Genomic DNA, 230,686 nt, shown 5'->3' with positions numbered 1-230,686 from the left:
CTTTATTACAGTAGCCTCTAAAAACAAAATCACGATTGACCAAGTTTCAGTGATTTTGCTAGGTGTCGTATACATTGGTTTTGGTTTTAACTATATGATTGAAGCACGTTTGGCGGAAAATGGCTTATTTTGGACGATTATGGTTTTTGTCTGTATTTGGGCGTCGGATGCTGGTGCGTATTTTGTCGGTTCCAAGCTGGGTAAACACCCTTTGTGGCCTCAAATTAGTCCTAAAAAGTCGATTGAAGGCGCCATCGGTGGCGTTATTATCGCGATGATCTTGGCATTAGGATTCGCATGGTACTCGCCAGAACTTTTAAGTGTAGGGAAAGCGTTGTTATTAGGATTTGTCATCGCGGTAGTAGGACAAATCGGTGATTTAATTCAATCCGCGTATAAACGTGTAAAAGGAATTAAAGATACGGGAACATTGTTGCCAGGACATGGCGGCGTACTCGATCGGATGGATAGTTGGTTAATTGTTTTTCCGTTTATCTATCTGCTCGATTTGATTCCTAACTAATTCTAATAAACGGGGTTGAAATATATGAAAAGAATTGCCATCTTGGGTTCAACAGGCTCCATCGGAACTCAAACATTGGATATCGTGCAGCATTCACCTGAAAAGTTTCAAGTGGAAGCCATATCAGCCGGTTATAACCGTGACTTGGTCATAGAACAAGCCAAACAGTTTCGTCCAAAGCTTGTGTCTGTCGCGACGAAGGCTCTTGCAGAAGAGGTTGCTGGCCAAATTCCTTCTGGTATCAAAGTTTTATATGGGGAAGAAGGATTACTAGAGGTTGCCGCTTCCACGGATGCGGAGTTACTTGTAAGTGCACTTGTTGGCAGTCAAGGGTTAAAACCTACGTTAGCCGCGATCGAAGCAGGTAAAGATATTGGTCTCGCCAACAAAGAGACGCTAGTCAGCGCAGGCCATATTGTAACGGAAGCTGTTGCTCGTAAGGGAGTTGCCTTATTACCGATTGATAGTGAGCATTCTGCTATTTTTCAATGTTTAAATGGGGAGAAGCGATCCCAAATCGCTCGAATCACGATTACAGCATCTGGGGGTTCCTTTCGAGATCGTACACGGGAACAGTTAGTGGGTGTAACCGTGGCGGATGCACTTAAGCATCCGAATTGGTCTATGGGTGCCAAAATCACTATTGATTCTGCTACGATGGTGAACAAAGGTCTTGAAGTGATGGAAGCACACTGGCTCTTCGGATTGTCCTATGAGGATATTAACGTTATCCTACATCCGGAAAGTGTGATTCACTCCTATGTTGAATTTGTTGATCATAGTGTTATCGCTCAGTTAGGTAACCCAGATATGAGAGTTCCTATTCAGTACGCTTTAACCTATCCGGATCGTTATCCGACACCTACTTCCAGATTGGACTTAGCAGCGATTGGAAAGCTACATTTCCGTGAAATGGATTATACACGTTTCCCGTGCCTTCGTATGGCATTTGAAAGTGGTAAACAAGGTGGTATCACCCCTACGGTATATAATGCTGCCAATGAGATTGCAGTGGCTCGTTTTCTGAAGGGTGACATCTCATTTTTACAAATTGAAGATATTATTGAAGCTGCGCTGAACAAACATGAGCCATATGCTAACCCGACAATTGAGTTCATTCATGAACAAGATCAATGGGCTAGAGCATTTGCCGCATCTATCCGCTTCTAAATCTCAGGAAGAGCTAGGTCAGCTTGCATGGCTCAGCTCTTCTTTTTAATTTCCAACACCTAGGCAGGAAATCAAAGTCTAATTATTTCTCTGAGTTCGTATAATGACCTGAGCAGGCATAGCTTGTATTCAGCCGTTCAATAGTGGTAATCTAAGAACAAGAACAGCTGATCTGAAGTAGATGCTTATAGAAAGTCTCAATAAGCGCAAGCATATGGTCATTGTTACATAGGATAGTTTTCTGAAGAAAACCCGAGGGAGGAAATACGACTTGTCGGCCATTGAAGTTGGATTAAAGGTTATTTTGTTGTTTTTCGTTCTTGTTACGATTCATGAATGGGGTCATTTTTACTTTGCAAAACGTGCAGGTATTTTGGTTCGTGAATTTGCAATTGGTTTCGGGCCCAAGATTTTTTCATATAAAAAAGGGGAGACCCGTTATACGCTGCGAATTTTACCTATTGGCGGATTTGTTCGTATGGCAGGGGAAGACCCAGAAATTGTTCAAGTGAACCCTGGACAAACGGTTGCTATCAAATTAAATAAGCAAAACCAAGTATCTTTCTTATATCTGGATCAGTTGGATCGACGCTCTAATGTTATCATGGGTGTTGTGGAACATATTGATTTAGATAAATCACTTCGATTATCAATTGATGTTGATGGTGAGAAAGTGACTTATCCCGTTGATCCTCAAGCGATGATGGTCACGAAGGGAACGGAAACTCAAATCGCTCCTTATGATCGTCAATTTGGTTCCAAATCAGTAGGGAAACGTGCCTTGGCGATTGTTATGGGGCCAGTCATGAACTTTATCTTAGCTATTGTTTTGTTCTTTATTGTAGTGATCATGTCAGGCGTTTTCACGAATGTGAAACTGGATTCTGTTCTCGCTGGTAAAGCCGGTGAGAAAGCGGGTCTGCTCAAAGGCGACATCATCATGTCTATAGATAAGCAACCCATTGGCGATGACCGTGATAAAATGGTTTCAGCCATTCAGTCGTCCGCCGGGAAAACGATGACATGGGTCGTTGATCGTGCTGGTAACCCACTTACGCTTCAGGTTACGCCTGAAATGGAAGATGGAGCTGGCAAGCTAGGCGTAGTGATTAGCGGTGATCGTAGAAGCGCAACCTTTGGCGAAGTATTCACAGGTACTTATGATTCCGTTGTTGGCACCACTATTGGTATTGTAACTGGGTTGCAAAAGCTTGTGATGCTCCAGTTTAAATTGGATGATCTGGGTGGACCGGTTCGAACAGCACAGGTATCTGCGCAATTTGCCAAAATGGGACTGAGCTCCTTAATCGCTTGGGCAGCGACTTTAAGCTTATATCTTGGTATTTTTAATCTTTTACCAATCCCAGCGCTAGACGGAAGTCGTCTGCTATTTATGGGCTTAGAAGCATTACGCGGTAAACCGATTGATCCGAATCGAGAGAGCATGGTTCACTTTGTTGGTTTTGCGTTGCTGATGCTGCTAATGGTTGCTGTAACGTACAATGATATTTTACGATTGATTAAGGGTTAGTCCTAATCTGTGGGAGGGTTTATGTCAAACGAGAAGCAATTTGTTAAGGAAATTACACCACAAGGAGAAGATTTCTCCAGATGGTACATAGATGTTATTAAGAAAGCAGATTTAATGAGTTACTCTCCGGTACGTGGATGTATCGTATTTAAACCGGATGGTTATGAAATTTGGGAAAATATTCAGCGTGAACTGGATAGCAAATTTAAAGAAACAGGTCATCGTAACGCATACTTCCCGTTGTTTATCCCAGAAAGCTTTTTCCAAAAGGAAAAAGAGCATGTTGAGGGCTTTAATCCAGAACTTCCTTGGGTGACTGAAGCAGGTGGTGAGAAGCTCGAAGAGCGTTTGGCTATTCGTCCAACCTCCGAAACGATGATCGGTCATATGTACTCGGAGTGGATTAACTCCTACCGTGATCTGCCTCTGTTGATTAATCAATGGGCGAATGTGGTTCGTTGGGAGAAACGGACATTACCATTCCTTCGTACAACGGAATTCTTGTGGCAAGAAGGACATACCGCTCATGAAGATGAGCAGGATGCGCGCCGCGAAACGATGCAAATGCTAGACGTTTATCGTCAATTTGCCGAAGAGTTCTTAGCTATTCCAGTTATCGTGGGTCAAAAAACGCCATCTGAGAGATTTGCTGGTGCGATTGATACATTCTCTATCGAAGCGATGATGAAAGACGGCAAAGCTGTTCAAGCGGGTACTTCCCATTATCTTGGTACTAAATTCGCTGTTGCTTTCGATATCAAATTCTTGGATCGTGAGAATCAGCACCAATTTGCTCACACAACTTCGTGGGGAGTAAGTACCCGTTTAATTGGTGCACTCATTATGGTTCACGGGGACGACCGCGGTTTGGTATTGCCACCGAAGGTTGCACCTACCCAAGTGATCATGATCCCAATTGGACCTCCCAAAACACGCGAACAGGTTATCGGTCGTGTGGACGAGCTGTTTGCTGAGTTGAAGAAAGCAGGCGTTCGTGTCAAAGTGGATGATCGTGCTGATCAAAGTCCTGGTTGGAAATTCAATGAGTACGAAATGCGCGGTGTGCCTATCCGTGTAGAGCTCGGTCCTCGTGACATGGATAACGGTGTAGTTGTTCTCGTTTCTCGCGTAAGTGGAGAAAAGAAAATCGTTCAACAAGCTGATTTCGTGCAAGAAGTTCAAAATTTACTTGCTGAGATTCATCAGCAGATGTATGATAAAGCGAAGCAATTCCGTGACGAGCATTACATTGCGGTAGATACGATCGACGAATTTAAGACATTCTTGGAAACGAAACGCGGATTTGCCTTGGCTGGCTGGTGTGGATCTGATGCTTGCGAATCGCAAGTGAAAGATGAAACAGGAGCAACAAGCCGTAATATCCCGTTCAATCCATCCGAAACGAAAGCGACTTGCGTTGTATGTGGTGATGCTTCTAAGCATACAGTTGTTTTTGGTCGAAGCTATTAATTAATTACAATCAAGGGCATATGGAGGTCTATCTCCATTGCCCTTGGTATGTTTTATGGGGAGGCTGTTCATGAGTAATTTGGCTGATAAACGGAATCGCTTTGAGCTTTTGATGCAGCAAGCCGAGATTCCAGCCGATGTTGTACGGTCCTATTTTGCGGACGGTTATATTGATCAAGTAGAAATTAGTCGAAAAAACCGCGACTGGACCTTCTATTTGGTTAAAAATGACCTAGTTCCTCAGAACATTTATCGTTCGTTTTGTAAAATGATTCAAGAAAAATTCGCGCAAATCGCGAAAATTCGTTTTATTTGGAAGTTTGAACAGGCGGAACCAGCGGTGCTCGTTGAGGAGTACTGGAGTCTATTTATGGAGTGGTTGCAGCGTGAAGTCCCATCTGTGAATGGCTGGATGTCCAAGTCCAAGTTTGATGTACAAGGTCAAACATTATCTTTGATCATGCTAGATGCCATTGGGCTTGAGCTTGCGAAGAAGAAAAACATAGATATGTTTATCCGGAACTTTTTTCATAACTTTTTTCAAACAGAGTTAAACGTGAAATATGCGATGAGCGATTCTTCAGAAATCGAAGCGGAATATGAGAAATTCGCCAAACAGCGTGAGCAGGGTGAGAAATCTTTTACCCAAGAAATCATGATGTCCATCGATATGGAGGAAGAAGAGTCCACATTGCCTGAAGGCGAATTGAAGCTTGTCATGGGTATTGACATTAAGGACGTACCGACGCCACTGAAAGATATCCAAGAAGAAGAGAAGAAAATCGCGGTTCAAGGTACTGTATTTGGGCTAGATATGAAGGAATTAAGAAACGGAAATACGTTATTTACGTTTAATATTACGGATTTCAGTGATTCACTTGCGATGAAAGTTTTTGCGAAAACCAAAGATGATGTTAAGATCATGAGCCTTTTAGCGAATGGCACTTGGATTCGTGCGCGCGGGAAAGTCGAATATGATCGTTTTATGCAAATTCCTGAACTTGTTATGATTCCAAATGATCTCTATGAAGTTATGCCTCCTCGTGATCGTACAGATGATGCTGCAGAGAAGCGCGTAGAGTTTCATTTGCACACGACGATGAGTACGATGGACGCTCTAACTCCGATTGATCAATATGTGAAAATGGCAGCCAAATGGGGTCATAAAGCCATCGCTGTCACCGATCATAGTAATATTCAATGTTTTCCTGATGCCGGTAAAGCGGCCAAGAAGCACGGTATCAAAGTCATTTACGGTGTCGAAGCGAATGTAGTCAATGATTCTGTTCCGATTGTTATGAATGGACGAGATCTCGATTTGAAACAAGCAACATATGTTATTTTTGACGTGGAGACAACTGGTCTATCGGTCATTAATAATCGGATTATCGAGCTTGCCGGTGTAAAAATGCAGGATGGTAAAGAAATAGATCGTTTCGCCACATTTATCAATCCTCATGAGAAGATTCCTTATAACATTCAGCAATTAACGAATATCAACGATGACATGGTCAAGGATGCCCCAGATATCGAGGATGAGCTTCCTAAATTTGTTGAATTTATTGGAGATTGCGTACTTGTTGCACATAATGCGCGATTTGATATGGGCTTTCTTCAAGCGAATTTGAAGCGAATGAATTTACCTGAGGTAACTAACGCTGTTCTAGATACGTTGGAGCTAGCGAGATTTCTTTTCCCATCTATGAAAAATCATCGTCTAAATACGTTATCAGATAAATTTAAAGTGGGACTTGATAATCATCACCGTGCGATCGATGACTCGATTGCTCTGGGGCATGTACTTTACCATTTAATTAATGAGGCTAATGATCGTCAAATTATGAGCTTAGCTAAACTCAACGATTACGTGGGGAAAGATCTCTCTAATCAACGGCCTTTTCATTGTTGTATTTATGCGCTTAACCCTGTCGGGAAGAAAAATTTATTTAAGCTTATTTCCATGTCGCACACAACCTATTTGCAGAAAGCTGCTACAATTCCCAAAAGTGTGTTAGTCGAACACAGAGAGGGACTTCTTGTGACTTCAGGCTGTGAAAAAGGCGAGTTTTTCGAGGCTGTTCTTAACAAAACGATTGAGGAAGCCGAACAGGTTTCTGAGTTCTACGATATTCTCGAAATTCAACCGGTTAGCTACAACATGCATCTTGTTGAAAAAGGTTTGGTCGGCTCTGTCGAAGATCTAGAGAATGCGGTAAGACGTGTTTGTGAGATTGGCTATAAAACAGGAAAACCCGTCATTGCGACAGGCAATGTGCACTACTTGAATCCACGGGAAAAAGTTTGCCGTGACATTACAATCAATGGAATCACAGGATTTAGCCCGCTTAAAGCGGTGAAGAAACCGGATGCACATTTCCGTACGACCAAAGAGATGCTACAAGAGTTTAGCTTTTTAGGTCAAGAGAAGGCCATGGAAGTGGTGGTTCGGAGTACAAATGAACTCGCGGATCGCTTTGAATCCATTGAGCTGTTCCCAGACAAGCTATTTACGCCAATTATCGAAGGTGCTGACGAAGAAATTCGTACAACCTGTTATGATACGGCCAAAAGTATGTATGGTGAAGAACTCCCTGAAGTAATCATTGCGCGTCTTGAGAAAGAACTTGTTCCGATCATTAAATTCGGTTTCTCGGCCAACTATTTGATTTCAGAACGTCTTGTTAAAAAGTCGAATGCAGACGGTTATCTCGTAGGTTCCCGGGGTTCCGTTGGTTCATCCGTCGTCGCGATGATGTTAGGGATTTCTGAGGTTAATCCATTGCCTCCCCACTATATATGTCTTTCTTGCAGACATAGCGAGTGGTTCCTAGATGGAAGTGTACCGAGTGGATTCGATTTACCAAATAAAGTGTGCCCTTCCTGCGGCGGCAATTTAAAAGGTGACGGTCATGACATCCCGTTTGAGACGTTCCTTGGCTTTAAAGGGGACAAGGTTCCCGATATCGACTTGAACTTCTCGGGTGTGTACCAACCAGTGGCTCATAATTTCACGAAGGAAATCTTTGGACCCAAGAACGTGTTCCGGGCAGGGACGATTGGTACTGTCGCGGAGAAAACGGCTTTTGGTTTCGTTAAAAAATACGAAGAAGAACAAGGTCAGAAGTGGCGCGGAGCGGAGATCGCTCGACTAGCGTCAGGTTGTACAGGGGTAAAAAGAAGTACAGGGCAACATCCGGGTGGTATTGTTGTTGTGCCAGATTACATTGAGGTCGATGATATCACACCGGTTCAATTCCCTGCCGATGATAAAAATTCGGAATGGATGACGACTCATTTTGACTATCATGCTTTCGATGCGAACTTGCTAAAATTAGATATTCTGGGACACGACGATCCGACAATGATGAGGATGCTTCAAGATTTGACTGGCATCGATCCAACAACGATTCCTATGAATGATGCGAAAGCGATGAGTATTTTCAATTCAACGGAAGCGTTAGGTGTTAGACCAGATCAGATTCGTTCTCCTGTGGCAACGTATGGCGTTCCTGAGATGGGAACCAAATTTGTTCGTCAAATGCTTCAAGAAACGCAGCCTTCCTCTTTTGCCGATTTATTGCAAATATCCGGGTTGTCACATGGAACGGGCGTTTGGTTAGGGAATGCACAGGAACTGATCAAAAAAGGGATTTGTAACATTAAGACGGTTATCGGCTGTCGGGATGATATTATGCTCTATTTGATCTATAAAGCGGGTATGGATGCAGGTCTTGCATTTAAAATTACGGAGAGTGTGCGTAAAGGGAAAGGCCTAACAGACGAATGGAAAGATGAGATGAAACGCTGTAATGTGCCAGCTTGGTATATTGAATCCTGTGAACGGATTGAGTATATGTTTCCAAAAGCGCATGCTGCGGCTTACGTTATCTCCGCTGTTCGTACTGCTTACTTCAAGGTGTATCATCCGATTGCTTATTATGCGACTTACTTTAGTGTTCGTGCAGCGGATTTTGATCTGGAATTGCTCTGCCAAGGCTACGATGCGATCCTCAAAGTACTAATTGAGATTGAAGCGAAAGGTTTCCAAGCGCTGCCAAAAGAGAAAGCCATGGTTTCCATTCTTGAAATGGCGTTAGAAATGACATCACGGGGCTTCAGCTTCAAACCTATTGATATTTATCGTTCTGATGCGACAAAATTCATCATTGATGGTACATCGTTAATTCCACCGTTTGCAGCGATGTCTGGAATTGGTGAAAATGCAGCTAAAAATATTGCTGCTGCCAAAGAAGACGGTGACTTCCTCTCCGTAGAGGACTTTCAGAATAAATCCAAGGCATCCAAAACTGTCATTGAGCTGCTGACTTCTATGGGATGTTTCCGTGGAATGCCTGAATCTAATCAACTTTCTTTGTTCTAAAATTAAGCTGTCAAGTGAAAATGATTAACAAGTTTGCTATTGTAATGCAAAGAATGGTTATGGTATAATTTTTATTGGCAATAATGAGGATATCATCTTGTGATTAAAGAGTGGGGAAACCCACTCTTTACATTTTGATATAGGACTTTTCCGGATACGACAAGGAGAAGTCAATTTAGGAGGTACACATATCTGTGGCTACACAAGAGCAAATCAAATCCATCATTGAGGACATGCTGAAGGATTTTGTTGAACAAAATGGGTTTGAAATCGTGGATATTGAATATGTCAAAGAAGGCAGCAATTGGTTCCTTCGTGTCTATGCTGACAAAGAAGGCGGAATTGATATAGATGATTGCGGCCGCATCAGTGAATATTTAAGTGTTCAATTGGATGAGAAAGATCCGATTACTGATGCTTATTTCTTGGAAGTTTCTTCACCTGGAGCAGAACGCCCACTTAAGAAAACTCAAGATTATTACAAAGCCGTAAATAGTCACGTATTTGTTACCACGTATGAGCCGATCGACGGTTCTAAGGAATTTGAAGGATTGTTGCAGTCTTATGACGAGGAAGTTCTCGTGATTGAGATTGGTAAAAAGAAAATCAGCATTCCGGTTTCTAAAATAGCTAGCGCACGTCTCGCTATCGTATTTTAGTAACCGTTACTTATTGAAGGGGGGGACTCAGTTCAAATGAACACGGATTTTATTGAAGCGCTGTCGGAAATTGAACGAGAGAAGGGTATCTCCAAGGAGCTACTCATTGATGCTATTGAAGCGGCGATGATTTCAAGTTATAAACGTAATTTCAACACAGCACAGAACGTGCGTGTAGATATCAATCGACATACGGGTCTTATCAAAGTTTATGCACGGAAGACCGTTACAGAGGAAGTATTGGATCCGAGATTGGAAATTTCTGTTCATGCATCGCGTGAAATTAATCCGAACTACCAATTGGAGGATATTGTTGAAATTGAAGTAACGCCTCGTGATTTTGGACGTATTGCAGCACAAACTGCTAAACAGGTCGTAACGCAACGAATCCGTGAAGCCGAGCGTGGCTTAATTTATAATGCTTTTATCGATAAAGAAGAAGATATCGTAACAGGTATCCTACAACGTCAAGATCAACGTAATATTTATGTTGACTTGGGTAAAGTAGAAGCTGTTCTTCCACTTACAGAGCTTATGCCAACGGATAAGTTCAAACAAGGTGATCGCATTAAAGCATATATTACGAAGGTTGAGAACACAACAAAGGGTCCTCAAATTATTTTATCAAGAACTCATCCTGGTTTGTTGAAGCGTCTATTTGAGCTTGAAGTTCCTGAGATTTTTGATGGCGTCGTTGAGATTCGTTCCGTAGCACGTGAAGCAGGCTTCCGTTCGAAGATTGCTGTTCATTCCCGTAATCCTGAGGTAGATCCTGTCGGTTCTTGCGTAGGTCCCAAAGGTTTGCGTGTTCAAACGATCGTAACGGAATTGCGCGGAGAGAAAATCGATATCGTTCGATGGATGGAGAGCGTGGAAGAGTACGTAGCGAATGCGCTAAGTCCTTCTAAAGTGCTTGAAGTTCAAATTCATGAAAATGAAAAAATGGCGCGAGTCATTGTACCTGATTATCAACTATCATTGGCAATTGGAATCAAAGGGCAGAATGCCCGTCTAGCTGCCAAGTTGACTGGTTGGAAAATCGATATCAAGAGCGAAACACAAGCAGAACAAGAATTTGGTAGAGTGAAAACTTACTCGGAAGAGATGCACCAAGATTCGATTAGCATCGATTAAGTTGTTGTTAGGAAACAAGGGGTGATCGGAATGAAGCAGAGAAAAATCCCTCTGAGAAAATGCGTTGCCTGTCAGGAAATGATGCCGAAGAGGGACTTGATCCGCGTCGTCAAAACGCCTGAAGATGACATTCTCATTGATCTCAAGGGGAAGAAGTCTGGGCGCGGTGCCTACCTGTGCGGTAAAGTTTCTTGTTTTAAATTGGCAAAGAAAAGCAAAGCCCTGGATAGAGCTCTGAAGCATGCAGTAGGCGCAGACATTTATGACCAACTGGAACAAGATTTCATTCGTGTAGAAGATGAATTCCTTTCTTCGAAAGAGGAGGAATCTGAAGATGAATCCTAAATTTTATTCGCAATTGGGTTTAGCGATGAGAGCCGGGAAGCTCGTAACGGGTGATGAAGGTGTTTTCAAAGCAATTCGCGCAGGTGAGGCCAAGCTTGTAATCATGTCAGAAGACGCTTCAGCTAATACACGTAAGAAATTTCAAGATAAATGCCTATTTTATGGGGTTAAACTCATGGAAGTCGGTACGAAGTATGAATTGGGCCGCAGCATTGGGAAAGAAATGCGTGTCACCATAGGTGTATTGGACGGAGGCTTCGCGCAGATGCTGCAGAAGAGTCAAGAAAATCCTGCGGAGGTGAAACATATTGACCAATAAACAAGATAATAAAGACAAGACACGCGTGTACGAATACGCGAAACAGCTCAATATGAGCAGTAAAGAAATTATCACCATTCTCAAACGATTAAATATACCTGTTAACAACCATATGAGTGTTATGGAGAATGATGCAGTTAGCAGTGTGGAAAAGTTTTTTAGAGATATCAAAGCAAATGCGGCTGCCAAACGAGCAGCTACGGACGGAGGAAATGTGAGTTCATCTACGACGAATCAGAATCCTGCATCGCAGGCTCCAGCACAAGAGAATAAAGGTGCAGTAACTCCGGCAGCTAAGCCAGTTACTAATGAGCAACAATCCACTAGTCAACCGACTACATCAACTGGAGCCACGACTCCTCAACAAGGTCAGTCTACACAAAATACGTCAAGTCGCCCACCACAGTCACGCCCAAGTGGTCAAGGAAGCAACTATCAAGGAAATCGCCCTAATAATAGCCAAGGCGGACAACGTACGGGCTATCAAGGTTCTAATCCAAATGGTGGACGCCCTAGCGGTCAAGGTTCCAGCCAAGGCGGACAACGCACAGGTTACCAAGGTTCTAACCCAGGAGGTTCCCGTCCTGCTGGTCAAGGTTCCAGCCAAGGTGGACAACGCACAAGTGGCTACCAAGGTTCTAACCCAGGCGGACAACGTCCAGCGGGTGGAAGCAGCAGTGGTGGATATAATAGTTCTCGTCCAGCTAGCCAAGGCTACAGCAGCCAAGGTCAAGGGCAAGGCGGAGCACCACGTTCGAATAGTAACTATGCTGGTTCACGTCCTAGTCAAGGCACAGGCGGTCCTGGTGCAAGCAGTGGTCAAAGTGCGAATAGCGGACGTCCACAATCCAGTCCTAATCGCAGTGCTGGTCCTAATCGCCAGTCCAAACCATTCGAGAACCGCAACAATAACCAAAGTGGAAGACCGGTTGTTCAAGAAGCGAAACCGCAATTCCATGTTGGGGCTACAGCGGCTGAGTTGGATGATGCAGCAGCGAAAGCTGGCGTTATCACAACGAAGAAATCCAAACCAACGCCAAAACGTTTTGATGATAACAGATCTGGTGGTAATCGCGGTCCTGGCGGCAACAACAGAGGCAACCAACGCGGCAACAACAGAGGTCGTTACCAACAAGATATGGTTAAGAAAGAAAAAGTGGATAACACACCTAAGAAGATCATCGTTCGCGGCAATATGACGGTTGGTGAAACAGCCAAATTGCTTCACAAGGACGCTTCTGAAGTGATTAAGAAACTTTTATTCCTTGGCACAATGGCGACAATCAACCAAGAGCTTGATTTGGAAACGATCCAATTGATCGCGACTGAATTTGGTGTTGAAGTTGAAATCAAGATTAAAGTCGAAGAAGATAACTTCGAAACCTTCGAAGAAATCGATGACGAGGCTGACTTGCTTGAGCGTCCACCTGTTGTTACGATCATGGGGCACGTTGACCATGGTAAAACAACTTTGCTTGATGCTATTCGTAAAACAAGTGTTACGGAAGGCGAAGCAGGCGGAATCACTCAGCATATCGGTGCTTATCAAGTTGAAGTTAATCATAAGAAAATTACATTCTTGGATACACCAGGTCACGAAGCGTTTACTACAATGCGTGCCCGCGGTGCTCAAGTTACGGATATTACAATTATCGTTGTTGCGGCAGATGACGGTGTAATGCCTCAAACGGTTGAAGCGATTAGTCATGCTAAAGCTGCTGGCGTACCGATCATTGTTGCTGTTAACAAGATTGATAAAGAAGGCGCGAATCCTGATCAAATCAAGCAAGCTCTTACGGCTTACGAGTTAGTACCGGAAGAGTGGGGCGGCGATACGATTTTCTGCGAAATTTCCGCAAAACAACGTATTGGTCTAGAAAACCTACTTGAGATGATCTTGCTAGTTGCTGAAGTACAAGAGTACAAAGCAAACCCTAACAAACGTGCTAGAGCGACTGTTATTGAAGCTGAGTTGGATAAAGGAAGAGGCCCAGTGGCTCGAATTCTGATTCAACATGGTACTTTGAAAGTTGGAGATAGCTTCGTTGCCGGTGTTTGCTTCGGTCGTGTACGTGCGATTGTTAATGACAAAGGTAAACGTTTAAAAGAAGCAGGTCCTTCAACGCCGGTAGAAATTACAGGTCTGACTGAAGTTCCACAAGCAGGGGATCCGTTCCTAGCTTACGAAGATGAGCGTAAAGCAAGAGACATCGCGGATCGTCGTGCGATTGCACTTCGTCAATCTGAGATGACGGCTAATTCACGTGTAACACTTGAAGATCTCTTTAAACATATTAAAGATGGCGAAGTGAAAGATCTGAATGTTATCATCAAGGGTGACGTTCAAGGTTCTGTAGAAGCACTGAAAAGCTCTCTTGAGAAGATTGAAGTTGAGGGTGTTCGCGTTAAGATTCTTCATAACGGTGTAGGTGCTGTAACAGAATCAGATATCATTCTTGCTTCTGCTTCTAATGCGATTATCATCGGATTTAACGTTCGTCCTGAACCAGCTGCGAAAGCAACAGCTGATCAAGAGAAAGTAGATATCCGTCTGCATAACATCATTTACAACGTAATTGAAGAGATCGAGCAAGCTATGAAAGGCATGTTGGATCCAATCTTCAAAGAAGTTGTTCTTGGTCAAGCTGAAGTCCGTAATGTATTCAAAATTACAGGTTCAGGAACGATTGCAGGTTGTTACGTAACTTCAGGTAAAATTGCCCGTAATGCACAAACTCGCCTGGTTCGTAGCGGAATTGTGGTTCATGAAGGCAAAATCGATTCCTTGAAACGATTCAAGGATGATCAAAAAGAAGTTGCACAAGGCTATGAATGTGGTATATCTCTTGAGCGTTATCATGATATTAAAGAGGGCGACATCATTGAAGCCTTTATCATGGAGTCCGTTGAGAGGTGATTATAAATGGCTAGAGTTCGTGTAGGTCGAGTTGGCGAACAAATTAAGAAAGAGTTAAGTCAGATCATTCAAGCAGAGCTGAAAGATCCTCGTATTGGTTTCATGACCGTTACAGGTGTTGAAGTGACGAATGATTTGTCCCTGGCGCGCGTTTATTTAAGCGTGATGGGAACTGAAGAAGAGAAAGCTGCTACGCTTAAGGCGCTTTCTGTAGCTTCAGGATATATTCGTTCTGAACTTGGCAAGCGAATTCGTTTGCGTAAAGTTCCAGAGCTTCAGTTCAAATTTGATGCTTCTATTGACTATGGTAGTCATATTGACCAGTTGTTGTATAAGCTCAATCAGGAAGGAAATACAAACGTATGAACATCGGAATGAACCATGCCACCGAATACTGTCAGCAGCTGGCAGCAGCAGCTGCATTTATCGAGCAGCATGATGATTTCTTGGTTGTATCTCACATCCAGCCGGATGGAGATGCAGCCAGTTCAACGTATGCAACGGGTTGGATTTTAAGTCAACTTGGGAAGTCATTCACTATGATCAATGAGGGCGCAATGCCCTCAAAATTTTCGTATTTAGCAGGTAGTAAGCAAATACTTGATTATAGTGAACAGGCACCCAATCGACTTTACCAAACCATCATAAGTGTTGATTGTGCTGATTTCTCCAGAATGGGTAGGATCAGCACTCTTTTTGATGAGCAGGTAAACTTGCTCAATATTGATCATCATCCTACCAATGATGAATTTGGTTCCTGTCATTTAATTAAGCATGACGCCGCGGCCACCGTTCAGATTCTGTTTGATTTAGCGTTACATATGAAGCTGCAACCAGACATTTTGTTCGGAGAATGCATCTATACGGGCTTGTTAACGGATACGGGCGGCTTCCGATATTCAAACACCTCATCCGAGGTTATGAAAATTGGGGCTTCTATGTTGGAGTTAGGAGTCAAGGGTGCTGAAATTGCTGAGCATGTGCTTGAACGAATGACGTATGCGCAAATTGTTCTGCTTCAGAAAGCACTGTCCACACTTTCCTTTGCATATGATCGGAAATTGGCTTGGCTGGCTGTCTCGCTTGAAGATCTAGAGTTAACAGGTGCTTCTAGCGATGATTTGGATGGATTGGTGAATTATCCTCGCAATGTGGAGGGTGTCGAAGTGGGCATGTTGATTAAAGAGAAGGCATCAGGTGTCATCAAAGTAAGCCTACGCTCTTCTGGATTAGTCGATGTTGCTGCTATCGCTCAGTCACTTGGCGGTGGAGGACATGTTAGGGCTTCAGGATGTACCATCCATGGTACGCTAGATGAAGCAATTGCTAGAATGGTTCAGGAAGTAGGAGACAAGCTGAAATGACGTTAGAAGGTATTTTGCCTGTTTGGAAACCTGCGGGCTTTACATCTCATGATGTTGTCGCCAAAGTAAGAAGAATTCTAAGTATTAAAAGAATTGGTCATACGGGTACACTTGATCCGCAAGTGACAGGCGTTTTGCCACTTTGCATTGGTCGAGCGACACGTATGGTTGAATATATTCAAGAGTTACCTAAGGAATATGAAGCGGTTTTACGTATTGGCTTATCTACGGATACCGAAGATATGACGGGCGAAGTCATAGAAGAAGTTTCTCATGTTTCACTCGAAGAGCATCAAGTACGAGAAGTGCTTGCATCCTTCGTTGGGGACATCGAGCAAATTCCTCCTATGTTCTCTGCGGTCAAAATAGATGGGAAACGTCTTTACGAATTGGCCAGAGAAGGTAAGGAAGTTGAACGAAAAGCAAGGAAAGCCACGATCTATGAACTAGAAATTCTAGCGATTAACTTGGATCAGAAGCATCCTGAAATTCGTTTCCGTGCCGTGTGCTCCAAAGGTACTTACATCCGAACGCTGTGTGTAGATATTGGCAAAGCACTCGGATACCCTGCAGTAATGGATAGTTTGATACGTACGTCAACAGGAAACATCCGTAGAGAACAGTGTTTAACCTTTGAGCAAATTGTTCAAATGAAAGAAGACGGCTCTTTGCAGCAACAAATGATTCCTATGGACATCGCCATCTCACATATACCTTCTATTGCGCTTACTGATCAAGAAGCAGTTCATTCATTACAAGGAAAGAAAATAGCTCTAGCTGCGAATCGAGTGGCTCATGCAGATGCATCTCAAACCATATTTCGGGCCTATTCACCAGATGAACGATTTTTGGGTCTGTTTGAATGGGAAAGCACTAGCCATGTCTTGGTCCCGGCCAAAGTTTTTCTTTAATCATATCGTCGCGGGACGGGTTGAAATGGGTAGGTGAACGAACTTATATGCAAATAATACCAATATCATATCCGATGGATTCGGATCGGTTGGCCCAGATTGTAGGCAAACAAGTGGTGGCTATAGGTGACTTTGATGGTGTACATTTAGGACACCAAGAGGTAATAGGACGGGCTATGCTTACGGCTAAGAATCTTGGACTAAACTCGGCAATCATGACCTTCTATCCTCATCCTAGAGCGGTAATGGGGCAAGATAAATATGTGGAGTCATTGACTCCTACGAAGAAGAAGATGGAGATCTTTGAAAGTATGGGCATCAATCACGCTTACATTGTAACGTTCGATGCATCGCTGATGCGTTTAACTCCTGAACAATTCGTGGATCAAGTCTTAGACCGGCTTGGTGTAGATAGTGTCATTTGTGGTTTTGACTTTACTTTTGGTTTCCAGGGTAAAGGTACTCCGGATTCACTCTGCGAGTTGAGTCACGGTAAATTCTCTGTTGAAGTGGTGAGACCTTTTCATATGAATGGTGAAAAAGTAAGCAGTACACGTATTCGTGAAGCTTTGAAACTAGGCGAAATGGACACTGTAACAAGACTGTTAGGACGCCCTTATAGCCTAAGTGGCACAGTTGTTGATGGCGCAAAGAGAGGGAGAACGCTAGGATTTCCTACAGCTAATCTCCAATTGGAAGAGCCGTATGTCAGTCCTGTGAACGGTGTTTATGCAATTAAAGCAACTGTTCGTGGGGAAGTTTATCAAGGGGTCATGAATATTGGTGTGAAACCAACATTCGAGACAGGGGAACTCAAACCATCGTTTGAGGCGCATTTATTTGAATTTTCCGAGCAAATATATGGAGAAACCGTTATGGTTGAGCTTATCGCTTTTCTTCGACCAGAACGAAAATTCACTTCATTAGAAGATTTGGTTGCTCAAATAAAACTTGATGCAGAAGAAGCTAGACGTAAATTGACGTTAGAGGCGTAATCATACATTTACTTCTACTAGTCAATTGTGATATACTGAATAACGTTGTCGAATGGACGTGTTCATTTGGCATGAACCTTAGCTTGGATTGACGTTTTCATCGGCGCTTTCTAGGCTAGCGGGGATACTATAAGAGAATTTAGGAGATGAATTGATCATGGCAATTACGCAAGAGCGCAAAACGCAACTGATTCAAACACACAAAGTACACGATACCGACACAGGTTCACCTGAGGTACAAGTAGCAATCCTTACAGAAAACATTGTTAACCTTACAGACCACCTTCGCACACACAAGAAAGATCACCACTCCCGTCGTGGTTTGCTTAAAATGGTTGGACAACGTCGTAAGTTGCTAGCATATGTTAAAAACAAAGATGTAAGCCGCTATAGTGCTTTGATTGCAAAGCTTGGTTTGCGTCGATAAAACCGACAATGAGAAGCAACCTGTTGCTCCTTTGCTAGGCTTGATAAAGCTCTGGCAGAGAGCAGCAAAAGGTTGCTTTTTCTTGTATTTTTAAAACGGGAAAAGAAGGAAATACTAGACATAACGCAGAAATAGAGGATAACTCCAAAGCTTGTCTATTTTGCATACATACGGAGTAGATTCAGATTGGTCTCTGGATCTTTTGATTTCTGTACATGTTTATCAACACATATTTTCAAATTTAAACCATGCCTTAGGAGGATTTTATGGAGACAAGGGTACAAATGGAACTTGGCGGTAAGCCGTTCATTCTTGAAACAGGCCGACTAGCCAAACAAGCCAATGCAGCAGTAACTGTTCGTTATGGCGATACGGTTGTGCTTAGCACAGTAACGGCTTCCAGCGGACCGAAAGATTTAGATTTCTTTCCGTTAACAGTGAACTACGAAGAAAGATTATACGCGGTTGGTAAAATTCCTGGTGGATTTATTAAGCGTGAAGGACGTCCAAGTGAGAAAGCTATTCTTGCAAGTCGTTTGACAGATCGTCCAATTCGTCCTCTTTTCCCAGAAGGTTTTCGTAATGATATTCAAATCGTGTCTATCGTGATGAGCGTTGATCAAGAATGTCCGCCAGAGATGGCAGCTATGATCGGTACATCCGCAGCACTTGCGATTTCCGATGTTCCTTTTAACGGACCTGTTGGAGGCGTAATTGTTGGTCGTGTTGATGGGCAATTCGTAATTAATCCTACGGGCGAAGTAGCAGAGAAGAGTGATCTTCACCTAACTGTCGCTGGTACCAAAGATGCGATTATGATGGTTGAAGCAGGCGCGAAAGAAGTTTCAGAAGAAGTTGTGCTTGAAGCGATTATGTTCGGTCATGACGAAATCCGTAAGATTGTTGCAACGATTGAAGATTTGGTTGAGCAAGTTGGTAAACCAAAAATGGAAGTTAAACTCCATGCAGTCGATGCGGAAGTGAATAGCGCGGTGCGTGAATTTGCTCAAGCGAGATTAGTCGATGCGATCAAAATTGCTGAAAAGCATGCTAGACAAGAAGCTATCGATGTTGTCAATGCAGACGCAGTTGCACATTTCACTGAGTTGTATGTAGAAACACCAGGTCTATTGGGTGACGTAAAAGAAACGCTTTATGATATCGTGAAAGAGGAAGTTCGTCGCTTAATCACGCATGATAAAGTAAGACCGGATGGACGTAAACCTGAAGAAATTCGTCCAATTGAGTGCGATGTAAACCTATTGCCGCGTACACACGGTTCTGGATTATTCACACGTGGACAAACTCAAGCACTTAGTATTTGTACATTAGGTGCATTAGGTGATGTTCAAATTTTGGATGGTTTAGATTTGACTGAAACGAAACGTTTCATGCATCACTACAACTTCCCACCGTTCAGCGTTGGGGAAGCTAGACCTTTGCGTCCTCCAGGCCGTCGTGAAATTGGACATGGTGCCTTAGGTGAGCGAGCTATTGAGCCAATCATCCCGAACGAAGTAGAGTTCCCTTACACAATTCGTCTCGTATCAGAAGTGTTGGAATCGAATGGTTCAACTTCTCAAGCGAGTATTTGTGCAAGTGTACTTGCCCTTATGGATGCTGGTGTTCCAATTAAAGCTCCGGTTGCAGGTATCGCAATGGGTCTTATCAAAGACGGCGATCATTTCTCCATTTTGTCCGATATTCAAGGGATGGAAGATCACTTAGGCGATATGGACTTTAAAGTTGCTGGTACAGCAGAAGGTATCACAGCACTACAAATGGATATCAAAATTGATGGCATCGACCGCAACATCTTGCAACAATCGTTGCAACAAGCTAAAGAAGGCCGTTTGCACATTTTGGGTAAAATGGTATCCCGTATCTCTACACCAAACAAATCGCTATCTCAATATGCGCCTAAAATCCTTACTATGAACATTAACCCGGACAAAATCCGTGATGTTATTGGAGCTGGCGGTAAAATCATCAACAAAATTATTGAGGAAACTGGCGTCAAAATCGACATTGAGCAAGACGGCCGCGTATTCATCGCATCGTCCAATCAAGAAATGAACGAGAAAGCTCGTTCCATTATTGAAGGTATTGTTCGTGAAGTTATCGTCGGTGAAACTTACCTAGGTACTGTGAAACGCGTAGAGAAATTCGGCGCATTCGTAGAGATTCTACCTGGTAAAGAAGGTCTTGTACACATTTCACAAATTTCGACTGAGCGTGTTGCGAAAGTTGAAGATGTTGTGAATGTCGGCGATCAAATTACTGTTAAAGTGACAGAAATTGATCAACAAGGAAGAGTTAATCTTTCGCGCAAAGCAACGTTAACTTCACAGGTCTCTGCACAAAGCTAGAGATTCGTCTTCCGTGAGGACGTTTCATTCATAAGTTCAGGATAAAGAGTCAGATCTATCTGTCTCTTTTTTGCTTTTCATTGATACGAGGACAGGCACGGGTTCTACTCTTGTCCCCATCTTCATACAATCAGGAGATGAAGAAAGGGGACCTGTGTATGCTCCACAAAAAATGGCTATGGCTTGGGAGTTTTTTTGCTATGGTTCTGATAAGTGTGAATTCGATCCCAGGTGTTGGAACCTATATAGCAAGTGTAAAAGAGAATCAAACACGTTTGATTAGTGAAGGCAAAGTGGCAACAGTGGAAGTACGTCCAGTTGTTGCATCAGTTAATAAATCTACCTTATTAGAAACGATAAGCAAAGAAGCAGAGAACCGCAAAATTGCTCCAATAAATGCAAAAGTAGATTCGGTATGGAAAGCGATCCCTGGTTATAATGGACTTGAAGTGGATATCGAGGAGACTCTGAAGTTAGCAGAGCATCAATTGACTCCAAATCAAATTAATTATGTGATGAAGGAAGTAGAGCCAAGTATTCAATTAGATGATCTTGCGCCTAATCCTGTGTATAAAGGGAATCCTAAGAAACCAATGGTTTCATTTATGATTAATGTCGCTTGGGGGAATGAGTTTCTGCCAAGCATGTTAGATTCGCTGCGCAAAGAAAATGTTCATGCGACGTTCTTCTTTGATGGCTCTTGGTTAAAGAAGAATACAGAGATGGCGAAACGCATTCAGAGTGAAGGCCACGAGATATCAAACCATGCATACTCGCATAAGGACATGCGTACGATTTCGCGGAGCAAAGCAGTAGAAGAAATTTCAAAAACAGAAGATCTATTGAAGCAGCTCGGTGTTAAAAATACCTTATTTGCTCCACCTTCAGGTTATTTCAATCAAGAAACTGTTCAGGTAGCTTCTGAATTCAAGCTACAGACGGTGCTGTGGACTTTTGATACGATTGATTGGAAGAACCCAGGAGCTTCACGTATCCTCGAACGGTTATCGACCAATGTTGAACCCGGCACTCTCATTCTGATGCATCCTACAGTATCGTCGCGGGATGCGTTGCCAGGTATGATTAGCCTGATAAAGAAAAAAGGCCTAGCTGTTGGCACGGTTTCTGATTTGCTTTCCTCAAAAAGGATTACAGGACAAGGACAAATCATGAAATAGTCAGGTTTACCTGACGCTAATTTGAGTATAAGGTACATTTTTGTTAGACTGAGGAAGTATAATAGGAGAATTGGACTTTTAGGTGTACCATTTCGAGGAGGAACCTTGGTGATCAAATATCGCTTACATAATGGCTTAAGAGTCGTCATGGAACAAATCCCCACATTTCGGTCAGTCACTTTCGGAATATGGGTGAAAACAGGCTCGCGTAACGAGTCGCAGACGAATAATGGTATTTCACATTTTATCGAGCATATGTTGTTCAAAGGCACGGAGCGTCACTCGGCGAAAGATATCGCAGAGATTTTTGATGGTATTGGCGGAAATGTAAATGCGTTCACGTCCAAAGAGTATACCTGCTACTATGCTAAAGTATTGGATGAACATTTGCCTTTAGCGATGGATGTACTGTCGGATATGTTTTTCAATTCAACCTTTGATGAAGGTGAGTTAGAGAAAGAGAAGAACGTGATTTATGAAGAAATTTCCATGTACGAAGATACGCCGGATGATCTCGTTCATGACTTGTTAGCAAAGGCTTCCTATGGTACTCATGCATTGGGCTATACAATTCTGGGAACACAAGATAATTTGTCTCAAATGAAGTCAGACGATCTTCGTTCCTATCTCAAACAAAATTACAATACAGAGAACACTGTGTTAAGTATCGCTGGGAATATTGATGACAGTGTGAAGGACTTAATTGAAAAGCATTTCGGCGGGTTCTCACAATCAGGTGTTGAAACAAGTTATGACGCACCAGATTTCCTTAGCGAATTGATTTTCCATGCGAAGAAAACGGAACAAAATCATATTTGTTTGTCGTTGCCTGGCTTGTCGCTTCAAGAGGATAATTTGTATCCAATGGTCTTATTGAATAATGCCATTGGTGGCGGTATGAGCTCCAGATTGTTTCAAGAAATTCGGGAGAAACGTGGCTTAGCGTACTCCGTATATTCGTATCATTCTTCTCATATCGATAGTGGGATGTTTACGATTTATACAGGGACAGCGCCTAAACAGACAGAAGAAGTACTGAAAGTAACCATGGAACTGCTCCATGATATTGCTGTGAATGGCATGACTGATTCTGAATTGAAGAAGGGGAAAGAGCAGTTGAAAGGCAGCCTCATTCTTAGTTTGGAGAGCACGAGCAGCCGGATGAACCGTTTTGGTAAAAATGAATTGATGACAGGTAAGCACTACAGTTTAGATGAAATGATCCAGCGCATTGAAAGTGTGAATATGGACCATATTCGTCAATTGACGAAAACGTTGTTCTCCAGACCATTTGCATTGTCGATGGTTGGGAATGCGGATGATGTCATCAGCGGCTTCAGGAGGGATCAGCTTGTCTCTCTATGATTTTGAAGTGCAAGTGAAACGCATCGAAGGTCAAGAGGGTATTCTCTTACCTCAAAAAATGTCCGAAGCGGCAAGCGGGTATGATTTGCACGCGGCGGTAAAAGAACCAGTTGTGCTTGCACCTGGTGAGCGTCAATTGATTCCGACTGGCTTCGCTCTCAGCATGCCGTCTGAGCTTGAAGCTCAGATTCGCCCGAGAAGCGGGTTAGCGTATAAACATGGTATCACAACGCTCAATTCGCCGGGTACCATTGATGCTGACTATCGCGGTGAAGTAAAGGTATTACTGATTAATCATGGTCAGGAGCCATTTGTCATTCATCGCAATGAACGCATCGCTCAAATGGTATTCCAACGTGTGCCCCAAATTCAATTGAACGAAGTTAGCGAGTTGTCTGAAACAGTGCGTGGCTCTGGAGGCTTCGGCCATACAGGGCGTTAAGACAGTTACAAAAATAGCATGAATAAGAAAGAACCTCTTCTTGGGAAGGGGTTCTTTCTTGTTTTCAGAGGACATAAAGACGGAAGTCACCCATCCTTAGGCGAACGCATACTATAACGTATCGAAACGGACCGAGGAAGGGGTGTAAGCAAGAATGCTTACTGGGATTTCGGTTGCTATCATGGGGGGAGACGCCCGGCAACTTGAAGTAATTCAGAAATTTACTGAGCTAGACGCTACCGTTATTTTACTCGGATTTGACAATCTCGGGAGGCAATTTCACGGCGTTACGAATGTGAAATTAGATCCGGAATTGTTTGGGCATGTGGATGCACTTATTTTGCCAGTTGTAGGTACGGATGAGACAGGACAAGTGGAATCTATTTTCTCCAGCGAGGAAATGATTCTGACGGATGAGCATATTTCTGCTTTGCCTAAGCATGCCAAGGTGTATACAGGTATGGCTAAAAGCTATTTGAAGAAGCTCGTTTCGGCACATGGCATTGAACTTGTAGAACTTTTAGATCGTGATGATATTGCCATTTATAACTCGATTCCAACTGCAGAGGGTGCGCTGATGATGGCCATCCAGAACACCGATATTACAATTCATGGATCCATGTGTATGGTTTTAGGTTTTGGTCGAACAGGGTTTACAATGGCCAAAACATTGCAAGGATTAGGGGCAACCGTCAAGGTTGGCGTCAGGAAGCCTGAGCACTTTGCAAGGGCGTGGGAGATGGGTTTTCAGCCTTTTTATACGAAGGATCTGTACCCGGAAGTGGGGAATATTGACTTGCTTTTTAACACAATTCCGACTATGATAGTCACAGCGCAAGTTATTACCAATATCCCACATCGCGCGCTTATTATCGATTTAGCTTCAAGGCCTGGCGGAACGGATTTTCGTTTTGCCGAGAAGAGAGGTATTAAAGCGATGCTAGCGCCCGGTTTACCTGGAATCGTCGCCCCCAAAACAGCTGGCCGAATTATGGCTAACACGTTAAGTCAGCTGATCGAGGAAGACTTTAAAGACAGGAGCGATGTGGAATGAATTGGCAAGGGAAAACAGTCGGTTATGCATTAACCGGTTCTCACTGTACACTTGAAGAGGTTATGCCTCAAATTAAGAGATTTGTAGATGCGGGTGCTCGGGTTATTCCGATCGTTTCGAATACGGTTATGACGACCGACACACGTTTTGGCAAGTCAGCCGATTGGCAGCAAATGCTAAAGGATATTACAGGGCAAGAAATCATATCTACCATCGTAGATGCTGAACCGCTAGGTCCGTCTAAGTTACTGGATGTAATGGTGATCGCTCCTTGTACAGGAAATACCACTAGTAAACTAGCAAATGCTATGACAGAAAGTCCAGTTCTTATGGCAGCCAAAGCACAAATGAGAAACTTGAGACCGCTCGTATTAGCGATTTCAACGAATGATGGCTTGGGTTTAAATGCAATGAATATTGCGAAGCTGCTGATTACGAAAAATATTTATTTTGTACCTTATGGTCAAGATGCACCAGGAGCAAAACCAAATTCGTTGGTGGCTCGAATGGATCTGATTATGGAAGCTTGTGAAGCTGCGCTAGAAGGCAAACAATTGCAGCCGATGATTATTGAGAGATTTCAATACTAACTGATAGATGACAACTTGAAGGGGAGAGACCAGCATATGTCCAACCAGAAACTTTTCAATGTTGCAGTCGTAGGCGCTACTGGCGCTGTAGGCGAGCAAATCATCCGTCTATTAGAAGCACGGAATTTCCCCATCAAGGAATTGAAATTACTTTCCTCCGCTCGGTCTGCGGGCGTAAAGCTGTCTTTTAAAGGTCAAGAAGTTGTTGTGCAAGAAGCAACACCTGAAAGCTTTCAAGGGATTGATATTGCTCTATTCAGTGCTGGTGGCGATGTCACTAAAGCATTAGCTCCGCATGCAGTAGAAGCGGGTGCTATTTGTATTGACAATACAAGTGCGTACCGGATGGACCCAGAGACGCCACTCGTTGTTCCTGAAGTAAATGTAGATAAAATCAATGAACATAAAGGGATTATTGCGAATCCGAACTGTTCCACGATCCAAATGGTGGCAGCGTTGAAGCCGCTTTATGATCGCTATGGAATTTCGCGCATTATTGTTTCTACGTACCAAGCGGTATCTGGCGCTGGCGCAAAAGCGATTAATGAAATGCTTAGACAATCCCAAGAAGTATTGGCAGGTAATCCGGCAAATCCGGATATTTTACCTGTAGGCTCCTTGCCAGTCAAGCATCAAATTGCTTTTAATGCTATTCCGCAAATCGATAAATTTTTAGATAATGGATTTACAAATGAAGAAATGAAAATGATTCTTGAAACAAAGAAAATTATGGGCGATGAGTCTATTGAAGTGACCGCCACATGCGTGCGTATTCCTGTTGTTTACGGGCATTCGGAATCCGTTTATGTAGAATTGAAAGAAGATTTTGATGTTGAAGAAGTGAAGACACTGCTTGCAAATGCACCTGGTATTGTGCTTGTTGACAATCCGGCAGAGCAACAGTACCCGCTAGCTACAGACGCAGCAGGTAAGCTCGAAACTTTCGTAGGGCGTGTACGCCGGGATTTGAGTAACCCTAAAGCGCTTAACATGTGGATTGTTTCAGATAATTTGTTAAAAGGTGCTGCTTGGAATGCGGTACAAATTGCTGAATATATTGCTATAGAGCAATAATCAGCCTACTGCTATCTTGTAGCAGTGAAAATGGGGGAAACTCATGCGAATTCTAGTCCAAAAATTTGGAGGTACTTCGCTTTCCACCGCACAAGCTAGAGAACACGTTATTGGACATATTCAAGACGCACTAATTCAACATTATAAACTAGTTGTTGTTGTATCTGCGATGGGAAGAAAAGGGGAGCCTTATGCGACTGACACGCTTCTAGATCTTGTTCGTAAGAACGGAGAAGGACTGCCGGCGCGGGAACTCGATATGTTAATGGGCTGCGGAGAATTAATTTCTGCAGTGCTTTTGTGTAGTTTATTGAACAAAACAGGAATTCGTTCTACCGTTTTGACGGGTGGGCAAGCAGGTCTTATCACGAATGAGAACCATGGAAATGCTCAAATTATCGCGATGAAGCCCAACCGGATCCTTGAATTATTAGATCAAGACCAAGTTGTGATTGTAACTGGTTTCCAAGGTAAAACGAGTCAGGATGAGTTAACAACATTGGGCCGCGGTGGCAGTGATACATCAGCAACAGCACTTGGCGCTGCTTTAAAGGCAGAGATTGTTGATATCTTCACGGATGTTAATGGTATTTTGACAGCGGATCCAAGAATTGTTGATGATGCTAAGCCTCTACAGCGCGTAAGCTTTAGTGAGATATGCAACATGGCGCATAACGGTGCGAAAGTCATTCATCCTCGAGCAGTAGAAGTTGCTATGCAAGCGAATATCCCTATTCGTGTTAGGTCAACCTTCACTAAAGAAGAAGGAACATTAGTTACTGCAACCGATACCACAACAGCGGATAGTAACCATGTTAAAGATCGCTTTGTTACGGGGATAGCTCATTTCACGAATATTACACAGATCCAGGTTGCAGCTGTCGATGGAGAATTTGATCTTCAACTTCGTGTATTCAAAACGATGGCACAGCATCAGATTAGTGTTGATTTTATTAATGTGAACCCCTCAGGCGTTGTATATACAGTCTTCGATCACGAAGCTGAACGTGCAGTTCATTTACTTAAGACGCAAGGCTACGAGCCTAAGTTTACGAGTGGTTGTGCGAAGGTTTCCGTGATTGGTGGCGGAATGAATGGTGTACCAGGCATTATGGCGCACATTGTTGAAGCATTAACGGTGGAGGATATTCGGATTCTGCAATCTGCGGATTCGAACACAACCATCTGGGTGCTTGTTCAAGGTGTCGATATGATCAAATCGGTTCGAGCCCTTCATCGTAAATTTAATTTATTTAAATAATTTTTGAGAAAGTCAGGAGGCGTACCAGTGAGTTTTGGAAGAGTAGTCACGGCAATGGTTACACCATTTGACGAGCAATTACAGGTCAACTGGGATCAAGTAGAGCCATTAATTAATTATTTAATTGAAGAACAACATTCAGATGGTCTTGTGATCTGTGGGACGACAGGGGAGTCGCCTACCCTTTCGGAAGATGAAAAGCTGCGACTTATTGAACTATCCGTTCGTGTAGCAGCGGGACGTTGTAAAATAATTGCAGGTACTGGAAGCAATGATACAGCACACACGATCGCTTTTTCGCGCAAAGTTGAACAACTAGGCGTGGATGCGCTGCTTCTTGTTACGCCTTACTACAATCGTCCGTCACAGGAAGGGTTGTATCAGCATTTCAAAGCTGTCGCTGAAGCTGTGAAGACTCCTATTGTGCTTTACAATGTGCCTGGCCGAGCAGGTGTGAACCTGGATGCGGACACAACGATCCGACTTTCCCAAATCCCGAATATCGTGGCAACCAAAGATTGCTCGAATACGGATCAAATGACACGTATACTTACGCATGCTGCTCCTAATTTCCTCGTCTATAGCGGCGATGATAGCAACACATTGCCTGCATTGGCTATTGGTTGTGAAGGAATTATCAGCGTTGCGAGTCATGTGATTGGAAAAGAAATGCAAACTATGATAAAGTATTATCTAGAAGGCAACATCCAGCAAGCTGCAGAGCTTCATCGTAAGCTTCATCCTGTATTCACTGGTATTTTCTGTGCACCGAGTCCTGCTCCAATTAAGCATGCTCTTGCGCTCAAAGGTATTGAAACAGGTGGCGTGCGACTTCCGTTAGTTCGTGTATCCGAGCAAGAAGGACAATTCATTCAATCACTTTTTGTATGATCATGCCTAATGAATCGGTGCTTCCGGCATCGGTTTTCTTTTTTTGGGAAATCTAAACGTATTCAGTATTGACTTGTATTTGCTGTTTTTTTTCATGTATAATGGTTGCAAGTGACTAGTTCGGTTTTTTCATTTAAAATTCGTCGTCCAATCTATGAAGGAGGTATATTCTTGTCCAAAAAAAATATTGATAAACTTTTGATCTTCGCTCTTGGCGGCGTGGGCGAAATCGGAAAAAATATGTATTGCGTTCAGTATGCGAACGATATTATTGTCATTGACAGTGGTTTGAAATTTCCTGAGGAGGACATGCTCGGGATTGACATTGTCATACCAGATATCGGGTACTTAACAGAGAATCGGGATAAAGTACGCGGCATCATCATCACTCACGGCCATGAGGATCACATTGGTGGCTTACCTTACGTGCTTAAACACCTTAACGTTCCCCTCTATGCTACGAAGTTAACGATGGGACTTATCGAAGCTAAGCTGAAGGAAGCTAACTTGCTCGGAACGACAAACCGCATTCTAATCAATTCGGAATCTGTCCTTCCACTGGGCGTTCTTACGGCAACTTTCTTTAAAACCAATCATAGTATTCCGGATTCTGTGGGTGTCGCTCTTGATACGCCAGAAGGTGTTGTTGTTCATACAGGAGATTTCAAGTTTGATCAAACGCCTGTTAATGAACAATATGCAGATTTGCATCGTATGGCTGAGATCGGAAAGAAAGGCGTTCTTGCCTTGCTTTCAGACAGTACGAATGCAGAACGTCCTGGCTACACGGGCTCTGAGCGCGGCGTAGGGATTGAGATTGAAGAAGTGTTTCGTAAAGCGAAGCAAAGAGTTGTTATTGCGACTTTTGCATCCAATATTCACCGTGTTCAACAGGTGTTTGATGCAGCAGCAGCAACGAATCGCAAAGTGACAGTTATTGGTCGCAGTATGGTTAACGTTGTATCAATCGCTAGCGAGTTAGGTTATCTGCACATTCCAGATGGCATGTTGATTGAGCCAGAGGAAGTTAATAAACTTGCAGCTGACCGTGTCGTTATCCTTTCTACAGGTAGCCAAGGCGAACCGATGTCTGCTCTAACAAGAATGGCACGTTCTACCCATCGTAAAATTGATATTTTACCAGGGGATACGGTTATTATTGCGGCAACTCCGATTCCAGGAAATGAGCGTTACGTTGGCAGAACGGTCGATGAGCTTATGCGCATTGGTGCCCACGTAATTTACGGACCGGGATCCGTAACAGGTGTTCACGTTTCAGGTCACGGAAGTCAGGAAGAATTAAAGCTGATGCTGAACCTGATGAAGCCTAAATACTTTATTCCAATTCATGGCGAATATCGCATGCTGCGTCAACATGCTATCCTTGCCGAATCTGTCGGCATTCCTAAAGAAGATATTTTTATGTGCGATATTGGTGATACCGTTGAAATTCAAAATGGTGCTGCTCGCAAAGGATCCAAAGTTCAAAGCGGCAATATCCTAATTGATGGACTCGGTGTAGGGGATGTAGGCAACATTGTATTGCGTGACCGTAAATTACTGTCGCAAGATGGGATTTTAGTTGTCGTGGTTACATTAAGTAAACAAGATGGCAAAATTTTGTCTGGCCCGGATATTATTTCACGCGGATTTGTTTATGTTCGTGAATCCGAAGGACTTCTCGAAGAAGCCAATCGTATCGTAACAAATACGTTAACAAAACTTATGAATGAAAATGTAAATGAATGGGCATCTTTAAAAACAAACGTGAAAGATGTTCTCGGACGCTTTTTATATGAACAAACCAGAAGAAGACCAATGATTCTTCCTATCATTATGGAAGTTTAGGTACTCGAACAAGTCACTTGAGCCTATGCAAATAGTAAAGCTCTCTCCAATTGGAGGGAGCTTTTTCTTGTTGCCGCAATGTGAAGTATGCATGAAAGTCTACAAGTTTATTCATACTATGGGAGATCTTGAACAGCTTGTATGTGAAGCATAAATTGAAAGGGGATTATGAAGTGGCATCAGCACCGGGCTCAAAGGAACAAGAACAAGGAACAGAGGAAGCCAAGAAAAATGCCGTTCTCGAAAATATCCAACAATTAGGACAAACGAATACGGTTTCGGGTGAATCCAATATTTTTTGTCTGACGATAATCGGGCAGGTAGAAGGACATATCGTGCTACCACCTCAGAATAAAACGACCAAATATGAGCACCTAATTCCACAACTCGTAGCCGCCGAGCAAAATTCTAAAATTGAAGGTGTAATGATCATATTAAACACCGTAGGTGGCGATGTGGAAGCAGGGTTAGCTATCGCTGAAATGATCGCGACGTTATCGAAGCCAACGATTGCCTTGGTTCTGGGTGGTGGACATAGTATCGGCGTTCCGATTGCCGTCTCTGCGGACTACTCGATCATCGCAGAAACAGCGACCATGACCATTCATCCAATTCGATTGAACGGCTTGGTGATCGGTGTACCGCAAACTTTTGAATATTTAGATAAAATGCAAGAACGCGTTGTTAGATTTGTTACGAAACATTCCAATGTTACGGAAGAAAAATTTAAAGAGCTCATGTTTAAGACAGGGGAACTCACAAGAGATATCGGCACAACGGTAATTGGGATCGATGCCGTTAAGTATGGTTTAATCAATCAAGTGGGAGGTATTGGTGATGCGATAAGGGAGTTGAATAGCCGGATTGAAGCTAAGAAAGCAGCGAACTCCGGGGGACTTGTTCAATGATCCATTATTCAGTCATTCCAATGGAAGTCATATTTGATGGCTTCGATACGTATACGCCTCAATTTTTAGATATTGAGCAGGATGGCTTCATGATGCAAATTGAGCTATTAAGCGGGTATCAAGCGCGTATTGTAAGGCTATATAGCTGCAATCCACAAGACTATTTGAATGAGCAATATGCACCAGGCACTCTCATTTCTTATCGACCGCAAATTGAAGCTATTTCAAATAGGTAGGTTCTGTTCCCGTATCATCCCTCGAGTCAAATATGGTATAATGTGGACTTGGGGGTGACAATCTTGGCAAAACGCAGGAAAAAAACGAAGGCTGTTAAGACAAGCTTATTATTTGAGTTATATGGAATCCTCATCTTGATTTTCTCAGTGATTGCACTTGCACACCAAGGTCATGTGGGGAATTCTTTGATTTATTTGTTTCGTTTTTTTGTGGGGACTTGGTATTCGCTCATCCCACTCATTTTCATTTATGTGGCATTGTATGCGATGATTAAACGTGCTTGGCCGCAAATGATTACTCCCAAGAAAGCGGGCATTTTGTTATTTATTCTTGGATTATTAATCAAGAATCATATCGATTTATTCGCTCAGTTGTACCCTAACAATGATTTCACATCAGGTAAAGTCATTTCTTCGACTTGGTCGGCCATGTTAGATGGACTGCACCCAACGGAAGCAGGTAGGGCTTCATTAGAACATGGCATTGGTGGAGGAATGGTAGGCGCATTTTTATACAGTATACTGTATTTCTTGTTTGATTACCTTGGTGCCAGATTGATCCAATATATGCTTTTTGTGATGGGATTTATTCTCGCGACAGGTGTTTCTTATGTGGATTTAGGTAATATCGTGAAGGGCCGTTTTAGTAATGTTGGTCAAAATTTTAAAGACAGAATGAAAGAATGGTTGCAGGACCGAGAAGGACGTCAACCGCAAACCGCTACAGCAGGAGCACCAGCAAGTAAAGCGAAGAAACCGGCTTATGTTCCTGTCGATGATGAGTTTGACGAAGAGGTTTTCCAACCTGTGAAGAAGGCGAAAAAATCGCCATTGTTTATGGAACTCTTGCGTCCGATCAAAGAGAGCCGTAAGAAAGCAGCAGCTAGAGAACAAGATGATATTGAAGATCCATTGTCAAATTCAGTGGATGAAGTGATCGAGGAAGAAGTTGTATACTCGAACACGGTTCAACAAACAGCTGAACCGATACATAATGCTGGTGATCAACCAGGTGCTCCGATTATTCGTGATTTTCAAGAACAAGTTATTCAAGAGGCTCAGCAAGCTGTTAGACCTTCAGCAACTTCAGCTCCCTTGACACCTATCGTTCCGACTTCTTCTGCAGCGACACGTGTTGAAGGTGATGAGAATGAACCGATAACGCTGGAATTTCAAGAGGAAATCCCTGTTATTGCGTCTCGGCCATATGATATCCCGTCGCTTGACTTACTAGCTAGACCTGCTTTAGGTAAGGGAAGTGAGATGGCGGACTATAAGGCAAATGCAAGGAAACTTGAAGCCACATTAGAAAGCTTTGGCGTTCGAGCGAAGGTGCTTGAAGTAGTTAGAGGGCCTGCAGTAACCCGATATGAAATCCAACCGGATGTTGGTGTGAAGGTTAGTAGAATTGTGTCATTGACCGATGATATCGCGTTAGCACTTGCAGCCAAGGATATTCGAATGGAAGCACCCATACCAGGTAAATCTGCAATTGGTATCGAGGTGCCGAACTTAGAAGTATCCATTGTTACTATGCGTGAAGTCATGGAAACATCTGCTTTTCAAGAATCTAGCTCACGTTTATCCGTAGTGCTTGGACGAGATATCTCTGGACAACCGATCGTAGGTAATTTGGCTAGGATGCCACATTTACTCGTTGCGGGTGCTACCGGTTCTGGTAAATCTGTTTGTATCAATGGGATTATCACTAGCATTCTGTACAAAGCTAAACCCAATGAAGTGAAATTCCTCATGATCGATCCGAAGATGGTTGAGTTGAACGTATACAATGGTATTCCGCATCTACTAGCGCCTGTAGTTACGGATCCGCGGCGTGCATCCCTAGCACTCAAGAAAATCGTTGTCGAGATGGAGAAGAGGTATGAGTTATTCTCCAAAAGCGGGACACGAAATATTGAAGGTTACAATGCGATGCTTGTTGAAAGTGGAACAGCTGCTCCGTTGCCTTACTATGTCATTATTGTCGATGAGTTAGCAGATCTCATGATGGTAGCTGCCAATGATGTGGAAGATTCGATTTGTCGTCTTGCACAGATGGCTCGGGCTGCTGGGATTCATTTGATTATTGCGACACAACGTCCGTCTGTTGACGTAATTACAGGTGTTATCAAAGCGAACATTCCTTCCCGTATCGCATTCGGTGTGTCATCGCAAGTGGATTCACGGACGATTCTGGATATGGTAGGAGCAGAGAAGCTGTTAGGGCGCGGGGATATGCTTTACTTACCTGTCGGAGCTTCCAAGCCGGTTCGTATCCAAGGGGCATTCCTCTCGGATGGTGAAGTTGAACAGGTTGTTGGCTTCGTACGAACGCAAGAACAAGCCAATTATCGTGAGGAACTTGTTCCTCAAGTTGAGGAAATGCCGGAGCAACAGAATGAATTTGAGGACGAGCTCTACGATCAAGCTGTACAGATAGTGTTGGAAGCGAAGCAAGCTTCGGTTTCCTTGCTACAACGGCGCATGAGAGTCGGTTACACCCGTGCAGCAAGATTGGTTGATGCTATGGAGGCCAAAGGGGTTGTAGGGCCTTATGAAGGCAGTAAACCGCGTGAAGTACTCATCTCCCTAGAACAATATCATCATAATCGGATTAGTTCTTAATCCGTCTAAGACAAACACTCTCCAATGGAGAGTGTTTTTATTTGTATAATCATTGACTCGCTTTCTCATAATAAGCAAGAAAAGGCTGTAATTTGAAAAGTGAGGATGAGTAGGGGAATGAATAAACGACTAATTGTCATTACATTTTGTATCGTCTTTGTCTTGGTGGTAGCTTTTCAATTAAAGGGCAGATTGCATCCACCGACGGAAGAAACTTTTAGTAAAAATGAAGTGCGGTATGGTGCTACGGGTTCAGATGTATATGAACTACAAGGCAGATTGAAGTTTATAGGCTTTTATAGTGGCGGCGTCGACGGTGATTATGGGTACAAGACATTAACAGCCGTGAAGCGATTCCAAGGTGAGTTTGGCATGAAGGTAGATGGGATTGTTGGTCCGAAAACGAAATTGAAGTTGTGGGAAGCAACGAAAAGCTGGAAGCCAACAGCGGCTGAGACAGGGAACAACGCTAACCAAGGTGCTAACAATAAGGGAACCGCAGGTTCTGATTCACAACCAGCTAATTTAACGCCATCCAATAATCTTGGATATTCCGAGCAAGATATCAATCTAATGGCGAATGCCGTCCATGGTGAAGCGCGCGGTGAGCCATTCATTGGGCAAGTTGCGGTAGCAGCCGTCATCTTAAACCGAGTGAAATCGGCAAGTTTCCCGAATACTGTATCTGGTGTTATTTTCCAACCTGGTGCTTTCACAGCCGTAGCCGATGGTCAAATATGGTTAACACCGGATGAATCATCCAAAAAAGCCGTAAAAGATGCCTTGAATGGCCTAGACCCTACAGGTGGTTGTATCTATTATTTTAATCCAGAAACAGCAACGTCCAAGTGGATTTGGACTCGAAAACAAATTAAAAAAATCGGTAAACACATTTTCTGTGTGTAATTTAAAGTTGGACAAGGAGAAGGGACCGGCATTGGTTGCTTCTCCTCTTCGTATAGGAATATAATGGATTTATTACACGGACATAGAAGGGAGACTGACCTTTGAAGCCTACTCAATTTGAGCGAAGCAGTTGGAAGCATATCCGAATGCATGTTTTGCCGACAGACCGTTTCAAAACATTTGCTATTTCTGTATACATAGGACGTCAACTAGATGAGGAGACGGTCACAAGTACCGCAGTAACACCTTTTATCCTTCGCAGAGGTACAGAGCTACGTCCTGAAACGAAGCAATTTCGGGAGTATTTAGATGATTTATACGGTGCAGGGTTTGGTTTTGATATCTATAAACGTGGCGACTATCAAATTGTTCAGTTACGAATGGATATTATCAATGATCGCTTCGTCAAATCAGCTCATTCCTTGTTGAAGCAAGGACTGGAATTTGTGGGAGAGACATTAACGCGCCCTGCATTAGAAGATCAGCATTTTCGTAATAAATATGTAGATGCCGAGAAGCAAACACTTCGGAAACGAATTGAATCCGTCATCAATGATAAAATCCGGTATGCGGCCGAACGTTGTATGGAAGAAATGTGCAGCGGGGAGCCATACCGACTTCATCCTTTAGGTAAAATTGAAGATCTCGACGGTATGAATGCGAAGCAGCTATACGAACAATATAAAGAATGGCTTCAAACCTCACCAATGGACATCTATGTCGTTGGTAACACAACGCTAAGCGAAGTAGAAGAAATTGTGAAGCAATCGTTCGCTATCGAGCGAAATGCGGATGTTGGCTATGTAACCTCGGCACCGCGCGGCGTGACAGGTGATGTGAAGACGATTGTTGAACGATTGGATGTTAATCAAGGTAAGTTGAACATGGGTCTACGCACGAACATTTCGTACAGTGATGAACAATATCCTGTTGCACTTATGTATAACGGTGTACTTGGTGGATATCCACATTCCAAACTATTTACCAATGTTCGTGAGAAAGCGAGTCTCGCGTATTATGCTTCTTCACGTTTTGATGGGCATAAAGGCATTTTAACAATTCAATCGGGTATTGAGATGGCGAACTATGAGAAAGCCGTTGATATCATTCGTAAACAATTGAAAGCGATGGAACAAGGAGAAATTACTGATATTGAATGGAGTCAAACGAGAGCTATGATTTCCAATCAATTACGTGAGATTCAAGATTCCGCCTTTGAGTTGATTTCCTTTGATTTTAATGCGATTTTGTCTGGGAAAGAACGTACGGTCGCAGGCCTGATCTCAGCGGTCGAACAAGTCGATATTCCTGCTATTGCAGAAGCGGCTAAACGAGTTCAATTGGACACGATATACTTTTTACGGGATCAGAAGGGGGAGTAGACCATGCAGAGTATTCCATATCCACATCTCGGCGAAACCATTTATCATGAAAAGCTTGATAATGGGCTGCATGTGTTCGTGTTACCCAAAGAAGGTTTCCAAAAAACGTATGCAACATTTACAACACAATATGGTTCTATTGATAACCATTTTCAAGTTCAAGGTAAAGATGAAGTGCGAGTACCGGATGGTATTGCGCATTTCTTAGAGCACAAAATGTTCGAGGAACCCGAGGGAGACATTTTTGCAACTTTTGCAACCAATGGTGCATCAGCTAATGCATTTACAAGCTTTGATCGGACGGCTTACTTATTTTCATCGACAGACCGCTATTTGGAAAATTTAACGACATTAATTAATTTCGTGCAAAATCCTTATTTTACTGACGAGAATGTTGAAAAGGAAAAAGGGATTATTGGGCAAGAAATTAAGATGTACGAGGACAATGCGGACTGGAGAAGCTATTATGGATTAATTGAATCCTTATATTCAAAGCATCCCATTCACATTGATATTGCGGGAACCGTTGCATCTATTGCCGAAATTACCAAAGAAACATTATATGAGTGTTACAACACGTTCTATCATCCGAGCAACATGAGTCTGTTCGTTGTAGGAGGCGTAGACCCGCAAGAGGTTATTAGCTTAGTTAAAGAGAATCAGGCTGCCAAAACGTTCCCGCCACAAGGCGAGATTCAAAGGTTCTTCCCTGAAGAGCCGGTCGAGGTCAAGGAATCCCGCAGGCTTATTTTACTTCCAGTTTCGCTGCCAAAATGCTTAATGGGCTTCAAGGAAACGGCCCCAGCAGTGACAGGCAAACCTCTATTGGTACGAGAACTGACAACGAAATTAATGTTAGATATTTTATTTAGCTCGAGCTCGGAAATGTATCAAACGCTTTACGATGATCAGCTTATTTCGGATAATTTTGGCCATGAATACAACTGTAGTGATGGTTACGCATTTTCCATTGTTGGCGGCGATACGAAGGATCCAGAACAATTAATTGCCAGAATCCGTGAAGAGGTTGAAAAAAGAAAAGCAAACGGGCTCGATGAGGTTACCTTCGAACGCAGTCGGAAGAAAAAGATTGGCAGCTTCCTACGAATGATGAATTCCCCTGAATCCATTGCAAATGAATATACCAAATATCGTTTTAAAGGGATCGATCTCTTTGATATTTTGCCGGTTTATGAGCAGCTAACTCTGGAAGATGTGAATCGTCGATTCCGTGAGCATTTTGATTGGAGTAAGCTCGCAGTATCTATTGTACAGAGTCGTGAAACAACGTGACGTTTGCAAAACCATTTAGTGAACAAACCGTATTAATTACCGGGGCAAGTAGGGGAATCGGTGCTGCGATTGCGCAACGATTTGCCGCGGTAGGCATGCAGATTGTGATTCATTATCGTGACTCACATGAAGCTGCAAATGAAATTGCTCGATCGTGTATGAAGCAAGGAGCAACTGTGTTAACCGTATCGGCGGATATTCAATCACATGAGCAAATTCTTAAAATGAAAGATAAGCTCGCTCAGATGAATATGATTCCGGACATCATCGTGAATAATGCAGGGATCTCTCATTATGGGATGCTCGCCGATGTGACGGAAGAGGATTGGGATCGCGTCATGAATGTTAATCTAAAAGGTTCTTTTCTTTGTACACAAGCATTTATGGCAGCAATGGTGCAACAAAAGTACGGGAGAATCATCAATGTTTCCTCGATATGGGGAATCTCAGGTGCGTCTTGTGAGGTATTATATTCAACAGCCAAGGGCGGCCTTAATGCCTTTACCAAAGCTTTGGCTAAAGAACTAGCTCCATCCGGTGTTACGGTGAATGCCGTAGCACCTGGGGCTGTCCAGACGGATATGATGGCTGGTTTTCAGGCTGAGGAACTCGATGCAATTACCAACGAAATTCCTGTTGGACGGCTTGCGTCACCGCATGAGGTAGCCTCTCTCGTTTATTTCTTAGCCCTACCTGAATCAGGTTATATTACAGGTCAAATCATCTCACCTAATGGAGGCTGGCTTACTTAGGGACAGGAATCCATGGCAATGAAGCCCACGCATAATTCCGTTTTGAGAAGCGCATATTACGTATGTAATGACCATTTCTCATAACTCAAAGGAGGCTTCTTACAATGGCTACTGTACTTAAGGTGTTCGACAAATGGAAAGAGTTTTTGGCTGAACGCGTGAGTCAGGCTGGACATGCAGGGATGAGTGATGAAACCATCTCCAAGCTGGCTTTTCAAATTGGGGAGTTCTTGGCAAACAAGGTTGATCCTCAAAATGAGCAAGAACGAGTTCTCAAAGAGTTGTGGGATGCTGGGGATGAACAGGAAAAGCATACTCTTGCTCGCCTCATGGTAAAATTAGTAGACAAAGGCTAATAACCGTTTTACAATTCAATAGGGTATGATGTGAAAGCCTCCTCTTTCGGAGGCTTTTGCATGCTTTATAAGCTGGAAAGGAATTATCACTTTATGCACAAAAAACGACTCATACTAATTTTAATCCTCTTATCATCTTTACTCGCAAGTTGCGGCAATCGCGGAATTCCCGCCATTAAACAAGAGCTTCTAGATCAGAAAATGTCTGTTCTCATGCTATCAAGTGCAGGGCTAACACCGCCCGCGAAAGAAGCCATAGGTCAAGCCCTTAAGAGCTGGCGAGATGCGAACTCAATCGCTTATGATTGGGTGAAAGATTTGAATGCGCTGGATGATAATGTGGTTTCAAAGTTGAAAACGAAATCATATGATTACATATATGTGGTTGGAAACGAGCTGTTCCCTTCAGCCAATGAAACGATGGCCTTAGGTCTATCTGCGAGCAAATGGACATTTTTGCAAAGTCAGCCGTTTGCAGGGGGAGGCGCAAGTACAGTGAACGAGCAAGCTGCTGTGCTCCAATTAGATCCGCAACAGATGGAAACGTTGAAGAACAACGCGTTACAGAATCTCGTTTTTCAAAATACAGTTATTGAATGGGTGACGCAACCTGATCGTCCGATCCCATCTGTATGGGCACCTTCAGAAGAAGCGGACCACATTGTGTTGCTAAACAACACGCAATGGTTTCAGCAATTGACTTTTCAAGTTCGTCAACATCACGCAACTTGGGTCGTCTTTTATAGCCCCGTTGAGGAAGATCAGCTTCAGAGAGCCAAAAACCTAGGTGTATCGGTATTGGATTATACGGGTGCGCTAACGGCTGATCTCAACTGGCAGCAAGTTTTGGATAACCGATTAGCGATGATGAAAACGCATGCTTGGCAAAAAGGTGTCCAAACTTATAATGCACAAGAGCTAAAAGAACTAAAAATGAAATAATGTCTGTCATGTGAGGTTTAAGAGAAGGAAATTGGCGGAATTTGTAGAAATTAATTAAACGGACATAAACTGAGTAGTTTAATTACAGATATGTGTGACAGAGATGATGATGAGGTGGAAGAATTGGACGTTAAAGAATGGTATATGGAGTATAAGATTCACAAGAACCGTCCGGGGTTATTAGGAGATATAGCTTCATTAATGGGGATGCTGGATATTAACATTGTGACGATTAATGGGGTTGAAGATCGTACACGTGGTATGCTTCTACAAACGAACGATGAAGAAAAAATTGATTTAATGGGTAAAATGTTGAGAAAAGTAGATAATATTACTATTACTGCTTTGAGACCCCCTAAATTAGTTGACATACTGGCTGTCCGTCATGGCAGGTACATTGAACGCGACTCCGATGATCGTAAGACGTTTCGGTTTACGCGAGACGAGTTAGGCTTATTAGTTGATTTTCTTGGTGAGATCTTTAAGCGCGAGGGTAATCAAGTTGTAGGACTACGTGGTATGCCTCGTGTTGGTAAAACGGAGTCAATTATCGCCGGCAGTGTATGCGCGAATAAGCGTTGGACCTTCGTATCTTCCACACTACTAAGACAAACAGTTCGCAGCCAGCTTTCTGAGGATGAAATGGCCCCAAACAATGTTTATATTATTGATGGGATTGTTTCGACGATTCGGTCCAATGAAAAGCATTACAGCCTTTTGCAAGAAATTATGGGTCTCCCTTCAACAAAAGTAATCGAGCATCCAGACATTTTTATTCGTGAATCGGAATACACCTATAATCATTTCGATTATATTATTGAGCTTCGGAATAGCCCGGATGAAGAAATTAACTATGATTCATTTACGTACACGTCCGAACCTTTTTAGCATTTCAAACGTCAATAACAGGATTCATAATTCCGTCGGGGAGGTGACCATATGTCTGACTTAGGCTATATTTTGCGCAAAACACGTCTGGAAAAAAAGATATCGCTGGATGATCTTCAGGAAGTAACCAAGATCCGCAAACGCTATCTAGAAGCGATAGAAGAAGGAAACTACAAGGTATTGCCTGGGAGCTTCTATGTGAGAGCTTTTATCAAAAGCTATGCGGAAGCCTTGGGACTTGATCCGAATGAAGTTCTGAATATGTATCAGTCGACGCTTCCAGCCCCTACGATTGAGAAGCCTGTTGTCGAAGCGATTCGTAAGAATAGATCAAGTGTTCGCAATACAGAAAAGATGAGCCGCTGGGCATCCAGCCTTATGTTTGTCTGTTTTATTTTGCTTATTTTCGGGATCGTTTACTACTATACCTACAAGAATTATAAGGGAACGCCAGCGGATGAGAAGCCAGCCCAAACGCAATCGCCGCGCATTACAGATTCGACGAATCCTTTGCCGAGCACATCGATGAATGCAACAGGGGATGGTAAAGCAACGGCTATCGCAACGCCGACGCCTACACCGGCTCCAACACCTACACCACCTGCGGTTCAAGTGAAATTCAGCGCTACGGAAAAGGGTGTAGATAACTACATCATTTCTGGAACGGGTAATTTAAATATCCAATTTAAAATAACTGGATCTTGTTGGATCGCTGTAAATGCTTTAACGCCTGAGGGTGAAAAGGGAGCTTTGCTGAGGCAGAAGCTGTATAACGCTGGCGACACGGATACATTTGATTTAGCAAGTTCAGCTTACTTAAATGTTGGCGCAGCTAGCGCGTTGCAGCTCATGGTCAATGGCACACTCGTTCCTGTTGGAGATACGCCGAATCCGAAGCGGGTTCAACTGAATTTGCAAAAAAGCTAGCAATTTGGCAGTTCCTGCGCTTTCCCGGGTAATTAAAATAGCTAGTAAGGGAAATATTCAAAGCCATTGGCGGTTGGATATTTCCTTTTTTATGTGTTCTTGCTATAATGCTAATGTAATTTGATGGAAGGGATGTTGGGATGTAGATGAGTTCAGAGAGTTCGTTTGATATTGTATCCAAAGTAGATATGCAAGAACTAAATAATGCGATTCAACAAGCGGAGAAAGAGATGTTAACCCGTTTTGACTTTAAAGGCAGTAAAAGCAGCATTAAACTAGACAAAGATCAGCTTGTTGTCACTTCAGATGATGAGTTTAAGCTTCAGAACGTCCTCGATATTATGCATGCAAAAATGACAAAGCGCGGAATCTCGATTAAAAATCTCGAATATTCCAAGGTAGAACCAGCCGCTGGTTCCACTGTAAGACAGAAGATCAGCATGAAACAAGGTGTTGATCAAGACAACTCCAAGAAAATTAACATATTGATTCGCGATTCAAAATTGAAGGTGAAAACTCAAATTCAAGGTGATCAAATCCGCGTAACTGGCAAGAGTCGTGACGATTTACAGGCCGTTATTGCTTTGCTTCGGAAAGCAGATATTCCCTTGGATTTGCAGTTTGTTAATATGAAATAAGCTGGAAAATAAGGTTCATGTACGGAAAACCCCCTGGATGCAGGGGGTTTTTACATTTTGACACCCCATTAGGCTTGTATTATACTGGTAGGGAGTGTTTTTTAGGACTATTGGAGGTTGTTTCTTTCATGACAGAAAAGGTTAAAGTAGTTACTCTCGGATGTGAGAAGAATTTGGTCGATTCCGAGATTATGTCTGGCTTAATTCATGGCCGTGGTTTTCAACTTGTTGATAACAAGGAAGATGCCACAGTCATTATCGTGAACACTTGCGGGTTCATTGATGCAGCAAAAGAAGAATCCGTAAATACAATTTTGGACATGGCAGAACTGAAACAAACGGCGAATCTCAAGGCACTTATTGTTTCGGGCTGTTTAACACAACGATACAAAAAGCAGTTAATGGATGAAATGCCTGAGATTGATGGCATTGTCGGTACGGGTGATTTTGATAAAATTAATCACATAGTGGATGAAGCGCTTAGAGGAAAGAAACCGGTTCTAGTAGGGAATCCGGTATTTAACTATGACGCTGACCTGCCAAGATTGATGACAACACCTCGTTATACGGCCTACGTGAAAATTGCGGAAGGCTGCGATAACGCTTGTACTTTCTGTTCTATTCCAATTATGCGTGGCAGCTTCAAAAGCAGAAGTATTGAATCTGTCGTTGCAGAAGTAGCGAATCTTGCCGCACAAGGGGTTAAAGAAGTCAGTTTAATCGCTCAAGATTCGACGAACTATGGTACAGATCTCTATGATCGCTTCATGCTGCCAACGTTGCTTAACAAAGTAAGTGAAGTTGAAGGTATTGAGTGGGTGCGACTGCACTATGCATACCCAGGCTTCTTCAGTGATGAACTGATTGAAGTGATGGCTACGAATCCTAAAGTGTGCAAATACATTGATATGCCTTTACAACATAGTGAAGATTCTATTCTTAAACGTATGCGCAGACCAGGTCGCCAGAAGGATACACGCGAACTCGTTCGTAAAATCCGTGAGTCCATTCCGGATGTTGCCTTGCGTACGTCACTAATTGTTGGTTTCCCAGGTGAAACTGAACAAGATTTTGAGAACTTGAAACAATTCGTGCGCGATGTTCAGTTCGATCGTCTTGGTGTGTTTGCTTACTCCAAGGAAGATGATACACCAGCAGCAAGACTGCCGGATCAAGTGCCGGATGATGTGAAAGAATACCGTGCTAATGCGATTATGGAAATTCAACGTGAAATTTCAAATATCCGTGGCGGTCGCCGAATCGGTCAAGAAATTGACGTGCTTATCGAAAGATATGATGGCAGAAGTGACGTTTACATCGGTCGTTCCCAATTTGACGCGCCTGAAATTGATGGTGAAGTATTCGTATCGAATGCGAAATTGAATATTGGTGAACTTGCGAAGGTTCGTATTACCCACTCCTATGAGTTTGACTTATCCGGGGAGGTAATTGCATGAACTTAGCTAACCGCATCACCGTAGCGAGAATTTTATTAGTACCTATTATCATGTTCTTTTTGTTGATTAAGGTAAAATTTCCTCAGATACGGATAGAGGAGTTTAGCATAACGTATAATCAAATTATTGCTGCTTTAATTTTTATTATTGCTGCGAGTACAGATAGCTTAGATGGTTACATTGCTAGGAAACGTAATCTTGTCACGAATTTGGGCAAATTGCTGGATCCTTTGGCAGACAAGCTGCTTGTTACCGCTGTACTTGTTTCATTAGTAGAAATGGATAAAGTTGATGCATGGATTGTTATTGTCATTATTAGCAGAGAATGGGCAGTAACTGGACTTCGTCAAATTGCCCTCTTAGAGGGTACTGTCATGGCGGCCAGCAAATGGGGTAAGGCGAAGACGGCGGCTCAGATTACAGCCATCATTGCACTGCTAATTAATAATTTTCCATTTACGTTTCTAGACTTTCCCTTTGATGTAATAGCGAGTTGGGCTGCAGCAATTATTACCGTTTATTCAGGTGTGGAATATTTTGTGAAAAATAAGCATGTCATAGATTTTTCGGAAAAATCATAATACAAACTGCCTCTATATGCGGTCGTTCGGTAACGAGCGATTACGTTAGAGGTTTTCTCAATTTAAGGAGGCTCCAGTCGATGAAAGCTGAAATCATTGCAGTAGGAACAGAGTTACTTCTTGGGCAAATCGTGAATACGAATGCACAGTTCTTATCCAGAGAATGTGCGGCACGAGGGATTGATATTTATTTTCAAACGGTTGTTGGGGATAATGAGCAGCGTTTGTTAGCAAGCCTTCAACTAGCAGCATCACGAGCTGATGTGGTGATATGTACAGGTGGTTTAGGGCCAACGCAAGATGATTTGACTAAGGATGTACTAGCGTCATTTACGGGGCGGAAATTGGTGCTTCACGAGCCATCCATGGATGCTATCACTGCGATGTTTACTTCAAGAGGGATACATATGGTAGAAAGCAATCGTCGACAAGCGCTTATGCTTGAAGGCAGCGATCCTTTACAAAATGATACGGGATTGGCAGTCGGAAATGCTCTTACCTTCGAAGGAACACATTTCGTGCTTTTACCTGGACCTCCCAAAGAAATGAAGCCAATGTTTACGAATTATGCGGTGCCTTGGCTGCAAAGTTTAATGACCGATGAAGTGCCGTTGTATTCTAAAATGCTGAAGTTTGCAGGAATCGGGGAGTCAAACCTGGAGCATCAACTTTTGGATTTGATTCAAGCGCAGTCAGACCCAACAATTGCCCCCTATGCCAAAGAAGGGGAAGTCACGATTCGTTTGACGACGCGTGCACATTCCGCTGCTGAAGGCGAACAGAAGTTAAAAGCGACTGAAGAGGAAATTAATCGTCGACTTGGTGAGTACCTTTACGCGGATCAAGACGTTCCCATCGAAACCACTGTTTTGCAGTTACTAGCAGCTAGTAAGCAAACGTTGGCAGTAGCTGAGAGTTGTACCGGAGGTTTACTTAGTGATCTCATTACCGCGGTGCCAGGCAGCTCAACATCTTTCTTAGGCGGTATTATCGTATATTCAAATGCTCTAAAACATAAGCTGCTCGGTGTACCGATGGAAGTTTTGGAGGGAGAAGGCGCTCCAGGAGCTGTTAGCAGCGAGACAGCAGTCATTTTAGCCGAACAACTGCTAGTTAGGACTGGTAGTGACTTTGGCATCTCGGTGACCGGTGTGGCGGGTCCAAGCCCGTCTGAAGGGAAGCCTGTCGGGCTTGTATATGTCGGATTAGCACAGAAAGAGAGAAAGACCGAGGTATTTACACTTCAGCTTTCTGGCAACAGAGAGTTTATCAAACAAAGAGCCGCTAAGCGTGCTCTCTATCAATTATGGAAACAGTTGAAAGAAAACTAGAAATCCTCTATAATTAGATTTAGTTGACGGAAGAACCGTAGCAAAGCGATAACTTTGTTACGGTTTTTTGTTTGTTCGCAAAATAAACGAATGTATGTTCGAAAAAATGCTTGGCAAACATGCCAAAACAAGTTATCATATACCTATAATGATAGAAGGAAGTGGTCGTTTTGTCAGATCGTCGTGCCGCACTTGATAACGCATTGCGTCAAATTGAGAAACAGTTCGGAAAAGGTTCCATCATGAAGCTAGGAGAATCAACGCATATGCAAGTTGAAACGATCTCCTCGGGCGCGCTTGCCCTGGATATCGCACTTGGAATAGGTGGATTCCCACGTGGTAGAATTATTGAAGTATACGGACCAGAGTCATCAGGTAAAACAACGGTAGCTCTACATGCAATCGCTGAAGTACAAAAAGTAGGTGGACAAGCTGCCTTTATCGATGCAGAACATGCGTTGGATCCTTCCTATGCAAGCAAGCTTGGTATTAATATAGATGAATTACTTCTTTCCCAGCCAGATACAGGGGAGCAAGCACTTGAGATCGCTGAAGCACTAGTTCGAAGCGGCGCGGTAGATATTATTGTTATTGACTCCGTTGCAGCACTAGTACCTAAAGCGGAGATTGAAGGCGACATGGGGGATTCTCACGTAGGTCTTCAAGCACGCTTGATGTCACAAGCACTGCGTAAACTTTCTGGTGCCATCAATAAATCTAAGGTTATTGCGATTTTCATCAACCAATTGCGTGAAAAAGTTGGCGTTATGTTCGGTAACCCTGAGACAACACCAGGTGGTCGTGCACTTAAGTTCTACTCATCCGTTCGTTTGGATGTTCGTCGTATTGAAACGATCAAACAAGGCAATGACATGGTTGGTAACCGTACGAGAATTAAGGTCGTTAAGAATAAAGTAGCACCTCCATTTAAACAAGCTGAAGTGGATATCATGTACGGCGAAGGTATCTCTCGTGAAGGCAGTATTATTGATATCGGGACTGAACTTGATATCGTAAATAAGAGCGGCGCTTGGTATTCCTATGAGGGTGAACGTCTTGGTCAAGGTCGTGAGAACGCGAAGCAATTCTTGAAAGATAACAAAGCGATCTCGGAAACGATTGAACTGAGAATTAGAGAAAACAGCAACCTGATTAAAGTGGTTGGTCCGAATTTAGATGAAGACGAAGATGAGTTGGAAACAGCTTTTGAATAGGTTTGAAATATAGGAATGAAGAAGCACCTTGACCTTGTGTTGGGGTGCTTTTTCTCCATTTGGGAGATTATTGATATGAAGCACGAAGAGGAAGAATTACAGGTTATCACGAAGGTTGAAAAACAAAAACAAGGTAGACATCGTTATAATATTTATCTGAATGAGGAATACGCTTTTTCTGTTCATGAAGATATTCTGATTAAGCACCGCTTGAACAAAGGTGAATCCCTCTATCAGCAAGCGATAGAAGCCATTATTTTGGATGAAGAGCGAAATTTGGCTTATGTGAAGGCACTCCATATGGTTGGCAGACGTCCGCATTCCCTCTCAGAGGTGAAACGCAAATTGAAAGAAAAGGGCTTTGAAGCACCTATTATCGAATGGGCGAGTGACAAACTTGTAGAAAATAAATACATTAATGACGAAGAATTCGCAAAGATGTGGACAGACAACCGAGTGATTGCTCAACGTAAAGGGCGTAATTTAATTCGACAAGAACTTCAACAAAAAGGGATTCATCAAGATGTCGTCAAAAGCACGATGGAGTCCATTAATCCGGAAGATGAGTACGATGGAGCTCTAAAAATAGCGCGGACAAAATGGAAGCAAACCTCAGGTAAATTGATGGATAGAAAGCGTAAGACTGGCGCATTTCTAATGCGAAGGGGCTATACAGGGTCTATAGTTACGAAGGTTTTGGGGTTAGTCAGCAATGAAACAGATGATGAGGAAATGGATTTTATAGAAGACGAGTTTAATGAAGGTTAATGGCATTAATTAATTATATATTTACTTAATGACATTAATTAATTATTGGTGGATTTTGGGTCTAAATAATCAACTCTTGGACATTCGCTTGACAAGCTTCTTCGACAAAAGATAAAATAACAGTGTATATTTTCATAATGTATTCAAAATCATACTAATTTCATTGATTTTGAGAGGGCAGCTGTAAAAACCGCCAATTTTTACACTGTTGATTATGGATTATTAGCACTATAGTGCCCTAACGCACTGTGCGCATTCATTTAAAAGCCATACTCTTACTTGGTAAAGGGTATGTATGACTAGTCAAACAATTGAATCGGATTAAAAAACCGAAGGTACCCCAGGCTAACACCTTGGAGAAACCAACGAGGAGGTGAACAAGATGACTGCCATCTGGATCGCGATCATTCTCGTTGTTGGAGCTGCATGCTTAGGGATTGGTTATTTTATCCGTAAATCTCTTGCAGAAGCGAAAATTTCCAGTGCTGAAACAGCCGCTGAGCAGATAAGAGAATCTGCCAAAAAGGAAGCAGAAGCACTGAAAAAAGAAACGGTTCTGGAAGCAAAGGACGAAGTCCACAAACTAAGGTCCGAAGCTGAAAAAGACATTCGTGAACGTCGGAATGAAATTCAACGACAAGAAAGACGATTGTTGCAAAAAGAGGAATCGCTGGATAAAAAATTAGAGTCTCTCGAGCGTAAAGAAGAGTTAGTAGCCAACAAAGAGAAGCGAATCGAGGATACACAAACCCAAATTGATCAGTTGTATAAAAGCCAAGTTTCCGAATTGGAACGAATTTCTGGTCTTACAATGGAAGAAGCGAAGAGCATCATTCTTACTAATGTAGAGCAAGAAGTTCGCCATGAAACAGCACAACTTATCAAAGAGATCGAACAACAAGCCAAAGAAGAAGGCGATAAGAAAGCGCGTGAGATCATCACACTTGCTATTCAGCGTTGTGCTGCAGATCACGTAGCTGAGACTACGGTATCCGTTGTCTCGTTGCCTAATGAAGAAATGAAAGGCCGTATTATCGGTCGTGAAGGTAGAAATATCCGTGCTTTGGAAACATTGACTGGTATTGATCTCATTATTGATGATACACCTGAAGCAGTAATCTTATCAGGATTTGACCCAATCCGTCGTGAAATTGCTCGCACATCACTTGAGAAACTTGTGGCGGATGGACGTATTCATCCTGCACGTATCGAAGAGATGGTTGAGAAGTCCCGTAAAGAAGTGGACGAACGTATCCGCGAATATGGGGAGCAAGCGACGTTTGAAGTTGGGGTACACGGATTGCATCCTGACTTGATCAAAATTTTGGGGCGCCTGAAGTTCAGAACAAGTTACGGTCAAAACGTATTGAAACATTCCATGGAAGTAGCGTATCTGGCTGGTTTAATGGCCGGAGAGCTCGGGGTAGACGTAACTTTGGCGAAACGTGCCGGGCTGCTTCATGACATTGGTAAAGCATTAGACCATGAAGTTGAAGGGTCTCACGTCGAAATCGGTGTTGAGATTGGCAAGAAATACAAAGAGCATCCAATCGTTATTAACAGTATTGCTTCACATCACGGTGACGTGGAAGCAACCTCTGTTATTGCCATGCTAGTCGGTGCTGCAGATGCATTGTCAGCAGCGAGACCTGGTGCTCGTAGAGAAACGCTAGAAACGTATATCAAGCGTCTTGAGAAGCTGGAAGAGATTTCAGAATCATTTGAAGGTGTTGAGAAATCATACGCCATTCAAGCAGGTCGTGAAGTTCGTGTCATGGTGCAGCCAGAGAAAGTGGATGACACTGAAGCGTTCCGTTTAGCCCGTGATATTACGAAGAAAATCGAGGGTGAACTCGATTATCCAGGACATATTAAGGTTACGGTCATTCGTGAGACAAGAGCAGTTGAATACGCTAAATAAGAATCAGATGCGAAAAGTGGCTATTATAGCCACTTTTCCTTATTTTCAAGGCCGAATAGAGATCATCATCAAGGTAACTTAAACTTGGATGTATTCGGTCATATAAAGGAGCTAGTTTTACGTTATGAAAATTGTGTTTATCGGTGACATCGTAGGTTCTGTTGGAAGAAAAGCTTTGAAAAATATCATGCCAAGATTAAAGCAATTACATCCCCATGCGGTGTTCATTGCTAACGGGGAGAATGCTGCCGCGGGCAAAGGAATTACAGCAGCCATTGCCAAAGAAATATATGAAATGGGCATTCAGGCGATTACAATGGGAAATCACACATGGGATCAGAAGGAAATCTTCGATTTTATTGATCGAGACGATAAAATGGTTCGACCTGCGAACTTCCCGCCAGGAACTCCTGGTAAGGGGCATACCGTAATCAAAGTGAAGGATCAAGAACTTCTTATTATTAATTTACAAGGACGAACATTCTTGCCACCTATCGATTGTCCATTCCGTAAAGTGGATGAAATTTTGGAAGGCGATAAGAAAAAACATAAATTTGTATTTGTTGATTTTCACGCGGAAGCGACTTCGGAGAAAATTGCTATGGGGTGGCATTTGGATGGCAGAGTGTCTGCGGTCGTAGGAACGCATACACACGTACAAACGAATGATAACCGTGTATTGCCTCAAGGAACAGCTTATGTGACGGATGTGGGGATGGTAGGGCCTCGTGATGGCATTCTTGGGGTAGAACGTAATGCCGTGCTCCAGAAGTTTAAAACACAGCTTCCTGTTCGTTTCATTACGGATGAGGGGAAATGGCATTTCCATGCGGTTGTCATTGAATTAAACGATCAGACAGGACTTGCGAAGGGCATTAACTTAATTCGTTATGATGAAGATCAAGTATTCATGGACTAATTACTAGCTGGAATGTGGCATCAGTAATAATGGGCGAAGTAGCATGTTTAGTCAACCTTGCGAATAAGATGGGTATTGGAAGCTATCCATCATTTCCGAGGAGGTACTATTCATGGATGTGTTAAAAGTTTCAGCAAAATCCAATCCAAACTCCGTAGCAGGTGCATTGGCAGGCGTATTGCGTGAGCGTGGAGCCGCTGAGCTTCAAGCGATAGGTGCAGGCGCATTGAACCAAGCCATCAAAGCAGTAGCTATCGCAAGAGGATTTGTGGCGCCTAGTGGAGTCGACTTAATATGTGTACCAGCCTTCACGGATATCGTTATTGATGGGGAGGACCGGACAGCTATTAAATTGATTGTCGAGCCTCGGTAGACGGTAAGGCAACTGTATAAGTGTTGACTTTCATGACTGACAACCAGTTCAAAAGAAATGTTATCACAGTACCTATGAAACCTCTGTATAGAGGTTTTTGTGCTGTCTAGACACTTAATTTCGATCTAGAGAGGCGGTTATTTAAATGAAGATTGTGGATGGACACTGTGATGCATTAACGAAGTTATATCAGCAAACCAAGCTTGATTTTAATCAGGATGTGTTAGAGTTGGATGTAAGTTTCCCGAAGTTGCAGAAGTCTGGAGTAAAAGTGCAATTTTTTGCAATTTATCTCTCGGAATCCATCCCCAATCCAAGTTTTGATCACGTCTTACAAATGATAGATATCTTTCATCAGAAGGTTACAAGCCATCCGCAAATGAGATTCATTCAATCCGCTTCAGACTGGTTAGCCATAGAGCAGACCGAGGAGATAGGAGCTGTATTGACATTAGAAGGGATGGATGCGCTAGCTGGCAATTTTACATACTTACGCATTCTTTATCATTTAGGCGTTCGTTGTGCTGGACTCACTTGGAACTACGCGAATTGGGCAGCTGATGGCATCATGGAGCAAAGAAAAGGTGGTTTTACAAAAAAAGGGAAGCTCATGTTAAAAGAAATCGAAAGTATGGGTATAATAGTCGATGTGTCCCATCTTTCCGTTGCAGGATTCTGGGAGCTCGTTGAGATGTACAAGAAACCGTTTATAGCTTCACACTCAAACGCCTATCATCTATGTCCTCATCCAAGAAATTTATCAGATGATCAAATCAAAACTATCATTCAATGTAAAGGATTGATGGGGATTACGTTTGTTCCTTACTTTCTGGATAACGCCAAATCGACAGTTCAGATCTCTTCGATACTGAAACACATCGATCATATCTGTGCATTAGGCGGAGAGTCCCATGTCGGGTTTGGCTCTGATTTTGATGGAATCGAACAATGGGTAAAAGATTTAAGACATGTTGGAGATTACGGAAATATTATAGAAGCTTTGTGTAAAAACTATACGGAGTCGCAGGTGGAGGCGTTTTTGTATGGGAATTGGCGGAATTTTATGTTGCGGAACCTTCCGCAATGAATAACTGAGAATCAATCTAATATTGATATGGATACAATCTAAAAACTCTATCTTTTAGAAACGTTGAAACCTCTTGCAATTTACTCTGTAAAGGCATAGAATTTGGATGACAAGTGAAAGAATTTTTTTATTGAACATCTTAAATTACTAAACAATCAGCTTATCAAATTTTCTTCACGCAGCTACAATCAAAAGGAGTGGACGTACGGTGATTAGTCAGTTATCTTGGAAAATCGGAGGTCAGCAGGGTGAAGGGGTCGAAAGTACAGACCGCATTTTCTCTACTGCATTGAACCGTCTCGGTTACTATTTGTATGGGTACCGTCATTTCTCTTCACGGATTAAGGGGGGACATACAAATAACAAGATTCGCATCAGCACCAAACCGATTCGCGCAATTTCAGACGATTTAGATATTCTTGTTGCTTTTGACCAAGAAAGTATCGATTTCAACGCACACGAACTTCGCGACAATGGTGTTATCGTTGCGGATGCTAAATTTAACCCAGTTTTACCTGAAGGAATCAAAGCTAGATTGTTCCCAGTGCCGATTACTGCAATCGCAGAGGAATTAGGAACGTCCCTATTTAAGAACATGGCCGCGTCAGGCGCTTCATGGGCTCTACTTGGCTTGCCGATTGACGTGTTTAATAAAGCAGTTGAAGAAGAATTTGGCCGTAAAGGTGCTGCGGTTGTTGAGAAGAACATTGAAGCAGTTCGTAAAGGTGCAGAATCTGTACTTGAACTTGCTGGTGGACCTATCGCTGACTTCCAACTTGAGCCTGCTGACGGACAACAAAAATTGTTCATGATCGGTAACGATGCAATCGCTCTTGGAGCAGTTGCTGCAGGTTGCCGCTTCATGCCAGCTTATCCGATTACACCAGCATCTGAAGTAATGGAATACTTGCAAAAAGTACTTCCTAAATTGGGTGGAACTGTTATCCAAACGGAAGATGAAATTGCAGCATGTACAATGGCAATCGGTGCTAACTACGCAGGTGCTCGTGCGCTTACAGCTTCTGCAGGTCCTGGTTTGTCCCTAATGATGGAAGCTATCGGTCTTGCAGGTATGACAGAGACTCCTGTCGTAATCGTTGATACGCAACGTGGTGGTCCAAGTACAGGTCTACCAACGAAACAAGAGCAATCTGACTTAAACGCAATGGTATACGGAACTCACGGTGAGATCCCGAAAATCGTTCTTTCTCCTAGCACGATTGAAGAGTGCTTCTACGATACGATTGAGGCTTTCAACCTAGCTGAGCAATACCAAGTTCCTGTTATTTTGATGACAGATCTTCAGCTATCTCTTGGTAAACAATCCGCAGAGATGCTAGATTACAACCGTATCGTGATTGACCGCGGTACGTTAGTAACTGAAGCTCCTGAGCAAGAGCCTAATCAACTTTTCAAACGTTATGAGTTCACTGAAAAAGGTGTTTCACCACGTGTAATTCCAGGGGTTAAAAATGGTATTCATCACGTAACAGGTGTAGAGCATGACCAAACGGGTCGTCCTTCAGAAAGCACTGAAAACCGTCAACGTATGATGGATAAGCGTCTTGAGAAATTGAAACACATTCAAGTTACGGATGCTATCAAATTTGATGCTCCTCATGAGAATCCAGATCTACTTATCATTGGTATGGGTTCAACAGGTGGAACAATTGACGAAGCAAGAAGTCGTGTTGAATTGGAAGGTATCAAAACCAACCATGCAACTGTACGCTTGATTCATCCATTCCCAGCTGACCAACTTCGCCCGCTTGTTGAAAAAGCGAAACAAGTTATCGTTGTTGAAAACAACGCAACAGGTCAATTGGCTGATCAAATTAAATTGCATGTTGGCCACGCAGATAAAATCAAGAACGTACTTAAATATAACGGTAACCCATTCTTACCAGCAGAAATTGAACAAAAATGTAAGGAGTTGACTTTAGCATGGCAACATTAAAAGACTTTCGTAACAATGTAAAGCCTAACTGGTGTCCTGGATGCGGAGATTTCTCCGTACAAGCGGCAATTCAACGTGCTTCAGCTAACGTTGGATTGGAGCCAGAAAACTTAGCAATCGTTTCAGGTATCGGATGTTCTGGACGTATCTCTGGTTACATCAATGCATACGGATTCCACGGTATTCACGGAAGATCCCTGCCAATCGCACAAGGCGTGAAAATGGCTAACCGCGATTTGACAGTTATTGCTTCAGGTGGAGACGGAGACGGCTTTGCAATTGGTATGGGGCACACTGTTCATGCTATTCGTCGTAACATTGATGTGACTTACATCGTTATGGACAACCAAATCTACGGTTTGACAAAAGGTCAAGCATCTCCACGTAGTGCGGAAGGCTTCAAAACGAAAAGCGTACCATCAGGTACAATTGAGTCAGCAATTTCACCACTAGAAATTGCAATGGCTGCTGGCGCATCTTTCGTAGCACAATCGTTCTCCAGTAACTTGAAACAGTTAACAGCTGTTATCGAAGCTGGTTTGAACCACAAAGGTTTCTCTTTGATCAACGTATTCAGCCCATGTGTAACTTTCAATAAAGTAAACACCTATGACTGGTTCAAAGAGAATATCGTAGATTTGGATGAGATTCCAGATTACGACTACACCAATCGTGTAATGGCGATGACGAAAATCATGGAAACAAACTCCATGCTAACGGGCATCATCTACCAAAACAAAGATAAAAAGAGCTATGAAGATTCCATTCCTAGCTTTGCTAAAGAAGGTCTTACTAAACAAGATCTTAAGCTTTCCGAGGCTGACTTCAGCAAATTGCTTACAGAGTTCAAATAAACAATTTCCGACGAAGGCATACGGTGAAATCCCGTATGCCTTTTTTGTTGAGCGGCAATACTGAAATTTATGACATGATGAGAGGAAGTTTTGACCATGCCCATGATTCCTATTGGAGTTTCTGCAAGACATATACATTTGTCCCAAACGGACTTAGTAACACTCTTTGGTGAAGGTTATGAGCTTTCTGTATTCAAAGATCTTTCACAGCCAGGGCAATACGCGGCGCAAGAAACGGTGGCGATCATTGGTCCTAAAGGTCAATTTGAAAAAGTTAGGATTCTGGGTCCAGTACGTCCACAAACACAAATTGAGGTTTCACGCACAGATGCATTCTCGTTGGGCATTCATCCGCCGGTACGAGAATCGGGGCAAATTGAAGACACACCTGGCTTACGCGTTATCGGTCCCAAAGGCGAAGTTAATTTAGAAAAGGGCGTTATCGTAGCTGCGAGACATATCCATTTCCATACTTCCGATGCGAAGCAATGGGGGATACAGGATAAACAACTTCTTCGAGTGAAATTACGCGGAGAACGTCCATTGATTTTTGAAGATGTGATAGCACGTGTATCGGACCAGTTTGCATTGGATATGCATATTGATACGGATGAAGGTAATGCAGCGGGCGTTAAAACTGGGGATGAAGCAGAACTTCTACATTAAAGATTAATGATATTAATTATTAGTCAGATTAATTATGTACGTAATGCAAATTTAAAAAACATCCTTATGACAGTCATGTGTTAAGGATGTTTTTTATTTGCATTTTTTTCATGAAAATTACGTTATGATGTAAGAATTGCATAATTTCGAGTTATTTCGACGAAAGATATAGTGGCTGTATGTAAATCATGGTAAGATAGTTTTCTACAGAACCAATGACTCCTGTGATTTGACATTATTATTGCCTATAGTTAGGAGACAACTTCTTGGAAACAATCTCTAGTACGTATCATGTCCCACTCGTCATTTTCTCAATTTTTATTGCCATTTTAGCCTCATTCGCTGCTTTGGATCTTGGCATTCGAATTCATAAGGCCAAAGGTTCAGCGAGGCAAGCTTGGTTAGCTGGTGGAGCATTTGCCATGGGAATGGGCATTTGGTCGATGCATTTTGTTGCGATGTTAGCATTTCATTTGCCAGTAGCGGTCACCTATCAACTGTCTACCGTAATCTATTCGATAATACCCGCGTTATTTGCATCTTGGTTAGCGCTACACATTATCAGCCGGCCCATAATGCGTAAATCACATGTATTTATCGGTGCAACGTTTATTGCATGTGGTATTGTTTCTATGCATTACATTGGCATGGAAGCGATGGTGATGGGTGCTACAATTGTATATAATCCCTTTCTGTGGGCGCTTTCTGCCATCATTGCATACGTTGTTTCACTGGTTGCACTCCTGTTACTATTCTCTATCAAACAGAATGCAAGTTCGCCTCGAATTCTGTTAAAGAAATTAGGGAGTTCCTTGGTTATGGGCGTCGCTATCTGTGGTATGCACTATACAGGCATGGCGGCTGCAACTTTCAAGCATGAACATGCACATACCGTTACAGATCTTACTTTTAATACGACGTTGTTAGCGTATCTTATAGGCTTTGGTGTTTTGTTCATTCTTGGGCTAGCCTTCATCAGCACGTTTATTGATAAAAGGTTTGAGTCCCAACTATTGATGTCGGAGAAAAGATTTCGCTCGGTCGTAGAATCAGCTCATGATGCGATTATTTTGGCGGATGACAAAGGGACAATCATTTCATGGAATAAAGGAGCAACCCTTATTTTTGGTTATGAGGAAGGGGAGCTTATTGGTGAAAAGCTTCGAACTATTTTTCCTAATCGCTACTTAGCTATTCATCAAGAACGGTTGGAAATGCTTCTAGCTACCCAAGATCCCAACGAGCTGGGGAGAACGCATGAATTACAAGGGTTAAGAAAAGATCAATCGGAGCTGCCAGTTGAGCTTTCTCTTGCCGTTTGGAAAGAAGAAGGCAGCACGTATTTCAGCTGTATCATTCGAGATATTTCAGAAAGAAAAAGAACTGAAGAGAAAATCAATCAGATGGTATATCGGGACCCTCTAACAGGTCTACCTAATCGTCTTTTATTGAATGATCGTCTCGAACTAGCTTTAGATCAAGCTCATGAGAATCAACAAATCATTGGTATTATGTTTATAGATCTGGATCGGTTTAAGTATATTAATGACACACTTGGTCATGCCATGGGCGATAAACTACTGATTGATGTAGCGAAACGATTTGAGGCTTGCATCGGTAAAGGTGATACGGTTTCGCGGCAGGGTGGCGATGAATTTATTGTTCTTTGGACGAACACAACCACGGATGAAATGATAAAGAATGCGACCAAAATGGTTCGTATCTTCTCAGAATCGTTTAATATCCTTGAACATGAATTATTTGTTACACCTTCTATCGGAATTAGCCTATATCCATCGGATGGTGGAGATATTGAGACATTAATTAAGAATGCAGATACGGCGATGTATCGGGTGAAAGAACATGGTAAGAATAACTTCCAGTTTTACACGCCAGAAATGAACGAGACCGTGACCAAAAAAATGCAGATGGAAATCGGTCTGCGCAAAGCTTTGGAGCGAAATGAATTTAATGTATATTACCAGCCGCAGATTGATGTGAGTTCGGGCAAGATTATCGGTGTGGAAGCACTTATTCGATGGCAACATCCAGAGTGGGGCCCTATATCACCGACAGAATTCATTCCTTTAGCAGAAGAAACTGGATTAATCATTCCAATTGGTGAATGGGTGCTCAATGAGGCTTGTCGTCAAAATAAAGAATGGCAGGATCAAGGTTTTGCTCCTCTCCGTATGGCCGTTAACATCTCATCTAGGCAATTTAAGCAAAGTAATTTAATAGATATTGTGAGTAAAGCGTTAGACGTGTCTGGGCTAAATCCCGAATACTTAGAACTTGAGCTGACGGAAAGTATTATTCAAGATTCCAAGTATGCGATAGAAACGATGCACGAACTTAAACTAATGGGTATCTTTTTATCGATCGATGATTTTGGTACGGGGTATTCTTCCTTGAATTATTTGAAACTTTTCCCTATCGACAGCTTAAAGATCGATCAATCGTTTACTCGTAATATGTTTGATGATATCAAGGATGCTGCACTCGTACATACGATTATATCAATGGCACATAATTTGGATTTAAAGGTAATTGCAGAAGGCGTAGAGACGAAGGAACAACTGCAATTTTTATCACAGCGTGATTGCAATGAAGCGCAAGGCTACTTATTTAGCCGTCCGGTTCCTGCTAAGGAGATGACGGGTATAATTAAGCAACAATATACGTATGGTTAATCCATTTTAATGCCTCCTCTTTCGAGGAGGTTTTTCTATTCTGCGTGTTATGGAGACAATATGGATATACAGGTAGCTTTTGTGCTATAATTTGATATTGGGTTAATACAATTAAGAGCTATATTTATAGATAAAGGGAAGTGAATTCATCATGTCAAAGGAGAACCAAAATACATCGGACTTAAAATCCGACAAGGTTAAGGATTACTCCAAATACTTTGACTTCTCGGATGCGAAAGTGTTAAGCCAAGAAGAGGGTAAAACAACGTATCGAATTAAAGGTCGGAATATCCAAATCAATTCTGCTCCCAATTATAAGGATGAGAAGCAACGTGGTAAAGAGGAAATTCAGGTTCATTACGATTTTGCTATTCCGGAAGATATGCAGCAATTTGGTGCGGATAAATTTTATCTCATTACTACCTATGGTTGTCAAATGAATGAACATGACACCGAAGTGATGAAGGGTCTTTTCGAACAAATGGGCTATACGGCTACAGAAGACAAGCAAATTGCAGATGTCATTTTACTTAATACTTGTGCGATTCGGGAGAATGCCGAGGATAAAGTGTTCGGTGAGCTTGGTCATTTGAAAACATTGAAAGCGCAGAAGCCAGGTTTAATTCTTGGGGTATGCGGATGTATGTCGCAAGAAGAATCGGTTGTTAATCGTATTATGCAAAAGCATGCTTTTGTTGATATGATTTTCGGTACACATAATATTCATCGTTTGCCAAGCCTTTTGAAGGATGCCTATTTCGATAAAGAAATGGTTGTAGAGGTATGGTCCAAAGAAGGCGATATCGTTGAAAATCTCCCCAAAAAACGGGAAGGTATCCGTGCTTGGGTTAACATTATGTACGGTTGCGATAAGTTCTGTACGTACTGTATTGTTCCATATACACGTGGTAAAGAGCGAAGCCGTAGACCGCAGGACGTTTTGGCAGAAGTCAGGGATTTGGCTCGTCAAGGCTTTCAGGAAATTACGCTACTTGGACAGAATGTCAATGCTTATGGCAAAGACTTTGAAGATATAACGTACACTTTCGCTGATTTGATGGACGATATTCGTAAGATTGATGTTCCACGTATTCGTTTCACGACCTCGCATCCGCGCGATTTCGATGACCGCTTGATTGAGGTACTTGGCAAACGAGGTAATCTCGTTGAGCATATCCATTTACCTGTTCAAGCTGGAAATACCGAAGTGTTAAAACGGATGAGTAGGAAGTACTCGCGAGATCATTATTTGCAGCTTGCGGGTAAAATTAAAGCGACAATGCCGGATGTCGTGTTAACAACGGATATTATTGTTGGGTTCCCAGGTGAGACGGATGAGCAGTTCGAGGATACGATGACGTTGTACGAGGAAGTTGGCTTTGATTTTGCGTTTACGTTCATTTATTCGCCTCGCGTAGGTACACCAGCAGCTGAAATGGAAGATAACGTTCCCATGGAAGTGAAAAAACAACGATTGTACCGTCTGAATGAGCTGGTTAATAAATTAAGCAAGGAAAGTAATGAGCGCTTGTTAAATCAAACCGTGGAAGTCTTGGTTGAAGGTGAGAGCAAAACCAATACCGATGTGCTTGCCGGTCGTACTAGAACGAATAAGCTTATCCATTTCACAGGAGATCCGTCCTTAATTGGTCAAATCATTGATGTGAAAGTGACTCATGCACAAACGTGGATTTTGAAAGGTGAAATTGTACCAAAGCCTCTTCAAATATCCGTCTAAAAATTTCGATCAGGATAATAGGAGCGTGTTAAGAAATGTCCCAATGTGATCATGCACATAATGATAATCAGCCTCATGCATTTGAAGTCGAGGAGTTTACGAATACAGAAATGATCGTTCGTGAAGATATTTTGGAAAAAGCGAAGGAATTAGCGGCTTTACTGACAACTTCTAATGAAGTTCAGTTCTATCAAAAAGCGGAAAAGCAAATCGCAACAAATCCGGATATCCAAGGGCTAATCAGTGCGATTAAGAAAAAGCAAAAAGAGATTGTTGCTTTCGAAACGTTCCAAAACAAGAAAATGGTGGAAAAAATCGAGAATGAAATCGAAGTTCTTCAAGATGAATTAGATGGCATTCCGATTGTTAATGAGTTTAAACAAACGCAAGAGGATATTAACTATTTGCTTCAGCTCGTTATGTCAGTCGTCAGAGACACAATTTCCGATAAAATTAATGTTGAAGCAGGCGCGGCAGAAGCTCCGACTTCTTGTGACTAAGTTTGCCATGTAGAAGGTAAGAAATCGCCATCAACGAGCACAGCAACGGCTTACTTGAGTGGCGATTTTTTTTCAAAAGAATAGAAATTATATGGACTTACGTGAAGGAGAGTTGTCATGCTGACAGTTCGAAATTTAAGTAAAGTATTTCCTCCGGACAATCAGGTCCTATCGCAAGTGAGTTTTCAAGTAGATGCAGGTGAATTTATTGCTGTAATCGGCAGCAGCGGCAGCGGGAAGACAACGCTTCTTCGTTGTATTAGTCATCAAGAGAAATGGACAAGCGGTCAGCTCATCTATAATTCGAATGATATTACAAAACCAGGTCCATGGGACCGTTTTAAATTAGGTAAGGATTTCGCTTACCTCGAAGAGAAACCTTTTCTAAATCGGAATAAAAGCGCTGTCAAGAATGTGTTGATGGGGAGGGTGTATCAAGCCCCACTTCGGATGGTTACAGGCTTATCGTCGAGAAATGAGAAAATCGATAGCATGGAATTTTTGGAAAAAGTTGGTCTGCTGGATAAAGGAGAAAAGAAAGTTGGTCAGCTTAGCGGTGGAGAGCAGCAACGTGTTGCCATTGCAAAAGCATTGATTCTTGGCCCTAAGGTGCTCGTGGCCGATGAGCCGGTATCTGGACTTGATCCGAAATCTACAGAGTACATTTTGCAAGATTTGAAGTCATTGTGCAAAGAACGGAACATGACGGTTATCGCAACACTGCATAAGGTTGAACTCGCTGAGCGTTTTGCGACTCGAATCTGGGGTGTGTCGGAAGGTCGAATCGTATTAGATATTCCTGCTCGACCACTCACATTGAACGAGAAAATGCTTGTTTTTGGTCAAATATGATTAAGGTCTTATTCGTTTGTTTGGGCAATATTTGCCGTTCGCCAATGGCGGAAGCCGTGTTTCGTCATCAAGTGAAGGAAGCGGGACTTGAGGATGTCATCTCCATTGATTCAGCGGGTACTGGAGATTGGCATATTGGTCATCCACCACATCAAGGTACACGCGATATTCTTGACGCTCATGAGATCAGTTATGAGGGTCTACAAGCTAGGCAGGTACGCTCAGATGATTTCCATCTCTTTACTTATATCATTGCGATGGATGAGAGTAATGTCGTGAATCTTTCTTCATTTGCTCCTGAGTTAGTGGGAGATGGTAAGCACGCAGCTATACATAAACTGTTAGATTTCTCCAGTAATAATCCGATGACGACCGATGTACCGGATCCCTACTATACAGGGAAGTTTCAAGAAGTATATGAGATGGTAGAGGAAAGCTGCAGTCGCTTGCTTGCTTTTATCGTGGAGAAAGAGAAATTGGCAACTTAGTTGCGTAATTATAAAAAAGCAAGCTAGATAAGAGTGAACTCTTAGTCTAGCTTGCTTTTTTGTGATTGATTAGTACTGCTGGAAAACAATCGAACACTGTGTTCCACGGTTGAGACTGCTAGAGAAAGAAATCTTACCATTCATCTTCTTGATTAAACTTATGACAACGACAAGTCCAAGACCTGTCCCATGTTCCTTGGTCGTATAGTAAGGCTTGCCCAAGGAGTTTAATTGCTTATCCGTCATACCGACTCCTGTGTCTTCAATCGAGATCTGTACTGCACTGGGATGCTTGCAAGTACGTAGTGACAGCCTGCCGCCATTGGGCATAGCTTCAATTGCATTCTTGACGAGATTTAGTAAGCATTGACGAAGTTTCTGAGACTCACCAAGAATATAAAGAGGTGCTTCACAATCATGTGAGATATCGATGGCAATTTTAAAATCAATTGCGTATGGTGTAATAAATCGAATGGTATGTTCTAGCTCTTCTTTAACATCAAGTTGTTCTTGCAAGTCGAGTGAAGGCCTCGCATAGTTGAGGAAATCCGTTAATAGGCTTATGGCTTGGTCCACACCGGTTAATGCATAGTCAACATATCTTCTGCGATCCGTAATGGATAGATCTGATCTCAGTAGTAATTGAAGAAAACCACGCGTAGAAGTCAATGGATTTCGGATTTCATGTGATACGGTAGCGGACAACTCAGCGAGCATGCGATTTTTATCTAAATGAGTGATATGATTTCGCTGCATTTCATATTTGTTAATAAAATAAAGTAAAACGATCATAACCCAAAGCGAGATGAATGCACATCCAATAACATAGCCAGCATATAAGGAAATTGGAGCTAAGACATATGGCGCCAGTGGTGCATACAAGAGTTCATACACGAGAAGAATGGCAGTTGCATACGTTAGTTTTATCATCAAAGAAGCATGCCTAACGCGATTTCGAACTAGAAAGCCGAGAATGAGTAAAAATGTGCTGCTAAGCAGAGCGGGCTCCCAATAATAATTGAGGACGAACATGCAACCGATGTTGAAAATAATCCAGGTCATGATCGTTGGTGCAATGCCTACGCTTAATGTGACAAAGAGCAAACAGACAGGTACTAGTTGTAGGGAGTAGATCAGAGGGTCTATATCCGCAAAGTTCCAGTATAAGAAAATAAAGGTGCCTAGTATGAATGTGAAAAAGAGAATTAACTGCCGTTCCTTGTGCATGAAATGTGGTGCAATAATAAGATGAATGAAGGAAGCACTCAAGATGTAGAAGAGATTATGAAGCTCATTGGCAATGATGAAATGAAGCAATGATAAGCATCCTTTCCATAAATCGACAATTAGGTAATTGTTTCTACATTATCTCACAAATGCGAATTGAATCAAGTGAATTGACCTGTTTGTAATGCTAAAGATTTCATAAAGACTTATAGTCATTGAAGTATAAACCGCTGTATAATGAAGAAAACATAGTTTGCAAACGTTTACAAGTTTGAGGATTTGAAGCCGAGGAGAGATGTGAATGCGGTTGTGCTCACAGGTGTGCGGTGTTGTGTTTAATCCGATTGAAGACGATTATGTAGACGTTTGTGAAGATTGTGAGGCACGGGAGAATGACATAGACGCGGACCGGGAATCGTTTAGTTTCTATTTGGGAAAATGCGGACTGATCATTGATTATTTGCTTTAAATGGCTGATTTAAAAAAAGGTTGATTACCAGCCATTTCTTGTTACAATAATAGTAGATTTATTATTCACACTATTCACTCTATATGCGGTTCATTTTTGAAAGGAGACCAAGCATGGTAACTTTACCTAAATTGAACGATCTCGGCTTTTTCGAGATAAGACTGGAATCCATCGGCGGTCTAGGCGCGAATCTAGCAGGCAAGATGCTAGCAGAAGCAGGAGTCGTTGGCGTTGGTTTGAACGGTGTCAGTTTCTCTTCCTACGGGTCTGAGAAGAAAGGTTCTGCAGTAAAAGCACATATTCGATTTTGTGACATGGATACGAAGATTCGGGATACATCGCCCGTTGAACGACCGCATGTTGTAGGTGTTTTTCATGAATCACTTTCCAAAACTGTAAACGTTATCAGTGGCATCTATGAGGATAGTACCGTGTTAGTAAATTCAACTAAAACACCTGATGAACTGAAAGAGAAGATGAAACTTCGCGGGGGTACGATTGCAGTCATTGATGCAATTGGCATTTCACTTGAAGAGAAGAACCGCGTTAACATGGCGATGTTAGGAGCTATGTTCAGATTATGTGATTTCCTTGATCCGGATGTCATGCGCGGTGTTATACGGAAGTCTCTTGAGAAGAAATACCCACTTGCGGTCGCTCCAGCTTTGCGGACATTTGATCGTGGCTACAATGAAGTGGTTTTCCAAACGTATACGCTTCCAGAAGGGGAGTCCATGCCAGATTTTGTCCGGTATGATACCCCAGTCTTGGGCTTCGCTACGCAGCCTATCGGTGGTGTGGTTACGAATCCAGGTAATAGTATACTGAAAGATTTGAGCATATCCCGTGCAGGGATGATGCCGCATTTTCATGAAGACAAATGTATTCACTGCGCTTCTTGCGATAATGTATGTCCTGATTTTTGTTTCGTATGGGATGAGCTCCCCGACAAAAAAGGTCGTCCCCAAATGTTCCTGCAAGGCATAGACTATCAGTACTGTAAAGGTTGTCTTAAATGTGTACAGGCTTGTCCAACCGATGCGCTCTCTAGTGAGCGTGAAGAAGATGGTTATGCTGATCTAAATCGCATGCCTCATCGTTTCAATCTAGCTATAAACTCTTAGAGAGTATTTATGGGAGAAGGGTGGAACTACACGCATGTCCATTGATATTAAGCAGGAATTTGGGGTAGCCAAGGTCGAACAGCGCATCGTGTATGAATCAGGGAATGAGATGGCTGCCTATGCAGCGCATCAAATTAATTATCATGTTATGGGATACTTTCCGATTTCACCATCCACGGAAGTAGCTCAGTTTCTAGATCTCATGAAGTCCAATGGACAGCATGATATTGTGTTAATTCCTGCCGACGGTGAGCATGGTTCAGCAGGTATATGTTATGGGGCATCAACTGCTGGCGGACGCGTATTTAACGCGACAAGCGCCAACGGTTATTTGTACATGTTGGAGCAAATGCCGGTACAATCCGGAACACGTTTTCCAATGGTTATGAACTTGGTTTGCCGGTCTGTTTCCGGGCCGCTGAATATTCACGGCGATCATTCTGATCTTTATTATGCTTTGAATACCGGATGGCCAATTGTGATGTGTCGTGACCCGCAAGCTGTGTATGATATGAATATTATGGCGCTCAAATTAGCCGAGGATCCTGAGGTGCGCCTACCTGTTATGGTAGCTTCAGATGGTTATTTCACCTCACACCAAAAGCGCAGAGTACAAACCTTTGCACATCGGGCTGATGTGCAGGCATTCGTAGGTGAGAAGCCACAGGGCTTCCCAGATACCTTGGATCGCAATAATCCGATTACTGTCGGACCTTATATGAATGAGCCGGATTACATTAATAATTGTTATCAACAGTCGATGGCGATGTATAACGCCGAAGGTGTCTATGACCGTATTCGGCAGGAGTATGCCGAATTGACAGGTCGTGACTATCCGATTCTGGAACTATATCGGATGGAGGACGCGGAAGTCGCGGTATTCCTGATGAATTCGGCCTCCGAAATCATCAAGGATGTCGTCGACCAGCTCCGCGCAAAGGGCATTAAAGCAGGATCGATTGCGCCCAATCTGATCCGTCCATTCCCAGCCAAGCAAATTGCTGAGGCGCTGGCGAACGTGAAAGCGATCACGGTTGGCGATCGCGCGGATTCCTATGGCGGGCATGGCGGCAACATGGTCAATGAAATTAAAGCGGCGCTGTTCACCCATGGGAACAGAGACACGCTTGTCATAAGCCGAATCTATGGCTTAGGTGGCAAAGACTTTTATGCTGAAGATGGGCATAATCTGTTCCAATTCGCCATTGACGCGATGGAAAGCGGCAAGGTTGAAGTGCCTTTTGACTACTACGGGCATACGCCTGGAGATCCTTCGAAAGCACCGAAGCGGGTATTGACACCCATGAAGTATGAGGATTTGAATACAGGGCTTATTACGGTCACACCTGATGAGAATACGGGGAAACTGAATGTGCGCATTCCGCCGTTGCGGTCCTTAACGAAGAAGCCTAAGCGAATTGCTCCAGGGCATGGCGCGTGCCCAGGCTGTGGTATTTTCTCGGGACTAGAATTGTTCTTCAAAGGGATTGAAGGCGATATAGTTTCCATTTTCCACACAGGCTGTGCGATGGTTGTAACGACGGGGTATCCGTATTCGGCTCATAAAGCTACGTATATCCATAATTTGTTCCAGAACGGCGCAGCCACCTTGTCAGGCGTTGTAGAGATGTTCTGGGAGCGGAAGCGACGCGGAGAACTTGATCATTTGGGGTTAAAGGACGATTTCACGTTCGTCATGATAACAGGTGACGGTGGGATGGATATCGGAATGGGCCCAGCGATTGGTGCTGCACTTCGTAATCATAAAATGATCATCCTGGAATACGATAATGAAGGTTACATGAACACAGGTGCACAGTTGTCGTACTCAACGCCAATGGGACATCGGACATCTACATCCAATGTCGGGAAGCATCAAGGTGGTAAGGTATTCCATCATAAGGATACCGCACAAATCATGGCCGCAACTCACATTCCTTATGTCTTTACAGGTTCTGAAGCCTATCCGCAGGATCTGGTGAAGAAAGCAGCGAAGGCGCAGTGGTACGCACAGCATGAAGGATTGGTGTATGGCAAAATCCTCATTGCTTGCCCATTAAATTGGCTGTCGGATGACCAAGAAGGCTCTAATATCGTTGGTGCTGCAGTTGATTCCTGTTTCTTCCCGTTATATGAGGTCGAGCATGGGGTCACGTCGATCACTTACAATCCAGAGGATAAGAGTAAGAAGATTCCACTTTCGGATTGGTTGAAAACGATGGGCAAAACGAAGCATCTTACGAAACCGGAGTATGAAGGCTCACTGAAATCGTTCGAGACGGAAGTAGAGCGTCGTTGGAATATGCTGAAAGCGAAGCATGAGAATGCGTATTTGTAAAACGGAGTAACCGTTTTGTAGGAAACACGCATACAAATGGAGGCACATTCCCCTTGTGGTGAATGTGCCTTTTTATGAGGAGGATAAGAAAGATGCCCTATGTTCTGCAGCATAAAGAAACTGAACAAATTTACACAACAACACTTGTTAACCATTACGGACTTGCTTATTATGGGGTGAAATTCTGGGTAGAGCAAGAGGAAGCGAATGAGCAAGCCCACGCTTATTTGGAGTCTCAAGCTGTCCAAGATCCAAGCTGTTGGCAAGTAATTGAATGGGAAGAGAGCGAGATGAAAATAAGTAATGTCAAGCTAAAAAACTCTTCCGTTTGGCAGCTATTTTGGTCAGCAATAACGCGAAAGCCAGAAGTGCGAAAACTGGAAATTTAAACCTTGGCGTCAATAGGCTTATCGCCTTGCATCCTTTACCAATAATCGCTACCAATCACCTATATTCGCATTTAACCCCCTCAAACTATAATAAGGGTACGAAAGAAAATTTTAACATCATACCCAGTGGAGGGAAAGACGATGAGAAAGTGGACGATGGTTATTGCGGTATGTATGATAACTTTCATGGCGTTATTACCTAAAGCTGTACAAGCTGAAGATGACGTTGTGACGAAGGCTCAAATTGTTGCAGGTGTAAGTTTCCGAGACCAACCAAGCACTTCGAGCAAGGTGCTGCGTATGCTGAAGACGAATGAAATCGTAACGGTGACCGCATATCCGACAGCGAATTGGTTTCAAGTGAAGGATGCACAAGGCGTAAGTGGTTACGTATCAACAAATAGCAAATACATAACGATTGTAAGCAATGCACAAATCAATTATGGCGTTAATTTCCGTACATTACCTTCATCGGATGCAAGTTCTGGTTCGAAAGTCATTCGTATGCTTGCCAAAGGTGAAGAGGTACTTGTCACGGATAAAGTGAATGATAGTTGGTACAAAGTCATTGATGCTGATGGCATTAGTGGTTATGTGAGTACAAGCGCCAAATACATAACTGCGGATTTCTCGGTTATTAAACCGAATATGCCCGTTGCGGCTGAAATTGAAGCTGTCATTGATGCTGGACAAGTCTACTTAGGAACACCTTATGAATTCGGTTCACCTCGCAATGATCCATCGACGTTTGATTGCTCTGATTTTGTTCAGACGATGTTCTGGGACGCGCTTCGTTTGTCCTTGCCGAGTGATTCCGCTTCCCAAGGGATGTACGTTCGTTCGGAAGGCTCTATTGTAAAGGATTGGACCAAGCTGAAGAGAGGAGACCTTCTATTCTTTAGCAGCTATAAAGGATCCAAAGCATCTGATTACGATGGAATCAATGTCTTGACGGAGCCGATTACCCATGTTGGTCTCTATTTAGGCAATGGTCAAATGCTACACACGTATTCCGTTGAATCCGGCGGTGTTCGCGTAGATACGATTGCGGGTAAACAGTGGGATAATCGATTTTTGTATGGCGGCAGTGTTTTAAAATAAGTTGATGGTTCGAACAGGCAATGTATGCCATATACTATAGAAAGAGGCGGGTGCTTGCCTTGAGCATCCGCCTTTTGCATATTGTGTGACAAGTATAAGCTTTATTTCTATCCTTGATTCTATGGAGAAAAGGAGAGCCTTATCTTTGAAACCTTCGACGACGAACCATCCCCTGGAATTTAGGAACACAACGGAAAGAGGACTTAACCTGGATACCGTGCACGAGCGTATTTTACATTTCATGCGACTTGATCCCGTAGCAACTTATAAATTTATCATTGGTACGGATTGTCAGGTGCACACAGGTCATACAAAATTCATTACCGGTGTAGTGATCCAGCGGCTAGGGAAAGGAGCGTGGGCGTGTTATCGTCAAGTGATCGTACCTAGAGCCCTATACTCAATTAAAGAAAAGCTTTCCATGGAGACTAGTCTGAGTGAAGAAATTGCGATGTACTTTGACGAAAACAAACGACAAGATATGGAAAATATTATTCTTCCTCATCTATATCAAGGTGCCACATTTGATATGTTCATACATATCGATGCGGGAGATGACGAGAATAGAAATCGGACGGCGAAATTCGTCCAAGAAATGGTAAGACGCGTGGAATCTGTCGGGATGGTCCCCGTTATTAAACCGGATTGCTATGTAGCTTCTGCTTATGCGAATCGACACTCGAAGAAGCCGCATCGTCCTGCGTACGAGGACCATGAGGTGATCGATGGCAGTTTATAGAGCGTGGATACAACCGTTAGCTCCAGGGTCAAAGCGATCGAGGAGTTGACGGTTGTATTCACCCTGCATAGAGCCTATGCATTCCATTTTAGAAAGAAGGGTTTCCGCGGTTACTTAGCGAATTATTGCTGAATGATTGTAGCATTAGGGGGGAATTCCATGAGCAAAACGTTTATTATCGAAGCTGTGATGTTAGCCGTGCATGGCCAGCTCATGCTGCCATCAAAGCCTGTGACTTATTTAATACCTTATACGACCATTCAAGAACTTTACGAGCTGCACAGTAGTCCCGAACCCATTATGCTAGAACTAGAAGATGATGGATTCGTCAAACAAATGATTGGCGAGCTCATTGCTTTCTTTGAAGAATCTTTTAATAAGAAAAAGATAGAAAAAGCCTTGTCCATGCCATGGGGCAAAAGTCCACCGTTACCGATTAATGAGCATGTGACTTTGCAAATTGTTTTTGCGATAGATAATGAAGCTTATGGGGATCAATTTGACCCTATTGAAACAGAATTAATTTTGACTGCGATCAAGGAGCAAGCTGAGCTATTGACAGATCAATTTGACTTTATTGAGCGACTAGTGGAGTTTGCCATACCCGTAGAGGCTTTTGATGTTGAGGATTTTGAGTTCGCGGTTGAAGGCGACAATCAAGTATAAGAAGAGGAGCTGAGACTGGGCATTATGCGAGTTATTGAACAAGAAGATCAATTAGCTTTACTTCCCGCTAATTGGTTTCCAAACCAAACATGGACGCTGCGTGTTGGTGCAGGTGGAATGAATAACACGACACGTTTCGTCGAAGTAGAGGACTGCACATATGTTCTGCGATTATATGAAACACATCGAGACCGTAACAAAATAAACTTCGAACATCGTGTATTACTTCAATTAGCTGAAAGGAAAGACGAGCTTCCTTTCGACATTCCGATGCCATTAGAGCTTCCAACAGGCGGTACAGTTGTGACGCTTGGGGATGATGACGGGAAGCTCGCGGCTTTATTTACTTTTACAGCGGGCAGTAATCCAATTGAAATTGGCTTGAGTCAACTGAAAGACATGGGGAAAGCAGCAGGACAATTATCCGCTGCCTTAGCTAAGTTATCAATCGCAGATAAACCGGAGTATGCTCCTTATTATGAAATTGAACATATTCATCCTAGCTGCAAGCCAGATGCGATTCGCGCTTTTGCGCAGCATCCACCTGAGCCGTTCTTAGCCCAGCAGGAGGAACTTGCTTATATATTTAATCGTTATATGGCTTTGTATTCAGCAATTCCAACGATTCGTCAACTGCCACATCAGCTCGTCCATGGGGATATTAATGGATCTAACATGCTGGTAGATGATGAAGGGCGTTTTGTGGCTATTCTTGATTTTGAATTTGTCACGATCGATGTGCGAGTCATGGAACTTGCCGTATGTTTATCTGATCTCATTGATCCCACACTTCCAGAAGAAAAACTTCGTGCTAATAGTAAAGCTTTCTATGAAGGATACTGCCAGTTTGTTCAATTATCACAAGATGAAATCAGCATATTACCCTTGCTAATCGAGCTTCGCAGGCTTGATGTGTTTATTCATTTCCTGGGGCGTTACTTAGATGGCGTGGATCCACAGGGTGTACTGGTAGATATTATTCGCAATACATATGAGAAGACCAAATGGCTTCAAATGCACAAGGATTTGTTACGTTTTGATCGGATGTAGTCTATTTCACGTGTCTTACTAACCTGAAGGTTAGTAAGACACGTTTTTTTCAGTTCTTTTTTTGTTGATAGCCTTCAACTATACTAGTACATAGGATACGAGCTATTTGCGAAAACTTTAGTGACGATATCATTTATTTGCTAAAAAGGATTTTCTTAGAATGTGAAGGAGGACAATCATGGTCTATCAAGCAAGTTCAACGCGCTATGCAGAAATGAAATATAATCGTACGGGGAAATCAGGGCTTAAGTTACCCGCTATTTCTCTCGGTATGTGGCACAATTTTGGGGGATTAGATTTGCATGAGAACGGAAGAGCGATGCTGCTTCGTTCTTTTGATTTAGGGATTACACACTTTGACTTAGCCAATAACTATGGACCGCCGCCAGGTTCCGCAGAGGAGCTCATGGGGCGTGTACTTAAGAGTGATCTGGGTGCCTATCGTGATGAGCTTATCATCTCGACCAAATCAGGCTACCACATGTGGGAAGGACCTTATGGTGAGTGGGGCTCCAAGAAAAACATGGTGTCTAGCTTAGATCAAAGTTTAAAAAGAATGGGTCTAGACTATGTCGATATTTTCTACTCTCACCGGCCAGATCCGAATACACCGTTCGAAGAAACAATGGCGGCGCTGGATTTAATCGTGCGTCAAGGTAAGGCGCTCTATGTTGGACTTTCCAACTATTCAGCTGAGCAAACCAAAGAAGCAGCTTCGATTCTCAAAGGTTTGGGTACTCCGCTACTTATTCATCAACCAGCTTACAGTATGATGAATCGCTGGATCGAGGATGGCTTGCAGGATGTATTAGATGACTTCGGCGCAGGGAGTATCGCATTCTGTCCACTCGCGCAAGGCTTACTTACAAGCAAGTATTTGAACGGGATTCCAGCGGATTCGAGAGCTGGCGGGAAAAGCCAGTTTTTGAAAGAAAAAGACATTACGGAAGAAAAGCTGAATCAAATTATTCAACTGAATGAATTGGCTAGCTCTCGTGGACAAAGCTTGGCGCAGATGTCGCTGGCTTGGGTACTACGTGGTGAGCGCGTAACATCCGCATTAATTGGTGCCAGCCGCGTGTCGCAAATTGAGGAGAATGTTGCTGCACTTAAGAATTTAGCGTTTTCTCCAGAAGAATTGGCTGCGATTGAAAAAATTCTGAAGTAGTGTCCTGGATTCCTCCAAGATTCCAAGGTATATCGGCTAAGATTTGAAACATACTAGATCGTAAATGAACGATGTAACGTCAAATAATGAAGCCCAACAAACCATCGGGGATTTTTCCCTTATGGTTTATTTTATTTCATATGCATGCTGAGCAACCTTTTTTGTAGTTAGATCGTCATATATCCGTAAAGTAAGTAAAAAAAGTAAGTCCAACAGATGAGGAGACCGACATGAAAACAAACAATAAGAAAACAACGATATATACTTTGCTTCTATCGACGATGATCCTGTTAACAGCATGTTCTTCAACACAAGAACCGGCGGCGAGTACCACACCAACTCCTAGTGCTAGTGCATCAGCGAGTCCATCTGCAACGCCTGCACCGAGTTCTGTAGCAAGCCCAACAGCGAGTCCATCTATGAATCCTACTACGACACCGGTGCCTACATCTTCCACGGATACGAGTACGGTTTCGAAACAACTCAAAGATATGCTTGAACTTGCCAAATCAGGTAAAGTTAGCGGCATCCCGTTTGCTGCTACAACTGGACTTACTGACGATGTCGAGAAATCGTGGGGGAAAGCAGACAAGACAGAATCAGCGGGTAGTGGGATTTACGCAACTTACACGAAGAAAAATGCTGTAATTGGTTTTAATAAGGGAAGTCAAATCATCGATATCCGCTCCAATGATCCGCAGCTGCGTACATTGACGTTAAGCCAGATTGAACAAGCATTAGGGAAACCGGCTGATATCAAATTAAATGGGGATGATACCATTTATATCTATCAAGCATCCAAAGCTTTTCAGCTTAAATTTATTATTCCCAAATCCTCAGGAAAAGTAGATCACATCTCAGTCTTTGATACCGTACATTCGGTCAACAATATGGCTGGGTAATGCTTAAACGCTGAGCGTGTGTGGCCATTTGCTTATTTCCTAGGTGTACTTGACATCTGCCTCTAGCTCGTACTAATGTTAGTGTCAAGAGGTGGAATGGATGAGTAAGAAACAGGATATTATGGCTGCCACGCTCGACTTAATACATGAAGAGGGTTTACAGGCAGTTACCTTCTCCAAGATATTTAAGAGAGCAAACGTAGGGTCTGGCACCATTTACAACTATTTTGCTAACAAGGAAGAGATCGTTAATGCGGTCTATAAAGAGGCGCGGATGCATTTGGGCGAATACCTCGTGCAGGGATTCATACCCGAAGCAAGTCTTTATGAGCGCTTTAAGCGACTTCAGTTGAATCGACTTCAATTCGGTATCGATTTTCCCAAGGAGTTTCTGTTTATTGACAGTTTTTCTTATTCTCCTTATATTTCGCCTGAGTTACGTAGCATGGATGATGGCCACAATTCCCGGGAAGTTGTTCTGTCAGTTATCGTTGAAGGGCAGAAGCAAGGGATTTTTAGGGAGATGGAATCTCACTTATCCCATCAACTGATTCACGGTATTATTTCATCCATCCTGAAAGGATATTATGTACAGAAATATCCTTTGGATGAAATGCAGATTCAACAAGTTCTTGAGTCATCTTGGAAAGCACTGCTAGTTTAGAAACAGCCATTTGAACGACTGCGAATCGTCGTCACAAAGGCTGTTTTTTTATTGTGAGTTCGGAATAAATATTCCATTATTACTTGCGGTTAGAAAAGAAGAATGCTTCTGTTATCTATAATTACTTTATTAAACAAGTGATTCTTAATCGGGATAAAATATATTGGAATAATAAAGTTGGAATATTAATTCCAAAAGTTCTTGACGTGAGAGATCTACGGAGATATACTAACCATGGAATAAACATTCCAAACACATCTGAAGGAGGAACATGATATGTCGAAAGTATGGTTGATTACAGGAAGTTCACGAGGTTTTGGCCGCAGTCTTGCGGAAGCGGTGCTTGCAAAAGGAGATCAACTCGTCGCGACGGCTCGCAACACTGATCAGTTAGCTGATCTTTCAATACGTTACGGAGACCAAGTCAAGCTCGTGCAGTTGGATGTGAATCGATATGATCAGGCTGAAGCAGCTATTCATACAGCTTTTGAAACTTTCGGACGCTTAGATGTCCTTGTCAATAATGCAGGTTACGGGAATGTTTCTTCTATTGAAGAAACGTCGATGGAGGATTTCCGTGCACAAATCGAAACGAACCTGTGGGGCGTGATCAACGTAACGAAAGCCGCGCTGCCTATGTTGAGAGAACAAGGTTTCGGTCATATCGTTCAGTTTTCCTCGATTGGTGGCCGAACAGGCGCGCCAGGTCTTGGTGCCTATCAAACAGCCAAGTGGGCAGTAGAGGGCTTCTCCGAGGTATTGTCTAAAGAATTGGCGCCGCTGGGACTTAAGGTCACGTTGATTGAACCGGGCGGTTTCCGCACCGATTGGGCAGGCTCTTCGATGCAGCATATCGAACCAAGTGATGCCTATCGTCAAACAGTCGGTGGACTGCTGAAACATTTGCGCGATTCAACAGGGAAAGAAAATGGTGATCCGGATAAAGCGGCGCAAGCGATTATTACGATGGTGAATGCAGAGAATCCACCGCTTCGCTTGTTACTCGGAAGTGACGCTGTTGATATCGCAAACGCGGTAGACGCAGGCAAGTTAGCCGAAACGAAGCGTTGGGAAAAGCTGAGCCGTTCTGCTGATTTTGAACAAAGAAAATTGGATCCAGCTGTTTCACAAATGTATAACGAGCTTGAAGAATAAGCTTGTGCCCTAGAGAAAAGGTGCATCAATGAAACTTAGTAACAAAATCGCTATATTAGCGTTGGCAGTCACTACGACCTTTGGGACGATGATGGCTGCACCTGCGGTAAAGCTGTTGGCTGTAGAATTTCCAGATACTAACTCACTATTGTTACAATGGGTGGTTACGATGTCGTCATTGTTTATATTGGCAACCTTATTTATGGCCGGCAGGTTAGGCAGGCGATACCCACGGAAACATATTTTAATTGCAGGTTTACTGCTATATATCATCGGTGGCATTGGTCCGGCTTTCATGCATTCGTTTAACATGATTTTAGTTTGCAGAGCGATTCTAGGACTAAGTATTGGTCTCATCTCGCCAACTTTTAATGCGCTAATCTCTGAGAACTTCCAAGGTGAAGAGCGTTCACGAATGAACGGACTTCAAACTTCTGTTAACGGCATCGGTGGAGCCATTTTCCTTTCCTTTGGAGGGATTATCGCTTCGTTTGGGTGGAGAGATGTATTTTTAACGTATAGTTATGCAGTTATTCTGCTCATCATGGTGCTAGTTTTTCTTCCGCAATATCCACCGATTCAGCTAGATCCAGTGATGAAAGCTTCCGTAAAACTGCCCAAGTTTTTCTATGCGGTTGCGGTTGCTTGCGGACTTCACACGATGCTGTTCACTTTGATTCCGGCCAATTTATCCTTATTCGTTACCAATAACGGCATCGGTAGTGTGTCTGCAGTAGGTTACTTGACAGCTTGCGCCTTAATGGGCGTATTCATAGCAGGCTTAGCGGTTACACGGCTTAGTCGTGTATGTAAGAAGATGTTGGTTCCTCTCGATCTGGCTGTAATGGCAGGTGGGTTTCTACTACTAAGTTCAGCACACACGGTGTGGACAGTCGCGCTCTCGGTATTTTTAATTGGACTGGCAGAAGGCATGCTGTTCCCGTTGTCGCTTATTAAAACAGCAGAAGTCGTACCGAAACTGGGGTTAACTACTGGCATTTCCTTTCTACTCGCATGTGTGTACGTGTGTCAATTCCTAAGTCCGTTATTCGTAAAAGGGGTAGAGCTGCTGGTTCATACCGATTCTACCCGCGGCGTATTTATGGTAGTTGCTGCTGCTTTGGTCGTATCGACAATCATCTATTTGCCTTTTGCTCGAAATAGGAAGCTTGTTCCTGTGCATTCATCCCTATCTTAAACTTGTATAAAAAGTTAGCCTTAGCCCAAAGATAAGCAAAAAAAAACTTATCCAGTTGGATAAGTTATCATAAATATGAAACGGAGATCTTACTATCATGACACATATTGCTATGAATTCAGAGATGGTTACACTGATCAATGTATTCACGGTTGAACCTGCTAATCAAGAACGTCTCATTGAGTTACTTACGAGAGCAACAGACGTTTCAGTCCGATACGCTCCTGGATTTATCTCTAGCAGTCTTCATCGAAGTATGGATGGCACGAAAGTAACCATGTATGCACAGTGGAAAAGCGCGGAAGCTTACCAAGCTATGCGAAATGATCCTAAGCCGCTTCCTTATCTACAAGAAGCTATGACGATTGCTACATTTGAACCCGGCATGTATGAAGTTGTTCGAATTTTCGAACCAGCAGGCGATTAAGATTCCGCGCGCTTGTCAATCGCTTCAGACATCGTACGATCCGTGAGATGCGCATAGATTTGCGTGGTCTCAGGGGAAGCATGGCCGAGCTGCTCTTGCGTTTTGTACAAGTCGTTCTGTAAGTAATAATCTGTTGCGAATGAGTGCCGCAGTTTATGTACAGATAGATACGGTTTCCCAAACCTTTTCGCATATTTAATGACAAGTTCTTGAATTGCTCGTTTCGTCATACGATCGCCTTCTTTTTTGCCATTGGCCATGGCAATGAAGAGGGCTTTTTCTTTTTTTGCTGGCTTGTAGCGCGAAGAGCGAATTGCTAAGTAATCCGTAAGGGTTTGTATGGCATCAAGCCGAAAATAAACCGGTGTTTTGAAAGTGTCGTCATTTTTACCTTTGCGGTACACGTGGACGAGCTTTAATTTCATATCAATATCATCGACATTCAAGTTAAATACCTCAGAAACACGAAGCCCCGAATTTAGAATCAGCGTTACGATACAGGTATCCCTAATTTTGTTTAATTCATAAGCGTAAAGTGCTTGTTTATTGGTAGCGACATCGTGTCCATAACCTTCCTTCAAATAAGCAATGAACTCCGCTATTTCTTCCTCCTGCAACAGCTTGCCTTCGAGCTTCGCAGCGCTGTCTTTTGCCTTGTGTGCACGCTTAATCTCTACCTTAGCCATCACATTGCGCTTCAGGAGCGGGTAGAAGTTATCATCCTCAGCAATTTGACTCAAATAATGAAATAAGGATCGAAGCGCAGATAGCTTGCGGTTAATCGTCGTTTTACCATTAGCTTGTGCTTTACGCGTGGCAAGGAACATGCGAAAATTATTAACGCTGTCCATATGTAATCGTTCTAAGTCCTCGAGAGGAACTTGATTCATGACCGTAGCTGTACTTAACCCCTCCGCGAGAAGCCAGGATAGGAATATTTCATAATCACGTACATATTCGAGCAGGGATGAAGGCGAGAGATCTGGTAGTTTGTAATTAATGAATTTCTCAATATACCACGGCATCGAAGGTACGCGACGATCCAACTCATGACGGTCTTTGACTTTAATTATATTCATAGTGGTTCACCTCATAAGCGTCTTGCTGTTAGTATACCAGTGCATTCTCGAAATTGGTAGAGATAGGAATCAAACTATTTTGGACCCTGAGACGTCTTAGCTACAACACGATTAACTGCGCGGTAAAAGGAGCGTCATCAACGATATGACTAAGAATAGGAAGCTAGAAAATGAGTTAATTGCTTGCATAACCGAACATAAAGAGAATGTGTATCGGCTTGCTTATAGCTATGTGAAAAATCAAGAAGATGCACTTGATATTGTGCAGGAGGCGATTCAAAAGGCATTGGCCGGGTCTGATGCTTTGAAAAGCCAAGCGGCAATCAAGAGCTGGTTTTATCGAATCGTCGTTAATACCTCGCTTGATTTCTTGCGTAAACATAAGAAGCTAACCGTTATGGATGATGTATCCATGGAAGCTTTGACACCCGGCAGTGAAGATGCCTATACGAATATTGATTTGGAGCGGGCGCTGGATGATCTGCCAACCATGTATCGCAGTGTCATTACGCTTCGATATTTCGAGGATTTGAAGATCGATGAAATCGCGGATGTGCTAAAAGAAAACTCGAGTACGATCAAGACGCGGCTCTACCAAGCACTTAAGCTTTTACGGATAAAAATGAACGATGATAAGCTTGTGGAGGTAAACTAACCATGGACGAGAAGCTAGAGAAGATGAAACAAACCTATATGGAGATTCCAATCCCTGACGAACTCGATTTTATTGTCAATCAAGCCATTAACCAACATAGAAAAAAGCCTAAAACAATACTGAAGTGGCTACCAGTAGCTATTGCTGCAGCGGCTATCTTATTCGTAGCGGGTCTTAATACGAGCCCTGCCATGGCACAATCCTTATCTGACATACCTGTTGTTGGCAAATTGATTAAAGTGCTGACCTTTCGTGAATATCACTATGATGACGGTGCAAACAAAGCGAATGTAGAAGTTCCCATCATAACGAATTTAGAGAACAAGACGCTTGAAGAATCCTTAAATGCGAAATATTTGGAAGAGAGTAAAAAGCTCTACACGAATTTCATGAATGACATTGCCCAGATGAAAGCTAGTGGATTAGAGGGACACCTTGGCGTAGATAGTGGGTATATCGTAAAAACGGACAATGATCAGATCTTCTCCGTGGGGAGGTATGTCGTCAATACAGCCGCTTCATCGTCAACCGTTTTCCAATATGACACGATTGATAAGAAAAATCAGTTGTTAATTACTTTACCGAGCTTATTTAAGGATGATGGCTACATTCAGGTGATTAGTGACTACATTAAAGCCCAAATGATACAACAGATGAAGGATGATCCCGCTAAAGTGTATTGGGTAGAAGGTGTTCCGAATGATGTGAAGTTTAACTTTACGACCATTAAAAAGGATCAAAGCTTCTACTTGAATAAGGACGGCAAGCTTGTCATTGTTTTTCAGAAATATGAAGTGACGCCTGGTTATATGGGGGGGCCTGAGTTTGTAATTCCGACCAACTTATTAGCTACTCAGTTATCTACACATGCTTATCTTTTGCCCGAATAAAATTGGACTCCATTGCCTACATTAATTGGGTATGCAAAACATCAGCTGGGGGTATTACCATGCCGCAACAACAAAAGGAACTTGGTTTAGCGCAAATTAAGGATGTTGCCCAAAAAGCAGAGCAAGCAGCGGAACAAACACTGCAAGTTGCACAACAAATCTATTCGCAGGCTACCGCTGCGGCGCTCACAGAAGCTGAACAGCAAGTAGAGGATCTCCAAACTCAAATCAAGCAAGCGCAGCAGAAGACGGAAGAATTGAAGCAAGAAATGAAAACACAAAGCGAATCAACACAGTCATAGCAGGCAGGTAGCCCCACTTCTGTGGGGTTTTACATGCTAACGAAGGAGGAAACGATATGCCGCGACGTCAAAGTGGTCCCCATACGATAGATCCGAATAAAGCGATGATTCAAGCCGTGCATTATGAGGATGGGAGTATAGAGTCTGTTAAATTTCAGAATGGTCAAGTGGTGGATGTCCAGACGGCGATTGAGATGACGGAGGCCGATTTAATCGAGGATGCCAATACAGGTGTGAATCGAAAAGGTGAAAAAACCTTGCGTTCGTATCCAGACGGAGATCCTAGCAATAATTTATCGAATTTACCTCGATTTTAGTTGGCATCGTTGATGAGATAAGAAGCTGTTTACCATGGGTGAACAGCTTTTTTGCATTAAAAAAGCTGCTGAGGGTCTCAGCAGCTGTGAATGCGATTACAGTTTTACTTTTTGAAATAGCCGCCAACATAGTTGTAGATAACGCCAAGCGCACCGATGTAGTAAGCGATTTTGATAATGTAATCGGTATGATCGAGCGGCATCATGTTGGAAAGCAAGAATAGAGGGAAAACAAAATACAATAGGTCTTTCAAGTAGGATGTAACCGTAGCGCTGGAAAAAGTTCCTGCTGAGAACGATTTGAACAAATCTACTACAAAGCTAAGACCCATGACCCCTAAGACAAGCCACATAGTATAAAGCATTAAACCCGATAGTGTAAGTGCCATGTCTGATTCACCTCCACATACGAAGATTTGCTTTCAATCTATCATATGCAGCGATGTGACAAGTCGTGCTAGGTAGTCATAAATTTTGATGCTATGTGTGCATCGTATTTCGAAAGATAAGTGGGGAAACACCTACATATTTCTTGAATATGCGTGAAAAGTAGAAAACATCATTGTACCCAAGTGAAGCAGCAATTTCCTTGACGGACAATGTGGTGTTCAACAAAACATTTTTGGCTTCCGCCATTTTCATTCTATGCATATAGGTATTTAGTGGATAACCGGAATATTCGCTAACGATTCTACGAAGGGTAGAAAGGGAGATATGGTGCCGCTTCGCGATACTTTGCGCGTCAAAGGGTTGATATAATAAATTACTGAGTTCATCAATGAGATTGATGAATTGCTGCGTCTTCGTCGTCTCCGTGGTCGCTTCTGCGCGTTGAATAAATTCAAATAAGAGGGACTCAACAAGCAGTGCAGCCCGATCAATATTTGAAGGAATGCCACTTTCCATCCCAATGAAAATGCGTTCGATCCGATTAAGCTGAGTCGTGTCCTCGTAGCCAACCTGCTTCACTTGGTCGATTTCTGTGAGCCAACTGTTCTGCCATTCCTGTACACGGCTACCTTCAAGTGTGAAGTAATATTCATCCCAGTATCCGCCCGGATCTGGGCCATATTGATAGACTTGATTCGGACGAAAGAAGAAGAGGCTTCCACTTTCGACTTTCTGCACCGGCCCGTCATTGACGCGGTAAGTCCCCTTGCCTCCTGCTATATAGACAATAGCGAAACTCTCGAACTTGGCATCTTCCCGATACATAATCCGACCTGGCAAATGGCCAACATGACGAATACGAAGAGATTGCAGCTTTAATTTACTGGCATCGATAGGTAAAGTGATAATTCTTAGTGGATAGGGACTTATTGTATTGTCCATGAATCTAGGCATAACATACATTCCTTCCGAGCAAACTCCGTGGTATGATGTTGAAGTTAAAATGCAGAAACATTCGTTAATTTTCATTATTAAGGAGCCTTCATGCATCCATAACCAGTTTACCAAAAATTCGTTTAGAAAGAGAGCACAACATGACATGACAACCGCGCTTAAACGATTATTACTGATGAGCGCCAGCTCTGGTATTATTTTTAACTACATGGGTATCTTTATTAATCTGTTCATTTGGGAAAAAGGGAATCAAATCTTCGACGTAGCTTGGTTTAATTTGATCATGTTTCTAGCTTGGGGAGCTGCCTTCATGTTTGGCGCGAATCTGTTATCCAAGTTCACGATTGGGTCGGTTATGCGGGTTGCTGCAATTGGGGCAGGCGTCACTTTCATCCTTCTTTCATGGGTACATTTTGAACCGAAAATGCTATATATTACTTTGATTGCTATTCCAGTTGGCATCACGAACGGTCTATATGGCTCTGCGCAAAATATGGGGATCTCCCTTTTTGGAAAAGGGAAGGAATTTTCCGCGTTTTTTTCCGCGATAAGTGTAATTGGTCAATTGATTTCTTTCATTAATCCATTGCTATTCGCAGTGATTATTAAGTGGATGGGATTTACAGCGTCTTTCTTCATTATGTTCATCTTCATCGGACTGATGATATTCACATCCTATTTTGTTCCTCTTATCTCATTAAAAGAAGCAAATGAACCCGTGTTTCGTAAGTTTCGCTTAGGTCAAGTTTTCTCGACTCCCCAGTTGAAATGGATGATTCCTTCGCTGGTTGCAGGCGGATTTTTCATTCAATTTCAGGGGATATTCTCATTGATCTTTACCTTTTCGGTCACACAAGATAAGCTTAACATTGCCTTGCTGCAAATCATGTACACATCGTTCACGATTGCTTGTGTATTCATATATCGTCGCTTCAGCCGTACACGTCAAATAAGTGATAACAAATGGTTAACCTTTGGAATGGGGGCCGCGGCAGCAGGATTTTTGCTAGCTTTATTCCCAACACCTCTGATTCTGATTTTGTCCAACATCTTAACGACGATCGGATTGTTTTTCTTCGCTACGATATGGAGCTCACGACAATTTGTAATGACTTATCAATTAGAACCCATTCATCAAACGAGAGTTATGGTATGGCGGGAGCTTATCTTGGTGATTTCGCGCATGTTCCTGTTAGTGTTAATCCTCGGTATTCAAGACTTTGATGGATTCGTCTTCAAGGCTGTAATGGTCTTTAGTTTCTCAAGTGTCTTATTAATTCCGTATTTTTCTAAAAAAAGCGATGCAACAGTGGAGAAGACTGTTAGGAATGGTGTGGAATCTTAGGATTCCCGCTTGGATAAATTGTTTATCGAGATGGGGTAGACGGAGAAACTATGGTATAATAAATCACAATATGGCATGAAAGCAGGCGACATACGCAGCATGAATGGACAAAATCGTAAAGATGTTATGCCCGGTAAAGAAGTGAATATCGTGTTAAAGCAAGATCAGCGAAGCGGGAAACTTACACGCGGGATAGTGAAGGATTTATTGACGAACTCACCCACTCATCCTCATGGTATAAAAGTAAGACTCACAGATGGCCAAGTTGGTCGCGTGAAAGAAATTATTACGCCGTCCAACTGACGGAACATGGAGGAGAATAGGGGATGGCAAAAGCAAAAGTAGCGAAACGGCCAACGCGTGACGAGTTCGTATTAGAGGAGATTGGGAACCAGTTGTCGGAAGCGAAGATGGAGAATTCCGAGATTGTGTTAACCGTTTGGGGACGTGAAGAAACCGTACGAGGCACAATCGCAACAATGGATTCACGTACGGGCAGAGTACATATGGATTGCAAGGGCGAGCTGGATAAGGTGCCGTTCATGGATATCATGAAAGTGGAGTATCCGCGGGATTAAGATGATGTGCTTCTGAAATTATTCCAACAATACGCTTATTCTTTAACTCTAAAGGCCAGTGTTAGAATGGGGCTCAGAGTGTGAAGAATAAGCGATTTTTTAATCAAAAAAATTGCACTAAATCTATATTTAACGCAATTTAGCTTGTAACGGGCGGAGATTAACAGCATGGACACTAGTTTAACGTTTGATGACGAGTATTTGGAGCTTTTTGACTCCTGGATGAAGGACCAGGGGTTTACGAAACGAACGCAGCAAGCCTACCTTGGGGATGTTCGTTTATTTCTCGCAAGTCTCGGTGAGAAGGATTTACCAGCAATTGCTGCGATTGATATTATGCGCTTCCTGACGAAGATGCGTCAGGGCGGGGCAGGGGATGCGGCGAGGAATCGGTACCTCTCGTCGATCCGCACTTTTTTTGCAGCGCTTGTTGAGCTGCAGATCGTTATTCATAATCCCTCGAGTACAGTGAAGAAATCGAAGGTTGAGAAGAATTCAGTTCCGACTTTTCTGAGCGAGGAGCTGCTGTCTGTTTTCTTGCAATCCATCGAAGGTAAATATCAGATTCGGAATGTGGCGATGTTTCTGTTAATGAGCTATGCAGGCTTGCGTGTCAGTGAGCTTCACCGTCTGAATATCTCCGATTTCAATCGGGGCACGAATTCATTAATGGTTCTCGGAAAAGGGCGCAAGTGGCGCGTGATCCCGCTTCCGAATGAGATCATTCAGGTACTCCAGCGAGCACTTGAAGAGCGTATGGAAGCGAGGAGTGGGGCTGAGCAGCCGTTCTTTGTCTCACAATTCGGTCGGCGAATCAGTATCCGAATGATTCAAACGATTGCCGAGAAACATTTCGGCCAATTGAAGAGTCAGTACATCGAGTTGCAGGGCAAATCATTCTCAAGTCACAAGCTGCGACATACATTTGCCACGATGCAAGTATTAGCTGGGACGGATATTCGAACGCTGCAGGAGCTGCTCGGACATGCGAGCATTCAAACGACGCAAATCTATACGCACGTAGGAGATAAGCAAAAGCAGGATGCGATGAATCGGGTGTCGGCGTTCATTCCTGTAGGTATGGGGATTTAAGTGTCATAAATGACTAAAATCGTGCATATAAGGCAAAGGAGAGACTTTCCATTTCTAGATGATTTACTGGCTAGGAGGCTGACGTATGGCAATACGACCCCCCATATTGCAAAGTGGAGATACCATTGGCATTGTGACGTTAGGAAGTCCACTGGACGCAAGCACGATAGATGCTAGGCTCCAGACGCTTGAAAATATGGGTTTCAACGTAGTTGTGGGGAAATACGCTTATGCGTATGGAGGGATCGTTGCGGCTACAGCTCAGCAGCGAGCAGATGACCTGATGGATATGTTTTCGAATCCGAATGTGAAGATGATTCTGCCCACAAGAGGGGGAACCGGAGTTAAAGATATTTTGCCCAACTTGGATTATCCACTCATTAATCGCAATCCGAAAATCGTCACAGGGTACAGTGATATTACGATTTTATTAAATGTGCTGTATCAATTTGCTAATTTAATAACCTTTCAAAGCCTGTTGCTGATTGATTTTAAAACGAGTACACCTGCATATAATTTCGATCAATTTTATACCGCGACATCGACACTTATGAGTCCGAGAGTCATTCAGAATCCTCCCGATATGCCACTAACTAGCTTGGTAAAAGGAGTCGTAAGAGGGCAAATCGTTGGCGGTAACCTCACATCGTTCGTAGGGACTTTGGGGACGCCTTTTGAAGTGAATACAAAGGGAAAGATAATCTTCCTTGAAGAGACACATGAACCAACGAATGCGGTTTATCGTTATCTGACGCAACTGATTATGGCTGGGAAATTCCGTGATTGTGTCGGTATCGTCATGGGACAGTGTACGAATTGTTCTGTTTCGTATTTTACAACGTACCAAGATTTAATTGTTGGATTACTTGCTCCATTAGGAAAGCCGCTTCTCACGAACTTGAGCACAGCCCACGGCTTTTATAAAGCTGCGATTCCGATAGGAGCGTTAGCTGATCTCGATACATTCAATAACACCCTTACCATCATTGAACCTACAGTCAGTCCTTAAATAAATAGGGAGAAAAGCCGTCGGCTGGTACCGCGGCTATTTCTCATCCTTAGTTGATTAGGCGACGTGCTCCCCAGTAATGCTCATCATAGTACGGCGTACCGAATAACGTACTGATTTTCACTTCTCTTGTTCCCATTGTACCGGCCTGAAGAATCTGGTTATTGCCTAGATAAATCCCTACATGGGAAACGCCTGTTGTATAAGTGCCTTGTAGGAAAACGAGATCGCCTTTTCGTAGATTACTTTTCTCCACAGGTGCTCCTAATTGGCTTTGTATGGCTGCGGAATGAAGCAAGTTAAAGCCATGCAGATTAAACGCATATTGAACAAAGCCCGAGCAATCAAAAGCAACATTTGGCGTGCTGCCACCAAAAACATAAGGGACGCCAAGTTGCTTCATCCCTGTTGCAATGATCGCATCAGCTTTCACTTCCCAGCTTTGTTTCTGAGAAACCTTGGTAGGAATAGAAATGATAACGCCTTCATAAATGTTTTGCGAATCGACTTTCGGATTACTTGCAATTAGCTCAGACAGCGACACATTAAACTTCTGTGAAATAGACCAGAACGTATCGGAATCCGTGGCTATGTAAGAACTTGATGGTGCTGCTTGCGCAATTCCACCGAACATAAGACTAGTCGCGACAACGGTTGTTAGAATCAGTTTTCTCACTGTTTTCCTCCTTGATGTCTGATATGTGTACTAACACATTCTATCAAAATGAAGAAATAGAGAATATGAGCAAAATATGGATATCCAATATACACCAATAATTAGTTTACATAACATTAATTATGTAATTATATTTGAAGCGAATGGAAACAAACATGTGATTCATCTATTTGAAATCTGCAACCGACTTTACACTATGTCAAATCCGACTGCTAATTTAGGAACAGAATGTATAATGAAAATGAATGAAATCAATATATAATATAACATATAGGGTTATTAATGCTCACAGATAGATAACGTAAGTGTACATGGATAGAGGGAGGAACCCGATGAATTCAGACTTTTTCCGGAAGAAAGTGGAAATTTCGTTAGAAGGCGTCGGTATGGTGTTCGGTAAAAAAGGGAAGCAAGTCACTGCCCTTCAGAACATTACCTTTGATGTAGGGCAGCATGAATTCGTTACCTTATTAGGACCTTCCGGTTGTGGTAAATCTACGTTACTTCGTCTTATGGCGGATCTCCTCCAGCCGTCCAGCGGTCAGATTACCGTACAGAAGGAACACCCGAAAGAGGTGCGGTTACGTCGTAAGTTCGGTTTTATTTTTCGAACACCTAACTTATTTGAATGGCGAACCGTACGTGAGAATATCGAACTGCCACTTGAAGTTCTTGAACAAACACGTCAGATGTACCGAGAACAAGTCGACCAGCTCCTCGACACACTTGGCCTTGTAAAGTTTAAAGATTATTATCCCTGGCAGCTTAGTCTGGGCATGCAGATTCGAGTTGCTATGGCCCGTGCGTTATCCCTCGATCCTCCCATCCTATTCATGGATGAACCTTTCTCCACATTAGATGAATTTACGAAGGACAAATTACAGCTAGATTTACTTGAAATGAAGAAGAAAATGAACAAAACCATCGTTTTCGTCACTCGCAGCCTTACAGAGGCTGTATTCCTCTCAGATCGAATCATCGTCTTAACGGCAAATCCAGGTCGTGTACATGCGATTCACCAAGTTCCCTTAGGTAACGATCGTACTTTGCAAACCCGAGAATCCCCACTATTTCAGGAATTAACCGCAGCGATTCAAAGGTCTATTAACGAGGGAAACGAACCCTCGGACGATTAACTTTTAAACAAAGCTACTTGTTCCTTTTAACAACACCTAACTCCTCCACCAATTTACCAGCACCCAATCTACTCTATGAAAAATAACAACAAAAGCTAGGGATGACATCCAAATTGCAATCATAGATATATAGGAAGAGATAACAGTTATTCGCTGATTTATTTCGCTCTATTCTTGTTCAATTAACTGGAGGGGACTACGTATGAGTGCTCAAGGAGACGTTGATCCATTGAATAAAGAGTCGCTGCTCGAGAAAGATCGTAAATATGTCTGGCATCATATGTCGGCACATAATGAGAATCCGATGATCATCGCTTCCGGAGAAGGCAGCTGGGTGAAGGATATTGATGGTAATCGCTATCTGGATGGGATGTCAGGCTTATGGTGTGTGAATGTGGGGCACGGCAGGAGAGAGATTGCGGAAGCAGCTGCGGAGCAAATGATGAAACTCGCCTATGCAACGCTAGTACAATCACACATTCCTGCTATTGAGTTGGCGGCGAAATTAAATGAATGGCTTAATGGGGAGTATCGCATTTTTTATTCCAATTCAGGATCAGATGCCAATGAAGTTGCTTTTAAAATAGCTCGTCAATACCATCATCAGAATGGCAAGCCTAGTAAACATAAGTTTATCTCACGTCATCGAGCCTATCATGGGAATTCCATGGGCGCTTTGGGTGCAACGGGTCAAGCTCAGCGCAAATTGAAATATGAACCACTTGGAGTTGGCTTCCAGCATGTACCTCCACCTTATTGTTATCGTTGCCCATTTGGGCAGACGAAAGAGAGCTGCAGCTTACAGTGTGCCAAAGCCATCGAGGATGCCATCGTGTGGGAAGGCGCTGATTCTGTAGCCGGTGTCATTCTAGAGCCAGTCATTACCGGCGGTGGAATGATTGTTCCTTCTGATGATTATTTACCGATGGTTAGGCAAATTTGTGATAAATATCAAGTGCTGCTCATCGTAGATGAAGTGATTTGCGGCTTTGGTCGATCGGGCAAGCCCTTCGGTCATCAGAATTATGAGGTGCGTCCAGATATCGTCACGATGGCCAAAGGCTTAACAAGTGCATATTCACCGCTTTCTGCAACCGCAGTATCAGCTGAATTATACGATTCTTTCAAAGAAAAAGAAGCCACGAGCCACTTTCGACATGTCAATACGTTTGGTGGGAACCCCGTTTCTTGTCAGGTAGCCTTAACGAATCTAGCGATTATAGAGAGGGAGGGACTTGTCGAACGTTCAGCTGAGATTGGTAAAGCATTTCGAACTGGATTAGAGCCGTTAAAAAAGCATCCACACGTAGGAGAAATTCGTATTTTCGGGTCGGCAATGGGCATTGAGCTCGTGGAGGATCGTGTATCGAAGGTTCCCGCATCGATAGAACGGGTAACAAGTATTATTCTGGCCTGCAAAAGCAAAGGGCTGCTCGTCGGTAAAAATGGGGATACCGTACCAGGTTATGCCAACATTATTACGCTGAGTCCTCCGTTATCGTCAACGGACGACGATGTGACTTTTATCATCGAAACCTTACTTTCCGTGTTTGGTGAAGTAACTGTGAAAGGATGATCCGACTTGTCGACAATTCCAGAGTTCCGAATTAATGCAGAACGTCTCCAACAGCATATCGATGAACTTGCGCTAATCGGCAAGATCGGTGAAACGGGCGTCTGCAGACTTGCCCTTTCTAAGGAAGATCGAGCAGGCGTAGAGCTGGTGAAATCCTGGATGGAGGAAGCCGGGATGGAGGCTTATATTGATCCCTTCGCTAATCTTATCGGAGTTTGGCGCGGAAGTGATCCGCAAGCTCCAGTTCTCATGCTCGGTTCACATGTCGATTCTCAGCCTTATGGGGGCAGGTTCGACGGCGCAATTGGCGTACTTGGCGCCATAGAAGCGGTGCAAACGATGGTCGAAGAAGGCATGAAACCCGCGTGCAATATTGAGGTGGTCGCTTTCTGTGATGAAGAGGGCTGTCGCTTCAACAAGGGGTTGTTCGGGGTAAGGGGAATGACGGGTAAACTGGAAGCCGATGAATTGGACCGAACGGATAAAAACGGCGTCTCCCGCCGTGAAGCTCTACTAGAATTCGGCTGTGACCCAGCGGATTTCGAGGGATATATATTTCAAGAAGGCCGAATTGGGGCATTTCTCGAACTGCATATCGAACAAGGTCCTGTGTTGGAGTCGATGAATGAACCGATTGGTATCGTGACAGGGATCTCAGGACCATTGTGGCTCACTGTGGAAATGATTGGATTCGCAGGTCATGCAGGTTCTGTACCGATGTCGATGCGTCATGATGCGCTGCTTGGCAGTGCCAAAATTATCGTCGCTCTAAACGAACTAGTACGTCAGGAATCAGGTGCACCAACGGTAGGGACAGTCGGCTCCCTTACGGTGTTTCCTGATTCACGGAACATCATCCCTGAAAAGGTCAGCTTCACGGTTGATTTGCGTGACATCGATATTCGTCGTCGTGATGCACTCGAAGCGGAGCTTCGCAGCTGCATCCAGAACGTAGCCGATGAGCACGGACTCACCTACACCATTCGAGAAGATACGAATAGCGAGCCTCGCTATTGTGCGACTTGGATCAAAGATACGCTTCATAAGGAAGCGGGTCTGATGGGGAAGAAGCCGCCAGAGCTTATGAGTGGTCCATTTCATGATTCGCTGACGATGTCTTACGTGTGTGACTACGGCATGATTTTTGTAAGGTGCCTCGAGGGCATTAGTCACAATCCCAAGGAATATGCTAGTCCAGAGGATATCACTTTAGGAACTGAGTTGTTATACCGTACCGCTAAGCGTATTGCACTTGATAGAGGAGGCATACGAGCATGAGTATCATCAGAATCGGACTCATCCAAGCCTCTCACGACGTGCATGGCGATGCACCAATTGCCGAACATAAAGAGCGAGCCATACAGAAGCATCTTGGTTTGGTACGTCAAGCCGCAGCTCAGGGAGCGCAACTGATTTGCTTACAGGAGATTTTCTACGGCCCGTATTTTTGTGCGGAGCAGACGACGAAGTGGTACGATGCGGCCGAGGAAATTCCGAATGGGCCGACGACGAAGCTTTTTCGAGAGCTGGCCCAAGAGCTTGGTGTCGTGATTATCCTTCCAATTTATGAGCGCGATGGCATTGCCTCCTATTACAATACGGCAGCTGTTATTGATGCCGATGGATCGTATTTGGGCAAATACCGGAAGCATCATATCCCTCATGTTGGAGCGGGCGGTGGTTCCTGCGGCTTCTGGGAAAAGTATTATTTCAAGCCAGGAAATCTCGGCTATCCCGTCTTTGATACCGCTTTTGCCAAGGTAGGCGTCTACATTTGTTATGATCGTCATTTTCCTGAGGGAGCTAGAGCCCTTGGGCTTGGCGGTGCGGAGATTGTGTTCAATCCTTCAGCTACCGTTGCTGGCACATCAGAGTACTTATGGAAGCTTGAGCAGCCTGCGCATGCTGTGGCTAATGGGTATTATGTTGCCGCCATTAATCGTGTGGGAACGGAAGCACCTTGGAACATGGGAGAGTTCTACGGACAATCGTACTTAGTGGATCCACGCGGGGCAATCGTTGCGATCGGCAGTCGGGATCAAGATGAAGTGATCATTGGGGACCTAGACAAATCGCTGATTCGTGAGGTTCGTAATGTTTGGCAGTTTTACCGGGACCGCAGGCCAGAAACGTATGATCAAATCACGCAACTTTAAATGGGGAGGAGGAGCGAAGATGAGTTCGACATTTATTTCGCTAACGGATTTGAAGCGTAATTTTGCCGAAGTGAAGGCGGGAATGAAGCCCAAAGAGGCGATCGAAGAGTCCAATCGCTGCTTGTTCTGTTATGACGCTCCTTGCATAAACGCCTGTCCGACAGGCATTGATATCCCTTCTTTTATTAAAAAGATTGCCTCTGGCAATCTAAAAGGCTCAGCTCGCACGATTATGGATGCTAATCCGGTTGGTGCTTCTTGTTCAAGGGTATGTCCCACAGAGGAATTGTGTGAAGGGGCTTGTGTACTCAATCATTCGTCCAAGCCTATCTTGATTGGTCAATTACAGCGTTACGCGACGGATTGGGCGATCAAGAATGAACAGATTTTATTTAAAGCAGGCACAAGTAATGGCAAAGCGGTTGCGATCGTGGGAGGCGGACCTGCGGGTCTCTCGGCAGCGCGTGAGCTAGCCCGCTTCGGCTTTAAGGTAACAGTGTTCGAAGCAAAGGAGCAAGCGGGTGGCTTGGATACTTACGGCATCGTGTCGTTCCGACTTCCGCAGGAAATCTCGCTTTGGGAGGTTGAACAAGTACGGCAGCTTGGCGTCGATTTTCGCATGAACACGCGTGTAGGTGTCGAGGTGAGCGCTGCGGAGCTGCTGGAGGATTACGACGCTGTCGTATTAGCCATTGGCATGTCCAAAGTACCTATGCTTGGTATTGCTGGCGAAGAGTTGATGGGAGTGTATGATGCAATTGATTTCGTAGAGTCGACGAAAATCGCTCCTGATCTCGATGAATCTCTTGTTGGGAAACGAGTGGCCGTGATTGGTGCAGGGAATACGGCCATTGATGCCGCGACCTGTTCGGTTAGACTAGGAGCGGAACATGTCCAAATCGTGTACAGGCGGACACAAACGGAAATGACAGCGTATGATTTCGAATACGAGTTCGCTAAACTTGATGGCGTTGCTTTTCAGTGGCTTACGGCACCGAAACAGATCCTCGGGGATGAACAGGGCAACGTCGTAGGCCTCGAATGTGTACGGATGGCGCTTGCTGAGTCAGATGGCGGACGCAAACGTCCCGTCGCTATTGCGGACTCCGAATTCGTCATAGAAGTAGATGCGGTTATCAAAGCGATTGGACAAACGAAGCATATTGCGCTCATAGAGCAGTTTGGACTTGCACATTCGCGGGGTATCGTAACGCTGGTTGATTCAACTACGGGTTTAACTTCAAACCCCAAAGTGTTCGCAGCCGGAGATGTCATCTTCGGTGATGGACAGGGCGAAGCAATGGTTGTTTCGGCAGCCCAACAAGGGAAGCTAACCGCCTATGCGATCTATAAGCAGCTCGTGAAGGGTCAAGAAGCGTCGGCTTGAATAGGTGGTTATTACACAGGGTCACTACAGAATCAGGAGGGATTCAGCATGGCAGATTTACGTACGAATCTAGCTGGAATTGTGTCACCCAACCCTTTCTGGTTGGCATCGGCTCCTCCGACGAACACGGGGTATCAGGTTCAGCGGGCATTTGAAGCGGGCTGGGGAGGCGCGGTTTGGAAAACACTGGGAGATCCGATTATTAATACTTCCTCACGCTTCGCGGCAGTTCATTTCAATGGGCAGCGTGTTGCGGGCTTCAATAATATTGAACTTATCACCGATCGTCCGCTTGAGATTAATCTCAAGGAAATCTATGAAACGAAGAAGCGGTTTCCTAATCATGCTTTGGTTGTGTCCCTAATGGTTGAGCCCAAACGAGAGAAGTGGCACGAGATCGTTAAGAAGGTCGAAGCCGTCGGCGTAGACGGACTTGAACTGAACTTTGGCTGTCCGCACGGGATGGCTGAACGGGGGATGGGCTCAGCATCGGGTCAGCAGCCAGACCTTGTCGAAGCGCAGACGATGTGGGCGAAGGAAGCCGCACAAACTCCTGTCATTGTGAAGCTGACACCAAATATCACGGATATCACGAGCACTGCATTAGCAGCTGTTCGGGGCGGAGCGGATGCGATCTCGCTCATCAACACGATTAATTCGTTGGCTGGTGTCGACATAGACTCGTGGAACACCATTCCACATGTCGGCGGTAAAGGCTCCCACGGCGGCTATTGCGGTCCTGCTGTGAAGCCGATCGCACTTCATATGGTTGCGGATTGTGCGCGTAATCCAGGCGTGAACATCCCGATATCCGGCATAGGTGGCATTTCCTCTTGGCGAGATGCCGTAGAATTCATGTTGATGGGCGCAACGGGGGTTCAGGTATGTACAGCCGCAATGCATCATGGCTTCCGAATTGTGGAAGATATGATCGATGGATTGAATAACTATTTGGATGAAAAAGGTCTTGCCAGCGTATCTGATCTTATTGGAAAATCAGTTCCTCGTTACTCTGATTGGGGAAATTTGGATTTAAATTATGCGGTCGTTGCCAAGATCGATACAGAAACATGTATTAACTGTAACAAGTGCCACATTGCCTGCGAGGATACCTCGCATCAGTGTATTGAGAGGCTTACGGACGATCAAGGGAAATCCTTTTTGCAGGTGCGGGAAGAAGATTGTGTTGGCTGTAATTTATGTGCAATTGTGTGTCCTGTAGATGGGGTAATTTCTATGGTAGAGGTCCCACACACAGAGGAGCCAATGACCTGGAATGAACGACAAGTAACCGTCGCCAAGCTGTCAGAGGGTAAAGATTCGGATAAGAAGGAGGCTGTGTAGCCATGGCCAAGCTCATTAAGAATGGAACGATTGTCACTGCTTCAGATCAGTATCAAGGGGATATTCTCATTGAAGACGGCATCATTACCGGAATTGGACTTCATCTGTCACAAGAAAGTGCCGAAATAGTAGATGCCACAGGGAAATATGTATTTCCTGGTGGGATTGACCCGCATACTCATCTGGATATGCCATTTGGGGGGACGGTCACAGCCGATGATTTTGAGACAGGAACGATGGCTGCGGCTTTTGGCGGGACAACGACGGTGATTGATTTTTGTCTGACGAATAAAGGGAAGCCCCTCAGTCAATCTGTACAGACTTGGCATCAAAAAGCGAAAGGTAAAGCAGTCATAGATTATAGCTTTCATCTGATGATCGCGGAAATCAACGATGAGGTGCTTGCCGAACTGCCTTCCATGATTCATGACGAGGGGATCACATCTTTGAAGGTTTTTATGGCTTATAAGAACGTCTTCCAAGCGGATGATGGCACACTGTACCGGACTTTGCTAGAGGCCAAAAAGCATGGTGCTCTCGTAATGGTTCACGCAGAGAATGGCGATGTCATTGAATATTTAATTAAGGAAGCGCTTGAAGCGGGGCAGACTGGCCCCATCTATCATGCTTTGACGCGGCCTTCTTTAATAGAAGGTGAAGCGACAGGGCGTGCAGCCAAGCTCACGGATTTAGCCAACTCGCAGCTCTATGTGGTTCATGTGACGTGTGAGGAAGCTGTACAGCAAATTACGGAGGCTCGCAATCGTGGTGTCGATATCTGGGGTGAAACGTGTCCGCAATATTTGATGCTTGATCAAACGTATCTAGAAAAACCGGATTTCGAAGGCGCGAAATACGTGTGGTCCCCACCACTTCGACCCAAGTTTCATCAAGACGTGCTGTGGAATGCGCTAAAAACAGGCCAACTGCAAACGGTGGGCTCGGACCAGTGTTCGTTTAATTTTAACGGTCAAAAAGATTTAGGTCTCGGGGACTTTAGTAAAATTCCCAACGGCGGGCCTTGCATTGAGGATCGTTTCTCCATTCTGTTCTCTGAAGGGGTAGGGAAAGGGCGTATTACTTTGAATCAGTTCGTGGACATCGTGTCTACGCGAAGCGCAAAGTTGTTTGGTTTGTTTCCGAAAAAGGGGTCGATTGCCGTTGGCGGAGACGCGGATATTGTGATATTTGATCCGAATGCGAAGCGTACGATTTCTGCCGAAACTCACCATATGAATGTGGATTACAATCCGTTTGAAGGGATTGAAATAACGGGAGAGCCGGTAACCGTACTTTCACGTGGAGAGTTCGTTATTCGGGATAAACAGTTCGTAGGTGAGGCAGGAAATGGCCAATTCATCAAGAGGGGAACGTATGTTTCGTTATCGTCAGAAGTGAGTGAAGAGAAGAAGGAAATTGTCCAGGGAGGTGCCCCCCATGTCTGAATATGAACAATTTCAAGCAGAAAAGCAAAAGCTGGATGGCTACGTCGCACAGAAATTCAAAATAGTCGGCGTGCTCGAAGATCTAGAAGGAGCATGGCTGGATCTCGAGCACCCCGGCGGGGAAACGGCGAGGCTTCATTTGAAGACGGCTAACGCCAGGAAGTATTACGTCAATGTGCTGTTGTCACAAGGGAAATCGAAAGCTTAATCATAGCTAGATTGGATGGCTCCATTCAGATATTCATAGCCATGCAAGGCGAGCTCCAGAGCAATTCGCTTCTGCGGCTGCATGAAATCATCTCCAAGAATGGCCGCGATTTTGTCCAGCCGATGATACAGCGTTTGCCTTACTATAAACAGCTCTTTCGCTGTTTCCTGTTTTGAGCCGGATAACATTAGATACATGTGTAATGTTTTCAAAAGTTGACCGTTTTTCTCGCGATCAAACACTAGTAGGCCACCAAGATATTCCTCGATGATCGATGTTAATTGACCAGATTGCTTCATCAGCAGAAGTACTTTATAGACGTGCAATTCGTGATAGAAGGGCTTAGGGAGTGCGCCGACATCCTTCTGTATCGCCAACGTTTCTAACGCTGTATCATAACTAATGTGAAGTTGAAGCGGATCACTGATTGCTTTGCCGATGCCGATAAGTGCAGGGAAAAGATGCGTTTCTTGTGATTTCTGAAAGCGTTGGATCGTTCGGAGAATGCGCTCATGACTAGTTCCTGAGGGCATTTGATCTACAAGAATAAACACGATTCGCTGCTCAAACACCGTCGGAAATAAATAAAAGCCTTCTCTTTCAAACAAGGAGCGGGCAAGCATCTGTTTTTGAAAAAGGAGCGTTTCTTGCGATTTGGAACCTTCGTTCCCTGCGGTTTTATCAAAGACACAAACGATGATCGGACCTAGCTTTACAGCGGGCTTGACGCTCATCACATAGTCACGAATATCCTGTAGTGAATGCTTGCCGCCTAGCCAATCGGTCACCCAGAGATCCTGTTTGTAGCGTGTTTTTTCCTCGATATAGGTGGTACGCATCATTTCTTGTGCAATTGCAGTCGCGCAGCGATCTAAAGCGAGTATTTGGAACTCACTTAACTCCTGTTCGGCAAATAAAAGTAGGTCTGCGAACAAATGTTCTAATGCGAGAATAGGACGATGCGCCAGCTTGTTTTTGACATCAAATAAATGAAACAGTTCACCGAAAATCCATTTTTCATAAAAGGCAGCACCTTCTTCTTTAGGCAAAGAGGGCACGAACACAGCATCCGTATCGAAAGGGAAAAAGGCAACTTGCACCTGCGTTGTTTCTTGAAGCAATTGGAGGAGAGGCAGCAGTCCTTTGCCAGATAAAAGCAGCTGATTGAGCTTAGTTGATAGGGATTCTAGATCAGATACCATTTTGTGATGTTGATGAATGAAATGCGCATGTAAATCCTGTGTGATATCTATATAACGAACTTCTTCGTGGAAAAAAATGAGTGGAAAATTGGCTTGTAAGGCAAGCTTCTTCATGCTCTCAAGCGGTTGCTTCGTATACGTACCCAGCTCGATACAAAGACCTGAAGCACCGCTGTCGATTAACTGTTGCAGGAACGAAAGGCTCGTTTCCTCATTATCATGCCAACCTATCCCCGTGCTTAGAATGAGTTCATTTCCGTTCAAAAGGTGACCCACTTGCGTAACCTCCATGATGTGAACCCAGCGAACTTTGCGAGCTAACGCTTCTTCCGTTGCAATCGCCTCCGCCTTACTAAATAGAGGGCGCTGAAGAATATCTTGAACGGTTAACTGTAAAAGGGTCTGTACCAAGCAAAATCACCACTTTCATGTTAGGAAAGATGACGTAATTGCGAATGTAAGGGGAATTGAATCTTATTATACAATGTGTCCAATGCGTTGTGGAGAAAATTTCTAACCTCAGGAGATGAACGACATTGACGAACCTGCAAAACTTGATTAATGGTGCATGGGTTGATTCGATAAGTGGTGAAATGAGTGATGTTCGTAATCCTGCTACAGGAAAAGTGATTGCGCGTGTGCCACTTTCGACTGCTACAGATGTGGAAGAAGCGGTGAATGCTGCTCAACATGCGTTCGAATCATGGAGTAGAACACCTGTTCCTAAACGGGCGCGCGTGTTGTTTCATTATTGGCAGCTACTTCAAGCTAATGAGCATGAACTTGCTGAATTGATCACGAAGGAGAACGGGAAAAGCTACAAGGAAGCACTAGGTGAAGTGCTGCGCGGGATCGAATGTGTCGAGTTTGCTGCCGGTGCCCCCTCGCACATGATGGGGTCAACACTGGCTAACATTTCAGCGGATATGGATTCTGAATTATTTCGAGTACCGCTAGGCGTTGTCGGAGGGATAACTCCGTTTAACTTCCCCATGATGGTGCCGTGCTGGATGTTTCCGCTTGCGATTGCTTGTGGGAATACCTTTGTTCTTAAACCATCGGAACGAACACCGTTGACAGCGATGAAACTAGCTGCACTGATGCAAGAAGCAGGACTTCCGAATGGTGTGCTGAATGTTGTTCACGGTGCTCATGATGTCGTGAATGCATTGACGACTCTGCCTGCTGTCAAAGCTGTTTCTTTCGTAGGTTCGCAGCCTGTAGCCAAATATGTGTACGAACGAGCCTCAGCTGGAGGTAAAAGAGTGCAAGCATTAGCTGGTGCTAAAAACTATCATATTGTCATGCCCGATGCACATCTGGAGAAAACGATTGAGAACATTGTTATGTCATCGTTTGGTTCAGCAGGTGAGCGTTGTATGGCTTGTTCCGCTGTCGTGGTTGTGGGAGATGGAGATGCCTTTGTGAATGGACTCCAAGTTGCTGCATCACAATTGGTGCTTGGCAATGGCATGGAGGATCAAGTTACACTGACTCCGATTATTCGAGAGGAACAGCGTACGCGAATCGCGGGCTACATCGAGAAGGGAATCGCAGAAGGTGCGGAGCTGCTGATCGATGGGAGAGCGGCCGAAGCGTGTGAAGGGGAGGGCTTTTTCCTCGGAGCGACGATTTTCGATCATGTGAAGCCTGAGATGACGATTGCCAAAGAGGAGATATTCGGGCCGGTGTTATCTTTATTCCGCGCGGAGAACTTGGATGACGCGTTAGCTTTAGTGAATCGATCGCGATTCGGCAACTCTGCGGTCATTTACACCGAGAATGCGAAAGCTGTCCGCCAATTCCGTGAGGAGGTTGAAGCGGGGATGCTAGGCGTCAATGTTGGCGTCCCGGCGCCAATGGCCTTTTTCCCATTCTCCGGCTGGAAGGATTCGTTCTATGGCGACTTGCATGCCAATGGCAAGGACGGCGTCGAATTTTATACGAAGAAGAAGATGATCACTTCGCGATTTTTTTGAGCTTAGAAGAATGGACCTGGGGGTTGCCTCAGGTTTTTTTCGTTATATTGAAAGAGTCCGTTGTCGGGAAGATGTCAATTTAGTATGATGGAGAGTACGTCACGAGGAATACGGAGGACTCCATTACGATGAAAAATAATCGAAAAAAAAGCAACTCCATGGGGCAATATCGCGAGCTATTGGGACGCTATTTGTTTCCGCAAAAAGGGACACTGATCGGACTAACATTCCTGTTGTTCGCGTCCATTGGGTTGCAGCTGATTAATCCACAAATTATCCGCTATTTTATTGATACGGCGCAGTCGCAGGGGGCGATGGAGCCACTTGTCACAGCGGCGCTATTATTTATTGGCTTTGCACTCGTACAGCAGCTGGTATCTGTGATTGCAACTTATTACAGTGAGAATGTCGGTTGGAAAACAACGAATAAACTGCGTGTTGATTTAGCGGCACATTGTCTATCGCTGGATATGTCTTTTCATAAAAGTCATACATCTGGCTCGCTGATTGAGCGCGTAGATGGAGATGTGAATGCGCTTGCGAATTTCTTCTCCAGCATGATTATTCATTTATTTGGGAATGTGCTGCTGATGGCAGGCATTCTGATCTTATTATTTCGCGAAAATTGGTTAATTGGCGTAGGGATGGCTATTTTCGTTGTCTGTGCCATCTATTTGATTCAATGGATTCGTCAGTTTGCTGTTCCTGTTTGGGCTGGTTGGCGTCAGGCGAATGCTGAGTTTTATGGGTTTATCGGTGAACATTTGGAAGGTACGGAGGATATTCGTGCTAATGGTGCGGTACGCTTCGTGATGAATCGTTTCTATACGATGCTCCGAGTAATGCTGCCGCTGCGCGTCAAAGCATTCCTTGGTTTTTGTGCGATGTGGAACATGTCGATATTCGTGTTTGCATTAGGGAATGCCATGGCTTTTGGGATCAGCGCCTACCTATGGCATGGCAATCATATTTCATTAGGTACCGTGTATCTCATTTTCTTCTATACCGAATTGCTCGCTAAACCGATCGAAAAGATTCGAACACAAATGGAAGATTTGCAGAAAGCAGATGCGAGTATTTCCCGTATTCGCGAGCTTTTCGCGATAAAGTCCAAGATTCAAGATGGCCCAGGGACTGGGCTTCCGGATGGACCGCTTGGTGTTGATTTCAAAGATGTCGTGTTTAGTTATGATGAGGATCAACCGACGATTGATAACTTGACGATGACTTTGAAGCCTGGCGAAGTACTTGGATTACTAGGCCGCACTGGGAGCGGAAAGTCCACAATTGCAAGGCTATTGCTGCGCTTCTATGATCCGCAAAGCGGTGTGATTGCGCTAAGCGGAACCGACATTCGTACGTGTAAATTAGCAGATTTGCGCAAACGTGTCGCGCTTGTAACTCAAAATATTGAAATCATCCAAGGAACAATTCGCGATAATTTAACCTTTTATGATGCGTCGATTCCGGATGAACAGATTATTGCGGTACTGCATGAACTCGGCTTAGGTGCTTGGTATGAAGCGATGCCGGAAGGATTAGATACAGGACTCGCTTCAGGAGGAAGCAGTTTATCTGCAGGTGAAGCGCAATTATTGGCATTTGCCCGTGTATTCCTAACGAATCCGGGTCTGGTTATTATGGACGAAGCTTCCTCACGTCTGGATCCATTAACTGAGCAACGCATGGAGAAAGCTGTTTCCAAATTATTGACGGAGCGCTCTTGCATCATGATTGCCCATCGACTTGCCACGGTACAGCGTGCGGATCACATCGTTATTTTGGACGGCGGACGTGTGCTGGAATCTGGTCGAAGAGAAGTGCTGGCCGCTAATCCGAATTCCCGCTTTAGCCAATTACTCGCGACAGGGTTAGAGGAGGTGTTGGCATGACGACGTTTCAATATTTAAAAGGGTTGATCATGTATCGACCTTTCCGGTATTTTATCAATGCGTTAGCATGGACAATTATTTACTTGGCACCTATTGCTCCTGGTCTCATAACAAAAGCCTTTTTTGATACGTTAACGGGCAATGCTACGTTGAAATTTGGCGTGTGGGGCTTGATTGCTTTGCTGATCGGGGCAGCCTTAGGGCGAATCTTATTAATTATTATTGGTTTCATCACAGATGTACATTTCCGTTTTCGCATGGGAATGCTGCTTCGACGCAATTTGTTAGAGCATGTTCTAAAGCAACCTGGCGCACAAGCGATACCAGTTTCACCAGGGGAAGCAATCAGCCATTTCCGGGACGATGTGGACCAATCGGAGGAAGCGGTGAGCTGGTCGGTTGATGTTTTTGGAATGACGTGTTTCGCCCTCGTGTCCGGATACATATTGATTCGCATCGATGCTCAAATGACACTGCTTGTGTTTATGCCCATCGTAATCGTGATCACAGCCGCTCAATTGGCAACCGTTCGTTTGCAAAAATACCGCGCAGCCAGCCGCGAATCTACCTCCAAGGTAACCGGAGAAATCAGCGAAATGTTTGGTAATGTGCAGGCCATTCAAGTTGCTGGCGCCGAGAATCGCGTGATGGAGCGGTTCCGCAGCTTCGGTGATGCGCGTCGAAAAGCGATGCTGAAGGACCGATTAATGAGCGAACTTCTCGATTCAGTCTTTTCTAACTCCGTGAATTTGGGTACAGGTTTACTGCTTCTGTTAGCAGGTACCAAAATGAGAGCAGGGACGTTCACTGTTGGTGATCTTGCATTGTTTGTCTACTATTTGACCTTCGTGACACAGTTTATTACGAATGTCGGGAAGTTTATCACTTATTTTAAGCAAATGAGTGTTTCATTGGAGCGCTTGACGTTTTTGCTGCAAGGTGCGTCTGCGAAAGTGTTGACGATGGTAAAGCCGCTTTATTTGAAAAAAGAGCGGGTGGGTAAGGACCCAGAGATGAAGAGCCGAGTGGTGGACAACCAAGAGATGAAGAACTCAGAGATGGAAAGCCCAGAGAAGAAGAATCAAGTGATGAAGAACCCAGAGTTGAAGAACCAAGTGATGGAGTTAGATCAAGTGAATGACAGCGTCGTTGCGCCTCCGCTGCAGCGCCTGGAAGTGAATGGACTCAGCTACACCTACCCGGATACGGGTAGAGGGATCGCTGACATTCACTTCGCCATGCAAAGAGGATCGTTTACCGTCATTACGGGAACGATCGGCTCAGGCAAAACCACGCTGGTTCGTTCCCTCCTTGGGCTGCTGCCCAAGGAGAAAGGAACGATTGCGTGGAATGGCGTGCCCGTTGAAGATCCGGGCACCTTCTTTACACCGCCGCAGAGCGCCTATACCGCGCAGGTGCCGCGGTTATACAGCGATACGCTGCGCAATAATATTTTGCTCGGGCAAGCGGAGCAAGGTGACAGCTTGCAGCAGGCTTTGAACGCGGCGGTGCTCGAGTACGACGTCGCGCAGCTGCCTGGCGGGCTGGACACGGTCATCGGCCCGCGCGGGGTGAAGCTCTCTGGCGGCCAAGCGCAGCGGACGGCCGCGGCCCGGATGCTCGTGCGGGACGCCGAGCTGTATGTCTTCGACGACCTGTCGAGCGCGCTCGACGTCGATACGGAGCAGAAGCTCTGGGAGCGAATGTTCGAGCGTCGCAGTGATGCTACATGTCTCGTGGTATCGCACCGCAAAACCGCGTTGACGCGCGCCGATCACATCATCGTGATGAAAGACGGCCACATCGAAGCGGAAGGCACGTCGGAGGAACTACTGCGGCACAGCTCTACATTCCGTGAGCTGTGGTACGGGGACGACCGTAAGGCTTAGTCAAAGACGTAGCTCCTGTGCTAATCGTGACATAATAAAGGAAATTCGTGCTGCGTCACGAATAGTGGAATATAGTGGATGTTATTCTGTCGTAACTCGTTTCATCAACATTAGCACCAACAACCAACCCATTAAACAAATTAAATCAATTAACTGTAAAAACAACAGCTAATCTTTCAGATTTCTTACCAAAAATCCATTTAACTGGATTTTCTGTAGTTAATTTCATATGTACGCGCTGAAAACGTTGAATTCCATGAAATTAGCTACATATTTTCCAGTTAAGTTGTCCAGTTGAGTGAAACCAGCGAAATTAACAACATATATTCCATCTATTTCTGTCCGAACCACCGAACGAAGGGGGAGCGGGCAAAATGGAGGCAGCTCCTTCGCCATTCGTGACTAGCAATAAAGGAAATTCGTGCTGCGTCACGAATAGTGGAATACATTGATTGTTATTCTGTCGTAACTCGTTTCATCAACATTAACACCAACAACCAACCCATAAAACAAATTAAATCAAAACTACAGCTAATCTTCCAGATTTCTCGACAAAAATCCATTTAACTGGATTTTCTGTAGTTAATTTCGTCGGTACGCGCTGAAAACGTTGAATTCCATGAAATTAGCTACATATTTTCCAGTTAAGTTGTCCAGTTGAGTGAAACCGGCGAAATTAACAACATATTTTCCATCTATTTTTGTCCGAACCACCGGACGGAGGGGGAGGGGCTAATGGCGGCAGCTCCCCAATCGGAGGGGGCAAAGCTGGACTACTTTGTCGCTCGAAAGTCACATGTGCCTCATCCAAACACCAAGAAACCCACCTAATGCTATTAACATAAGGTGGGTTTTCGTTCGGGTTTTCGTTTGGGTATTCACTTTCGTTTCCATTCACTTTATCTCACCTATCACTCAAGTAAAGGATGAACCCTTCGGATGATCAATACGCTCATTTTGGTTTTCGTATTAACGATGATTATTCATACGGCGGAGACGCTTTCGTACTCCATTCGTTATGCTGGTGTTCGAGTGAACAAACTCGCGGTAGCGCTATCGCTAGTCGGCATCGTCGTGCTCGTTTCGCGCACAGCGAATTTGATACAGGCGCCAATGACAGCGCATTTTGTTGATTTTGCCAAGCATGAGCCAACGTTTGATTTGGTCCGATATTTACGCATTTCTCTGCTTGCTTCTTCAATCGGGACGGTCATCGCGATCGCGTTATTCCCGACTTTTATCAGCATCAGTGCTAGAGTTATTGCGCGACTTGAACTCGCAGGATCGCTGCCGAAAATGCTCACAAATGTCACGATCACACAACTCAAGAACACGACCAAATATATCAAAAAACCCAAAGTGAAGCTTAGTCAGTTCCGTTATCTGGGCATTTCCAAAAGGTTTCTGTTCATCAATATCATTGTGACAGCTTTCTACTCAGTAGGTGTTCTTGCCTCGCTATATGCGGCTCATTTATGGCCAGATCACGCGACAACCGCCTCACAAGCCTCAGGGCTGATTAACGGGATTGCTACGATTTTGCTAACCATCTTCATTGATCCTCAGCTAGGTCTGATTACGGACAAGGCACTGCACGACGAAACTCAACGGAGTCAGTTAGGCAAAATTTACGCATTACTCATGACGACACGCTTCCTAGGGACGCTGCTTGCACAAGTTTTTCTAGTGCCGTCCGCGTATTTTATCGGCTGGATTGTGCAGTTCTTTTTCTAATCGATGTGAAATCCTTTCTTTCATCGCCCTCGCTTGGTATAATAGCCTCTATCATAGTAGCGCTAACAAGAAACGGAGTCCGACCATGAAGAAGTTCAAGAAATTTTATATTGAAATTACGAGCGTATGTAATTTGGCTTGCACGTTCTGTCCGCAGACAAAGCGTCAAGCGAATTTCATCAAAATAGATACGTTTACGAATATCCTTGACCAAATCAAGCCTCATACGGATCACATTTATTTGCATGTGAAGGGGGAGCCGCTTCTCCATCCCAAAATCGACGAATTACTAGACTTGAGCCACGAAAAGGGCTTCAAAGTAAATATCACAACGAATGGGACACTCATTAACAAAAACAGGCACAAGCTGCTCGATAAACCGGCGCTTCGCCAAATGAATTTTTCATTACACAGTTTTGACGGCCATGAAGGATCTGAAGATAAGGAAGGCTATGTGACTAGTATTCTACGATTTGCCAAGGAAATTGTGGCTAAATCCAATGTCATTATTTCCTTCCGATTATGGAATTTGGACACCGATAATCAGACGAATTTGGAACGGAATCGAAATCGTGAAGTGCTGGAATTGCTAGAGAAAGAGTTCGAGCTTGATTACAAAATCGATGAGAAGTTCGTCCGCGGAACTGGCGTAAAGCTTACCGATCGCGTCTATTTGAACCAGGATCACGAGTTTCAGTGGCCCGATTTGAAGGCGGAGGAGATTTCAGGCCCTGGTTTCTGTCATGCCCTGCGTAATCAGGCAGGTATACTCGTAGATGGCACCGTCATTCCTTGCTGTTTGGATGGAGAAGGGGTTATCAATCTCGGGAATATTAACCACACACCTTTCTCAGAAATCGTTGAGGGAGAACGAGCGAATCGGTTGTTCGAAGGTTTTTCTAGACGTGAAGTAGTCGAGGAATTGTGCCGGAAATGCGGCTATCGCGAACGTTTTAGTATGTAAAAGTAGGCTCATTCCGTTAAGCAAAGTTACTTGCGGAGTGAGCATTTTTGCTTTTATTTAACATCCATGAGATAATACAAGTTTGATTCTTAACTAGAGGGTTGGGGGCATTAACGTGGGACGTTATCCATTTGCATATGATCATGCGCAGCCATATATGCAGCAGGTGTCCGACTGGATTGCGGATATCTTTTATGACATATTGCCTGAAGCAGGTTTTGAGGTTCGGGATGAACAAATTTATATGGCTTTTCAGCTGGAGCGGGCTTATGCGGAGAAGCAGACGATTTTTGCGGAAGCTGGCGTTGGGACAGGCAAAACGTTAGTCTATCTATTATACGCACTATGTTATTCGCGTTTTACGAAGAAACCGGCCATAATCGCCTGTGCCGATGAATCGCTTATTGAGCAGCTTGTAAAACCAGGCGGGGATATCGACAAAATTTCTCGCCATTTGAATATGGAAATTGATGCGCGACTCGCGAAGTCACCAGATCAATATGCGTGCTTGGTCAAGCTGGATGAGGCTAGATTTGGCCACGAAGATACTGGCTTATACCGTGAAGTCTATGAGAGCCTACCTGATTTTGTTCATACACGTGAAGCATTGCAAACATTCTATGCTTACGGGGATCGCAAAAACTACCCGCAACTGAACGATGAACAATGGCACCGAATGAACTGGGATGCTTACCAAGACTGCTTTGTATGTGATAAACGCCATCGGTGTGGACAAACCTTATCACGTGAATCCTACCGCAAATCGGCGGATTTAATCATATGTTCGCATGATTTCTACATGGAGCATGTATGGACTTATGACGCTAGAAAACGAGAAGGACAGCTGCCATTGCTGCCTGATCACTGCACCGTCGTGTTTGATGAAGGACATTTAATGGAATCCGCAGCCCAAAAAGCGTTGACCTATAAGCTGAAACATATGGTGTTTGAGGAATTGGTCATTCGTTTGTTAAAAGGGGAAGTTCGTGAAACCTTAGCGGTCTGTATTGATCGAGCAATCGAGCAGAGCGAACGAATGTTCGAGGTGCTTGAAAGCTGCTGCCGTCCGATTGTAGGCTCCGATCGTAAACAAATTATAATGAGTGATCTTTTGAAAAGAGAGATTCATACGTTCTGTGATATTTTATCCGAGATCGAAGAGGAACTCGTCTTTGAAGGAGAAATGTTTACACTCAATGACTATCAGCTGAAGATTGTCGAGGAGCATTTGGAGATGATGCAAAAGGCTCTTGCATTATTCCGCAATGATCATAGCTTCATCTGTTGGGCGACGGAAAGCATTACCGGACTTAGTCTTGTCATTATGCCTAGAACGGTCAAGGAAGTGTTGAAGGAGCATGTGTTTTCTTCTAAAATGCCGATTGTCTTCTCCTCGGCGACACTTTCGGTGGAAGGCAGCTTTGACTATGTGGCAAATAGCTTAGGCTTGGAGAAATATCTCTCCTTTTCCGTAGATTCTCCATATGATTATGTCGAACGGATGGAAGTCATCGCCCCACGCTTCACAGAAGGCGGAACGTTCCAAGAGAAGTTGAATTCGGCTGTTAAGTTATTGAAAAGAACGGAAGGCAGAGCGTTAATCTTGTTCCCGACTCATCAGGAATTGCAACGATTCAAAGTGGAGATGTCCTCTCATCCGGATTGTAAAGATCTTACTTTCCTCTACGAAGGAGATCGAGAAATTTCGCATGTGATCGCCTCGTTCCAAGAGGATGAACACAGTGTATTAGCTGCCGTAAGCTTGTGGGAGGGACTTGATATTCCTGGTCCATCACTTTCTAATGTTATTGTGTGGGCACTGCCGTTTCCTCCGCAAGACCCCGTGTTCAATGCGAAACGAGAAGCAGCCGCTTCACCTTATGAGGAAGTTGATATTCCTTACATGCTGCTTCGCTTGCGTCAAGGTATGGGGAGATTGATCCGAACTCGTGAGGACAGCGGAATTATCGCGATTTTCAGCGATGAGTTATATACGAAGGCTTCACTGCGTGATCATGTCGAGCGGGTATTGCCAGCTGGTGTTGTGATGAAGTCCGAATAGCGGAAATAGAGAAAGAGGTGCAGATGTGTTGCGCCTCTTTTTGCTTTGCTAGAGGTAGGATTGTATGATTAAAACTACAAAAAAATATAATTCCTTTACACGTGGTCCTAGAATAGGACAATATTTGCAGCGAACAATCTAAATCTATCAGCCTATGGAAATAGAAACCAGAATATGAAATTATAGTAGCATATTCACCTATCATTGAAACTTCGAGAGGATGTTGTGCATGCTAAAAAAATCAGTTATTGTGACTTCTGTTGTAATGATGTCTATGATTCCTATGTTTTCGTTCAGCAGTGAATCCCACGCCTCAGATTTAAAAAAAGAAAAAGAGACTGCTATCAAAGTGATGGAGTATAATATTCATCATGCCGAGGGCATGGATGACATTTTGAATTTAAACAGAATTGCTGATGTTATTCAAACATCGGGTGCTGATATCATTGGTTTGCAGGAAGTCGATAATCATTTTTCCGCACGCAGTAATTTCGAAGATCAAGCGAAATGGTTAGCCAATTACTTAGGGATGCATGTTGAGTTTGCTGCAAATCTTGACTATGATCCATTAAATGTGGGCGAACCCCGTCGTCAATACGGGACAGCTGTTTTAAGTAAATATCCGATCCTTTCTAGCGAAAACCATTTGCTCGATAATACGCAGTATCCTTCCGAGCAGCGTGGTCTCGCGAAAACAGTTATTAACGTGAGAGGAAATCACATTAATTTTTACAATACACATCTTGATAATAAAAGAGCCGAACAGAGGGATATTCAAGTCAATGAAATCCTCGACATAGTCAATCAAAATAAAGGAACTAGTATCGTAGTGGGAGACTTTAATGCGACACCTGATAGTGCAGAGATTCTAAAAATGTCTGCGCAGTATAATGACGTATTTGCAAAACTCGGTTTAAATGATGCCTATACGTCTTACTATTATTCAGACAAACCTAATCGTCGTATTGACTATATTTACACATCGGAAGATGTACAAATTAAAGCAGGGAAAGTGATAGACACAATTGCAGCTGATCACTTACCCATAACTGCCGAGCTTGTTATTAAGAAGAAAGACCACCATTCTCAAGATGATAAAGGGCATAATTAACACAAATAATGAAGCAAATGATGCTTAACGATATGAATGCGAACCCCTTCAGTGATGGAACTGAAGGGGTTTTTATCGCATGAGTATTTTTCATTTTTTGTCGCGGCGCAGTCTATTGGCTAACAAAAGCGTGTATATATAACATATATTGAAAGCGATTACAACTTGTCCAAAGAAATACGATCGACCCAATCAACCTCGGCCAATCAGGAGTGAGCAGCACGAACACGTCGAAGGAGGTCGTCGCATGCAATTCTCATATACCTCAGATCAGCAAGATATGCGAAAGAAAGTACGTGAATTTGCACTTACGTGCGTGGAACCTACTTCAGCAGAAAGGGATGAATTGGAGCGGTTTGATCGTGGTATTTTTGACAGCCTAGGCGAACTTGGCTGGACCGGGATCCCCTGGCCAAAAGCATTTGGCGGCGGCGGGGCTGATTTTCTAACGTATGCGATGGTCATTGAAGAGCTATCCCGGGTGTGTGCTTCAACAAGTGTCATGCTCTCCGTGCATACGTCGCTAGCCAGCTGGGCGATTCATACGTATGGTACGGAGGCACAGAAACAAGCTTATTTACTCCCCATGGCTGGGGGGAAGAAGCTTGGCGCCTACTGTCTGACGGAAAGCGAGTCCGGCTCAGATGCTGGTGCCATGCGTACGACAGCAACGAAGGATGGAGACTTCTATGTGCTTGACGGCTCCAAGCTATTCGTAACGAATGGCGGGGAGGCGGAGGTGTATATCGTTTTTGCTTTGACAGATGTGATGAACAAGCTCAAAAGCTGCACCGCCTTCATTGTTGAAAAAGGGATGGAAGGGCTTATTTTCGGTACCAAGGAAAAAAAGCTAGGCATCCGCTCATCCACAACGATGGAGTTAAGGTTTGATGGTTGTAGAGTGCCAGCTGAGAACCGCTTAGGTCCCGAAGGAGAAGGCTTTCGCATCGCTATGCGAAGCTTGGATGGCGGGCGGATCGGGATTGCTGCGCAAGCAACAGGGATCGGCCAAGGAGCCTTGGACGCTGTAGTTGCTTATGGAGCAGGGGCTGGCTCGCTCAGCGGCGAGCTATTTGATGCTCATATCTCCGAAATGGCGACGCACATTGAGGCCGCAAGACTGCTGACCTATCAAGCCGCTTGGCGCAAAAGCCAAGGGCTCTCATATGGGAAGCAGGCTGCCATAGCGAAGCTTTTTGCCAGTGATACGGCGGTTAAAGTCTGTTTGCGAGCAGTGCAGCTCTGTGGCGCATGGGGTTGCTTGAAGGAGTCGAAGGTTGAGCGCTATCTGCGAGATGCCAAAGTAACACAAATTTATGAGGGGACGAATGAGATTCAGCGTATTGTGATTTCGCGTTTGCTGCTTTCTGAAAGTATGTAGGAAGGGAGTGCGAAAACATGAGTGATCACTACTTGCCTGGACTTGAACATGTCATTGCCAGTGAGACCAGCATTTCATATCTCGATGTGGAGAAAGAAGAAATTGTGATTCGTGGGTACGATCTGATGGAACTTGCTGAGTACATGACGTACTTAGATGTCGTTGGTCTGCTGTTAGAGGGTAAATTGCCGAGCGAGACGAGGCGTCAAGCGATTCAGTCACAGATTCAAGCGGTCTATGGATTACCTCCCAATGTGCGGGCTATGTTGCATCTGATGCCAGATCAAGCGGATATGATGGATGTACTTCGAACGAGTATTTCCGCGCTAGCGAGCTTTGATGAGGAGCTTGATGATCGATCACCTGAGGCAAACCGACGTAAAGCCATTCGCCTTTTAGCGAAAGTACCGCAAATTGTTGCTTACGGCTATCGGGCTATTACGAAGCAACCGCTCATTGAACCCGAGCCTAAGTTATCCTATACGGCTAACTTTTTGTACATGATCACGGGAACGATTCCTTCTCCGATGGAGGAAGCGATTTTCGATCAGTCTCTCATTGTGTACAGTGAGCACGAATTACCGAATTCAACCTTTACAGCTCGTGTTATCGCCTCAACACAGTCTGATTTATATGGTGCGCTTGTTGGCGCGGTAGCCTCACTCAAAGGTACATTGCACGGTGGAGCGAACGAAGCGGTCATGCACATGCTGCTGGAAGCGGGTTCCGAAGATGATCTCGAAGCTTTGATTCGTTCTAAGCTTGCTCGGAAAGAGCGCATCATGGGCTTTGGTCATCGTGTCTATATGCGAAAACCTGACCCACGCGCCCTGCTAATGAAAGAAGCTTTAGCTAAACTTGCGCCCGCCTGTAATCAACAGGAGCTTTATGACATGTGTGTGCGAGGAGAAGACGTCATGCGGAGGGAGAAAGGACTCCATCCCAATCTAGATTACTATGCTGCTCCTGTCTATTACTTGCTCGGCATTCCGATTGAGCTGTTTACACCTGTTTTTCTTGCTTCACGCACTGTTGGTATCAGTGCACATGTGATAGAGCAGCATGGAAACAATCGTCTCTTCCGACCTCGGGTCCGTTATACCGGTGGGCGAGACTTACACCCGCCTCAAGTACAAAGTCTTACCGAAAGTGAGGACGAGATCGTATGAGTACGCCTAGAGAACCTGCTCAGAGGGAGATGATTTTTGACCCGCTCATTGTCGAAATTGCGGAATACGCCTTGCATGCAGAGATTGAAGGTGAGGAAGCGTATCAGATTGCGCACCATGTCCTACTGGACTCATTGGGAACAGGCTTGCTTGCACTGCGTTTTCCGGCATGTACCAAACATCTCGGCCCGATTGTTCCAGGGGCTGAGGTGATTGGCGGTGCGCGTGTGCCAGGAACTCGCTACGAATTGGACCCGGTGCAAGCGGCATTCAATATCGGATGTATGATTAGGTGGCTCGACTACAACGATACCTGGCTAGCGGCAGAATGGGGGCATCCATCCGACAATTTAGGGAGTATCCTCGCTGTTGCTGATTACGTGAGTCGCAAGCGAATGGCTGAGGGGGGAGCACCATTCACTATAAAGGACGTCTTGACCATGGCAATCAAAGCCCATGAAATTCAAGGCGTGCTCGCATTGGAAAATAGTTTGAACGGCGTTGGTTTGGATCATGTCCATCTGGTGAAAGTGGCCTCAACCGCTGTGGCGACAGTTATGCTGGGAGGTACGAAGGAGGAGGTATGCAGCGCAGTTTCTAATGCTTGGATCGATGGAGCAAGCTTACGCACGTATCGCCACGCTCCCAACACAGGATCTAGAAAATCATGGGCAGCAGGTGATGCGACGAGTCGAGCGGTTCGCCTGGCCTTAATGGCCGTAGGCGGAGAAATGGGGTATGCCTCTGCGTTGACCGCGCCGAACTGGGGCTTTCAGGACGTACTCTTCGAGGGTAAAACGTTAACGCTAGCTCGCCCCTTGCGTAGTTATGTCATGGAACATATTTTATTTAAAATTTCGTTTCCTGCAGAATTTCATGCCCAAACAGCCGTCGAGTGTGCACTTACACTTCATGACCGTATCAAGGATAAATTAGTTGACATAACTAAAATTATGTTAACTACTCATAAATCTGCATTGCGCATTATTGATAAAAAAGGTCCCTTGCATAATCCGGCAGATCGGGATCATTGTCTTCAGTACATGGTTGCCATTGGCCTACTTTATGGGACGTTAACTGCGGAGCATTACGAAGATGATATCGCTGCTGATCCCCGCATTGATGCGCTTCGTGAACGCATGGTCGTAGTAGAGAACGAGCAATATAGCAAGGATTATTTGGATCCAGATAAGCGATCCATTGCCAACAGCATTCAAATTTACTTCAAAGACGGAACGTCTACAGAAAAAATCGTCTGTGAATACCCAATCGGACACCGCCGGCGGCGTGCTGAAGGGTTGCCGAAGGTAATCGATAAGTTTAAAGCCAATGTGCAAACGCGTTTTCCGCGGAAACAGACAGAAGAAATTATAAAGCTATCGCTTGATTACGAGAAGCTCATTCAGACGACCGTTCCTGCGTATATGTCACTTTTCGTTATTTAAACTGCAGCTAACGGTTGATTGTGTAAAAGTAGGAGGTCACTATGTCATGGCTGATTGAGGAGGAGCCGAGTCAAGAGCAGCTAGCTGCACAGTGGCGACGTTTAGTTGAAGCGGGTTCCCTGTTCCAAATTGTCGGTGCCCACGATGGCATGGCAGCTAGAATGGCTAAACAAGCTGGGTTTTCGGCCCTATACCTATCAGGAGCCGCATATACGGCCAGTAGAGGGTTGCCTGATTTAGGGCTTATTTATTCCAATGAGGTCGCTGAACGTGCACGTGAGTTGGTCCGCGCAGCTGGACTTCCATTATTGGTAGATATTGATACGGGATATGGCGGCATCCTGAACGTCGCACGAACAGCCAAGGAGATGGTGGAGGCGAAGGTCGCCGCTGTGCAAATAGAGGACCAAGAAATGCCGAAGAAATGCGGCCATTTGAGTGGTAAGAAGCTCATTTCTACGGAAGAAATGTGCCAAAAAATCCGCACACTCAAAGCGGTTAGCCCGACATTATACGTTCTTGCAAGGACGGATGCGAAAAGTGTTGAAGGCATGGCAGAAGCGGTTCAAAGGGCCAAACATTATCTCGCTGCTGGAGCGGATGCGATTTTCCCAGAAGCATTAGAAAGCGAGGAAGACTTTCAACATTTTCGAAAGGAAGTAGATGCACCTCTTTTGGCCAATATGACCGAATTCGGACGTACGCCGTACTATACGGCAGCGCAATTTGAAAGCTGGGGCTTTCGGATGGTTCTCTATCCGGTTACATCGCTTCGTGTGGCTGCGAAGGCCTATGAACGGGTTTTTGAGGAGATTCGTCAGGAAGGGACGCAGGTAGGATCACTAGCTGGCATGCAAACGCGTAGTGAGTTATATAAAGCCATACGGTATGAAGATTATGAGGCCTTGGACGGTTCGATTGCACGATCAACATGGGAGGAAAAGAGTTAGAGGTGCATGCGGCTTGAGGGAGGGCTCCACATGGATTACAGCCTTTCAGAGGAATTGGAAATGATTCGTAGCATGGTGCGTGATTTTGCAGCAGGAGAGGTTGCGCCGAAGTCGGTGCTGCGTGATGAGGAAGAGCGGTTTGACCGCTCGTTATTCATGAGTATGGGGGAGCTTGGCTTAGCTGGGATTCTTATCCCTGAGGCGTATGGGGGACTTGGCTTGGATGCTTTCACGCATAGTTTGGTCTTGGAAGAGCTAGCTCGTGCATGTGCATCGACTGGATATACGCTGTTTGTGCATAGTGCTTTGGCAAGTGCGGCAATTTCGATGTTTGGCACCGAGGAGCAAAAGCAGCTGAACTTGGGTCCGATGGGGAGTGCTGTGAAGCTTGGCGCATTTACATGGTCTGATATCAACCTAGAGCTTCATACAAGTGCGGTACGTGATGGTGATGAATATGTGTTGCGAGGCACTAAGGCTTTCGTTACCAATGCGGGTGAAGCGGATATCTTTGTCGTGTTTGCAGCGACTGGAGATGATCTATCAGCGCATGCGTGCAGCGCATTTATACTTGAGAAAGGCACACCAGGGTTCATTTTAGGCAAAAAGGAAAAAAAACTCGGCACGCTAGGTGCTCCTAGCCTGTCGTTGGAGCTTGTGGACTGCCGCATTCCAGTGGCGAATCGGCTTGGCGAGGAAGGAGAGGGTTATCGGATTGCCTTGCGAACCCTGGGAAGTGCACGCAGCGGCATTGCCGCACTTGCCGTTGGGCTCGCGCAAGCAGCCATGGAAGCAGCCATTGCGTACGCGAAGACGCGCATGCAATTCGGTAAGCCAATAGCGCAGCAGCAGGCTATCGCATTCAAGCTTGCGAATATGGCTGTGCAAATTGAAGCAGCCAGATTGCTTACGTATCAAGCCGCATGGCGTGAGAGTGAGGGGGGAGGTGCCAACGGCGAGGAAGGTGGGGAAAAGGCCAACGGTAATGGCAATGGTAACGGCAACGGCAAAAAGCTGATCTCCAATCTTTTTGCTGGGGATACGGTGATGGCCGTAACCATTGAAGCCGTTCAAACGTTAGGCGGCTATGGGTATACGAAAGCATTTCCAGTTGAACGATATATGCGCGATGCGAAGATGCTCCAGATGGTCGAAGCCACAATGGAAGAGCAGCAGAGAGCGATTGTTCGCTTGTTGAATAAGGAGTGAAGGACTGGAGGGCGAGGTGTATGCGAGAAAGTGTCATCGTTGGCGGAGCAAGAACCCCATTTGGTAAATTCGGTGGTGCACTGAAGGAGATTTCAGCTGTCGAATTAGGTGGGATTGCGATAAAAGAAGCTATACGACGTGCGTCTCTGGATCCTTCGTCGATTGAGGAAGTTTTGATGGGCATGGTATTGCAAGGAGGTGCAGGACAAATTCCTTCTCGTCAGGCGGCACGCAGAGCGGGACTCGCCTGGCAGATCACATCAGAGACAATCAACAAAGTGTGCGCTTCAGGCATGCGGAGTGTGACCATGGCGGACCAAATCATCCGCGCCGGCGATGCGTCAACACTTGTAGCAGGCGGCATGGAGAGTATGAGCTCGGCTCCATATTTGGCAACGCATGCGCGTTGGGGCGCACGAATGGGTGAACAGCGACTTATTGATCTTATGATTCACGATGGTCTGACTTGCCCATTCGATAATGTGCATATGGTTGTCCATGGAAGTCGAGTTGCTGCTGAGTACACGATCGGACGTCAGGAACAGGACGAATGGGCATTGCGTAGTCATCAATTTGCTTTGGAAGCAATGTCAAAAGGTTATTTAGCTGAGGAAATTATCCCCGTTCATGTTGGAAAGAACGTAGTGATTCACGATGAAGGACCGCGTGTGGACACGGATCTGCCTAAGCTAGCCGCATTAACACCCGTTTTTGATAAACGAGGCAGCATTACAGCGGGAAACGCACCTGGCGTGAATGATGGTGCGGCTGCTCTGGTTGTCATGGCAAAGGATGAGGCCATAGATCAAGGCATTCTACCAATCGCGACAATTATTGGCCACGCGAGTGTCGGTGAGCGAGCGCCTTATATCGCGACAACACCTGCATTGGCGATACGGAAGCTGCTGCAGCAAACGGGAATGAAGCTGGATCACATCGATCGATTTGAGGTCAATGAGGCTTTTGCCGCTGTCGTGCTTACGTGCGAAAGTTTACTAGGTTGGGACACGCAACGGGTCAATGTCAACGGTGGTGCGATTGCGCTTGGTCATCCGATTGGCGCAAGCGGTACGCGGATTATTCTCACTCTAATTCATGAGCTACGCAGAAATGGTGGTGGTTATGGGATTGCAGCCATATGCAGTGGAACAGCGCAAGGCGATGCTATTTTGCTGCGCGTGGATTAAGGGATAGTAAGAAGCAGTAGGAGCGAGATACCATGTTCATTCAAACCATTATGGTAGTTGGCGCTGGGCAGATGGGAAGTGGCATTGCGCAAGTTGCTGCATCCGCAGGGCGTACTGTGCTGTGGCACGATCTATCGACACAGCTGCTCGACAAGGGCGTAGCGAGTATACGACAGCAACTAGAGCGTCGTGTTACGAAAGGCAAATTGACGGAAGAAGCGAAGGCGGGGATACTTAGTCGCATCCAGCCTGCGCTAGTTATTGACGAGGCAGCACAAGTGGATCTTGTGATCGAGGCGATATCCGAAAATATGGCCTGGAAAACAGCGCTTTTTCAAAAGCTGGACGGAATCTGTGCGCCTCATGTGATATTGGCGACGAATACGTCTTCTTTACCGATAACGGAAATTGCGGCAGCGACTACACGCCCGTCGCAGGTCATCGGCATGCATTTTATGAACCCGGTTCCCGTGATGCCGTTGATCGAAATCATTCGTGGTCTAGAAACCTCACAAGTTGTCTTTGACACAATCTTTCAGCTTAGTCAGGAACTTGGTAAAACACCGGTGGAGGTGCAGGATTTTCCCGGATTCGTCTCGAATCGCATTCTCATGCCGATGATTAATGAAGCTGTTTTTACTGTCTATGAAGGGGTAGCAACGGTAGATGCTGTAGATACAGTGATGAAGCTAGGAATGAACCATCCAATGGGACCGCTAGAGCTTGCCGATTTAATTGGTCTGGATACCTGCTTATCAATCATGGAGATACTTTACGAGGGCTTTAAGGATTCAAAGTATCGCCCTTGTCCGCTATTAAGGAAATATGTGAAGGCAGGGCGTCTCGGACGTAAATCAGGGCAAGGATTTTATACGTATTCTAGTTAATAGACGAGATGGGTTAATCTGCAGTCACTCTGATGAGGGGCTGTTTTTTGTATTGTATTGGAAGGTAATTATCATCAAGGAATGGAATAGGTAAGTAACGTATGGGCTGTATGATGTAACCTGTGAGTAGGGAGGATGAAATAGAATGGAGAAATCCTGTTTAGGATGTCAGTTAGCAAATGGACAAGTTGAGGCACATGTTATATACGAAAATGAGTGGTTGAAGGTAATCTTAGATATTGCACCGTTGAATGAAGGACATGTTCTTCTGATTCCCAAGAAACACGTTGCTGAATGGGATGAGATGGAGGATGAGGTTGCAGCCGCTATGCTTACTACTTCCATGCAAATGTCTCGTCTAATCAAAAAACTCTATCAACCAGATGGTGTTACGATCATCCAGAATGGCGGTATATTCAACGATTTAGGCCATGTCCATGTGCACGTTTTTCCAAGATATGCAGGGGATGGTTTCGGATGGTTGGAGCCTGAAGATCCTAATAACAATCAAAATAGATTAGCTGAGACAAAGTTGTCGATGATTAATGCCATTAATAATTTATAGGATTAAATATAAAAAGTTGGCATCCTTTTGGGAACATGATAAACTGCTATGGGGCAACACTGCAACGGATTGATCTGATTACCCAGCAAGCAGCAGGTTAAGCTGGTGTTCAACAAAGGAGGCCATCTCTGTGAAATTTCGAGCTGTATCGCGTGAAACCAAGATGAATTACATGCTTTGGTGTATAAAGAAGGAAATAAAGAAAGAAAATACGTACTTAGCATCCCTGCCGTATGATCCTTCACCCATTATTGGTGTTGTGAAGTATCATCTGGATCAGTGGGATCCCATGGAATTGCTTGAGCCTGGAAGTCTTGAGGATGAGTACGATGGTGAAGCTCGCAGCGTAACCATTTATATAACTAAGCATGCAGAGGATATAAGCGTGGCAGGGTTAGGACAAGCGATTCAGCAGGTTTTTAGAAAATCTTTCTTGGATGAGTTTCAGTCCGAAGAGGATACCTTTGAAATCGCAATCGCTATCCTGCGTGATTTGACTAGTGGAAATGAGGAAGAATCGTGAGTGAAATGGTAGGGAAGTACTGTGCAAAGTTTTTTGGCAAAACAGGCGTTATTCTTGAAATCGGTGTTGTAAAAAAGGTAGCAAGTCGTACGATTCATGTCGATTGGGGAACCAAAACGTGGGTGTACCAGAACCGAGATTTTACCTGGGCGCCGCTTACCAAGGAAGAGTTCGAAGTCAAATACAAAAAGCCGAAATTCTCAGACGGTGCACTTGTGCGAGCCGCTGAATTAGGCTTGAAAATTACTTATAACTAAGAAGCGGCTGCCTATGGCGGCTGTTTTTTTGTTTTCAGGGACAAAAGTGGCTAGCACGGGACTGGTGATGTTGAAGCGAGAGGAGATACTCGAAAAATTCGAGTAACTCGGGCGCCGCGAGTCGAGTATCTCGAGCGCCGCGAGTCGAAAAGCAGGGAGATACTCGAAAAATTCGAGTATCTCAAGCGCCGCGAGTCGAAAAGCGAGGAGATACTCGAAAAATTCGAGTATCTTGGGCACCTCGAGGCGAAAAGCGAGAGTATCTCCCCATTTCCTGCCCCCAAGCAAGGAAAAATTGAATACTACTCATTTTTTCCAAATAAATGGGCAAGCAGCATGATAAAATAAGTTAAGGGATAAGTTAGTGAGGTGCAGATATGAAATTGGTGCTAGTATTCGGTCCGCAAGCTGTGGGCAAAATGACGGTCGGCCAAGAACTCGAGAAAATAACGGAGTTGAAGCTCTTCCATAATCATATGACAATTGACCTTGTTCATCCCTTTTTCGGGTATTCAGCAGAAACTTGGCGATTAGTTGATTTATTTCGATTTGAGATTTTTGAGGCTGTTGCGCGAAGTGAGCTTCAAGGTTTAATTTTTACGTTTGTATGGGGGTTTGATGTGCAAGCGGATTGGGATTACGTGAAGAGGGCTTGTGAGGTTTTTGAATCTAAAGGTGGCGAGGTCTGTTTCGTTGAGCTTGAAGCGTCAATGGACGAAAGAGTGGAACGAAACAAAACGCCACATCGACTCGCTCATAAGCCTACAAAAAGAGACGTTGTAACATCTGAACAAAATTTACGCTTAAGCATGGAGAAACATCGATTGAACTCACACGAAGGCGAAATAACTAGTGAAAATTATATGCGAATCAACAATTCAGATGTGCATCCAGAGGATGTCGCAGCCCTGATTAAAGCAAGGTTTCAACTGTGAATCACAGCCTACTTAGGATGGAGGAACCCAGGATGTTGCACATTAGAGAATTGCAGCTAACCGAGGAATATCCAATTCACTTATTTCTTTTGGCCGACCCCGAGCTAGCGATGGTTGAATCTTATGTCTATCAAAGCAAATGCTACGTTTCGGAAGATAAACATGAAATTATCGGCTCCTATTTGCTGCTCCCAACAAGACCAAAGACAGTTGAGCTCGTGAACATCGCTGTAATTACGAAGAAACAAGGAAGGGGCTATGGAAAGGAACTCGTCAAGCACGCGGTGGAGACGGCTAGAACATCAAACTATCAGACCATTGAGGTAGGTACAGGGAATTCTGGTGTTCAGCAGCTCAGTCTCTATCAGAAGTGCGGTTTTCGGATCTATGGCGTAGATCTCGATTTTTTTACAAGGCATTATAAGGAACCTATTTTTGAAAATGGTATTCAATGTCGAGACATGATTCGGCTTAGTCAGGATTTATAAGTGTAAAAGGAAAAACTCCCGCAACCTGTGCCAAAAAGGCTCAATTGTGGGAGTTTTTCTGTATGGGGAACGCCGTTCGCGTCTATCTAGTATAGCCAAATTTGTTGATACCTATACATCATGCGGATGTGAGTATCATTCGGGTGAGGTATCCATTGACTTGAAAAAAAAGCTGAGGTATACTCAACTCATTGGTTTATCAATTAGTAAATTAGTAAATTACTAAATATCAAACCGGATGGAGAACCATACTTTGTATCCCTTGGAGGAATCATAATGAAAATACCAACAACTCTTAAACATAAACCGGTCATCGTTGCTGAGAATTATGCCAATATTGACGGTAGATACACGCAAAACACGGATACACAAGGGCTTTCCCTTGGTCTTGCTCAGTGGAACGATAGAGGTAAGGTAGACATCTCAGCTAAAGTCTGGCGTTATACCGGTGAGAAATGGTCACGTCAATCCGAAGAACTGCCACTGCACCGCGTGCTAGATCTAGCCATACTTGTCTGCCGCACAAAACTGCATTTTCAAGAAGATGCTTACCGCTATGAGAACTCGTATGATCCCGAAAATCCTATTATTGACCGAATTGGACTTCAAGGAGATGCCATGACGGTTGGCGTATGTACAGATAATGAGAAAATTAACGAAGATATCAAGCTTTTCAGCCAAGCGCTGAGTGATGACGGAGAGCTGATTGGGGAGCGACTAAGCACACTGTCCAGGATTTTGAAAGAAATGGGGTACTGATTGACATGTTAGACAAACAGAAGAAGAAGGAGCTAGCCACCAACTATAAGCAATCGTTTCGCGCGATGGGTGTCTATCAAATTCGCAATACACAGAATGACAAAATATTTGTAAATTGCAGCATGGATTTGGATGGAATGAAGAATCGGCTTGAATTTTGTAAGCAGATGAATACCAATACATTCAATGAGCTGTCTAAGGACTGGGCGACGTACGGTGGCCAAAGCTTCGTATTTGAAGTACTTGATCGCATCGAGCCTCGGGATGAAATCATGTTGGATGCCGCGGATCTGAAAAGCTATCGGGCTGAAATTGATGCCTTGCTTGAACTATGGTTAGAGAAGTTAGAGCCGTATGAGGAGAAGGGGTATAATAAACGGAAGCGCTAGTCTTTCGTTCTAACAAGGAATCAAAGGGGTGGCCGTCATGTACGGACACCCTTTTTTTGCATAAATAGGCAGGTTTCCTTTGATCCTATGGCGAAATGGATAGTGTTGTAATCATGGGAAGTCCCTTAATACAGTTCTACATAAAAGGAGTGAATGATGTGAAATACCGTCAATTGGGTGATACAGAACTTCAAATTAGTGAGGTTAGCTTCGGAACTTGGGCCATCGGTGGTGGTTGGGGTGAGTCCAATGATGATGAATCCATACGAGGGTTACATCGTGCGATGGACGCTGGTGTTAACTTTTTTGATACGGCAGATGTATATGGGTCAGGACATGCAGAAGAGTTACTCGCGAAAGCAACGAAGGGTAAAGAAGATGATGTACATATTGCTACGAAGTTTTGCCGTTCTGGAGATATCCATAATCTTGCAACTTATTCAGAACAAGCCGTTCGCCAATTTGCTGAAAATAGTTTGAAACGCTTGAATCGTGAGCGAATCGATCTCTACCAAATTCATTGTCCGCCTCTGGCCATTTTGAAAGATGGCTCTGTCTTCGAGGTGCTTGAGAAATTGAAAGCTGAGGGTAAAATTCGTCACTATGGTGTGAGCGTTGAGACCGTAGAGGAAGGGTTGTTCTGTCTCACGGTTTCTGGTGTTAAAGCGCTGCAAGTAATATTTAACTTGTTCCGTCAAAAGCCTGCGGAAGCGCTCTTCCCACAAGCGAACGCTGCGGGCGTAGGAATTCTAGTAAGGCTTCCTCTGGCAAGCGGCTTATTAACCGGGAAATTCACGGCTGCCAGCACATTTGCTGCAGATGATCACCGAAATTTCAATGCCAACGGTGACCAGTTTAACGTAGGTGAAACGTTCGCAGGTCTGCCATTTACGAAAGGCGTTGATCTCGCGAAGGAGCTTGCTTGGATCGGTGAGGGTCGTGGTAACATGGCACGTGCTTCGATGCGATGGATTCTGGAGAATCCAAACATTACGTGTATCATTCCAGGCTTTAAAAACGTGAAGCAAATTGAAGATAATTTGGCTACTTTAGAAGTACCAGCTTTTACTCCTGATGAGCTAGCACGTTTGCAAAGCTTCTATGCAACGCAAGTACATGAACACATTCGTGGTGCTTACTAGCCCAATTTGAAGGGAATGGGGTTTCAGGGGAAGCGAAATGGATATAATAACACCACAGCGTTTATATCATGGAACAACGGACAATCTCGTCAACCTTTTTCAAGATAAATTATTGGATAGCAAATTTTGGCGACCTGGCCGTGATTTCGGCGAAGGATTCTATACAACGATATCAGCGGCTCAGGCGCGGAATTGGGCACGAAAAGCATCAGCCCGATCGATAATGGGGCACGAGCTTCCATGTGTGCTTGAAATTGAGCTGATTGCGATTCCTTCGAAGATGGAGCCTCTCATATTTTTGAGTGATTCCTTAGCATGGGCTGAGTTTGTGATGTCGCATCGCAGTGTCATGAAAAAGGGGGAAGCGGACCCCTGTTACAAGCATCCGGATATTATCATTGGTCCTATGGCTGATGGTGATACTGGACGAATTATTGAAGAAGCAGTACAATTAAATAGAGATGTACATTGGTTTTATGATCAAATTTTGCGAACTACGCGAGGTCGGAAATTAGATGCTTTACGACTTGGCAATCAAGTGGTGTTCTCCTCAGAGAAATGGGAAGCATCCCTTCGTTTCACTGGTTATAACATTTTTACGGGAGGCAGGTGGATCTACTATGAAAACACAAGTTCGGTTGAATCTGTATGAACGCGGAATCGTTGATGCTCTTGTTCAGAGTTTCGGTTATACCCCGCAAGATGCTCGGAAGCTTGTTGTTGACTATGTCGAGGTCATTCGTAAATTAGGCGGCTATGACACCTGTTATGATCATGCGGAGCGGTTAGTTCAAGCGGAAACTCTCAATTATAAGCCAGATGAGTGGTTGAAGCGGATTCATGTGATCGCCAAGGAAGCCGTTCAGGATAAAGGCATCCTCCATCTCGAAGGACGATTGCACGTGCATGTACGTTAAATAAGTAGTTAGAAGCTCATCCTACGGTTGAGCTTTTTTTGTGACCATTCAGAGGAGGGGAACGTATGATCGAACATATTCGCACAAGTAATGTACAGCGCTTTACTGGATTTGGTGCTCTATACGATGGCAGCCGGCCAACGGCTCCGCAGGAAGTCATTAACATTTTGACTGCTTATTTGGGTAAAAAACCCCAAACCGTTGTAGATGTAGGCTGCGGTACAGGCCTTTCTTCTTTCCTGTGGATGCATGACGCAGATCAGATTATCGGCGTTGAGCCAAGTGATGATATGCGTGCGATTGCCATAGCAAAATGGGAGGCAATGGACAAGCCAGCATCACTTATCTTCCAGAACGGGCTCTCCCACGAGTTGGAGCTGCCAGCGGGTTCTGCTGATATTGTGACATGTTCACAATCGTTTCACTGGATGGAGCCGCAAAGCACATTGCGTGAATTCGCTCGTATCCTTCGCCCTGGCGGGGTGTTCGCCGCTTATGATTGTGACTGGCCACCGGTCATTGATTGGAAAATCGAGCAGCAGTACATGAAGCTGACAACGTTAGGCCACCTAAGAGCTGTTGAACTCGCACCAGAGCATGAGCAAGCGCATAAATGGAACAAGGACGAGCATTTGAAGCAAATTGAAGCTTCAGGTCTATTTCGCTATGCGAGAGAAATCGTGTTTCACAATTGGGAGTCCTGCGATGCGAACCGATATGTGAACCTAGCGTTAAGTCAGGGCAGCTTACAATCCGCACTAAAGTTAGGTGCGAAAGAACTAGAGTCAGAAGCAGCGGCGTTTCGCGAGCTTGTGGAGAAGGCGTTCGCTGGTGAAGAACGATCGATATTATTCGGATATCGCATGCGGCTAGGCATTGTTTAATCTTCAACAAGGAAAGAAGGGAATACCGACGAAGCTGATTTCATTTTTACTATTTTATGTCGTCATTTATATGGGGAACGCAGTGTATGGGACATTCATGCCCGTATATCTCAACAACGCGAAATTCTCACAAGAACAGATTGGGCTGCTTTTGAGTCTTGGACCCTTAATTGCTATGATTGGTCAACCAGTATGGGGGGCATTCGGGGATCGTGCCAAATCGAAAAACCAAGTCCTGCGCGTGCTACTCATTGGCAGTGGAATTTCGATCTTATTTTTCCCACTCTCTCATGAATTCTTCTATATCCTTATGTTTATTTGTATCTTTACTTTTTTTCAGACTTCCATATTTGCACTTAGCGATGCGATTACATTGGAGGAACTAGATCGACACCCCACGTGGAGCTTTGGCTGGATTCGTCTAGGAGGCACAATAGGCTTCGCCTTGATGTCACTCCTCTTTGGTTTCATTGCAAAGTCTTACATCGGTTCTATGTTCCCTGTTTATGCCTGTACGATGGTTGCTGGGTTGTTTTGTCTCTGGCGGTTTCCAGCTGCTGCAGGGCGGCCTGCGCATGTGATGGGGCGGAAGTTCCGTGAATTGTTCAAAAATGGAAAATTGATGTTCTATCTCAGCATCAATTTTATTATTCAAATTACACTTGGCTATTATTATGCTTTTTTCCCGATCTACTTCAAGGAAATGGGCGGAGACAGTGTGATGTTAGGCTGGTCGATGGCGATATCGTCCTTAAGTGAGCTGCCTTTTCTTTTATTCTCAGGAATCATATTCAAACGTGTTCCGGTCTCCATCATTTTACTCGTGGCAGCACTGGCTTCAGCTTTGCGTTGGTTCTTATTTTCACAGATTGAAGTTGCACATTGGATATTACCCGTACAAGTATTACATGGACTTATCTTTATTGTTCTATCCGTGACCTTAGCCACAATTATTAATCGAGAAGTACCTCCAGAGTGGAAAGCAAGCGGACAGACACTCAATGGCCTGCTCAGCCTCGGAGCCGCTCGTATTATCGGCAGCTTCGTTGGTGGTATTATGAGTGCAGCCTATGGCATGCGGCAAGTCTTTCTGTATAGCTCTTGGGTCTCCATGGCGTGCGTAGTGGTGTTTGGAGCTGTTATCTATTATCGAAGGAAGCAACATGAGCTTGGTACATAGATCAATTATTCAGCTATAGCATTGTTGATAGGGGGAAGAGCGGATGATGTTGACTAGCGAGCAATATGATAAAGCGAGGGACTTTCTACTTAGTCAGGCAAGAGAGATCGATAAGGCGATGTTTCTGTATGAATTCGAAGGAGGGGATCCTGAAGGTGTCATACAGGCACTCAGAAGCTATCAGAACGACGATAAAGGATTCGGTCGTGCACTAGAGCCTGATCTACGAGCAGATGCCTCATCCGTACTTGCTACAACGCATGCGCTTCAGTATGTATCCAAGCTCAACTCCGATGTTAGATTAGGATTGGTTGAGGATTGCTTTGATTATCTCAAACAAACCTACATCGCGGAATATCAAGGCTGGGAAATCATTTCAGCCGCAGCCAATGAAGCGCCACGTGCAATTTGGTGGAATTACGAGGGTTTTCAAGCGCACTGGGGAAATCCCAATGCCGAGATTCTCGGATATTTCTTTGCCTTTAAGGAGATTGCCGATACATCACTAACTGAAGCGTTACAAACGAAGGCATTTTCGCATTTGCTGCAAACATCGAGCCTAATGGAAATGCACGAACTGTTTTGCTATACCAGGCTATTTGCGCGGTTACCTAAGGAGCTGCAACATGACATCAGACCTACAATGGAAAAGTTCATGGACAACTGTGTCGTAAAACGAGCAGAAGATCGAAATGGCTACTGTGCGGTTCCACTTCAAATTGTGGATGGTCCTGAATCTCCTTTCTATGCCAAGTATCAGGATGTGCTAGCTGGTGATTTGGACGCATTGATACTTGCGCAAGGTCAGGATGGAACCTGGGTTCCGAATTGGTCGTGGGGGAGATTTGAGGAGGCATGGGGGCAAGCCAAGCTGGAATGGCAGGGGTATTTGACCCTGCACAATTTGATGACGCTGAAGGCTTTTGGGCGAATCACATTATAGGCAAGTAAATTTGGTTAACTCGGAATATTCGATTATGATAGTAGGCAAGTAATTCGATGAGAGGAAGTGGAATAGGTTGATCGAACATGAAGCGATTCTCACTTATGAGCCTGGAGGTCAGCAGATTTGTATGACACGGGTGTTCAATGCACCACGAGAGCTTGTGTTTAAAGCTTTTACGGATGCAAAGCTGTTTGCTGAATGGCTTGGACCTCGGAAGCTGACCATGCAGTTGGTGACATTTGAACCATGGAGTGGAGGCAGCTGGCGTTATATCCATAAAGATAGTCATGGAAATGAGTTTGCGTTTCGCGGTGTGTATCATGAAGTCGCTGCGCCTGAACGGATAATTCAAACGTTTGAATTTGAAGGACTCCCAGAGAAGGGACATGTTATCCTGGAAACGGCTAGATTTGAAGCGCTAGAAGGCGGTCAGACCAAGCTTGTGATGGAATCTGTGTTTCAATCTGTTGCTGATCGTGATGGCATGCTCCATTCCGGTATGGAGCAAGGGATGCAAGATTCCTATGAGCGTTTAGCGGAGCTTCTGGAGCGTATGAAATAGTTGAGATTATAGAGGGCAGGGCTTAGGTGACCTGCTCTTTTTGTTATCTCTTTTGTAATAATACCATTAGTTAATGCTATTAATTATTAATGAGGTGTACTATCTATTTCGATAGTAATTTGCTTCAGATAATAGCAGAATAAGACATCTATCTGCGATTTCGAATATGGTGATTGACGTATGAGTTTGATAAGATATTGCCAAATAGGACAAACGAAAGGATGGAAGCTATGCCATTTCTATCACTAACGAGTTGGAGTTTACATCGGAATCTAGGGCCACTGCGTTGGACACGCTGGGACGAAAATACACGTACGCTATTCACAGACACGCAAGAACAACCTGAGTTACTTTCTTTGATCCAGTTGCCAGCTGCATTAGCTGCGAAGGGTTTCTCGTCAATGGAGGTATGTCATTTTCATTTTCCTGAGACGAGTGAGGCGTATTTACAAAATTTGAAGCAAGCATGCTCAGAAGCAGGTCTGCGATTCTATACGTTATTGCTTGAGTATGGTGATATTTCTAGCTCAGACGAGTTCCGTAGACAATCAGACATCGCTTGGATTAAAGGCTGGATTGATATTGCTGCAAGCTCAGGTGCCGAAAGGGTGCGCATTATCGCTGGGGAAGCAGAGCCATCAGACCGTGAAGCATTGGTGCGATCCATCGATGCACTTCGCGAGCTAGGGCAGTACGGTGCTGAACATGGTGTACGGGTGGTCACAGAGAATTTCAAATCGTTGTCTTCCACCGCGGATAATTGCCTAGAGATTATGAAAGGATGCGGAGATCTTATCGGATTTACATCGGATTTCGGCAATTTCAAAGGTTCGGACAAATTTGATGCGCTTGCCTTGACGATTCCGCATAGTGAATCCATCCATGCCAAAGCACAGACGAATGCCGAAGGTTTGCCAGATGAGAAAGAATTTACAAGATGCTTAGACATTGCCAAGCAAGCTGGCTATAAAGGGCCGCTAACCCTTGTATATGATGGTCCTGGCGACATGTGGGATGGGATCGAACGGGTGAGGAAGCTAGCGGAGCCTTACTGTTCAGAACGAAGATGAGTGTGCTATGATACTAGTAAACATTCCCACTATCTGACTGCTAGAATAGGAGACTTTCACATGAGCCAAGTATGTAATTATTGCAGCAAGAATGAGGCATTAGCGAGCTTGATGATTGAAATTGGACAATTGCGTGTTTCGACGTTGTACTTATTTAGAGAACAAACGTATAAGGGCCGCTGTATTGTCGCTTTGAATGAGCATCATACCGAATTCTTTCACTTGTCGCAAGAGAACCAGGATGCGTACATGCGCGATGTAGCTCAAGCTGCTTCTGCCATTGAACGTGCTTTTTCTCCAGACAAAATTAATTACGGCGCCTTCGGCGATACAATGCCTCATGTTCATTTCCATATTGTGCCGAAATATAAGGACGGATACACGTGGGGGAAAATGTTTGAAATGAATCCTGCTGACAATAAGCAACTGACAGAGGAAGAATATGCGGATATCATTGATCAATTGAAAACGCATTTGTAGCATCAACAGATTATCAAATATAAGCATTGACAGGAAGTATTTGGAATAATAAACTTACATCACATTCCATAATTTCATATCTAAACGCAATGATTGGGACTAGTAAGGAACTCCTTTTGTTCAGAGAGCTGTCGCTTCGGTGAAAGACAGTCAATAGGATCCCCAACTCACCCATGAGCGGTAAGGTCGAAGTGTCTTGTAGATCTTAACGGTTAACCCCCGTCATCAGGTCTCGAGGATTTGTAAGCGACTTATGTTACAAATCAAGAAGAGTGGTACCGCGCTGGTTAGACCTGTCGCCTCTTTGTAGGCGATAGGTCTTTTTTGTTTTTTCACTAAAGGGAGGGAAAACCGATGAAGAATGTGATCGATTATTATGCAAAGTTTGATGAGTGGGGAAGATTGGATCGCGAGCCGATTGAGTTTACGGTAAATTGGCACTACATGAAGGCGTATCTCCCTCAATCAGGGCATGTCCTGGATAATGGGGCTGGCCCCGGCAAATATGCGATGGAACTCGCCAAGCTCGGCTATAACGTGACGCTTTCTGATCTAACACCGAATCTTGTCGAGCTCGCGAAGGGCAAAGCAAGTGAGTTTGGATTAGCAGATAAGTTTCAAGGATTTCATACTTTGAACGCCACATACTTAGAGGGAATTTCAGATGATAGCTTCGATGCTTCGTTGATGCTCGGACCTCTTTATCATTTGCAGGATGAAGGTGATCGAATCGCTGCCGCGAAAGAACTGTATCGTGTAACGAAGAACGATGGTATTGTGTTTGTCGCCTTTCAAAGTCGGATGCGTATGTTGCTAACTTCTTTGCTCTTCCCGAATGCTTGGAAACCGAATGACAATATGGCCGCTATTTCACATTTTAAAGAAGAAGGCATTTTTAATCATACGGATGCTGGCCGATTTACAGGCGCTTACTATTACAATGTGGAAGACATCAAGCCTTTTATGGAAAGTCAGGGGTTTGAGACGTTAGAGCTGATAGGTTCTTCTAACCTTGCTGCCGTCATATCTCAAGAACAGAAACAATATTGGGCTGACCGAGGAGAAAGCAGCGAGTTCATTGATTTACTCATTAAACTAGCGCGTGATCCATCTATTCTAGGGATTTCCTCACATTTGTTATATATCGGAAGAAAAGTTGGAGTGTGAAGAGATGACGATTAAAGCTGTATTATTCGACTTTGATGGGACATTAGCGGATACATTACCTTTATCTTTTTATGCTTTTAAGTTTGTGTTTAAAAGGTACGATGATCGGGATGTTTCCACAGATGAACTGATCGCTATGTTTGGGCCAACAGAGGATGAGATTATCGCTGGAAATCTTAGGAATAAAGAAACAGTGCAAGAAGCTATTGCTGACTATTACCACATTTATGAGAACCATCATGCAGAAGAAGTACCTATGTCAAACGAGATGTACCAATTACTCACCTATTTGAAAACAATAGAAGTGAAAATGGGCATTATCACCGGTAAAAGTCGAAAAGCGTATCAGATCTCTTCGGAGAGCCTGAAATTATCGAATTTCTTTGATATTGTGATAACGGGTGATGACGTAGAGCAGCCTAAGCCGCATCCCGAAGGGATTATCACAGCGCTGGATTTTCTCGGTGTTACCCTAGATGAAGCCGTCTTTGTAGGTGACAGTAATGCCGATATTAAGGCAGGTAAAGCAGCCGGTTTGCGGACATATGGTGTTCAATGGCTGTCTACGTACCAAAGCAGTCATTTCGAAATGGAACCTGATTGTATATTCACAAGCGTAGATCAGTTTCAAAAGTTGATTAAGAATGAACACAATGTAAGTCATAAGTGGCTAGACTGGGCGAAGCAAATCCAAGCGATTGCTCAAATCGGTTTAACCTATTCGAAGGATGTCTTCCATCTGGAACGCTTCCAAGCTTTGCGAGAAATCAGCAAGGACATCCTTGATACCTATACCATGGTGGGCATAGATAAAATTAACCTTAGTTTTGCCAATGAAACAGGTTACGCAACGCCGAAGGTTGATATTCGAGGTGTGGTTTTTGAGGACAACAAAATTCTACTCGTGAAGGAAAAAGCAGATGGTGCTTGGTCACTGCCAGGGGGGTGGGCCGATATTGGTTACTCGCCTTCGGAAGTTGCTGTGAAAGAGATCCGAGAAGAAGCTGGATTTGATGTGGAACCCGTGAAATTACTCGCTGTTCTGGATAAAAAGTTTCATGACCATCCGCCTGAGCCTTATCATATTTATAAGATGTTTATTCTTTGTCGAATTACAGGTGGGAAGGCTCTAAGCGGCGTGGAAACGAGTGAAGTGCAATTCTTTGGTGAACATGAGTTACCAGAGTTATCAGCTGAACGGAATACAATCGCTCAGGTCAAAAGCATGTTTGACCATGCAAGATTTCCAGATAAAAAAGTCCAATTAGACTAAAAAGGACGAGAACTATACGAGTGTTCAGGCTGCCGAGTTACGACTTGGTGGCTTTTTTATGCCTTCTTTTGCAGGAAAACGTTGGAATTTGTCGAAAATTAATGATTTATAGAAAGTAGACCATGTAATCCGGAGGTACGATGAGAAATGTATTGAAGATGAAAGTCAAGTTGACAGTGGCCATTACAGCATTATCTATAGTGATTGGCAATCCCAGCTTGCTCGCCGCGGCAAACGACCCGAGTAGCGCAATCGCAGCATTAAACTACCTGAACGAAGTAAGGTCCCACATGGGAATTCAATCGATGAGTCTAGATCCTGCACTTACCACAGCGGCCGATAAGCATGCGAGTTATCTGCAAATGAATCAAGAGAATGGACATACAGAAACACCAAGCAAACAAGGCTACTCGGGAAAGCTACCTTGGGATCGGGCAGCAGCAGCAGGTTTTGATACGGATAAGTTCGGTGTATTTGAGGATGTATCTTTCAATACGGATTCGCCAGAAGATGGCGTGCAGTCACTATTAGATGCCCCGCTTCATAGATCAAGCTTGATTCTCCCTGACATGTCCCTATTGGGTGTAGGTTATAACAAGCATGCGATTGTCCTAAATCCTGCAAAGAGATGGTTCACACATACAGGAACAGGTGTTTATCCCTATGATGGTCAGAAGGGGGTGCCGATTGGCTTCTATGGCCTTGAGAGCCCTAATCCATTGGAAACATTTGATTTGGAGAAGTCGGGTTATTTTATCACCTATGCAGGGGTAGACCAAGATAAGTCGGATGTGACCGCCTCGCTGGTGAACAGGGAAGGACAAGCCATCGAGATTTTCAAATTAAAACAAGAACTTGGCGATACGAACGCATGGCATATCATCCCCAAATATGAGCTTGCCTATGGGGAGACCTATACGGTAACCGTTGAGAACACAACGTGGTCTTTCACGACCGTAGACAACCCAGATGAGCCCAAAACAGAACCTAAAGGTAATCCGGTTAAAACAGACCGCCCGAAACAATATCATCCTAATGACGTTGGTATTCGCATTAATGGTACCTACATCGAAGTTTCGCCTAAAGCCAAAATTATAGATGGAAGTACGTTTATCCCGCTTCGCGGGGTGTTTGAGGCCATGGGAGCTAAAGTACTATGGGAGGGAACACGAAGCGAAATTACGCTTATCAAAGACGCCAAAACGATTGTACTGACGATAGGAAAGCAACAAGCGCTAGTAAACGGAATAGGGCAGACACTTTCAATGGCTCCATTCATTTCGAGTGAAGGTTCCACGTATGTCCCTTTACGTTTTGTGACAGAGGCACTTGGGGCACAGATTGATTGGGAAAATGATAAATGGACCGCAGTAATCCAATCCATGAAATAAGAGAATTCAAGTCGAGTGAAAGTTGCTCGGCTTTTTACATTTTACAGGATGAAACAAAAGTTGAGCTTATGCGTCTAATTGGATGTATTTGTTAAAATATGGGATAAGTATAGGGGATGGATGAACGATGAAGAAATTTATGCTAGGTGTGAGCTGTGGATTACTTCTTGGAGGAACGTCAATAGCCTTCGCATCAGATACCATTCAAGCGTTATTGTTTCCAGCAAGTTTTGAGATCAATGGCAGTCAAGTAGCTATGAACAAGGAGTATCAGGTTCTGAATGTAGACGGACATGCGTATGTCCCGGTTCGCTTTGTGGCTGAACATTTAGGAGCTGCGATTGATTATGATTCGGAATCTGAAAAAATAATGATTAAAAACAAACCGTTGGACATCGTAGATCCTGATTACGCCAATGTTTCAGTTGGTAATTTAATTGTAACGAAAGCAGGAAATAAGACCAAGGTGACAGGTCAATTGACGATTAGCGGTGTTGGCAACAGTCAGAATATGATCGGAGCGGGCTTGTCCTTCTACAACGAAAATAATGAGAAAATAGGAGAAGCCGCTATCTCGGGAAATCAATTTGGGGTTGATACCCAAACGTTCGTCACGGAAGGGGATGGTGATTTCAGAAATTATGATGCCGTTTACCTTCATATTGGGGCAGTTAACCATCGACTTATTAGCGAGGTGCCTCACACGAGGTATGTCAATTCAAAATATCAATTCACATTCAATATCCCCACGAGTTGGGAAGGGAAATATGAGGTTGATGAACGGAGAGTTGAGGAATCTGAACGGGTGGACTTCCTTTTTATCCACAAGGCGAATCGTGCGTTTGGCGGTGTCGTATTTAGCATTTCCGTATGGACGAAGGAAGATTGGCTTGCGAATGGGCCAACCGCGAAGGGCCTAGGACAGCTTTACAAGATAGGAGAGGACGAGGAGCATGTGTTCCTTTTAATCCCTCCAGGCAATGTGGAATATAATCCTCAGGATGATACTCTTAAAGCGGAATTTAAGTCCATGACTGAGCAGATTAGTAAAATAAGAACGAGTTTCAAATTCGAAAAATAATTTAAGTTACATAATATTAGTTATGTAAACAAATATCTGTGAGAGTGAGGAATAGCCATTATAATTAGCAAATTAAAGTCATATAGCTTAATTTTTATGATATCTCTGTTAGCACTATGGATAGCTGGTTGTACATGGTATGAATCCAAGCCTAGCGTCAGAGCAAGCGAAATCACACTTACACCTGTCGATTTGTTCAAAGGGGAAGGAGCTAAGTTTCGTCCATTTATGGGGGCTTGGTCAGGCGCATTTGAGTTAAGCTATAAGGGAATGAACCCGCACGCTACATTAGATATTGATCTATGGCAAAATGGGCAGAAAGTGAAGACGATCGGAGGCATTGCCGATATGTTCCATAGCTCTGAGGTAAGAAATCGTGATGCGTTGGAAGTTATCGTCTCGATGGATAAAGTAGCTCTCGATGCTCAAGCGGCAATGAGCACGATTAAAGTCGGTACGCGCCGCGATTCTGGCACAAATACGTACGTGTTTACTGTTCCTTGGGATAATAAACTGACAGGAACGGGATTGATTCACGAGAGCAGTGAGCCGCGAACATTTCGAACGAATGAGTCTGCTTATGTGTGGGGGATGCATGCGACGAGCACGAACGAAATCCGTACATTGGACTTCACACCAGAAGCGCTAAGTAGAATTGAATGGGCAATTATTTTCACCTTGCGATTCGATGAGAAAGAGAAAAAACTGAATTAGGAAAATCCTAATTCAGTTTTTTCTTTAACGTAATGACTTCAAGGCACCACTCCAAGCAATGACTTGGTCAAACATCGTGTTTGCAGCGGCATCTTGACGCGGGTTAGGTTTTAGCACGGTGAAGTTTTCAAAATCGGTGAAGAGGGATAATGTCACTTGCGCACGCACACTAGCTATATGCAATTCACTTAAAATAAGCCTGAGGTTTTCAGCTGCACGCGCACCACCCGTACCTCCACCATAGCTGACGATGCCAGCAGCTTTATCCTTCCATTCATTGAATAGGAAGTCAATTGCGTTCTTAAGAGCAGCTGGTACCGCGTGGTTATACTCCGGAGTTACGAAAATGTAACCATCATAGGCACGAATAGCGTTCGACCAAGCTATCGTATGTTCTTTCGTGTATTTCATCATCATCGGTGGATGAGGTTCATCATAAAGTGGCAAATTAAAATCGGCCAGATCGACGATCTCGAACAAGGCATCCGTTCTTTTACTTGCAACTTCGTGTATCCACTGAGCAACGACTTCACCTCTGCGTCCTGGGCGAGTACTGCCTAATATAATTCCGATTTTTAACATGGTTATGGCCTCCAATAGGTATCGTCTATATGAGTAGCATAACGCTTTTATGGTAAGTCGTTCAAATGAAAATACGAGTATAACCAATGTTTCCACTAGTGGTTATAATATTAATGAATGTAGTTTACATAATATAAATTAAGTTAACATTATGGACATAAAAGTGACATTTTCGCGTCAGTACAATCGTTATTTTTTGAAATTTGTATGAACATGAAAGCGGATATATATGATTAATAAGACAAGCTCCTATATAATTTAGAAGAAGAGAGTTAAACTAGACAAAAGAAGGGTGGTTGGTTTTCTTATGCATACGTCTATCTATTTGGTGATATTTTCAATTATTTTATTATTTGGCTTATTATCGACGTTTTTCATCGGCTTTTCTCGTAAAAACCGTGAAGGGGATCAGTCATATTTTCAAAAAACAGGTACGAAGTGGGTAAGGCTTACTTCTTTATATGTCATATCGATTGCAGCAGGTTTATTAGCATTACTAGCATTTATTCGATACTCAATTGAATAGACAGACATACAAAAAAAATCTCCATAATTGGAGATTTTTTTATTTTGCCGCGGTATAGGTGTTTCAAGCTGGTAAAGAAGGATAGGGGTTGATTTTGATAAAGTGAATCTGCAGCGAACCGAAAAATGCTTTCCCTTGATTGTAATGCAACTCACATTTATATCCATACTCACAAGCAATGGCTTGTAATGATTTGAAGCCTGGGAGAGCTCTGACCATCGACGTGATCTGCTTCGTAATATGGTTCGGTATTTTCATGACCAGCGTGGAAGCACTAATGCCATCAACCACGGAAATAAAGCTTGGGAATTCGGATTTCTTGAGAAGCGAAAGGTTGATATGATCCTCAGCAATCTGTAAGATTTCTTTGTTCAATCGATTCAGATTTAAGGTCAAGTTTTTATAAAAGTAGATGCCAAATCCGATTTTATTAGTCAATGGATTTAACCGTTTCTTCCATTTCAATAGGTTAGCTTCCCAATAAGACTCCAGTTGTTCCATAATCGTATGCCACTTCAATCGTGATGTAAGAAAATTTTTCATGCTTATACTCCTTAACCATATTAATTACTTCTTCAATACTGACGTTACAAAAGGGAAAATCGTTCAATTATGGCAAATTACGCTTGAAGAATCTCGACAAAGCCTTCTGCAGCAACCGACAATTTCATATCTCGGCGCACAGCCAACCCAATACTTCGCGGAGGAAGGGGTTCATCTATTGTGAGCTCAAACAGTGTGCCTGATCGTAGCTCCTCAAGAACAAATGACTTGCTTATGAAGGCAACACCATACCCTAACCTTGCAAACTCCGATAGGAGATCAATATTTCCTAATTCGATATCGGGATTGACCTCGAATCCCTTAGCAGCAAACCATTTTTCGATGAACACTCGGGTACTGCTGCCAGGAGATAGTAAGATTAATGGAAGTTCCGCAAGCTCTTTCGTCGTGAGTTCACGCTCCGCAAGCTCTTGAAAAGCCTCCCCAACCACAAAACAATCCTCCAAAACGGCTAACGTGTGAATAGAAAGTTCCGGATCGTCGATCGGCATGTGCACAATTGCGCAATCGATTTCGCCTTCTTTAAGGCGTTTCGTGATCTCGTTTGTTTTTCCATGTGAAAGCCGAATCCGTATGCCTGGATATTTCTGATGATACGCATTCAACTGGGGGAGCAGGAGATGCTTAATCAGCGAATCGCTAGCCCCAATTCGAAGCTCACCCTGATGTAATTGTTTAAGATTCTGTAGATGTTTCTGTCCAGATTGCAGCAAAGCAAAGGATTGCTCTACATAATCAAAAAGCGTGCGCCCTTCTTCAGTAAGCTCGACCCCTTTGGATAACCGATGAAACAATTTGAGTCCTACCGTTTCTTCAATCTGCTTAATGGCATAACTGACGGAAGGCTGGGTAATATGAAGTTCTTGCGCAGCTTTCGTCAAGTTCCTGCATTTCGCTGTATGTAAGAAAATACGATACCATTCCAAATTCATCATGTGATATAGATCACCTCTATGGCAAAATAGTAAAATTCCAATTTCATTTATTTCATTTCACTCATTATAATTGGTTTAACGAAATAATTCAAAAGAGGTGGCGAACATGATGTTACAACAACCGGATTTGGAAGCTCGTTCTCCGTGGTCTACGAATAAGGCGAAAGAAGTTCAGATTAGTCCTCCAACATCGAAAGTAGAAGGAACAATCCGAGTACCTGGCAGTAAAAGTTTAACGAACCGAGCCTTGATCATCGCAGCATTGGCAGAAGGTACATCACAGTTAGCTGGCATATTGAAGAGCGATGACTCGTACTGGTGCATAGACGCATTAACCAAACTAGGTGTGTCCGTAGTCATTGATGGCGAAACTGCTTATGTAGAGGGATGTGGAGGGAATTGGCCGCAACCTTCTGGGGAGCTATATATGGGGGCTGCTGGAACAATTGCACGATTCTTACCTGCAGCTTTGGCAGTGGGAAAGGGCAATTGGACGATCAAAGGGAGCAAGCGATTGAGCGAGCGGCCATTAGCACCGTTGCTTACTGCACTATCAAGCATTGGAGCAGCTTTTGACTATCAAGAGGGGGAACATCGGTTACCTTACAAGCTCCATGCCTCTGGATTAAAAGGTGGCCACGTGAAGCTGGCAGGTTCAACGTCCAGCCAATTTATTAGTGGTCTATTGTTAGCTGCACCATACACGGAAACACCGCTTACGATTCAGATTGAAGGGGAAATCGTGCAACGGGATTATGTCCAAATGACCGTGGATATCATGCAAGCATTCGGTGTCACAGCACAATTCACTGAGGATGGTAATGCCATCCATGTCCCTTCAGGGAAATATCAAGCGCAGACACTCCAACTTGAGCCAGATGTTTCTACCTGTTGTTATTTCTGGGCGTTAGCTGCGCTAACAGCAGGCTGCGTACGCATTGAAGGCATTGATGCGAGACGCACGAGTCAGCCAGATATTGAGATTTTGGACGTTTTGGAGCAAATGGGTTGTACCGTAACACGCGGCGATTCCTTTGTAGAAGTACAGGGAACAACTCACCTCAAAGGTGGATTTACGCTCAGTATGAAGAAATGGTCTGATCAAACCTTAACGATTGCGGCTTTGGCTCCATTTACGGACGGACCAATTACACTTACGGATGCTGCCCATATTCGCCATCATGAATGCGATCGGATTGCTGCGATATGCACAGAGCTCAGCAAGCTCGGTGTTCGTGTAGAAGAGCATCAGGATGGATTAACCATCTATCCAGGGCAGCCGCAGCCAGCTTTAGTAGATTCGCATGATGATCATCGCATGGCCATGGCGTTGTCCTTAATCGGCTTAAGAGTAGCCAACATTCGTATCACCGATCCTGGCTGCGTATCCAAAACATGTCCAGGGTATTTTGAACAATTGTCAGCATTAGGCGTAGAAATTACTTATTAACTCAGGGGGAACAAGGCATATGGCAGGGAATACGTTTGGTGAAATTTTCAAAATTACAACTTTTGGGGAATCTCATGGTGCCGCTGTAGGTGTTATCGTTGATGGCGTGACACCTGGGGTCGAGATCGATGAGGCATATATTCAAAAACAAATGGATAGGAGAAAACCTGGCCAATCCTCTGTGACTTCACCTCGCAAAGAATACGATAAGATTCACATTCTGTCTGGAGTTTTCGAGGGGAAAACGACAGGGACACCGCTATTTGTCAGCTTGTATAATCAAGATATGAAACCAGAGGCCTATAACGATATTCAGTATTCATTTCGACCTGGTCATGCGGATTTCACCTATCTTCAGAAATACGGAATCCGCGATCATCGGGGAAGTGGGCGAGCTTCAGGACGGGAAACCGCGGGTAGAGTAGCTGGCGGAGCCGTAGCTCGTAAGCTTTTAGAGCAAAGAGGTGTGCAAGTGTTAGCCTATACGCAGGAGATCGGAGGGATTCCGTGTGAAACCTTTGATGAACATGCGATTGAGCTGAACGCAGTGCGTGCGTGCGATCCGATTGCAGGTGCCAAAATGATTACAAAAATCGAGCAATTAGCGGCGATTGGCGATAGTTGCGGAGGCATAGTAGAATGTCGGATACGCGGTGTTATGCCGGGACTTGGCGAGCCTGTGTTTGATAAATTAGATGCAGAATTGGCAAAAGCGATGCTTTCAATCGGTGCTGTCAAAGGTATTGAATTCGGTGCAGGTTTCGCTGCGGCTTCCATGCTGGGCAGTGAGCATAATGATGAAATGGATAATTCCGGATTTCTCAGCAATCATTCAGGTGGCATTCTTGGCGGGATCAGTACGGGGCAAGAAATTATTTTTCGCATAAGTGTAAAACCGACTTCTTCTATATCTGTTACGCAGAGAACAGTTAATGTCCATGGAGAGGAACAAGACATTCGGACGGAAGGCAGGCACGATCCTTGTATTTGCCCAAGAATTGTTCCTGTGGTAGAAGCCATGGTTTGCTTGGTACTAGAAGATCAGTATAAGAGGCAGGCTGCGATGTTCGGATAGATCATGATAAAAAAATAAAAAAAGCAGACCGATTCGTGGTGAATGGGTCTGCTTTTACTTTTAATCGTGGTTATTTTTGTTTGAAACCGTCAACGGCTTTCGTCGCATTTTTCACAATTTCAGTCGCTTCTGTCAGCGTAATGCCATCTTGAGGATTAAAAGCACCTTCAGAATTTAGTTCGACAATGTCTAGAGCAAGCGCAGTTTGGATAGCGCCGACATGTAAGATATCAATCTTATCATTATCTTTTACTTCTACAGGTGATATTTTAATCAAAGGCAGTTTCTCGCTAGTTTGAAGCGTATGAATCAGCATGTAAGTGAACGATTCGCGTGTCACTTTGGCATCCGGGTCAATTTTAATCTGAATATCTGTACCAAGTTCACCTAGAGCACCTTTGATCAGTTCAACACTTTGTGTTGCAGTAATGGGGTCAGCGGATACAACCGGAGTTGGATGAGCTTTCAAATACGCAAGTGCGTTGAAAATTTCCTCTGCCGCATCAGCGCGTGTTATCTCACTTTTAGGATTAAATTTACCTTCGGCATTCAGCGTAATAATCCCGTATTTAAGCGCACGTTGGATAGATCCTGAATACTCCACGTTGAGTTGATCTGTATCTTTGATATCTACTAGAACGGGGTTAATTAACGGAAGACCCTTACTGATTTCAATTGCACGTACAAGCTGATGTGTGAATTCTTCGCGTGTGATTTTTTTGTTTGGATCTAGATCTTTCGGAAGATCCACACTGTTGACTGCAGCAACGATAAACGCATTCGCGTACCAAGCATCATTAGAAGCATTGGCAAAATAATCAGTTGCTTTTGGCTCTTTCACGAAACGTACTAAGTCTAGATTAAGGCCAAGTGCATTAACATACAGTTGAACAGCTTGTGCAGTTGAAAGCTTATCTTGTGGTGCAAATAGGTCAGTTGTGATTCCTGAGACGATACCAGCTTGTTGAAGGGAGATAATTTTATCTTTTGTCGCAACGTTATCCAAGTCAGTAAAGGTAGTGGATGCCGCAAAGCTTTGACCAATTAAAGTAAGTGAGAGCAATGCAGTTGCTGCTGTTAGTGTAAGTGTTTTGATCGTTTTTTTCATTTCTGGTTCACCTCATAGTGGGATTTGTTTGTGTTTCTGGGCTTTCAGAATCATAAACGGGTAGGGTAATGAAAAGGTTGCACCTACTTTTAAATTAGTAACTTTTGAATTGTTGGATTAGTAAGGGAGTAATTCTCATGGACATTGTCAGTGATACGCGAGTTGATGATGATATACGAGATGACGGGGGATAAAATAGGTCTAATCGTACTGTATACGACTCGATTGTGCGAGCATTAAGTGAAAAAAAGACAAAAACCGCGAAGCCTTGGTGCTGCGCGGTTTTTGTCTTTTTACAGCGGAATCTTTCATTATTCTTTTATTGAGCTGTAGTAGATTGATAGGAGAAGAAACCGTTAATGAACCGACGGTTAAAAAATAAGCTTTTTAAAGGAGTACAACGATGTTATTGATTCCAAGACTAAAGAAAAGCATAATTCTAAAACTTGCTCTACTTGTAGCGGGGTTTGCCTTATTTTCCGTGTTATCGCTTACCCATCCATTTGAAAAGGAAGCGTCTGCCGCGTCATGGACGTACTGTGCCGGCGAAGGAGAGAATTGTTCGTTTACTGGCACAAAGATTGTCCAATATGGTTGGGCAACGTTTGAAAGTCAAGTATGGGTAATTAAAAAGCTGACGCCTAAAACGTACCAACTTAATGGTTCATCCGTAGAAGGTGTACGATGCAGTGAAAGCGAGTTTGCTCCTGTTTCGGGTTCTATGTTTGGAAATTATTGTATGGTAAGTGAGCCAGAGCCTTCGCTTGATGTCTCGTGGTCTGCGTCCGTCGGGGAAGGGAATAAGTCAGTTACACTTACATTTTCCTCCAAAGAAACGAACGCCGGGATTCTAGAGGAGTTGAAGAATAAGATTTCGGTCAAAAGAACGGATGCAACGGAATTCTCCGTTTTAACGCCAGATGACTCCGTTAGTAACACGACTTCTTCCATTCTTGGTGGCGGTACAATTGTCATTACCTTCCAGAAACCGCTAATGGGCTTAGACAATCAAATTCGAATAGCTCCAGGTGCATTGAAGGATATTCTTGGCGTTCCTTTTGATAGGAGGATCGAGATTAATCAGTTAGATGAGAATGAGCTCGGTAGTTGGCAATATGTGGGCAATAAAGGCATTTCGCAAGAGGCATCCTTTAATATGTCACTCAAGTTCGTTCAGGATACGCCTTATTTGGCCTATATAGAAGATTATGGGAATAAACTGTTTGTGAAAAAATGGGATGGCCGCAATTGGTCTTCAGCAGGAGATGAAACCATTTCGGGAGGGACGAATGGTCTTGTAGGAACTGCATTTTATCAATCTACCGCTGTTTCAGAGGATGGTCTATATGCGGCTTTTTCGGATATGTCGAGTGGATTTAAAGCTATCGTCAAAAAATACGACGGAAACCGTTGGCAGCTTGTAGGCAGTGGGGCTATTTCCGCAGACAGGGCGTATGAGATGTCAGTTGCTGTTTCAAACGGCATCCCTTATCTAGCCTATAAAGACGGGGCAAATGGCGATAAACTAACAGTGAAGAAGTATAAGGAAAGCGATAATAGTTGGGAATTATTAGGTACTGTGGGAATTTCACAGGATCCAGTATCGCAGATCTCCCTATCGGTTGATAATGGCGTCCCCTATGTAGCTTATCGCAATGAGAAGCCTGATCGTATTATGATAGGTGGCACATGGCAAGGAATGACTAGTTATTCAGGTGAGGTTAAAAAATTTGATGCAAGTAACGGTAGTTGGGTCAATCTGGGGCCATTTGCGACAGGCGGATATTCGACTACATACTTGACCATCAGCAGTGGCATACCTTATGTGGCGTATGTGGATTGGCTAACGGGTTATGGCGTCACACTGAAAAAGTATGAAGGAAACAGCTGGACTAGGGTAGACAACGGGAGTTTGAAAACAGGAGATTCAAGTAATATCAGTTATACTTCTTTCAGTTATTCTGAAAGCGTGCTCTATGTAGCATGTAGACTAACTGACGGTACAACAGCTGTGAAGAAATATAACGGAAGTAGTTGGATATCTGTAGGTGTCTCTGGCATTACGGAAGGATCGGTGATGGCAAATTCCTTAGCTGTGAATAACGGCATTCCTTATCTGGCTAATAGCTCCTTTATTTTTGGGGGAGACCTTGCTATTAATAGGAAACCTGGTGTTCAGAAGTTCCTTCTGACTGCACCGGTCTTGACCGCGGACGCCTCGAGTAATAACACAGAGAGTCCAATTGAACTTACCTTCCCGGATTTGTCGGCATGGCGCAATGAGATTACCGAGGTAAAGGACGGCACGGTTACAGTATCGTCAGCTGTATATTCGGTTAGCCCTGGGAAGATAACATTTAATCCCGGCGTGCTGAGCCTAGGCAACCATACCATAACAGTCTCAACGCGACATTACGGTGATGCTGTTGTCAGCCAGTTGGTACAGTTGAAACCAGTGGCGTTAGCGGCGGACATTACAGCCAATGATGTTGCGCATGACATCGTTATTACATTCCCTGATAATGCGGCATGGCGCGGTGCCATTACGTCAGTACTGGACGGAGCGACGACCATACCGTTAGAGAGCTACACCGTCGAACCTGGCAAAATCACTTTTAGGGCTGGTGTACTCGCACAAGGTAATCATACCGTTACAATTTCGGCAACCGACTATTTCGATACAGGTATTACTCAAATCGTGACGTGGATGCCTTCGCCTAATCTAACTTCAGATAACTCCGATAATTACGTAGCGAGCGCGATTGACATCACTTTTGCAGATGATGTGAATTGGCGGGATGAGATCATAGCTGTCAAAGACGGGACGAAGACGGTGCCATTAGCGAAGTACACCATTAACACTGGGAAAATTTCATTAAAAGCAGGCGCATTGTCACTAGGAAGCCATCTCATCACCGTCATTGCACCAAATTATAATGATGCGATAGTGACGCAGGATATTCGTGCAGGTGCAGGAGAAGTGATTAGTACGGATGCATCGCTATCTAACATGTTAGTTGATCAAGGTGCATTGGCATTCAATCCTTCGGAATTTACGTATAATGTGGAAGTACCAAACAGCGTTACCAGTTTTAATATGACTTTAACCAAAGCTAATCCTAACCAAACTCTATCGGTGACTGGTGTAACTTACACGACTAGTTCTGTCACCGGTAATGTGTACGTGTACACGATATCCAACTTGAATGTGGGGCAGAATCCAATCTTCATTGATGTGTACGCACAAGATGGGAGTTCACATTCCTATGTGCTTAATGTGAAACGGGCTGAGCCAAGCGCGCCAAATGTGCCAAGCGCGCCTGGTGGAAGCGGTCCAATTTCACCGCCAACGTCACCAATTACTACAGTGATTACCTCCACAGATGGCAATTTGACACTGCCAGTTGGTCAAACAGGCGAAGTTAGTTTGAACAAGGAAGTTACGATCTTGATTCCGGCGGATGCTTCATCCAAAGAACTCAAGGTGACCATTGATAAAGTGTTGGATACACAGGAATTAATTAAGGATAAGGAAACGCTAGCAAGCCCTATCTTCGAGATTTTGAAGAACTTCACCGAGAACTTCAGCAAACCGATTACGCTGACGTTTGCATTTGATACGGCCAGTATAGCAAGTGATCAAAGAGCTGCAGTTTTCTATTTTGATGAAATGAACAAGGTATGGGTAGAAGTTCCCGGCGGAAAAGTAAGCGGGGATCAAATCACCGTAGATGTGAATCATTTTACGAAATATGCGGTATTTGCAGTTGACCGAGAGGCAGTTAAACTAAGTTTTAGTGATATCTTAGGGCATTGGGCTCAGTCAAATATTCTACAATCAGTAAAGGACGGTCTCGTCACTGGTTATCCAGAAGGGACTTTCAAACCGAATCATACCGTAACGCGTGCAGAATTTGCGGTCATGCTGATGAATATGTTGAAGCCTCAAGGTGAAGGCGGGAAACTGAATTTTACAGATAGCGCTGAGATTGGAGCTTGGGCGCAACAAGCAATCTCAATGGCAGTACGAGAGGGTATCCTGCATGGCTATGATGACGGTAGCTTCCGTCCCAACGCTGAAATTACGCGAGCCGAAGTGGCAGTAGTGATCGCAGGCGCTCTAGGGAAATCTAGCAAGACGGATTCTGGAACAAGCTTTGCGGATGATATGGATATAGCGATTTGGGCAAAGAGCAGCGTTGCTTTCGTGTTACAATCTGGAATCATGCAGGGAAAAGGTGATAATCGATTCGTGCCGCAAGATCCTGCAACGAGAGCAGAAGCGGTAACAGTTCTCTTAAAAGTAAGCTCACAGAAGTAACAGTAGTGTTAAGGATCAAGGCTTCTCCTACTTGGCTTACAAGCAAGTGAGAAAGCCTTTTTTTGTTTGAAACATAATATCAAGAAGGAAAGAATTTGTTGAAATATTATTTTAGAATTTCGACAAATAGTAACAACCTTTTGTATCTATCTGTTTTATAATATCCTAGTCGACTTATTCAACAGGATTGGAGATACGTAAATGGAGCAATTCCTCTTAGAAAAAATCGAAACAGTGCGACTTCAAATGATTCAAGAAGCATTAGTGCAAAGTAGTCTTACTAATGAAAAAGTCATTGCAATTAGTCACGAGTTAGATAGATACATCTCTTTATATCAAAAGCTAAAAATGGATTCAGTATGTGTAATAGAGCAATATGAGAAGAAGAAAGTAGTTGCATATTAGAAAATTAGGAATCAGATATATACATGTTGTGCTTAACAAGTAAGGATTGTTTAGAACAATATAACGGCAGCCGATCAGAGGATCAGCTGCCATTTTTATAGGTCCACATGGGAGGAGATAGAGATGGCTGAGATACTTTTGTTTCATCATGTATTGGGACTGACAAAAGGGATATCCACCTTCGCTGATAGGCTAAGAGAGGAAGGGCACACTGTACATGTGCCGGACCTTTTCGAAGGTCACGTGTTTGCGACTATCGATGACGGTATGGCCTACGTTAAAGAACTTGGATTCGAAGAGATAATGGAGCGGGGTACACGTGTGGCCAGCGGTTTACCGCGTGATATTATCTATGCGGGTTTTTCACTAGGTGTATTGATGGCTCAGAAGCTCGCCCAGACCCGTGAAGGTACCCGTGGAGCATTATTCTTTTATTCTTGCGTTCCGACCTCGATGTTCGGGTCACCCTGGCCGGCGGATGTACCGGTGCAGATTCACGGTATGGACGCTGATCCCTATTTCGTTGATGAAGGCGACTTGGAGGCGGCACAAGATCTCGTGTCCTCGGCTAATCATGCCGAGCTCTATGTGTACCCAGGTAATCAACACCTCTTTGCCGACAGTAGTTTGTCTTCGTATGATGCAGAATCGACAGCATTGTTGTTGCAACGTGTATTTGAATTCCTCCGTAAGTTTTTGATGTCTTAGCTGTTTGATCGTAGTTGGCTATCAGCTCTAGGACTAAAAGATTCAAATTCGAATAGAAACTACGCTATAAAAACGCGAGCAGAAATGCTCGCGTTAATCGTTAGCGGTGATCAGATACCACTGACGATACGTTTCGAACGTATGGATACTTGCTTGATTAACTCATCCTCGTCGATCGTCAGCAGTTGGCGATCTTTCATCAACACTTTTCCGTTTACGATGGTTGTGTCTACATCTGATCCGTTAGCGCAATAAGCGAGCAGCGAATGAATATTGTGGATCGGCTGTAAATGGGGTTTTCTCAAATCGATCAGAATAATGTCTGCTTTTTTCCCGATTTCCAAAATGCCAACTTCATGCCCGATATTCAACAATTGTGCACTTCCAACCGTCGCCATGCGAAGGGCATCAAAAGCGGGAAGTTTCGTGGGGTCACCGTAATCCAGTTTTTGTAACCAGGTTGCAGCTCTAATTTCTGAAAACATATCTAACGTTGTGGCGCTGCCAGCGCCGTCTGTTCCTATCCCAACGGTAATTCCTTGTTCAATCATCTCCATAATGGGGGCAATACCGCATCCAAGTTTGAGGTTGCTTACCGGATTGTGAGACACGCCACCTCGCATACCTTTCAAATATCCAATGTCGCGGCGATTAAGATGAACGCTGTGAGCCAAGAGCACATGAGCTTTGTCAAACATACCGAGGTGATACAAATATTCGGTTGGCGTTTGATTATACTTTTCCCGAATCTTGATTACTTCTTCTTTGGTTTCAGCAAGATGCGTGTGTATGGCAATGTTCTCTTGCTCAGCAAGGGCGATTATCTCTAGGAAGGGCTGAGGGGGAACCGTGTAAGGAGAGTGGGGGCCTAACATTGTGGTAATTCGGCCCTCGGCTTTACCACTCCAGCGATGGATGAGATCAACCGCCTCTGACATTCGTCGACCTCCGTCATTTTCAAGGAAGACCAACCCTCGCGTTAAAGAAGCCCGCATGCCGACTTCTTCTATCGCAGCTGCAATTTCATTCATGTGGATATACATGTCAGCAAAAGCCGTCGTACCCGATTTGATCATTTCGGCCATAGCGAGTTTTGTGCCCCAGTAAATGTCCTCAGGCGTCATTCGGGCTTCAGCGGGCAGCATTTTTTTGTTTAACCAGTCCATGAGCTTGAGGTCGTCCGAAAATCCTCTCAATAAGCTCATTGGCGTATGTTGGTGAGCGTTAATAAGTCCAGGTAACGCGGCCATTCCTTCGACGTAAATCACCTCATCAACTTCAGTGGTAATATCAGCTTGAATGTCTGCTATACGATCTCCTTCAATGAGAATGTCCCCTACAAATGGTTCATTGCTTGCCATCGTTAGGATGGTCGCGCCTTTGATTAATTTTTTCATCATTTCAGCCTCCTTTGTCTTGTTTTATACTAAACCCTGACGTAAAGTGAAGGTCAAGATGATATGCAATGAGTTAACATATAGATGTAATGTACATAAAAGGTGGTTCCTCATGAAAATAAAAGAGGTCTCAGACAGATTGAAAATATCGCAAAGGGCTATTCGCTTCTACGAAGAGAAAGGCCTCATTGCGCCTTCCAAGCAAGATGACAACCATTACCGTGTCTTTGACGAAGAAGACATCTGGCGCTTACAGACGATCATTGCCTTACGGGAGTCGGGGATGGTGGTTAGCGACATTCAGAAGGTACTGTCGGATATTGAAGTTCAGGGATACAACCAATTACAATATTTTTTGGAACTGCAACGGTCTGTCATGTTTTCCAAGTGGGTCGAAATGAAACAGATTATTGAAACGACGGACGAAATGATTGAAAGCCTCAAGAATAACCAAGTACTTCCGCTGGACGATATCTATACGCTCGCGGAAGGTTCAAGAAGGTTGAGGGAACAGCGGACTTGGGAGGACAAGTGGGGGTTTGACCGTTTGGCGAGCGATCACGATCAATTGGTGCAAGAAAACCAAAGGAAATATAAAGATTACGATGAAGCGCTGCGCCTCATCGTGAAATGGGTGTCACCAGTCCGTGGGGAACGGGGACTTGATATCGGAACAGGAACTGGAAATCTAGCCGGCCGTCTGATTGTTGAAGGCGTAGTAATGGCGGGAGTCGACCAGTCCATTGAGATGTTAAAGGAGTGTCAACGCAAATTTCCAGAGATGGAAACCAAGCTTGGCAATTTCCTAGCGTTGCCCTACCTGGACGGAAAATTTGATTTTGTTGTTTCGAGTTTTGCCTTTCATCACCTAACGGATGATCAAAAGCGGTTGGCGATTAAAGAAATGCGTAGAGTATTGAAACCACATGGTCGAATCTGTATCGCTGACTTAATGACGGACAGCATGGAAGGCGCAGTAGGTGAGAAGGGCGAGGATTATATGCCGCTATTAGAACTCGTTGATGTATTTGAAACGAATGGCTACATCACCAAGCATTTTAAAATGAATGAATTGCTGCATATCATCTTAGCTGTACCAATTCGATAAACTGCAAACCTTCACCTAGCGTTAATGTTTGTTATATCTGTAATCATATCATCCACTTTGCATGAGGAGTGATCGATCATCGTACAGGAAATGAAAGAGATTGTTATTGGTATTGATGGAGGCGGCACCCATACGAGGGTAATGGCCGTAGATCTCGCAGGAAACGTTCTATCCTACATAGAGAATGGGGCTTCTTCCATACATAAGGATTTGCAAGCAAGGGAAAATGTGCAACAAGCCATCGAAAAGGCATTAGCCCAGGCGGGAAGAAATGTGACACATGTGCAAGCGTTGACGGCGGGAATTGCTGGTTTTGATTCTAAAGCGGATCTTGAGTGGGTACTACCATTGACAGTAGTAGAGGGATTAAATTGCTTGAAACAACACGTCAATGATGCGGTAGTAGCTCATAGTGGAGCACTTCTTACAGAACCGGGCGTTATTGTAATCGCGGGAACAGGGTCAATTATTTATGCGATAAATGAGGAAGGAGAGCAGATCAGGAATTATGACCTGCATCATTATGCAGCTAGTGCTGCTCGATTTCTAGCTTATGACGCCACATTCGAAATTCTTTCGGGCAACGTCGACGATAGTGATCATGATTTGGTCATCGATATCCTACAATTTTGGGATCTGGCCACAGTCAAAGCGTTATCTCAACTTGCGAGGCAAGGATTTGTTTCAGATCAACGAGAACGTAATAAAAAGTTTGGTCAAATGGCTCCATTAATCACCAAGGCGGCGCTTCAAAATAGTCAATTGGCTACACTCGTTTGCGACCGTGCAATCCATCAGATAATTACGGGGGTTGAAATGCTCGCAGCATACTTTTCCGATGCAGAAGTCAACGTTTCTTTCGTAGGTAGTGTTGTTCACAGTGACTATTTCCAACAAAGGCTCGCTTCCCAATTGAGTCAAGGAAACAACAAGAAGTATAAGATTATTAAGCCTACATTCTCACCTGTAGCAGGCGCAGTATTATTAGCGTTGAAGCAACTGAGCATACCGATTGATCAAGAAATTTTATATAATCTCAGTCAACATCCTCATTCTCAGAGCTAATTACATGCATTACTGTACGAGGGAGTACGCCCGTTTTTTTTACAATCGCTGATTTACGTCCAAGCATTCCTTCGCTTGTCCACATATTGTAGACAGTGAAAGGTGGTTGAATGCCAATGCCAGTCCAAGCAAAAGTCACTTACCCCCGCTTGACCGTGTACAGCGAGAAGTATTTTCAGGGCGCCAATGCCATCTTGAGCGGCAACATCGGTATCCCTAACTTCGACATACCACTGGGAGGGATGGAGAGCCTTCGGTTCTTCTCCACAAACCCGGGCGCAACGCTCGTACTCTTCAGCCTCACGCGATTCAGGGGAGCTTTTCAAGTCTTTCACGGAGTAAGGAACGTCAGCGACTTCGATAACATCATTAGCGGCAACGATGCGAATTCGCTGATCTCGACTGACAAATACCTGACACTGAGACAGATTCGTGCGATTCGCGACAGTGGTCGGCTGCCTAATGGTTTCAGGGGAATCTAAAGGAAGATAACCTAGAACGCGGCAAGGATGTAGGCCAACGTCCATCGCTTATCGCGTTTTTTTGTTTGCCAGTGTATGTTTTTCAAGGGAAAAGTTTCATACTATTGCATATTAAAAGGAGCCTGGGCACGGAATAGGAGAGTGATGACATGGCTTTCGGAATTTCCAGACTTGAACTGAATGAATGGAAACGCAAATGTTTACAAGGAGAAATTGCCTTTTTAACGCATTATTGGGTAGAACCTCGCTTTCCAGGGGTAAAAACGATTACAAAGGTAGGCTGCTGTGACTTAGAACGATTAAAGAAATGGTGCTTAGCAAATGGTTTAAATCCAGCATACATACATCTTCGTGATGAATATCCACATTATGACCTCATCGGGGACAAGCAGATTGAAATCTTAAGGAGAGAACATTTGACCGAACATCTGCACAGATTCAAGCTACAATGACATGAATAATCGGAGGAAATATCCGGTGATAAAGTGGAAATCGTGACAATTGTGCTAACGATTGTGTTAGTTACGTATGTGCACCAGACTTATACTGGGAGGAACCATGTAAGAAGAAATGGAGCCCAGAACAATGAACATTCGCTATGATCTATTCGCACAAGGCAGACGCAAAGCACTCGTGATGAGCTACGACGACGGTCAAGTGTATGACCGCCGTATGGTAGCCATCATGAACCGCCACGGAGTGCGCGGCACGTTTCATTTGAACTCAGGACGGCTTGATCAGCCGGGCTTTTTGTCAGGCGCGGAGCTGCGCTCGTTGTTCGCTGGACATGAAGTCGCGGCGCATACGGTGCATCATCCGTTCTTGGATCAGCTGCCGCCCGAGCGGGTGATCGGTGAGATCACCGAGGATCGGCGGCAATTGGAAATGCTTGTTGGCTACCCCGTTACCGGGTTGTCATATCCATTCGGCGCTTGGAACCGGCAGGCTGCCACGTTGATTGAAGCGGTGGGCGTCGAATACGCCAGAACGACAGCTTGTCACGGACAATTTACGATCCCCGAAGATCCGTTCGCGTGGGGACCAACCTGTCATCATCGAGATATGCTCGCGTTTGCGCAGAAACTCATTACACTGGAGCAGCGTCATTCCCGTATGGGTCTGTTGTATATATACGGACACAGCTACGAATTCGAACGCGATCGCAACTGGGAGGAACTTGAAGATTTTTGTGCGCTGATCGGCGGTCGGGAGGACGTGTGGTACGCAACGAACATAGAGCTCTCTGGTTACCGTAATGCCCTGCGACGGCTGCGTTTCTCCGTGGCTGGGGACTTGGTGTTCAATCCATCGGCTATTTCAGTCTGGTTTAGCGTGGATGGTGAGCCAGTTGAGGTAAGGACAGGGGAGACGAAACGGATTGGCGCTCCCAGAAAAGAAGTCGCTGCGAGATCCAAGCTGGATTATACGGTGCAATTGGATTCTGCAGGCAGCGGGTTTACGGAATCAGCATGTTGGGTGCATGCGCGGGCAGGCGTCATTGCGCCGGTTGCTGGTACTGGCGCGGCGCCGCAGATCATCTTGACACTGCAGAAGCTGACGCTCGCTGGCTCAGATGTGTTTGGGCCACTGCACCACATGCGCTCAGTCGCTGCGGGTTGGGAAGAGCCGAGCTTGATGCGAGGCTTCGAACTGAGACAACAGCTGGACGGTACGTTGCTGGGACTGTCCGACTTTACACCGGCATGGCATGCGGCAACGGGGAAACTGCTTGGCACCGGACACACGGTCCTATATCGCGATGGCGAACTGGTCCATGATCGACGACGATCGACGGGATATTCCGTTTACGATCATGCGGCGCATGTGTGGGCACCGTTGCGGGAGATGTCGATGCCGCCTAGGCTGGCCAATACCGGTGCGGGCTGCACCCAGCGTGTTGATATGCACAATGGCGACATACTGTTGCCAGTTTATGGGCGTCTAGGCGATAACCCGCATATGTTCAGTACCGTCGTACGCTGTCGGCTTGAGGGAGATGAGCTGCGTTACATCGAGCATGGTTCGGAGCTAACGCTCGGGCTGGACCGCGGCTATTACGAGCCTTCGCTAGTATCCTACAACGGGACCTATTATTTGACGCTACGCGCCGATAACCGAGGCGCAGTCGCGCGAAGTGAGGACGGTCTCCACTTCGAGGAACCTGTCATTTGGACATGGGACGACGGCACGATCGTGCCTACTTACAATACGCAGCAGCATTGGGTGTCACACAGTGATGGTTTGTATCTTGTTTATACCCGCAAAGCGGATAACAATGGTCACGTCTTCCGTCATCGGGCGCCGCTGTTCATGGCCGAAGTCGATCCGGTACGGCTGTGCCTAATTCGTTCTTCCGAACGCGTACTCATTCCGGAGCGGGGAGCACGGCTGTGCAATTTCGGCGTTGTTCATGTGAACGAAGCGGAGACGTGGGTGACAGTTTGTGAATGGATGCAACCGGCCGGCTGCGAGCATTACGGCAGCAACAACCATATTTATGCCGCCCGCATTCGCTGGAACCGTCCGAATCAAGGTGCCGTCTGACGAAGAGTCGGCGCCTGCCATCCAGCTGTGCTTACCGGCAGGGAAATGTCGAGAAATATCGAATACCTTGAAGCAAGCTCAACTATACCAAGTGGAACCGGAAGGATGGAAGGCGAATGGGCCGACTGCTGATTGTCGATGATGAAAAAAATGTATGTGAACGAATCGAAGGTTTACTCCCGTGGGGAGATTATGGCATACATGAGATTGTAAGCGCATCCAATGGAGAGCGAGCTATAGCCCGCATCCGATCGGAGCGGGTGGATTTGGTCATTTCGGATATAAAGATGCCGGTTATGGACGGTTTGGAGTTAGCGTCACTCGTTCATGCGGAGCACCCACGGCTTCGGATGATCCTGATGAGCGCCTACAATGACTTTGCTTATGCGCAATCAGCGATTCGTTCCGGGGTCAAAGGCTATTTGCTCAAACCGATCGTCAAAGAGGAACTAGCCGAGCTTGTCCGCTCTGTCACGGATGAGTGGAGCCAAGATGAAGCGGCAATCATCACGAAGCCGGTTGCGGCCCAATCGACTGAGCTGAAGCTGGTTCGCTTGCTGCAAGGACATCTGCAGGATGTGACATCAAGCGACGATGACTGGCCATTATTGCTCCAGGCGGAAGGGAAGCATGTCTATCTGCGTATCGTCGTCTGCACATTTGATTCAGCAACCGACTTCGGTCCGATGCTTGCGCTGCAGCGACTCTTCCAACAATCCGGGAGCCGATGGCCGCTGCTGCGGTCAGCCGTCGCACTGCCTTACGGCAACCGGCTTGTATTGTTCATTCATAGCCCGCTTCCCATCAGCAAGCTGGATCTGCTGTCACCTTTAAGAGAAATAGGGGAGGAGTTGCGATCTTATGATGCCACTCTACCGATCGGAACAGGCATGATTGCCGGGGTTGGCAATCTGCATCAAGGGAAAGGTGCCATTGCCGCTTCCTATCATGAAGCGAACTATGCCCTGAGCGCACGTTTCTTCCAAGGGGCGAACACGATTCTGTTTCGCCAAGATTTGCCGTCAAATGAGGCAGACATAACAAGTTCAAGTCCCGTCAAGGATCGGCAGCAACCGATCGCTAACGAACTGATTGCGGCGGTCGCAGGCAGGCAGCCGGGAGAGGCGCGTAAATTCGTACACGCCTATTTCGGCTTGCTGACTGGGGGGTCGCCGCAGCGCATCTCTGATATTCGGCTTGGCTGTATGGAGATCGTATTCGCACTCGACCGCAGTATGCAAGAGCGCAACGCTGGAGATCGTTTCCCTGATAAGTCCGAATCGCTGGTCACGATCCAGCGTTTAGAGACGCTAGCTCAACTGCAAGCCTGGTTCGCTAATACAATGGCTTCCGTCGCCGAACGCGCCGAATCGCTGCCAGACAGCGGCAATCGATACGTGCTATTGGCCAAACGCTATGTAGCTGTCAATTATCAGGAGAAAATGATGGTCGAAGATGTTGCGGATCATTTACATCTGAATACGAAGTACTTTAGTTCTCTCTTCAAGCGTGAAACCGGCGAAAACTTCATTGATTACGTGAATCGAGTGCGAATCGAAATGGCCGCCGAAATGATCTTGAAATCGGATGCGAAAATTAATGAAATTTGCAGCGAGGTAGGCTTCCATAACTTTTCCTATTTCAATAAATTGTTCAAAAAAGTTGTCGGCGTCACGCCTCTCGCCTATCGCATCAAACGGACGAGTTAAGGAGGCTAGAGGCCATGTCAGCAAAAAAAATGAAACTGAGCAACTTTCTAATGCTATTTTCCTTTACTGTCGCGCTGATCTTACTGCTTTTGATCAGCACGCTTTTTTATTTCAAGACGAAGTCGTTCATTCAAGATAAAATGTCGCATATCCAGTCGATGAAGGTTAATCAGATTCAATTCGATCTCGTCCGCAGCTTCGATGATGCCTTCAACGTGATGGATCACTTACGCGTGGACGACCGAATCGCCCGTTATATCGACGTAATCGAAAACGCGACGCCAGCGGATGCTTACACGAGGGCTACGGCATCGGCTGACGTGGAGACATTGCTTTTCAACCTGAAGAAGGACAATCCGTTTCTCGGCAGTATTTTGATTCAGACAGCGCGCACGCAGTACAGCTCGGACAAGCTGTATTCAGCCAATCTGCCACTCCGCGAGTCAGGAGTGGACGAGGGTAAGACGGTCCAATTCGTAAAGAAGGGCCAGGCATTTCCGTTCTTTGGTCTGCAGCCGCAATCCGTAACCGATACGAGACTGCGGGACGCTATAGAGCGGCTTGGCAATCAGCCGTTCCTGTGGACCGCGCTTGAGTCAAGCGACGGCACCTTGCGAGGGAATGCGTTCTTGCTGCTGGACGAAGATTTCTTCCGGCGACAAATTCCGTACAGCAGCCATATGGCGTTGCTCGATGCCAAAGGCGATCCGGTATTCGTTGGCGTTGATGTGGCGTCAGACAATTTAGCTAGCCTGGGCAATTTGCCCGATGGCGAATACGGTCCAGGGGAGCAGGCAGTGCGCAACGGGACCGTGACGGTCAAACGGATGACAATGTACGATTTTACGATCGTATATGAGGAGAACGTTTCCATTCACCGCAAGCAGTTAGCGCTTATTCTCAAGCTGCTTGCGATCATGCTCAGCTCCTGCGTACTGCTCTCATTCGTCATGTCGCCACTCCTTTCCGGCGCCATCCTTCGGCCGCTATTTCGTTTCCTTCAGCGGATGAAGCGGTACGAGGCCCTAGGCGATCGACTGGCTTCAGAGGAGGAGAAACGCTCGCTTTCGCTGCAATCTCGGTTCCTTCTTTATTTTGCCGTCACCATTCTGCTTCCGATTGTAGTGTTTATCGCCAGCTTCTACGCGCAGTCCATGCGCATTGTCGGCAACGAACTGCGAGACTCGTACAGCACGGTGTTCTCTAACACGAGTCACCGAATCGAGCTGTTCATCGACCAGAAGTCCGTTGGCCTGGCGCGTATCAGCTATGATCTCTTCATTCGCCGACTCATGACGAGCGAGTCGCCGCAATCGTCGGAACAAATCACGGACTGGATCCGCAAAAACGAATACATGGGGCTAGCCCGTGATACGCTCAGCATTTACGACCGGCAAAACCGGCTGCTTTATTCAAACTTCTATCCGGTGCGGAGCGGAGGCGAAACGACGGCACAATCGGTGAAGCGTTCGATGCCTGGCCTGGGCTACGAGCTGGTTCGGGAACGTGGCGGATCGTCCTATATCCGGCTTGGTGCTGCCATCTACAGTACTGGTTCACAATCCATCGGGACGATCAGCCTAGATGTGAACACGCTTTTCTTCGCCAATCTGTATGCAGATTTTAAAGAAAACAACAGCAATGCGTTCATCGTTGACGATAGCGGAATGATCGTGTCCCATTCAAATCCGGACATGATTGGCAGGCAGGACAGTGGTACGAAGGAGAAGGACGAATACCGCTTCTCGAGCAAGCTTCCGCACCTACCTTGGTATTTCGTGTCCGAATTCGACGTATCGTCTGTGCGTAAACAGACCAATGATCTCATCTACGACGACATTTCGATCTTGCTTGGCTTATTAGTGCTCGCCATGTTCTTCTCATTAGCGATGTCGCGCTACCTCGTTCATCCATTCCGCAAGCTCGGAAGCTTTCGAATGGAGGAAGTCGCAACCGGAGCTTCCAGGTCACTGTCATCCAAATCATATGGCATCGAAGAAGTGAACCGGTTAAGCGAAACGTACAACCGGATGCTTGATCGCATCGAGTTGCTTGTGGACGAATCGTTGATCGCGAATCATCGTCAGCTTCGTCTCGAATACGAGAAGCGGGAGCTGCAGCTGCTCGCACTGCAGGCGCAGATTAACCCTCACTTCCTGTACAACACGCTGGAAAGCCTTGTATTTACAGTCGAGAAGCAAGAAACGCGTCGTGCCGTCGGTCTGATACATAGGCTGAGCCGTCTGTTCCGTTACATGTCTGGACATAGTCGGACGATTGTGTCACTGCGGGAAGAGATCGCCTATGCCGAAGTGTACGTAGAGTTGATGGCGCAGAGGCAGGAGGGACATGTTGAATGCCACTGGACAGTGGACGACACGCTGCTCGATTGCGGAATCGTCAAGCTCGTACTGCAGCCCCTGCTCGAAAATGTGTTTCATCACGCCGTTCCCATGAAAGAGCGATCGGTAATCACAGCCATCACGATTGTACGCGACGGTGATTGCGTAGTCATCATCGTGGCAGACGATGGGCAAGGCATATCTCCAGACCGACTGCAGGACATCAAACGAAAGCTGCAGGACAGCAGTGATAACGGTGGAATCGGCATCTACAATGTGAACAAACGGCTGCGGTTGCATTACGGAGAGGGCTTTGGGCTGGATATTGAAAGCAAGGAGGGGGGCGGGACGACTGTGATGGTGAGGATCCCGTACGAGTCCATTCGAGAGTGATGACGATTGTGTTAGATCGGCTAACGATCGTATCATTGCTGTGAAGCCCAATCCCTTATGATGATGGAGCAACGAATAAAGCGCTTGCAAAATAGATCAAGGAGGGTTTCCTTACCATGAATGTGTTCACGAACAAGACGTTTCGCCCCGCATTACTGCTTGCAACAAGCTTAACGCTAGCCACTGCGGCAATCGGGTGTTCCAACGGCAGCGACGGGAGTTCTTCCTCTACGCCGGGTGAGGGTAAGTCAACTGCCTCGTCCGCAGCGCCGACAGCATCGATGGATAAAACGCTGACCATTAGCTGGGTGGGGATGAATGCAAGGGGCAAGGTAGAGGACAACAATTTCGTACAACAGAAGCTCGAGAGCAAATTCAACGTCAAGTTGCAGAACAAGAAGATCGACGTCAACAACCGTGACCAAGTGAATCTGATGGTGGCGTCTGGAGAGCTGCCAGAAGCGACGTTCTTCTCGGCCAACGATGCTAAAAAGCTGTATGAAGATGGTGTGTCGCGTACGATTCCGAAAGAGTTGATTCTCAAATACGCCCCTAACTACGCTAAAATGCTAGATGAAAACGCGCCGGGTTGGAAGCTGAGCGTGGCGCCGGGGAAGACGGATCAATATTTCTCGCTGGTGGGGTTGTCGCAGAACGTCGAAGGGCTCGTCTGGGGTAATATGTACCGGCTCGATTGGATGGAGAAGCTCGGTTTCAAGCCGAAAGGAAACGCACAGCCGATCGGTACTTCCGCTGGACGCGAACGCGTGTTCTTTACGACGGAAGCGTTTACGCTTGATGAGGAAGCGAAGCTGTTTGATGCCATGGTCAATCAAGATCCGGACGGCAATGGCAAGAAGGATACCTACGCCTTCACGCCGTTTAATGACACCTTCTCCTGGTGGGGAGGCACCTATATGGGGGCGTTTGGTCTAGGTGTTGACGCGAGTGGTGCAGGCTTCGACATGAGTGTGGAGGAGAACGGCAAGCTAACGAACGCGAACGTGTCGAACCGATACAAGGACTTCCTGACCTTGATGGCGGACTGGTACAAAAAAGGCTATGTGGATCCTGAGTTCGTGACGCTGAACCGCGCGAAAGCGTGGGAGAAATTTTCTACCGGCAAAATCGGCAGTGCGCAAGGGCAATATGCCGCCGCCGGATTGGCTGTAAGCGGCAGGCCGCCAAGCAATTTACTGGATAAAGATCCGAATGCGAAAATTTTGTTTACCCCGCCTCAGATCGGAGCGAACGGACAACAAGGTGCTGCTGCATATCGACCTGTTACTACACTCGGTGGTTACGACTTTATTGTCCGCAAGGACGTCAGCGACGAGAAACTGACCCGCATTCTACAAATTTTTGATTACGTCAATTTCGACAAAGAAGGTATCGTACTAAGCAAGTTCGGAGAAGCTGGCACACACTTTAATTGGGAAGGCGAGCCGTTCAACTCGGCTGCAATGCCGATCAAGGCAGTCAATGCCGACGACAAGTTAGGTCTGGGTTACTACAGCTTTGGTATCACCGGCAAGCAACTGATGACCTACCAGACGCCGAAAGATGTCATGAAGCTAGTGAACGATTATTTCTTCAACAAAGACAAGGGCATGAAGCTCAACATTCAACCGGTCAAATACGATCTGTTTAAAACAACCAAGGTGGAAGAGTTGAAGCTGAAATACGCAGAGAAGCTGACGACGATCACGAACGAATACTTGTTCAAATCGATAACGGGCGAAGTGAACATTGGCGCTACTTGGGACGATTATTTGAAACGATGGAAGAGCAACGGTGGTGATGAAGTGATGGCAGAGCTGGATAAAGCGCCACGGACGGCTGACTTGTTGAAGAAATAACTACACACTAGCACGTGCGAAGCCGTCTACAACGACGGTTTCGTGCCTTAACGAATCGAGGTGTCATCTCACGTGAGCGCAATTGCAACAACGACGTTGGCAGCAAAAAGAAAGATCATATGGAAGCAGATGAAGCGCATGAAAGTACTGTATCTGCTACTCCTGCTGCCCGTAGCCCATCTGTTTATTTTTAACTACATTCCGATTTACGGTGTTACCGTCGCTTTCAAAGATTTTAAGATCGCCAAGGGTATTTGGGATAGCCCGTGGGTCGGCTTGGAGCATTTTCGCACGCTATTTAGTGACTTTGTCTTTCTTCGGGCGCTACGCAACACGCTAATCATCTCAGGCCTAAAGTTGGTGTTCGGGTTTGGGGCGCCTATCGTGTTCGCGCTTCTGCTCAATGAAATCAAACTCGAGCGGTTCAAAAAAATAACGCAAAGCATCTCCTATTTGCCGCACTTCATGTCATGGGTCATCGCCGCCAGCATTTTAGTAGAAATCGTTTCACCACAACGCGGCATCGTCAATTACGTAATTTCACTATTCGGAGCGGAGCCGATTCATTTTCTCGCCAGCAAAACGTACTTCATCCCGATCTTGATCGCCAGCGACATCTGGAAGGAAGTCGGGTGGGGAGCGATTATCTATATCGCGGCGATTGCTGGCATTTCGCCCGAACTGTACGAAGCGAGTTCGATCGACGGTGCGAATCGATGGCAGAAAATGCGCCATATTACCGTTCCTTCGATTATGCCGATCATCATCGTGCTGTTCCTGCTGCGACTCGGCCACATTCTGGAGGGCGGATTCGACCAGATACTCAATTTATACAATCCGCTAGTCTACGAAGTGTCTGATATTATCGATACTTACGTCTACCGTACCGGCCTGGTGCAGTTCCAATTTGATTATGCCGCAGCGGTCGGCTTGTTCAAGAATGTCGTCGGTGTTGTGCTGCTTGTCACGGCCAACCTGTTCGTCCGCAAATACAGTGAGCATGGAGTGTGGTAATGATGAACCTTTCGACAACCCGGGTACGGAGGAGAAGCGGCGGGGGGAGTAGTTGGGATGGGATCGCCTCCTTTGCAATCGGCGTCGTGATGTTGTTATTCTCGCTTACCGTGCTGTATCCGTTCTGGCAGACGCTCATTCTGTCATTCGCAGGGCCAGGTTCTTCGGATTCGCTCGGCATCCATCTGTGGAACAAGGAATGGAGCGTCGACGCCTACCGGTTTCTCGTTTCCTATGAGAGCATTCCGCGCGCCTATTTCAACAGCATTGTGAGGACAGCGCTGGGCACCGCCTTAATCGTCCTATTCACCATAGCCGCAGCCTACCCACTGTCTAAACGGGAACTGCCGTTTCGCAACTCGCTGACGATCTATTTCCTGATTCCGATGTTCTTCTCAGGCGGTTTGATTCCGACGTACCTGTTGATTAAAAAGTTAGGCTTGATCGATAATTTTCTCGTGTTGATCGTGCCTACTGCCGTAAGTATCTTCAGCATTCTGATCATGCGAAACTTTTTCCAGACGTTGGATAAAGGATTCGAGGAATCGGCTTTTATCGATGGAGCCGGCTACCTAACGTTGCTGGCGCGGGTCATTCTGCCGATTTCCGTCCCGGTACTGGCTACAATAGCACTATGGGCTGCGGTTTCGCATTGGAACGCTTGGTTTGATGCCATCATCTACATCCGTGATCCAAAGAATACCGTGATCCAGATGATACTGCGTGAGATGCTGGCGGCAGTCAACCAGCAGGCGCAGGATATCGCGCAAGCCAGTACAACGCGTACGGAGCTGACGCTGAATAACGTGCGTGCCGCTGTCGTACTCATTTCGATAGGTCCAATTGTACTGGTTTACCCGATTATTCAGCGGTATTTTGTCAAAGGTATTACACTCGGTTCGCTCAAAGGGTAGCGTACGCCAGTCACCAAGTTAGCTTCGGGTACCGGCAAAGTACCCAAGTGCATGTTGAACACAATGCCCCAATGTATGGGGGAATTTCAACCAGGAGAGGATGGGTTGATGGATATGTTGACACAAGTGAAACGTTTGGGGGTATGGTTGTTTGCGCTAGGCATGTTGTTGGCTTTCTCAGGTTCAGCGTCAGCGGAGACGTCGAACAGCATCGCAACCGATGCGATCGTGGGAGCAATCCGATGGGATGCGTGGGTCGGCGACGACCCGCTCGTCGTTCGCGACGTTGGCGAGCAGGTGGAAACAACACTGGGACCATCGCAGTATCACGACCGACTGCCGTTCTATGCATATATCGTCGGTACCAACGAAGTGGACATCAACGGTGCGACGCAGACGATCCTTGATCAGGAGATTGGGTATGCCAAGTCAATGGGGCTCGATTACTGGGCGTTCGTTACCTATCGGCCGACAGTTCCGTTCGAGGTCCCTATTAGGGAAGCGCTCAACCTGTATTTGTCCAGCACGCAGAAATCGCAGATTAATTTCTGCGTCATCGTTGGCAACTATTATGACGAAGCGACGTTCATCGACTATTTTAAAATGCCCGAATACCAAACCGTGCTAAACGGCCGGCCGCTCATTTATTTTTATCAATCGCTGAATAATTTCGACATCTCGTCGCTGCGCAATGCAGCTGCTGTTGCCGGGTTATCCGATCCTTATATCGTGGCTATGGCTGGCGGCAGCGGCGGTGACGCGGTGTCAGCCTATAACACGTGGATGTTCAACAGCGGAGGCCCTTACTCTTATCTTGCCAGCCAAGATAGGAGCAAATGGAGCAGCAATGCCAGTCATCCCTATATTCCTATCGTTACGACAGGACTTGATACAAGGCCACGTTATGACAATCCGGTTTCCTGGATGACCGTTTCGAGCAATATGTGGGTACAGCAGGCGACACCTAAGGAAATCGGTGTTCATCTGCAAGAGGCGATCGACTGGGTTGGCGCGAACCCCAGCAGCGCAGAATCGAAGGCTGTCCTTATGTATGCCTGGAATGAATTTGACGAAGGCGGCTGGATCGCTCCCACCTACTACTTAGGGTATGACCGAGGAGCGGTCGTGGAAGACGTGCTCCGTGATTTCCGGCTCAACGCTGTGCCGGCCGATGATGGCATTCATCTCTCTTGGAGAAGCATGCCCGGCACTAGTGCCTATGAGCTCAAACGCAGTTCGACGAGCGGGGGGCCTTACACCGTTCTGCAAACGGGGAGCGGCACCTCGTACGTCGATACTGGTGTTGCCACGGGTATCACGTACTATTACGTAGTGACGGCCAGCAACGGGAGCACGGTGATCGGCGAGTCGGGTGAGAAAGCAAGCAGCCTGTATGGCCGTAATCTGGCGCTGAACCGGACGTACAGCTCCTCGTCCCAGGCGAATGCCAGCCAAAGCGCAGCGAAGGCGTTCGACGACAACTTGTCAACGAACTGGCAGTCTAGCGCGTCTGGCACGTATAACGGCAGGTGGCTGGAAGTGAACTTCGGCACGAACATCACGTTCGACAAGGTGATGCTGTCCGAATACGGGGAGCGCACGAGCGGGTTCCGCATCGAATATTGGAATGGCAGCTCCTGGCAAACAGCGTATACAGGCACTTCGATCGGCAGCAAGACTACGCCTAGCCAGCTTTCGTTCCCGGCCGTCACCGGCAGCAAAGCGAGAATCTACTATACGGCGGGGACGTATACGCCAATTCTTTACGAGTTCGGCATTTACCGGACGCCGGACAATCTCGCACTAAACCACTCGTATGGCAGCTCATCGCAACTGGACGCCAGTCATAGCGCCGCTGAGGCGTTCGACGGCAATCTGCTCACGAACTGGGAAGCCGCTTCAGGCTCATCTTACAATGCGCAATGGTTGGAAGTGAATTTTGGCGCGAACGTAACGTTCGACCGCGTCGTGTTATCGGAACACGGGGGACGCACGAGCGGGTTCCGGATTGAGTATTGGAACGGCAGCGCCTGGCAAACCGCCTTTACTGGTTCGGCTATCGGTGGAAGTTCGGCGCCTAGCGAGTTTACGTTCACAGCCGTCACCGGCAGCAAAGCCCGTATCATTTATACATCAGGAAGCATCACGCCGATCGTCTATGAATTCTCGATTTATAAATATTGAACGAGTACTTGCGTATTTGTAGGGCTGCCAACTGGCAGTCCTTTTCACTGTTTACGAACAGGATAGTTTAATTATAAATGAGTATTATTAACTCAAAGCTATATTTATTTGATACCTTGTTAGAGAGAATGTTAAGATCTGTCAATGGAACAAGTGAAGTGAGGATAGATGATACAAAGAGTATGTAGATAGCAAACGGGGGGTTCCGCTAATGGGTGTAAAAATGCATGTCGACGAAATGGAAATTAACGAGGCACTCGTACGCCGACTGCTTGTCACGCAGTTCCCTCACTGGGCAGAGCTTACCTTGAGACGAGTTGAGCCGGCTGGTACAGTGAATGCCATCTTCAGATTAGGTGAAGAATATGCCATTCGGCTTGCCCGGCGCATGGGGCCAACGACACCAAGAAGTCGTGAGTTTGTGTGGCTGCCCAAGCTCTCACCAATGGTACCTCTTGAAACCCCTGTACCTATCGCCGAAGGACATCCGAATAGCGAATATCCGTGGTTTTGGGAAATACATTCGTGGGTTGAAGGGGAGTCGGTGCCGATAGCGCAGATTGACGCGCTTCAGGCAGCGCGTGATCTTGCGGTGTTTGTTGCAGCGCTACAACAACTGGATCCAGCAGGTGCTCCCCAGGGACGTGGTGTTCCTTTGGCTCAACGGGACAAGGAGTTCCGACACTGGCTGGAAAGATTCGATGGTGATTCTGTGATTACTGATGTGTGGGAGACGGCGCTTGCTGCACCTCCGTGGAACAGCGCGCCAGTTTGGCATCACGGAGACCTTGACGTGCGTAACTGGCTCGTTCGAAATAAGCGCATCACCGGGGTGATCGATTGGGGTGAAATGGGCATTGGCGATCCAGCATGCGATGTCATGGTCGCATGGAAGTTACACTCACCAGAAGCTCGTGATGAGTTCCGTAAATATCTGCCGACCGACGACGCTACGTGGGCAAGAGCCCGCGGATGGGTCTTATCACAGGCGGTCGCAATCCTAGCTTACTATACACCTGAAAACAATCCAGTTCTATACCGTGAGGCGAAAAGTTGGCTTGACCTAGTACTATCAGAATGATACTCGATATGAGGGAGCAGGCTGAGTGGCTGCTCTCTTTTTGTCCTATTTAGAATAGAATCGGATATTCGTTTAAAAGGCACAAAATGGCATGCAACAACAAGGGATTAGGTTCATTTTAATAGAATTTATATAGAGACTATTGTAACGTTGACTCAAAACCACTTGGGAGGATGCGTAATATGTTGAATTTAAAGACGGCACCGTTTCATTTGAAGGATGAAGACATTCTGTGGGTAGAACAAACGATTGCCTCCATGAATCTAAACGAAAAAATTGGACAACTTTTTATTAATTTAGGGTATCGTCATGACGCGGAATATTTGCAGGAGATGTTAGATAAATACCATATTGGAGGCGTACGTTACAATCCGAATACATCGGAAAAGATCTATGAGCAGAATAAATATTTGCACCAACATAGTAAAATTCCTCTCCTAATTGCAGCTAATATGGAATCGGGAGGCAATGGTGCTTGCACAGACGGCACATTGATCGGTACGCATGTGCAGATCGGTGCAACCGGAGATCCGAATTATGCCTACCAGATGGGGTATGTAAGCGGGGTTGAAGGTGCAGCGGTCGGCTGTAACTGGACGTTTGCTCCGGTGGTCGACATTAACTATAATTGGCGCAACCCTGTCACGATGACTCGTTGCTTCGCGGATAATCCAGATGATGTATTGCAAATGTCTAAAGCCTATTTCAAAGGCATTTGTGAAAGCGGTTTCGCAGCGGCGATGAAGCACTTCCCCGGAGACGGTGTTGACGAACGAGATCATCATTTGCTGACAAGTGTCAATACGCTGTCGTGCGAGGAGTGGGACCAAACCTTTGGCAAAGTATACAAGGGTATGATTGAAGCAGGTGTACAAAGCGTAATGGTTGGCCATATCAAGCTGCCTTCTTATTCCATGCGACTTAATGCGAACTTGGCGGAGGAAGATCTGCTTCCGGCCACGCTGTCACCGGAACTCGTGACAGGACTTTTACGAGAACAGCTTGGGTTTAACGGGCTGGTACTCACCGATGCCTCACGAATGATTGGCTTAACTTCCGCGATGGAACGTTCCGACATTCTACCTCAAGCGATTGCGGCGGGCTGCGATATGTTCTTGTTCTTTAATGATCCAGAAGAGGATTACCAGTTCATGATGGACGGTTATAAGAACGGTGTCATTACGGAACAGCGTCTGCATGACGCCCTGCGTCGCATACTAGGGCTCAAGGCTTCAATCGGGCTGCATCGTAAACAGCAGGAGGGTACGCTCATCCCGCCAAAGTCGGCTATTAGCCGAATTGGCTGCAGCGAGCACTTGGCAATTGCTGAAGAAGTGGCGGATCGCTCGATTACGCTGGTGAAGCAGACTCGCCCCGACTTGCCGATCCGGCCAGAAACGCATCCGCGTATTATGGTATATATGCTGGGGGACGAGATGATGTTTTTTGGACTTAAGCAGGCGGGGGTTCGAACGCTAGTAACCCAAGAGCTTAAGCGGGCAGGTTTTGAGGTTACGCTTTATGAATCTCCGGTAGCTGAAGCAGAACGTATTAAACGGGAGAGACCTGGCGAGCCAGTTGCTGTACAGCTCTTCAAACGGCAAAAAGTAACGGATTTCATCAACTCGTACGATGCGGTAATCTTATTTGCAAATGTCCAGCAATTTGCTCAAGAGAACTACGCCAGGATAAAGTGGCTTTCTCCCATGGGACCAGAAATTCCTTGGTATGTTAGCTCGATGCCGACCGTATTCGTTTCGCTGCATAATCCTTTCCATTTGTATGATGTCCCGATGGTTAAAACGTATATTAACGCTTATGAGCCAACCCAGAACATCATTCGTCAAACCATATCGAAGATTATGGGTGACTCATCTTTCAAAGGTGTCAGTCCTGTGGATGCGTTTTGCGGCGTGCGGGATACGCGATTTTAAAGCGTTGACGGTATGTACAAGCAACAGTATACTTTTAGCATAAGTAAAATAATACCAATTGGAGTGATAAGAAGTATGAATCAGGAAGTTACTACCTACATAGAAAATTTGCCAAAATGGCAAGCAGATATCAGTTTGACTTTGCGGAACTTGGTTCATGAGACGATTCCGGAAGCCGTAGAACGTATTCAGTACAAGAAGCCACACTTTCTGAAGAATGGACATTACGCAGCCGTCATTTCGCCTTCCAAAGATGCAATTGCCTTTATGATCATGAATGCAAACGGCATTGATTTTCCGAAAGAATTTGAAGGTCCAGCTGAACGAAAGTGGATTAAATTAAAGGAAGGGAGCACGCCAGATCTCTCCACGTTGTCTGGGCTTCTGAAGCAAGCATCCAACACGTTATAAATTCGAGCGTATAAACAATGGTGAGATAGGAAAGGGAGCAGCTCCCCACGGCCGGGAGCTGCTCCTTTGTCACGATCATGTTAACACCATAAGTTTAGGGTCTCTTGTTAGTACAGTTTTTGGAGTGTTAGAACAACGATGAGACGAAGAGGGGGAATCTGAAATGAAGACGATTAAGTGCATGATGGACCACCTATACTGGGCGAACAGTAGCATCTTGGACGCGCTCGAGAAAAGTGAGACGACGAACAAAGACATTTTGAAGCTGGTTCGGCACGTCGCGGTCGCGGAACAAGTCTGGCTGTCCCGATTGCAGATCAAGGGCAGTGCACACTATTCGTTATGGGAGGAATCGGAAGATCTGACAGTGATCAGGACGATGTTTGAAGAAAACGCCGAGCAATATCGCGTCTATATTGAGGGGCTCGAAGAATCCGAGTTGGAGGAGATGATCGACTATGCGAACATGAGTGGAGTTCCGTTCAGAACGTCCGTTCGAGACATCCTGTTGCAGGTCCTCTTACATGGTCAATATCATCGTGGACAGATCAATCAGGCACTTCGGATCGCAGCTGCTGAGCCTGCGCAAGTCGATTACATCACGTTCGCGAGGATCTAACAGGACTTATTATATTACTGGATTAGGGTTAGCATCTGATAGACTTGGCGTTGATCTCCATTCAAGCGGATATAGCGACACTGCATTTGGGAGGAACCATCTCCGTCCAAATAGATGCCGTCAACTAATCTACGGTTGCCTAACGTTTCTAGAATAGCTGTTCGGAACTCTGCTATCGTACAGTATGTAGGAGTAACTATCATATACATGTTCTCTAGATGATCATATACAATTGCCGTACGCATACGACCTTCGTCATATGCTGGCATCTCCTCTAAAATCATGTCATTCTCCCAACGAATGCTGTCGTTAAGCTGCATACTGACACCCCCCTGAGCCCAATAATGGTGTTTATCTGTTACTGTCAACTCTCCAGCATGCGTGACTACTTGAATCGAGAAGTGTTTAGTGATGTCATCCCATACGAGTGTTCCACGTTTTAAGTTAGTGTCAATGCCAGTGTTGTACCAGCCAGAGCCGTAATCACCAGGCAAACCTTTTAGAGGTTGATCGTTCATAACCGCAATACTCAACAGAGCCCCTTCCCAGAAGAATCCGCCATTGATACCATAATAGGAAGTTTTTGTTACGTTTGTATCAATGGCCTGGAGTCGAATATTATCCGGGGTTGTCCGAATTGAATGCAATAGGACACCATTTGAGGCTTTCTGCTTTTCATAATGATAATTGCGAGGAAATTTAAAATCGTTTTGATAATAACTAAGTAATGAAACAAGCAATATTGAGGCAGCAATAAGAAGAATATGATAACGATTGAATTTTGCTAGTAACAGTTGCGATACTTTCGAATTGTTCACATTGTTACTCCTTTTTGAATGAAGTAGTGTGCGTGGCGTCATTTTTTCTGCATTTGTTCCAACAATATCATGTATGAGCTATATAAGTATATAAGGGTAATAGTTGACGGAAGGATCACATTCTAAATGAAAAAAATATTAGTAGTCATGTTTCTAGTAACTTTAGGTTTTAACTTTTTTAATACAGTAAGCTATGCGCAAGAAGCTAAAGAAATTAGCGTGTATTATAATGACAGATTGATAACGTTTAATAATCCCCCCTTTATTCAGGAAGGCAGTACCTTTGTCCAATTTCGTCCTCTTTTTGAGCAATTTAATTATGAAATAAGTTGGGATGATACTACAAATACGGTAACCGCTAAGAATGCAAATATTAAAATAGAAATGACGGTTGGAAGTAATCAAGTAAAAGTTAATGAAGAAGTAAAAACTTTTGATTATCCAATTAAACAAATAGAGGGGAATGTCGTTGTTCCGCTTAGATTTGTCTCAGAAACTTCTGGTGCTTACGTCTATTGGGACAATGAACAAAAAATGATAAAACTTGTTACCGATACCTATTTGGATGAAATAGCAATAATAGACACGATGGAAGACTATATGGAGAACGATACGTTTTTAATGACTGCTTTGCGGATTTCAAAAGGAAGTGGCATTAAAAGAAACGAAACTCACATTAAGAAAATAATCGTGGATAAAGAGAATCATTTGGGTGAAATTGTATTTGATACGGGTTTTCAGATAAGTGCCACTTATAAAGAAGGAAAGAACATTGTAATTAAACCTCACAAGGAAATAATCATTGAGTTTACTTATAAGCTAGCGAAGAATGAGAATGAGTGGGAGCTTTTCAGATTTGGAGATAAGAAGTTTAAGGTAATAGAGGAAACTGAGATAAAGAGGGGTTAGTTGAAGAAGGAGCAGTAGTAGCATGCTTATCTCACAAAGTTCCATACGAAGGAAATATAATTCCATTTGTAACCAACTCTTAATAAGCTACACTGTTTTTAAAGCTTAAAGGGAGATGGATGAATGGATGATAAAGATGCTGAGATACGAGTAGTTATTGGTTCAGGAGCTCAAAACCATAATCAAGGATGGTTCCATACCCAGGAAGAAGAACTTAATCTGCTGAAACGTTCTGATTGGGAGATGAAGTTCAAACCGAGCTCCATAACAGGAATTCTTGCCGAGCATGTTTGGGAGCATCTCGATTATGAAGAAGGCATTGAGGCTGCAAAGATATGTAAGGATTTCTTGAAACAAGGTGGGTACATTCGTTGTGCTGTTCCTGATGCATATTTTCAAAATGAGTGGTATCAAAACATGGTAAAGGTTGGAGGGCCAGGGCCTAAAGACCATCCAGCTGCGAGTCATAAGATTGTCCATACCTATATGAGCATTACTTCCATGTTCGAACAAGCAGGATTTCAAGTAAGTCTGTTGGAATTTTGCGACGAGAATGGTCACTTTCATTTTAATTCCTGGGATGAAAAAGATGGTTTTATTTACCGTTCCAAACGTTTCGACCACCGAAATCAAAACGGTAACCTAGGCTTCGTTTCTCTTATTATTGACGCTGTAAAGCCTGCTGCGTGTATTAAATAAAGGGCATATTGATATTTGATGCAAAGGAAGAGCCGTATATCACGTGATATACGGCTCTTTCCTTTTCAAGGATAAGATTACATTATAATTTCAAGTCAAATCGATCGGCATTCATGACCTTGACCCAGCTAGCTACGAAGTCACGCACGAATTTTTCTTTATTATCATCTTGCGCATACACTTCTGCAATGGCGCGCAGAACGGAATTTGAACCGAAGACGAGGTCAACTGTCGTTGCTGAACGAACGACTTTACCGGTCTTGCGATCGCGACCTTCAAATACATCATTACCAATCGGGTTCCAATGAATGCCCATATCGAGCAAGTTAACGAAGAAGTCGTTCGTGAGTGTACCTACACGGTCAGTGAATACGCCATGTTTGGTGCCGCCGAAGTTCGTTCCTAGAACACGCATACCGCCAACAAGAGCTGTCATTTCCGGTGCAGTCAAGTTAAGCAGGTGTGCCTTATCGACTAGAAGCTCCGCTGAGCTTACACGATATTGTTTCTTCTGATAGTTGCGGAAACCATCAGCGATTGGCTCCAGCACAGCAAAACTTTCAACATCGGTTTGATCTTCGGTTGCATCACCACGTCCAGGACTAAAGGGAACCGTTACTTGAAAGCCTGCATCACGTGCAGCCTTTTCCACCGCGGCACTGCCCCCAAGTACGATCAAATCAGCGATACTGATTTCAACATCTAAGTCTTCTTGAATACCTTCGAGAATGGTAAGCACTCTAGTCAGTTGATCTGGTTGATTTACTTCCCAGTCACTCTGAGGGGTAAGTCGAATGCGAGCGCCGTTGGCGCCGCCACGCATGTCTGTACCACGGAAGGTGCTGGCTGAAGCCCAAGCTGCCGCTACGAGTTCGCTGACTGTAAGACCAGACACTAGAATCTTGGCTTTGATATCTTCAACATCAGACTCTGTCAATGAGTAAGCAACAGTCGGTACATCGTCTTGCCAGATCAAAACTTCTTCAGGAACTTCCGGTCCTAGATATCTCGCAAGTGGCCCCATATCCCGGTGGGTGAGCTTAAACCATGCACGAGCAAACGCATCTGCAAATTCGTCTGGATTCTCATAATAACGACGGGAGATTTTCTCGTAAGCTGGATCCACACGCAAGGCCATATCTGCGGTAGTCATGATTGTCTTCACGCGAATGGAAGAATCCTCAGCATCTGGAGCAAGATGCTCTTCAGCAGGATTGACTGGTGTCCACTGATGTGCGCCTGCTGGGCTCTTCGTAAGTGTCCATTCATATCCGAATAGAAGTTCGAAGAAACCATTATCCCACTGCGTAGGATTCGCTGTCCAAGCACCTTCTATACCACTTGTGATGGTATCGCGACCTTTGCCAGAGCCATGTGAGCTGATCCAACCTAAGCCTAAAGCTTCGATAGGAGCTGCTTCCGGCTCTGCCCCTACATGCGCGGCATCTCCTGCGCCGTGCGCTTTACCGAATGTGTGTCCGCCAGCAACGAGGGCAACGGTTTCTTCATCGTTCATGCCCATTCGTTTGAAGGTATCGCGGATATCGCGAGCACTAGCAAGCGGATCGGGCTTGCCGTTTGGTCCTTCTGGATTTACATAGATAAGTCCCATCTGAACGGCAGCAAGTGGATTTTCAAGCTCGCGATCGCCTGTATAACGCTTATCTCCCAGCCACTCGGTTTCTACACCCCAGTAAATGTCTTCTTCGGGATGCCAAACATCCGCACGGCCGCCGCCGAAACCAAAGGTTTTACCGCCCATCGATTCAATAGCAACATTGCCAGTTAGAATGAACAAGTCTGCCCAAGAGATTTTGTTGCCATACTTCTGCTTAATAGGCCAGAGGAGTCGACGAGCTTTATCTAGGTTGCCGTTGTCAGGCCAGCTGTTCAGTGGAGCAAAACGCTGTGTGCCGGTTCCAGCCCCGCCGCGTCCATCACCTGTACGATAGGTCCCTGCGGAGTGCCAAGCCATTCGAATAAAGAAGGGACCATAATGTCCGAAGTCGGCAGGCCACCAATCTTGGCTGTTCGTCATGAGATCACGAAGATCTTGTTTAAGCGCGGGGTAGTCTAATTTCTCGAACTCCTCAGCATAGTTGAAATCTTCGCCAAGAGGATTTGATTTGCGGTCATGTTGATGGAGAATGTTCAAATTCAATTGATTGGGCCACCAGTTTTTATTCGTCGTGCCACTAGATTTGTGACTTGTAGCGCTTCCATTTCCGTGAGGAAACGGGCATTTTCCAGAGTTAGCAGTATCCATTGGGTTCATTTCTACCTCTCCAATCAATTTAAATTAATTTCTAGATAATAATTATTATAATTAATATATAATACAATCCAGGAAAAAATCAACGACTTTTTATATAAATTAAAGCCATGTATCTATTCCTAATGGTTGTCTCTCCTAATTATATTGCTATAGTTGAAAATGAATTCCTTATAATTTAACTAATCGTTTTTGATGTAGAAATGGAAACATATTTGTTACTTGATGAGATTTACTAATTCTAATTGTTTTGGTACAAAGTGGTTGCGTACAATTTCCATAAGATGAGTACAATATTTATGTTTTCAATTACTCAGATGGGTGGGACTAATGTCATGACAACACACGATAAACAACGAGAAAATCACGCTAAGGATCAAGAAGATAATAAACCGAATCATGGTAAAAGTAGAAAAAAGGGTAAGTAAATAATAAAGCACAAAAGCCTTAAGGGAAGCTTTCCCTCAGGGCTTTCGTTTTGTTCGGATATTTAATTAATATGGTTAATTAATCCATTGCACGACATCATTCATATCTTTTCTTCCTCTAGGGAATACAGGCTCATTTGCGCGGTATCCAAATGCAACCATAGCTGAAACAGCGAGGTGACCATCCTCTAGTAAGTTTTCTTCCGCAAGGAGCTTTTCTACCTTATCGATATAAAATCCTTCAATTGGACAAGAGTCAATTCCTAGTAACGCTCCTACAGTCATCATATTGGCAAAAGGAAGGAAGGTTTGTCTTTTAGCCCAATCCAACGCTTTTTGCTCAGTTTCAAACAGGTTTTGTTGGTTTACTTGGAAATTTCTTATACCCTCTATGATTTGGTCAGATTTTTCATCTGGGACACCCCAAACATTAACCCAGTGATTTTTTACATAATCGGAGTCGTACCTTGTATCCTTACTAGTTCTTGAAAGAATGATAACGAAATGGCTAGCAGTAGGCAGATGACCTTGTGCGCCAGGAGAAATTTCTTTTAACTTTTCTCTAAAGTCCTCATTTTGGACAACGAGAAATTTCCAGGGTTCAATCCCACATGAGCTTGGTGATAGTCTGGCTGCTTCTAAGATGACATTAAAGTCCTCTTCAGAGATTTTTTTGGTTGGATCAAAGCTTTTTATTGCACGTCTAAAATGAAACGCATCAAGAATTTCTTGTCTATTTATCACTCTTTGTGTCATATTCAAACACTTCCTTCTTCTTAGTTGTGGTGGATACTTGTTGTCTACTCGATTGATTCTAAGATAGAATTCAGTTATTCTCAATCGTCAGCTTTGGAGTTTTATTGCCTAAACAACAAACCAATTAAATTGTTGCCTATTCATAGAAAAGAGAGGATACATATGGATGAAATGAAAGTAGATCCACGCGTTATACGGACAAGAAAATTGTTAATGGATGCGTTTCATACATTAGCTCAAAAAAAAGAGTTCAAATCCATTACAATAAACGACATCACGGAGGAAGCAACCGTAAATCGTGCTACTTTTTATTCGCATTTTCAAGATAAATACGAATTAATGGATGCCTCTCTTACCGAAGAAATAATAGAAAGCATAGTGAAACATTTGAAGCAATACGAGAGGTTAAACGAAGAGACTATTGTAAACATCTTTTTTACATTAACTTCGTTTCATATAAAAAAGCGTACGGAATATAGCTCACAATGCAGAAGAAGTTTGGAATCCTTTTATTCCATCATTGAACAAAAAATAAAAAAAGAACTGGGTGAATTGTTTTATACCCTATTTTTAAAACAACAACCAAACTTGGATTCGGAAGCCTTAAAAATTGGTACGACGGTGTTGAGCTGGGGAATTTACGGAGCATCTGTGGAATGGGAAAATAATAGTTCACTTTCAGCAGAACAATACATAAATAAAGCTTTACCTTTTATAGTGACGGAAATCAATTTGTTAAAGGAGTAAAAGAGATGACATACACGTAAGCCCACTGCTTGGGCTTTTTTTATTTTCAAATAATTCCAACAATAATAGATAAACCTATTGAAATGACTATCCTTTGGGAACTATCGCCCTATATGTAAACTATGCGTATAAAATCTTACTTTTGTTCTATTGAAGAACTGGATTCTGTTAATGGTAGTGGGAGAGATTCCTTGTTAAAGTAAGATAGGACAGCTATGTCAAGCTAACGCTAGGAGTGTGTATATGAAACATTACCGATTGTTCTGGTATCCGGCCACGATTAAAAATAAATTGTTCATGGCATTTATTTGTTTGATTTTACTGCCCTTTTCAATCCTCAATGTGTATAACTTCAAGAAGATGGAATCACTCATGCGAGATAAAGTAACCGAACAAAGTCAGGAAGATCTCCTGCGGGTAAAAAAATCGTTTGAAGAAATGATGAAAAGCTCGTACTTAACCTTTACTTTGCTGGAACAAGACCCGAATATCGTGTCCATCCTGCAAAATCCTGCTAATTACGATGCTTATGATGCGCAAAATACGGTTGAATATAAATTCAAAGCGATAACGAATACATTGTTTCTAAACAGATCGCCTGTTTACTACACAGTTTTGGATGTGAAAGGCCATTATTATACATCGTACAAGCCTTCGCAATCCCTAAGCTATCCACTCTTTACCGGACAGGAATGGTTCGAGAAAACGAAATCTTCGCAGGAAAAGTTCGTGTGGTCTCTAGAGAAAAATTTTATGCATAGGGATGAATCCTCCAACTCAATGCTGCTTAGTGTGTCGACAACGTTTAAGCGGAGTGACGGCTCGGTATATGCGGTGGTTAAGGGGAGTATCGACTATATTGATTTAATGAAGAATACCGCGGCATCGTCGGGGCAGTCCAACCAATATCTCTTATTAGATGATCGTGGCCAACTTGTCTTCCAAAATGCTCAAAGTCAAATGGATGCGGATGAAATCCAAAACATGTTTAACTCTTCTTCCGAGAACGGATATGTAACCAACCACGATTACATTATTAACTATTATTATATTCCTATGCTGAAATGGTATTTAATCAAGCAAGTACCCAAATCGTTCGTGTTTGCCGAAAGCGATCGGCTGCAGCAATCGTTCTTTTTTACTTTGATTCTCATGACGTTAGCCTTTATTGGGATTACCTTTTTTATCACGTCCCGGGTTACGAAGCCCCTAAAACAGATTCAAGTGAAAATGAGAGAGATGGTCCACAATAATTTGAAGGTCCGTTTGCCGAACAATCGCTTCCATAGCGTTGAGATTCGTGAGTTGACCAACACCTTTAACCGGATGGTTGGCGATATGGAGGATCTCATTCAACGGCTGCGGTCGGAGGAGCGGCAGAAGGAGTCCGTTCATTTTCAGATGCTGCTTTCTCAAACGAATCCGCATTTTCTACTCAACACTCTCAATACGATTAAATGGATTGCGCTGCGTAAAGGGGACGATGAAATCACGGACATTTGCACCAGCCTAGGTATGCTTTTAGAGGCAAGCTTGAACTCGGAGGTCGAGCTCATTCATCTCAAAGAGGAGATTGAATTGGTCAATTCGTATATGCTCATTCAAAATTTTCGATATAAACAAAGCTTCACGCTATATTATGAGGTGGATGAATCCCTCGAGTATGCTTTGGTTCCCAAGCTTAGCTTACAGCCGCTGGTTGAAAACAGTATTCAACATGGATTTAACCTTGCCAAGGGCGCCGGTGAGATCTGTATACGCATTTTTAATAGGCATGATAGGCTGTTTGTTCAGGTTGATGATAATGGGATAGGCATCGATGCTGCTATGCATGCGATTTCAAACCCCTCAAGAAAGAGAAAAGGAATTGGACTTCACAACTTGAAAACGAGATTAGGTTTGTTGTTCAAACAGAAAGCGGACTTGACTATCGAAAGCTTGAAACAAGGCACACGTGTGGAGTTCTATCTGCCTCTGTTGTTATCGGAACCGTATAAGAAGGAGTGACCGGAATGTGGACGGTACTATTGGTCGAGGATGAAGTGTTCGTAAGGGAGTCGGTTCGGACAATTATTGATTGGGGAAAAATAGGCTTTACTGTCGTTGGTGAGGCAGGTGATGGGGAGGAGGCACTTGCTTTTATTCGTGCAAACAAGCCGCATGTGGTTATTTCGGACATCATAATGCCGGTTATGAATGGCGTGGATTTGCTTAAAAAAGTGAGAGATGAGGGAAATGATGCAAGATTCATTATGCTTTCGTGCATGAGTGATTTTGAATACGTACGGCAAGCGATGGAGTACGGAGCTTCTAATTATATTTTAAAACTATCCATGAAGGTTCAATCGTTGTATGAAGCACTTGAAAAGGTACGTGTGGAACTCGAACGGATGTCGGACAAGCCCGCAGGGGTTAAAGCAGTGGAACATGTGCCATCTTCTTTACCTGAAGCAAAATCAGATCATCCCGAATTGAACAAAATCCTGCATTATCTGCATAATCACTATCAGGAGGAAATCTCTTTGCAATGGCTGGCTAGCTATGTCGCACTCGATGAGAAGTATGTATCCCAGTTGTTTAAAAAGAAAACCGGTGATAATTTTGTTCATTATTTGCATCGAATACGGATTGAGCATGCAAGAAAGCTGCTTGCAACGACGAAAATGACTGTAAGTGAGATCGGGGAGCGCGTTGGTTTTATGAATGATAATTACTTTATTAAAATCTTTCGCCGTTTTTGCGAAATGACACCGCAGAATTACCGGAAACAACAGCAGGAAATATAAATGTTGATGGATTTTGTTCTATACGACACGGAAAAAATGCAAGAGAATGGTCTATCTACTACTGGATTTTGTTCATTATCGACAAGGTGTGCGCCTGATATAGTTAGATTCGTAAAGCAATTACGTAACCACTAGGAGGTCAACACCAATGAGTAAAAAGAAAGTTTCCCTTTCCGTGCTTTCTCTCACATTAGCGGCAAGTATGATTGCAGGCTGCAGCACCGGCTCCGGAACAAGCAATGAAAGCAGCTCATCCGCTGCACCGAAGCAAGCTACGGGACCTGTCACACTGAGCTTCTGGGGAGGCGTTCCGGCAGAGAATGGCCCACAAGCGGTGATCGAGGCATGGAATAAAGCGAACCCGGATATTCAAGTCAAATATGAGCGTTATGTCAATGACGATGCAGGGAATTTGAAGTTGGATACTGCGCTCATCTCCGGGCAAGAAGTTGATCTCTATGTGAATTACACGACGTCGGCGCTTAAGAAACGGATTGATAACGGCGTTGCACTGGATCTATCGGCGAAAAGTGATTATAACATTGACACGAAGATGGGTCCTCAAGCCGCAGATTGGAAAATCAACAGCAAGTATTATGGTGTTCCAACGAAACGCAACATTTTCTTCATGTGGTTGAACAAAGATGCCTTGGATCAAGCGGGTTTGAAGGTTCCTTTTGACTGGACATGGTCGGATTTGAAGGATTACAGCATGAAGCTTAAAACGGACAAGCGTTATGGTCTGGTCCAAACGACGGAAGTGTTCCCTGATGCGATGGACGGGGCGATTGCGGCAACGAAGTATGTCAAAGCAGATGGCAAGTCTGACTTTAATAATCCGCTAGTCGGCACATGGCTCGATACGCTGAACAGCATGATGAAAGATGGCAAAGCGACGCCTCCGCTTGGTGAGCAGTTGACAACAAAAATGCCAGTTGAAAATGTGTTTCTAAAAGGCGATGCCGCCATGTTGAATGCAGGGGAGTGGATTTTCCGCAGCTCCAATGATTTGAAAACAAATCCGCGTAACTTCAAAATTGCATTTGCACCTGTTCCGAAGGTGACCAAAGACGAAGCAAACTTCAAAATGCGCGGAGGACTTGGCGACTTTATCTCCATCTCAGCGAAAAGTAAAAATCAAGAAACTGCTTGGAAATTTTTGAAATGGTATGCTGATGGCGGTATGCTGCCAATGGCTTCCGGTGGACGGATTCCGGCTTCGAAGGATGCGAATGTGGCTGAAGCGACGAAACTTCTCCTTGGCGATGCAGCAAATACGTATGATATGGATTCTCTGAACAAAGTTGTATTCGGTCAATTTGATACGTACAACCGTGATCTTCCGCAGCAAGTCATCGATCTTCGCAGAGAAGAATACGAGAAGTTCTTCTTAGGTAAACAAGATACGAAAACGACACTTGATACGTTAGCTAAACGTCATGATGAGTTTATGGCCCAAAATAAAAAATAGCACCAGCCATGCAAGGAGGCTCTGATTCAGAGTCTCCTTTGCTCTAAATAAATCGTATCGCTCCGCTGATGCAAGTGGAAGTCAGCTCGGCTAATACGTTAAAGGAGTCAAGGGATGAATAACAACTGGATGAAACGGCAACAAAAAATCGGCATGCTCTTTATTGCTCCCAATATGCTTGGTGTTCTCGTCTTTTACATTTTGCCAGCCTTGTTCTCGCTGGGTTTGGCGTTTACAGATTGGAAATTCGGTAATCCTGCGTTTCATTTCACAGGGTTAGATAACATACAACGACTACTGCATGATGAGATGTTCTATGTATCGCTGAAAAACACATTTATTTTTATGCTGGCTGTTCCGGTTTCGATTGCGCTTGGCTTTGTCATTGCCGTCGTACTGAATAACCTGGTGTATCTGAAAGGCTTACTTAAAGCAATGTACTTTATGCCCTATATCACGTCCGGAGTCGCAATCGGCTTTGTATGGATGCTTTTGTTCCATCCGACACAGGGACCTATCAATCAGTTCTTAATGGCAATCGGTATTAAGCATCCGCCGCAATGGTTTGGATCTATGGACACCGCTATGTATGCAATGGATGTCATCTGGATCTGGTTTTTGCTAGGGTATAACATGATTATTTATTTGGCTGCTTTGCAGGAAATTTCGACGGAACAATTAGAGGCGGCGAAAATGGACGGGGCAAGTTACTGGACCACGATTCGTAAAATCGTATTCCCACTGGTAAGTCCTACGACCTTTTTATTGATGATCACGGGCTTAATTATGACAATCAAAACATTTGGAATTATCGAGGCTACAACGCATGGCGGCCCGGGAAGCTCGACAACGATTCTGTCCTTATTTGTCTACAAGACAGCGTTTTCATATTACGAGATGGGCTACGCTTCCACCATTTCATGGGCATTATTCATCATTATTCTGATTATTACGTTGGTTCAATGGTACGGTCAGAAGAAATGGGTTCATTACTAATAAGATAGGAAGTGATCAACATGTCTGCGCAAACGAAAGTATCCGATGGGCAAAAAGTAGGAGTCAAGGTCATCATGACGTGCATCATGCTGGCCTTAGCGATTACGACCATCCTTCCATTTATCTGGATGATTTCAACTTCGTTCAAAACACCTCAAGAAGTGTTCGCGTATCCAATTTCTTGGATTCCAAAGCATTGGGTGTTGGAGCATCATGAAAAAGTATGGTTCGGGAAAGACAGCTTTCTCATATATTACTGGAACTCGTTAAAAATTGCGGTAATTTCAACAATTGGCGCCACGTTCTTATCAGCACTTGCTGCTTATGGCTTTTCGCGTGTGGAGTTTAAAGGGAGAGATTCATTATTCGTCCTTTATTTATCGATGATGATGGTGCCGCCGCAAGTTTTGTTCGTTCCCAAATTCATTATGTTCAACTGGGTGGGCATCTACAACACACATTGGGCTTTAATTTTGCCAGGACTATTTACAATCTTGGGTGTTTTCCTCATGCGACAGTTCATGATCGGGATACCTAAAGAAATATCAGAGTCGGCTTTTATTGATGGCGCGGGGCATTTTCGGATTTTCTGGCAGCTCATGCTGCCGCTTGCGAAACCTGCCATAGCAACATTGGCGATTATCGATTTTTCTTGGCACTGGAACGATTACGAGAACGCCATCGTGTTCTTGTTAGATAAGGATTTATTTACTGTACCGCTCGGTCTACAAAATTTCATCCAAGAATTTAATATTGATTACAACGGTATGATGGCCGCAACTTCAGCGGGTATCGTTCCTATCTTGATTGTTTTTATCATTGGGCAAAAGTATATCATTCAAGGGGTTTCAAGCTCTGCCGTGAAGGGCTAAGGGCAAGCAATGCGTCTAGGAATGAGCTTGGTATTTGGAATACTAAATGATTTAAATATGAAAACCCCATTCTAACGAAATGGGGTTTTCGTTTTATGTGATGATTGTTCCAATATATGGTAGAATTTTATTAATTGAAGTGCGATTTTTTAGAAAAAAAGGGGCGGATTTTCTGAAACTAAATAAATATCATTTTCTGACTATTAGTATGTTAGCTTCCTTATTTTCTTGTTTCCTCTTTACCGCCTCATTTTGGCAAATGATTATTGATAATGAGTACGTTGAATCATTACAACTACCCTCTGATGGAGATAGCATGGGAATACCATTCATTGGTGCAATTATGGGAAGTTTTATGTTTGCAATAGTTCATATTATTATCCACTTGGTTTTGTTTGGTTTATGTTATAGAAATACCATCAATAGAGAAATTAACATCAATGAATTCATTTTGAAGAGCGATAGTTGGATTTATAATGCCATTCGCGGTATAAGCTATTTTTTCATACTAGTATTAGGATATGATTTTATCCGTCAATATTTTAAATTTTATGTGTTCAATGTGCTGTTTTATTTGTCAGTTGTTATTGTTGTATGTATGTACATGATATGGATCTTCTCATTTTTTAAAAGAAATGATCAAGAAATAGGTGAGTGCTGAACACACAAGTAAAGGAAGAAAGGTTCCAATATGTGGTATATTTGATAAATAACATTATCTAAGCGGAGGTGCCTATGAATCCTGCTTTTGACACCTATATGCAATCGCTGGCCGGTCGGGACGTGACCGTCATCGGCGCCGGCGTCAGCAATTCACCACTGATCCGCATGCTTTGCACGGCAGGGGCTCACGTCACCGTGCGTGATCGCAACATGGCCTTGCCTCGGGAGGAGTGGGACCAACTAGGCGTCGGATTGCTGCTGGGCGAGAATTATCTGGATCACGTTGGTGGCGACGTCGTGTTCCGCACTCCGGGCATGCGTCCTGACCATCCGGCGTTGGAATTGGCCCGCGCTAACGGCAGCCGTGTGACCAGCGAGATGGAGGAGTTCTTTGCGCTATGTCCTTGTCCTATTTTTGGCGTGACTGGTTCGGATGGTAAGACTACCACTACTTCGTTGATTGCAGACATGCTGGCTGACGGGGGGCGTACGGTTCATCTTGGCGGCAACATTGGAACGCCACTTCTGACACGCGTGGGCGAGATGTCGCCGCTGGATGCCTGCGCGGTCGAGCTGTCCAGCTTTCAGCTGATGGACATGACGCGCTCTCCCCATGTAGCGGTGATTACCAACCTTTCGCCTAATCATCTCGACTGGCACCGCGACATAGATGAATATAAGGCTGCTAAGCACCGCCTGCTGGATTTCCAGGGTGCTAATGACTTTGCCGTCCTAAACCGCGACAATCCGGCGACCGCCGAACTGCGCGGGCGAGGAAAGACCAAGTATTTCGGCACGCACACTGTCCACGATGGCATAATCGACGGTCTATTACCCATCCGTGATATTCGTTTGCCGGGGTGGTATAACGTGGAGAACGTAATGGCTGCCATGACGGCTGTGCGGGGGACGGTGTCTGATGAAGCTATCCTAGAGGCGGTGCGCAATTTCGTTGGCGTGGAGCACCGAAACCAGTGGGTAGCAACAGTGGATGGCGTACAATATTACAACAATTCAATCGGCTCGAGCCCCGCTCGCACGGTTGCCACTCTGCATGCGCATGTGGGCAAGGTGCTGCTGATCGCCGGCGGACGAGATAAGAAAGTACCGTTTGACGAGATGGCTAGGCTGCTGCCTGACCATGTCAAGGTTCTCCTGTTAATCGGAGAAGCGGCTAGCCAAATCGAGGCTGAGGCGCGCAAAGTGCCGAATTGCCCGCCTATTATCCAATGCGAAGGACTGGCCGAAGCAGTGTCGCAGGCTCACAAGTTGGCCATACCGGGAGACGTAGTGCTGCTGAGTCCTGCATGTACTGCGTTTGACCAATATCGTAACTTTGAAGAGCGTGGGCGTCACTTTGTAGACCTGGTCGGGTCACTGCACCAGTCGGTCTGAGGGAATGGATTGCATTGAACTGATCTTATAATGAAGGGCTGCCGCGTGGCAGCCTTTTAGTCCGCTAGACTTTTTTATTGTTAACCCTTTTGATGTACAATGAAAGAAAACAGCATTTAAGGGAGGAACTCCGTACATGAACAAGAAGCAAATGGAACGAATTCAGACTGGTCAAGGGTTCATTGCAGCGTTGGATCAAAGTGGAGGGAGTACACCGAAGGCACTACAGCAGTACGGCATCGAGGCAAATCGCTTTTCTGGCGATGAGGAGATGTTTGCGCTGGTCCATGAAATGAGGACGCGCATTATCAAGAGTCCTGCGTTTGATGCACAATACATTATAGGTGCCATTCTTTTTGAGAACACGATGGACCGGAAGATCGATGGGCTGTTGACGGCCGACTACTTGTGGGAGAAGAAAGGTATCGTGCCATTTTTGAAGATAGATAAGGGGCTGGCAGAACTAGAGGACGGCGTGCAGGTGCTAAAGCCGATGACCGATTTGGAAGGTTTGCTCCAGCGTGCGGTTGAGCGCAACGTCTTCGGAACTAAGATGCGTTCGGTCATTCACGAGGCGAATCCGCAGGGGATTCGCAGGGTAGTTGAACAGCAGTTCGAGCTGGGCAAACAAATTTGGTCCGCAGGACTTGTCCCCATTATCGAGCCCGAAGTCGATATTAACATCATCGACAAGGCGGAATCGGAACGGATATTAAAAGCCGAAATCTTCAACCAGCTATTCGCTCTTGAGCCTGATATGTCCTTTATGCTGAAGCTCTCAATCCCAACCGAGGATAATTTCTATAGTGATCTAATGGACGAGCCACATGTCGCTCGGGTTGTCGCACTGTCAGGCGGATATGAAAGGGAAGAAGCCAACGAACGGTTGGCTCGGAATCACGGCTTGATCGCTAGCTTCTCTCGTGCATTGGCTGAAGGTTTGTCAGATCAACAATCGGATGAACAGTTCAACGAGATGCTGACTCGTTCCATTCGGTCTATATACGAAGCGTCGATCTCCTAAAGATGACGATAGCGAGCCCGTGATTGTAGATGCGGGCTTTTTTTGCTTGAAGGCGTATTGCCTGTTCAATCACTTCGAACCAAGTGAGAAGCATTACACCTTTTTTATAATATTCCTCGATACAATACGTAACGGCAGTCTAGTGCTAATAGAAATTTTTGGGATTTATGAAACATTTGGATATAAGCATCGTCTTAACCTTAAAGTACTTTACACATGTAGGGGTTGAGCTGTTTGAAGTTAAAAATCTGTTTGTCTTTACTAATAGTTAGTCTTATATTTCTTGTTTTCCTCAAAAATGATGTGAATGCATTATCTTGTGGCAAGGTAGCTGATGATCCTAAGGTGCGACTGGAGACTTTCGGAGGAGCCGTATATGGCGAAGTCATTCAGATTAAGGGTGATATCAAGCAAAAGGGTTTGATCGGTCCTAAGGAGTATGTTAATTACATACTGGTTGATGTTGAAAGAAGCTGGAACTTGGAGGTTCCTTCACAAATCATTGTGGCAACTGATTATACGTGGGGATTTCCGTATGAAAAAGGAAAATCATACTTACTTTACACGCAAAATCTCGACGGAGAGTTAGTGAATAGTCCTTGTTCTCCAGTTAAGGAAATACAGTCACTTAATCAGATAGACAAGCAATTAGGTGAGGGAAATGCTCCAACAAAACAGGTGAATGTAGCATATAAAATGTGGTTTATGATGGATAAAGACTATGATGTATTGATCTTGGGTGTCATTTTGATAGTGTGCATTCTGCGAATTGTATGCTATTTCAAAAGACGCAGAAGAATGAAGGTAATTGATAAGTGACACATAGAAGGCAAGCTGAAGCCGAAAGTAAGAATTGCTAAGCAATCATGATCACTTCATTGCGTATGTATAACTAATACGGTTTGTCGAGCAGATGGAAGTTCTTGTGGGGGTGTGTTACTTGGATGAAGAAACCAAATTCAACGTATATAAGGATTGGGCAGAGCGATTTGATTGTGACCTTACATCCATGACGATTCCGAACGTCATAGTTCGTGAACACGCTAAGAATTTGGAAGGATATAAGGGTATTTATTGCTTTTATAATGGAACGACTTGCATAATTTCGTCCCCCACTAAGTATACCTCGTTTTTAAAAAGGGCCATCAGTGGTAGACAGCCAATTGAAACATTTGATGCGAATTTTCTTGTAAAGTCAATTGAGATAGATAAGTACAAAATTATTGGTCCTGCATTTCAGGGATACATCGATAGGGCTTCATTTCTTGAAGCATCTTCCTTTGAAGTTGTAGAACTTGTTACTTCAGATCAACTATCGCTACTTCATGATTTACGTAAATCTTGCTCTGAAACAGAGTGGGAGCATAGCTCCATAGATATCAATAGACAGCCAATACTAGCAAGAATAACTGATGGAAAGATTGTAGCAGCAGGCTCTTGGGAAGTAGAGGAATCTGGTTTTCTAAGCATAGGTATTGTAAGTCACCCAGATTATCGAGGTAAAGGACACGCCAAAGCTGTTGTAAGTGCATTAACTAGAAAAGGGTTAGCAGATGGTTTCACGATGCATTATCAAACATTAATGTCCAATAGTTCGTCAGTAGCCATTGCTACATCGCTGGGATTTGAAAAGTTAGCTTGTACGTTGGCAATAAGGATTCTTGAGTAATAAAATGAACCTAGCATCTCTTCTAAAATCAGGGTATTATTGGAAAAAGCGCTTTGGAGGAGAGTTGGTAGATGTCGGACATACAGGCAATTGTTTTAGATTTGGACGGTACATTGCTCGGTAGTGACAAATCGATATCACCTAGAAATTATCAGACTGTTAAAAGATGTTTTGATGCTGGTATTCATATTATTGTTGCCACAGCACGACCTCCAAGAGCAGCTAATCCATTTGTGAAGAATTTTCCTTTTGTAGACTACTTGGTTTATTACAATGGTGCACTAATCATATGTAAGTCTAAGCAAACTCAACGGCACATTAGCATCCCAATGGAGATTAACCAACAGATTAACAATTTCATTGAGTTCCATGCACCTCAATCGGTAATTTCATACGAGGTTAATGACTCATGGTACACATGTACGCCAATTCAGGAATCGCAATTTGGTCATTTTGGTATCCGTTCAAATGATCCTAAACCGCTACTTGTTAATAAGGAATTTATTCGTTCACTATCCCCGACCAAAATATTGGTTCATGGTTACAACGAATGGCGAGATGTTATCGAGCAATTCGTCAACCATTTGAACGTAATCGCAACCGATGGAGGCGTATTGGTCCAAATCATGCAAAAATCAGCATCTAAAGAAGATGCAGTGGAATGGGTGCTTACTGATATCGGGGTGAAGCCAGAAAATGTAATGGTATTCGGTGATGACTTTAACGATTTAGGACTATTCCATACATGCGGATTTCCAATCGCTATGGAGAACGCGATAATTGAGTTGAAAAATTCGGCAAAACACATTACCGAATCAAATGATAACGATGGTGTTGCTGTTGCTCTTGAGAAATTTGTGGTGTAATTTACATGTAGTGAATCTTTTCTTGGGAGTGTGACCATATGGATAAGAATTCTGCTTATGGGAAAAGCATTATAGGCGGTAGTGAGGTTGGTGTCATCTCGGTCGACGACATGAATACGAGTGTTATCCATGAAACAAATAGCTTATTTTGGGATACAAAAGGAAATGATGTTATAGGAGCAACCTCGCTTCCTCTTTATGGTGCATTTGTCTCAGAAGAAAAATGCCAGCTTTTTGGTGATGTCACAGGAAAAAAGGTACTGGAAATAGGCTGTGGAAGCGGTCATTCATTGCAATATTTAGGGGAACGCAAAGCTTCTGAACTATGGGGTATGGATATATCAGAAAACCAACTCGAGAAGACAAAACAACATTTGACGGAGTTTGGTCTTTCGGCAAAATTAATCTGTTCTCCCATGGAAGAAGAATGTGGACTACCAGAGGATTATTTTGACGTTGTTTACTCGGTTTATGCAATAGGCTGGACCACTGATCTTGAAGGTACTTTTTGCCGGATTGCTTCTTACCTAAAAAAAGATGGTGTATTTATATTCAGCTGGTCTCACCCTATACACAAATGTGTTGCTGTAGAAGATAACTTGCTTGTTTTCAAAAAATCTTATTTCGATGAATCTTGGTACACGCTATCACTTGGCGGAAGTACGCTAACATTATCGGACCGTAAACTATCAACCTATGTGAATGCGTTGGCAAAAGCAGGATTTGTTATTGAGCAATTGATTGAGGAATCTGATGATGACATTTTGCAATCAAGGACTAGCAGTGACAATTTTGCAAAAAAAGCGAAGATGCTTCCTGTCACTTTTGTTATTAAGGCAAGAAAACGATAGGAGAACAATAGTTTGAGGGGCTTGCTTGACGGCAGCTCCTCTTTGTCATTAAAGTGTGAGCAGCTAAGTGCGGTGAAATACTAACAAATGCTTAGAATGGAGGATGAAATAATTGGATATTGCCTTAGCTTTATTATCCTTTTTCTTTATGTTGTTTTTCTTATGTACAATTCGAGCAATTCTAAACAAAGATAATAGTGACGTACTCATATTCACGACTTCAGTTTTTTTTGCAGCTATTCTCTATATTAGTGTAGTTATTTTCGCTCAGTAATGCTAGCGGAGAACGTTAATGGATTGTTGGCTCATGTATGGTCTCGAGGAACGATGTTTCAAACAAGCCATATTCGCTTTAATAGGAAGTAGTCTATAGGAGAAGGAGTGTTTGGAATGTCTACGATACATACACTTTACGCATCTGTATCCAACAAAAGTCTTGATAGCGAAGCTTCTAGGAATGAACAACTTGAAGTCCGCGGGACAGAGGAAGAACTCGAAAGGCTATCTCAAATGCTTGAACAACTTAGGCGGGACGATGAAGTAACACAATTCAGAGCACCCATTCCGTATAAATCTGCCGATCACGATGAAGCTACGGATCAATTTAATGAGGATCTATTCAAAATCTATCAATTAATCTACGATTTGGGAACTGACAAGACCAAGGCTCATATTCATGATATGAATATACTTAATAAACTGAAAAATAGTGATTACGAAGACCCCGGCTACGAGCGTTAATTGGAAAATACACCAAAACAAGCCTTTCGGCTTTACACTCATATTAATTGTGAATGCCTGAGAAATCAGGCTTTTTTTTATAGGGAGAATTTGTGTCTTCCTAGAGGCGGGAGAATGATAGAATATAATCATTAATTATATTGTCCAAACTTTTCCAATAAATTAAACTGATACAGTATCTTATTTACTAAGAAAAGAGAGGTTTTGATATCAAATGAAATTTGAAACATTTCCAGTTTTACATACTGAACGATTTATTTTGCGTCAGATGTCAATAGAAGATGCTCCAGCAGTATTAATCTCTTTTCTTGATGCTGAAGTAACGAAAGATATGGGCGAAGATCCGTTTAAAAGTGTTGAACAAGCTGAGGAACTGATTAATTTTATGAACAATCTTTTTAATACAAATAAGGCTATTCGTTGGGGAATTATTAGTAAAGAAAATAATACTTTAATAGGTACATGCGGATACAATGGTTGGGAGATTCATAGAGGTTCTCGTGGAGAAATCGCTTATGATCTTGGTAAAATACATTGGCGAAAAGGTTACATGACTGAAATTGTGAAATGTCTAGTTACTTTTGGATTTGAAACAATGGGACTATATCGAATAGAAGCATTTACGAATGTCGATGCTATGCCATCTATAAATTTATTGAAGAAAATTGGTTTCAATGAAGATGGCGTCCTTAGAGGGTATTCTTTTTCACATGGGGGTTATGTCGATAACCGTTGTTTTTCTATATTAAAAAATGAATGGAATTAATGGGAGTAAGCCATTGAGATCACCACAACACCGATAATTGAACCCACCGCACAAGTGACAACCAATACGAAGCAGGTAAGTTTCTACCTGAATAAGAGGCTGCCAGTATCATGGACACTGAACAGTTCTAAATGTTAGGAGTAGGAGGCGTTTGGATGATAGAATTCCTATACCATTATTTCGATGATTCCGTTGGCCCCTTTTGTAATTTATCTGATTTAGAGCCCGAAGAAGCTGAAAGAGTTCTCAATGATCTTCGTGTTCAGAAGAGAGGATTTGCGAGTAAAAGATCTATGGATTATCTTACGATTCGTCGAAGCCTTGAAAATAGAGCAAGGGAATTATTTATACAAAAAGGCGGCAAGCCTATTCGAAGCTATCCCCATTACATGACCGTAGGAGAGTGTCCGTGGCTCATAGAGTGGTTTGAAAAAGGTAAGGTGCTTCGAATCCCAATTACAGAATTTGACTCGTTGACTGTAAGTTTTACATATGGAGATTTGTTTCCAACCATGAGGTATCAAGATGGGAAGAAATATCGAGGTCAGGTGTATACGTTAAATGAGATTTATCAAGTAATTGATGAATTTGGATTGCCACAAGAATGGAATAATCAGGGGAAAAATGGACCGGAGAGGTACATCGAAGTACAAATTTGGGATGATAAACCATTAAACAATTTTCGCTCTGTAAAGGGACTTGATAATTTAGCTAATGCAAAGCAATTTTAGAGGTAGCCTCGGATTGGTGAGCTGTCGGAAATCTTTAGTTTAAATACAGCACCAGCGCAGGCAGCCGACATCGTGCGGCTGCCTTTTCCCCGCTAACGATCAAATCAGATTTGAACTTTTTTCCACTTCCTGGAGTCTTTTTGAAGAAAGTCAAAAGAAATAAAAACTTGGGGGGACTTGTGTGAGCAAAATATATGAAAGTTACACTAAAGGCATAACTTTTACAGGAGAGATGAAGAAAGATATTGAACGATTTCTTGTTATTCATAATGAGCATGATACCTACCAGCATACTATTTCTGTAGCTGATGAAGCAGTTCGAATAGCAAAAAAGTTCAACTTAGATAATGATCTCGCATCCCAAGCAGCTTTTCTTCATGATATAAGTAACGTGATTCCTGCAACTAGTATGATGAGTATAGCTGAGAGTTCAGGTATCGATATATTGGAAGAAGAGTACAGTTATCATCGGATTATCCATCAGAAACTTTCAAAGGACATGGCAATAAAGATATTTGGTTGCACGAATGTTATTGTACTAAATGCTATTGAATGCCATACAACTTTAAAAGCTAGTTCAAGTTTATTGGACAAGATTTTATTTGTCTCAGACAAGATTTCATGGGATCTTCCTGGAGAACATCCATACCAAGAAAAAATGAAAGAAAAAATTGAAATATTAGATTTGAATGGAGCAGTCCTTATTTACTTAAATCATGTGTGGGATCAGAGGAGCAAGTTGAAATTAGTCCATCCGTGGCTTATCGAAGCTAGAGAAGAGATGCTCGCTCTGAGCAAGCGGTTATAAGATCTTATTACTACTCTGAGTTGCCACTGATACCTTAGGTAAAAGATTGAAAAGGATGGAGGGATTGTATGTCTAAAATCATTCTATTTAGAGGAAGAGCTGGGACTGGTAAATCGACATTATCCAACGAACTATCAAAGAGAATCAATGTATCTGTGTTACATAAGGATGATATTTATGATTCTGTTGCTGCATTCGTTCCAGAGCATAGTTCAAGAAACAAAATCTGCTTTGATTTCCTTTATCGTTTCTTAGAGAACATAATCCATGCAAATACCGCGATAATACTCGATTACGGACTAAATAATATTGTGGATGTAAGGAAACTAGAAAATTGGATTACAGAAAGAGGCGGGGAATTAAAAACGATACATTGTATTTGCAGTGATGAGTTAACCTGGTCGGAAAGACTTGCTACTCGAAGCATCAGTCCCTTGCCTAACCAATTAATAACAAATTTAGAAGAGCTAAAAGAACACTATAAGGACCTTGGGCCAGAGAATTTTGAGGGAGAACTAATGATAGATACTGTTTTGAATAAAGATACAAATGTTGATAAAATCCAGTCTTTTTTGTTTAAGCTTGGCACAGTAGATTTCAACAGATAACTATAGTTTGATAGCATGAAGGAAGGATATTGAAATCAAAGGATCGGTAGCCTTCTATGCGTACTTGGCAGATTTCCATGGAAGGATATATGAGATAATACATAGAATTGATAAGTAGATGTAATTCATTAAATGGCGATAATGACGTATTCTGGATGATAAGAAAATTTAATGCAAAAAGAACTGGAGTGATGTAAATTAATGCAACTGTGATGAGGTGTTTTACTAAATTCTGGTGCTCCTTGATCTGATAAATAGATAGTATACTGCCAAGGGAGTGAAGAAGCGCGATGAATAAGCTACTGAGTAAAAGCAGGGGGACTATTTATTGGAAAAATTTAGGTATTGTTCTGCTGATTACCTGCATTCCGATTGCTGTTATTGGCGTCATTATTTATTATATTGGCACAGAACGGATAGAAACTGAAGTGAACAAAGCTCATCAGAATCAGCTCCATTCTTCGATCCAGCAATTGAATGATTATATGGCCAATCTGGAGCATTCAGTAGTGCGACTTGCTTTCGACCGGAGTTTGGACGAGACATTGAAGAAGTTGGATTTCGTACAAGAGTTCCAAACAACAAATGAACTTATGAAATCGTTTTCACTTATAACCGAATCGAATTCTCTTATTAACAGTGTAAGCCTGTACTTACGTGGTTCAGATAAGATTATCGGAGATGAGGCGGGGTTCCATTCTGTCCGAACAGATGAGGACCGTAATCTGTTGAACTCATTGCTGGATACAGAGCGAACGATTTATTGGAATTATTCATTAAAAAAGATAAATCTGCCAGACTCGCTAAATAAAGCGATCATTATTAAGCTTCCAGGTGGACAAATGTATGGTTCCTTCGGGATGTTCATTATTTACTTGGATCAAAATAAATTAAACACGATGGTTCAGAAACTCGTTTCAGGGGAAGGCGTCGCTTTTCTTTTTAATGAAAGTGGAGACTATTTAACAACGCTGCCAAGTCATGAAGACAGTCAAGAGTTACTGACGCTGGAAGATGCATTAAAGAGCCAAATAAGTGTACAAAATACCAATGAAAATATGTTTAAATTCGACTGGCATCATCAAAAATATAACGTATCGTATGGGAAGATATCCAAGCTAGGTAGTAAATGGACGGTAGTCTCTGCTACACCGATATCGCAAATCGTAGCTCCCGTTACTTCCTTATCGAAGCTTATTCTCTGGATTAGTGTGTTTGGATTGACCTTGGGGTTGGCACTGTCTTGGTTTGCTTCCAATAAAATATACGATCCCATTCATCGGTTGAAGAGTCTTTTTGAAAATTCCAGAAATAATAGGTTGAACGAAGAAGATGAAATTACCTATATCGAGCATCAATGGAGGATGCAGCTTCAAGTTGAGCAAGATCTTTCCATTCAGATTAAGCAATCGATACCTGCGCTTCGTGAGAGCTTTTTACTGCAATTTTTGCAAGGTAATTTGTACACGCATACAGAATCCGAGCTTATTCAGAAATTGAAGCAACTGGATTGGGATGTGTCATATAAAAGATTTGCCATAATGGTGGCGCAGTTTCACGGTATTTCGGAATTAGGCGGAAAATTTTCGGAGCGTGATGCTCAGTTGGTCACGTTTGCGGCTTCTAATATTATTAAAGAGCTAAGTACCGAGAAAGCAAACATGGTACATATCATTAACTTTCAGGATTTATCTATTGGTGTACTTTTTGTTCTAGATCCAAACAGTTCAGATGAAGCGATAAAAGCGAATTTCAACAAACTTGCTCACGACTACATCGTGGCGATCAATAATGTTCTGAATTTAAAGGTTACGATTGTGACTAGCCGAATATCCGATTCGATGAAGGACATACCCAAGATTTTGGAGGAGACGAGAAAAGCACTGCGGTTTCGTGATCATCATACATCTAATCAAATGTTGGATATGAGTCAGTTTATGTTGACGACGACGAGTCAGAATCATTTTCCTTTTGAGCTGGAAAGAGAGATTGTGCATACGGTCAGTATGGGACTTGAAGATGAGGCGATGCGTCTTATCAAGCAATTCATGCTTGAGCTGCAAAGCAATAATAGCGCTGAATTAATGGTTCACCAAGGGATGATGAAACTGCTCGGAACTATTCATCATGCGATTATTAAGCACGAATCAAACCTATTCGCCTTATATGGAGGGGTTCATCTCTACGAGCAGCTTATGCAGCTGTCCGAGCCTGACCAGATCGTGGAGTGGTTTCAATACAAGCTGATACGGCCCTTTGTTAAAACATTATCCATAACGTACGATAGCGATTTAAGGGAGATGGTAGATAATCTTATTGTGCAAATGCAGAAGGACATCTTACTGGATGTTTCGCTTGACATGTATGCGGATCAGCTGCAAATGAGCCCTTCCAAGCTGAGCAAAGTGTTCAAGCAAATCAGTGGAAATAATTTTATCGATACGATCGTTCGAATGAGAATAGAGAAATGTAAGGAGCTACTCGTTACAACAGATTTGAAAATCAATGATATCGCGGAGCAATTGCATTATCAACCGTCCTACCTGATACGCATGTTCAAAAAGAGTGAGGATATCACTCCCCGGCTGTATCGGGAAAAGCATACGCAATGGCAAGAGTGAAATTTCCGCTTATCGTTATCATCGTACAAAAGCCCTTTCTAACGTGTCTGAAGGGCTTTTTTTGTTCATTTCAAAAAAAGACGATAGCCGGAAATTTTTCGAGGCATAGTAATAATTTATTATTATTGCCCTCATTCGCCTAGTGCTTTACATTTAGGCCATCAGCTGATTACCAGTAATGGATGGGAGGATTGGTACATGGGTATCCAAGTGACGAAGGCAAATCAACGGCAACTTATTCAAAGAAAGACAAAGACTTCACTGTGGTCCGAATTCAAACGTGACAAGTACCTATATTTATTAGTTCTTCCAGGTGTCCTCTATTTTCTTATTTTCAAATATTACCCGATGTGGGGGCTGGTTATCGCCTTTCAGGATTATTCGCCCTATATGGGCGTGTTTAAAAGCACTTGGGTAGGCTTTGAGAATTTCGTTCGTTTTTTCACGAACCCTAGTTTCTTTATTTTATTCCGAAATACCATGATGATTAGTTTGTTGAGTCTGGTCTTTTTCTTTCCTCTTCCGATTCTTTTATCACTTTGTATGAATGAAGTAACGAACAAATATTTTAAACGCGTTATACAATCCATTGTCTACTTACCGCATTTTCTTTCATGGGTGATTATTGCAGGGATTACCTTTTTATTGCTTTCGCAAACGAATGGGATTGTGAATATGCTGCTCGAATATGCAGGCTTCTCCAAGATTGATTTTTTGACGAACGAAAATTTCTTCTGGGGACTGCTTACGGGTCAAAATATTTGGAAAGACACAGGCTGGGGAACGATTATTTTCCTTGCAGCCATTACAGGTATTGACTCGCAACTTTACGAAGCAGCGAAGATGGATGGTGCAAGCCGGATTAGACAAATGTGGCACATAACGCTGCCGGGAATTCGTAATGTCATCATTATCCTTTTAATTCTGCGCTTGGGACAAATTATGGATGTTGGTTTTGAACAAGTGTTTTTGATGAGCAATGGCGCAGTTGCCAATGTTGCCGACGTCTTCGAAACGTATGTATATCGAAATGGGATTCAACAAGGGCAATTCAGTTATACGACAGCAGCCGGTTTATTTAAATCAGTTATAGGACTTGTGCTAGTTGTTGGGGCTAACTGGCTGGCCAAACGTTTCGGCGAAGAGGGAGTGTATTAAGCCTGAGGAGGACATGCAATGAGAGAAAGCTTAGGTGACCGTATATTTGGCATAGCGAATGTCCTGCTGCTTGTAGTTGTTGGTATTGTTACGTTATTTCCTTTGTATTACGTATTCGTCGTTTCCTTTACAGAACCTAGTGAATACGTAGAGAAATATGGCTTTGTCTTGTTCCCAAGTAAGTGGAGTGTAGGTGCTTATGAGTATTTGCTTTCCACTTCCGCTTTCATTCGTGCGACCGGGGTTAGTGCTTTTCTAGCAACGGTGGGAACCATGTTAAGCCTCATTGTAACATCAGCTTTCGCATTCGGACTATCTCGAAAGCGACTGCGTGGAAGGAAAGCCATGATGATCATGGTGATGTTCACGATCCTTTTTAATCCGGGAATTATTCCCACCTATCTATTAGTCCGCGATCTGGGCCTCATAAACAGTGTATGGGCGTTGATTGTCCCTGTTTTGACCAGCGGCTGGTATGTAATCTTGATGAAAAGTTTCTTTGACTCCATTCCTGTAGAGTTGGAAGAAGCTGCAATGATTGATGGGTGTAACGACTTAAGCATCTTTTTCCGCATTATTTTACCACTTTCTGTCGCATCGCTAGCCGCATTTGGGTTGTTTTATGCAGTGGCCTACTGGAATACGTTCTTTAGTGCCGTGCTGTATATCAATGATTTTACAAAGGTGCCTTTACAAATTGTTCTGCGCAACATGCTCATTGACTCCGATACTTCTGTTGGCGGAGCCGTGGCGGTAGAGATGGCTTCGGACAAGCAGCTGCCTACTCAAACGATCAAGATGGCCGCTGTTGTCGTGTCTACGGTTCCCATTTTGTTGGTCTACCCCTTCTTGCAAAGGCATTTTACAAAAGGTGTGATGTTAGGTTCTGTGAAAGGATAATCAGAACGGATTCATCCAGCAGGCTTGACAAAAAATAGGATCATAAAGGAGATTAGGATAGAATGACTAACTTTGGGGACTTGGAAAAAAATTGGCGTATTGAGAAAATCGAGCAAGTGCTAATGAAAGGTGAACGTAGGAGATTGGCTGGCTGCAATGCTAGGCTTGGTGTACACGGAAAAGAAGTAAGCTTTCCTCTGGTTCGAATAACGATCGGGGGGATCACGGGTTACAGTTGGTCACGAATCTCTCGTGAAGCTGCTGAAGCCATGATTGGAGCATCCGTGAACGAGATATTTTGTGAAGAGCAATGGATTAAAGACCGTTTCCAAAGCATTCAATTCCCATTGTTGGATTGGCTTGCCAAAGTAAGAGAAATTCCCGTATATCAACTTTTGAGCCCTAAAAAGTGGGAATCTCCATTAACAGTTCCTTGCTACGATACCTCTTTATACTTCGACGATCTACATCTGAGTTCTGAAAAGGAGGCGGTTGCACTGCTCCAGGAAGAAGCCATGGAAGGATATAACGAAGGTTTCCGAGGTTTTAAAATTAAGGTAGGCCGTGGTGCGATGCATATGGATCTAAGGGAAGGTACCCAACGAGATATTGCGATTGTGAACGGGATAAGGGATGCCGTTGGTCCACAATGTAACATTTCTATTGACGCCAACAATGGGTACAATTTGAACCTGACCAAGCATGTGCTGAAAGAAACAGCTCAGTCCAACCTGCTGTGGATAGAGGAAGCTTTTCACGAAGATGATAGGCTTTACCGTAATCTGAAAGAGTGGCTGGCGGAGGAGAAATTGAACGTGCTGATCACAGACGGTGAAGGATATGCGGCAGGACCGATTGTGGAATGGGCGGAACAGGGCTTGATCGATGCTATTCAGTATGATTTGAAAGACTATGGCATTGTAAATTGGTTGAAATTAGCCAAAAGATTGGCTAAAAGCGGAGTAAAAGCAGCACCACACAATTACGGTGGTTTTTACGGTAACTTTGCTTCCGCTCAGGTATATCCGGCCATCGAAGGGTTTATGTTCGTTGAATGGGATGAGGCGCAGATTCCAGGTATCGATACTTCAGGTTATATCATTAAGGATGGTAAAATCTCCGTGCCTTCGACTCCCGGCTTCGGCTTACATATAGATGATTCGAATTATGAAAGCAAAGTTAGAGAATATGGCTGGACGGTGTAACTTAAAGTATGAAAGCACCAATCATGTAAGCGTAATCTAGGCAAGGTGAAACGGTCTATCAACTACATTTATGGGAGATGAGTTAAAAATGAAAAACGGTGAAACCAACTTGTTACAAAAACAAAAAACGCTTCTCGTTTTATCTACAATGGTTGCCTTCTTTTCCCTTACAGTAGCCTGTTCCTCAACGCCATCTTCGGCTCCAGATAAGGAGGGCGTGTCGACTCCGAAAGAAGATAGCAAAGCACCAGCGAAGCCTACCGAGATTAAAATCATGACAGACTTCACGATCACCCAGCCTCCGGGTACTGATAATCCGGTTCTGAAAGAATTCGAGAAAAGAACGAATACCAAGCTGACGGTCCAATGGATCCCGGGGAGTGATTATGGGGACCGTGTCAATGTGGCACTGGCTGCAGGCGATATTGCAGATTTGATTAAAATTCCAGATATCACGACAGCTTTATTCCGTCAAATGGTGAAGCAGGGAGCATTCTGGGATCTGACGCCATATATCAAAGATTATCCGAACCTAGTGTCCATTAATCCAAAAACGTGGAGCAATACTAAAATTGATGGCAAAAGTTATGCCATTCCTGCTGGGCGGCCTTTGGATGGAGGCGGATTCTTCGATATTCGTAAAGATTGGCTGGATAAACTTGGGCTGAAGATGCCAACGAATATGGATGAGCTATATACCGTGATGAAGGCATTTAAGGAGAATGCGCCAGATGGTAAAAAGGATACAATTGGTTATACGATGCGAGGATCCGCAACCATAGACGAAGTATTCTTAGGGACAGTTGGCATGTGGAAGGCCGTCGATGGTAAACTGGTTAATATGTATCTAGAACCGGAAATGAGAGAATCACTAATTTACCAGCGCAAACTGTACCAAGAAGGCTTAATTCCGCAAGACTTTCCTGTATTGAAAGAAAATCAATATTGGGAACTCGCTACAAGTGGTAGAGCCGGAATTACGATTGAAACACCGGAGGCGCTGTTTAGATATACCATGGACCAGTGGAAAAAAGATCCGAAGGTAGAGTGGACGCCGATGATCTCCTTAGCTCCAAAAGCCGGAGGTAAAGCCTACGTACCTCAAAGTACAGGCATGAATGGTGTACTGGCGATACCAAAATCCGTCCCGGAAGACAAGATGAAGGCTATTTTAAAATTCGTGAATTACGGTTCTGGTGGTGAAGGGCTGGATTTAACATTGTACGGAATTAAAGATGTTCATTATACGCTTACGGATGGTTTAAAAGTGTCTAATGATAAAGCGGTGGCAGACAGCGTAGGAACGGCAACGTGGGGCAAAATGTTCAGTACGCCTGTCGTTGATTTATGGCAATATGCGGCTGGTATGCCCAAAGAGACATATCAGAGAAACATGAAAATCACAGAGGAAAGAGCGAAGATTTCCATCGGAAATCCGGCGATTGGGCTCGTGTCCAATACCGATATCAAGATCGGAGCGGACTACAAGAAAAAAATAGCTGACATGAAAACGCAAGTCATCATTGGAAAAATTACATTAGAAGATTGGGATAAATATATAGACTCCCTTAAAAAGGATGTCAACTACCAAAAGATTACCGAAGAATTCAATATCGAGTACAAAAATCGTCTAGCTCAAAAGTAAAACTAATCTATAGAATTTCACACAATAAACAGGGAACAGACTGCCTTAGCAGATGCTCTCTGTTTTTATTTATTCATGTTCTTGTAAAGTTAAAAGGGTAATAAAACATGGTATAATTTACCTATAAGTTTAGAGGGGGTAGAAATTTTAGTGTTTTCCCGTATTACACAGTTAATTGATTTTCTTTCAGTACTAGACAAATTTAAAACGATTGAACGTAAAACCTATGTTTCGAACACGGCTCGGCGTGAAAATGATGCAGAACATACTTGGCATATGTGCATGTTTGCTCTTTTGTTACATAAGGAAATTGGGTATGAAGTTAACTTAGAAAAAACATTCAAATTGATTCTAATTCACGATTTAGTTGAGATTTATGCTGGTGATACATTTACTCATGATATAAAGGCACGCGTTGGGAAAAAGGTAAGAGAGGATGAAGCTGCTGAGATTCTATTTGCACAGCTCCCAGAAGATTTCCGAAATGAATTCAATGAGTTATGGGAAGAGTTTGAATCAGGAGAAACACTCGAATCACGATTCGTTAAGACAATAGACAAGATGCAGGCTTTTGCTCAGAATGTTAATACAAAGGGAATGGTTTGGAAAGAAAATCAAATTGCACCTGAGAAGATTGTAGCTTATAACGAAAGCTGGAGACATCATAATAATTCTTTTTCGAAAATATTTAATCATCTATGGGGTTTAGCAAACAAAGAAGGCTATCTGTATGATTCCAAACCCAAAGCGGTTAATGAATTAAGCTAACTCGCATTATCCATTTCAAAGCTGATCGTAAGTGTAGTTATCCCTTTGACATCTAAAGAGGCGGGAATAGGCGAATTATCAAAGGCAGAGTTAAATTATAAAAAAGAAAAAGAACCGCGACGTAGCACGGTTCTTCACGATGGCAAGTACGATATTACCCAACTTATTAATCATGAGGACGATGTCGTATTTGCAGCCTTTAATGATTTTAGTAGTTTCACGCAGAGTGTGAGCATAGCAATTGGAACGAGGAAGACAGATAGAAGCGATAGGGGCAATACTGTTGCAAAATAAGCAATGGGCAGGGTGATGCCACTAATGATGAACAATAATGCCATCCATCGCGACAACTTGCCAAGTATCAGCGACAATCCGAACAAGAAAATCCCTAACCCATTCAAACACACGGCGGAGTATGCACCATCCTTGAGTGGTTGCGGCGTATTATGCCAGTCAATAATCCCAGGTTGGAATCGCTCCAAGACCGGTCCTGCGAAATTGTGTGCAAAACCAAAGCCAGTTGACCAGACAATGCCAAGTATGGCAACCATAAAGCTAATCAAGCCGAATGTGCCCAACTGCTTTGATTGAAATAAATAAATAGCGAGAAGACCAAAAATAGTAGTCGCATTGATTGCAGTAGCTGTAACATCCATAATATGGGATTTTTCAATGAAACCCCCTGCAAGGTAGACTAAAATAGTTAGAATCGAGGATATTACACCAACAATTGCGAATGTTTTAACTACTTGATTTTCAAACACCACACCTGCCACCCCCAACCAAATTATGTATTCGGTTTGAGTGTATTCGGGTAACGTTAGTTCAATGACAATCATAGCCCCAAAAAAGGTGGTTTTCTTTTGCCTAATAAATCAACATTTAATAATAACAGAGCATTGATTTAAGTTTATCACCTAGTATTTGACAATATCTAAATTGTGTTGTAAAAATGAAGTAATACAATATTACTTTGCGATGATGAAGAGAGTAAACATAACGAATACTCCAGAGAGCTGATGGTCGGTGTGAATCAGCGTAGGGATTATGTTGAAGTGGGCTTCTGAGCATCCAAACCGAAAATTCATTGAGTAGGCTTTGGCGAAAGTCTCATCGTTACAAGAGACACGCATTCAAACATATGGCATGTTTCGATGCGTTAGAGTGAGTCCAAATTGATATTTGGGCTAATTAAGGTGGTATCACGGGGTAATCTCGTCCTTTCAAGGATGAGATTACCCCTTTTTGTTGTATTCTGAGGAGGGATAACATGACAACTGAAATTGTTCTAACAGGTATTAAGCCCACTGGTAAAGTCCATTTAGGGAACTACATCGCTGCAATAAAACCTGCACTTCAAATCGCAAAAGAAAGTGATTGCATCGCACTTTTCTTTATTGCTGACTATCACGCATTAACATTTATTCAGAACAGAGACGAGTTCAATGATCTGTCTTATGGTATCGCAGCAACCTGGTTGGCATTAGGGCTAGATCCAGATAGAGTTATTTTTTATAGACAATCAGATGTTCCAGAGATATTCGAACTTAATTGGATATTGTCTTGTCTGACATCCAAGGGATTAATGAATCGTGCACATGCGTATAAAGCAATGATTGATCAAAATCAGCACCTGGGATTGGATATGGACACGGGAGTTAATATGGGCTTGTTCACATACCCGATATTAATGACAGCTGATATTTTGTTATTTCAATCTGACAAAGTTCCTGTTGGTAAAGATCAGATTCAACATGTTGAAATCGCAAGAGATATCGCAGAAGGCTTCAACCGAAACTATGGAGAAACATTCAAATTGCCTAACTATATGGTGGATGAAAACACGTATGTAATTCCTGGACTTGATGGTAGAAAAATGAGTAAGAGCTACAGTAATACCATACCTCTTTTTGAAACAACTGATGACTTGAAAAAACTAATAAACAAAATTAAAACAGATTCTATACCTCCTAACGAGCCCAAAGATCCAGATACTTCTACTGTGTTTTTATTGTACAAAACATTTGCTAACCCAAGCCAAATTCAAGAATTAAGGGATAAATATCAAAAAGGCATTAGTTGGGGAGAAGCAAAGCAAGAACTGTTCCGGGTCATGAATGATTATTTAGAAGAACCGCGAAAAAGATACAATGAGTTAATGGCATCACCAGAAATAATTGACAGCATCCTGTTGGAAGGAGCAAAGAAAGCAAGAGCTTTAGCAGCGCCTCTACTTGAGAGTGTAAAAACGAAGATAGGACGCTATAAATAGTTATCCCTTTTGACGAACGGCATTAGTTGAGATAAGAGTGAAGGGAATCAGTAAAGAGGGGGAATAGAGACACGAATGGGGCTCTTTTCTTGATTAGGATGGTACAATATTATATAGGCTAACGTTATGGAGGGTAAATATGGAAGGTGATCCAAACTATATTCGTTTTATTCGAGAAAAGGTCGGGAATGATTTAATATTTCTTAACTTTTCAGGAGGCATTATTTCCAATGAAAAAAATGAAGTTTTATTGCAAAAACGAGGAGATAGCTATGCTTGGGGATTTCCAGGCGGAGCAATGGAACTTGGGGAATCAGCTGAGGAAACAGCAATTCGTGAAATTTATGAAGAAACTGGATTAACAGTGAACGTTGAACATTTAATCGGAATATATACCAAATATTTCGAGAAATACCCAAATGGCGATGAAGCTCAAACCATTGCTTTCTTCTTTCAGTGCAAATTAGTTCGTGGAGAGCTAGTTGCAGACGGGACAGAAACAGTAGAAGTAAGATTTTTTGCTATTGAGGATTTACCGCCGCTTTTTAATAAACAACACGAAGATGCTTTGAAAGACTGGCTATCCAATAAATTAGGCAATTTTAGATAGTTTTATTGAGTTAAAGAGTATTTGATAGGATTTGACTATATAGACCCATGTTTTTGTTATAGAGCGTGAATCGCAACTTTTGGCTTGATCATATGTCTAATGGATTATAATACAAAAAAAGGAAATTGAGGTGAACAATGAAACGACTTAAGAAATTCATCGCAGTTGTGATCGCAAGTACAGGTATACTTGCTGCAATGCCGCTTCCAAGTATTCATGCGGACCAAGCAGCGGCAAATGCTTCATCCGACTCCGCGATAATATCGATTAAGGAGCAAGGAGATCGTTTTTTATTTGGCAAAACGAAGACGGTGGAGGAGTTGGGGTATCAGTCCGGCTTTTATATGAGATCAATACACTCGTTCTGGGATGGCAGTAAAGCGATATTCGTTAATAACCAAAACCCAACAACATCGGTACTTTCCAATAATGCTAACGGAGAGTTAGTCGAATTTTTGATTATGGTACTGCAAAATAGTTCGAGTGGATCAGCCAATATACCGGTTCCAGCAGCAGCGGAGCGTCGGGGAAGAGGACTGTCCGCTGTAGCTAAGGATGAGAAGGAACGATATTGGACTATTAAAAAAGGCGTGATCGACGACCCCATCGCCACACCACGCGGTGAGAAGATCCAGAGGATGCGTTCCCTCCAGCTTCTTCGCTTTGGTTGGCATGAGTCGAACGGCCCGGTGACGATCGATTTGGCGGAGGCTCTAGGACAGGCGGGAAATCCGAATCAGTATGTGTTCGACGTTCAGTTTGGCGGTGGAGTCTTATATGTGACTCTAAACTCGCTTTCAGGCGGGAAGGTTCAAATGGCAGCAGTTGACCCAGATTCTAATCAGATCCTATATACGTTACCGGTAAATAATAATGTCAACGTCATTCCAATGAAGGACGGAAAGTTAGCCTTGCAAGATCAAGGGACAGTAACCATATATACTGCAAAGGGGAAGGAAGATAAAAGCATTCGACTCTCCGAGTTGTCCCCGCTTTTGACCGGATTGGAACCTGTCATATTTACTTCAATCAGTGGCGGTGACGGATACGTGATGGAAAAAGGTAACCGTTGGTTCACTTTAAACGAGGGCTTTTCCAAGGTGCTGTCACAAAGTCCCCGCCAGGGTAATTTTCCAATTGAGTGTCCAAATTGCCCTGGATATGAAAGATGGTTGCCAGTGAATGCTACACAGTATCTATATGTGAAGGATCAGTCCGGTATGAGATTGAAACAATACGATTCTGTGAAAATTAACTTTTTTGGAGAGCAACTGCTGACTGACGTTCCAGCGTATCTAGACGTCGAAGAAGGGCGTGTTTGGGTGCCGCTGCGTGCAATGACGGAAGCGATGGGCTACAAGGTTGGTTACGACGAGGAGCTCAGGCAGATCACTCTTGAGTTGCCTGACCGAATGCTCACGATTAATCAAGACAATCCACAGATTGAAATGAGGACGATCCAGGAATATGGGCGAACCTATGTCAGCATTCGCCAGCTATCTGAGTTGCTTGGAAAGCCTGTAGAGTGGGAGCAGGATAGCTATACAGTCTTTGTTGCCAAGGGAGATATATTACGTCCGAAAGTCCCTGTGCAACTTTTGGAGGACTGGGATGAGCTTCGGGAAGGGCTTCAGAAAGTGGATGATCTCGTCGCTATTTCGTACACGCAAGCTCAGATAAAGGAGATTTGGGCCAAACAAACACAAGAGGATCACAGAGCGGTTTTACAATCTTTCGTCAAGTTAACGTTACAGAAAGAAGTAGAGTCCATATTGACGCTAAGTGATCAAGATGGTCACTTATGGATTGGAGTTATTACGAAGGACGGCTTCGTATATAAGATTCATATGTTGAATCGTAAGGATTACGAAGGAAGCTTCTGGCTAGTAATGGCTTATGGAGAGCTCGTGCTAAATAAGTAATCCGAAATATGATTCTGATTTAACATCATAAACAGGGAGCAGTTTGCCGCGGCAGCTGCGCCCTGTTTTTCATTTAATTAACGGGAATTCGTGCAACAAAAGTTCTAAATACCGTACTGGATACGTTCTATATTTACAAGAAAGTAATTTAAGGAAAATTTAATAAATACCCCACTTTTTATTTAACTGTATTTCTTATACTTAGATGTAGCTTACTTAACATATCCAGAAATAGGTGATTCATTATTGAGAATATTCTCGGAGGAACACAATTTGCATTCATGTTAAAAAGAATAATTAAAGGGCTAGATGGCATTATTTTGTTGCTGATGCTCGTCTTAATGATCATAAGTATATTCTGCATCTATAGCGCAACAAGGACTAATCCAGATTTTTCCCAATCCTATATTAAAATGATGTATTTTTACGGCTTAGGCTTTATGGTCTTATTTATCATGCTATTTTTTAACTATAAACTCTTATTACGCTTTTCACCCATATACTATTTCATTGGTGTGGGACTGTTGGTCTTATTATTTTTTAAAGGGGATACGCTCAACAATGCACAGGGGTGGTTCATTCTTCCTGGTGGGATTGGCTTTCAACCGGCAGAACTGTGTAAGCTCATTTTAATCTTGTTTTTAGCGTATTTTCTATCTAAAAGAGAAGTCGACACACTAAGCCTGTTCAAAGAAATACTGCCTATGGGTTTTATAACCGTAGTTCCGTTTCTCTTGGTTCTAATGCAACCAGATCTCGGTAATTCCATTGCATATTTGGTTATTTTTATTGTGGTCTGTTGGTTCGGGCACATTAATTACAAGCATGCTTGGATTGGTCTAGTCATTATGATAATCGTGAGCGGAAGCTCGCTCTGGAGCTATATCAATTATCATGATGACATAAAGCAATTCATGGCATCCAAACATAAAGAGTACTGGCTGGATAGGGTAGATGCCGTCCTTTTGCCAGAGCAAGCTTCTGAAAAGGCAACATATCACATGAAACAAGCGATCAAAGCAATCGGATCGGGCTCGTTAGAAGGAGATGGCTATCTTCATGGAACTTCAGTCCAGAGTGGCCAGGTTCCCTATACCTATGCAGATTCCATATTCGTTGTAATTGCAGAAGAATTTGGATTTATAGGAGCATCAGCGATACTCTTCCTTTATTTTCTTCTCATTTATCGAATGATCATTATCGCTCTTAACATTCGAAGTCAAACAGGTATTTATATCATTGGTGGGATTTCTGCGATGTTTTTGTTTCAAGTTTTCGAAAACATCGGGATGCTGATCGGCATCATGCCAATTACGGGAATCACCCTTCCTTTTATCAGTTATGGAGGCACCTCGCTGTTGATTAATATGGTATCGATAGGCTTTGTGCTAAGTATAAAAATCTATGATGAGATAGATGTTGAATAGGGATCGTCGGCTGCTCTACAGTTAAACGGTCCCTTTTTGCTGCAGTATTCGGAAGACTTAACTTTTTGAAGTGGGGACGAACAAGAGGCAGTGAGAAAAAAAGGATATAACAATACATTGTGGAATACATCATTTGTAATGCGCAGCGGAGGAAAGTAAGATTTACTTCGTATTCTTTTGAAAGTATGGGAGGCTATGTGAATTGGGTCAACAATTAGCTAAAAAAATGTTTACGATGAGCTTTGATGATGGGACGATTCAGGACAGACGTTTTATTCATCTCATAGATACATATCATTTGAAATGTACTTTTAATTTGAACTCTGGATTATTTGGACAAGTACATACGATTGTGCACGAAGGCATTGAAGTCTGTCACGATGAAGTTCAAGCATCCGAAGTAAAAGAGTTGTATAACAATCATGAGATTGCGGTTCATACTGTAACCCATCCAAATTTACTTAATTGCTCGAGAGAGAAGATTATTGAGGAAGTTAATCAAGATTATATAAGTCTAACGGAACTTTCGGGTAAACCTATTATAGGTATGGCCTATCCAGGAGGTCCTTACTATAATGAATTTACTATTGATACAATCCTGAAAAATACGCCTATCCGTTACGCTCGAAATATTAATTCTCATAACTCTTTTATATTGCCAAGTAATTTCATGGAGTGGCAGCCAACCTGCCATCAAAATGATAAACAATTGATTCAACTTGCAGAAAAATTTATTGAAGCTGAAGCTCAAGAAGATATGCTGTTTTATGTATGGGGCCATAGCTTTGAATTTGATAAATATAAGAGTTGGGATAGTTTTGAGTATTTTTGTAAGATCATAAGCGGACGTAAGGATATTCGTTATATGACGAATGGCGAAGTTTATCATTATGTGACGCAACGTCACTTCGATTAACTACCAAATAAGGTATTAGATAGTTATCATGGAGGTTAATATGAAAAATAATATTCATATTCTGGGTGCTTCGGGCTCAGGTGCTACTACTCTTGGGAATGAATTGTCTTTGATATTGCCTCATAGTACTTTAGATGGTGACGATTTTTTTTGGATCGAGAAATTTACTAAACAGCGAGAACCCAAGGAAAGATTTCAGTTATTAAAAGAAGATCTTCGAAATAAAAAGCAATGGATTCTTACAGGAGCAGTATGTGGTTGGGGAGACGAGTTGAAATCAAACTTTGATCTAGTCATATTTATTTATACGCCTAGAGAGGTAAGGCTTCAAAGGTTAAAAGATAGGGAATTTCAAAGATATGGTCATGAAATATTACCTGGTGGAAGTAAGTACGAACAATCACAAGCTTTTTTAGAATGGGCATCCTTATATGATGAAGCTGGATTAGAAGTCAGAAGTAAGGCTTTACACGAACAATGGATGTCCGATTTAACTTGTCCAATACTGAGAATAGAAGGAGATTATACAGTAATAGAAAGAGTGAACATTGTTTTGGAATATTTGAATAAAAACGATAGTCCATTCAGCTAAACGTTCTTACCCTTGCACAGTTGGCGAACAACTCAGGTACAGCGCTTCTAGGCAATTGTTTTTAATATTCTTAAAATATTATCCATTTCCCCATAATTAAATTATTGTAAGCGGTTGCGTTTTGAAACGTAATGACTCCATAGCTGACAAAGGAGAACGAAACAATGAAAAAGTACATACTCTTCGATCATGATGGTGTTTTGGTTGATACTGAATTCTGGTATTACAAAGCGGGAGAACGTGCTCTGGCTGACATTGGATTTACCTTGGATAAAGATCAATACCTCCGCGACATGACCCAATCATTGGGCACTTGGGCCCAAGCTAGGGCGGCAGGTATTGATGAAAAGACCCTCAGCAAGCGGCGTGAGGTCCGCAACGTCTATTATCAGGAGTATCTAAGAACAGAAGCCATAGAGATTGAAGGCGTAGTTGAAACTCTAGCCGAACTTTCAAAGTATGTCCGTATGGCCATCGTGACGACTGCAAAGCGCGCAGATTTTCAACTTATTCATGAAAATCGCCAGATTATTCAATTCATGGAATTCATCCTTGTTCGCGAAGATTACGAGCACACCAAGCCGCACCCGGAACCATACTTGACCGGCCAAAAGCGCTTCGGAGCTACCAAAGAAGAGACCCTCGTTGTAGAGGATTCAAACAGAGGGTTGAACTCAGCCGTGGCGGCTGGTATCGACTGTGTTATTGTCCATAACGACTTCACAAAAACACATGACTTCTCTCAGGCCAGCTATCGAATCAAATCGCTGATTGAATTAAAGGATATTATCTTGAATATAACCTGAGAAAATAGCGTATATAATGAAATTTGATATTGAGCAAATAGTTCAAAGGCACAAATGTTTCTACATAAATTTCAATGAAACTGCCTGAGGAATCAGGCTTTTACTTTTTTGTAGGAGGTTTTTTGAATCAACAATGGATCATTCAAGTGTTACTCAACTCTCCAACCAAATAACCTTAATCCCATCCCCGTTTCCGGAGGGTGAATGAAAAAGGAATATATTTACAATGAAACAAATGTTCTGTATTATGATAGGGAAACATATCAAATAGAGATGATCTCCTATGAGTAGTGTAGTAATTCATGAATCAAGTGAGATTGGGGAGTGTATGCTTTGCAGGAAACAATAGCGATTGACTTGGTTGAAGTGGCGCCTTTCAAGACATTGGCTGTAAGGACGGGAATGACATCAGACAAGAACGGGACTAGGGTGGCATGGAGCAAGCTTACCGCTCAGGTCCCACTTGACGATACGCGACTTACGGACGTGCCTTCAGCGTATGTGTTCATTCCGCAGGAGCAATGGAGCAACAAAGTTGATACGCTTTGGGTAGGATTGGCGGTTCGTGAGTTTGGGGATGTACCGGATGGCATCGAGACTTTGGAGATTAGCGGTGGGCTTTGTGTGAGTGCAAAAGTATGCGGGAATGAGGCCCATATGTGGCGAGTATATGATGCGTTATTTGCATGGCTTGAACAGTCTCCTGATTATGAAATAGATCGGCGTCAAGGCGTATTTGGGATGGAGACAGTTCCGCTTGAACCGTTGAACGCTCTCACAGTTCCTTATTCAGAAATTGAAACATTTAACTTTGAAATGCTATACCCTATTCGTAAGAAGTCATCGTAGATTTATACGAAGAACTTTTGTTCAGAAAATTCATGTTATCTACAAAGAAAGGGCCGTCCTGTAAAGGATGGCCTTAAGGCTTGATAAAGTTAGATTTTCTAGATTATAATAAAGTAAATATTTGGTATGTGCGACTGGCGAAACGTGGAGTACCACGAGGAAGCATATATGTCATACGCCGTTCGCCTGGGCAAAGTATTTGGTCTAAGATCAGATGCTTTTTTTGTGCTTTTATATGAAAAGGACGGTGTTATGGAGTGAAAATAGCTTATATTCTTTTTGACAAGATGACAACATTGGATTTTGTTGGTTTTTATGAAGCGGTATCTTGGCTAAAAATTCTAAATGCTAAAGAAAATGTGTCTTGGGATCTCTGTGCAGCACGTGAGGAAATTACAGACGACCGTGGAATGACAATACAAATAAAGCATATCAGCCCAGATCTGTCTAAGTATGATTTGATATTTATACCCGGCGGGATGTCTACGAGAGAATTAAGATACGATACAGAGTTTGTATCTTGGATACAGACTGCTCGAGATGTGGAATACAAAGTATCTGTTTGCACAGGTGCTTTGCTGTTAGGTGCTGCAGGTTTCTTAACTGATAAAATGGCGACAACGAACCCTTCAGCTTACGATTTGTTGATTCCTTATTGCACAGCGGTTGTTAAGGCAAGGGTTGTACGCGATGGAAATATTTTTACTGGGGGAGGCGTTTCTGCTTCAATTGATCTGGGGTTGTACCTTGTTGAATCACTTACGAATATGGAAGTAGTAAAAAAGGTCCAAAAGATGATGGATTACCCTTACTATCAGGCGGGGCAATTGTCTACTATCTTCATGCCACACACGAGTGATGAATACTGTTAACAACGTCAGCGCGTTAAAGGAATTAAGAATTCACTGATGAAATTATAAGTAAATGATTTTCTCGATTGCAATAGGGAGCTATCGAATACTCAGACGGGTGGTGTTAAGTAACAATGTATATTAGATTTCATGGTAATTATAATAGTCCTAAGACTAAAAAACCTTTTGGTATTTTTGTAGTCATATATCACCTATATCGTGATGGAAGGCTTTCTGAAAGTGAGAGCAAGCTTTATCTCGACACCAAAGAATGGTTTGAAAAAAATTTACCCAACCCACCGTATTATGAAGATAATAATTCAATTAACGCTGTAACTTGGTTTAAAGATGATGGTAACACAGAAACCATGCTAGTTCATCTGGAACCTTTCTTTAGAATTGCTGAGAAACATCGAATAGAAATAATAAAATCTGTTTCCAGAGAACTTCCAGGTGTTCTTGCTTACGAGGATGAATATCAAGTTGGAGTTTTCTGATTTTCCGAGCTTAACTGAAACACAGATGAACAACAACCAGAAACGGTAGCCAGCCAATGAGCTGCTACCGTTTTCACATCTAACGGGTATGAATTTTCAATTAAAGACGTTTATTATTGACCAAAATCGATTGATTTGGATTAGAATTAGATTAATTACCTTTGGAGTGTGATCGAAGAAAACGATGGATAAGAATATTAAACATCTATTCAATCAAGATATATTGAGACAAGCCGCAGAACGTTATGGTATACGCGAAGACTCACTAATCGAATTAAATGGTTTTCAAAACTTCGTTTATTCTGGATTGGTTGGAGATCGTGAAGTTATACTCAGGATTGCTCATATTACACATCGGAATAAAGAATTAACGAAAGCGGAATTAGAGTTTATCATGTATCTGGCACAGTCTGGTGTAAAAGTAGCTAGTCCGATACAGTCTTTAACGGGTGATCTTCTTCATACAATTGATGATGCTTTTGTTGTGACAGCCTTTGAGAAAGCCCCTGGTAGAAACGCAAATATCGCTCGGGAGAGCAATACGTTTTATGAGAATATAGGTCAATTGGTGGGGAGAATACATAAAGTCTCACTTCACTATCCCCACAAACCATTACGCTATGAATGGCATGACAATGCTTTATTAGCTTCATTTAAAAACGATTGTCCGTCAGAATTATACAACAGTTTTGACCGATTAATTGGAGAAGTTAGCGCTCTTTCTAAGGATAAAAATACATACGGGCTTATTCATGGGGATGTAAGCTGTGGTAATTATTTAAATGATGGAGATAAGGCAAATATTATCGATTTTGACGAGGCGGAATATAGCTGGTTTGTGTCTGATATTGCTACACCATTATTTTATGAAATCCCTATTCCGTGGGTTGTGGATGGAGAGGTAAGAAAGGAGATTACAAAACGTTTTTTTTCTAACTTTTTAAACGGTTATTGTAAAGAAAATACGGTAAGTCAAGTATGGTTAAAGAAAATACCTTTATTTATCGATTTAAGACAAGCTAGAGTTTTATCCGCTTTATATAGAAGCAGAGATTTTAATGCTCCTGATTGGAGTGAATGGGATGAACAAGCTCGGCGCTTCTACTATTTCAACTTACTGAATAATACACCATATATTGATTTGGACTTTTCGCGAATGTAAAAACGAGCAGGAATGCTACAAATGATGCAGTACTTCTTAGCTTTATACAGATTGTGGATTCGTTCATTGTTCTGGAGGATTATGGAGAAATACGATTAATCTAAGGGGAACTATAAGTTGAGGCTGCTATGCTGGCTGTCTCGTTAAGCAATTGGGCAGAAAATTTGAAGAGGGACAATATATTACTACTGTGAAAAGGGGCTGAGACTATGACCGCGTATGAAAAACCAAATTTGGCCGTGAGTGAAATTGAGGCAGTGTTGCGAAAGCATTTTGGACCTGGTGCGGCCGAAATAACGACATTGACCGGGGGAAACTTGAGCAGCGTGTTTTCCTTTGTTCATGAATCCAATAGTTACGTCGTAAAATTCAGTGATTTGGAAGGCGCATATCAGACAGAAAGCTTTGTCTCTGACTTGCTGACGGGTCAAGGCATTACTTTTCCGAGATGCATAGCGCTAGGGAAAACCGGGTCGTTGACATATATCATCACTGAACGGATTAGCGGACGCAATCTAGCTGATTACACAGATGAGCAACAGGCCGCTCACTTACCTGAGCTTATCAGCATCTTGACCAAACTGGCTGCCGTGGACGTCGGATCTACGAACGGATATGGGTGGATCGGACCTGATGGCAATGGAACTTACGCATCCTGGAAAGACTTCGTCATTGCCTGCAACGCGGAGGATCAGTCGGGGACATTCTGGGAGAACTGGCACGACCTTTATCGAACTTCTTTCTTAGAGCGAGACGTTTATGAAGAAATCTATAACCGCTTGCTGAGCTACATCTCGTATAACGAACCGCACAGAGGTTTTATCCACGGGGACTTTCATCAGTGGAATATCTTGTCGGATGGTGAGTGTATTACCGGCATCATTGACGGCAACTGTATATACGGCGACTCCCTCGTGGACCTTGCGATTCTCGATCGGCATATGCCGAGGAGCGGTGTCATTCAGGCATACCAAGATTTCCAAGCCAAATGTGGTATCACGATACCAAACTTCAAAGCTCGGCTAATTGGCGCTTATTATTTCAAGGGACTCGACGCACTACGTTTCTATGCGAAGATGGGATGGAAAGATGCCTATCAAGGCACACGGCATTTTCTTCTTAACCTCGAGAGCTAATCGAAAAAATGAAAGTGGAGTTGCTTCTTAGGCATTTAACTAACTGATGAAAATTTGTTCAAAGAAAATATGGGAGTGTGAAGTATTTTTGGATAGTTCAAATATCGTAATTGATCATCTCTTGAGGAAATACAAAGCAGACCAGAAATGGACTCGCATAGTGATCGAGCAGTTATCTGAAGAGGATATTTCCTGGTCACCGACACCAGAGAGTAACAGTATAAGTAATTTGATTGCACACATATCTGGGGCGGCGCGATATTGGTTTGATGCCGCATACTTCGGTGCTCCATTGAACGCATACAGGAGCATTGAATTCGAACGTGGGTTACAAATGTCGAAAGATCAGGCACTAGAAATTTCAAAGAAATCATATGACTGCATCATTGCTGTTCTTGAAATTATGAAAGCGAATCCTGAGCGACTGTTGGAACAGCCATATTTAAATTACCCACCGTTCGACTCCGCAGCCTTGAACAATCAATCTACCGTTCTAGAAATGCTTTTACATCAATTCAGACATTTACCTAGTCATACGGGACAAATCATATACATAGCAAAAATGAGAAAAGGGAATTTAGTGTGGGAGTGAAACTTCGAAAATGAGTGATGTTTTAGATGTAAAATTTGACGATGTTATGTTCCAGTTACAAGAAGAACATGATTTTAATTGGCTTGCAAAGTTAGGACGTGTATTTGAAGTTTTTGATCAGCAGGATTCTGGTAATATAAGCTTTGGTATAGAAAATAATAATAAAAGATTCTTCGTCAAATATGCTGGTGCAAAAAGTACAGCATATTCGGGTGAACCTAAAGAAGCTATAAATAATTTGAAAAGTGCCATATCACTTTATAGTGAGTTAAGTCATCCTTCTCTCATTAAATTAATTGATCATTTTGAAGTTGGCTCTGGCTACGCAGCAGTATTCGAATGGTTTGAAGGGGAATCCCTTCACCCGCACTGGTCTTTTCCGCCCCCAGCAAAGTACAATGATCCTAATTCCCCATTTTATAGATATAAACAGTTATCTCTAGAACAAAGATTAATCTCATTAGGTCACATTTATTCCTTTCATGAATTAGTTGAGGAAAAGGGATTTGTAGCCATCGATTTTTATGATGGGAGTTTGTTATACGATTTTTCCAAAAACGAGACTAAAATATGTGACATTGATCTATATCAAAAAAGGCCATATTACAATTCAATGGGGAGATTATGGGGTTCCTCCCGATTTATGTCCCCTGAAGAGTTTTCTTTCGGTGCTGAGATTGATGGATGCACTAATGTATTTACCATGGGAGAAACAGCGTTTGCTTTGCTTGGAGGAGAGTGTGATCGGTCTTTTGAACATTGGGAAGCTGGAAAGGAACTCTATGACATAGCGTTAAGGGCTGTAGATCCAAGCCGAAATAACAGGTATTCGAGAGTATCAGAATTCAAATCTGCATGGGATTTGGCAGTTAGTAGGCGCTAATAGGATCAGTTAAGGGAACTGCTTTTCTGCTCAAAGTAACATCTAGACCTTTATACGAACCAAGATATCATTTGAGGGGCTTGCATCGCAGCAACGCCTCTTTTTGTTTATAATAGAAATGGGCAGGTTTGTTTAATAAAGAAAGGGTGGTAGATATGAAAAAGTACAATTTTATTCGTCCGATCATGCTGATTGTGGTTGCACTCCTAACGAAAAGCTTGGTTACTAATCTTTGTATGTTGCTGGGAGTAGAATCCGAGTTAGCCAAAACCATTGGTTTCGGTGCGATGGTCATCGCAGCGCTCGTGGTATTTTCCAGAAACCGAAAAAGTCCGAAATAGGATTTGCTCCGCGCGCTCAGGAAGTGATAATGTGACTTATCCTATTTTTTATGCTGATGAAAATGACTAAACCAGTTACTTAAATTTAGTTTAGTATTCTGAAAATTAGGTGCACCCAAATAACCTTCACTGAGCATGGTGGAAGGTTATTTGGCTTTCCTTTAGGCAGCTGCATGTATTAGAAGTCTATTTTTTTATCCCAAAACAATTACAAAAGGATATAAATGATCGTAGATTTTGTATTACTATTTGTTGTTTTGCTGAATTATTTAATAATAGATATTCTTTTATACTATCAATAAAACGAGAGAGGATTAATGGTATCACATAGAATATTGCGAAAGAACTGAATGTGATTGTATTTTTATTGATCAACAGTTATTTGATAAAACGAGCGTCTTCTACTTTTAAACACATGGCGACTGTTTTAAATTACAATTCAAAAGGTGGTTTGAGCTTTATGACAGGAACGATCCATGAAAGGTTTGCAAGAAAACCTTCCGCATCGGAAGGTTGGTCAGGACAAACCGAATTAGTCTGGCATCCGGATGAGGTGGAAACTCATTATGAGCAGCCGCGTAACTCGTTTTGCTATTTTCGCAAAACGTTTGAACTCGCCGCGATGCCAGTTAGCGCAACGATCAAAATTTTCGCGGACTCCAGATACAAATTGCATGTGAATGGCGTTTATATCGGCCGTGGTCCTTGCCGCAGTGATCCACGCATGCAATATTACGATGTGCTGGATATTTCCGCCCATCTGAGACCCGGTCCGAATGTGATTGCCGTATTGGCCGCCCATTACGGATATGGAACGGGGCAATCCGTGAACCGGATTCCCGCGCTTGCAGCGGAAACGACTATCGATTTTGATGACCACCCTCAGGTCAACGTGCATAGCGACTCAAGTTGGAAATGCCTCCTCGCGACGGCATACAACCGCGAAGCGCCAAGAATTAACGGCTGCCAGGGTCCGATTGAAATTTATGACGTCGGGTTGGCGCCAGTTGGTTGGTTGGAATCAGGTTATGATGACGGAAGCTGGATTGCTGCGAAGGGCCGGGGAATCCAGCTGTCTCCGTTCTGGAATTGGGCTGCGCGCGACATTCCGTTGCTCGAAGAATCGGAATTAGAAGCGGACATCATTGTGGTCATCGGTACCATGACAGAGATCCCTTATCCGGTATCCCAGTTGCATAAACAGATTCACGCCGAAGAACAGTCCATTCGAATGCAAGTCTGGGAAAAAGAGCAGTTTGGCGAATACACGTTTGCAGCCCTTCCCGAAGGAGAAGCATCGATCGTTACATTCGAGTTTGCGGAGATGGAGGCTGGCTATTTGCAAATTGAGGTAACCGGCTGTCAAGGAGATGTCATTGATGCGGTGCATGCCGAAGAATTATGGGAAGGCAAGGCATTAATCAATTTAAACAGTAGCAGGTCCATCGACCGATTCATTTTAGCAGAAGGGCGCAACGTGTTGGAAACTTCGTTTGCCTGGCGTGCTTGTAAATATGTGCAATTCCGTTTGCGTAATCACCGGGGGCCTGTTACGTTTCATCGGGTAGGGCTTCGGACAAGAAAATATCCGCTCAAACGGATAGCAGAGATGGTGTGCAGCGACGATCGTTTGTCTGGTATCTGGGATATTTCGGCACGTACCCTTCGGCTTTGCATGCAGGACGGTTTTTTGGATTCATCCAGTCGGGAACAGCAGCAGTGGATGGGAGACGGAAGATGGCAGGCAGTCATCAACTATCATTATTCCGGAGATCCGCGCCTGCATCGCAAGCTGCTGAAGCAAATCGGACAGTCCCAGGATTGGATGGGCATGACGAAGTCGAGATATCCGGATGGACATCACAATTTCCCTCCGATTCCTTCCTTTTGCCTCGCTTGGATTTGTTCTTTCCGGGATTATCAAACGTATAGCGGGGATCTGGAGCTCATTCAGGAATGGTGGCCTAATCTGGTATTGGCGCTTCGTTGGTTTTCTGCTTACGAAAATGAACATGGCCTTCTAGAAGATGTTCCGTACTGGTCTTTCACGGACTGGGGGGAGAGACCGGATGGCCCTGTGCCAGACGACCAGCGGGGCGGTATGATTACTCCGCTTAACTTGCAATACCTAGAAGCGCTGCATATCGCTTGCAAATTTGCCGGGCAGTTGAACGACGCGGATGCGAAAGAGGTATATGTAGAGAAGATTCGCAAGTTGGAGTCTTCGATTCCTGCCTTGTTATGGGATGAGCGCAAAGGCGCTTACGCCGATTGCCTCGTGGACGGCGCGCTCAGCGACAGCATCAGTGAACCGACTAACGCACTAGCCATTCTTCATCTACATGAGGAAAAGGACGAGAGAGTGATTGCAATTTACAAGAACGTTTTCGAGCCGGAAGCAAGAAAGAATGTAACAGCGGGCAGCCCCTTTTTTATGCTTGTTGTCTGTAGAGCGCTAATCAAGCTTGGCAAGGTGAAACGTGCGCTTGAACTGATTCGAGAGCGTTATGGACCGATGCTAGATGCCGGTTCGGGAACGACTTGGGAAATTTGGAAGATCTTCCATCAGCAAAAAAATGGGCAAGTCAATTTCTCAAGCGCTAGTCATGCGTGGGGAGCGAGTCCGATTGTATTTATTTTCGAAGGCATTTTTGGGCTTCAGCCTATTGAGCCTGGCCTTCGGCGGTTTTCCTTGAGCCCGGACCCGTGTGGGATTGAAGAGATTCGCGCTGACCTACCGGTGGAAACTGGAGAAATCAAGATGAAGCTGCACCAAACCGCTGCTCAGCAATGGAAGCTAGAACTGGATATACCGCCGGGTTATGTGGGAACAGTTTACGGGGAAGAATTTGGGGCAGGCTCGTACATTATAGACGTACCAACAAAGAAGTAACCTACAATGGAAACCTGGCTACTTATATTACGATGATGAAAGCAGGCAGAGGAAGAAGATAACACAATCAAAAAAAATGTCCGAATGAAGTCCGCGTAAATCGCGGACTTTTTTAGTTGTCGGATCAAGTGCTTGTCTATTGTTAATGACAAGCACTTGATCACAAATAACGGGCAGGATTGTTCAATTACTTCGCCGAATCCCTTAGGCACTGCGTATTTACGAAGTAGATGAGAGGATCATTATGTATTCTGAAATAGTGAATATTTTAATAAATAAATGATAAGGTGGTGCAGGATTGAACTTCATTATCATAGCCATCTCTTTCATCATTTCAACGATATTATCTATCTTAATTATGAGGAACAGAAAGAGAAAATGGTTAGGAATGTTATCGGCTTTTGTTATCAACACAATTATATTGGGTTTAGCATATTGTTTCTTGTTCAACTTAAGCGAGGAATCAAAATTGTTTGGAATAGATTTTTATAAACGTTATGTATTAGTAATTTCTATCCCGATAATAACCTGGATTAACTTTATTTTTCTCTCTTTTGATAGAAAAAGGGGATCAGTAAAAATCTAAATGGGAGGGTAGATTGTATGGTTGAATTGGACAAATTTGCCCCGAGAAAAATACATATTATAGGTTCCGTTGGGAGTGGTAAAACAACATTAGCCAGAAATCTATCTAATAAACTGAGTATTCCACATTACGAATTGGATAATGTTGTTTGGAAGAGACATGAACCTAGGGACATTAAAAGAACTGAGGAAGAAAGAGATAAACTGTTAAGCACAATTGTTGATTCAAATACTTGGATTATTGAGGGGGCTCATTATAACGAATGGGTGTTCCAAAGTTTTCACAATGCTGATGTAATCATATTTTTGGATACTGATAATTCAAAACGAAAGTATCGAATTATTAGAAGATTTATTTTGCAGTTACTCAGAATAGAAAAATCAAACTATAAACCGAATTTTGAAATATTTAGGAACATGTTTATCTGGAATGATAATTTTGAAAGTCGAGTTAAGCCAAAAGTTATAAATAAATTGGGACAATATTCTTCTAAGTCGATAACACTAAAAGATACAAACGAAATAATAAGCAGATTAAACGAGGAGCGTTTGTTCAAATTACAGTAATGGGAGGCTGCCGAACGAGCAGAATATCGTAGCGAAACATTTACTAGTTGGCAACGTATAGAGTTATATCTACATCTTTTGGAAAGTCGTTGTATGAGGCGAAAGTGTCACAGCAGCAGTATAACCTTTGGAATGAAATTAAGAAGCGGAGTGATTATTTGAAAATGAAAGCTGGCGGAAATGGTGCTTTCATAGGCGTTGGAATTGCTTTAGGTGTCGCATTTGGAGCAGTATTCGGTAATGTAGGTCTTGGAATTGTATTTGGAATTGTAGTCGGATCAGCAATCGCTATGTTAAGAAATAACAAAAATAAAGATTAATAATTAAGGTAAACGATTCATCTAATTACTAGAAAAAATCATTATTTCATAAACGGGAAACGATAACTCAAAAATTTAAACCATGACAAAGCTGCCGCGTTAAACGGCAGTTTTGTTACGCTAGCGGACAGATTAGCTTGGAGAGAAGAGAATCATCTAATTATCGTGTTAGGAAGTGACAAATTGATTGTAGTGTTGGAGAGAATTATGGAAGAAGGATTAGATGCTTTGGAAAATCTCTTTGAATTTGCTGCATATGATCTTTCAGAGCTTAATAGATCCATTATTAATGAAAGGGGATCGTATATCTCGAATCTCAATTACAGAGAATGGTATGAAGATCCATACTATAATTTATTTTTTATTCGAGTTGATGGGGAATTAGCAGGGTTTGTTATCATTAAGTATTTATCAGAAGAAGAAATATACTACCTCAATCACTTTTTTATCTTGAGGAAATATCGCAGGAGTAATATTGGAAAGCAAGCAGCAATAAAGGCTTTTAAATTATATATGGGAAAATGGAGAGTGAGTGAATTCGATTGGAATACTCCAGCACAAATCTTCTGGAGAAAAGTTATTAAGGAATATACAAACAATCAGTATCATGAGTTCAGGAGAAAAGATAACAAAGGTCCAGCACAAGAGTTTACATTGTAAGGCATGTTCGGAGCTTTTTCTATTTCCTGTTATAATGAAAGATAATATCAATGAAAGCTTGCAGTATTTCCATGAATAACGAATAGATTTAGATAGGATGGGGACATGATTGACAAAAAATGGTTAAGTTATGCAGGGTTAGTAGTAATCGCCGCTATATGGGGTGCGAACTTCGGGGTATCCCGGTATGCGATGGAGACGTTCGATCCAATCTTGTTCACATTTCTGCGCTTCGGCCTGTCGGTGCCCATCTTTTTCCTTCTGCTTAGGGTGAAGGAGGGAAACGTAGGTATTCCTTGGAAGACAGGAGTGCAACTGGCGCTGATCGGTCTAGTTGGGATAACGGTTTTGGAAATCGGCGTTATGTATTCAATTAAATACACAACGCTAGCAAATTCTTCGCTTCTTAATGTTGCGCCGTGGCCGATTTTTGCGGCTTTGTTCGCCCCATTGTTCACGCGTGAATCGATATCATTACGGCTTGTCGTAGGCGGCGTCGCCGCAATTATCGGTGTCTGCCTCATCATTCTCGGAGGTAATGAAGGGTTTAACCTCGGCTCGGACAATATGATCGGTAATTTGCTGGCGTTCGGAGTCAGCATAGTGGGGGCGCTGTTTAACGTTCTCTGCATGCCGTTGATGAAGCGGTATTCTGCCCTGCGCGTAAGCACTTGGTTTATCCTGTTCGGCAGTTTGTTCATGTTCCCATTTACACTTGGCTCTTGGGGCGAGGTTTCCTGGGGAGATCTTGGAACAGTTAGCTATATTGCCATCCTTTATAATGTACTGATCAGCACCGTAATAGCTTTCATCGTATGGAATGCCTGCATGTTTAAAATTGGGGTGACACGAGCGAATTTCTTTCGATACGTCGTACCAGCATCTGCCGTGATTACGGGTTATTTCTGGTTCGGCGAGGGAATTTCAGGCTCGCAATTGTTTGGCGCCTTGTTCATGGCCGCAGGTTTGGTGTGGATTAGCTTTGAGAAACGGAAACCTGCAATGCAAACCAATACGACTGGGCCGAAAATAACTTAATGAGACCGAACCGTTATCAATTGGCTGAGCATGGAGTGATGTTTTTACACGCTTAATGCGCTGATTGGACATGTTTAGCAAAAGAGGTAGCAGAACGAAGTTTAAATTGAAGTGAGACGGGATCAGCAGTTGCAGATTCCGTTTTCTTTGTGATTTAGTCAATCTGGATTACTTAAAGGCATGACTTTGGGCATAGGGGATGAAATTATTCATGTTCTCGGCCAAATGTCATGCCTTTTTATTATGCAGTTCATGACTTTTCACAGATTTGCCGACGGTTTAATCTTGTTATAATTTTTCGTGCTAGGAAGAAAGGAATGATCTGAATGGGAAACCACTGAATGACAACAAAAAAATATAATGCGATGGGAAAATATTTTGCAACAAGTTCAACCAATTATACGTTTGAGGTACTGTAAGTGAAAAATACACCCAACGAGGGGATAAAAACTAGCGTAAGCATTAAAGAAATGATAGAACAACAAAATGAGGAGGAATTTACTTGAAGAAGAAATTATTAATTGCGCTTGGACTTTCTGGTGTTATCGCTGCATCTATTGCTGTTGGAGCTTATGCGGCAACGGATATTAAATTATTTATTAACGGGAAAATAATCAATGCGGATTTGCAGATCGTAGATGGATCAAGCTATGTTCCTTTGAGGGTTGTTTCTGAGTCACTTGGAGCTGAAGTAAAGTGGGATGGGGACAAACGGGAGATTAGAATTGTAGGACAAACAGGTCAAGTAAGTCAAACCGTTTATGAGAATACGCAATATGGCTTCCGTTTCACGCTGCCGGACAGTTGGAAAGGGTACACAATCGTAACGGACAAATGGGAGGGTCTTTCAGTAGGGGATGCGCAAGGCGATAAGGTCAGCGGCGCGAGCCTCAGCATCCGCCATCCCGAATGGACAGCTCAACAGCCTAGACAGGATATACCTATTCTCGTCTTTACTGTTGACCAATGGAACGAGCTTCAGCAGGATAAATTCCACATCGGCGCCGCGCCTATCGGCCCGAGCGAACTGACGCGCAATGACAAATACGTGTTCGCACTTCCAGCGCGCTATAACTTTGCCTACCCTAATGGCTATCAAGAAGTGGAAGACATCTTGAAGAGCAATCCGATACAACCGATGAAGTAATCAAAATGTTGTTGTGCTAACTAGGAACGTTAGTTAAATATAAGAAACAAAGTCGAGGCTGCCGGTATTAATCGGCAGCCTCGTTGAAGTAACTGGCAACATAGTTCAACAACCATAGGTCTTGCTAAAAAGGTAATATAGGATTTTGAAAAGAGGGAGATATTAATCGAATTAATCTAGGTAAGGGGTAAAATATTAAATGAACAGAGTTAAATTACAAAGTAAGTTTTTAAACGGAGTGATAAATGACGTAGAAGTAATAAAGATTGAGAACGAGTTCGTTGAGGCGATTAAAGAAATTGGATTTGAATTTGATCAGGACATTGTACGACTACAGAAGTCTGCTTCCATTTATGAATATGAATATACGCCTCCTTTAACTAACTGGGGCGAATGGCAAATAATTGACGATATTTCTAATTTGCCGGTATCGACTATTGCTTATTATATTTCTCCAGCCGATAAGACGAATGTCAAATTCATTAAGCTATTATAGGAGAACAATAATAACCTAACAAACAATGACAGCTGCCTAGCTGTCGTTTTTATTTTACTGAATGTAGAGTGATCTATCAGATGAGCAGATATTTAGAAAAATAAATAAAGCAAAAAGCCGATCTATTGTCGGCTTTCCTGATAGCAAGAGAGAGATGAATAATTCTCTCCTAATTATTAAGAATCATTCGAAGCAGGTCTTCAATCATTTCTCGTAGCTCCGAAGAGTTTCTGGCAACAATTTTAAATCCACGAGATGCACTTGTTAAAATATGTGCCAATTTCTCTGGAGGTAGGCTATTTAGGCTGTTGGCGGCTGTCGACTCGGATTCCAAGATAGAGATCAGAACGACCTCAAGCTTTTTGTAGCTCGCATGGAGTGACTCTTGAGCAAATGTATATGAGCTTTCAGTCATTTCTTTTACTTCCGGTGAGTTCAACGATTGATCGAAATTGTTTATAGACCATATCTCGAACGCATATAAAATTTTGTCTTCAGTCATTTTCTTGGAAGAGAGTCCTTCCTCTATTTCTTCAATAAGCAGGTCGCCATAATGAAGAATCGTCGCGTTAAAAACTTCCTCCTTATTCTTAAAGTACAAATACAGACCTGCACGCGATATGCCGGCGGCTTCTGCTATTTCATTCATTGACACTCGCTTATAGCCATACTTGAAAAACACGTCCAAAGCAACGGTTTGTATATGAAGCTTTTTTTTATCGTCCATGATGTTATTATTATACACTTTACAAACTTTGTCTAGTCGTATAACATGGTCACATAGACATTTAACGTTATTTGTCTAAATATTAAAATAAGGAGACATGTTAGTATGATCACATCATAAAACAAAAAATAGTTTCGATAGAGGATTGCCAATTTTATTATCTGGACATTGCGGGCTATCGTTTCTTAACAGAAAGCATGCGCATGATAAGCCATTTTATTATACTAACCTTTAAAGGAGAACTTTATTATGACAACAAATCAAACACCAATCGGCTCCGGGTTTGGAGCTTCTGTGACAGCCGAAGACGTAATTAACGGTATTGATCTTTCCGGTAAAACTGCTATCGTCACTGGGGGCTATTCCGGACTAGGTCTTGAAACCGTTCGTGTACTGAGTTCTGCTGGCGCCAAGGTTATCGTTCCAACGCGTGACTACAATAAAGCGAAGAACGCCCTTGCAAACATCGACGGCGTTGATATTGAAATGATGAACTTGATGGACCCTGCCTCGATTAATACCTTTGCAGACAAGTTTCTTGCCACTGGGCAGCCATTGCATATCCTAATAAACAGCGCAGGCATTATGGCGTCTCCTCTGTCCCGCGACTCTAGGGGATATGAATCGCAATTCGCGACTAACCATTTGGGTCATTTCCAGCTTGTTGCACGGCTATGGCCAGCGCTACGCAAGGCAAACGGTGCGCGGGTTGTATCGGTTTCGTCTTGGGGGCATCACTTTTCGCCTATCGTGTTTGATGATCCCAACTTCGATCGACGCGACTATGATCGTTGGGCAGCCTATGGCCAGTCCAAGACGGCGAATATTCTATTTGCGGTCGCGCTGGATAAACGCGGCCAGTCCGACGGCGTGCGGGCTTTTTCGCTTCATCCCGGCAGCATCGTCGGCACAGGTCTCGAAAAACATCTTTCGGAAGAGGAACTGCGAGCGGCTGGTGTCATTGACGAGCAAGGACAGCCGGTTCTCGATCCCGCGAAAAATCTCAAGACGGTTGGACAAGGGGCTGCTACCAGCGTATGGTGCGTGACGAGCCCGCAGCTTAATAATATGGGCGGCGTCTATTGCGAGAACTGTGATATTGCTTCACTGGGGCGTGCCGCTGAGTCGGACTTTTATTTGGACAACGAATCGACATTAACGGATTCCGGCGTGATGCCATATGCGGTTGATTCCGAAACAGCTGATCGGCTCTGGAGCCTTAGTGAACAACTGATAGGTCAAAAGTTTACAATATAAGCGAGAAATGAAAATCGAAGCCCAGTTCAAATTAATGATTTGACATATTGATCAAATTGACAATTCGCAAAGTATAAATTTTTTGCGGAAGCATAAAAAAATTGGGCTTTACGAGAATGTTATCAATGAACTGAAGGAAATCGGCGCATTTGTTATCGAGCTAGGAGGAGTTGAACTGAATCCACGACTGACAACCTTCCAAAAATGGATTGAGCTAATCAGGGAAAATCAGCTTGATTTCATTCTTGCAGTTGGTGGCGGCAGCGTCATTGATGCTGCTAAAGCGATTGCCGCTGGCGCGCCATAAGATGGCGACGTATGGGATATCGTGACTAGTAAGGTGAGTGCTCCGTCAATTCTGTACCGCTTGGCACAGTTATAACGATAGCGGGAACAGGATCAGAGATGAACGGAAATTCAGTCATTACGAATTGGGAAACGAATACGAAAGCATTCTTTAACTCCAGTCAAGTACTTCCAAGATTCAGTGTTCTAGATCCAGAGCTTACAATCTCTGTACCTCGGGATCAAACGGTATACGGCAGCGTTGATATTATGTCTTCGAACAGTACTTTCATGGTTCGAGCAATGCACCTCTTCAAGAAAGAATTGGTGAGGCGATTCTTCGCACCGTCATCGAGACGGCGCCTAAGCTCGTGAACAAATTCAACAATTACGAATACCGCGAAGTCATGTTATTGAATGGAACACTGGCCTTAAACGGACTAACTGCAATGGGTGTAAGTTCGGATTGGTCGACACATCTTATCGAACATGCTGTATCAGCTGTCCATGACATCCCACATGGCGGGGGTATCGCGATAATTGCCCCTCATTGGATGGAACATGTCGCGGCCGTACGGCCGGAGAAAGTCGCACAGTTTGGTGTTCGTGTATTCAATTTGGACCCGACAGGAAAAACGGATGCTCAATTGGCAGGGGAAGCGATCCAGTCTCTCAAGGAGTTTTGGAAATCCATTGGTGCGCCTACAAAACTGTCTGATTATGGAATTGATGACAAGGAAATTGAACTGATGACGGAACGGTCTATGCTCGCCAATCAAATTGGTAGTTATGTTCCTCTTACAAAAGAAGACGTAAGAAAGATTTTGAGAAATTCTTTATAATGGCTGCCTCGTTGAAGTAACGAACAAGTTGATTCCAATGTTATCCATTATTTTGAATGTGTAGTGATAAAGGAACGCTATTAATGTAATAAAAATATTAAAGCAATGTTTATCGAAGATTCATGATAATATACCACTATCTGGAAAAGGTGGTGGTCATGTTGGATATCAAATTACTTTCGGATCGTTTTAAGATTTTTGCAGAAAAGGAATGTAAAGACTCAAGCGGACTTTATGAACATCTTGCTGGGAACATCGCAAATGACCTGGATTTGCTTAAACTAGCCGCGCACTCGAAACCAGGTCAACCAGTACCTAACCTATTACTTGGGGCAGTTCATTATTTGCTATTAAGTGGTGTAGAACATGAGCTGGCCTCATACTACGCTAGCGTAGTAGACAATCCAAAGGAATCTACAGGAGCAATAAATAGTTTCAAGGATTTTTGTAAGCAGAACGAAAAAAAGATCATTCAACTTTTAGAAAATAAACTTGTTCAAACTAACGAAGTTAGACGCTGTGCATATTTGTACCCTAGCTTTTGTCATATTTATGAAATAACAAAGAAGCCATTAACCCTTTTAGAAATAGGAACGAGTGCTGGATTACAACTCATGTGGGATAAGTATTCCTACTCCTATAAATCTAACCATAAGTACGGATCTTTGCAGTCGACTTTAGAAATTAGTGCAGAGATTAAAGGAGATAAACTTCCATTTTTGTTAGAGCATAGTCCACCTGTCATACGAAGAATCGGTTTAGATTTACACGTAAATAACCTAAACGATTCAGATGATTACCTTTGGCTAAAAGCATTAATTTGGCCTGAGCATAAGGAGCGTAATTTGTATTTTGAAACAGCTGCACATTGCCTGAAAAACGAGCCTATCGAACTAATTGAAGGGGATGGGTTGGTTCTACTCCAGGAGATTATTCCAACCGTGTCTCTAGATTCATCTATATGTATTTTTCATACCCATGTAGCTAACCAGATTCCTGTTGATGATAAGCAAAAATTGATTGAGCAAATTCAAGCCTTGGGTAAAGAGAGGGACGTGTTTCATCTCTATAACAATATGTGGGACCTAGACCTTCATCTTGATTACTACATTAATGGAATTGAGTACAAAGAGAAGCTTGCAGAAACAGACGGACACGGTCGATGGTTTACGTGGAAGTTGTGATTCTTCATTGAACTATCGGGGAACATTAGTTTAAAGCAATTTTAGACTAAGTAAGTAGCGCGGGGTCTTTATTCAAATGGTTGCAAGTTCTTGTCATAATCGCCGAACAAGAACTTGCATCACTTTCGATTACGGACCAGAACCTAATTGAAATGAATCACGCGTACCTCAAGCTATACCTTACGGGCCTTCATCATCATGTAGCTTCCTTCGAAGCCGAGCAACTTACCATTCTCGCTGTGGACCTTGAGCTGCTGTCGATCTGCTTCTGGCCAGTTCAGAATATCATTCTCCAACTCTTGCTGGATCTGTTCGGAGACATTCATTCGGGCACACCAGTCAGCGAATTCGAAAGGCTTACCTGTCTGCAACAGCTGTTCAACCCGAAAACCGTTCAACTCGATGCGACGAATCCATTCTGTTTTCCTCCATGCGCGGAAGTGGCTGGGGTCTCGTCGTTGTTCAATATTATTATAAAGAGTGTCAATCCGATCTGATTCCGGAGCGACGTTGTCCATTAAAATGAAGCTACCGCCGTGCTTTAATACACGCCATGCTTCCTCTACGAACCGGTCGGGGTTTGGGAAGTGATGAGCAGCGATTCGGCAGGCGACCATATCGAATTGTTCTTGAACAAAGGGAAGATTTTCTGCATCCCCAACAACGTACTTAATATTTGTGCAGCCCTTGCCGGCAAGAAAAGTTTCCGCTTGTTGAAGCATCTCGGTCGTAATATCTAGCGTGGTCACTTCACTGACGTTGGAGGCCAGCGCCAAGGCACAATGTCCGCCTCCGGTTGCAATATCGAGCGCCTGAACAGCATTCTCCGATTGAGCCCATTCGATCAATGTTTTTAAATCCTGGCCGGATGAATGACGTGTGCTAGCAACATAATTAACAGCGTTGGCTCCGAATTGCGCTTTCACTTGTTCCTTAATATCCATTTCATCACTCCCTTAATAATTTCACTCTATGAAACACGGTTTCAATTAATGCAATATAAATGTAACATGCTTAATTATTCTTGTAAAGCTGGAGGGACCAGTTTAAGTAATGACCAGTTATCTTTGGTATAATGGTTCAAACTATATAAGGGTGAAACAGGCATAACATTATCAAAATGAGTATTAAGAGCGTTCTACTAACTAACGTGGGACTATAGTTGAATAACAAAAAGGCTGCCGCGGCAGCCTTTTTTTACTTTATGGTAGCCTACAATAATGAGGGATTCACCAACATATAAAGCGCTCTAAACGTTGTAAATCTTCGTTTTTGAAGGCGGTACCCCTATTAATCCTTATCATTGTTTGTAAAATCGTTAATTGCGTTAGCTGTTGCATCAACAGCATTCATTGCAGCATTTTCAGTTGCTTCTAACCCTTTATGAACAGAATGAAATACAGCCCCTGCGGTATCCTTTATGTTCTCTGAGACTTCTTGGGAATTTCGTTTGTTTTGATTAGACATTGTTTCACCTCCTAAATGTCTTTAAGTTGTGTAAAAAAAAATATGTTATTCAGATTTATATATGCAGAGCAGCCTTTTCTCAATTTGCCACTCCAGCCATCCAGACTCCGATTCCCCCTCGCTCGTTAGCCAAAATCCACAGGGTTTGACTCTACACGACGTATGATTCTTTCATTATTCTTTCATTAGCCTTCTTTATTATGAATTATAGTGAACGTCTAGTTGCAGAAACAACAGATACGTTACCGTATCCAGTTCTCCAATAAACTTCTACTCTCAACGTCATCTCGCTTCAAACTTTATATTAAAGGAGAAACCCATGAAAAAAGTAGTCTTATCCCTAATTATTGTATTATTTGTGTTTTGGACTTCATTGTCGCAGATTCGACCTGTATATGCAGTTGAGACCGATTTTACTTTTACAGTTGGTTCCAATGGCGCGACAGTTACGGACTACAAGGGCACGGATTTGAACGTGGTTATTCCCGCAGTATATGCCGGTACGACGGTAACCGAGATCGGAAGATCAGCATTTGATACGAGCGGTACGGGCAAACCTAAAATTACGAGCGTCGTGATTCCGAGCAGCGTGAAGGTAATTCAAACATATGGATTTCGTTATACTAGCCTTACTTCCATAGACCTACCTGACAGCTTGTTGACGATCGGCTCCAGCGCATTCGAAAACAATCCGCTAACAAGCGTTGTTTTTCCAGACAGTGTGACGATGATCGGCAATTATTCTTTTTATATGAACAATTTGACATCGATTAAATTGTCGGAAAATCTGAAGACGATTAACGGTGGAGCTTTCGACACTAATCACATTACGAAACTAGTCATTCCAGCGGGTGTAACGAAAGTCGACAGTAGCTCATTTTATAATAACAACTTAACAAGCATAACTGTGTTAGGCGATGCAACAACTTTTGGGTCAGGCGTATTTGCAGGAAATCCGGGCAATCTGAAAATATTCGGAATTGCGAATTCCCCGGTATATGCTTATGCGTCGAGTAATGGACATTCGTTTGTGGACGGAACCGCTTTGTTTCAAGCGGTTGCTAGCGCCAAATCGTTGTTGAAAAGTCATCTGGCGGGCACCGGCGTAGGACAAGTACCGGCCAATACGTATAACGACTTGTCTGCAGCTTATGATGCAGCTATGGTTTTTATCGACGGAATCGGGAATGCCACCATCGCTTCCGACCTGGCTAATGCCGCAACTCCTCTGACCACTTCTATCGCTGTATTCAATTCGCAAATTATCCAGGCCGGCAATCCCACGGCGTTGGGGGTGGCGATCACGGCGGCGCAGCAGTCTTTGTTAGATCATCCGCAAGGGACGAACGTGGGGCAGGCATCGGCGGCAAACCGTAGCAATTTGCAAAACGCGATCACTGCAGCACAGCAAATTTTTAATCAGGCTACTCAGTATCTTCAAGCCGAATTAGATGTGGCTGTTACACATTTGGAATCAGCGGTAGATACATTCGAAGATGCAATTATTTCAGCTGGCAGTCCGACGGCTCTGGGAGCGGCGATCACAGCAGCGCAACAAGCGTTGACAGATCATCCGCAAGGGGCAAACGTGGGGCAGGTATCAGCGGGAACGCGCACTGCACTGCAGACAGCATCCAATACGGCGCAGCAAATTTTCGTTCACGCGGGCAATTACACGCAGGATCAATTGGATACGGCCGTAAACCAATTAAACGCAGCGGTACAAGTGTTTAATGCCGCAGTATTACAAGCGGGTAATTCGACGGCGCTGGGTGCGGCGATCACGACGGCGCAGCAGGCATTGACGGATCATCCACAAGGGACGAACGTAGGACAGGCGTCAGCGGGAACGCGCACAGCACTGCAAACCGCGTCCAATACGGCGCAACAAATTTTCGTTAACGCTGGCAATTACACGCAGGATCAATTGAATACGGCCGTAAACCAGTTAAACGCAGCAGTTCAAGTGTTTAATGCTGCAGTAATACAAGCGGGCAATTCGTCGGCGCTGGGAGCGGCGATCACAGCAGCGCAACAAGCTTTGACGAATCATCCGCAAGGGACGAACGTGGGACAGGCGTCAGCGGGAACGCGCACAGCACTGCAGACCGCGTCCAATACGGCGCAGCAGATTTTCGATAACGCTGGCAATTACACGCAGAATCAATTGGATACAGCCGTTAATCAGTTAAACGCAGCGGTACAAGTGTTTAATGCCGCAGTAATACAAGCGGGCAATTCGACGGCGTTGGGTGCGGCGATCACAGCAGCGCAACAAGCTTTGACAGAGCATCCCCAAGGGACGAACGTGGGACAGGCTTCAGCGGGAACGCGCACCACACTGCAGACAGCATCCAATACGGCGCAGCAAATTTTCGATAACGCGGGCAATTACACGCAGGATCAATTGAATGCTGCTGTTAATCAGTTAAACGCGGCGATTCAAGTGTTTAATGCCGCAGTAATACAAGCGGGTAATTCGACAGCGCTGGGAGCGGCGATCACAGCAGCGCAACAAGCTTTGACGGATCATCCACAAGGGACGAACGTGGGACAGGCGTCAGCGGGAACGCGCACAGCACTGCAGACCGCGTCCAATACGGCGCAGCAAATTTTCGATAACGCGGGTAATTACACGCAAGATCAATTGGATACAGCCGTAAACCAGTTAAACGCAGCGGTACAAGTGTTTAATGCCGCAGTAATACAAGCAGGAATTCCGACGCCACTTGGCGCGGCAATAACGGCTGCGCAGCAGGCGTTGACGGATCATCCAGAAGGTACGGATGTAGGGCAGACTTCGGTAGGAACACGCACAACGCTGGAAACTGCCATGGATACGGCGCAGCAAATTCTCGATAATGCAGGTAATTACACGCAAGATCAATTGGATACGGCTGTTAATCAGTTAAACGCAGCGGTACAAGTGTTTAATGCAGCCGTTATTCAAGCGGGAATTCCGACGGCACTTGGCACGGCAATAACGGCGGCGCAGCAAGCATTGATAGATCATCCAGAAGGTACGGATGTAGGGCAGACTTCGGCAGTAGACCGCGCAGCCCTGCAGACCGCGATTGATACAGCGCAGGCTATTGCCGATGATGCGGTGAATCAATCTCAGACTAGATTAAATGAAGCCATTGTCAGTTTGAACGACGCTATAGCGGTATTTGAAGCCTCTTGGATAGGGGTGGTGCTAACCGCATCGGCCAATGATTTGTATGGATCAAGCGACACGATTCGCTTTACCGTATTTTACGGATACGAAGTAACCGTGATGGGAACACCTGCGGTTCCGATCTTGATTGGAGATGATTCCGTCACTCAAACGGTATATGCCCCATATACAGGAGAGCGCGGTACAGCATTGAGAAAACTTTCTTTCGAATACCAAATTCCAGCAGGGCTCGCGGATATTGACGGAATTAAAGTTGCTGCTTCATTAGACTTCGCGAACGGTGCAAACATCATTCGCACCTCTAGTGGACTTGCAGCTTCGCTGACTTACGCAGCGCCGGATGTGCGTGGAATACGTATCGTGACAATACCGCCTGATGTTACCCTGACGACTGCATCGGACGGATCGGCACGTAAAATGATTAGCGTGACCACAAGTGTGTACGGCGTAGCTGCGGGAAATGCGCTGACTGAGCTCCGATGGCTGTCTGGAAGCCTAACCGAGGCTGATTTTGCTGGCGGAACGAAAGGAACCGATATTCTGGCGTCATCTCAATTCACGATAAGTGCTAACGGCGACATTACCGTATATGCCGTAGACGCAGCAGGCAATGAAACAGTGAAAACCATCACAGTTACTGGGATCTCAATCCCGTCTTCATCGGATAATGGCGATAGATCCATCACATTGAGGACGACTGTGAAGATAAATATGGACGGAGGCATTACTGCTCTTGTCGATCCTTCCGACATCAAAAAGATCACGCGTTCGGACGGCATGGTGGTCGAGCAGGTCATCCTCCCCGAACGGACGAGGGAGAGGGTACTGGAACTCCTTAAAGATGCGAAGGAACCTTTTGTCAGCATTAATATTGGCAATCGGGGGCAAGCGGTACAAACACAGTTTCCGGCTGACTGGATCGCAGAAATGGCCCGAGCTTATCCGAATGCAATCATCGAGGTGAGGCTGAACAATTCCAGCTATCAGTTGCGGTTAAGCGCGATCGACCTGATCGGCATGGCGGAGCTTCTCGGCACGGAAGTATCCCATTTGACCTTGGAAATCATACAGGTACAGGTCGGCGAGAATGTTCGACAAGAGATTAATCGGCTTGGCGTCTCCCAAGGTTTTACTGTTATCTCCGATGTCTTTGATTACAAGGTGACGGCGGAAGCAAACGGGCAAACGTTGGAGGTGCATGACTATGGTGGAACGTACTCGATTCGGACGATTAAGTTAGGCCGAGACAACATGAACCGTAACCTGGTTGCTGTTCAGTATATCCCGGCAAATGGCACCGTCGTTTTTGTTCCGGCGCTGCTGGGAACCCGTCCAGATGGCACAAACGAAGCGATTTTGAACGTGCCACATAACAGCTTGTACACGGTTGTAGATGTGAAAGCACGAACGTTCGCCGACTTAAACAATCACTGGGCGAAAGCGGATGTGGAACATTTGGCGTCCAAGCTGCTGGTGAACGGTGTGGCGGCCGATCGTTTCGCGCCAGAGGGAACCATTTCACGAGCGGAATTCTCAGCTTTGCTTGTTCGCGGACTAGGTCTATCCTTAAAAGAGAGCGGGGGCGGTGCCCGTTTTGCGGATGTCCCTGCATCTGCTTGGTATGCCTCTGCAGTAAATACGGCAGTGGCTAGCAACCTGGTTAGCGGCATTGGTACCAGCCTTTTTGCTCCCAATGACCGGATTACCCGCGAACAAATGGCCGTTGTGATCGCCTGCGCCTTAACCTTGACCAGTGATGGAACTAGTATCGAAGAGCAAGGGCAAGAGGGCAGACGCCTAGACGCTTTCACGGATCGAGAAGCCATTTCTTCATGGGCGCAAGAGGCCGTAGTCCTAGCATCGAAAGATGGCATTTTGAATGGTATGGATGACGGACGTTTTGCACCGAAGGAGTATGCGACGAGGGCGCAAGCAGCAGTTATACTGAAAAGGTTCCTGCAATACGTGCATTTTATTGATTAAAAACAAACAAGAAATTAGTTCAAATCTTATCGATATAATCATTCAGTAATAAGGAAAAAGTCGCATGTGATGCGGCTTTTTTATTTTATATCCTTAAATTCTTGAGCCTGCTAATTAACGATATGGTACTGCTTATTTACTTGGATAACAAGGAGGAAGGGTAGATACTCGATGAATAAGCATGTATATTGAAAAGGGGGTTACTAAGGACTGACCCGCATGGCATTTCCATTATGAGGAGAGACGCTTCAGTGAACATTATTCAATGGTTGTCCTTACTGCTTTTTCTGGCAGCGGGAGTCATGATATACGTTGCGTTTTTGTCCTATCAGCAACGGCATTTACCAGTCGCTAGAACGATGATTCTGATTATGATAGGAGCGGCCTGGTACGCAAGTGGTTATGCTTTCGAGTTGTTAAGCCGCAACTTATACGAAGTTAAGCTTTCGCTTCAAATCGAATATGTGGGCATTCCATTCGTCACAACGTTGTGGCTCATCCAAGTCATCCAATTCTCTGGAACGGCTTCGCGTTACAGAAAACGCCTTGTGCTGGCACTATTCGTTATCCCTGTAGCGGTCTTTTTTTCCCATTTGACCAATGAGTGGCATCACCTTTTTTATGAGCAATATATCTTCAATGAGTCTACTTCATTTCCGTTGTATAAAACAGTTAAAGGACCTTGGTATCAAGCACACACGCTATATAATTACTTTGTAATATTGTGTGGATTTTTTCTGTTTATCCCGATGTATTGGCGGTCTTCAAAAGTCGTTCGCAAGCAAATTATTGTGCTGACCATGGGAGCCGCAGTGCCCTTTTTGTTCAATATAACCTTGTGGTTTGGCATGGATGTCGATTTGACGCCTTTCGGGTTCGCAGTGTCTG

The 230,686-nt window shown here is 43.8% G+C and carries 214 protein-coding genes, 1 pseudogene, 1 riboswitch and 2 other annotated features (2 of these 218 only partly in view); of the genes and pseudogenes, 195 read left to right on the top strand and 20 right to left on the bottom strand.

The window, feature by feature from the left end; genetic code table 11:
- The 54 genes from AC58QM_RS18690 to AC58QM_RS18425 form a co-directional block, all read left to right on the top strand.
- Positions 1-523, top strand: the 3' portion of a protein-coding gene (locus tag AC58QM_RS18690) for a phosphatidate cytidylyltransferase (protein ID WP_497286410.1). Its footprint begins 272 nt before the window's first position; 523 of the gene's 795 nt are visible here — the last part of the coding sequence; its start codon lies off the left edge, out of view; the stop codon is at positions 521-523.
- A gap of 24 nt (positions 524-547) precedes the next feature.
- Positions 548-1,693: a 1-deoxy-D-xylulose-5-phosphate reductoisomerase gene (locus AC58QM_RS18685; protein WP_497286409.1), complete on the top strand. Its 1,146-nt coding sequence runs from the start codon at positions 548-550 to the stop codon at positions 1,691-1,693.
- Positions 1,694-1,964: 271 nt separating this feature from the next.
- Positions 1,965-3,224: an RIP metalloprotease RseP gene (gene rseP / locus AC58QM_RS18680; protein WP_497286408.1), complete on the top strand. Its 1,260-nt coding sequence runs from the start codon at positions 1,965-1,967 to the stop codon at positions 3,222-3,224.
- A 21-nt stretch (positions 3,225-3,245) separates the two neighbouring features.
- Positions 3,246-4,694, top strand: coding sequence for a proline--tRNA ligase (gene proS, locus AC58QM_RS18675; RefSeq protein WP_497286407.1), 1,449 nt, complete (start codon positions 3,246-3,248; stop codon positions 4,692-4,694).
- A gap of 70 nt (positions 4,695-4,764) precedes the next feature.
- Positions 4,765-9,075: a PolC-type DNA polymerase III gene (locus AC58QM_RS18670; protein ID WP_497286406.1), complete on the top strand. Its 4,311-nt coding sequence runs from the start codon at positions 4,765-4,767 to the stop codon at positions 9,073-9,075.
- Between the two features lie 194 nt (positions 9,076-9,269).
- The gene (gene rimP / locus AC58QM_RS18665; protein ID WP_497286405.1) at positions 9,270-9,734 is read left to right on the top strand and encodes a ribosome maturation factor RimP; all 465 of its coding nucleotides are present in this window, start codon (positions 9,270-9,272) and stop codon (positions 9,732-9,734) included.
- A gap of 36 nt (positions 9,735-9,770) precedes the next feature.
- Complete coding sequence (gene nusA / locus AC58QM_RS18660; RefSeq protein ID WP_497286404.1) at positions 9,771-10,868, top strand: transcription termination factor NusA; 1,098 nt, start codon at positions 9,771-9,773, stop codon at positions 10,866-10,868.
- Positions 10,869-10,898: 30 nt separating this feature from the next.
- Positions 10,899-11,213 (top strand): RNase P modulator RnpM, encoded by a 315-nt coding sequence (gene rnpM, locus AC58QM_RS18655; protein WP_065853834.1) that lies wholly within the window; start codon positions 10,899-10,901, stop codon positions 11,211-11,213.
- On the top strand, positions 11,203-11,532 hold the full coding sequence (locus AC58QM_RS18650; RefSeq protein ID WP_310500283.1) for a L7Ae/L30e/S12e/Gadd45 family ribosomal protein: 330 nt from the start codon (positions 11,203-11,205) through the stop codon (positions 11,530-11,532). The genes rnpM and AC58QM_RS18650 overlap by 11 nt, the downstream gene beginning before the upstream one ends.
- Positions 11,533-11,584: 52 nt before the next feature.
- Positions 11,585-14,449 (top strand): translation initiation factor IF-2, encoded by a 2,865-nt coding sequence (infB, locus tag AC58QM_RS18645; protein WP_497286612.1) that lies wholly within the window; start codon positions 11,585-11,587, stop codon positions 14,447-14,449.
- Between the two features lie 6 nt (positions 14,450-14,455).
- Positions 14,456-14,815 (top strand): 30S ribosome-binding factor RbfA, encoded by a 360-nt coding sequence (rbfA, locus tag AC58QM_RS18640; RefSeq protein WP_310500281.1) that lies wholly within the window; start codon positions 14,456-14,458, stop codon positions 14,813-14,815.
- Positions 14,812-15,813 carry a DHH family phosphoesterase gene (locus AC58QM_RS18635; protein ID WP_497286403.1) on the top strand — a complete coding sequence of 334 codons (1,002 nt, stop codon included), beginning with the start codon at positions 14,812-14,814 and terminating at the stop codon, positions 15,811-15,813. Before rbfA ends, AC58QM_RS18635 begins: the two co-directional genes overlap by 4 nt.
- Positions 15,810-16,724, top strand: coding sequence for a tRNA pseudouridine(55) synthase TruB (truB, locus tag AC58QM_RS18630; protein ID WP_497286402.1), 915 nt, complete (start codon positions 15,810-15,812; stop codon positions 16,722-16,724). Before AC58QM_RS18635 ends, truB begins: the two co-directional genes overlap by 4 nt.
- 47 nt (positions 16,725-16,771) lie before the next feature.
- The gene (locus AC58QM_RS18625; protein WP_497286401.1) at positions 16,772-17,719 is read left to right on the top strand and encodes a bifunctional riboflavin kinase/FAD synthetase; all 948 of its coding nucleotides are present in this window, start codon (positions 16,772-16,774) and stop codon (positions 17,717-17,719) included.
- 157 nt (positions 17,720-17,876) lie between these two features.
- The gene (gene rpsO, locus AC58QM_RS18620; protein WP_028558319.1) at positions 17,877-18,146 is read left to right on the top strand and encodes a 30S ribosomal protein S15; all 270 of its coding nucleotides are present in this window, start codon (positions 17,877-17,879) and stop codon (positions 18,144-18,146) included.
- A gap of 266 nt (positions 18,147-18,412) precedes the next feature.
- Positions 18,413-20,515: a polyribonucleotide nucleotidyltransferase gene (locus tag AC58QM_RS18615; protein ID WP_497286400.1), complete on the top strand. Its 2,103-nt coding sequence runs from the start codon at positions 18,413-18,415 to the stop codon at positions 20,513-20,515.
- A gap of 200 nt (positions 20,516-20,715) precedes the next feature.
- Positions 20,716-21,693 (top strand): polysaccharide deacetylase family protein, encoded by a 978-nt coding sequence (locus tag AC58QM_RS18610; protein WP_497286399.1) that lies wholly within the window; start codon positions 20,716-20,718, stop codon positions 21,691-21,693.
- Between the two features lie 108 nt (positions 21,694-21,801).
- Positions 21,802-23,058 (top strand): M16 family metallopeptidase, encoded by a 1,257-nt coding sequence (locus tag AC58QM_RS18605; RefSeq protein WP_497286398.1) that lies wholly within the window; start codon positions 21,802-21,804, stop codon positions 23,056-23,058.
- Positions 23,045-23,500: a dUTP diphosphatase gene (gene dut, locus AC58QM_RS18600; protein WP_497286397.1), complete on the top strand. Its 456-nt coding sequence runs from the start codon at positions 23,045-23,047 to the stop codon at positions 23,498-23,500. Before AC58QM_RS18605 ends, dut begins: the two co-directional genes overlap by 14 nt.
- Positions 23,501-23,654: 154 nt before the next feature.
- Complete coding sequence (gene dpsA, locus AC58QM_RS18595) at positions 23,655-24,554, top strand: dipicolinate synthase subunit DpsA (protein ID WP_497286396.1); 900 nt, start codon at positions 23,655-23,657, stop codon at positions 24,552-24,554.
- Positions 24,551-25,144: a dipicolinate synthase subunit B gene (locus AC58QM_RS18590; RefSeq protein ID WP_310500272.1), complete on the top strand. Its 594-nt coding sequence runs from the start codon at positions 24,551-24,553 to the stop codon at positions 25,142-25,144. The genes dpsA and AC58QM_RS18590 overlap by 4 nt, the downstream gene beginning before the upstream one ends.
- A gap of 36 nt (positions 25,145-25,180) precedes the next feature.
- Positions 25,181-26,218, top strand: coding sequence for an aspartate-semialdehyde dehydrogenase (locus AC58QM_RS18585; RefSeq protein ID WP_497286395.1), 1,038 nt, complete (start codon positions 25,181-25,183; stop codon positions 26,216-26,218).
- A 43-nt stretch (positions 26,219-26,261) separates the two neighbouring features.
- Complete coding sequence (gene dapG / locus AC58QM_RS18580; RefSeq protein WP_497286394.1) at positions 26,262-27,479, top strand: aspartate kinase; 1,218 nt, start codon at positions 26,262-26,264, stop codon at positions 27,477-27,479.
- Positions 27,480-27,506: 27 nt separating this feature from the next.
- Entirely contained in the window at positions 27,507-28,370 is an 864-nt protein-coding gene (gene dapA / locus AC58QM_RS18575) for a 4-hydroxy-tetrahydrodipicolinate synthase (RefSeq protein ID WP_310500269.1), read from the top strand.
- Positions 28,371-28,541: 171 nt separating this feature from the next.
- On the top strand, positions 28,542-30,218 hold the full coding sequence (locus AC58QM_RS18570; protein ID WP_310500268.1) for a ribonuclease J: 1,677 nt from the start codon (positions 28,542-28,544) through the stop codon (positions 30,216-30,218).
- Between the two features lie 173 nt (positions 30,219-30,391).
- Positions 30,392-31,126, top strand: a complete 735-nt coding sequence (locus AC58QM_RS18565) for a ClpP family protease (protein WP_497286611.1) — start codon at positions 30,392-30,394, stop codon at positions 31,124-31,126.
- A complete protein-coding gene (locus tag AC58QM_RS18560) occupies positions 31,123-31,362 on the top strand; it encodes a YlzJ-like family protein (protein ID WP_497286393.1) in 240 nt (79 codons plus the stop codon). The genes AC58QM_RS18565 and AC58QM_RS18560 overlap by 4 nt, the downstream gene beginning before the upstream one ends.
- A gap of 63 nt (positions 31,363-31,425) precedes the next feature.
- Positions 31,426-33,987, top strand: coding sequence for a DNA translocase FtsK (locus AC58QM_RS18555; RefSeq protein WP_497286392.1), 2,562 nt, complete (start codon positions 31,426-31,428; stop codon positions 33,985-33,987).
- A 117-nt stretch (positions 33,988-34,104) separates the two neighbouring features.
- Entirely contained in the window at positions 34,105-34,893 is a 789-nt protein-coding gene (gene sleB / locus AC58QM_RS18550) for a spore cortex-lytic enzyme (RefSeq protein WP_497286391.1), read from the top strand.
- 101 nt (positions 34,894-34,994) lie between these two features.
- Positions 34,995-36,275: an EF-P 5-aminopentanol modification-associated protein YfmF gene (yfmF, locus tag AC58QM_RS18545; protein WP_497286390.1), complete on the top strand. Its 1,281-nt coding sequence runs from the start codon at positions 34,995-34,997 to the stop codon at positions 36,273-36,275.
- 3 nt (positions 36,276-36,278) lie between these two features.
- Positions 36,279-37,568 carry an EF-P 5-aminopentanol modification-associated protein YfmH gene (gene yfmH, locus AC58QM_RS18540; protein WP_497286389.1) on the top strand — a complete coding sequence of 430 codons (1,290 nt, stop codon included), beginning with the start codon at positions 36,279-36,281 and terminating at the stop codon, positions 37,566-37,568.
- Positions 37,565-38,320: an elongation factor P 5-aminopentanone reductase gene (gene ymfI / locus AC58QM_RS18535; protein ID WP_497286388.1), complete on the top strand. Its 756-nt coding sequence runs from the start codon at positions 37,565-37,567 to the stop codon at positions 38,318-38,320. Before yfmH ends, ymfI begins: the two co-directional genes overlap by 4 nt.
- 104 nt (positions 38,321-38,424) lie before the next feature.
- The gene (locus AC58QM_RS18530; RefSeq protein ID WP_068662524.1) at positions 38,425-38,676 is read left to right on the top strand and encodes a DUF3243 domain-containing protein; all 252 of its coding nucleotides are present in this window, start codon (positions 38,425-38,427) and stop codon (positions 38,674-38,676) included.
- Positions 38,677-38,736: 60 nt separating this feature from the next.
- Positions 38,737-39,618: a hypothetical protein gene (locus AC58QM_RS18525; protein WP_497286387.1), complete on the top strand. Its 882-nt coding sequence runs from the start codon at positions 38,737-38,739 to the stop codon at positions 39,616-39,618.
- Between the two features lie 144 nt (positions 39,619-39,762).
- Positions 39,763-40,506 carry a DUF3388 domain-containing protein gene (locus tag AC58QM_RS18520; RefSeq protein ID WP_397341162.1) on the top strand — a complete coding sequence of 248 codons (744 nt, stop codon included), beginning with the start codon at positions 39,763-39,765 and terminating at the stop codon, positions 40,504-40,506.
- Between the two features lie 51 nt (positions 40,507-40,557).
- Positions 40,558-41,433 carry a helix-turn-helix domain-containing protein gene (locus tag AC58QM_RS18515; protein ID WP_497286386.1) on the top strand — a complete coding sequence of 292 codons (876 nt, stop codon included), beginning with the start codon at positions 40,558-40,560 and terminating at the stop codon, positions 41,431-41,433.
- A gap of 146 nt (positions 41,434-41,579) precedes the next feature.
- A complete protein-coding gene (locus AC58QM_RS18510; RefSeq protein ID WP_056625112.1) occupies positions 41,580-42,071 on the top strand; it encodes a YajQ family cyclic di-GMP-binding protein in 492 nt (163 codons plus the stop codon).
- 128 nt (positions 42,072-42,199) lie between these two features.
- A complete protein-coding gene (rimO, locus tag AC58QM_RS18505; protein ID WP_497286385.1) occupies positions 42,200-43,528 on the top strand; it encodes a 30S ribosomal protein S12 methylthiotransferase RimO in 1,329 nt (442 codons plus the stop codon).
- Positions 43,525-44,109: a CDP-diacylglycerol--glycerol-3-phosphate 3-phosphatidyltransferase gene (gene pgsA / locus AC58QM_RS18500; protein WP_056625118.1), complete on the top strand. Its 585-nt coding sequence runs from the start codon at positions 43,525-43,527 to the stop codon at positions 44,107-44,109. The genes rimO and pgsA overlap by 4 nt, the downstream gene beginning before the upstream one ends.
- An 80-nt stretch (positions 44,110-44,189) precedes the next feature.
- Positions 44,190-45,440: a competence/damage-inducible protein A gene (locus AC58QM_RS18495; RefSeq protein WP_497286384.1), complete on the top strand. Its 1,251-nt coding sequence runs from the start codon at positions 44,190-44,192 to the stop codon at positions 45,438-45,440.
- Positions 45,441-45,610: 170 nt separating this feature from the next.
- A complete protein-coding gene (recA, locus tag AC58QM_RS18490; protein ID WP_497286383.1) occupies positions 45,611-46,654 on the top strand; it encodes a recombinase RecA in 1,044 nt (347 codons plus the stop codon).
- A 75-nt stretch (positions 46,655-46,729) separates the two neighbouring features.
- Positions 46,730-47,422 (top strand): regulatory protein RecX, encoded by a 693-nt coding sequence (locus AC58QM_RS18485; RefSeq protein ID WP_497286382.1) that lies wholly within the window; start codon positions 46,730-46,732, stop codon positions 47,420-47,422.
- A 382-nt stretch (positions 47,423-47,804) separates the two neighbouring features.
- Positions 47,805-49,343 (top strand): ribonuclease Y, encoded by a 1,539-nt coding sequence (rny, locus tag AC58QM_RS18480; RefSeq protein WP_028558347.1) that lies wholly within the window; start codon positions 47,805-47,807, stop codon positions 49,341-49,343.
- A gap of 124 nt (positions 49,344-49,467) precedes the next feature.
- Positions 49,468-50,262, top strand: coding sequence for a TIGR00282 family metallophosphoesterase (locus AC58QM_RS18475; protein ID WP_497286381.1), 795 nt, complete (start codon positions 49,468-49,470; stop codon positions 50,260-50,262).
- Between the two features lie 112 nt (positions 50,263-50,374).
- Positions 50,375-50,635: a stage V sporulation protein S gene (locus AC58QM_RS18470; RefSeq protein WP_028558349.1), complete on the top strand. Its 261-nt coding sequence runs from the start codon at positions 50,375-50,377 to the stop codon at positions 50,633-50,635.
- A 145-nt stretch (positions 50,636-50,780) separates the two neighbouring features.
- On the top strand, positions 50,781-51,722 hold the full coding sequence (locus AC58QM_RS18465) for a dipeptidase (RefSeq protein ID WP_497286380.1): 942 nt from the start codon (positions 50,781-50,783) through the stop codon (positions 51,720-51,722).
- Positions 51,723-51,930: 208 nt separating this feature from the next.
- Entirely contained in the window at positions 51,931-53,679 is a 1,749-nt protein-coding gene (locus AC58QM_RS18460) for a 2-oxoacid:acceptor oxidoreductase subunit alpha (RefSeq protein ID WP_497286379.1), read from the top strand.
- The gene (locus AC58QM_RS18455; RefSeq protein ID WP_057315638.1) at positions 53,667-54,533 is read left to right on the top strand and encodes a 2-oxoacid:ferredoxin oxidoreductase subunit beta; all 867 of its coding nucleotides are present in this window, start codon (positions 53,667-53,669) and stop codon (positions 54,531-54,533) included. Before AC58QM_RS18460 ends, AC58QM_RS18455 begins: the two co-directional genes overlap by 13 nt.
- A gap of 96 nt (positions 54,534-54,629) precedes the next feature.
- Complete coding sequence (pduL, locus tag AC58QM_RS18450) at positions 54,630-55,199, top strand: phosphate propanoyltransferase (RefSeq protein ID WP_497286378.1); 570 nt, start codon at positions 54,630-54,632, stop codon at positions 55,197-55,199.
- A 266-nt stretch (positions 55,200-55,465) separates the two neighbouring features.
- Entirely contained in the window at positions 55,466-57,892 is a 2,427-nt protein-coding gene (locus AC58QM_RS18445; protein WP_497286377.1) for an EAL domain-containing protein, read from the top strand.
- 151 nt (positions 57,893-58,043) lie between these two features.
- Positions 58,044-59,630 carry a tRNA (N6-isopentenyl adenosine(37)-C2)-methylthiotransferase MiaB gene (miaB, locus tag AC58QM_RS18440; protein ID WP_497286376.1) on the top strand — a complete coding sequence of 529 codons (1,587 nt, stop codon included), beginning with the start codon at positions 58,044-58,046 and terminating at the stop codon, positions 59,628-59,630.
- A 35-nt stretch (positions 59,631-59,665) separates the two neighbouring features.
- Entirely contained in the window at positions 59,666-60,130 is a 465-nt protein-coding gene (locus AC58QM_RS18435) for a YlbF/YmcA family competence regulator (protein ID WP_497286375.1), read from the top strand.
- A 117-nt stretch (positions 60,131-60,247) separates the two neighbouring features.
- Positions 60,248-60,982 carry a phosphonate ABC transporter ATP-binding protein gene (locus AC58QM_RS18430; protein WP_497286374.1) on the top strand — a complete coding sequence of 245 codons (735 nt, stop codon included), beginning with the start codon at positions 60,248-60,250 and terminating at the stop codon, positions 60,980-60,982.
- On the top strand, positions 60,979-61,470 hold the full coding sequence (locus AC58QM_RS18425; protein WP_497286373.1) for a low molecular weight protein-tyrosine-phosphatase: 492 nt from the start codon (positions 60,979-60,981) through the stop codon (positions 61,468-61,470). The genes AC58QM_RS18430 and AC58QM_RS18425 overlap by 4 nt, the downstream gene beginning before the upstream one ends.
- A 69-nt stretch (positions 61,471-61,539) precedes the next feature.
- On the opposite strand, the gene AC58QM_RS18420 is transcribed toward AC58QM_RS18425, so the two are convergent.
- A complete protein-coding gene (locus tag AC58QM_RS18420; RefSeq protein ID WP_497286372.1) occupies positions 61,540-62,787 on the bottom strand; it encodes an ATP-binding protein in 1,248 nt (415 codons plus the stop codon).
- Between the two features lie 211 nt (positions 62,788-62,998).
- Between AC58QM_RS18420 and AC58QM_RS18415 the strand changes: the two genes are divergently transcribed.
- The 14 genes from AC58QM_RS18415 to AC58QM_RS18350 all read left to right on the top strand — a co-directional run bounded on the left by AC58QM_RS18415 (position 62,999) and on the right by AC58QM_RS18350 (position 76,087).
- Complete coding sequence (locus AC58QM_RS18415) at positions 62,999-63,166, top strand: hypothetical protein (protein WP_497286371.1); 168 nt, start codon at positions 62,999-63,001, stop codon at positions 63,164-63,166.
- 113 nt (positions 63,167-63,279) lie between these two features.
- Entirely contained in the window at positions 63,280-64,290 is a 1,011-nt protein-coding gene (locus AC58QM_RS18410; protein ID WP_497286370.1) for a 2-oxoacid:acceptor oxidoreductase family protein, read from the top strand.
- Positions 64,291-64,324: 34 nt separating this feature from the next.
- Positions 64,325-66,628: a thiamine pyrophosphate-dependent enzyme gene (locus tag AC58QM_RS18405; RefSeq protein ID WP_497286369.1), complete on the top strand. Its 2,304-nt coding sequence runs from the start codon at positions 64,325-64,327 to the stop codon at positions 66,626-66,628.
- Positions 66,629-66,720: 92 nt separating this feature from the next.
- Positions 66,721-67,017 (top strand): hypothetical protein, encoded by a 297-nt coding sequence (locus AC58QM_RS18400; RefSeq protein WP_497286368.1) that lies wholly within the window; start codon positions 66,721-66,723, stop codon positions 67,015-67,017.
- Positions 67,018-67,158: 141 nt separating this feature from the next.
- Positions 67,159-68,118 carry a C40 family peptidase gene (locus AC58QM_RS18395; RefSeq protein ID WP_497286367.1) on the top strand — a complete coding sequence of 320 codons (960 nt, stop codon included), beginning with the start codon at positions 67,159-67,161 and terminating at the stop codon, positions 68,116-68,118.
- Between the two features lie 145 nt (positions 68,119-68,263).
- Entirely contained in the window at positions 68,264-68,857 is a 594-nt protein-coding gene (locus tag AC58QM_RS18390; protein ID WP_497286366.1) for a ribonuclease H-like YkuK family protein, read from the top strand.
- A 159-nt stretch (positions 68,858-69,016) separates the two neighbouring features.
- Complete coding sequence (locus AC58QM_RS18385) at positions 69,017-69,523, top strand: ADP-heptose synthase (RefSeq protein ID WP_310500236.1); 507 nt, start codon at positions 69,017-69,019, stop codon at positions 69,521-69,523.
- 24 nt (positions 69,524-69,547) lie between these two features.
- The gene (locus tag AC58QM_RS18380) at positions 69,548-70,573 is read left to right on the top strand and encodes a phosphotransferase (RefSeq protein WP_497286365.1); all 1,026 of its coding nucleotides are present in this window, start codon (positions 69,548-69,550) and stop codon (positions 70,571-70,573) included.
- Positions 70,574-70,751: 178 nt separating this feature from the next.
- Positions 70,752-71,741, top strand: coding sequence for an L-glyceraldehyde 3-phosphate reductase (mgrA, locus tag AC58QM_RS18375; RefSeq protein ID WP_497286364.1), 990 nt, complete (start codon positions 70,752-70,754; stop codon positions 71,739-71,741).
- A gap of 230 nt (positions 71,742-71,971) precedes the next feature.
- The gene (locus tag AC58QM_RS18370) at positions 71,972-72,643 is read left to right on the top strand and encodes a YjgB family protein (RefSeq protein ID WP_497286363.1); all 672 of its coding nucleotides are present in this window, start codon (positions 71,972-71,974) and stop codon (positions 72,641-72,643) included.
- A 100-nt stretch (positions 72,644-72,743) separates the two neighbouring features.
- Positions 72,744-73,307, top strand: coding sequence for a TetR/AcrR family transcriptional regulator (locus AC58QM_RS18365; RefSeq protein ID WP_497286362.1), 564 nt, complete (start codon positions 72,744-72,746; stop codon positions 73,305-73,307).
- A gap of 276 nt (positions 73,308-73,583) precedes the next feature.
- The gene (locus tag AC58QM_RS18360) at positions 73,584-74,462 is read left to right on the top strand and encodes an oxidoreductase (RefSeq protein ID WP_497286361.1); all 879 of its coding nucleotides are present in this window, start codon (positions 73,584-73,586) and stop codon (positions 74,460-74,462) included.
- A gap of 28 nt (positions 74,463-74,490) precedes the next feature.
- Positions 74,491-75,660, top strand: a complete 1,170-nt coding sequence (locus AC58QM_RS18355; RefSeq protein ID WP_497286360.1) for an MFS transporter — start codon at positions 74,491-74,493, stop codon at positions 75,658-75,660.
- Between the two features lie 97 nt (positions 75,661-75,757).
- A complete protein-coding gene (locus tag AC58QM_RS18350) occupies positions 75,758-76,087 on the top strand; it encodes an antibiotic biosynthesis monooxygenase family protein (protein ID WP_497286359.1) in 330 nt (109 codons plus the stop codon).
- Here AC58QM_RS18350 and xerS read toward each other — a convergent pair.
- On the bottom strand, positions 76,084-77,166 hold the full coding sequence (gene xerS / locus AC58QM_RS18345) for a tyrosine recombinase XerS (RefSeq protein ID WP_497286358.1): 1,083 nt from the start codon (positions 77,164-77,166) through the stop codon (positions 76,084-76,086). The two genes, AC58QM_RS18350 and xerS, sit on opposite strands and share 4 nt — an antisense overlap.
- 145 nt (positions 77,167-77,311) lie before the next feature.
- Here xerS and sigV point away from each other — a divergent pair, with 145 nt between their 5' ends.
- Genes sigV through AC58QM_RS18325 form a run of 4 tightly spaced genes read left to right on the top strand, consistent with a single transcriptional unit; the run spans position 77,312 to position 79,330 of the window.
- Positions 77,312-77,821, top strand: a complete 510-nt coding sequence (gene sigV, locus AC58QM_RS18340; protein ID WP_497286357.1) for an RNA polymerase sigma factor SigV — start codon at positions 77,312-77,314, stop codon at positions 77,819-77,821.
- Positions 77,822-77,823: 2 nt separating this feature from the next.
- Entirely contained in the window at positions 77,824-78,711 is an 888-nt protein-coding gene (gene rsiV / locus AC58QM_RS18335) for an anti-sigma-V factor RsiV (RefSeq protein ID WP_497286356.1), read from the top strand.
- A 59-nt stretch (positions 78,712-78,770) separates the two neighbouring features.
- The gene (locus AC58QM_RS18330) at positions 78,771-79,013 is read left to right on the top strand and encodes a hypothetical protein (RefSeq protein ID WP_497286355.1); all 243 of its coding nucleotides are present in this window, start codon (positions 78,771-78,773) and stop codon (positions 79,011-79,013) included.
- Positions 79,014-79,069: 56 nt separating this feature from the next.
- A complete protein-coding gene (locus AC58QM_RS18325; RefSeq protein WP_497286354.1) occupies positions 79,070-79,330 on the top strand; it encodes a DUF3892 domain-containing protein in 261 nt (86 codons plus the stop codon).
- A 104-nt stretch (positions 79,331-79,434) separates the two neighbouring features.
- Here AC58QM_RS18325 and AC58QM_RS18320 read toward each other — a convergent pair whose 3' ends face one another.
- Complete coding sequence (locus AC58QM_RS18320; RefSeq protein ID WP_497286353.1) at positions 79,435-79,719, bottom strand: hypothetical protein; 285 nt, start codon at positions 79,717-79,719, stop codon at positions 79,435-79,437.
- 91 nt (positions 79,720-79,810) lie between these two features.
- Complete coding sequence (locus AC58QM_RS18315) at positions 79,811-80,674, bottom strand: AraC family transcriptional regulator (protein ID WP_497286352.1); 864 nt, start codon at positions 80,672-80,674, stop codon at positions 79,811-79,813.
- Between the two features lie 145 nt (positions 80,675-80,819).
- Here AC58QM_RS18315 and AC58QM_RS18310 point away from each other — a divergent pair, with 145 nt between their 5' ends.
- The 5 genes from AC58QM_RS18310 (at position 80,820) to AC58QM_RS18290 (ending at position 84,698) form a co-directional block, all read left to right on the top strand.
- Positions 80,820-82,019 carry an MFS transporter gene (locus tag AC58QM_RS18310; RefSeq protein WP_497286351.1) on the top strand — a complete coding sequence of 400 codons (1,200 nt, stop codon included), beginning with the start codon at positions 80,820-80,822 and terminating at the stop codon, positions 82,017-82,019.
- A gap of 99 nt (positions 82,020-82,118) precedes the next feature.
- Positions 82,119-82,322: a YwbE family protein gene (locus AC58QM_RS18305; protein ID WP_497286350.1), complete on the top strand. Its 204-nt coding sequence runs from the start codon at positions 82,119-82,121 to the stop codon at positions 82,320-82,322.
- Between the two features lie 23 nt (positions 82,323-82,345).
- Positions 82,346-82,597 (top strand): YolD-like family protein, encoded by a 252-nt coding sequence (locus AC58QM_RS18300; RefSeq protein WP_173108267.1) that lies wholly within the window; start codon positions 82,346-82,348, stop codon positions 82,595-82,597.
- A 168-nt stretch (positions 82,598-82,765) separates the two neighbouring features.
- Positions 82,766-83,689: a tyrosine-type recombinase/integrase gene (locus tag AC58QM_RS18295; protein ID WP_497286349.1), complete on the top strand. Its 924-nt coding sequence runs from the start codon at positions 82,766-82,768 to the stop codon at positions 83,687-83,689.
- An 85-nt stretch (positions 83,690-83,774) separates the two neighbouring features.
- Complete coding sequence (locus AC58QM_RS18290) at positions 83,775-84,698, top strand: S66 peptidase family protein (protein ID WP_497286348.1); 924 nt, start codon at positions 83,775-83,777, stop codon at positions 84,696-84,698.
- Between the two features lie 49 nt (positions 84,699-84,747).
- Here AC58QM_RS18290 and AC58QM_RS18285 read toward each other — a convergent pair whose 3' ends face one another.
- A complete protein-coding gene (locus tag AC58QM_RS18285) occupies positions 84,748-85,374 on the bottom strand; it encodes a C40 family peptidase (protein ID WP_497286347.1) in 627 nt (208 codons plus the stop codon).
- A gap of 332 nt (positions 85,375-85,706) precedes the next feature.
- Between AC58QM_RS18285 and AC58QM_RS18280 the strand changes: the two genes are divergently transcribed.
- The 8 genes from AC58QM_RS18280 (at position 85,707) to AC58QM_RS18245 (ending at position 94,626) form a co-directional block, all read left to right on the top strand.
- Positions 85,707-86,510 (top strand): ABC transporter ATP-binding protein, encoded by an 804-nt coding sequence (locus AC58QM_RS18280; RefSeq protein WP_497286346.1) that lies wholly within the window; start codon positions 85,707-85,709, stop codon positions 86,508-86,510.
- 202 nt (positions 86,511-86,712) lie between these two features.
- Positions 86,713-88,086, top strand: a complete 1,374-nt coding sequence (locus AC58QM_RS18275) for an aspartate aminotransferase family protein (RefSeq protein WP_497286345.1) — start codon at positions 86,713-86,715, stop codon at positions 88,084-88,086.
- 6 nt (positions 88,087-88,092) lie between these two features.
- The gene (locus tag AC58QM_RS18270; protein WP_497286344.1) at positions 88,093-89,364 is read left to right on the top strand and encodes a M20 family metallo-hydrolase; all 1,272 of its coding nucleotides are present in this window, start codon (positions 88,093-88,095) and stop codon (positions 89,362-89,364) included.
- On the top strand, positions 89,361-90,242 hold the full coding sequence (locus AC58QM_RS18265; protein WP_497286343.1) for a nitrilase-related carbon-nitrogen hydrolase: 882 nt from the start codon (positions 89,361-89,363) through the stop codon (positions 90,240-90,242). The genes AC58QM_RS18270 and AC58QM_RS18265 overlap by 4 nt, the downstream gene beginning before the upstream one ends.
- A 19-nt stretch (positions 90,243-90,261) precedes the next feature.
- Complete coding sequence (locus AC58QM_RS18260; protein WP_497286342.1) at positions 90,262-91,629, top strand: NAD(P)-dependent oxidoreductase; 1,368 nt, start codon at positions 90,262-90,264, stop codon at positions 91,627-91,629.
- A 48-nt stretch (positions 91,630-91,677) separates the two neighbouring features.
- The gene (gene preA, locus AC58QM_RS18255) at positions 91,678-92,973 is read left to right on the top strand and encodes an NAD-dependent dihydropyrimidine dehydrogenase subunit PreA (protein ID WP_497286341.1); all 1,296 of its coding nucleotides are present in this window, start codon (positions 91,678-91,680) and stop codon (positions 92,971-92,973) included.
- A 2-nt stretch (positions 92,974-92,975) separates the two neighbouring features.
- Positions 92,976-94,418, top strand: coding sequence for a dihydropyrimidinase (gene hydA, locus AC58QM_RS18250; RefSeq protein ID WP_497286340.1), 1,443 nt, complete (start codon positions 92,976-92,978; stop codon positions 94,416-94,418).
- Positions 94,411-94,626 carry a hypothetical protein gene (locus tag AC58QM_RS18245; RefSeq protein ID WP_497286339.1) on the top strand — a complete coding sequence of 72 codons (216 nt, stop codon included), beginning with the start codon at positions 94,411-94,413 and terminating at the stop codon, positions 94,624-94,626. The genes hydA and AC58QM_RS18245 overlap by 8 nt, the downstream gene beginning before the upstream one ends.
- Here the strand turns inward: AC58QM_RS18245 and AC58QM_RS18240 are convergent.
- The gene (locus AC58QM_RS18240) at positions 94,623-96,239 is read right to left on the bottom strand and encodes a PucR family transcriptional regulator (protein ID WP_497286338.1); all 1,617 of its coding nucleotides are present in this window, start codon (positions 96,237-96,239) and stop codon (positions 94,623-94,625) included. The genes AC58QM_RS18245 and AC58QM_RS18240 overlap by 4 nt on opposite strands.
- Positions 96,240-96,364: 125 nt before the next feature.
- Between AC58QM_RS18240 and AC58QM_RS18235 the strand changes: the two genes are divergently transcribed.
- From AC58QM_RS18235 to AC58QM_RS18065, 35 genes are all read left to right on the top strand, one after another.
- Positions 96,365-97,807, top strand: a complete 1,443-nt coding sequence (locus tag AC58QM_RS18235) for a CoA-acylating methylmalonate-semialdehyde dehydrogenase (protein ID WP_497286337.1) — start codon at positions 96,365-96,367, stop codon at positions 97,805-97,807.
- 128 nt (positions 97,808-97,935) lie between these two features.
- Positions 97,936-99,699, top strand: a complete 1,764-nt coding sequence (locus AC58QM_RS18230; RefSeq protein WP_497286336.1) for an ABC transporter ATP-binding protein — start codon at positions 97,936-97,938, stop codon at positions 99,697-99,699.
- Positions 99,696-101,588: an ABC transporter ATP-binding protein gene (locus AC58QM_RS18225; protein WP_497286335.1), complete on the top strand. Its 1,893-nt coding sequence runs from the start codon at positions 99,696-99,698 to the stop codon at positions 101,586-101,588. Before AC58QM_RS18230 ends, AC58QM_RS18225 begins: the two co-directional genes overlap by 4 nt.
- 939 nt (positions 101,589-102,527) lie before the next feature.
- Entirely contained in the window at positions 102,528-103,322 is a 795-nt protein-coding gene (locus AC58QM_RS18220; protein ID WP_310500206.1) for a lipid II flippase Amj family protein, read from the top strand.
- A gap of 85 nt (positions 103,323-103,407) precedes the next feature.
- Positions 103,408-104,286: a radical SAM/SPASM domain-containing protein gene (locus AC58QM_RS18215; protein ID WP_310500205.1), complete on the top strand. Its 879-nt coding sequence runs from the start codon at positions 103,408-103,410 to the stop codon at positions 104,284-104,286.
- A 115-nt stretch (positions 104,287-104,401) separates the two neighbouring features.
- Positions 104,402-106,348 (top strand): ATP-dependent DNA helicase, encoded by a 1,947-nt coding sequence (locus AC58QM_RS18210; RefSeq protein ID WP_497286334.1) that lies wholly within the window; start codon positions 104,402-104,404, stop codon positions 106,346-106,348.
- A 229-nt stretch (positions 106,349-106,577) separates the two neighbouring features.
- Positions 106,578-107,459: an endonuclease/exonuclease/phosphatase family protein gene (locus AC58QM_RS18205; protein WP_497286333.1), complete on the top strand. Its 882-nt coding sequence runs from the start codon at positions 106,578-106,580 to the stop codon at positions 107,457-107,459.
- Between the two features lie 247 nt (positions 107,460-107,706).
- Complete coding sequence (locus AC58QM_RS18200; RefSeq protein ID WP_497286332.1) at positions 107,707-108,840, top strand: acyl-CoA dehydrogenase family protein; 1,134 nt, start codon at positions 107,707-107,709, stop codon at positions 108,838-108,840.
- 17 nt (positions 108,841-108,857) lie between these two features.
- Complete coding sequence (gene mmgD / locus AC58QM_RS18195; protein ID WP_497286331.1) at positions 108,858-110,009, top strand: citrate synthase; 1,152 nt, start codon at positions 108,858-108,860, stop codon at positions 110,007-110,009.
- Positions 110,006-111,454 carry a bifunctional 2-methylcitrate dehydratase/aconitate hydratase gene (locus AC58QM_RS18190; RefSeq protein WP_497286330.1) on the top strand — a complete coding sequence of 483 codons (1,449 nt, stop codon included), beginning with the start codon at positions 110,006-110,008 and terminating at the stop codon, positions 111,452-111,454. Before mmgD ends, AC58QM_RS18190 begins: the two co-directional genes overlap by 4 nt.
- Positions 111,455-111,495: 41 nt before the next feature.
- Positions 111,496-112,404, top strand: a complete 909-nt coding sequence (gene prpB, locus AC58QM_RS18185; RefSeq protein WP_497286329.1) for a methylisocitrate lyase — start codon at positions 111,496-111,498, stop codon at positions 112,402-112,404.
- Positions 112,405-112,434: 30 nt separating this feature from the next.
- Positions 112,435-113,613 (top strand): acyl-CoA dehydrogenase family protein, encoded by a 1,179-nt coding sequence (locus tag AC58QM_RS18180; protein ID WP_497286328.1) that lies wholly within the window; start codon positions 112,435-112,437, stop codon positions 113,611-113,613.
- Between the two features lie 20 nt (positions 113,614-113,633).
- On the top strand, positions 113,634-114,800 hold the full coding sequence (locus tag AC58QM_RS18175; protein ID WP_497286327.1) for an acetyl-CoA C-acetyltransferase: 1,167 nt from the start codon (positions 113,634-113,636) through the stop codon (positions 114,798-114,800).
- A 32-nt stretch (positions 114,801-114,832) separates the two neighbouring features.
- The gene (locus AC58QM_RS18170; protein ID WP_497286326.1) at positions 114,833-115,687 is read left to right on the top strand and encodes a 3-hydroxybutyryl-CoA dehydrogenase; all 855 of its coding nucleotides are present in this window, start codon (positions 114,833-114,835) and stop codon (positions 115,685-115,687) included.
- Positions 115,688-115,832: 145 nt separating this feature from the next.
- On the top strand, positions 115,833-116,252 hold the full coding sequence (locus tag AC58QM_RS18165) for an HIT family protein (RefSeq protein WP_497286325.1): 420 nt from the start codon (positions 115,833-115,835) through the stop codon (positions 116,250-116,252).
- A gap of 130 nt (positions 116,253-116,382) precedes the next feature.
- The gene (locus AC58QM_RS18160) at positions 116,383-116,775 is read left to right on the top strand and encodes a hypothetical protein (RefSeq protein ID WP_497286324.1); all 393 of its coding nucleotides are present in this window, start codon (positions 116,383-116,385) and stop codon (positions 116,773-116,775) included.
- Positions 116,772-117,032 (top strand): hypothetical protein, encoded by a 261-nt coding sequence (locus AC58QM_RS18155; protein ID WP_497286323.1) that lies wholly within the window; start codon positions 116,772-116,774, stop codon positions 117,030-117,032. The genes AC58QM_RS18160 and AC58QM_RS18155 overlap by 4 nt, the downstream gene beginning before the upstream one ends.
- 377 nt (positions 117,033-117,409) lie before the next feature.
- A complete protein-coding gene (locus AC58QM_RS18150; RefSeq protein ID WP_497286322.1) occupies positions 117,410-117,967 on the top strand; it encodes a DEAD/DEAH box helicase family protein in 558 nt (185 codons plus the stop codon).
- A 35-nt stretch (positions 117,968-118,002) separates the two neighbouring features.
- Positions 118,003-118,455 (top strand): GNAT family N-acetyltransferase, encoded by a 453-nt coding sequence (locus AC58QM_RS18145; protein ID WP_497286610.1) that lies wholly within the window; start codon positions 118,003-118,005, stop codon positions 118,453-118,455.
- Between the two features lie 276 nt (positions 118,456-118,731).
- Positions 118,732-119,214 carry a DUF6530 family protein gene (locus AC58QM_RS18140; RefSeq protein WP_497286321.1) on the top strand — a complete coding sequence of 161 codons (483 nt, stop codon included), beginning with the start codon at positions 118,732-118,734 and terminating at the stop codon, positions 119,212-119,214.
- A gap of 5 nt (positions 119,215-119,219) precedes the next feature.
- A complete protein-coding gene (locus tag AC58QM_RS18135) occupies positions 119,220-119,603 on the top strand; it encodes a GIY-YIG nuclease family protein (protein ID WP_497286320.1) in 384 nt (127 codons plus the stop codon).
- A 158-nt stretch (positions 119,604-119,761) separates the two neighbouring features.
- Entirely contained in the window at positions 119,762-120,745 is a 984-nt protein-coding gene (locus AC58QM_RS18130; protein ID WP_497286319.1) for an aldo/keto reductase, read from the top strand.
- Positions 120,746-120,782: 37 nt separating this feature from the next.
- Positions 120,783-121,397: a DUF3990 domain-containing protein gene (locus tag AC58QM_RS18125; protein WP_497286318.1), complete on the top strand. Its 615-nt coding sequence runs from the start codon at positions 120,783-120,785 to the stop codon at positions 121,395-121,397.
- Positions 121,366-121,662: a hypothetical protein gene (locus AC58QM_RS18120; protein WP_497286317.1), complete on the top strand. Its 297-nt coding sequence runs from the start codon at positions 121,366-121,368 to the stop codon at positions 121,660-121,662. Before AC58QM_RS18125 ends, AC58QM_RS18120 begins: the two co-directional genes overlap by 32 nt.
- 65 nt (positions 121,663-121,727) lie before the next feature.
- Positions 121,728-122,546, top strand: a complete 819-nt coding sequence (locus AC58QM_RS18115) for a class I SAM-dependent methyltransferase (protein WP_497286316.1) — start codon at positions 121,728-121,730, stop codon at positions 122,544-122,546.
- Complete coding sequence (locus AC58QM_RS18110) at positions 122,539-123,726, top strand: MFS transporter (protein ID WP_497286315.1); 1,188 nt, start codon at positions 122,539-122,541, stop codon at positions 123,724-123,726. Before AC58QM_RS18115 ends, AC58QM_RS18110 begins: the two co-directional genes overlap by 8 nt.
- A gap of 43 nt (positions 123,727-123,769) precedes the next feature.
- A complete protein-coding gene (locus AC58QM_RS18105) occupies positions 123,770-124,669 on the top strand; it encodes a hypothetical protein (protein WP_497286314.1) in 900 nt (299 codons plus the stop codon).
- A 76-nt stretch (positions 124,670-124,745) separates the two neighbouring features.
- A complete protein-coding gene (locus AC58QM_RS18100; RefSeq protein WP_497286313.1) occupies positions 124,746-125,234 on the top strand; it encodes an SRPBCC family protein in 489 nt (162 codons plus the stop codon).
- Between the two features lie 230 nt (positions 125,235-125,464).
- Complete coding sequence (locus tag AC58QM_RS18095) at positions 125,465-126,304, top strand: sugar phosphate isomerase/epimerase family protein (RefSeq protein ID WP_497286312.1); 840 nt, start codon at positions 125,465-125,467, stop codon at positions 126,302-126,304.
- A 60-nt stretch (positions 126,305-126,364) separates the two neighbouring features.
- Positions 126,365-126,784 carry an HIT family protein gene (locus tag AC58QM_RS18090; RefSeq protein ID WP_497286311.1) on the top strand — a complete coding sequence of 140 codons (420 nt, stop codon included), beginning with the start codon at positions 126,365-126,367 and terminating at the stop codon, positions 126,782-126,784.
- Between the two features lie 80 nt (positions 126,785-126,864).
- Positions 126,865-127,091, top strand: a binding site (T-box leader).
- A 47-nt stretch (positions 127,092-127,138) separates the two neighbouring features.
- Positions 127,139-127,951, top strand: coding sequence for a class I SAM-dependent methyltransferase (locus tag AC58QM_RS18085; RefSeq protein ID WP_497286310.1), 813 nt, complete (start codon positions 127,139-127,141; stop codon positions 127,949-127,951).
- Between the two features lie 4 nt (positions 127,952-127,955).
- Positions 127,956-129,224, top strand: coding sequence for an NUDIX hydrolase N-terminal domain-containing protein (locus AC58QM_RS18080; protein ID WP_497286309.1), 1,269 nt, complete (start codon positions 127,956-127,958; stop codon positions 129,222-129,224).
- 140 nt (positions 129,225-129,364) lie between these two features.
- Entirely contained in the window at positions 129,365-130,615 is a 1,251-nt protein-coding gene (locus AC58QM_RS18075; RefSeq protein ID WP_497286308.1) for a stalk domain-containing protein, read from the top strand.
- Between the two features lie 127 nt (positions 130,616-130,742).
- On the top strand, positions 130,743-131,696 hold the full coding sequence (locus tag AC58QM_RS18070) for a stalk domain-containing protein (RefSeq protein ID WP_497286307.1): 954 nt from the start codon (positions 130,743-130,745) through the stop codon (positions 131,694-131,696).
- Positions 131,697-131,792: 96 nt separating this feature from the next.
- On the top strand, positions 131,793-132,410 hold the full coding sequence (locus AC58QM_RS18065) for a hypothetical protein (RefSeq protein ID WP_497286306.1): 618 nt from the start codon (positions 131,793-131,795) through the stop codon (positions 132,408-132,410).
- Positions 132,411-132,434: 24 nt separating this feature from the next.
- Here the strand turns inward: AC58QM_RS18065 and AC58QM_RS18060 are convergent, their stop codons facing one another.
- The 3 genes from AC58QM_RS18060 to AC58QM_RS18050 all read right to left on the bottom strand — a co-directional run bounded on the left by AC58QM_RS18060 (position 132,435) and on the right by AC58QM_RS18050 (position 135,017).
- Entirely contained in the window at positions 132,435-132,992 is a 558-nt protein-coding gene (locus AC58QM_RS18060) for an NADPH-dependent FMN reductase (RefSeq protein WP_497286305.1), read from the bottom strand.
- Positions 132,993-133,581: 589 nt separating this feature from the next.
- The gene (locus AC58QM_RS18055; protein ID WP_497286304.1) at positions 133,582-134,061 is read right to left on the bottom strand and encodes a hypothetical protein; all 480 of its coding nucleotides are present in this window, start codon (positions 134,059-134,061) and stop codon (positions 133,582-133,584) included.
- A gap of 77 nt (positions 134,062-134,138) precedes the next feature.
- Positions 134,139-135,017, bottom strand: coding sequence for a LysR family transcriptional regulator (locus AC58QM_RS18050; protein ID WP_497286303.1), 879 nt, complete (start codon positions 135,015-135,017; stop codon positions 134,139-134,141).
- 106 nt (positions 135,018-135,123) lie between these two features.
- On the opposite strand from AC58QM_RS18050, the gene aroA reads away from it, so the two are divergent.
- Entirely contained in the window at positions 135,124-136,467 is a 1,344-nt protein-coding gene (aroA, locus tag AC58QM_RS18045) for a 3-phosphoshikimate 1-carboxyvinyltransferase (protein ID WP_497286302.1), read from the top strand.
- Between the two features lie 19 nt (positions 136,468-136,486).
- Entirely contained in the window at positions 136,487-137,542 is a 1,056-nt protein-coding gene (gene aroC, locus AC58QM_RS18040) for a chorismate synthase (RefSeq protein ID WP_497286300.1), read from the top strand.
- Between the two features lie 70 nt (positions 137,543-137,612).
- Here the strand turns inward: aroC and AC58QM_RS18035 are convergent, their stop codons facing one another.
- Complete coding sequence (locus tag AC58QM_RS18035) at positions 137,613-138,650, bottom strand: S-layer homology domain-containing protein (RefSeq protein WP_497286298.1); 1,038 nt, start codon at positions 138,648-138,650, stop codon at positions 137,613-137,615.
- 403 nt (positions 138,651-139,053) lie between these two features.
- On the opposite strand from AC58QM_RS18035, the gene AC58QM_RS18030 reads away from it, so the two are divergent.
- From AC58QM_RS18030 to AC58QM_RS18020, 3 genes are all read left to right on the top strand, one after another.
- A complete protein-coding gene (locus tag AC58QM_RS18030) occupies positions 139,054-142,971 on the top strand; it encodes a hemoblobin-interacting domain-containing protein (RefSeq protein ID WP_497286296.1) in 3,918 nt (1,305 codons plus the stop codon).
- A gap of 201 nt (positions 142,972-143,172) precedes the next feature.
- Positions 143,173-143,376 carry a Spo0E family sporulation regulatory protein-aspartic acid phosphatase gene (locus AC58QM_RS18025; protein WP_497286294.1) on the top strand — a complete coding sequence of 68 codons (204 nt, stop codon included), beginning with the start codon at positions 143,173-143,175 and terminating at the stop codon, positions 143,374-143,376.
- Positions 143,377-143,499: 123 nt separating this feature from the next.
- Entirely contained in the window at positions 143,500-144,084 is a 585-nt protein-coding gene (locus AC58QM_RS18020) for a dienelactone hydrolase family protein (RefSeq protein ID WP_497286292.1), read from the top strand.
- 110 nt (positions 144,085-144,194) lie between these two features.
- Here the strand turns inward: AC58QM_RS18020 and AC58QM_RS18015 are convergent, their stop codons facing one another.
- A complete protein-coding gene (locus AC58QM_RS18015) occupies positions 144,195-145,484 on the bottom strand; it encodes an amidohydrolase (RefSeq protein ID WP_497286290.1) in 1,290 nt (429 codons plus the stop codon).
- A 109-nt stretch (positions 145,485-145,593) separates the two neighbouring features.
- Between AC58QM_RS18015 and AC58QM_RS18010 the strand changes: the two genes are divergently transcribed.
- Both AC58QM_RS18010 and AC58QM_RS18005 read left to right on the top strand, forming a co-directional pair.
- Positions 145,594-146,589 (top strand): MerR family transcriptional regulator, encoded by a 996-nt coding sequence (locus AC58QM_RS18010; RefSeq protein ID WP_497286288.1) that lies wholly within the window; start codon positions 145,594-145,596, stop codon positions 146,587-146,589.
- A 90-nt stretch (positions 146,590-146,679) separates the two neighbouring features.
- A complete protein-coding gene (locus AC58QM_RS18005) occupies positions 146,680-147,654 on the top strand; it encodes an N-acetylglucosamine kinase (RefSeq protein ID WP_497286286.1) in 975 nt (324 codons plus the stop codon).
- Between the two features lie 53 nt (positions 147,655-147,707).
- Here AC58QM_RS18005 and AC58QM_RS18000 read toward each other — a convergent pair whose 3' ends face one another.
- Positions 147,708-148,181: a hypothetical protein gene (locus tag AC58QM_RS18000; protein ID WP_497286285.1), complete on the bottom strand. Its 474-nt coding sequence runs from the start codon at positions 148,179-148,181 to the stop codon at positions 147,708-147,710.
- Positions 148,182-148,285: 104 nt separating this feature from the next.
- Here AC58QM_RS18000 and AC58QM_RS17995 point away from each other — a divergent pair, with 104 nt between their 5' ends.
- Entirely contained in the window at positions 148,286-148,588 is a 303-nt protein-coding gene (locus AC58QM_RS17995; protein WP_497286283.1) for a hypothetical protein, read from the top strand.
- A gap of 118 nt (positions 148,589-148,706) precedes the next feature.
- Positions 148,707-149,057: pseudogene (locus tag AC58QM_RS17990) on the top strand (polysaccharide deacetylase family protein); the annotation flags it as partial.
- Here AC58QM_RS17990 and AC58QM_RS17985 read toward each other — a convergent pair.
- Complete coding sequence (locus AC58QM_RS17985; protein ID WP_497286622.1) at positions 149,052-149,276, bottom strand: hypothetical protein; 225 nt, start codon at positions 149,274-149,276, stop codon at positions 149,052-149,054. The pseudogene AC58QM_RS17990 and the gene AC58QM_RS17985 sit on opposite strands and share 6 nt — an antisense overlap.
- 141 nt (positions 149,277-149,417) lie before the next feature.
- Between AC58QM_RS17985 and AC58QM_RS17980 the strand changes: the two genes are divergently transcribed.
- From AC58QM_RS17980 to AC58QM_RS17930, 11 genes are all read left to right on the top strand, one after another.
- Positions 149,418-150,680: a hypothetical protein gene (locus AC58QM_RS17980; protein WP_497286621.1), complete on the top strand. Its 1,263-nt coding sequence runs from the start codon at positions 149,418-149,420 to the stop codon at positions 150,678-150,680.
- Between the two features lie 116 nt (positions 150,681-150,796).
- Positions 150,797-152,389 carry a response regulator gene (locus tag AC58QM_RS17975; protein WP_497286281.1) on the top strand — a complete coding sequence of 531 codons (1,593 nt, stop codon included), beginning with the start codon at positions 150,797-150,799 and terminating at the stop codon, positions 152,387-152,389.
- 797 nt (positions 152,390-153,186) lie between these two features.
- Positions 153,187-155,124, top strand: a complete 1,938-nt coding sequence (locus AC58QM_RS17970; protein ID WP_497286279.1) for a sensor histidine kinase — start codon at positions 153,187-153,189, stop codon at positions 155,122-155,124.
- A 314-nt stretch (positions 155,125-155,438) separates the two neighbouring features.
- Positions 155,439-156,983, top strand: a complete 1,545-nt coding sequence (locus AC58QM_RS17965; RefSeq protein WP_497286277.1) for a type 2 periplasmic-binding domain-containing protein — start codon at positions 155,439-155,441, stop codon at positions 156,981-156,983.
- A gap of 72 nt (positions 156,984-157,055) precedes the next feature.
- Complete coding sequence (locus AC58QM_RS17960) at positions 157,056-157,997, top strand: ABC transporter permease (RefSeq protein WP_497286275.1); 942 nt, start codon at positions 157,056-157,058, stop codon at positions 157,995-157,997.
- On the top strand, positions 157,997-158,911 hold the full coding sequence (locus AC58QM_RS17955; RefSeq protein WP_497286273.1) for a carbohydrate ABC transporter permease: 915 nt from the start codon (positions 157,997-157,999) through the stop codon (positions 158,909-158,911). Before AC58QM_RS17960 ends, AC58QM_RS17955 begins: the two co-directional genes overlap by 1 nt.
- Positions 158,912-158,974: 63 nt before the next feature.
- Complete coding sequence (locus AC58QM_RS17950) at positions 158,975-161,095, top strand: galactose-binding domain-containing protein (RefSeq protein WP_497286271.1); 2,121 nt, start codon at positions 158,975-158,977, stop codon at positions 161,093-161,095.
- 223 nt (positions 161,096-161,318) lie between these two features.
- On the top strand, positions 161,319-162,176 hold the full coding sequence (locus AC58QM_RS17945) for an aminoglycoside phosphotransferase family protein (protein ID WP_497286270.1): 858 nt from the start codon (positions 161,319-161,321) through the stop codon (positions 162,174-162,176).
- 182 nt (positions 162,177-162,358) lie between these two features.
- Complete coding sequence (locus AC58QM_RS17940; RefSeq protein WP_497286268.1) at positions 162,359-164,110, top strand: glycoside hydrolase family 3 protein; 1,752 nt, start codon at positions 162,359-162,361, stop codon at positions 164,108-164,110.
- Between the two features lie 75 nt (positions 164,111-164,185).
- Positions 164,186-164,521, top strand: coding sequence for a DUF1801 domain-containing protein (locus AC58QM_RS17935; RefSeq protein WP_497286266.1), 336 nt, complete (start codon positions 164,186-164,188; stop codon positions 164,519-164,521).
- Between the two features lie 163 nt (positions 164,522-164,684).
- Entirely contained in the window at positions 164,685-165,140 is a 456-nt protein-coding gene (locus AC58QM_RS17930; protein WP_497286265.1) for a DinB family protein, read from the top strand.
- Between the two features lie 14 nt (positions 165,141-165,154).
- Here the strand turns inward: AC58QM_RS17930 and AC58QM_RS17925 are convergent, their stop codons facing one another.
- Positions 165,155-165,958, bottom strand: coding sequence for a hypothetical protein (locus tag AC58QM_RS17925; protein ID WP_497286263.1), 804 nt, complete (start codon positions 165,956-165,958; stop codon positions 165,155-165,157).
- A 126-nt stretch (positions 165,959-166,084) separates the two neighbouring features.
- On the opposite strand from AC58QM_RS17925, the gene AC58QM_RS17920 reads away from it, so the two are divergent.
- A complete protein-coding gene (locus tag AC58QM_RS17920) occupies positions 166,085-166,867 on the top strand; it encodes a copper amine oxidase N-terminal domain-containing protein (protein ID WP_497286261.1) in 783 nt (260 codons plus the stop codon).
- A gap of 123 nt (positions 166,868-166,990) precedes the next feature.
- Positions 166,991-167,566: a class I SAM-dependent methyltransferase gene (locus AC58QM_RS17915; protein ID WP_497286259.1), complete on the top strand. Its 576-nt coding sequence runs from the start codon at positions 166,991-166,993 to the stop codon at positions 167,564-167,566.
- Positions 167,567-167,648: 82 nt separating this feature from the next.
- Here AC58QM_RS17915 and katG read toward each other — a convergent pair whose 3' ends face one another.
- Both katG and AC58QM_RS17905 read right to left on the bottom strand, forming a co-directional pair.
- On the bottom strand, positions 167,649-169,841 hold the full coding sequence (gene katG, locus AC58QM_RS17910) for a catalase/peroxidase HPI (protein WP_497286257.1): 2,193 nt from the start codon (positions 169,839-169,841) through the stop codon (positions 167,649-167,651).
- Positions 169,842-170,341: 500 nt separating this feature from the next.
- Positions 170,342-171,022 carry an NAD(P)H-dependent oxidoreductase gene (locus AC58QM_RS17905; RefSeq protein WP_497286256.1) on the bottom strand — a complete coding sequence of 227 codons (681 nt, stop codon included), beginning with the start codon at positions 171,020-171,022 and terminating at the stop codon, positions 170,342-170,344.
- 162 nt (positions 171,023-171,184) lie between these two features.
- On the opposite strand from AC58QM_RS17905, the gene AC58QM_RS17900 reads away from it, so the two are divergent.
- From AC58QM_RS17900 to AC58QM_RS17785, 24 genes are all read left to right on the top strand, one after another.
- Entirely contained in the window at positions 171,185-171,769 is a 585-nt protein-coding gene (locus AC58QM_RS17900; protein WP_497286255.1) for a TetR/AcrR family transcriptional regulator, read from the top strand.
- A gap of 243 nt (positions 171,770-172,012) precedes the next feature.
- Positions 172,013-173,776: a cache domain-containing sensor histidine kinase gene (locus tag AC58QM_RS17895; RefSeq protein ID WP_497286253.1), complete on the top strand. Its 1,764-nt coding sequence runs from the start codon at positions 172,013-172,015 to the stop codon at positions 173,774-173,776.
- 5 nt (positions 173,777-173,781) lie between these two features.
- Positions 173,782-174,555, top strand: coding sequence for a response regulator (locus AC58QM_RS17890; RefSeq protein WP_497286252.1), 774 nt, complete (start codon positions 173,782-173,784; stop codon positions 174,553-174,555).
- A 148-nt stretch (positions 174,556-174,703) separates the two neighbouring features.
- Positions 174,704-176,026 (top strand): ABC transporter substrate-binding protein, encoded by a 1,323-nt coding sequence (locus tag AC58QM_RS17885; RefSeq protein WP_497286250.1) that lies wholly within the window; start codon positions 174,704-174,706, stop codon positions 176,024-176,026.
- Between the two features lie 114 nt (positions 176,027-176,140).
- A complete protein-coding gene (locus AC58QM_RS17880; RefSeq protein ID WP_497286248.1) occupies positions 176,141-177,022 on the top strand; it encodes a carbohydrate ABC transporter permease in 882 nt (293 codons plus the stop codon).
- Positions 177,023-177,042: 20 nt separating this feature from the next.
- On the top strand, positions 177,043-177,894 hold the full coding sequence (locus AC58QM_RS17875) for a carbohydrate ABC transporter permease (RefSeq protein WP_497286246.1): 852 nt from the start codon (positions 177,043-177,045) through the stop codon (positions 177,892-177,894).
- A gap of 97 nt (positions 177,895-177,991) precedes the next feature.
- A complete protein-coding gene (locus tag AC58QM_RS17870) occupies positions 177,992-178,555 on the top strand; it encodes a hypothetical protein (RefSeq protein ID WP_497286245.1) in 564 nt (187 codons plus the stop codon).
- 74 nt (positions 178,556-178,629) lie between these two features.
- On the top strand, positions 178,630-179,952 hold the full coding sequence (murD, locus tag AC58QM_RS17865) for a UDP-N-acetylmuramoyl-L-alanine--D-glutamate ligase (protein ID WP_497286243.1): 1,323 nt from the start codon (positions 178,630-178,632) through the stop codon (positions 179,950-179,952).
- A 136-nt stretch (positions 179,953-180,088) separates the two neighbouring features.
- Positions 180,089-180,976, top strand: coding sequence for a fructose bisphosphate aldolase (locus AC58QM_RS17860; RefSeq protein WP_497286241.1), 888 nt, complete (start codon positions 180,089-180,091; stop codon positions 180,974-180,976).
- Between the two features lie 234 nt (positions 180,977-181,210).
- Complete coding sequence (locus AC58QM_RS17855) at positions 181,211-181,795, top strand: hypothetical protein (RefSeq protein ID WP_497286239.1); 585 nt, start codon at positions 181,211-181,213, stop codon at positions 181,793-181,795.
- A 121-nt stretch (positions 181,796-181,916) separates the two neighbouring features.
- On the top strand, positions 181,917-182,645 hold the full coding sequence (locus AC58QM_RS17850) for a GNAT family N-acetyltransferase (RefSeq protein ID WP_497286237.1): 729 nt from the start codon (positions 181,917-181,919) through the stop codon (positions 182,643-182,645).
- 71 nt (positions 182,646-182,716) lie between these two features.
- Complete coding sequence (locus AC58QM_RS17845; RefSeq protein WP_497286235.1) at positions 182,717-183,511, top strand: Cof-type HAD-IIB family hydrolase; 795 nt, start codon at positions 182,717-182,719, stop codon at positions 183,509-183,511.
- Between the two features lie 38 nt (positions 183,512-183,549).
- Entirely contained in the window at positions 183,550-184,362 is an 813-nt protein-coding gene (locus AC58QM_RS17840; RefSeq protein ID WP_497286233.1) for a class I SAM-dependent methyltransferase, read from the top strand.
- A 390-nt stretch (positions 184,363-184,752) separates the two neighbouring features.
- Complete coding sequence (locus AC58QM_RS17835; RefSeq protein ID WP_497286231.1) at positions 184,753-185,103, top strand: hypothetical protein; 351 nt, start codon at positions 184,753-184,755, stop codon at positions 185,101-185,103.
- A 214-nt stretch (positions 185,104-185,317) separates the two neighbouring features.
- The gene (locus AC58QM_RS17830) at positions 185,318-185,869 is read left to right on the top strand and encodes a GNAT family N-acetyltransferase (protein ID WP_497286229.1); all 552 of its coding nucleotides are present in this window, start codon (positions 185,318-185,320) and stop codon (positions 185,867-185,869) included.
- A gap of 155 nt (positions 185,870-186,024) precedes the next feature.
- Positions 186,025-186,600 carry a hypothetical protein gene (locus tag AC58QM_RS17825; protein WP_497286227.1) on the top strand — a complete coding sequence of 192 codons (576 nt, stop codon included), beginning with the start codon at positions 186,025-186,027 and terminating at the stop codon, positions 186,598-186,600.
- A 181-nt stretch (positions 186,601-186,781) separates the two neighbouring features.
- Positions 186,782-187,408, top strand: coding sequence for a bis(5'-nucleosyl)-tetraphosphatase (symmetrical) YqeK (gene yqeK, locus AC58QM_RS17820; protein ID WP_497286225.1), 627 nt, complete (start codon positions 186,782-186,784; stop codon positions 187,406-187,408).
- A gap of 68 nt (positions 187,409-187,476) precedes the next feature.
- Entirely contained in the window at positions 187,477-188,016 is a 540-nt protein-coding gene (locus AC58QM_RS17815) for a P-loop nucleotide/nucleoside kinase family protein (protein WP_497286223.1), read from the top strand.
- A gap of 290 nt (positions 188,017-188,306) precedes the next feature.
- Positions 188,307-190,637, top strand: a complete 2,331-nt coding sequence (locus AC58QM_RS17810; protein ID WP_497286222.1) for a helix-turn-helix domain-containing protein — start codon at positions 188,307-188,309, stop codon at positions 190,635-190,637.
- A gap of 198 nt (positions 190,638-190,835) precedes the next feature.
- A complete protein-coding gene (locus AC58QM_RS17805) occupies positions 190,836-191,795 on the top strand; it encodes an ABC transporter permease (RefSeq protein WP_497286220.1) in 960 nt (319 codons plus the stop codon).
- 18 nt (positions 191,796-191,813) lie between these two features.
- Positions 191,814-192,695, top strand: a complete 882-nt coding sequence (locus tag AC58QM_RS17800; RefSeq protein ID WP_497286218.1) for a carbohydrate ABC transporter permease — start codon at positions 191,814-191,816, stop codon at positions 192,693-192,695.
- 62 nt (positions 192,696-192,757) lie between these two features.
- Positions 192,758-193,900, top strand: a complete 1,143-nt coding sequence (locus AC58QM_RS17795; RefSeq protein ID WP_497286216.1) for a mandelate racemase/muconate lactonizing enzyme family protein — start codon at positions 192,758-192,760, stop codon at positions 193,898-193,900.
- An 88-nt stretch (positions 193,901-193,988) separates the two neighbouring features.
- Positions 193,989-195,545 carry an extracellular solute-binding protein gene (locus AC58QM_RS17790; RefSeq protein WP_497286214.1) on the top strand — a complete coding sequence of 519 codons (1,557 nt, stop codon included), beginning with the start codon at positions 193,989-193,991 and terminating at the stop codon, positions 195,543-195,545.
- A gap of 150 nt (positions 195,546-195,695) precedes the next feature.
- Positions 195,696-196,313, top strand: coding sequence for an HD domain-containing protein (locus AC58QM_RS17785; RefSeq protein ID WP_497286212.1), 618 nt, complete (start codon positions 195,696-195,698; stop codon positions 196,311-196,313).
- Between the two features lie 170 nt (positions 196,314-196,483).
- On the opposite strand, the gene AC58QM_RS17780 is transcribed toward AC58QM_RS17785, so the two are convergent.
- Positions 196,484-197,077, bottom strand: a complete 594-nt coding sequence (locus tag AC58QM_RS17780) for a hypothetical protein (RefSeq protein WP_497286210.1) — start codon at positions 197,075-197,077, stop codon at positions 196,484-196,486.
- A gap of 205 nt (positions 197,078-197,282) precedes the next feature.
- Positions 197,283-197,539, top strand: a binding site (T-box leader).
- A 44-nt stretch (positions 197,540-197,583) separates the two neighbouring features.
- On the opposite strand from AC58QM_RS17780, the gene AC58QM_RS17775 reads away from it, so the two are divergent.
- The 22 genes from AC58QM_RS17775 to AC58QM_RS17670 all read left to right on the top strand — a co-directional run bounded on the left by AC58QM_RS17775 (position 197,584) and on the right by AC58QM_RS17670 (position 218,875).
- The gene (locus AC58QM_RS17775) at positions 197,584-198,585 is read left to right on the top strand and encodes a tryptophan--tRNA ligase (RefSeq protein WP_497286208.1); all 1,002 of its coding nucleotides are present in this window, start codon (positions 197,584-197,586) and stop codon (positions 198,583-198,585) included.
- A 139-nt stretch (positions 198,586-198,724) separates the two neighbouring features.
- A complete protein-coding gene (locus AC58QM_RS17770) occupies positions 198,725-199,195 on the top strand; it encodes an NUDIX hydrolase (protein WP_497286206.1) in 471 nt (156 codons plus the stop codon).
- 137 nt (positions 199,196-199,332) lie between these two features.
- Complete coding sequence (locus AC58QM_RS17765) at positions 199,333-201,117, top strand: copper amine oxidase N-terminal domain-containing protein (protein ID WP_497286204.1); 1,785 nt, start codon at positions 199,333-199,335, stop codon at positions 201,115-201,117.
- Between the two features lie 281 nt (positions 201,118-201,398).
- On the top strand, positions 201,399-202,544 hold the full coding sequence (locus AC58QM_RS17760) for an FtsW/RodA/SpoVE family cell cycle protein (protein ID WP_497286202.1): 1,146 nt from the start codon (positions 201,399-201,401) through the stop codon (positions 202,542-202,544).
- Positions 202,545-202,746: 202 nt separating this feature from the next.
- On the top strand, positions 202,747-203,460 hold the full coding sequence (locus AC58QM_RS17755; protein ID WP_497286200.1) for a polysaccharide deacetylase family protein: 714 nt from the start codon (positions 202,747-202,749) through the stop codon (positions 203,458-203,460).
- A 40-nt stretch (positions 203,461-203,500) separates the two neighbouring features.
- The gene (locus AC58QM_RS17750) at positions 203,501-204,052 is read left to right on the top strand and encodes an ATP-binding protein (protein ID WP_497286198.1); all 552 of its coding nucleotides are present in this window, start codon (positions 203,501-203,503) and stop codon (positions 204,050-204,052) included.
- 164 nt (positions 204,053-204,216) lie between these two features.
- Positions 204,217-204,858, top strand: a complete 642-nt coding sequence (locus AC58QM_RS17745) for an HAD family hydrolase (protein WP_497286197.1) — start codon at positions 204,217-204,219, stop codon at positions 204,856-204,858.
- Between the two features lie 333 nt (positions 204,859-205,191).
- Positions 205,192-205,707, top strand: coding sequence for a GyrI-like domain-containing protein (locus tag AC58QM_RS17740; RefSeq protein WP_497286195.1), 516 nt, complete (start codon positions 205,192-205,194; stop codon positions 205,705-205,707).
- A 120-nt stretch (positions 205,708-205,827) separates the two neighbouring features.
- Positions 205,828-205,906, top strand: a riboswitch (ZMP/ZTP riboswitch).
- Between the two features lie 58 nt (positions 205,907-205,964).
- The gene (locus tag AC58QM_RS17735) at positions 205,965-206,579 is read left to right on the top strand and encodes a DJ-1/PfpI family protein (RefSeq protein ID WP_497286193.1); all 615 of its coding nucleotides are present in this window, start codon (positions 205,965-205,967) and stop codon (positions 206,577-206,579) included.
- Between the two features lie 113 nt (positions 206,580-206,692).
- Complete coding sequence (locus AC58QM_RS17730) at positions 206,693-207,055, top strand: hypothetical protein (protein WP_497286191.1); 363 nt, start codon at positions 206,693-206,695, stop codon at positions 207,053-207,055.
- Between the two features lie 184 nt (positions 207,056-207,239).
- Entirely contained in the window at positions 207,240-208,217 is a 978-nt protein-coding gene (locus tag AC58QM_RS17725) for a phosphotransferase enzyme family protein (RefSeq protein WP_497286189.1), read from the top strand.
- Positions 208,218-208,426: 209 nt separating this feature from the next.
- Complete coding sequence (locus AC58QM_RS17720; protein WP_497286187.1) at positions 208,427-209,353, top strand: phosphotransferase family protein; 927 nt, start codon at positions 208,427-208,429, stop codon at positions 209,351-209,353.
- Positions 209,354-209,441: 88 nt separating this feature from the next.
- On the top strand, positions 209,442-209,945 hold the full coding sequence (locus AC58QM_RS17715) for a DinB family protein (RefSeq protein WP_497286186.1): 504 nt from the start codon (positions 209,442-209,444) through the stop codon (positions 209,943-209,945).
- 10 nt (positions 209,946-209,955) lie between these two features.
- Entirely contained in the window at positions 209,956-210,828 is an 873-nt protein-coding gene (locus tag AC58QM_RS17710; protein ID WP_497286184.1) for a serine/threonine protein kinase, read from the top strand.
- Positions 210,829-210,983: 155 nt separating this feature from the next.
- Positions 210,984-211,169: a hypothetical protein gene (locus AC58QM_RS17705; protein ID WP_497286182.1), complete on the top strand. Its 186-nt coding sequence runs from the start codon at positions 210,984-210,986 to the stop codon at positions 211,167-211,169.
- Positions 211,170-211,629: 460 nt separating this feature from the next.
- A complete protein-coding gene (locus AC58QM_RS17700) occupies positions 211,630-214,062 on the top strand; it encodes an alpha-L-rhamnosidase-related protein (RefSeq protein WP_497286180.1) in 2,433 nt (810 codons plus the stop codon).
- Between the two features lie 603 nt (positions 214,063-214,665).
- Positions 214,666-215,214: an AAA family ATPase gene (locus AC58QM_RS17695; RefSeq protein ID WP_497286179.1), complete on the top strand. Its 549-nt coding sequence runs from the start codon at positions 214,666-214,668 to the stop codon at positions 215,212-215,214.
- A 104-nt stretch (positions 215,215-215,318) separates the two neighbouring features.
- A complete protein-coding gene (locus AC58QM_RS17690) occupies positions 215,319-215,534 on the top strand; it encodes a hypothetical protein (RefSeq protein ID WP_497286177.1) in 216 nt (71 codons plus the stop codon).
- A gap of 207 nt (positions 215,535-215,741) precedes the next feature.
- Positions 215,742-216,194 (top strand): GNAT family N-acetyltransferase, encoded by a 453-nt coding sequence (locus tag AC58QM_RS17685; protein WP_497286175.1) that lies wholly within the window; start codon positions 215,742-215,744, stop codon positions 216,192-216,194.
- Positions 216,195-216,299: 105 nt separating this feature from the next.
- Positions 216,300-217,232 (top strand): DMT family transporter, encoded by a 933-nt coding sequence (locus AC58QM_RS17680; protein ID WP_497286173.1) that lies wholly within the window; start codon positions 216,300-216,302, stop codon positions 217,230-217,232.
- A 502-nt stretch (positions 217,233-217,734) separates the two neighbouring features.
- Positions 217,735-218,379, top strand: coding sequence for a stalk domain-containing protein (locus AC58QM_RS17675; RefSeq protein ID WP_497286171.1), 645 nt, complete (start codon positions 217,735-217,737; stop codon positions 218,377-218,379).
- Between the two features lie 199 nt (positions 218,380-218,578).
- Positions 218,579-218,875, top strand: coding sequence for a hypothetical protein (locus AC58QM_RS17670; RefSeq protein WP_497286169.1), 297 nt, complete (start codon positions 218,579-218,581; stop codon positions 218,873-218,875).
- A 169-nt stretch (positions 218,876-219,044) separates the two neighbouring features.
- Here AC58QM_RS17670 and AC58QM_RS17665 read toward each other — a convergent pair whose 3' ends face one another.
- On the bottom strand, positions 219,045-219,602 hold the full coding sequence (locus AC58QM_RS17665; RefSeq protein ID WP_497286167.1) for a TetR/AcrR family transcriptional regulator: 558 nt from the start codon (positions 219,600-219,602) through the stop codon (positions 219,045-219,047).
- 249 nt (positions 219,603-219,851) lie between these two features.
- Here AC58QM_RS17665 and AC58QM_RS17660 point away from each other — a divergent pair, with 249 nt between their 5' ends.
- The 5 genes from AC58QM_RS17660 (at position 219,852) to AC58QM_RS17640 (ending at position 223,170) form a co-directional block, all read left to right on the top strand.
- Positions 219,852-220,859 carry an oxidoreductase gene (locus tag AC58QM_RS17660; RefSeq protein ID WP_497286165.1) on the top strand — a complete coding sequence of 336 codons (1,008 nt, stop codon included), beginning with the start codon at positions 219,852-219,854 and terminating at the stop codon, positions 220,857-220,859.
- An 82-nt stretch (positions 220,860-220,941) separates the two neighbouring features.
- Complete coding sequence (locus AC58QM_RS17655; protein WP_497286163.1) at positions 220,942-221,166, top strand: iron-containing alcohol dehydrogenase; 225 nt, start codon at positions 220,942-220,944, stop codon at positions 221,164-221,166.
- A gap of 98 nt (positions 221,167-221,264) precedes the next feature.
- Positions 221,265-221,519, top strand: coding sequence for a hypothetical protein (locus tag AC58QM_RS17650; protein WP_497286161.1), 255 nt, complete (start codon positions 221,265-221,267; stop codon positions 221,517-221,519).
- A complete protein-coding gene (locus AC58QM_RS17645; protein ID WP_497286609.1) occupies positions 221,468-221,986 on the top strand; it encodes a hypothetical protein in 519 nt (172 codons plus the stop codon). The genes AC58QM_RS17650 and AC58QM_RS17645 overlap by 52 nt, the downstream gene beginning before the upstream one ends.
- Before the next feature lie 158 nt (positions 221,987-222,144).
- Positions 222,145-223,170, top strand: a complete 1,026-nt coding sequence (locus tag AC58QM_RS17640) for a DUF2332 domain-containing protein (RefSeq protein WP_497286159.1) — start codon at positions 222,145-222,147, stop codon at positions 223,168-223,170.
- A gap of 173 nt (positions 223,171-223,343) precedes the next feature.
- On the opposite strand, the gene AC58QM_RS17635 is transcribed toward AC58QM_RS17640, so the two are convergent.
- Positions 223,344-224,114, bottom strand: coding sequence for a class I SAM-dependent methyltransferase (locus tag AC58QM_RS17635; protein ID WP_497286157.1), 771 nt, complete (start codon positions 224,112-224,114; stop codon positions 223,344-223,346).
- Positions 224,115-224,460: 346 nt separating this feature from the next.
- A complete protein-coding gene (locus AC58QM_RS17630; RefSeq protein ID WP_497286155.1) occupies positions 224,461-224,637 on the bottom strand; it encodes a hypothetical protein in 177 nt (58 codons plus the stop codon).
- 319 nt (positions 224,638-224,956) lie between these two features.
- On the opposite strand from AC58QM_RS17630, the gene AC58QM_RS17625 reads away from it, so the two are divergent.
- Positions 224,957-229,798, top strand: coding sequence for an S-layer homology domain-containing protein (locus AC58QM_RS17625; RefSeq protein ID WP_497286153.1), 4,842 nt, complete (start codon positions 224,957-224,959; stop codon positions 229,796-229,798).
- A gap of 251 nt (positions 229,799-230,049) precedes the next feature.
- A protein-coding gene (locus AC58QM_RS17620; RefSeq protein ID WP_497286151.1) for a sensor histidine kinase crosses the window boundary here: on the top strand, positions 230,050-230,686 show its 5' portion. The gene runs 1,175 nt beyond the window's last position; 637 of the gene's 1,812 nt are visible here — the first part of the coding sequence; it begins with the start codon at positions 230,050-230,052; the stop codon falls past the right edge of the window.

The organism is Paenibacillus sp. J22P165 (assembly GCF_059692015.1).
The sequence above is the reverse complement of the archived record's forward strand: the minus strand, read 5'-3'. Positions and strand labels throughout refer to the sequence as shown.

Bases quoted from the DNA above. Each gene is read 5' to 3' on its own strand.
- AC58QM_RS17995 (WP_497286283.1), top strand. From the start codon at position 148,286: ATGGCTTTCGGAATTTCCAGACTTGAACTGAATGAATGGAAACGCAAA.
- AC58QM_RS18080 (WP_497286309.1), top strand. From the start codon at position 127,956: ATGACGATTAAAGCTGTATTATTCGACTTTGATGGGACATTAGCGGAT.
- AC58QM_RS17905 (WP_497286256.1), bottom strand. From the start codon at position 171,022: ATGACACAAAGAGTGATAAATAGACAAGAAATTCTTGATGCGTTTCAT.
- mgrA (WP_497286364.1), top strand. From the start codon at position 70,752: ATGGTCTATCAAGCAAGTTCAACGCGCTATGCAGAAATGAAATATAAT.
- AC58QM_RS18090 (WP_497286311.1), top strand. From the start codon at position 126,365: ATGAGCCAAGTATGTAATTATTGCAGCAAGAATGAGGCATTAGCGAGC.
- hydA (WP_497286340.1), top strand. From the start codon at position 92,976: ATGGCCAAGCTCATTAAGAATGGAACGATTGTCACTGCTTCAGATCAG.
- infB (WP_497286612.1), top strand. From the start codon at position 11,585: ATGAGCAGTAAAGAAATTATCACCATTCTCAAACGATTAAATATACCT.
- AC58QM_RS17795 (WP_497286216.1), top strand. From the start codon at position 192,758: ATGACTAACTTTGGGGACTTGGAAAAAAATTGGCGTATTGAGAAAATC.
- AC58QM_RS17705 (WP_497286182.1), top strand. From the start codon at position 210,984: ATGAAAAAGTACAATTTTATTCGTCCGATCATGCTGATTGTGGTTGCA.
- AC58QM_RS18065 (WP_497286306.1), top strand. From the start codon at position 131,793: ATGATATCTCTGTTAGCACTATGGATAGCTGGTTGTACATGGTATGAA.
- dpsA (WP_497286396.1), top strand. From the start codon at position 23,655: ATGCTTACTGGGATTTCGGTTGCTATCATGGGGGGAGACGCCCGGCAA.
- AC58QM_RS18170 (WP_497286326.1), top strand. From the start codon at position 114,833: ATGTTCATTCAAACCATTATGGTAGTTGGCGCTGGGCAGATGGGAAGT.
- truB (WP_497286402.1), top strand. From the start codon at position 15,810: ATGACGTTAGAAGGTATTTTGCCTGTTTGGAAACCTGCGGGCTTTACA.
- rny (WP_028558347.1), top strand. From the start codon at position 47,805: ATGACTGCCATCTGGATCGCGATCATTCTCGTTGTTGGAGCTGCATGC.
- AC58QM_RS18360 (WP_497286361.1), top strand. From the start codon at position 73,584: ATGTCGAAAGTATGGTTGATTACAGGAAGTTCACGAGGTTTTGGCCGC.
- AC58QM_RS18165 (WP_497286325.1), top strand. From the start codon at position 115,833: ATGGAGAAATCCTGTTTAGGATGTCAGTTAGCAAATGGACAAGTTGAG.
- AC58QM_RS18200 (WP_497286332.1), top strand. From the start codon at position 107,707: ATGCAATTCTCATATACCTCAGATCAGCAAGATATGCGAAAGAAAGTA.
- AC58QM_RS17915 (WP_497286259.1), top strand. From the start codon at position 166,991: ATGGATGATAAAGATGCTGAGATACGAGTAGTTATTGGTTCAGGAGCT.
- AC58QM_RS18495 (WP_497286384.1), top strand. From the start codon at position 44,190: ATGAAAGCTGAAATCATTGCAGTAGGAACAGAGTTACTTCTTGGGCAA.
- AC58QM_RS17890 (WP_497286252.1), top strand. From the start codon at position 173,782: ATGTGGACGGTACTATTGGTCGAGGATGAAGTGTTCGTAAGGGAGTCG.
- AC58QM_RS17760 (WP_497286202.1), top strand. From the start codon at position 201,399: ATGTTAAAAAGAATAATTAAAGGGCTAGATGGCATTATTTTGTTGCTG.
- AC58QM_RS18295 (WP_497286349.1), top strand. From the start codon at position 82,766: ATGGACACTAGTTTAACGTTTGATGACGAGTATTTGGAGCTTTTTGAC.
- AC58QM_RS17685 (WP_497286175.1), top strand. From the start codon at position 215,742: ATGGAAGAAGGATTAGATGCTTTGGAAAATCTCTTTGAATTTGCTGCA.
- AC58QM_RS18650 (WP_310500283.1), top strand. From the start codon at position 11,203: ATGAATCCTAAATTTTATTCGCAATTGGGTTTAGCGATGAGAGCCGGG.
- rimO (WP_497286385.1), top strand. From the start codon at position 42,200: ATGACAGAAAAGGTTAAAGTAGTTACTCTCGGATGTGAGAAGAATTTG.
- AC58QM_RS18010 (WP_497286288.1), top strand. From the start codon at position 145,594: ATGAAAATAAAAGAGGTCTCAGACAGATTGAAAATATCGCAAAGGGCT.
- AC58QM_RS17765 (WP_497286204.1), top strand. From the start codon at position 199,333: ATGAAACGACTTAAGAAATTCATCGCAGTTGTGATCGCAAGTACAGGT.
- AC58QM_RS18095 (WP_497286312.1), top strand. From the start codon at position 125,465: ATGCCATTTCTATCACTAACGAGTTGGAGTTTACATCGGAATCTAGGG.
- AC58QM_RS18125 (WP_497286318.1), top strand. From the start codon at position 120,783: ATGGATATAATAACACCACAGCGTTTATATCATGGAACAACGGACAAT.
- rbfA (WP_310500281.1), top strand. From the start codon at position 14,456: ATGGCTAGAGTTCGTGTAGGTCGAGTTGGCGAACAAATTAAGAAAGAG.
- AC58QM_RS17830 (WP_497286229.1), top strand. From the start codon at position 185,318: ATGAAATTTGAAACATTTCCAGTTTTACATACTGAACGATTTATTTTG.
- AC58QM_RS18225 (WP_497286335.1), top strand. From the start codon at position 99,696: ATGACGACGTTTCAATATTTAAAAGGGTTGATCATGTATCGACCTTTC.
- AC58QM_RS18670 (WP_497286406.1), top strand. From the start codon at position 4,765: ATGAGTAATTTGGCTGATAAACGGAATCGCTTTGAGCTTTTGATGCAG.
- AC58QM_RS17695 (WP_497286179.1), top strand. From the start codon at position 214,666: ATGGTTGAATTGGACAAATTTGCCCCGAGAAAAATACATATTATAGGT.
- AC58QM_RS17825 (WP_497286227.1), top strand. From the start codon at position 186,025: ATGATAGAATTCCTATACCATTATTTCGATGATTCCGTTGGCCCCTTT.
- AC58QM_RS17720 (WP_497286187.1), top strand. From the start codon at position 208,427: ATGACCGCGTATGAAAAACCAAATTTGGCCGTGAGTGAAATTGAGGCA.
- AC58QM_RS18050 (WP_497286303.1), bottom strand. From the start codon at position 135,017: ATGATGAATTTGGAATGGTATCGTATTTTCTTACATACAGCGAAATGC.
- AC58QM_RS18265 (WP_497286343.1), top strand. From the start codon at position 89,361: ATGAGTATCATCAGAATCGGACTCATCCAAGCCTCTCACGACGTGCAT.
- proS (WP_497286407.1), top strand. From the start codon at position 3,246: ATGTCAAACGAGAAGCAATTTGTTAAGGAAATTACACCACAAGGAGAA.
- AC58QM_RS17895 (WP_497286253.1), top strand. From the start codon at position 172,013: ATGAAACATTACCGATTGTTCTGGTATCCGGCCACGATTAAAAATAAA.
- AC58QM_RS18105 (WP_497286314.1), top strand. From the start codon at position 123,770: ATGATGTTGACTAGCGAGCAATATGATAAAGCGAGGGACTTTCTACTT.
- AC58QM_RS18560 (WP_497286393.1), top strand. From the start codon at position 31,123: ATGATCCATTATTCAGTCATTCCAATGGAAGTCATATTTGATGGCTTC.
- AC58QM_RS18120 (WP_497286317.1), top strand. From the start codon at position 121,366: ATGAAAACACAAGTTCGGTTGAATCTGTATGAACGCGGAATCGTTGAT.
- AC58QM_RS18315 (WP_497286352.1), bottom strand. From the start codon at position 80,674: ATGCCTAGATTCATGGACAATACAATAAGTCCCTATCCACTAAGAATT.
- AC58QM_RS18485 (WP_497286382.1), top strand. From the start codon at position 46,730: ATGAAGCACGAAGAGGAAGAATTACAGGTTATCACGAAGGTTGAAAAA.
- AC58QM_RS18305 (WP_497286350.1), top strand. From the start codon at position 82,119: ATGAATGGACAAAATCGTAAAGATGTTATGCCCGGTAAAGAAGTGAAT.
- AC58QM_RS18510 (WP_056625112.1), top strand. From the start codon at position 41,580: ATGAGTTCAGAGAGTTCGTTTGATATTGTATCCAAAGTAGATATGCAA.
- AC58QM_RS18035 (WP_497286298.1), bottom strand. From the start codon at position 138,650: ATGAAAAAAACGATCAAAACACTTACACTAACAGCAGCAACTGCATTG.
- AC58QM_RS17700 (WP_497286180.1), top strand. From the start codon at position 211,630: ATGACAGGAACGATCCATGAAAGGTTTGCAAGAAAACCTTCCGCATCG.
- AC58QM_RS17790 (WP_497286214.1), top strand. From the start codon at position 193,989: ATGAAAAACGGTGAAACCAACTTGTTACAAAAACAAAAAACGCTTCTC.
- AC58QM_RS17770 (WP_497286206.1), top strand. From the start codon at position 198,725: ATGGAAGGTGATCCAAACTATATTCGTTTTATTCGAGAAAAGGTCGGG.
- AC58QM_RS17935 (WP_497286266.1), top strand. From the start codon at position 164,186: ATGAATCAGGAAGTTACTACCTACATAGAAAATTTGCCAAAATGGCAA.
- AC58QM_RS18275 (WP_497286345.1), top strand. From the start codon at position 86,713: ATGAGTGCTCAAGGAGACGTTGATCCATTGAATAAAGAGTCGCTGCTC.
- AC58QM_RS18515 (WP_497286386.1), top strand. From the start codon at position 40,558: ATGTCTGACTTAGGCTATATTTTGCGCAAAACACGTCTGGAAAAAAAG.
- AC58QM_RS18615 (WP_497286400.1), top strand. From the start codon at position 18,413: ATGGAGACAAGGGTACAAATGGAACTTGGCGGTAAGCCGTTCATTCTT.
- AC58QM_RS17650 (WP_497286161.1), top strand. From the start codon at position 221,265: ATGAACGGAAATTCAGTCATTACGAATTGGGAAACGAATACGAAAGCA.
- AC58QM_RS17710 (WP_497286184.1), top strand. From the start codon at position 209,956: ATGAGTGATGTTTTAGATGTAAAATTTGACGATGTTATGTTCCAGTTA.
- AC58QM_RS18310 (WP_497286351.1), top strand. From the start codon at position 80,820: ATGACAACCGCGCTTAAACGATTATTACTGATGAGCGCCAGCTCTGGT.
- AC58QM_RS18150 (WP_497286322.1), top strand. From the start codon at position 117,410: ATGAAATTGGTGCTAGTATTCGGTCCGCAAGCTGTGGGCAAAATGACG.
- AC58QM_RS18020 (WP_497286292.1), top strand. From the start codon at position 143,500: ATGGCTGAGATACTTTTGTTTCATCATGTATTGGGACTGACAAAAGGG.
- AC58QM_RS18300 (WP_173108267.1), top strand. From the start codon at position 82,346: ATGGCAAAAGCAAAAGTAGCGAAACGGCCAACGCGTGACGAGTTCGTA.
- AC58QM_RS18290 (WP_497286348.1), top strand. From the start codon at position 83,775: ATGGCAATACGACCCCCCATATTGCAAAGTGGAGATACCATTGGCATT.
- AC58QM_RS18525 (WP_497286387.1), top strand. From the start codon at position 38,737: ATGCTTTATAAGCTGGAAAGGAATTATCACTTTATGCACAAAAAACGA.
- AC58QM_RS18030 (WP_497286296.1), top strand. From the start codon at position 139,054: ATGTTATTGATTCCAAGACTAAAGAAAAGCATAATTCTAAAACTTGCT.
- aroC (WP_497286300.1), top strand. From the start codon at position 136,487: ATGGCAGGGAATACGTTTGGTGAAATTTTCAAAATTACAACTTTTGGG.
- AC58QM_RS18215 (WP_310500205.1), top strand. From the start codon at position 103,408: ATGAAGAAGTTCAAGAAATTTTATATTGAAATTACGAGCGTATGTAAT.
- murD (WP_497286243.1), top strand. From the start codon at position 178,630: ATGAATCCTGCTTTTGACACCTATATGCAATCGCTGGCCGGTCGGGAC.
- AC58QM_RS18140 (WP_497286321.1), top strand. From the start codon at position 118,732: ATGAAAATACCAACAACTCTTAAACATAAACCGGTCATCGTTGCTGAG.
- AC58QM_RS17640 (WP_497286159.1), top strand. From the start codon at position 222,145: ATGTTGGATATCAAATTACTTTCGGATCGTTTTAAGATTTTTGCAGAA.
- AC58QM_RS18530 (WP_068662524.1), top strand. From the start codon at position 38,425: ATGGCTACTGTACTTAAGGTGTTCGACAAATGGAAAGAGTTTTTGGCT.
- AC58QM_RS18430 (WP_497286374.1), top strand. From the start codon at position 60,248: ATGCTGACAGTTCGAAATTTAAGTAAAGTATTTCCTCCGGACAATCAG.
- AC58QM_RS18625 (WP_497286401.1), top strand. From the start codon at position 16,772: ATGCAAATAATACCAATATCATATCCGATGGATTCGGATCGGTTGGCC.
- rpsO (WP_028558319.1), top strand. From the start codon at position 17,877: ATGGCAATTACGCAAGAGCGCAAAACGCAACTGATTCAAACACACAAA.
- AC58QM_RS18180 (WP_497286328.1), top strand. From the start codon at position 112,435: ATGGATTACAGCCTTTCAGAGGAATTGGAAATGATTCGTAGCATGGTG.
- AC58QM_RS18115 (WP_497286316.1), top strand. From the start codon at position 121,728: ATGATCGAACATATTCGCACAAGTAATGTACAGCGCTTTACTGGATTT.
- AC58QM_RS17965 (WP_497286277.1), top strand. From the start codon at position 155,439: ATGAATGCAAGGGGCAAGGTAGAGGACAACAATTTCGTACAACAGAAG.
- AC58QM_RS17955 (WP_497286273.1), top strand. From the start codon at position 157,997: ATGATGAACCTTTCGACAACCCGGGTACGGAGGAGAAGCGGCGGGGGG.
- AC58QM_RS17885 (WP_497286250.1), top strand. From the start codon at position 174,704: ATGAGTAAAAAGAAAGTTTCCCTTTCCGTGCTTTCTCTCACATTAGCG.
- AC58QM_RS17635 (WP_497286157.1), bottom strand. From the start codon at position 224,114: ATGGATATTAAGGAACAAGTGAAAGCGCAATTCGGAGCCAACGCTGTT.
- AC58QM_RS18260 (WP_497286342.1), top strand. From the start codon at position 90,262: ATGAGTTCGACATTTATTTCGCTAACGGATTTGAAGCGTAATTTTGCC.
- AC58QM_RS17745 (WP_497286197.1), top strand. From the start codon at position 204,217: ATGAAAAAGTACATACTCTTCGATCATGATGGTGTTTTGGTTGATACT.
- AC58QM_RS18410 (WP_497286370.1), top strand. From the start codon at position 63,280: ATGGTAACTTTACCTAAATTGAACGATCTCGGCTTTTTCGAGATAAGA.
- AC58QM_RS17940 (WP_497286268.1), top strand. From the start codon at position 162,359: ATGTTGAATTTAAAGACGGCACCGTTTCATTTGAAGGATGAAGACATT.
- AC58QM_RS17815 (WP_497286223.1), top strand. From the start codon at position 187,477: ATGTCTAAAATCATTCTATTTAGAGGAAGAGCTGGGACTGGTAAATCG.
- AC58QM_RS18435 (WP_497286375.1), top strand. From the start codon at position 59,666: ATGTCCCAATGTGATCATGCACATAATGATAATCAGCCTCATGCATTT.
- prpB (WP_497286329.1), top strand. From the start codon at position 111,496: ATGTCATGGCTGATTGAGGAGGAGCCGAGTCAAGAGCAGCTAGCTGCA.
- AC58QM_RS17665 (WP_497286167.1), bottom strand. From the start codon at position 219,602: ATGGACGATAAAAAAAAGCTTCATATACAAACCGTTGCTTTGGACGTG.
- AC58QM_RS17875 (WP_497286246.1), top strand. From the start codon at position 177,043: ATGTCTGCGCAAACGAAAGTATCCGATGGGCAAAAAGTAGGAGTCAAG.
- mmgD (WP_497286331.1), top strand. From the start codon at position 108,858: ATGAGTGATCACTACTTGCCTGGACTTGAACATGTCATTGCCAGTGAG.
- yfmH (WP_497286389.1), top strand. From the start codon at position 36,279: ATGCAGAGTATTCCATATCCACATCTCGGCGAAACCATTTATCATGAA.
- AC58QM_RS17840 (WP_497286233.1), top strand. From the start codon at position 183,550: ATGGATAAGAATTCTGCTTATGGGAAAAGCATTATAGGCGGTAGTGAG.
- AC58QM_RS17805 (WP_497286220.1), top strand. From the start codon at position 190,836: ATGGGTATCCAAGTGACGAAGGCAAATCAACGGCAACTTATTCAAAGA.
- AC58QM_RS17975 (WP_497286281.1), top strand. From the start codon at position 150,797: ATGGGCCGACTGCTGATTGTCGATGATGAAAAAAATGTATGTGAACGA.
- preA (WP_497286341.1), top strand. From the start codon at position 91,678: ATGGCAGATTTACGTACGAATCTAGCTGGAATTGTGTCACCCAACCCT.
- AC58QM_RS17800 (WP_497286218.1), top strand. From the start codon at position 191,814: ATGAGAGAAAGCTTAGGTGACCGTATATTTGGCATAGCGAATGTCCTG.
- AC58QM_RS18685 (WP_497286409.1), top strand. From the start codon at position 548: ATGAAAAGAATTGCCATCTTGGGTTCAACAGGCTCCATCGGAACTCAA.
- AC58QM_RS18635 (WP_497286403.1), top strand. From the start codon at position 14,812: ATGAACATCGGAATGAACCATGCCACCGAATACTGTCAGCAGCTGGCA.
- AC58QM_RS18400 (WP_497286368.1), top strand. From the start codon at position 66,721: ATGCCCTATGTTCTGCAGCATAAAGAAACTGAACAAATTTACACAACA.
- AC58QM_RS17950 (WP_497286271.1), top strand. From the start codon at position 158,975: ATGCCCCAATGTATGGGGGAATTTCAACCAGGAGAGGATGGGTTGATG.
- AC58QM_RS18380 (WP_497286365.1), top strand. From the start codon at position 69,548: ATGCGAGTTATTGAACAAGAAGATCAATTAGCTTTACTTCCCGCTAAT.
- AC58QM_RS17630 (WP_497286155.1), bottom strand. From the start codon at position 224,637: ATGTCTAATCAAAACAAACGAAATTCCCAAGAAGTCTCAGAGAACATA.
- AC58QM_RS18075 (WP_497286308.1), top strand. From the start codon at position 129,365: ATGAGAAATGTATTGAAGATGAAAGTCAAGTTGACAGTGGCCATTACA.
- AC58QM_RS18320 (WP_497286353.1), bottom strand. From the start codon at position 79,719: ATGGCACTTACACTATCGGGTTTAATGCTTTATACTATGTGGCTTGTC.
- AC58QM_RS18015 (WP_497286290.1), bottom strand. From the start codon at position 145,484: ATGATGAAAAAATTAATCAAAGGCGCGACCATCCTAACGATGGCAAGC.
- xerS (WP_497286358.1), bottom strand. From the start codon at position 77,166: ATGAATATAATTAAAGTCAAAGACCGTCATGAGTTGGATCGTCGCGTA.
- sleB (WP_497286391.1), top strand. From the start codon at position 34,105: ATGAATAAACGACTAATTGTCATTACATTTTGTATCGTCTTTGTCTTG.
- AC58QM_RS17810 (WP_497286222.1), top strand. From the start codon at position 188,307: ATGAATAAGCTACTGAGTAAAAGCAGGGGGACTATTTATTGGAAAAAT.
- AC58QM_RS17930 (WP_497286265.1), top strand. From the start codon at position 164,685: ATGAAGACGATTAAGTGCATGATGGACCACCTATACTGGGCGAACAGT.
- AC58QM_RS18365 (WP_497286362.1), top strand. From the start codon at position 72,744: ATGAGTAAGAAACAGGATATTATGGCTGCCACGCTCGACTTAATACAT.
- AC58QM_RS18610 (WP_497286399.1), top strand. From the start codon at position 20,716: ATGGTTCTGATAAGTGTGAATTCGATCCCAGGTGTTGGAACCTATATA.
- AC58QM_RS18085 (WP_497286310.1), top strand. From the start codon at position 127,139: ATGAAGAATGTGATCGATTATTATGCAAAGTTTGATGAGTGGGGAAGA.
- AC58QM_RS17680 (WP_497286173.1), top strand. From the start codon at position 216,300: ATGATTGACAAAAAATGGTTAAGTTATGCAGGGTTAGTAGTAATCGCC.
- AC58QM_RS18590 (WP_310500272.1), top strand. From the start codon at position 24,551: ATGAATTGGCAAGGGAAAACAGTCGGTTATGCATTAACCGGTTCTCAC.
- AC58QM_RS18205 (WP_497286333.1), top strand. From the start codon at position 106,578: ATGCTAAAAAAATCAGTTATTGTGACTTCTGTTGTAATGATGTCTATG.
- AC58QM_RS17625 (WP_497286153.1), top strand. From the start codon at position 224,957: ATGAAAAAAGTAGTCTTATCCCTAATTATTGTATTATTTGTGTTTTGG.
- AC58QM_RS18005 (WP_497286286.1), top strand. From the start codon at position 146,680: ATGAAAGAGATTGTTATTGGTATTGATGGAGGCGGCACCCATACGAGG.
- AC58QM_RS18220 (WP_310500206.1), top strand. From the start codon at position 102,528: ATGATCAATACGCTCATTTTGGTTTTCGTATTAACGATGATTATTCAT.
- pduL (WP_497286378.1), top strand. From the start codon at position 54,630: ATGCCCATGATTCCTATTGGAGTTTCTGCAAGACATATACATTTGTCC.
- pgsA (WP_056625118.1), top strand. From the start codon at position 43,525: ATGAACTTAGCTAACCGCATCACCGTAGCGAGAATTTTATTAGTACCT.
- AC58QM_RS18405 (WP_497286369.1), top strand. From the start codon at position 64,325: ATGTCCATTGATATTAAGCAGGAATTTGGGGTAGCCAAGGTCGAACAG.
- AC58QM_RS18000 (WP_497286285.1), bottom strand. From the start codon at position 148,181: ATGGACGTTGGCCTACATCCTTGCCGCGTTCTAGGTTATCTTCCTTTA.
- AC58QM_RS17725 (WP_497286189.1), top strand. From the start codon at position 207,240: ATGGATAAGAATATTAAACATCTATTCAATCAAGATATATTGAGACAA.
- AC58QM_RS18230 (WP_497286336.1), top strand. From the start codon at position 97,936: ATGAAAAATAATCGAAAAAAAAGCAACTCCATGGGGCAATATCGCGAG.
- AC58QM_RS18355 (WP_497286360.1), top strand. From the start codon at position 74,491: ATGAAACTTAGTAACAAAATCGCTATATTAGCGTTGGCAGTCACTACG.
- AC58QM_RS18455 (WP_057315638.1), top strand. From the start codon at position 53,667: ATGGCAACATTAAAAGACTTTCGTAACAATGTAAAGCCTAACTGGTGT.
- AC58QM_RS18385 (WP_310500236.1), top strand. From the start codon at position 69,017: ATGAGCAAAACGTTTATTATCGAAGCTGTGATGTTAGCCGTGCATGGC.
- AC58QM_RS17775 (WP_497286208.1), top strand. From the start codon at position 197,584: ATGACAACTGAAATTGTTCTAACAGGTATTAAGCCCACTGGTAAAGTC.
- AC58QM_RS18060 (WP_497286305.1), bottom strand. From the start codon at position 132,992: ATGTTAAAAATCGGAATTATATTAGGCAGTACTCGCCCAGGACGCAGA.
- AC58QM_RS18070 (WP_497286307.1), top strand. From the start codon at position 130,743: ATGAAGAAATTTATGCTAGGTGTGAGCTGTGGATTACTTCTTGGAGGA.
- AC58QM_RS18585 (WP_497286395.1), top strand. From the start codon at position 25,181: ATGTCCAACCAGAAACTTTTCAATGTTGCAGTCGTAGGCGCTACTGGC.
- AC58QM_RS18350 (WP_497286359.1), top strand. From the start codon at position 75,758: ATGACACATATTGCTATGAATTCAGAGATGGTTACACTGATCAATGTA.
- miaB (WP_497286376.1), top strand. From the start codon at position 58,044: ATGTCAAAGGAGAACCAAAATACATCGGACTTAAAATCCGACAAGGTT.
- dapG (WP_497286394.1), top strand. From the start codon at position 26,262: ATGCGAATTCTAGTCCAAAAATTTGGAGGTACTTCGCTTTCCACCGCA.
- aroA (WP_497286302.1), top strand. From the start codon at position 135,124: ATGATGTTACAACAACCGGATTTGGAAGCTCGTTCTCCGTGGTCTACG.
- AC58QM_RS17880 (WP_497286248.1), top strand. From the start codon at position 176,141: ATGAATAACAACTGGATGAAACGGCAACAAAAAATCGGCATGCTCTTT.
- AC58QM_RS18520 (WP_397341162.1), top strand. From the start codon at position 39,763: ATGGAGTATAAGATTCACAAGAACCGTCCGGGGTTATTAGGAGATATA.
- AC58QM_RS18330 (WP_497286355.1), top strand. From the start codon at position 78,771: ATGCCGCAACAACAAAAGGAACTTGGTTTAGCGCAAATTAAGGATGTT.
- rsiV (WP_497286356.1), top strand. From the start codon at position 77,824: ATGGACGAGAAGCTAGAGAAGATGAAACAAACCTATATGGAGATTCCA.
- AC58QM_RS17845 (WP_497286235.1), top strand. From the start codon at position 182,717: ATGTCGGACATACAGGCAATTGTTTTAGATTTGGACGGTACATTGCTC.
- AC58QM_RS18135 (WP_497286320.1), top strand. From the start codon at position 119,220: ATGTTAGACAAACAGAAGAAGAAGGAGCTAGCCACCAACTATAAGCAA.
- AC58QM_RS17860 (WP_497286241.1), top strand. From the start codon at position 180,089: ATGAACAAGAAGCAAATGGAACGAATTCAGACTGGTCAAGGGTTCATT.
- AC58QM_RS17945 (WP_497286270.1), top strand. From the start codon at position 161,319: ATGCATGTCGACGAAATGGAAATTAACGAGGCACTCGTACGCCGACTG.
- nusA (WP_497286404.1), top strand. From the start codon at position 9,771: ATGAACACGGATTTTATTGAAGCGCTGTCGGAAATTGAACGAGAGAAG.
- AC58QM_RS17750 (WP_497286198.1), top strand. From the start codon at position 203,501: ATGAAAAATAATATTCATATTCTGGGTGCTTCGGGCTCAGGTGCTACT.
- AC58QM_RS18415 (WP_497286371.1), top strand. From the start codon at position 62,999: ATGCGGTTGTGCTCACAGGTGTGCGGTGTTGTGTTTAATCCGATTGAA.
- AC58QM_RS18395 (WP_497286367.1), top strand. From the start codon at position 67,159: ATGAGAAAGTGGACGATGGTTATTGCGGTATGTATGATAACTTTCATG.
- katG (WP_497286257.1), bottom strand. From the start codon at position 169,841: ATGAACCCAATGGATACTGCTAACTCTGGAAAATGCCCGTTTCCTCAC.
- AC58QM_RS18055 (WP_497286304.1), bottom strand. From the start codon at position 134,061: ATGAAAAATTTTCTTACATCACGATTGAAGTGGCATACGATTATGGAA.
- AC58QM_RS17660 (WP_497286165.1), top strand. From the start codon at position 219,852: ATGACAACAAATCAAACACCAATCGGCTCCGGGTTTGGAGCTTCTGTG.
- AC58QM_RS17835 (WP_497286231.1), top strand. From the start codon at position 184,753: ATGTCTACGATACATACACTTTACGCATCTGTATCCAACAAAAGTCTT.
- AC58QM_RS17900 (WP_497286255.1), top strand. From the start codon at position 171,185: ATGGATGAAATGAAAGTAGATCCACGCGTTATACGGACAAGAAAATTG.
- AC58QM_RS18465 (WP_497286380.1), top strand. From the start codon at position 50,781: ATGAAGATTGTGGATGGACACTGTGATGCATTAACGAAGTTATATCAG.
- AC58QM_RS18425 (WP_497286373.1), top strand. From the start codon at position 60,979: ATGATTAAGGTCTTATTCGTTTGTTTGGGCAATATTTGCCGTTCGCCA.
- AC58QM_RS18280 (WP_497286346.1), top strand. From the start codon at position 85,707: ATGAATTCAGACTTTTTCCGGAAGAAAGTGGAAATTTCGTTAGAAGGC.
- AC58QM_RS17670 (WP_497286169.1), top strand. From the start codon at position 218,579: ATGAACAGAGTTAAATTACAAAGTAAGTTTTTAAACGGAGTGATAAAT.
- AC58QM_RS17730 (WP_497286191.1), top strand. From the start codon at position 206,693: ATGTATATTAGATTTCATGGTAATTATAATAGTCCTAAGACTAAAAAA.
- AC58QM_RS18245 (WP_497286339.1), top strand. From the start codon at position 94,411: ATGTCTGAATATGAACAATTTCAAGCAGAAAAGCAAAAGCTGGATGGC.
- AC58QM_RS18325 (WP_497286354.1), top strand. From the start codon at position 79,070: ATGCCGCGACGTCAAAGTGGTCCCCATACGATAGATCCGAATAAAGCG.
- AC58QM_RS18470 (WP_028558349.1), top strand. From the start codon at position 50,375: ATGGATGTGTTAAAAGTTTCAGCAAAATCCAATCCAAACTCCGTAGCA.
- sigV (WP_497286357.1), top strand. From the start codon at position 77,312: ATGACTAAGAATAGGAAGCTAGAAAATGAGTTAATTGCTTGCATAACC.
- rnpM (WP_065853834.1), top strand. From the start codon at position 10,899: ATGAAGCAGAGAAAAATCCCTCTGAGAAAATGCGTTGCCTGTCAGGAA.
- AC58QM_RS18025 (WP_497286294.1), top strand. From the start codon at position 143,173: ATGGAGCAATTCCTCTTAGAAAAAATCGAAACAGTGCGACTTCAAATG.
- AC58QM_RS18175 (WP_497286327.1), top strand. From the start codon at position 113,634: ATGCGAGAAAGTGTCATCGTTGGCGGAGCAAGAACCCCATTTGGTAAA.
- AC58QM_RS18475 (WP_497286381.1), top strand. From the start codon at position 49,468: ATGAAAATTGTGTTTATCGGTGACATCGTAGGTTCTGTTGGAAGAAAA.
- AC58QM_RS18190 (WP_497286330.1), top strand. From the start codon at position 110,006: ATGAGTACGCCTAGAGAACCTGCTCAGAGGGAGATGATTTTTGACCCG.
- AC58QM_RS18370 (WP_497286363.1), top strand. From the start codon at position 71,972: ATGAAAACAAACAATAAGAAAACAACGATATATACTTTGCTTCTATCG.
- AC58QM_RS17920 (WP_497286261.1), top strand. From the start codon at position 166,085: ATGAAAAAAATATTAGTAGTCATGTTTCTAGTAACTTTAGGTTTTAAC.